The following is a 222,457-nucleotide window of genomic DNA, read 5'->3' on the forward strand; positions in this document are numbered from 1 at the left end:
AAGGCCATGACGAGCCTCCTCGTCGCCAGGGCCGGCCTCCCCACCCCCGACACCTTCGTGTTCTCCAGCCGCGAGGCCGCCGCCGCCTGCGTCGCCCGCGAGGCGGGACCGGGCCGGCCGCTGGTGCTCAAGCCGCTCTTCGGCTCACAGGGCGAGGGTTTGCAGCTCATCGAACGGCCGGAAGACCTGCCCGGTGAGGAGGCCGTGTCGCGGGTCTATTATCTCCAGCGCTACATCGCGCGGAACGACGGCCTCTGGCGCGATTACCGGGTCTTCGTCTGCGAGGGCAGGGCCATCGCCGCCATGATCCGCGAGGGCGACGGCTGGATCACCAACGTCCATCGCGGAGGCCGGCCCTTGCCCTGGGCGATGCCGGAGAAGGCCGCCGAACTCGCCGAACGCGCGGCGGCCGCCATCGGTGTCGATTACACCGGCATCGACCTCGTGGAGGACGGGGAGGGCGGCTACCTCGTCCTCGAAGTCAATTCCATGCCGGCCTGGTCGGGCCTGCAACAGGTCACCGAGGTCGACGTCGCGGCCGCCGTGGCCCGGGGCTTCCTCAACGCCGTGCGGGCGGCAAGGCCCCCCCGGCTCCTGGCGGCATCGGGATGAGCGGGCTTTCGCCCGACGTGATCGCCGCGGCCTACCGGGCGTGCTGCTTGGCCGAGCTCGATGCCCTGAAGCCCGGCAACGTCCATGTCTTCGGCAACGGCCATCGCATGGCGGTGGCGGATTTCGTCACGAGCGCAGAGGTCTCCGCGCCCCATCTGGCGGAACCCGGCGCGCGAATCGGCCGGCGCGTGCGCACCGCCATGGAGGCGACCCTCGGCGCGGTGGGCCAGAACACCAATCTCGGCATTCTCCTCCTGTGCGCGCCCCTGGCGCTCGCCGCCGAGCGCGGCGGCCCTCTGCGCAGGGCGCTGAGCCACGTTCTCGATACCCTCGACGCGGCGGATGCGGCCGACGTCTTCGCCGCGATTCGCGCCGCCAATCCCGGCGGCCTCGGCCGGGCCGAACGCCACGACGTGACCGGACCGGAAGCCCCGGCAAGCCTCGTCGCGGCCATGGCGGAGGCGGCCCCGCGCGACCGGATCGCCCGCGCCTACGTCACCGGCTTCGCCGACATCTTCGGCATCGGCCTGCCCGCCTTGGCGGAGGCGCGCGGCAAGGGCCTCACGCCCCCCTGGAGCACGACGGCGGTGTTCCTCGGCTACCTCGCGGCCGTTCCCGACAGCCACGTGGCGCGCAAGCACGGCGCGGCCCGCGCCGAGGCCCTGTGCGCCGAGGCGGCGGAGCTTCTCTCCCTCGATCTCGCCACCCACCCCGTCACCGAGCTCCTGGTGCGGGACCGTTCGTGGAAAGGCCGGAACCTCAATCCGGGCACCAGCGCGGACATGACGGTGGCCACCCTCTTCGCCGACCGATTGCTGGCGGCTGGAACCTAAACCCAATAAATCCAGCCCTCCGGCGGCGACGGGGGGCGCCATAATCGATGCCGTGGCGCGTTCAAGCCCCCGTTCGGCAAAGATTTTGCTCGAATCCGCCCCCCTTGCAGGGTTGTTCCGGCAGAGACCCCAGAGTAGGGTCCGCGCCGCGATCCGGGCAAACCGGTCCGGTCCCATTGGGGCTGGACGCCGTGAACAAGGATGGCTTTCGGCCGCGCCAAACTACGGGGCGGTCATGCTTTTTCAAGACTCCTGGGAGAAACCCCACATGGCGAAGATCAACAAAGTTCTGGTCGGCGAGGCTCTCGTCGGCGATGGCAACGAGGTCGCCCACATCGATCTCATCATCGGACCGCGCGGTTCGCCGGCCGAGACGGCTTTCTGCAACGGCCTCGTGAACAACAAGCACGGCTTCACCAGCCTGCTCGCGGTCATCGCGCCGAACCTGCCCTGCAAGCCGAACACCCTGATGTTCAACAAGGTCACCATCAACGACGCCCGTCAGGCCGTCCAGATGTTCGGCCCCGCCCAGTACGGCGTTGCCAAGGCCGTGCAGGACGCCGTTGCCGAAGGCATCATCCCCGCTGACGAAGCCGACGACCTGTTCATCCTGGTCGGCGTGTTCATTCACTGGGAAGCTGCCGACGACGCCAAGATCCAGAAGTACAACTACGACGCCGTGAAGCTGTCGATCCAGCGCGCCGTCAAGGGCGAGCCCACCGCTGCCTACGCCACCGAGCAGCGCAACTCCGCTTCGCACCCCTTCGCGTCGAACGCTTAGATCGGGGACAGTCCTGGGCAGAGCGCGCCTCCGCCCGCACCGCGGGGCCTGCTCCAGCGACTGGCTTCCATCTTCCTCGGACGATGAAACATGAAACGAGGCGGCTCCGGCCGCCTCGTTTTTTTGTGTCTCCGGCCCGCTACCTCCGTAATGTCCCGTCGTGGATCGCGGTCGCCACCAGGGCACCCGTGACGCCGATCTCCTCCAGCGCGGCGACATCCGCAGGCCCGCGCACCCCGCCCGCCGCGTAGAGTCGCGTCGCGGGGCTCATCTCGCGGATCTCCGACAGGCGGTCGAGGTCCGGCCCGGTCCCGGCACCGACACGGCTCAGGGTCATCACGATGACCTCGGAGGGCCAGTACGCCGGCTCGTCATGGAGCTCCGCCGGCCCCATCCGCTCCGCGCCCCGACTGTCGAGGGAGAAGACCGCGCGGTCTCCGAGCGCCCGCACCAGGGCGGCATCGTGCTGGCTCTCGCTGCCGATCACCGGACGCCCCAACCCCTCCGCCAGGAACGCATCGACGCCGGGGCCGCCGGAGAATCCCGCATCGACCCAGAGCTGGACACCCGGACAGGCGCGAGCGACCTGCGCGAGGCTCCCGAGATCGGGAGGCCTGCCGTCGATGATCGCATCGAGATCCGCGACGTAGAGGATGCGGGCGGCGATCGCGGCGACCAGCCCCTGCGCGACATCCCCGGGCGACGATCCCTTTGCCAAGGGGGTCACGATCGGGGCATAGGAGGCGCGATCCCCGGCCCTGGCCCGCACCACCTCTCCGTGGCGCAGGTCGATCACCGGAACGATCCGAAACCCGTCCTTCATCCCGTTCCTCCCTGTACGGACCTGCCCGTGACGCCTGCCGCATCCACGCACAACCCGGTGATCGGCTGGGATCTCGGAGGGGTCCATGTCAAGGCGGCCCTGGTTCGCGACGGCCGGGTCGAGGCGGTGGTGCAGGCACCCTGCCGTCTCTGGCGCGGCCTGCCCGCCCTCGACGAGACGTTTTCGCAGCTGCCCGATTGGGCGCGCGGAGAGGCCGACCATGTGGTGACCATGACGGGCGAACTCACCGATTGCTTCTCCGACCGCACCGATGGCGTGGCGCAGCTCTCCGCCTGGGCGAGGGCGAATCTCGCCGGTTCGGTGCGGATTTATGGCGGCCGGGCCGGGCTCCTCCCGCCCGGCGAGGCGACGGGCGCCGCCCTCGACGTGGCCTCGGCCAATTGGCACGCCACGGCGGCCCTGGTCGGCCGCCACGCGGCGAACGCGCTCCTCGTCGATATCGGCTCCACCACCGCCGACCTGATCCCCATCGTGGACGGCCGTCCTGCCGCCACCGGCTACAGCGACGCCGAGCGCCTGGAGACGGGCGAGCTGGTCTATTCCGGCGTGGTGCGGACGCCCGTCCTCGCCTTCACGGCCTCCGCGCCGTTCAAGGGCCGGCGCACCAGCCTGATGGCCGAGACCTTCGCCACCACGGCCGACGTCTACCGGCTCACCGGCGACCTGCCCGAGGGGGCCGACCAGCAGCACAGCGCCGACATGAAGGGCAAATCGATCCCCGAGACCGAGATCCGCCTCGCCCGGATGATCGGCCGCGACCATGCTGAGGGAAGCTCGGCCGATTGGCGTGCCCTCGCGGCGCATTTCGCCGAGTGCCAGTTGCGTCCCCTCCACGACGCGGCGGCGATCCTGCTGTCGCGCCCCGACATCGCGGCCGATGCGCCCCTCGTGGTCTGCGGGGCAGGGCGGTTCCTGGCCGAGCGGCTGGCCCGGCGCCTGGGACGCCCCGCCGTGGCGCTCACCGACCTCATCGCGCCGTCGCTCGCGGAGGAGGGCGCCGACTGGGCCTCCACCTGTGGCCCGGCCGTGGCGGTGGCCCTGCTGGCCGCCGAACCTATCCAACACTGAGCCGAACGGGAGACCCGCATGAGCGCCACGCACAAACTCGCCCGCATCCTGGCCACGCGCTCCGGCGCGGGAATCGAGCTCGCCCTCGCCACCGAGAGCGGCCAGACCCTCAAGGTGCTGGCGAGCCAGGACCAGATCGACATGCTGGTGGACGAGTTGGAGGACATCCTCAATTCGCCGGTCGAGCCCGGCGACGACGAGCCGCCGGCCGCGGCGTGACGCGCCGCTCCCCTCAGTACGCGTCGCGCTCCTCGCGCTCCTCGTCCCCCAGCAGACCCCGGATCTGGTCGAGGCATCCCTGGAGGATGTAGGCCGCCGCCAGCATGTCCACGACCTCGCCACGCTTGGCCCGCGAGGCGTCCGCCGCGATCAGCGCCCGCGTCACCGCCGCCGTGGACAGGCGCTCGTCGCAGAACAGCACCGGCAGGTCGAGCAGGGGCTTCATGTTGCGCACGAAGGAGCGCGTGGCCTGGACGCGCGGCCCTTCGCTGCCATCCATGTTGAGGGGCAGGCCCATGACGAGGCCGCCGACTTGGTGAGCCTCGCACAGGAGGCGCAGGCGGGCGACGTCGGGCGTGAATTTCACCCGGCGGATGGTCTCGAGGGGCGAGGCGATCTGCCGGCCCACATCCGACAGGGCGAGCCCGATCGTCTTGGTGCCGAGATCGATCCCGATGAGGCGCTGGCCGCCCGCGGACGCCGCGACGAACGCCCGGACCTCGTCTTCCGTCACGAGACCTGACCCAGGAAGCTGGAGGGCAGGGGCTCTGCGCCCATGCCGAGAATGCCGCGCACGGCAGGACCCTGAAGCCGGCGCATGAGATCGGGGAGGTCGGCGCCCCCGAACCGCACCGATTCGAGATCGGCGCCCATCACCCAGATCTCGTATTCCCGGCGCTCGGTCTGGTCCGCACCGACGACCACGTCCCAGAACAGGAACTCGCCTGCTTCGGTCTCACCGAAGAAACAGGCGCGTTCGACCACGCTCGGATCGTCGCCCTCCACCTCGAAGCGATGCCCCTCCCGCGTCTCCAGCACGGAGGCGATGCTGTGCGCGATCAGTTCCGAACGGGTGCCGAGGTCCGCGCTCTCGGTGGGGCTCGGGATCGCGATGCGGAGGGAGCCGCAAGCGAGGCCGATTCCGCAATCGAGGCAAAAGCTGCGGTAGCTCTCCGGCAGCGGGAACCCCAGCTCCGTCTCCGCGCGGTCGAGATCGGCCGGATCGGCCTTCGGCCCGGCGGTGAAATCCGCGAACACCGTCTGCCACATGATGTCTATCCCCAACGCGACCCGATCCTACGTCCGAAGGGGAATAGCCGCACCGGGAGCGAATGCGCCATAAGCTCGTTAAGGATTTGATAACGATACGGAGACAGCATGAATCGGCGCGGCCGCCTCTCCCAGGTTCTCGGCATGTTACGGTCGCCCGGCAAAGGCGGCAGCGCCTGGAACGTCGACGCCACGCGCGAAATGCCGTTCCGGCACAAGCTCATGCTCGCCCTGGCCCTCGAGATCCTCGTCCTCGGCTTCCGGCAGTCGGAAACGCTCCGCCAGGACAAGGGGATCGTGGTCGAGGCTCCCTCTCATCCCGGCAACGCCATCGTCTGAGACGACGCTTCCGCCCGCCCCGGCGTTGCGGGGCCGCGAAGCCCGGTGCTATAGCCCGGCCTCTGAACGCGCGTTCCGGCGCAGGTCCCGAGGTCCGAAGGCAGCATGTCGGTCGACGCAACCACAGTGAGGCGCATCGCGCATCTGGCGCGTATCGCGGTGAGCGACGAGGAGGTCGCGCCGCTCCAGGGCGAACTCAACGCCATCCTCGCCTTCGTCGAGCAACTCTCCGAAGTCGATGTCGAGGGCGTCGAGCCGATGACCTCGGTCACGCCGATGGCGATGAAGAAGCGCACCGACGTGGTGACCGACGGCGGTCACGCTCGCGACATCGTCTTCAACGCCCCCGAGACCGAGGACCATTACTTCCTCGTCCCGAAGGTGGTCGAGTAGCACGCTCGATTTCGTGATGCGTGCCCGGCCAGGACCGCGCGGCGCCTGAGAATGGCGACGGGGTCCGGCGGGCTTTGAGGACAGCAGGCGGCATGACCCATCTCAACGAACTCACCCTGGCCGAGGCTCGCGACGGGCTGAAGGCCAAGGATTTCTCGGCGACCGACCTCGCCAAGGCCCATCTCTCGGCGATCGAGGCGGCGCGCGGCCTCAACGCCTATCTGCTGGAGACGCCCGAGCGCGCCCTGCAGATGGCGGAGGTCTCCGACGCCAAGATCGCCTCCGGCGAGGCCCGGCCCCTCGAAGGCCTGCCGCTCGGCGTCAAGGACCTGTTCTGCACCCACGGGGTCGCCACCACCGCCGGCTCGAAGATCCTCGAAGGCTTCCAGCCGCATTACGAATCGGCCGTGACCCACAATCTGTGGCGCGACGGCGCGGTGATGCTGGGCAAGCTCAACCTCGACGAGTTCGCCATGGGCTCCTCCAACGAGACCTCCGCCTATGGCGACGTGGTTTCGCCCTGGCGGCGGCAGGAAAACGGAACGCTCTCCGACACGAAGCTGGTGCCGGGCGGCTCCTCCGGCGGGTCGGCCGCTGCCGTGGCCGCGCATCTGTGCCTTGGCGCCACCGCCACCGATACCGGGGGCTCGATCCGCCAGCCCGCCGCCTTCACCGGCACGGTGGGCATCAAGCCGACCTACGGGCGCTGCTCGCGCTGGGGCACGGTGGCCTACGCCTCCTCCCTCGACCAGGCCGGCCCCATCGCCCGCACGGTGCGCGACTGCGCCATCCTGCTCGGCTCCATGTCCGGGGCGGATGCCCGCGACACCACCTGTGCCGACCTGGCCGTGCCGGATTTCGAGGCGGCGGTGGCGCGGGGGGTGAAGGGCCTCACCATCGGCATCCCGAAGGAATACCGGGTCGAGGGCATGTCCGCCGAGATCCAGGCGCTCTGGGACAAGGGCGCCGCGATGCTCAAGGATGCGGGCGCCACGATCCGCGAGATCTCGCTGCCGCACACCCGCTACGCGCTGCCGGCCTATTACATCGTCGCCCCGGCCGAGGCCTCCTCGAATCTGGCCCGCTACGACGGCGTGCGCTACGGCCTGCGCGTTCCCGGCAAGGACATCGCCGGGATGTACGAGAACACCCGCGCGGCGGGCTTCGGCCGCGAGGTGAAGCGCCGCATCATGATCGGCACCTACGTGCTCTCGGCCGGCTATTACGACGCCTATTACGTCCGCGCCCAGAAGATCCGCACCCTGATCAAGCGCGATTTCGAACAGGCCTATGCCTCCGGCGTCGACGCGATCCTGACCCCCGCCACCCCGTCCGCCGCCTTCGGCATCGGCGAGAAGGGCTCGGGCGATCCCGTGGAGATGTACCTCCAGGACGTCTTCACCATCACGGTGAACATGGCGGGGCTGCCCGGCATCTCGGTGCCGGCCGGGCTCGACGCGCAGGGACTGCCGCTGGGCCTCCAGCTCATCGGGCGCCCGTTCGACGAGGAGACGCTGTTCGCCGCCGCCCAAGTGATCGAGACGGCGGCCGGGCGGACCAAGCTGCCGAAGGCGTGGTGGGCATGAAAGCGCGACCATGACCGTTCCGGTCTATCCCTTCGACGTCTGGATCTGGGCCGCGTTCGATCCCGTCCTGATCGCCATCGCCCTGGTCATGGGCTGGAAGTCGGACCAGTTCGTGAAGGTCATCCTGGTCTCGCTGATGGCTTTCGCCATCTCGGTTATGGTGTCCTGGGCCGTCACGGCCATCGGCATCCCCTGGCCGGCGCCGATCAGCCATGACGGGCCGACCTTCTTCCCCATTCGCTGGATGGCGGGCTTCCTGTGGGGCACCCTCGGCTTCCTCGCCCATCAGCTCTATCGCCTGCGCGCTTGACCGCGCCGGCCGGTCCTTCCACCTTTCCGGTGCGGTTTCGCGCCGCGCAACACTGAATCCGGGCCATCATGACCGCTGCCGTGAACCCTAAGAAACTCATCAAGGGCGGCCTGCACGACTGGGAGGTCGTGATCGGCATGGAGATCCATGCCCAGGTCACGAGCCGCTCGAAGCTGTTCTCCGGCGCCTCGACGGAATTCGGGGGCGAGCCCAACGACCACGTCTCCCTGGTGGACGCGGCGATGCCTGGCATGCTCCCCGTCATCAACGAGGAATGCGTGGCCCAAGCCGTGCGCACCGGCCTCGGACTGAAGGCGCTGATCAACCACCGCTCGGTGTTCGACCGGAAGAACTATTTCTACCCGGACCTGCCGCAGGGCTACCAGATCAGCCAGTTCAAGGACCCCATCGTCGGCGAGGGCGAGGTGCTGGTGGACCTGCCCGAGGGTGAGACCATCACGGTGGGCATCGAGCGCCTGCATCTCGAGCAGGATGCCGGCAAGTCCCTGCACGACCAGAACCCGACCCAGAGCTTCGTCGACCTCAACCGCTCGGGCGTCGCCCTGATGGAGATCGTCTCGCGGCCGGATCTGCGTTCCTCCGAGGAAGCGCGCGCCTACGTGACCAAGCTGCGCACCATCCTGCGCTATCTCGGCACCTGTGACGGCGACATGGAGAAGGGATCTCTCCGCGCCGACGTGAACGTCTCGGTGCGCAAGCCCGGCGAGCCGCTCGGCACCCGCTGCGAGATCAAGAACGTCAACTCGATCCGCTTCATCGGGCAGGCCATCGAGGTCGAGGCCCGGCGCCAGATCGCGATCATCGAGGATGGCGGTACCATTTCCCAGGAGACCCGCCTGTTCGATCCGGGCAAGGGCGAGACCCGCTCCATGCGCTCGAAGGAAGAGGCGCACGATTACCGCTACTTCCCCGACCCGGACCTGCTGCCGCTGGAATTCGACCAGGCCTATGTGGATGCTTTGGCCGAGGGTTTGCCGGAACTGCCCGACGCCAAGAAGGCGCGCTTCATCGAGTCCTACGGCCTCTCTCCCTACGATGCCGGCGTGCTCATCGCCGAGCGGTCCTCCGCCGATTATTTCGAGGCGGTGGCCAAGGGCCGCGACGGCAAGGCCGCGGCGAACTGGGTGATCAACGAGCTGTTCGGCCGCCTCAACAAGGAGGGCCACAGCATTGAGACGAGCCCGGTCTCGGCCGATCAGCTCGGCGCCATCGTCGATCTCATCGGCGAGGGCGTGATCTCCGGCAAGATCGCCAAGGACCTTTTCGAAGTTGTCTGGTCCGAGGGCGGTGACCCGCGCGAGATCGTCGAATCGCGCGGCATGAAGCAGGTGACCGATACAGGCGCCATCGAGGCGGCGGTGGACGAGATCATCGCCAAGAACCCCGACAAGGTTCAGCAGGCCAAGGAAAAGCCGACCCTGCTCGGCTGGTTCGTCGGCCAGACCATGAAGGCCACGGGCGGCAAGGCCAATCCGGCCGCGGTCAATGCCCTGCTGAAGGCGAAGCTCGGGATCGAGTGACCCGCGCCGCGCCGTTGTCGAGGCTCTCATTTCAACCGGTTGCTCAAACCCGACAAAGACATCCTCGATCGGCCCTGGCGCATCATGGTCAGCGCCATGCGCCGGCGGGCGCGCGGAGGCGGCTAACGAGATGTCTTAGAGGCACACGTGTCGGCCCTCGTGATGGCACCGGTGGCGGGGCGGGCGCCCGTCAGCCACACATCTCCCACTTTTATCGGGGGGCATGGCGCTCGGGCGCGCGAACGGCACAGGAAAATCCCAAATGCCCCTCAGGCTCGACCACTCCTCCGTCGAGGAACTCAACCTGGCCTTGCGCCTGTATCGGCGCCTTCTCGTTCGCCTGCCCCTGATCCTCGTCCTGGGCTTCGCCGGGGTGATCGGCCTGTCCCGTCTCAGCACGGTCCTGTCGCCGCCCTACGGCGTCTATCTCCTCGGGTGGGGCCTGGAGACCTGGGGATTGCTCGGCCTCCTCGCCCTTCTCTTCGCGGAGCTATGGTGGGAGGGCCGCCAGATCGGCAAGGCCCTGAACCATCCGGCCCTGCTGGATGCGCCGATCATGGGGCTTATGGGCGGCCTCGGCGTGATCGGTGAGCGCGCCGCCGAGATCGGGATGGAGCCCGGATTCTTCCACGGCCCGCTGCGGCCGATCCGCCAGCGCTGACGAGACCATGGCGCTCGGCAAGCCGGTCCCTCGCGGGCGAAAAGCTTCCGAGATCGATCGCGAGAGCATCCAACACTTTCATGATCCGGCGGTATGAGGACGGCGGTTTTTTGCCCTGGGGGCTGAACCACGCTCTCTCAAAATCAGCGATCAGTTATGTGGGAAGGTTTGCGGGCCTCGAGGCTCGGACACGTCGGATGAAGACAATGGACCGGCGGCGGAAGCGGTCGAATTGGGGCATTCTGCGCATTCGAAGTCGTGCCGTATCGGCCGCTTCTGCGCCCCGGAGACCGCTTCCGTCCCGTGATTCGCGTTTGTGCTGCTCAACGTCCAGGCCGAATTAGTCCCGGATGATCGTCGCAGCATCCTGCTGGGGTGGAGTCATTCCCGTCTCCTGCCTCTAAGTTGGTCGTGATCGACAACCGATCTACGCCTCCTCGTTGCTTGAGCTGTGCTTTGTTCAAGAGCACATGATCAAGGTGCGACTGGATCGCCCTTACGTCAAGCCCCTATCTCGTCTTTCCGGCAACTGTATTCTTTCCCATTCCGCCACATCTTAAAAAGCGCTGCCCATTCAGGTGGTTGGCCAGGTGGTCGACAAAGTGGTCGGCAAAGGATCGTCCGCGTTCCGGGGCCGGATTCAGGCGACGTTCCGGAGTGCCACGCCGCCGCGCGAAGGTGCGAGATTGGGCATCCGTCCCATCGCCTCCGCGTAATCGGCCGCCAGTTCCGCCGCGCCGCGCAAGCCTCCCGGCTCGTCCCGGTAGCCGCCCCAGCCGGCAATGGCGCCGCCCTGCCATTGCCGCTCGATCGCGGCACGCTCGGGCGTGCCGGTGAAGGCGGCGATGAAGGCATCCGCCGCCATGAGCAGGCGGCAGGCGCTCGGATGGTCGGCGACGGCGGCGGTGTAGTACCAGGGCGCGGGTGCGATGTTGCCGGGCACGATCTCGATGCGGCCGCGCCACGGGCTGTCGGCGCCGGTGCAGGCCCAGTGCATGATCGGCGCGTCCACGGCGAAGGCATCGACCACGCCCTCGGCCAGGGCATCGTGAATACGGCCCTGGTCGGTGATCGGCACGAGGCTGCCGAGGGTCGCCACCCGCCTTCCCTTCGCCTGCAGGTTCTCGGCCCAGCGCAGTCCGGCGGCCTCCAGCGTGGCGTAGGCGCTCGGATCGTTGATGACGCCGAGCGTCCCGCCGTCGAGGTCGGACAGGCTGCGGATGCGCGTGTCGCCGGTGCGGCGGGCCAGCACGTAATGGAGGTGGGTATAGGCCTGCGAATAGGCGATGGCGCCGAATCCCGGGCTCGGCGGCAGGGCCGACCATACGATGTCGGCGGGCGCCTCGGAGGCGGTCCGGCCCGCATCGAGCAGTTCCGTGCACTGGTCCCAGGGGCATTCGACGAAGACCGGCGTGACGCCGAGGGACCGCGCGAAGGCCGTGGCATAGGCGATGTCGAGGCCGAGCAGGGCGCCGCCGGCGGCCTTGCGGAAGGACAATCCCTTAAAATCGGGCTCCACGGCGATCCGAAGGGTACCGCGAGCCCGGATGTCGTCGAGGAGATCGAAGCCTTTCGGACGGCGGGCGAGACCGTGCCGGGCCATGTCCGGCGCGGGCAGGCCCGAGGCGGCCGCCTGCAGCGTGGCATCGGCCAGAGCCAGGGCGCGGACGGCCTTGGCCTCCGTCCGGTCGATGCTGCTCTGCATGGCACCGAGAGCCTCACCGATGGAGGCGTTGCTGGCGCTGATCGCGGACAGTTCGACGCCAACACCGCCGAGCAGGGTTTCGATCCGGTCGGCGGTGGCCCGCACGGAACCGGCGAGTCCGTCCAGGGCATGGTCCGTCGAGACGCGCAGGGCAGAGAGATCGGCGCGGACATCGGAGAAATCGATGATGCCGGCCGCGTTGCGTGCGCTCTCCCGGGTCTGGTCGGCCAGGGCGCGGACCTCGGCGGCGACCACGGCGAAGCCGCGCCCATGCTCACCGGCTCTCGCCGCCTCGATCGTCGCGTTCAACGACAGCATCCGGATCGTCGCGCCGATCCCGTCGATGGCGGCGACGATCCGGCTCGCCTCGGTGGCCTTGGTGTCGATGCGCGCGCCGATGCGGGCGATCTCGGCGTTGATCTCGCGCATGGCCTGACCGACCGCATCCACGAGCTCGCCGCGGAGGCGCTCGGCCGTTCCCGCCGCCGTGTCGCGGCCGACGCTGCCGAGCGTCGCCGCCAAGGAACGGTCGACGCCGGTCGATTGGCGACGGATCTCGCGGGTGAAGCTGGCGGCCTGTCCATTGGCGCGGGCGGCGTGGCGCATGAGTGTCGCCATGCCGGCCACCGCGTCGGTGACGCCCCCGTCTCCGGGCGCCGCGGTCGGGTCGTTCTCAAAGGCGTCGATGGATTTCAGCACGTGACCCGACCCAGCCGAGAAGATGCCGGAAGAATCGCTCATGGTCCTTAAGCGCGGTTGAAACCGCTTCGCGATCCGTGCTCAACTTCGCGCCAATACTGAAGAAGTTTTCACCTCTCCATCGCCTGGGCATGCTGCCCCGAGGCATTCGGCGAAGCGCGACGTCGTCCTGGCCAGGGCTTCAGCGGGCCGCCGCCCCCGAAACACGCTCCTGCCCGGAGGAGGCGGAGGGTCCCGAGAAGCGGTCGCGCAGGGTCTTCCAGAACGTGCCGCCATGGGCACCGGGCTCGCCCACGGAGACGGTGGCGTTCATGCCGGCCACCAGGGTGACGCCGTCGGGAACCCTCTCGATGCGGATGCGCACGGGGACGCGCTGGGCGAGGCGCACCCAGGTATAGACCGGGTCGACATTGGGCAGGCCCTGCGTGCTCGGCGAGGCGTTGGCGTTGCTGATGCCGAGGGTGATGCTCTCCACCCGGCCGTCGATGAGCGCCGAGTAGCCGAGAAGCTCGGCCTTCGCCGCGTCGCCCACATGGATATGGGCCAGCTTCGTCTCCTCGAAATAGCCGTCGATCCAGAACGAATCGGTATCGATCACCGCGACGTTGACGGTGCCGGCGGCGGCGTAGTCGCCCGCGCGCAGGAGGAGGTTGGTGACGCGCCCGTTCACCGGCGAGCGCACTTCCGTGCGTCCTCGGTTGACCCGGGCCTGATGCAGCTGCGCCTTCGCGGAGGCGAGCGCCGCCTCCGCGATCTTGGCGGTGCCCGCATATTGCTGCTTCTCCTCCACCGAGGTGGAGAGGGTGGTCAGGGCCTCGCGCCGGGCCGCCTGGGTCCGTTTGACCTGAAGGTCGGCCTCGCGGTTCTCGAGCTCCGCCTGGGCGGTCGCGATGGCAATGTCGAAATCCACCGGATCGATGACGTAGAGCACATCGCCCTTGGCGACGGTCTGGTTGTCGGACACGCGCAGTTCGATGATCTGGCCGGAGACCTGGGGCGCTACGCTGGCCACCTGCACGCGGACGCGCCCGTCGCGGGTCCATGGCGCGGTGACGTAGAACTGCCAGACCAGGGCGGCGGCCAGGCAGGCGCAGGCCAGGATCACCACGGTCGCCAGGAGCCGCACCACGCGCCAACGCCGGCGCCTGGCGAGGGACGGCACGCGCTCGCGGGACGGGCGAGCGTCGGAGAGATCGTCGTCGGCCATTGTCAGGCAAGATCCATGTCGGCGAGCCACATTGCTCAGAAGAGAACGATGAGAAGCGCGAGGATGCAGACGAAGATCCCCGCCTCGGCCAGCGGCGGGTTGGCGACGTAACGGCTGAAGCGGATGCGGCTGAAACCGAACCGCAGGAGCACCATGATGGCCAGGGCCGCCAGCACATAGGCGACGAAAGGCGAGATCAGGACGCCGCCGAGATCGATGTCATGCCGCATGGGGCGCCTCCATCAGGCCGGTCGCAGGATGCCGAGGCGGCGCAGGAGGCGGTGCTGGCTCTCCATGATGCCGCCCGCCGTCACCAGGTCGCTGACGAGGCGGGCGATGTCGAGCCGCGTCGTGGCGCTCACGGATCGGCCGTGCCGGAGGAACGCACGAACGGACCGGGCGAGCGTGGCCGCGTCCGCCGCCTCCAGTCCCTCCCGCGCCTGCCTCGCGGCATCGTTCAGGGCGGGATCGTCGGGGAGGCGGCACAGCTGGGCATGGGCGCGGGCGGCGGCGGATTCCAGCCGGGCCAGGTCGAAGGCACGCTCCAGGCTCGCCGCGCGGACGGCGCCGCTGCCCGAACTCCATTGCGAGAATTGCAGCAGCCGATCGCTGTTGAGGCTGGTGCGGGTGGTGGCGTCGCCGCCATCGCCGGCCAGCGCGTCCAGCACCGAATCCCGGGCCGAATCGAGGGCGAAGGCGCGGCGCTGGGCGGGCGAGATCGGCAGCACGATCCGCACCGCGACGAACAGGATGCAGGCCGCCATGGTCACGAGGAACGCGTTCGCCAGGAAGGTCTGCGCGTCGTAGGTCTGCGGGTTGGACGGCGACAGGAGGACCATGAAGAACACGAGCAGGATGAAGCCGATTCCGAAGGTCGGCGGGTTCAGGCTGAGAAAGCACGCCACGAAGATCACCGGCGCGATGGCGATGGCGAGCAGCGGGAAGCCCTGCTCGCCCCCCAGCACGCCGAAGAGCACGATTCCGGCGCAGAGCGCCGCCACGGGCATTCCGATGAGTACGCCCCGGGCAAAGGCCTTCGAATCCGGCGCGATGGCCGAAAGCGAACAGGTCGCCGCCACCTGCACCAGGGCGAAGGAGGTTGCGGGCCAGCCGGCGGCGATGAGGAGGAGGGCGGTAGCGCCAAAGGCGATTCCCACCCGCGCCGCGCCGCGAAGGGCCACGGGCAGGTCGCGATGCGTCGGCAGGGCGACATCGCGCTTCGGTCGGCAGCCGGTGGAGAGGGCGTTCAGACCGTCCGCGGCGAAGGAGGCAGCGCGCGCGAAATCGAGGCCGCGCTGCAGCGCCAGGATCTCCAGGGGCTCGCTCATCCCGCCCTGGATCGCCTCATCCACCAGGGCACCGAGGCGATGCGCGGCCGCCTCGGCATCGGGCGTCCCGTCATCGGTGAGACCCAGGCAGATCCGGCGGGCCTCGGCGACGGCCGCGCTGTCGCGACCCAGCATCGCAGCGGCGGCGGTGAAGGCGCGGCTCGCCGCCGCCATGGCGTAGAGCGCGGCGATGGCGCTGCGCGCCCCGGCGGCCCGGCGGGCGCCGTCGTCGAGCTCGCCGCCGATGGCGCTGGCATCGGCGCGCATCACCGCGATCTGCCGGATCAGGGCCGCCGCCCGCTCCGAGCCGGGATCCGCCTGGGACAGGGTCTCGCGGGCGAAGGCCCGGGTGGCCGACAGGGCCTCGGAGAGTGGCTTGCGCAGGGTGCGCCACGTGCTCGGCGAGGCCAGGGCGTCGTTGATGAAGGTGATGGCGACGATGCCGATGGTGATCGCCGCGACGCGGTCGATGGCGGCCTCGAAGACCGCCTGCGGCGTGTCGATATGGGCGACGGCGACGATGGCCACAGTGTAGCCCGCCAGCATGGCGCCATAGGCCCGCGTGTCCTGCAGGAAGTGGGCGACGAAGACGCAGAGGCCGAGCCAGGTCGCCACGGAGACCAGGAGGAGAACCCTGTCCTGTCCGAACGCACCGATCAGCAGGATCGATATCGCGCCCCCCGCCAGGGTGCCGAGAAAGCGGTACAGTGCCTTGGACAGGGCCTGTCCGCGTTTGGGCTGGGCCAGGATCGCCACGCAGACGGCGGCCGACGAGGCGCCGGAGAGCTGAAGCCAGAACGCGGCGTAGAGGGCCAGCACCATGGCGAGCCAGATCCGCAGGGCGAAAGCCCAGGCGGAGGGCGCGGGGACGATGCGCTCCATGAGCGAAAGGGCGCGGTCGACCGGGGAGGGGCGTGTTCCGGCAGAAATCACGCTCACGGAGAAGGCCCGGCCGCCGCCGCATCCGCGGCCTTGGCCGCGACCCGCATTTGCCAGAGGCAGAGGAGGGGCGTCACCACCAGTTCCATCGCCAGGGCACCCAGCATCACCGCCGAGGGCAGGCCGGTGAGGTAGAGGCCCAGCAACCGCGCCAGCCCGCCGAGCACGACGACGAGGGTCAGGAAGCGGAACAGGCGCGACTTCGCCTCGATGGCCGGTACGCAGCTCCAGAACAGGATGCCGATGCCCGTCAGCAGGCCCGACAGGTAGCGGAAATGGCTGTCGGCGGAGATCTGGGACAGGCTGTCGCCGCCGACTCCTCCGAGCCCGAACAGGATTCCGAAGAGCCCCGACGCCACCGGTATGATCGCGGCCACCGCCACCACGCGCTGCAGCGCCTCGCGTTCCCGCATCCCCTCGTTTCTCCGCTCCGGCCCGGAGCAATCGTAGCTCGAGCCGGTCCCGAATCGAACTAGATCAGGCCTTGATCTCCTTCAAGCGCTTGACGCACTTGCTGAAATATTGGGGCCATTTCGGCCCCTGCGCGGCCTTGTCGGCAACCGAGAGGGCGCGCCACTCGGCACCGCATTTCTTCTGCCGCTCGCGGGCGGCGCTCTGCCCGACCGTCAGTTCCTTCGCGGCGGGCTCCGGAGCGGCGGCAACGGGGTCCTTGGCGGACGCCGTCGTCGCGAAACCCAGCACCATCGACGCCGCGACCACCGCGGCCGGAAGAAAACGAAACCGCATGATTGCAACCCCAGGCTGTTTTCCTGCGCTCACGGTGAGGCGCCGGAACCGCCATCATCACAGCCAGAAGTCGGGGAAAGGGCAAGGTCCTTCGCGGTGCCGCGGCACACCGTCCACCGTTCGATGGCGGCGCGGATCCTGCAACCATCCGCCCCTCGCCCGGTTTGATCCGGCGACATGATGCGACCCTGACAGGAGCGGAACGTTTCCCATGGCCGCCGCCACCCAGAAGCCCATCGACCTCCATACCTGGGGCACGCCCAATGGTTGGAAGATCCCCATCATGCTGGAGGAGTGCGGTCTGCCCTACCGGGTGGTGCCGGTGAATATCGGCAAGGGCGACCAGTTGGCGCCGGACTTTCTGGCGATCTCGCCCAACAACAAGATCCCGGCCATCGTCGACCCGGACGGTCCGGGGGCCAAGCCGATCACGGTCTTCGAATCGGGGGCGATCCTGCAATATCTCGGGCGAAAGACCGGCTGCCTCTACCCCGCGGACGAACGCGCCAGGGTGGCCGTGGACGAATGGCTGTTCTGGCAGGTTGGGGGCTTCGGGCCGATGCTCGGTCAGATGCACCATTTCCGCATCCATGCGGAGGAGAAGATCCCCTACGCCATCGAACGGTTCTCTGCAGAAGCCCATCGTCTCTACGGCGTGCTCGACCGGCGCTTGGCGGATCGCGACTACATCGCCGATACGTATTCCATCGCCGACATCGCGATCCTGACCTGGGCCAAGCATCACGAGAAGCAGGGAATCGATCTGGCGACCCTGCCGAATGTCCGTCGCTGGCTCGACACAGTCCTGGCGAGGCCCGCCGTGAAACGGGGCCTCGCCGCGATCTGAGCCGCTACTTCTTGGCTTCGACCTGAGGCGCGGCCGGCTTGGCCGCGGGCTTCGGCGCCGGCTTGGGAGCGGCTTCGGAAGCCGGAGTCACGGCGGCCTGCTGGTTCACGTCCGGCACGCGGGTCCAGGTTTCCGACCCGCACAGGACCTTGAGAAGGCATCCGGACACGCTCAGCTCGGAGCCGGATTCACGCTCCAGGCTGACCTGATAGATCTTGCCCTCGTCGATATTGTAGATGTCGCCGGAGAACTTCTCTTCGTCGGGGGCGAGACCTTCGATGAGCTGCAGGCCGATGACCGGGCGCAGGCGCTTCTTCGGGTCGGGGTTCTTGGCGTCGGTGCGCGGCGCACCCGTCTCGGTGGTCGGCGTCTTCAGCCACACGACCTTGCCGCAGATGTTCGCGCTGTTCGGGCCGCAATGATCGATGCGGATCTTGGCGCGGCCGTCCTTCGTGAGCCAGGTGCCGGACGGGTCCTTCGACGGGGCCGCAGCGGCGGCGACGAGTCCGGAAAGCAGGAAGGCGGAGGTCAGGGCAACGCGCATGGCTTTTGGTCTCCTGGTGCCTGTGAAGGGCCGCGGCGCATCGGCGGGAGCGTCGCGAAGGGTCGTGAGCCTGGGGTCGAAAGCTTGGTCGTGGCCGCGCCGGACGCCGAGAGCGGTCCGGGCCGGCGTCTTCTGCTGTGAGAAGACACCAGCAATCGGGCGAATTTCCGGCACTGTTGCGCCGAAGCCATGGCCAAGGGAATTCCGCTGTGGATGCGCCGTCTTCGTCCTTCGGGTTGAGAGGACGGGGCGTGCCCGCTATAAGCCGGCCGCCGAAGCCGTTTTCGGCTGAGCGAACATAACCGGACTGAACATGGCCACCGAGCGCACTTTCTCCATCCTGAAGCCCGACGCGACCAAGCGGAACCTCACCGGCGCCGTGAATGCCGTGATCGAGAAGGCGGGCCTGCGCATCGTCGGCCAGCGTCGCATCCAGATGACCCAGGCCCAGGCCGAAAAGTTCTACGAGATCCACAAGGAGCGCCCGTTCTTTGGTGAACTCGTCTCCTTCATGACCTCGGGCCCCGTGGTCGTGCAGGTGCTCGAGGGCGAGAACGCCGTCGCCGCCTACCGCACCGTGATGGGCGCCACCAACCCGGCCAACGCCGACGAGGGCACCATCCGCAAGACCTTCTCCGAGTCGGTCGGCGAGAACACCGTGCACGGTTCGGACAGCGCTGAGAACGCGAAGATCGAGATCGCGCAGTTCTTCCAGGATTCCGACATCGTCGGCTGAGCCCGACCGGCTTTCGCGCCGCCAACGGGTTCGTGATCGCATCGTCGTCCGGTGAACCGGGAGCGTGGCGCGGAACGATGCCGGGTGTGGCGCGAACGCCCTTGCGCGCGAGTCGTGTGAACGTGAAAGGAATTCCCTCACCGAATCCCTTTCACGGACCCCACATTCCATGCGCTCCATCGCTCCGCGCACCGGCCGGATCCTGCTCGCCGCCGGCCTCATCTCCCTGCTCGCCGCGTGTAACGCGAACAAGGGGACGCCCACGGCTTCCCTCGAAGGCTACACGCCCGATCCGGCCCTGAAGACGGCTTCCGCCGGCAACCTCACCGGTCGTGTGCGCCACGCCTGCACGGTGACGCAGTCCCGCCTGCAGAGCGTCCCCGAGGCGTCGCTCGCTCGCCCGTGCGGCTGCTACGCCAAGCAGACCCTGGCGAGCCTCAACCCGGCCGAGCTCGAATCCTACCGCACCACCGGCTATTTCAACGATTCCGCCCGCGCCAAGGCGCTGTCGGCCCTCGACAGCTGCCAGCTGCCGCGCCCGGCGTAAGCCGTCATCATCGCCGATCTCGATATCTCGGGATCGGCGGCTCGGGCCTCAGCCTTGCGCGGACAGGCTGAGCAAGGCCCCCTGGGCCGGCCTGATGTCTCCGGCGAACACCACGCGGCCACTCTCCAGCCTTGCCCGTCCGCCGGCGATCAGCGCCAGGGCACGCGGGTAGAGGAGGTGTTCCTCCACGAGAATGCGCGCGGCGAGACTGTCGGCATCGTCGCCCGGCAGGACCGGGACGGCGGCCTGGGCCACGATCGGCCCGGCATCGAGTTCCGGCACCACGTAATGCACCGTGCAGCCGTGCAGGCGCACGCCCGCCGCCAGGGCCTGCTCGTGGGTATGGACGCCGCGAAACAGCGGCAGCAGCGAAGGATGGATGTTGATCATCCGCCCGGCCCACGCCTCGACGAAGCCCGCGGAGAGAATCCGCATGAAGCCGGCCAGCGCGACGAGCTCGATCCCGGCCGCTTCGAGTTCCGCGTTCAGGGCGGCATCGAAGCTCGCCCGGTCGGGATAGGCGCGGTGATCGAGCGCCGTCGTGGCGATCCCGGCGCTCGCCGCATGGGCGAGCCCGCCCGCCTCCGGCCGGTTGGAGGCGACGAGGACGATCTCGGCCGGATAATCCGGGGCCTTCGCGGCCTCGATCAGCGAGACCATGTTCGAGCCGCGTCCCGAGATCAGGATCGCGACCCGCATCTTGGGTCGGGGAGCCATCACAGGGCGAGCTTGCCCTGGAAGGTCACCGGATCGGGTCCGCGCTCGGTGATGAGCCCGAGGCGGATCGGCGAGGCGCCTGCGGTGTCGAGCGCCCGGGTCACCGCCGACACGCTCTCCGGCGAGACCACCGCCACCATGCCGATACCGCAATTGAAGGTGCGCAGCATTTCGGATTCCGCGACCCCACCGACCTTCGAGATCCATCCGAAGACGGGCGGCGGAATGATCGCGTCGAGGTCTATGCTGATGCCGACACCGTCGGGCAGGACGCGGGGCAGGTTGTCGGGAAAGCCGCCGCCGGTGATGTGGGCGAGCGCCTTGATCCCGTCCGTTGCCTTCAGGGCGGCCAGCAGCGGCTTCACATAGATCCGGGTCGGCTCGAGGAGAGCGTCGCCCAGCGAGCGCGACGGCTCGAACGGGGCCGGGTCGTCGTAGGAGAGGCCGCTTGCCTCGACGATCCGGCGGACAAGCGAGAAGCCGTTGGAATGCACCCCGGATGAGGGCAGCCCGAGGACGACGTCTCCGGGCGCGATGCCGGGGCGTGGCAGGAGCTTGCCACGCTCGGCGGCGCCGACGCTGAAGCCCGCGAGGTCATAATCCGACCCGTCGTAGAGGCCCGGCATTTCGGCGGTCTCGCCACCGATGAGCGCGCAGCCCGCGATCCGGCAGCCCGCCGCGATCCCGCGCACGATGTCGGTGCCGACACCCGGCACCAGTTTTCCGGTGGCGTAATAATCGAGGAAGAACAGCGGCTCGGCGCCCTGGACGATGATGTCGTTCACGCACATCGCCACGAGATCGACGCCGATCGTATCGTGGCGGCCGGTCTCGATGGCGATCTTCACCTTGGTGCCGACGCCGTCATTGGCCGCCACCAGGATCGGGTCGGAGAAGCCGGCGGCCTTCAGGTCGAACAACCCGCCGAACCCGCCGATCTCGGCATCCGCGCCGGGCCGGCGGGTGGAGCGCACCAGCGGCTTGATCGTCTCGACCATGGCGTTGCCCGCATCGATATCGACGCCCGCATCCGCGTAGGTCATTCCGTTCCGGCTCTCGCCGTTCTTGCTCTCGGCCGTCATCGGCACCTCGTCTCAACGTCCTGTCCCGGCTGCTCTAACGGGTCGCGGCGGTCTCGGCGAGTCGTCGCGGACGAGTTCGGCGCCCGGTGCCGGGCGCGGAAGCAGATTTCGATCGCCTCAACCGTTCGACGAGGGCCGCACCGGGCTCGCCGATCCCCGCGCCCGCTTCGATGAACCGGACAGGCGACGCCTTGCGCGGATCGGAGCATCGTCCTCAGGCGGCGCGAAGCTGCGCCAGAAAACGGGTGACTTCGGCATCGAGATGGTCGGCATCGTGCGAGACCGAGGAGGCGACGGAAAGCACCCTCTCGGCCGCTCCGCCGGCCCTCTGCGCCGCGTCGGCGACGCCGCCGATATGAGACGTGACCAGACCGGTGCCATCGGCGGTCTGGTGGATGTTGCGAACGATCTCCCGGGTCGCTGCCCCCTGTTCCTCCACCGCGGCCGCGATCGCGCCCGAGATCCCGCTCAAGTCGTCGATGCGCCCGGCGATGGCGCCGATCGCCGTGACCGCCTCCCGGGTGACCGACTGGATGTCGCCGATCTGGGAGGCGATCTCGTCGGTGGCCCTGGCGGTCTGGGTGGCGAGTTCCTTGACCTCGGCCGCCACCACCGCGAAGCCGCGTCCCGCTTCGCCGGCACGCGCGGCCTCGATGGTGGCGTTGAGGGCGAGCAGGTTGGTCTGGCTGGCGATGCCGTTGATCATCGCCACCACGTCGCCGACGCGGGTCGCCGCCCGGCTCAGATCCTGGACCAGCCCGGCGGTGCGCCCGGCCTCCGTCGCGCTCGCCTGCGTCAGCGCCGCCGAACTGTCGACCTGACGGCCGACCTCCGACACCGAGGCACTGAGTTGCTCCGCCGCCGCCGCTACGGCGGCGACGTTGGCCGAGGCCTCCTCCGCGGCACGGATCACCGCGCCGGAACGGTCGGCGGTGTCGCCGGCCATCTGCGACATCGCCTGCGCGGTGTCCTGCAGTTCGCCCACCGAGGTCGCCACGGCGCGGACGATGCCGCCGAAAGCCGCTTCGAAGGCCTGCGCCAGGGTTTCGGTCTGAGCCCGGCGCGCGATCTCGCGCTGTCGGGTTTCCCCGGCATGACGCTCCGCCACGTCCCGGGCGAGGTTGGCCTTGAACGCTTCGAGGCCCCGGGCGAGGCTGCCGACCTCGTCCCGGCGGTCCAGGCAGGGCACCGCGGCGGCGTAATCGCCCTCAGCGATCCGCCCCATGGCCAGGCCGACCGCGCCGTAGCCGCGGACCAGCGCCTCGTGGGCGAACCAGCCGAGGGCCAGGAACGTGGCGACGGTGGCGACCAGCGTGCCGACGACGACGGCGAAATAGAAGTGTGCCTGGGCTTCGTCCGCCGCGACGGCCGCGTCGGTGCGGGACTGCATCAGCCCGTAGAACGCGTCGAGCGGCTTCATGATCTGCGCCTTGAAACCGTGATAGGCCTCCGAATGGACGAGCCCGATCGCCCGATCGCGGTCTCGGGCGGGGTTCGGTTGTGCCAGGGGCTGGCCATCCTTGTCCTTGCCCTCGACGAGATTCATCGCCTCGACCTCGAGATGAACCAGCCCGTCGGAATTTCGGACCGATTCCGCCAGCATGTCGGTTTCCTGCCGGCTGAAGCCGAGCCGCTTCATCAGGTCGTGCACCGACACGGTCTCGCCGTCGGGGCGCGGCTTCGCCACGCCGGCCGCGACGAAATCCCAGTAGATGCGATGATACTCCTCCGGGCGCGGCTTGCGGCCGGAGCGTATGTCGAGGATGTCCAAATATTGCTGCTTGTACGACGCTTGGCCGGTGACGACGTAGGTGCGGCCGAGCCGGGTGAGATCGTCCGAAGACTGCCGGATCTCGTCGGCGAGGAGGATCGATTGCTGGCGGGTCGCGTAAGCCGCGCTCACTTGGTCGACAGCCCGTCCATAGAGAATGATGGACCCGGCCAGCAGCAAGCTGGATACCAGCATAGCCGTGATCAGACCAATAAACCTGTGCGATAGACTCATTTTATTCCCCCGCCGTTGAGGGACAGTACAGTCTAGCTCGTTAAAAATCCGCTTTCCCGAGGATGAAAGTCGTTCACGCTCGTTCCCCTGCCGCGGGCCGTGCGGGGCCTTCGCGGGCGAGCCTTGACCCCGCCGCACCGCCTTCCCACTCTTGTGCGCGGGCGACGGGCGAGACGGAGGAGGGCCGATGCGCGGCAGGGCGGTGATCGGACTGGTGGGCCTCGGCGTCGTCGCGCTGCTGCTCTACCTGCTCTCGGGCGTGATGTTGCCTTTCGTGGCGGGTCTGGCCCTCGCCTATCTTCTCGACCCCATGGCCGACAGGCTCCAGCGCTGGGGTCTCGGGCGGCTCTCCGCCTCGCTCCTGATCCTCGCGATGTTCGTCGTCGGGCTCGTGGTGATCCTGCTGATCGTGGTGCCCCTGGCGGCCAATCAGATCTCGGCGCTCGTGACGACCCTGCCCGGCATGGTTTCACGGCTTCAGGGCATCATCGTCGAGCGGGTCGGGCCGATCCTCACACGGGTCGGCGGGGCGGACGTTCTCAACGACCTGCAATCCTCCGTCGGAGCCCTGGTGGGGCAGGGCGGCACGTGGTTCCTGGCCTTCCTCAAATCGCTGTGGTCGGGCAGCCAGGCGCTTGTCTCCATCGCCTCGCTCCTCGTCGTGACCCCCGTCGTGGCCTTCTACCTCCTCGTCGACTGGGACCGGATGGTCGCCACCGTCGACGGCTGGACCCCTCCGCGCCACCGCACCACCGTGCGGCGTCTGGCCGGCGAGATCGACCGGGCGATCATCGGCTTCGTGCGGGGGCAGACCCTGGTCTGCCTGATCCTGGGGACGTTCTATGCCGTCGGCCTGTTCTTCGTGGGCGTGAATTTCGGCGTGCTGATCGGGATGATCGCCGGTTTCCTCACCTTCATCCCCTATGTCGGCACCCTCGTCGGGTTCCTGCTCTCGGTGGGCGTCGCCCTGGTCCAGTTCTGGCCGACCTCCGACTGGCTCCATATCGGACTGACCGTCGCCGTGTTCGTGGTCGGCCAGTTTTTCGAGGGCAACGTCATCTCGCCCAAGCTCGTCGGTGACTCGGTCGGCCTGCACCCGGTCTGGCTGATGTTCGCGCTCCTGGCCTTCGGCTCGCTGTTCGGGTTCCTCGGCCTGCTGCTGGCCGTCCCCGTCGCGGCCTCCATCGGCGTCATCGTGCGCTTCGCGATCTCGCGTTATCTCCAGAGTCCGCTCTACTATGCCGAAGAACCGATCCTGATTCAGAAGCGCGAGGGATGAGATCGCCGATGCGCGAGGCCGCGCCCCCGAAGCAGCTCGCCTTCGACCTGCCCCTCGACCCGCGCTACGGCCGCGAGGACTTCCTGGTGGGGCCGGCCAACGAGGCGGCCTACGGGCTGATCGAGGCCTGGCCGCGCTGGCCCGATACGGTCTGCCTCATCACCGGGCCGTCGGGCAGCGGCAAGAGCCACCTCGCCTCGATCTGGGCGACGCGCTCCCATGCCTGGACCGTCCCGGCCTCCGAGGTCACCGCCGATTCGGTCACGCATCTCGTCTCCAACGGCGCCCTGGTCATCGAAGATATCGACCGCCCCGAGGGCCGCGAGGAAGCGGCCCTGTTCCACCTCCTCAACCTCGCCCGCGAGAACGGCAGCCCCATCCTCATCACGGCGGCCGCACCGGTGGAGGCGCTCGGCCTCGTCACCGCCGATCTGCGCTCGCGCCTGAGGCTGGCACCGGGCGCCACCATCCTTCCCCCCGACGACGCGCTGATGCGGGCGGTGCTGGTCAAGCTCTTCGTCGACCGCCAGCTCGTGGTCGATCTCAGCGTTGTCGAGGCCATCGCCCTGCGGATCGACCGCTCCCTCGCCAGGGCCAGGGCCGTGGTGGCCGAACTCGACCGCGACGCCCTGAGGCGCGGCCGCCGCATCACGAGGCCGCTGGCCATGTCTGTCCTGGCGGAGCTCGGTGTGTCGGACGACGAGGCCGGCGACGACGACGACGCGCCGGCTTGATCGCCCGCCCATCCCGATTGTCATGGAATTGTCAGACGCGACGGCCCGGCCGCATGCTACGAGGCCGTTCGTTCGAGCAGAGTGAGGAGAAGACCCGTTGCCGGAAGTGGATTCGGACGCGATCGCCAAGGAGTCGGACATCAAGGGATCGGATATGGAGGGAACGGCTGTCGAGGAGCGGAAGATCGCTCCAGCGGCCGACGCCTCGCCAGACGAACCCCGCTCCGGTGACGACGGCCGCGGCCCCGCGGCACCCGAATCCCTGGCGCCCAAACGCCCCGCCGCCCGGCGCCGGCCGGCGGAGGCCGGTCCGGTTCGCCCCGCGACCGTTCGGACACGGACGACGAAGCCCGGCCCCGGAGCGCCTCTCCCGGCAGAATCGGCCTCGTTCGACGAGGCCCCCGAGGCACAGACGGAATCGGGCTCGATTCTGGCGGAGACGATCATGGCCGACACGGCGACAGAACGAGCGACAGTCGAACCCGTGGCGCGGGAGACCGTGCTCGCCGCCGGCCGCGCCCTGCGCCATTCGCCCGAGCGCTTCGTGAACCGGGAACTGTCCTGGCTGCAGTTCAACCGCCGGGTGCTGGAAGAGGCCTCCAACGCCAGCCATCCGCTGCTGGAGCAGCTGCGCTTCCTCTCGATCTCGGCCAACAACCTCGACGAGTTCTTCATGGTCCGCGTGGCGGGCCTGCACGACCAGGTCCGCGCCGGCCTGATCCAGCCGTCGCAGGACGGGCTCAGCCCGTCCGAGCAGCTCACCCGCATCGGTTCCGAAGTCTCGCGCCTCGCCCTCGACCAGCAGCGGCGCTGGCGCGAATTGCGTGACGACCTCCACGGTGTCGGCGTCGACCTCGTGGAGCCCGGCAACCTCACCCCCGATCACAAGGCCTGGCTCGAGGAGTACTTCCTCAGCCACGTCTTCCCGGTGCTGACGCCGCTCGCCATCGACCCGGCCCATCCGTTTCCGTTCCTGTCGAACCTCGGCTCCAGCATCGCCCTGATGATGGTGCGCCCCCGCGACGGGCGGACCCTGCGCGCCCTGATCCGGCTGCCCGCCGTCCTGGACCGCTTCGTGCGCCTGCCGGAGGTCGCGGGGGAATCCACCGCCCGCTTCATCGCCATCGAGCAGGTCATTGTCCTGTTCACCGGCCGCCTGTTCCCGGGCTACTTCGTGAAAGGGCAGGGGGCGTTCCGGGTGATCCGCGATTCCGACCTCGAGATCGAGGAGGAGGCCGAAGACCTCGTCCTGCATTTCGAGAGCGCCCTGAAGCAGCGCCGCCGCGGCGTCGTGATCAGGCTCGAAGTCGAGGCCGGCATGCCGGAGGATCTGCGCGCCTTCGTCGCCGACGAGCTCGAGATCGGCTACGACGCGATCTTCGTGGTCGAGGGCATGCTCGCCCTCAACGAATTGTCACAGATCGTCGGGATCGACCGGCCGGACCTGAAGTTCAAGTCGTACAACCCGCGCTTCCCCGAGCGCATCCGCGAGAGCGGCGGCGACGTCTTCGCCGCCATCCGGCAGAAGGACTTCATCGTCCACCACCCCTACGAATCCTTCGACGCGGTGGTGCAGTTCCTGGCCCAGGCCGCCCGCGACCCCAACGTGGTGGCGATCAAGCAGACGCTCTACCGCACCTCCTCGAACTCGCCGATCGTGGCGGCGCTGGCGGAGGCTGCCGAACTCGGCAAGTCCGTGACGGCGCTGGTGGAGTTGAAGGCGCGCTTCGACGAGGAGGCCAATATCCGCTGGGCCCGCGACCTGGAGAAGGCCGGCGCGCAGGTGGTGTTCGGCTTCATCGAGCTGAAGACCCACGCCAAGCTGTCGATGGTGGTGCGGCGCGAGGGCGACAAGCTCGTGAGCTACTGCCATGTGGGCACCGGCAACTATCACCCGATCACGGCGCGGGTGTACACCGACCTGTCGTTCTTCACCGCCGACCCGGCGGTGGCCCGCGACGTCAGCCGCATGTTCAACTACATCACCGGCTATGCCGAACCGGCCGAACTCGAGCGCATGGCGGTCTCGCCGCTGACCCTCAAGCCCCGGCTCTTGGAAAACATCGCGGCGGAAGTGGCCCATGCCAAAGCCGGGCGGCCGGCGGCGATCTGGATCAAGTGCAACTCCCTGGTGGACGGGCAGATCATCGACGCGCTCTACGACGCGTCCCAGGCCGGGGTGCAGATCGACTGCATCGTGCGCGGCATCTGCTGCCTCAGGCCGGGCATTCCCGGCCTGTCGGATACGATCCGGGTGAAATCCATCGTCGGGCGCTTCCTCGAACACGAGCGGATCTACGCCTTCGGCAACGGGTTCGGCTTGCCGCACCCGAAGGCGACGGTGTCGATCTCGTCGGCCGACCTGATGACCCGCAACCTCGAACGGCGCGTGGAGGCGCTGTTGCCGATCACTAACCAAACCGTGCATCAGCAGGTGCTGGACCAGATCATGCTCGCCAATCTCCTCGACAACCAGCAGAGCTGGCGTGTACTGGCGTCTGGCGCGAGTGAACGTGTCCAGCCCTCCGAGGGCGAGGAGCCGTTCAACGCGCACAAGTACTTCATGACGAACCCGAGCCTGTCCGGCCGGGGCAAGTCCTCGAAGAAGTCGAGTCCGCGCGCGCTGAGCCGTAGAGCCCAGCGTCCTTGAGCGGACGATACCGGCAGGAGCTGGTCGTGGGACTTCCTCGTGACGGCATGACAGGTACGGGCTTCACGACTCAGGGGGATCCCGGCGTGCAGGATCGCGTGGAACCGGTAGCGATCATCGACATCGGCTCGAATTCCGTGCGTCTCGTGGCCTATGACGGCCTGAACCGCGCGCCGACGCCGCTCTACAACGAGAAGGTCCTGTGTGGCCTCGGCCGTAACGTGTTCAGCACGGGCCGGCTCAACGAGGAGGCGGTTCGGCGCGCCCTCAGCGCGCTGGCGCGCTTCCGCATCCTCTGCGAGACCATGCGCGTCGGCCGCGTCTTCGTGCTGGCCACGGCCGCCGCGCGCGACGCGCAGAACGGCCCGGAATTCCTCGCCGCGGCGGAGGCCGCCTGCGGCCACCGGATCGAGCTCCTGTCGGGGCGGCGGGAAGCGGAGCTCTCCGCCCTCGGTGTGATCTCCGGTTTCCATACGCCGGATGGGGGCGTCGGTGATCTCGGCGGCGGCTCCCTCGAACTGGTGGACGTGCGCGGCGCCACGGTGGGGCAGGGGGTGACGATGCCGCTCGGCGGTCTCGCCCTCCAGGATCTCTCCGGCGGGTCGGTGAAGAAGGCCCTCAAGATCGCCCGCGAGAACCTCGCGAAGGCGGCCCCCCAGCTGGAGACCCTGCGCGGGCGCAGCTTCTACGCGGTGGGCGGCACCTGGCGGGCGCTCGCCCGCCTGCATCAGGCCGCGCGGGGCTACCCGCTCCACGTCATGCACGGCTACAGCATCGAGCCTTCCGACGAACTCAGCTTCCTCGAAGTGGTGGAGCGCACCGACGCCGCCCTGCTGCAGGACGTGGAGGCCGTCTCGGAGGCGCGCCGGCCCCTCCTCGCCTATGGCGCCGTGGTGCTGGAGGAGATCATCCGCGTCGGCCGCCCCCGCGAGCTCGCCATCTCGGCCTCCGGGGTGCGCGAGGGGCTGCTCTACGAGCAGCTCGACCGCGACACCCGCCTCACCGACCCGCTCCTCGCGGCGGCGGCGGAACTGAACCGGCTCCGCGCCCGCTCACCGGGCCACGGCAGCGACCTCATCGCCTGGACCGACCGGTTCGTCGCCACCCTCGACGGGCCGGAGACGGCCGACGAGCGCCGCCTGCGGCACGCCGCCTGTCTCCTCTCGGATATCGGCTGGCGCGCGCATCCCGATTACCGGGGTGAACAGAGCATCAACGTCATCACGCATGCCGCCTTCGTCGGGATCGACCACCCCGGACGGGCCTATCTCGCCCTGGCGGTCTATTTCCGCCACGAGGGCGTCGCGGCGGACAAGGCCAGTCCGATGCTGCGCAGTCTCGCCGGGCCGCGCCTGTTCGAACGGGCCCGCCTCCTCGGCGCCCTCCTGCGTGTCGCCTTCCCGATCTCGGCGGGAATGGAGGGGGCGCTGGCCCGCATGCCCCTCCTCGTCGCGGATCGACGGGTGACCCTGACCCTGCCTTCGAATTTGGCCGCGCTGCCGGGCGATCGCCTCCTCAACCGCGTCCGCGGCCTCGGCCGGGTGCTGGGTCTGGAAGGGCGGATCGATACCGCCTGATAGCGTCGCGGGGTCATAGCCTCGGCCGTTCGGAGGATTGTCGATGCCGACCGTCTACGTCTTCGCCGTCCTGACTCTCGTCATTCTTTCATGCCTGTCGGCCCTTGCGGGCTCTTGGGTGGGTGATCTCGACCGGCTTCCGATGCAATGGGGCCTGAACGGGCAGCCGACATGGTACGCGCCCACATGGATCGCGCTCGGATTCATCCCGGCGATCGGCCTGATCGTCATGGCGACGGTGGCCGTCAGCCATGGCCCCGGCGACGACGGGTCCGCTGTCGCCCGAAACATGGCGACGGTCGGAGCCATCCTGATCGCCGCCGAGGTCTTCTATCTCTTCATGCTGCGACGGCACCTCATCGGCTGATCGACGACGCGGCGCGTCACGCCGGCCTGTCCGCGAAGATCGCTTTCTTGACGATGGCGTGGACGCCCCAATTGCCGTCCACCACCTGGGTAATGCCGAAATCGACGGCGATGGACATCAGCGAGATCGCCTCGTCCTCCGTCAGCCCCTTCGCCTGCATCAGGAAGGACCGCATCTTGCGGAAAGCATCGCGCATGGCGAGGTCGATGGAGGATTTGGAGAAGATCTCGTTCTGCGCGTCGGGGCCGAGATCGGCGAGGTAGTTCGGGTAGCTGAAGCCCGAGAGCACCCAATCCTCGGACGTCTCGATCATCGGGAAATCGAGGGTCTCAAGGGCCGTGCCGGCGAGATCCGCCTTCTTGTGCAGGACGAACTGGAAGGTGCCGGTGAGCGAGCACTCGATGGCGGTGCCGCAGAGTTCGGAATCGCCCTGGCTGGCATGCGGATCGCCCACCGAGAACAGGGCGCCCGGCACCGCGACCGGATAGTACATCGTCGCGCCCTTGCCGATGCGCCAGTTGTCGATGTTGCCGCCGGTGTAACTCGGGGGAATCGAGTTCACCATGTCGGCCTCCTTCGGCGCGAGGCCCATGGTGCCGAAATGCGGGCGGATCGGCACCCGCACCCCCTTGAGCACGTCGAAATTGCGCTGCGTCTTGGTGTGGTCGACGGGAATGCCCGGATAATCGATGGTGGGATGCGCCACGCCGAACGGATCGGTGACCCCCGGCCAGCGGAAATTGTACACCGCCTTCGCCCAGTCGCGGGCGCCGCTCGCATCGACTTCATAGATGGTGATGACCTCGCGCGCCCGGTCGCCGGTGATCATGTCCTTGTAGTGGTAGCCCCACCAGGCGGCGGCGTTGCTGCCGAAGCTGCGGCCCTTGAAGGCGGGGTTGGCGCAGGGGCGGGGCGCCACATCGAGGATGCGCACCTCCAGCACGTCGCCGGGCTCCGCGCCGCGGATCGCCACCGGGCCGGTACAGATGTGGACGCCGAGCCCCCCGCCCGGTCCGAGGGGGCCGGTCTCCGGCCCGGCGCCGCGGCGGGCCACACCCTTCTTGTCCTTGGTCCAGAGGAACACGCTCTCGGCGCCGGGATCGCCCGTCACCATGCGCTCGGCATCGTCGTTGGCGTGGTGGGTCAGGGTCTCGATGGTGACGTAGTCGCCGGACGCGATCTCGACCTGGGGCTTCAGCAGTTTCGAGAAATAGCCCCAATGGACGGTCTCGGCGGTGGCCGGCAGATGATAATGCGCCGTCTGCCGGATGCCCTTGGCGCTCGTCTGCGCCAGCGCGGGGCCGACGAGGGACAGGCCGCCGGCCGCCATCGCCGCCGCGCCCCCGGTGGCGACGAAGCCGCTCTTGAGGAAGGCCCGCCGCTCGGGCGCGAGGTCGCCGAGGAAACGGCGGCGATGCTCGGCGAAATGGGTGCAGTTCGGATCGTCACCACGGCACATTGGAATCTCCCGACCGGCCCTTGATCCGAATCCTGTATGCAATCCAGTGGCCAGTTTTCACGCGCCGGATCTCAAGGGAAATCCCGACACGATCCGCTCGCCGGTAGGCGAGGACCGACGGGATGATGGGCGGATGGATTTCCGTCAGGCGGAGCGAACATTCCCCGACGACGCACGTGGACCGGCGCTGATTTCCAGCCTCCCCGAGCGTGTCGGGGAAGCTGGAACGCGTCCCTGGATATCGAAGACACGAACGACTTCACGCTCCCCGCAAAATTCTGCCGGGGCGACGGTGTCCTTGCGCGTGATCCTCATCCTTCACATCTGTTTTCAGGATCTCCTTCCCTGGCTCAATCCCCCACTCTGAAGCCTGTCGTCGCAACGCCACCGGACCTCGACGCCCGCCCGGCCCTGTACAATCAGGTCTCCTGGGGCGCGATCTTCGCCGGCGCCGTGGCGGCCCTCGTAGCGCAGATGATCCTCAACATGATCGGCCTCGGCATCGGCTTGTCGACCCTGGATCCCGCCGGCAACGACACCCCGACCGCCGCCAGTCTGTCCACCGGCGCCGGCCTGTGGTGGGTCGTCTCCGGCATCGTCGCCTCGCTCGCCGGCGGGTTCCTCGCCGGGCGCCTCTCAGGCAAGCCGCTGGCCAGCACCAGCGGTTGTCATGGCCTCGTCTCCTGGGCCGTCACCACCCTGGTCATCGTCTACCTGCTCACCTCGGCGGCCGATTCGGCGCCGTGACTCAGGCCGCCTACGGCGACCGCCTTGTCCGATCCCACCGCTTCCGGGCACACGAACGAAAAAGGCCCCCGAGGAATCGGGGGCCTTTTTCATGGTATCGGCCGCGGAGGACGAGCGACGTCCCGCCTGTTCTTCCTATTCGGAGAGGGGCGTCAGACCCGGCTCGACCGACGCGATCGTCGGCTCGACGGCGCCCGCCTGCGCCTCCACCACCGCCGCGGCGGTGACGTTGACGATGCCGCGCGCCGTCACCGACGGCGACAGGATGTGGGCGGGCCGGGCCGGGCCGATCAGCAGCGGCCCCACGGGCAGGGCGTCGGCCAGGACCTTGGAGAACTGGAAGGCGATGTTGGCCGCGTCGAGATTGGGGAAGATCAGGACGTTGGCAGAGCCCTTGAGGGGCGAGCCCGGCAGCACCCGGTCGCGGATCAGGCCGGACAGGGCGGTGTCGGCCTGCATCTCGCCATCCACCTGGAGGTCCGGCCGGCGACCCTGGATCAGCCCCAGCGCCGCGCGCATCTTCTGGGCCGAGCGGGAATCGGACTGGCCGAAATCCGAGTGGCTGAGGAGGGCGATCTTGGGAGTGAGGCCGAAGCGCGCCACGTGGCCGGCGCAGGCCACCGCCACGTCGGCGATCTCCTCGGCGCTGGGATCGGGCCGGACATGGGTGTCGGCGAGGAAGTAGGCGCCTTCCTTGGTGACGATGAGGCTCATGGCGGCGAAATCGAGCACGCCCGGCGCGAGGCCGATCACGTCGCGGATTACCCGCAGGCGCGTCTCGAACCGGCCCTCCAGGCCGCAGATCAGTGCGTCCGCCTCGCCCCGGCGCACGGCGATGGCGCCGATCACCGTGTTGTTGGTGCGCACCAGGGTGCGCGCGGCATCCGGCGTGATCCCGCGACGCCCGGCAACTTCGAGATAGGTCGCGACATAGTCGCGGTAGCGCGGATCGTCCTCGGGATCGATCAGGTCGAAATCCGTGCCCTGCCGGATCGACAGGCCGAAGCGCTTGATCCGGGTCTCGATCACCCGCGGGCGCCCCACCAGGATGGGTCGGGCCACATGATCCTCGACGATGGCCTGGGCGGCGCGCAGCACGCGCTCGTCCTCACCCTCCGCGTAGAGGACGCGCTTGGGATTCTCCTTCGCCTTGGTGAAGATCGGCTTCATGATGAAACCGGAGCGATGGACGAAGCGGTCGAGACTGTCGGCGTAGGCCTGGATGTTCTCCAGCGGCCGGCCGGCGACGCCCGAATCCATCGCGGCCTGCGCCACGGCGGGGGCGATCCGCAGGATCAGGCGCGGATCGAAAGGGCTCGGAATCAGCGAATGCGGGCCGAAGGGCCGGGCCTCGCCGCCATAAGCGCGGGCGACCACGTCGGACGGAGTCTCGCGGGCCAGCGCGGCGATCGCCTTCACGGCGGCCTTCTTCATCTCCTCGTTGATAGACGTGGCGCCGACATCGAGGGCACCGCGGAAGATGTAGGGGAAGCACAGGACGTTGTTGACCTGGTTCGGGAAATCCGAGCGCCCGGTACAGATCATCGCGTCGGGGCGCTTCGCCTGCGCCAGATCCGGCATGATCTCCGGATAGGGGTTGGCGAGCGCCATGATCAGCGGCTTCTCGGCCATCTTCTCCAGGTATTCCGGCTTCAGGACGCCGCCGGCCGAGAGGCCGATGAACACGTCGGCGCCCGGAATGACCTCGGCCAGCGTCCGGGCCTCGGTCTCCTTGGCGTAGACGTCCTTCCAGCGGTCCATCAGTTCGGCGCGGCCCTTGTAGACCACGCCCTTGATGTCGGTGACGGTGATGTTCTCGACCCTGGCGCCGAGCGACACCAGCAGGTTGAGGCAGGCGAGCGCCGCGGCGCCCGCGCCCGAGGTGACGATGCGGACGTCGGAGAGCTGCTTGCCGGCGAATTCCAGGGCGTTGAGGACGGCCGCCGCCACGATGATCGCGGTGCCGTGCTGGTCGTCGTGGAAGACCGGGATGTTCATCCGAGCCCGGCACTGCTCCTCGACCTCGAAGCACTCGGGTGCCTTGATGTCCTCGAGATTGATGCCGCCGAAGGTCGGCTCCAGGGAGCAGACCACGTCCACCAGCTTGCCGACGTCGTTCTGGTCCACCTCGATGTCGAACACGTCGATCCCGGCGAACTTCTTGAACAGGACCGCCTTGCCCTCCATCACCGGCTTCGAGGCGAGGGGGCCGATATTGCCGAGACCGAGCACGGCGGTGCCGTTGGTAAGCACCGCCACGAGGTTCTGGCGGATGGTGAGTGTGGCGGCCTCCTGCGGGTCGTCGTAGATCGCCATGCAGGCCGCGGCGACGCCGGGGGAATAGGCCAGCGCCAGGTCGCGCTGGTTCCCCAACGGCTTCGTCGCCTGGATCTCGAGCTTTCCGGGCCGGGGTAGGCGGTGGTAGACGAGGGCTCCGGATTTGAGATCGTCGGACATGTTGTCGCCCATGAGCCTCACTCCCTTCATCGCGGGCTCTGACGGCGCCGCGGAGCTTTCCCGCCGGTCTTCGGGATGCATTGATTGAAAACTCTGTTGCACCGCTTGCGGAGTGGGCGCAACCCGCACAACGAAACCCGCCTGCACCTCGCCAAAATGGTGAAAACCCATGGTTTCTCCATCGGCTCGTACTCCTATGGCCGTCCGAAAGTGCGGTTCCCGGAAGCTGGGCGGCACCTTACGATCGGCCGGTATTGTTCCATCGCCGACAGGGTCGAGATCCTCCTCGGCGGCGGCCACCGCCTCGACTGGGTGACCACCTATCCCTTCGCGGCCATGGGGGGACTCTGGCCGGGGGTGGAGGCGCCGGCCGATTATCATGCCTCGCGCGGCGACGTGACCATCGGCAGCGACGTCTGGCTCGGCTCAGGCTGCATGATCCTGTCCGGCGTCACCATCGGGCACGGCGCCGTGGTGGGGGCCCATGCCGTCGTCAGCCGGGACGTGCCGCCCTACGCGATCGTCGCCGGCAACCCCGCGCGGGTGATCCGCCACCGCTTCGATCCGGAGCATGTGGCGGCCCTGCTGGAGACGGCGTGGTGGGACCTGCCCCCCGAGGCGGTGCACGCTCTGGTGCCCCTGCTTCAGAGCGACCGTATCGACGATCTCATCGCGGCGGCACGGGCGGCCAGGGCCGGCGGCGTTGCGGGCGGGGCGTGAATCGCTTACCCGGACCCTTCGTCCCGACGCGTCAACGATCGCTCGACTCCGATCATCGATTCCCAAGGCAACGCCGATGTCCGACACGCCTCCCGACCGCCTCGCGGTGAACCCGACCAGCCCGTTCTACAACGAGGCCATCCTGGAACGCGGCATCGGCATCCGCTTCAAGGGCGTCGAAAAGACCAATGTCGAGGAATACTGCGTCAGCGAAGGCTGGGTCCGCCTGTCGGCCGGCAAGACCCTCGACCGCGCCGGCAACCCGATGACGGTGAAGCTGAAGGGCCCGGTGGAGCCGTACTTTCGCGATGCGGCCGAGGGCGATTCTGCCTCCGCCTGATCCTCGGCCCGCCCGGTCACGGAACGGCCGGCCCGTCGCTCTCCCCGCCCCGGTCTCCCTCGCGCTTGCGCCGCTCCCCGGCGAAATTGCGCAGGGCGGTCTCGACCAGGGCGTCGACCTGAGCCGGGCCGGTGGAGGCCCGGATTACCAGGCTGGTGATCGCGTCGGGATGGTTCTTGCGCTGCTTGGGCGTCCGGGCGTGGTTCGAGATCCGAAGCGCGTAGGTGCAGCCCTCCGGCTTCAGGTAGACGCTGTCGCCGCGCGTGTTGCGTGCGACGACGACGAAGCCCTGCGCCGCGACGCCGGCGACGGCGCGGGCCAGGGCGGCCGTCGGATTGAGCAGGCTCATGCGAGCCCTTCCCGAGCGAGGGCGGTGCGCCCACGGATGGCAGCGAGGGCGCCGGCCGCCGAACCGGCATAGCGCTCGATCAGTGGCCGGCGGAAGCTCAGGGATGCCAAGGCCGCCTTCGGAGCGTTGACCGCGAGCATGGCCGGGCTCGGGTCCGGCAGGCCGTACTTGCGCGAGACATAGGCCCGCGACCAGGCCTGATGCCAGCGGGTGCGGAAGACCCGGCCGGGCTCCGGCGCCGACGAGCGCCCGCGCCCATGCAGGGCGACCGCGCCGTGGACATGGACCAGGGAGCGGCCGGAATCGGCGACCCGGCGGCACAAATCGTCATCCTCGTAGAACAGGAAGATGTTCGGATCGAACCCGCCGAGGGCGAGGAACAGGTCCCGCCGGATCATCAGGCAGGCGCCGGAGAGGAACGGCGCGCAGGCATCGCCGTCGGGCAAGGCTCGGTTGCCGGGTGGGTTGGTGAGGTAGGGCGCGAGCAGCGAGCGTGGCTGGTAGAAGAACCGCCCGTCCGGCTCCATCAGGCGCGGCGCGAGCAGGCCCGCATCCGGATAGGCGGCAGCCGCGCGCAGGAGCGCATCGACCGCGCCGGCCCGCAGCACGATGTCCGGGTTGAGGATGAGCACGCGCTCCGCACGGTCGGCGGCGCGGATACCGATGGTGTTGGCCCGGCCGTAGCCCTCGTTGCGAAGATTGCGGACCACCCTGGCCCCGGCCGCCTCGGCGACGCCCGCCGACCCGTCGCGGCTCGCATTGTCCACGACGATGGCCGGCACGTGCTCGGCTGCGAGCGCCGTGAGACAGGTCGGCAGCGCATGCGCACTGTCATGGCTGACGACGATGGCGACGAGGGAGGGCATGTCGGCCCTGTCAATGTTGGAGGGATCGGGCGCTGCAAACCCTCCCCCTCTGCGGGGGAGGGTGGCCCTCGCGTCAGCGAGGGTCGGGAGAGGGGAGCGCGCAGTCCGGAGAGGTCGCCCCCCCTCTCCAGCCTGCTCCGTAGGTACCCTCCCCCACAGAGGGGGGAGGGTGGTGTGTCGCGGCTCAGCCCTGCTTCTCGGGCAGATTCAACCGGATGTGGAGCTCGCGCAGCTGCTTCGGCGTCGCCTCGGCGGGGGCGCCCATCATCAGGTCCTCGGCGCGCTGGTTCATGGGGAACAGCACCACCTCGCGCAGGTTCTGCTCGCCGCAGAGCAGCATGACGATGCGGTCGATTCCCGGCGCGATGCCGCCGTGCGGCGGGGCGCCGAGCTTCAGCGCGTTGAGCATGCCGCCGAATTTTTCTTCGAGCACCTCTTGGCCGTAGCCGGCGAGACCGAAGGCCTTTTCCATCACCTCGGGGCGGTGGTTACGGATCGCGCCGGAGGACAGCTCCGTGCCGTTGCAGACGATGTCGTACTGGAACGCCTTGATGCCGAGGATCTTCTCGGCCTCGCTCGGATCGAGGGCGAGGAATTCCTCGCGGTCGAAATTCGGCATCGAGAACGGGTTGTGGGAGAAGTCGATCCGCTTCTCGTCCTCGTTCCACTCGTACATCGGGAAGTCGGTGATCCAGCAGAACGCGTACTGGTCCTTGTCGGAGAGGTTCAGTTCGTCGCCGATGCGGATGCGGGCCTTGCCGGCCAGAGCCGCGGCCTTGCCCTCGGTGCCGGCGGAGAAGAACACCGCGTCGCCGGCCTTCGTGCCGGTCTTCTCGCGGATGAGGGCCTGGATCTCCGAAGGGATGAACTTGGCGATCGGCCCCTTGCCGGTGACCGTACCGTTGTCGTCCTCGAAGATGATGTAGCCGAGGCCCGGCGCGCCCTCGGCGCGGGCGAAGTCGTTGAGCTTGTCGAAGAACGAGCGCGGTTGCGTCGCCGCCCCCGTGGCCGGGATGGCGCGGACCACACCGCCGGACTTGATCACCCCCTTGAAGGCCTTGAACTCGACCTCGTCGCGGGCGAACTCGTCCGTCACGTCGGCGATGATCAGCGGGTTGCGCAGATCCGGCTTGTCGACGCCGTATTTCAGCATCGCCTCGGCATAGGGGATGCGCGGGAAGGTCTCGGTGACGCGCTTTCCCTCGGCGAATTCCTTGAAGACGTCGCGCAGGACCGGCTCCACCGAATGGAACACGTCCTCCTGGGTGACGAAGCTCATCTCGATGTCGAGCTGGTAGAACTCGCCCGGCGAGCGGTCGGCGCGGGCATCCTCGTCGCGAAAACACGGCGCGATCTGGAAGTAGCGGTCGAAGCCGGCGATCATCGTCAGCTGCTTGAACTGCTGCGGCGCCTGCGGCAGCGCGTAGAACTTGCCGGGGTGCACGCGGGACGGCACCAGGTAGTCACGGGCGCCTTCCGGGCTGGAAGCGGTGAGGATCGGCGTCTGGAACTCGAAGAAGCCGCCTTCGCGCATGCGGCGGCGGAGCGAATCGATGATCGCGCCGCGCTTCATGATGTTGGCGTGCAGCTTGTCGCGACGCAGATCGAGGAAGCGGTACTTGAGGCGCGTCTCCTCCGGGTAGTCCTGGTCGCCGAAGACCGGCACCGGCAACTCGCCGGCGGGGCCGAGAACCTCGATGTCGTCGATATAGACCTCCACCGTTCCGGTGGGCAGGTCGGCATTCTCGGTGCCGGCAGGGCGCGTGCGCACGCGTCCGTCGATGCGGATCACCCATTCCGAGCGGGCGAGGTTGGCGGTCTTGAACGCCTTCGAATCGGAATCGACCACGCATTGGGTGCGGCCGTAATGATCGCGCAGATCGATGAAGAGCACGCCGCCATGGTCGCGGATGCGGTGGCACCAGCCGGAAAGGCGAACGGTCTCGCCGACGTCGGACGGGCGGAGGGCCCCGCAGGTATGGGTACGATAACGGTGCATGACGGGCTCTTCAGATTGAGCGGCGCACCATTCACGCGAGGGCGGGCAAGTCAAGGTGAAGGCGATCCCAGGAGATCGCGACGGCAGGGCGCGTAAGCGGGAGCCGGGATGAACCCGGAGCGGGCGCCGCCGAGGGGCCGGAGGGGGAGGGACCTTACGAGAACGAGGGTGCATTCCCATATCAAGCCCATGAATGCGAACGCGTTTTTCGACATTTTGCACGAGGCCGCAGTGGCTCCCTCGGCACGCGGGAAGCCCGCGGAACGGGGCGAGCATAAGCCCGGCGTATGGCAGGTCCTGCCGCTCGAAGGCCGGTTCGAGATCGTCTACGAGGATTCCCGCGGTCTCTGGAGCACGCGTGCCCTCGACGCGCGCGAGTTGAGGCTCGGCCCCGGCCGGACGCTGCTCGGCGGCATCGACCGCGCACGCGGCGGTTATCGCGGCTTCCGGGTGGACCGGATGCGGCGCCTGACCGAGGAGGGCGGGCCTCGGAGGAATGCCGGCATCCTCGACTGGCTTCTCGCCCGTGCCGAGGCCCAGCGGCGCGAGCGTGCCGAACTGATGCGCAGCCTCGCGCGCCGCCTGACGAGGGAAGTACAGCACGGGATGTGGGGATAGGCGCGCGCGGTGCGAGATACGATCTCGCCTCGCGCGTCAACCTCCGATATAGCCGGCTCTCATGGATCTCATCGCCACCACGCCGGCTCTCGCCGAGGCCTGCAGCCGTTTCGCCGGACAGCCGTTCGTCACCGTCGACACGGAGTTCATGCGGGAGACGACCTACTACCCCAAGCTCTGCCTCATCCAGATGGCGGGGCCGGACGGGTCGGGTGTGCTCGTCGACCCGTTGTCCCCCGACATCGACCTCGCGCCGTTCTTCGCGCTGATGGCCGACGAGGGCGTGGTCAAGGTGTTCCACTCGGCGCGCCAGGATCTCGAGATCATCTGGCTGCTTGGCGGGCTTCTGCCGCAGCCGTTCTTCGACACGCAGGTCGCCGCCATGGTATGCGGCTACGGCGATTCGGTCTCCTACGAGCAGCTCGTCAACGACGTGGCCAAGGCCAAGATCGACAAATCCTCCCGCTTCACCGACTGGTCGCGCCGTCCGCTCTCCGACGCCCAGTCGAGCTACGCCCTCTCCGACGTGACCCACTTGGTGAAGGTCTACGAGGTGCTGGCTGGGCAGCTCCTCTCCACCGATCGCGGCGAATGGCTCGACGAGGAAATGAGCGTCCTCACCTCGCCGGAGACCTACAAGGCCGACCCGGCCCAGGCCTGGCGCCGGTTGTCCGGCCGCATGCGCAAGCCGCGCGAGATCGCGGTGCTGGCCGAGGTCGCCGCCTGGCGCGAGCGCGAGGCGCAGACCCGCAACGTCCCGCGCGGGCGCATCCTCAAGGACGAGGCGGTGATCGACATCGCCACCTCCGCTCCGCGCAGCGTCGAGGCCCTTGGGCGCCTGCGCTCGATCCCGGCGGGCTTCGAGCGTTCGCGGACCGGAACGGACATCCTCGCCGCCGTGGAGCGCGGCTTCCAGCGCGACCTGTCCGACATCGTCCTGCCCGAGCGCAGCCGGGGTCGGGGCGGCAACGGCGCCGTGGTGGAATTGCTGAAAGTGCTGCTCAAGGCGGTCTGCGAGGCCGAGGACGTGGCGCCCAAGATCGTCGCCACGATGGATGACCTCGAAGCCATCGCCGAAGACGACGAGGCCGACATCGCCGTCCTGCACGGCTGGCGCCGGACGCTGTTCGGCGAGAAGGCGCTCGCCCTCAAGGCCGGCCGCCTCGCCCTGTCGGCCGAAAATGGCCGCATCGTGGTGCGCGAACTGAATTGAACCCGGCCCCAAACGCTCTGCCCCCTCCTGTAGGGAGCGAGCGACGCGGGCGTCGTCCCGGGTCGCTTAATTCGCCTTCGCGCTCACATCCAGCCTGTCGAGGACGGCGCCCGGTGTCGGGGCCGCGCTGAATTCGAGCATGCCGATGCCGCCGGCGTTCTTCGCCTTGGCGCTGAGCAAGAACGTGCCCGGCTTTGTCACGAACTGGCCCAGGGCCGCGCCGATGGCCTTGGCGCCGGCCGAATTGCCGAGGATGGCCGGCACGCCGAACGTGGTGGCGGTGACGTATTCCTGGGTCAGTTCCTCAGGCTTGAGGCTCAGGCTCTTCGACTGCGAGGCGATGAAGCGCTCGAACAGGCCGGTATTCTCGATCCGCAGGTCGAGGGCCTTGGCGGTGGCGCCCAGCATGGCGAAGGTCGAGACGCTCGGATCGGGGTCGAACACCGCAGGTCCGATACCACCGAGGGTGCCGTTGATCGTCACGCTGCCCATGTCCTTGCCCGACACCGATACCTCGCTGAAGGAGAGCTCCTTGGCGGCTTCGTTCCAGGCCGTGTCGGCGACGACGTTCAGGTCGAGGTCGCGGTAGCCATAGGCGCCGAGGGAGCCGAGCCCCGGGATTCCGGCCACCGCCGAGGCGGGAAGGGTGAGACCCGAGAGATTGGCCCGGCCGGTGGTTGGCACCCCGTCGCGCAGCGGGCCGAAGGCGAGGGCGCCGTCGCGCAGGCCGATATGCGTGGGCGCCGTCGCGGCCGGAGGGAGCACGGGCGAGGCGGCGCCGGGGGGCTTCGCGGGGGGCTTGGGCGAAGCGGGCACCTCGTCCGGCGGCAGGTCGAGACTCAGATCCTTGAATGCCAGGGTGCCGAGCGCCGGCGTCATCTGCCGCAAATCCGCTTCGGTGGGCTCCCCGGCCTGGGTCGAAAGCTTGCGCATGGCCACCACGGTCGGGGCAAAGGAGAAGCCCGCGACGCTCAAGCGCGCGAGCTTTCCGGCGGCATCGCCCGCGGTGAAGCCGAGATCTTCCATGCTGAGGCCACCGGAGGACAGGACCATGCGCCCCATGCCGATCGATACGGGCTCGCCGTCCTTCGTCTGGCTGATGGTGAGCCCGGTGGCCTGGACCGAGCCGACGGAGAAGCCGTCGAGAACGTCCGCCATCACCCCGAAGATTCTCGCCCTGTCGGCGGGATTGCCCTGAGCTTGGTCCGCGCGCGCCATCGCGTCCAGCGCGCCCGTCCAGGTCGCCGGAATCTGGCGCCCGCTGAGGTCGGTGCCCTCGATGCGCGCCACCTTCACCACCGTGCCGTCGGCCTCCATCAGCGTATCGGAGACCGAGAACGCGCCATAGAGGCGCATCATCGGGCTCTTGGCATCGCCAGCCTCACCGTAGAGACGCGCCATCGCCGTGAGATCGACGTCCCGCATCTCCATGCGGCCGTAGCTGGCGCTGCGCTTCTCGCCGCCTCCCGCCTCGGCAGCCGTCGCCCCCGCCGCTGCCGCCTGGGCGATGCGGCCGCCGCGCACATCCTTGGCGGTCACGTCGCGGTAGATCACGGTCTGGGTCCTGGGGCCGACCCGTATCTCGGAGCGAAGCTCGGGAATCACGATGCTCGCGGCATCGAACTTCGCGAGACGCGCTGGCAGAGGCTCGGGGCCGGATCTGAGCAGGGCGAGAAGGTCGTCCTTCGTCAGGCGCGTCCCGCTGACGATGACCTGCGGCGCGGTGAGGACCGTGCCGCCGAAGGTCATCGTCACGTTCTGGAGCGTGACGTCCTGCACGGCGGAGGCGGCTTCCTGGGCCGAGACCGGCAAGGGGCCGATCGGGCCGCCGCCGCCGAAGACGAGGAGGGCGCAGACCGAAAGGCCAGCCGTCCGCATGAGAAAGGGACGACCTTGTGGGACGATCATGAGCGGATCCGGGGCGCTGCGAAAAAAGGCGCTTCGTGCAACGGTGCCGCGCCGAACCGCATCCGTGCCGCTTTTTCCACGGCGAGGCAATCGCGCTGCCTCACGCCGTGCTGTGACGGAATGACGAAGCCTCAGAGCGAGAACGAGGTGCCGCAGCCGCAGGAAGAGGTGACCTGCGGATTCTCGATCTTGAAGGCCTGGCCAATCAGGTCGTTGGCGAAATCGATGGTCGATCCGCTCATGTATTCGAGGGAAACCGGATCGACGAGGACGGTGGCGCCGTCCCGCTCGATCACCACGTCGTCCTCGGCCCGCGCCCGCTCGATGTCGAAGGCGTAGGAGAAGCCCGAGCATCCGCCGCCGTTCACGCTGATCCGCAGGGACGCGCCGGGAGGCTCGGCTCCCATGATCTCGTTGATGCGCTTGGCCGCGCGGGGGGTCAGGGTGATGTCGGCCATCGTGATGCTCTTGGGTTCTCGTCGATTGCCAGAAGCGCTAGCCCACACAAGATATGCGCCGTAGAGACGCGCTGCAACGCGGGATGATCGTTGCGCGCGATAGCGCATTCAGGAGGTGACGTGCGGCACAGGGGCGAACGCTGGCGGGCGCGCTACGCCACCGATCCGGCGGCCACGCGCGGGCGGCTGATCCCGGAGGCGATCTCGCCCACGCGCAGCGACTTCCAGCGCGACCGCGACCGGATCATCCATTCGGCCGCCTTCCGCCGCCTCAAGCACAAGACCCAGGTCTTCGTCCACCACGAGGGCGACCATTACCGAACCCGTCTGACCCACACCCTCGAAGTCAGCCAGATCGCCCGTGCGCTGGCCCGCGCGCTCGGCCTCGACGAGGATCTCGCGGAGGCGCTGGCGCTCTCCCACGACCTCGGCCACACCTGTTTCGGCCATACCGGCGAGGACGCGCTCGATGCCCTCATGGCCGCTCACGGCGGGTTCGACCACAATGCCCAGGCCCTGCGGATCGTCACCCGGCTCGAGCGGCGCTATGCCGGGTTCGACGGGCTCAACCTCGCCTGGGAGACCCTGGAGGGCCTCGTCAAGCACAACGGCCCGCTCCTCACGAAGGAGGGCGACCCGACCCCGCGCTGGGCGGCACGGGGCATTCCCGCCGCCATCCTCGAATACAACGCACAGAACGACCTCGACCTCGCCCGTTTCGCCGGGCCGGAGGCCCAGGCGGCGGCTTTGGCCGACGACATCGCCTATGACAGCCACGACCTCGACGACGGTCTGCGGGCAGGCCTGTTCGAACTGTCGGATCTCGACGGCGTCCCCTTCCTCCGGGACATCCTCGACGAAATCGACGCGCTGCACCCGAATCTCGAGGAATCGCGAAAGATCCACGAACTGGCGCGGCGCGTGATCACCCGGTTCGTGGAGGACGTGATCGCCGAGAGCACCCGGCGGATCGAGGCCCTGGCACCGGCTTCCGTCGCCGATATCCGCGCGGCCGACGAGGCGGTCGTCTCCTTCTCGCCGGCCCTGGAGGAGGCGGATGCCGCGATCAAGCGCTTCCTCTACGCGCGGATGTACCGCCACCCGAGCGTGCTGGCGGTGCGGGCGCAGGCGGACATCATCGTCGCGGACCTGTTCGATGCCTTCAGCACGAACCCTGCCCGCATGCCCGAGGAATGGCGGGCCGGGCTCGAGGCGGCGGGGGAGGGGCGCATCGCCCGCCGGGTGGCCGACTATATCGCCGGCATGACCGACACCTACGCGGTGCTCGCCCACAAGCGCCTGTTTCCCACGACGCCGGACCTGCACTGGAGTCCCGAGAGCCGGGGCCTGCCGCTGGCGGAGGGGTAGGGCCGGGATGTCGGGACGATCCATGCGCATCTGCTTCATCGGCGACAGTTTCGTGAACGGGGTCGGTGACGACACCTGTCTCGGATGGACGGGCCGTCTCTGTGCCGAGGCCCGTCGCGCGGGCTGGGACGTCACGCATTACAATCTGGGCATTCGCCGCGACACCAGCCTCGACATTCAGGGCCGCTGGCGCGGCGAGGCCGAAGCCCGCCTGCCCAAGGGGCTGGACGGCCGGCTCGTTTTCGCGTTCGGCGCAAACGATTGCACCCTCATGGATGGCCGAACCCGCGTCGCCCATGACAGCTCCCTCGATGCAACACGGGCAATTCTCGCAGACGCCGCCGGTTGGCGAAAAACCCTGATGATCGGCCCGCTTCCCGTCTGCGACGATCCCTCGACGGATGCACGAATCCTGGCTCTGTCGCGCGACATCGCTCCCCTCTGCGCCCGACTGGGTGTTCCGTTCCTGCCGGTCTTCGGCGTGGCCACGGGATCCGATGCATGGACCAGCGAGGCCGCGGCGGGGGACGGAACCCACCCCAATGCCGGCGGCTACGCGGCCCTGGCCGGCGCCGTGGCCGAGTGGGAGGCTTGGCGCGCCTGGTTCTGAAGCGCCGGGCTGATGGGGGCAGCAAAGGGCGATGGGCGGCCTCCCGTGACACCTGCCCCCCGCATTGGTATGCCGCCGCATTGAGGCGCAGGCCGTCGTGACGATGCGGCTTGGCGCGAGCGGAATAGATATCCCATGAACATCTTCGCCACCTTCGAGACGCGCGTGCGCGAGGCGCTCGAGCGCTTGATCCGGTCCGGGACGCTGCCCGAGGGGCTCGATCTCTCCCGCGTGGTGGTCGAGCCGCCGCGCGATGCCACTCATGGCGACCTCGCCACCAATGCCGCCCTGGTCCTCGCCAAGGAGGCCCGGACCAATCCGAAGGCGCTGGGCGAAGCGCTGGCGGCGGAGCTCCGGCAAGATCCCCGCGTGATCGAGGCGAGCGTGGCCGGACCGGGCTTCATCAACCTGCGCCTGACGCCCGAGACCTATCACGAGGTCGTGCGTGCCGCGCTCGGCGAGGGCACCGAGTACGGCCGAGCCCACCTGCCCGGCGGCAAGGTCAACATCGAATACGTCTCGGCCAACCCCACCGGGCCGATGCATGTGGGCCATGGCCGCGGGGCGGTGTTCGGCGACGCGCTGGCCAACCTGCTCGTGGCGGCCGGCCGCCACGTGACGCGCGAGTACTACATCAACGATGCCGGTGCGCAGGTGGACGTGCTCGCCCGCTCCGCGTTCCTGCGTTACCGCGAGGCGCTGGGCGAAGAGGTCGGCCCTGTGCCCGAAGGCCTCTATCCCGGTGACTACCTCGTGCCGGTGGGCAAGGCCCTCGCCGAGACGCACGGACGCGCACTCCTCGACACGCCGGAATCCGACTGGCTGCCGCAGGTGCGGGCGGATGCCATCGCCGCGATGATGGACCTGATCCGGGGCGATCTCGCCCGGCTCGGCATCCACCATGACGTGTTCTTCTCGGAAGCCACCCTGAAGGAGGCGGTGCCCGCTCTTCTGGCGGAGCTTCGTGAAAAGGGCCTCGTCTACGAAGGCCGGCTGCCGCCGCCGAAGGGCCAGCTGCCCGAGGATTGGGAGGACCGCGAGCAGACCCTGTTCCGCACCGTGGAGTTCGGCGACGACGTCGACCGGCCGCTGCTGAAGTCGGACGGCTCGTTCACCTACTTCGCCTCGGACATCGCCTATCATCGCGACAAGATCAGGCGCGGCGCCACCGACCTCATCGACGTCCTCGGCGCGGATCACGGCGGCTACGTCAAGCGCATGCAGGCGGCGGTGAAGGCGGTGAGCGACGGGAACGCCACCCTCGACGTGAAGCTTTGCCAATTGGTGCGGCTCCTTCGGGCCGGCGAGCCGGTGAAGATGTCCAAGCGCGCCGGCGAGTTCATCACCCTCGCCGAGGTGGTCGACGAAGTCGGCCGCGACGCGATCCGCTTCATGATGCTCTACCGCAAGAACGACGCGACCCTGGACTTCGACCTCGCCAAGGTGGTGGAGCAATCCAAGGACAACCCGGTCTTCTACGTCCAGTACGCCCATGCCCGCTGCGCCTCGGTGTTCCGGCAGGCGCGCGAAGCGATGCCCGGCGAGGACTTTTCCGTCGCCGGCCTCGCGGATGCGGATCTGACGCTGCTGGCCGATTCCGCGGAAATCGAGATCATGCGGCTCATCGCCCAATACCCGCGGGTGATCGAAGCGGCGGCGGCGGCACACGAGCCACACCGTGTGGCATTCTACCTCTACGAGCTGGCAAGTTCCCTGCATGGTTTCTGGAACAAAGGCAAAGACCTGCCGCAATTACGGTTTATTAATCCAAACGACCGAAACTCGACACGGGCAAGACTGGCCCTCGTGGAGGCTTTGAGAGGCGTCGTCGCCTCCGGCCTCGCGGTCTTGGGTGTCACCGCGCCGGATGAAATGCGGTGAGGTGATCTCGGCGTGAAGAGGAATGCTGCCATGACGACGAACGCTTCGCGAGCGCCTGTCGATTTCGACGCCTTCGCGCGTGACTTGCAGCCCACGACGCCGCCCCAGCCGCAGGCCCAGCCTGCGGCCAAGCCCGATCCGCTGGCGGAACTCGCCCGCATCGTTGGCCAGGACGACCCCTTCCGCGCCCTCCTCGAAGCCCGCGATTCCCGTACCGCGCCCCAGCCGCAGGGCCAGGGCGGGCGGAGGGAGCCGATCTTCCACGACGAGGCACCGGCAGCCGCCCCGTCGGCCCATTCCGGGTCACCTGCGGCCTATGCACCTGCGCCTGCGGCCTACGCCCAGCATCCTCAGTACCAGTCCGAATCGGAGGCCTCGCTCTCGGCTCATCCGGCCGATGCCTTCGACCAGTATCTCGCCTCCGTCGATCACAGCGCCTATGCCGACGGGGTCCACGATCCCCGCGGATCGGAGGCCTATGCGCCGGAGCAGGAAGACCGCCTCAACCGCGCGGCCGAACGGCCCCGCCAGCGCAGCCGCCTCGTCTCCGTGGGTGCCGGCCTCGGCGTGCTGGTGGTCTGCGTCACCGGCGCGCTCACCTGGCGCGGCCTGCATTCGAGCCAGGGCGACGGCACCGTGCCGACGATCCTGGCTGACAAGGCTCCGCTGAAGATCGCCCCGCAGAAGGCGGACGGCGTCGAGATTCCCGACCAGAACAAGCAGATCTACGATCGCAACGCCAAGGACGGCCAGATCCGCATCGTCAACCGCGAAGAGCAGCCGGTCGACGTCGCGCAGGCCGCCCGTTCCGCCCAGCGCGCCGGGGAGGGCGGAGCCACGCCCTCGACCGGGCAGGGCGGCAATACGGCCCCCCTCACCGAAACCCTCGGCGAGCCACGCCGGGTGCGGACCGTCTCCGTCAAGCCGGATACGCCTCCGCCGCCGCCCCAGCGCGAGGCTTCCGCCGCCCAATCCGTGATCCCCACGATGACGCTTCCGGGCGATAACGGCGGCTCCACCAGCGGGTCGATGCATCCGCGTGTCGGAAAGCTGCCGACGGCGACGCCCGGAGCGACCGACGAAGCTGCGGTACCCGAGCAGGCCGCCCCCGCTCCCCGCGTGAAGGCCCCGCAGCGCGTTAGCGCCGTCGCTCCCGATGCGACGTCCGCCCTGCCGACGCCCGCCCCCGTTCCGGCGGCTTCGACCGCGCCGGTCAGCGGGTATTCGGTCCAGCTCGGGGTGCGCACCAGCGAGGCCGAGGCTCAGGCCGCCTTCAAGCAGATGCAGGGCAAGTTCAGCCAGCTCTCCGGCAAGCCCGCCCTGATCCGTCAGGCCGAGGTCAGCGGCAAGACGATCTACCGCGTCCGCGTCGGCCCCCTGGCCAAGGCCGAAGCCACCACCCTCTGCACAGAGTTGCAGGGCGCTGGCGGCCAGTGCTTCGTGGCCAAGAACTGAGCCAAGGGAATTGAGTTTCGGGATCCGGGCCTGAGGATTCCAGGCCGAGGGAGCCGAAGCGAAGACCTCGAAGGCGATCGTCGACGCCTCGCATCCCGGTGGCGCTTCGTGCGAGCCCCGCCCGGGCGAGGACCGCCGCGACCGGAACGAGCAGGGGCGGACGTCCCTCGGATCGTCTGTCCATTCAAGCCGAGCAGCATACCCCATGACCACTCGCGCCCTGATCCTCGGCTGTGCCGGCCGGACCCTCTCGGACGAGGAGGCCGCGTTCTTCCGCGATGCGCAGCCCTGGGGCTTCATCCTGTTCAAGCGCAACATCGGCTCGCCGGACGAAGTGAGGGCGTTGACCGATGCGCTGCGGGCCACGACGGGCCGGGCCGACACGCCGATCCTGATCGACCAGGAGGGCGGACGGGTGCAGCGGATGGGGCCGCCGCACTGGCCGTCCTATCCGGCGGGCGCCCGTTTCGGCCGGCTCGACGGGTCGGGCATCGCCATGGCGCGCCTCGGCGCGCGGCTGATGGCGCACGATCTCGCCTCGGTGGGGATCAACGTCGATTGCGCGCCCGTTCTCGACGTGCCGGTGGCCGGTGCCCACGACATCATCGGCGACCGCGCCTACGGCACCGATCCGCACGCCGTCATCGCCCTGGGGCGCGCGGTGGCCGAGGGGCTGATGGAGGGGGGCGTCCTCCCCGTCATCAAGCACATCCCCGGTCACGGCCGCGCCGCCTGCGACAGCCACATGGACCTGCCCGTGGTGGAGGCAGAGGGCGTGAGCCTGGCCGCCCACGATTTCGTTCCCTTCCGCGCCCTGGCGGACCTGCCGATGGCGATGAGCGCCCACGTGGTCTACGCCGCCCTCGACCCGCACCATCCCGCCACGCAGTCCAGCGTGGTGATCGGACAGGTGATCCGCGGCCTGATCGGTTTCGACGGACTGCTCATGACCGACGACCTTTCGATGAAGGCACTGGACGGCACCTTTCGCGAGAAGGCCGAGAAGGCATTCGCCGCCGGAATCGACGTCGCTCTCCATTGCAACGGCGATCGGCAAGAGATGCAGGCCGTTCTCGAAGGCACGCCGATCCTGTCCGGCGAAGCCCTGCGCCGCGCCGAGGCCGCCCTGGCCCGGCTCGCACCGCAGGAGGAGTTCGACGTCGCCGAGGCGCGCTCGCGCTTCGAGGCGGGCCTTTCCGCCCAGGCATGAGCGCGATGCTCCCGACGCGTTTATGACGCACTGCACAATTGCCTCAGATGCCGCGAATGCCGTGGCCAGAGACCCCGTGGTTCTTGTGTTCGCTTCCTCCCATCCCTAGTTTCCCGACAATCCGTCGTGAGAGGGCGTCGCTGGGCAGGCGACCGCATGGGCGCAGGAGTTTGCCATGGGCAGCATGAGTATCTGGCACTGGATCATCGTCGCGGGCATCGTGATGCTGCTGTTCGGGCGCGGCAAGATCTCCGACCTGATGGGCGACGTCGCCAAGGGCATCAAGGCCTTCAAGAAGGGCATGGCCGAGGATGAGACGCCTGCCGGGCAGGCGCCGGCCGTGCCGCCGCCGAGCAACGGCGAGCCCGTTCGCACCCTGCCTCACCAGGGCGAGCCGGCCACCGCCAGCCACGTTTCGGCCGACCGCAAGGTCGTCTGAGACCGTCAAGGCGACATCGGCGGTCCTGGACGGGATCGCCCGAAGTTCGTGTGAGCGAAATCGCCCGACGGAGATTGGTCTTGCGTGAACCATGCTAGGCCGTCGGTCGTGACGAGGCATAGGCCATCGGCCGCGGGACGAGCGACACCATGTTCGACATGAGTTGGGGCGAGGTGATGCTGATCGGCGGCGTCGCCCTCATCGTCATCGGGCCCAAGGATCTTCCCAAAGCCCTGCGCACCGTGGGCCAGGTGACGGGCAAGATGCGTCGCATGGCCGGCGAGTTCCATGCCCAGTTCAACGAGGCGATCCGCGAGGCCGAGTTCGACGAGGTCCGCCGCGAAGTCGACGGTATCAAGCGTTCCGCGAGTACGATGGGGCCGAGCTTCAATCCGGTCCAGACCATCCGCGACGAGATCCGCGGCGCCGTGGACGGACGCTCGCAATCGAGCACGCAGCCCCTGGCCAACGTGGCCGCCAAGCTCGCCGAGAACGACCCGCCCGCGCCGTCCGAGCCGTCGATCCAGGCTCCCGCATCGGCTGAGCCGGCGCACGTCGAGCCACCGCCCCCGCCGGATTACGCGCTGCCCGATCTCCCGCCCCGGACTGCCATGGCCCCGACCGAACCCTCCACCAAGCCTACCGAGCCCGGCGCTGCCTCATGATCGATCCGGTCGACGAATCCGAGGTGGAGGCATCGCGCGCGCCGCTCCTCGACCACTTGATCGAATTGCGCTCGCGGCTGATCAAGTCCCTGGCGGCCTTCGTCGTGATGTTCTTCGCGTGCTTCTTCGTCTCGCGGCACATCTACAACATCCTGCTCCACCCCTACGTCTCCATCGTCGGCCCGGAGAAGGCACAGCTCATCGCGACGCATTTCCTCGAACAGGTGTTCACCAACATCAAGCTCAGCGTGTTCGGCGCGGGTTTCCTCGCCTTCCCGGTCATCGCGACGCAGATCTACGCCTTCGTGGCGCCCGGCCTCTACCGCAACGAGCGTCAGGCCTTCCTGCCCTATCTCGTGGCGACGCCGATCTTCTTCGTTCTCGGCGCACTGGTGGTGTTCTTCCTGGCGATGCCGCTGCTCATCCAGTTCTCGGTGAGCCTGCAGCAAGTCGGCCAGCCGGGTGAAGCGACGATCTCGCTTCTGCCGAAGGTGGACGAGTATCTCTCGCTCATCATGACCCTGATCTTCGCCTTCGGGCTGGCGTTCCAGCTGCCGGTGATCCTCACCCTGCTCGGCCAGATCGGCGTGATCGACACCGTCTTCCTGCGCGAGAAGCGCCGCTACGCCATCGTCCTCGTCTTCGTGGCGGCCGCGATCCTGACGCCGCCCGACGTGATCTCGCAGCTGTCGCTGGCCCTGCCGATGCTCCTCCTCTACGAGGCCTCGATCTTCTCGGTGGCCCGCGTCGAGCGCCGCCGCAAAGCCAAGCGGGTCGCGGAAGGGCTGGAGCCGTAGGAGGGCTTCTCCTCCTCGTCCGTTGCCGGTATCGTCCTTCGCAAATGACGCTCTCGATGCGGGCCGTTCGATGCGATGAACAAGACGCTGGTCTTCACGTCAGGCGCCGGGCGTGCCTTCTGGAAGCTTCCGTCGGAGGTACAGGAGACGTTGAACCAAAAGCTCTTTCTCTACGGGCTGACCGGCGAAGGTGATGTGAAACGGTTGGTTGGTGTCAATGCCTTGCGACTGCGCGACGGCGAGTACTGGATCGTGTTCGAGGAATCGGCGACGGCTTTGACGATCGTCGCCGTCGGCCATCGGCGTTCGATCTATCGTTGAGAGGAGGCGATGCGTGAAACCGCAAATCCTGACAACTGCGGCGGGCGAGGAACTCGTCGTTCTGGCACGACACGACTACGACGTGCTGCTCGCCCGCCTCGGTGACGAGGAGGCGGAGGATCGCCTTTCGGCCGAGATTGCGATGACGGTGAAAGCGGCGATCGCCGAAGGGACAGAGATTCTGCTGCCCACTTGGCTCACGGATCGGATGGCAGCCGATGGCAGTCCGGTCAGGATCGTGCGCGAGCATTTTGGGCTCTCATCGAGCCGGATGGCGTCCAAGGCCGGCATGACCACAGACCACCTCGCGGATATCGAAGACGGTGGACAAACTCCGTCGCCTGCTATGCTCGATGCGATCTCGCTGGCCGTCGCGCTCGACCCACGCGTACTGCGGGGCCTGTACCACCCTCCGGGTGAAGCAGCCTGAGGCGAAGCTTTCGCGCGGCCGAAAAGACTGGAATTGTAGCAGTACCACTACTCTCGCCCCCGACTTGATTTTGAGGCGCCGCGAGGCGGCCTCGGAAGAGACCTCCAGTTCGCGCCGTGGTGTCTGAAGTCCTTCGCTGGCGCTTCGACGCCTCGCGGTGAGGTCGTGGGATAGGCGGGGGCTACACCAGCCCGGCCTTGTCGGGGTCGCCCCGATGCTGCAAAGCGTCGGCGACTCACAGCGAACCGAGCCGCCCATGCACGACATCCGCGCCATCCGCGAGAATCCGCAAGCGTTCGACGAAGCCCTGCGCCGTCGCGGCCTCGACGCGCTCTCGGCCGAGCTGATCGCCCTCGACGACGCGCGCAAAACCGCCACCTCGGCGGCGCAGGCCAACCAGGAGCGGCGCAACGCGCTGGCCAAGGAGATCGGCGGCGCGAAGAAGGCGAAGGACGAGGCGCGTGCCGCCGAGTTGATGGAAGAGGTGGCGCGGCTGAAGGAGGAGGGGCCCGCCCTGGAGGCGGCCCAGACGGAGGCCGGCAAAGTCCTCGACGACCGCCTCGCGGCGATCCCCAACCGCCCGAACCCGGAGGTGCCGGAAGGCGCCGACGAGCACGGCAATGTCGAGCACCGCGCCTTCTCCGGCAGCCGGACCAAGCTCGCCACCGGCCGCCAGCATTTCGAGCTCGGCGAGGCCTTCGGCCTGATGGATTTCGAGGCGGCCTCGCGCATGTCCGGCGCGCGGTTCGTGGTGCTCAAGGGCCAGCTCGCGCGGCTGGAGCGGGCGCTCGGGCAGTTCATGCTCGATCTTCACACCGGCGAGCACGGCTACACCGAAGTGGCGCCGCCGATCCTGGTGCGCGACGAGGCGATGTTCGGCACTGCGCAGTTGCCGAAGTTCCGGGACGACCAGTTCCGGGCCGGAGAGGAGCACTGGCTCATCCCCACGGCCGAAGTCCCCCTCACCAACCTCGTGCGTGAATCGATCCTCTCCGAGGACGAGCTACCCTTACGCTTCACCGCGCTGACCCCGTGCTTCCGCGCCGAGGCCGGGTCGGCCGGGCGCGACACGCGCGGCATGCTGCGCCAGCACCAGTTCAACAAGGTCGAGCTCGTCTCGATCACCACGCCCGATCAATCCGCCAACGAGCACGAGCGGATGCTCGGCTCGGCCGAGGCGATCCTGAAGAAGCTCGACCTGACCTACCGGGTGATGACGCTCTGCACCGGCGACATGGGCTTTGCCAGCCAGAAGACCTACGACATCGAGGTCTGGATGCCAGGGCAGGAGACGTTTCGCGAGATCTCGTCCTGCTCGGTCTGCGGCGACTTCCAGGCGCGGCGGATGAACGCGCGCTACCGCCCGAAGGAGGGCAAGGGCGCACAATTCGTGCATACCCTCAACGGATCGGGCGTCGCGGTCGGCCGCGCCCTCATCGCCGTGATGGAAAATTACCAGAACCCGGACGGCAGCGTCACCATCCCGTCGGTTCTCAAGCCCTACATGGGCGGCATCGAGAAGATCGAAGGGCTCAAGAGCTGATGCGCATCCTGGTCACCAACGACGACGGCATCCACGCGCCGGGCCTCGAAACCCTGGAGGGCATCGCCCGGACCCTGTCCGACGACGTCTGGGTCGTGGCGCCCGAGAGCGATCAGTCCGGCGTCTCGCACTCCCTGTCGCTCAACGATCCCCTGCGCCTGCGCCAGGTCTCCGAGAAGCGCTTCGCCGTGAAGGGCACGCCCTCCGATTGCGTGATCATGGGCGTGCGCCACATCCTCAAGGACCACGGGCCGGACCTCGTCCTGTCCGGGGTCAATCGCGGCCAGAACGTCGCCGAGGACGTGACCTATTCGGGTACCATCGCAGCGGCGATGGAGGGCACCATCCTCAACGTGCGCTCCATCGCCTTGAGCCAGGCCTATGGCGCGGGCGGGCGCGGGGCGATCAAATGGGCCTGCGCCGCCCATCACGGGCCGGGCGTGGTGAAGAAGATCCTGGAGATCGGGATCGAGCCCGGCATCGTCGTCAACGTCAACTTCCCCGATTGCGAGCCAGAGGAGGTCGCGGGCACCTCCGTGGCCGCGCAGGGGATGCGCAATCAGGCGCTGCTCGCCATCGATGCGCGCCATGACGGACGCGGCAACCCGTATTTCTGGCTCGCCTTCGCCAAGGCGCGGTTCGAGCCCGGCCACGGCACCGACCTGAAGGCCATCGCGGAGAATCGCATCTCGGTGACGCCGCTGCGCCTCGATCTCACCGACGAGCCGACGCTGACGCGCTTCGCCCAGGCCTTCGCCGAGTGAGACGCCCCGGCCTTCGCGCGGCGCAAGCGCGACCGCGTGTCGGCGCCCCCATGCCGGATCGCGGACGTTCCGGGAATCGGACCATCCGCACACAGCCGTGAGACGACGTCCATGACGATGGAAGGCTCGGTCGAGGATGCCGCCTTCGTCATGGCCCTGCGCGGCCTCGGCGTGCGCGACACCGATACCCTGCGGGCGATGGAGCGGGTGCCCCGCGCCCGTTTCGCGCCCCGCGAGCACCGGGATCTCGCCCGGCGGGACGTGGCCCTGCCGCTCGCCTGCGGACAGACCATGTCGGCGCCCACCGTGGTCGCCGCGATGCTCACCGCCCTGAAGGTGAAGCCCGGCGCCCGCATCCTCGAGATCGGCACCGGCTCGGGCTACGTCACCGCCCTGCTCATCCGCCTCGGCGCCGCCTCCATCCTGAGCGTCGAGCGTTACGCCACCCTGGCGGAGGATGCCGTCTCGGCCCTCGACCCGGAGGACCGGGTGATCGCCCGTGTGGAGGTCGGCGACGGCCTCGATCCCGACGTCGCAGGGGAGGGGGCGTTCGACCGCATCCTGGTCAACGGCACCCTGCCGGCCATGCCCGCCCATCTCGACTCCCTCCTGGCGCCCGGCGGCAGGCTGGTGGGCGCTCTCGCGCAGTCGGGCGGGGCGCGCCTCGTCCTCGCCGATCGGGGCGGGGAGGGCGCCGTCGTTAAAAATCTCGGTGTCCAATTAAGGCTGGCGCCCCTCACACCCGGCAGAGCCTTCGTTCTCTAGGTAACAGGAGAAGGCCCGGCTCCAGGGACCCAAATCCTTGATCCATCACGATCTTATCGCCGGGCACAGCCGCGGTCGATTTGGATCGAGCCGGGACGTGCCTGCCAGGAAAGTTCCTTCGACGCCGAAAACGTGGTGAACGGGAACGGTTGTTTAACCTGAATCCCGTTTGAATGACGTCATCAAGTTGCGTCAGGCAAACAGGTGCGTCGATGCGGGTTCGCGGGACTGGTCTAGGGTTGAGGACGCTGTCGCGTTTCGCGCTCATCGGTGTGATCGGCGGCAGTGCCGCCGGATGCTCAACCGATGCGTCGCGGTTGGGCGACCCCTTCGGGAACCCCTTCGCCTCGAATGTTTCGAGTGAGCCGAGCGCCACGGGCAGCCTGCCCGATGACGGCGAGATGGCTCCGGCTCCGGCGGTACGGACCCCCAGGATCCAGTCGCAGGCCCTCGGTGCGCCGATGTCGCCGCGTCCGCTGGCCGCGACGCCTCCCATGGCCACGGGCCGCGTCGCCTCCACCGCGCCGTCCTCCGGGATGGTCTCCGGCATGAACCCCTCGGGAATGAATCCTGCGGGCATGAATCCGGATGCCGGCCGCGGCATGGTCGCGACGCCGCGCACCGTTCCTGCGGCGCCCCCGCCGCGCATCCCGTTCAATGCCGGGGCCAAGGCCGCGGAGGCCAGGGCCGCCGAGGCGAAGGCCGCGGAAGCGAAGGCTCGTGCCGAGGCTGCCCGCGCCGAGGCCGCGCGCCAGGACAGCGTCCGCCAGGAAGCCGCCCGCAGGGAATCCGAAGCCCGGACGCTGGCTGCGGCCAAGACTGCCGCCGAGGCCAAAAAGATCGCCGAGGCGAACAAGGCGTCGGAGTCCAAGCGCGCCGTGGAAACCAAGAAGCTGGCGGAGGCCAAGCTCGCGGCCGATGCCAAGCATGCGGCCGAAGCCAGGAAACTCGCGGAGGCCAAGAAGGTCGCTGAGGTGAAGAAGGCCGCCGAGGCGAAGAAGCCCGTCGAGGTCGCCAAGGCCGAGGCTCCGAAGGTCGATCCCGCCAAGGCGAAGGCCGAGGCCGCCCGCAAGGCCGCGGACGCCGAGGCCAAGCTCGCCAAGGCCGAAGCCGCCAAGGATGCGGCCAAGAAGGTCGCCGAGGCCAAGGCCGCCGACTTGGCAGCCGCCAAGGCCAAGACCGCGCCGGTCAAGGTCGCCTCACTGACGCCCGTGCCCGAGAAGGCCGAGCCCGCCAGCACAGGCTCCGTCGCGGCTCCCGCCGCCGAGCCCGACCAGTCGTTCCGTTGGCCCGCCAAGGGCCGGGTGATCTCCGGCTACGGCACCAGCGGCAACGAGGGCATCAACATCTCGGTGCCCGAGGGTACGGCGGTGAAGGCCGCCGAGGACGGCACGGTCGCCTATGCCGGCTCGGACGTGAAGGGCTACGGCAAGCTGGTGCTGGTTCGCCACACCAACGGCTACGTCTCGGCCTACGCCCATAACGGCGAACTCGACGTCCGCCCCGGCGAGAAGGTCAAGCGCGGCCAGACCATCGCCAAGTCCGGCGCCTCGGGCAACGTGACTTCGCCCCAGCTGCACTTCGAGATCCGCAAGGGTGCGACCCCGGTCGACCCGATGCCGCACCTCGCCAGCAACTGAGCGGATTACCATTCACACAACGAACGGCGGCTCCCAGGAGCCGCCGTTTTCATTTGTGCTCTGCTGCTTTGCGAACGCTCGAAGACGGCGGGGCCGTTAGCGCAGATCAGCGATGGCGTGCCTCGCAGAACCGGTCATCGCGTTCGAATGCCTCGGCAAGCCGATCCGCCACCATCCTGACGGCCGGCGCCTTGCGGATGTCCTGATGCTGCGCGAGCCAGATTTCGCGTGTCGGAAGAGGGCCATCGAAGGGGAGGCGCTGGAGCTGACCCTCGAAGGGTCCGATCATGAACTCGGGAAGCAGCGCAATCCCCATTCCAGACAGTGCGGCTGCCCGCTGTCCGGTGATGTCGTCGATCCGAGCCGCGAACCCGTCGCTGCCGGCCTGCTCGATCAGCCAACGCTGTTGTGGCAGCGTATCGAAGCGGTGCGAGTAGCCGATGAACCGGCGACGGGCATTGCCGGGGTCGTAAGTCTTCGCGGCGACCAGAGCGAAGCGCATGATTCCAAGGCGCCGCCGAGCATGCGAACCCTCCTCAGGTCGCGTCAGCCGGATCGCGAGATCGGCTTCGAGCCGGTCGAGGGAGACCAGCGGGACGCCGCTCGCGATGGTCAGGACGATCCCGGGATGTTCCGTGCCAAGGGACGCCAGCGCCGGCACGACGACCTCATTGGCGAGGCCCGGTGTCACCGCCACCACAACTTCGCCCGACAGGAGTTGCCGTGCTCCTTTCGCATGCCTGATCAATGAAACGGCATCGTCGGCCATGCGTGCCGACAAGACGCCGAGCTCCCGGCCCGCCGTAGTGAGGATGGCTCCCGTCGCCATGCGGTCCACCAAGCGCAGGCCGAGCACTTCCTCCAACCGGGCCAGACGGCGACTGACCGTGGCATGACTGACACCGAGCCTGCGGGCCGATGCCGAGAGCGAGCCCTCCATCGCCACGGCGTGGAGAATACGCAAGTCATCCCAATCGATATCCCGTTCGGACATGCTGCTCATTTCCGTACAAGACTTGGGTGAAACTGCTCATTTTTGTGCAGCAGCCCAGGTGGTACCCCGTTCGGCGGAGGATGATTCCATGTCGAACATGTTGCTTGGCGCCGTATTGCTGGCTCTGTCTACGCCTGCCGTCGCCCCACGCACCCTCTTGGAAATAGCGGGAGCCCGCCCCCCGGCCTTGGACAAGACTCGTGCCGCGCTCGTCATCATCGATGCGCAGAAGGAGTATCGATCCGGCGTGCTACCTCTGCCGGGGTTCGATCCAGCCGTTACTCGGATCGTGGAACTACGGGATTGGGCGCATGCGAACGGCGTTCCGGTGATCCATGTCCGGCATGTGGCCAAAGCCAATTCGGCCGCCTTCGCCGAGGGGTCGGCTGGAGCCGAGTTCATACCCGAATTGACCCCGATACAGGACGAGATGGTCGTGACGAAGCGCCTTCCCAACAGCTTTGCAGGAACCGATCTCGACGACATTCTTCATCGCGAGCGGCGCGGCCTGTTAATCCTCGCCGGCTTCATGACTCACATGTGTGTGGAGGCAACCGCCCGCTCGGCACTGGATCGGAATTATGAGAGCTTCGTCGTGGCCGATGCGACAGCAACCCGCTCTCTGCCGGCAGGGAGCGGTTCCATCGCCGCGGAAGAGGTTAAGCGCAACGCCCTTGCGGCTATCGCTGACCGCTTTGCCTGGATCGTCCCCACCTCCTGGGTGACCGGCCGGTAGCCGCGCTCGCACACTATCCGCCTCCCGATCACGGACCGCCTCGAGACCGTATTGGGCATGCCCCTGCCATCCGAGGCTCATCCGCGCGCAAGCCCCAGATCTCTCTCCGCTCGCGCTCGATGTATCCGGAAAATCGACCTCCCGGCATACCGACGCGACGGCGGTCGGCCACGTTCAATCGAGCCGCTGTCCCAGCCGCCCCGCGAGGTCCTGGATGAACTGAAAGGCGGTGCGGCCGGAGCGCGAACCGCGGGTGGTGGCCCATTCCAGGGCCTCGGCCCGTACCGTATCCGGGTCGGCCTTCAGCCCGTGGCGCTCCACATAGGCGCGGATCATGGCGAGGTACTCGTCCTGGCTGCATTTGTGGAAGCCGAGCCAGAGGCCGAAGCGGTCGGAGAGCGAAACTTTCTCCTCCACAGCCTCGCCGGGATTGATCGCGGTGGAGCGCTCGTTCTCCACCATCTCACGGGCGAGGAGATGCCGCCGGTTGGAGGTGGCGTAGAACAGCACGTTGTCGGGTCGGCCCTCGATGCCGCCGTCGAGAGCCGTCTTGAGCGACTTGTACGATGTGTCGTCGCCATCGAAGGACAGGTCGTCGCAGAACACGATCCAGCGGTGCGCATCGCCGCGCAGGGTCGCCATGAGGTCGGGCAGGGCCTCGATGTCCTCGCGGTGGATCTCCACCAGCTTCATCGGTAGCTCACCCTCCGCCCGCTCCGCGTTGATCCGGGCATGGGCCGCCTTCACCAGGGACGACTTGCCCATGCCGCGCGCGCCCCAGAGCAGGGCGTTGTTGGCGGGCAGGCCTTTGGCGAAGCGCGTCGTGTTGTCCACGAGGATGTCGCGGGCCCGGTCGATGCCGGTCAGCAGATCGATCTCCACCCGGTTGACCTTCGGCACCGGGATCAGACGGCGGTCCGATCCCCAGAGGAAGGCATCCGCCGAATTCAGGTCCAGGGCCGGCTTCGCGGCCGGGGCGGAACGCTCCAGGGCGGCGGCGATCCGCTCGAGGACGGGCAGGATCGCGTCGAGCATCGCCCGGTCGGCAGGTGGGGTCGAGGTCATGGCGTCTCGAAACTCCTTGGATGTGCTGTCGAGCGCGTCCATACGGACAATGCGGCGGAAAATCACGGGTGCGGCATCGGGTGCGGGCCATCCGATCCGCGCATCCTGCGGACGCGCCGTTGCTTTCACCAAGTGCATGGCTATAGTCCGCGCGCTTTTCGACCTGTCCTGACGCGCCCATACCCGCCTGCGCGCGACTCCCCAGGACCGGCTCAGCCCAAGGAGTCACCCGCTTGATTACCCCCGCCTTCGCGCAAGGGGCCACCGCGGCCGCTGGCGGAGCGGACATCGCCTTGCAGGTGGTGCCGTTCGTCCTCATCTTCGTCATCATGTACTTCCTGATCCTCCGCCCGCAGCAGCGCCGCGTGAAGGAGCATCAGGCCCTCGTGAAGAACGTGCGCCGGGACGACACCATCGTCACCACCGGCGGGCTGATCGGCCGCGTCACCAAGGTCGCCGACGAGGCCTCCGAGATCGAGGTCGAGATCGCCCCGAACGTCAGGGTGAAGATCGTCCGCACCATGATTTCGGAAGTCCGCGTCAAGGGCGGTCCCGTCAAGGCGGCCTGAGATCCCGGGGCCGTCACGCGTGGCGGCCTTGTGCACCGCTTGAAGATGCCGGTGAAAACACCGGCATCGTAAGAAGAAACGGAACGGGCGGATGCTGCGCTTTTCGAGAACCAAGATCGTCGCGACGCTGGCCGTCATCCTCATCGGCCTGAGCCTCGCCGTGCCGAGCTTCTTCTCGGCCGAGCAGCGCAAGGGCTTCATGGCGTCCCTGCCGGGCTGGTTCCCGAGCTGGATCGTGCCCCAGCGGGCCATCGTGCTGGGGCTCGATCTCCAGGGCGGCTCGCAGATCCTCCTCGAAATCGACCGGAACGACCTGATCCGCTCGCAGACCACGGGTCTGCGCGACGACGTGCGCCGCACCCTGCGCGAGGCCGGCATCACCCCCGAGGGCGGCATCCAGCTGATTCCGCGTGGCGTCCAGATCCGCATCTCCGATCCGGCCAACCGCGCCAAGGCCCTGCCGAAGCTGCGCGAACTGTCCCAGCCGATCTCCAACGCCATGGTGGCCCAGGCCGGCGGCCAGACCCTCGACGTCACAGACCGGCCCGACGGCACGATCCAGTTGCTGCTCACCGATGCTGGCCTCACCGACCGCACCCGCCGGGCCGTGACGCAGGCCATCGAAGTCATCCGCCGCCGCATCGATTTCGGCGGCACCAAGGAGCCCTCGATCCAGCAGCAGGGTGCCGACCGCGTCCTCGTCCAGGTCCCCGGCCTGCAGGACCCACAACAGCTCGAGGATCAGCTCGGCAAGACCGCCAAGCTCGAATTCCGCATGCTGGCCGATTCGCCCTCCGGCGATGTCGACATGCTCACCAACAAGGACGAAGGCGGCGGCAAGGTGCCGGTGGAGCGCCGGGTCATGGCCGATGGCGGCGATCTCACCGACGCGCAGCCGGCCTTCGACCAGCAGAGCCACGAGCCCATGGTGAGCTTCAAGTTCAACCTGAAGGGCGCCCAGCGCTTCGGCCAGGCGACCTCGGAGAACGTGGGCCGCCGCATGGCCATCGTGCTCGACAACGAGGTCGTCTCGGCGCCGCGCATCAACACCCCGATCACCGGCGGCTCGGGCCAGATCACCGGCAACTTCACCGTCAAGCAGGCCAACGACCTCTCGATCCTGCTGCGCGCCGGTGCGCTGCCCGCCAAGCTCACCGTGGTCGAGCGCCGCGTCGTCGGCCCCGGCCTCGGCAACGATTCCATCGAGGCCGGCAAGAAGGCGACCATGGTCGCCGGCATCCTCGTCATCGTCTTCATGTTCGCCACCTACGGGGTGTTCGGCTTCTTCGCCAACATCGCCCTCCTCGTCCATGTGGGCCTCATCCTCGGCCTGATGTCGGTGCTGGAGGCGACCATGACCCTGCCGGGCATCGCCGGCATCGTGCTCACCATCGGCACGGCGGTGGATTCCAACGTTCTGATCTACGAGCGCGTGCGGGAAGAGGTGCGGGCGGGACGCTCCATCGTCTCGGCGCTGCAGGCCGGCTTCGACAAGGCCTTCGCCACCATCATCGATTCGAACTCGACCATGGCCATCGCCGCCCTGATCCTGTTCTTCCTCGGCTCCGGCCCGGTGAAGGGCTTCGCCGTGGTGTTCATCCTCGGCATCCTCACCACCGTCATCACGGCAGTGACGCTCACCCGCATGATGATCGCCCTGTGGTACAACTACGCCCGACCCAAGGCCTTGCCGTTCTGAAACAAAGCTCTGCCGTTCTGAAATCAGTCCGAGCATTCACAGTTTGCGAGAGGAGCCCGATCCGGTTTTCGAGTGATCCGTCCATCTGCAAAACAATCCCGTCACCCCGGGGCCGCTAAGCGGAGCCCGGGATTCAGACACCCGGGATTGCCAGGAGAACCTCCACCTGAGTGCCTGGATTCCGGGCTCGCCCTGCGGGCGCCCCGGAATGACGGACGTACGGTGGAACCGAACGCACTCTTTTCGACGACCCGATCGACCTCATTGCCGAAAGACCGAGACCGAACATGCGTCTGCTCCGCCTCTGGCCCGATGAGTCGCACGTCGACTTCATGCGCTTCCGGCGCTTCACCTTCCCGCTCTCGGCCTTGCTGTCGGTGGGGACGGTGATCCTGTTCCTGACGGTCGGCCTGAATTTCGGCATCGACTTCAAGGGCGGCACCCTCGTGGAGCTGCAGGCGAAATCGAAGACGGCCGACGTGGCCGCCGTGCGACACACCGCCAACAGCTTCGGCTTCGGCGAGACCGAGGTGCAGGAACTCGGCGGCGACGGGCAGATCCTCGTCCGCTTCCCGCTCCAGCCCGGCGAGCAGGGCCAGACGGCGGTGATGCAGAAGGCGCACGGCGCTTTCGACGCGGAATACGAGTTCCGCCGCACCGAGACGGTGGGGCCGCGCGTGTCGGGCGAGCTCGTTCAGTCGGGCACGCTCGGCGTGGTGCTGTCGGTGCTCGCGGTGCTCCTCTACCTCTGGTTCCGCTTCGAGCGGGAACTGGCGCTCGGCGCCATCGTCGGCACCCTGCACGACATCGTGCTCACCATCGGCATCTTCGTCATCAGCCGGATCGAGTTCAACATGACCTCGATCGCGGCGATCCTCACCATCGTCGGCTACTCGCTGAACGAGACAGTGGTGGTGTTCGACCGGACCCGCGAGCTGATGCGGCGTTACAAGACCATTCCCACGGTGGAGTTGCTCAACCTATCGATCAACTCCACCATGTCGCGCACGGTGATGACGGCGACCTCCGCCTTCCTGTCGCTGCTCGCCCTGGTCCTGTTCGGCGGAGAGGCGATCCAGGGCTTCGCCGTGGTGATGCTCGCAGGCGTGGTGATCTGCACCTATTCGGCGATCTTCGTGTCGACCCCGGTCCTGATCTATCTCGGCCTGATGCTGTCGGGCGTGAAGTCGCAGAGCCGTCCCACCGGCGGCCGCGTGCCCCAGGCGGCGGAGTAGAAATGGCGGAGGGCAGCCTGCATGACGGGTTCGTTCCCGGGCGCCACCTCATCGACGCCTATGGCAATGGCGGCTTTCGCTTTGCCGACATGTCGCATCGCGGCTCGATCCTGGTGACGCCGGGGGGCATCAGGGCCTGGGATGTCGTGGAGGCCAAGGCCATCGACCGCAACGCCCTGCGCCCGGTCGTGGCCGAGGCGGGGGCGGTCGAGCTCCTCCTCATCGGCACCGGCCTCGACATAGCGCCGTTTCCGGACAATCTGCGGCGCTGGCTCAAGGACAACGGAATCGGCCTGGACGTGATGCAGACGGGGGCCGCCGCGCGGACCTACAACATCCTGATGGCGGAGAACCGCAAGGTCGCCGCCGCGATGATCGCGGTCGCGTGACGAAGACCGAGACCAGCCCCGGAACGGCCGAACCCCTCGCCTTCGCCTTCTCGCATTGTGAGGCCCTTGTCCGCGAGGGCGACCCAGACCGCTACTTCGCCACCCTCTTCGCGCCGGCGGCCTTCCGGCCGCATCTCTTCGCGCTTGCCGCCTTCAGCCTCACCACCGCCCGCGTGCGCGACGCCGTCACCAACCCGATAGCGGGCGAGATCCGTCTGCAATGGTGGCGCGACGCGCTGCAGGGGGAGGCGAGGGGCGACGTGAAGGCCAACCCGGTGGCCGCCGCGCTGGACGACGCCATCGTCAAGCGCAAGCTCGGGCGCCAGCCCTTCGTCGATCTGATCGATGCCCGCGTCTTCGACCTCTACGACGATCCGATGCCGCGGGTGAACGATCTCGAAGGTTATTGCGGGGAGACCGCCTCCTCGCTCATCCGCCTCGGCGGCCTCGTCCTCTGCGACGGCGCGGAGCCGGGGGGCGCCGCAGCCGCCGGCCATGCCGGTGTCGCCTTCGGTGTCGTCGGATTGCTACGGGCGCTGCCGTGGCACGCCCGCAACGGGCAGGTCTACCTGCCGGCCGATATCCTCAAGGATCATGGCGTCACCCGCGAAGACATCGTCACGGGACGCGGCGGCCCCGGTCTCCTCGGGGCGACGGCCGATCTGCGGGCCCTGGCCCGGCGCCACCTGAAGGCCTTCGAGGACGCGCGAGCCAATATCGCGCCTGCCGCTCTGCCCGCCTTCCTGCCGACGGCCCTGGTGGAACCGAGCCTCGCGATGATGGAGCGGCCGGGCTACGACCCGCTCAACACAATCATCGCCCTGCCGCGCTGGCGGCGGCTGTGGCGGCTCTGGAGGGGGTCAAGAAGGGGATGAGATTTCACCCAACCTGTCACCTCATCCTGAGACGCCGCGCAGCGGCCTCGAAGGAGACCTCCAGTACCCGCGGCGCGAACTGGAGGCCTCCTTCGAGGCCTGCGCTTCACTCCGGCGCCTCAGGATGAGGTGGTAGGTGGGAGGGCGTGCGCCCCGGACTGCATTCCTGCCCGTCGCACGAAACGAAAGAAAAGCCCCCCGACAGTAATCCGTCGGGAGGCCAAGGCTTCAGCGTGCCTTCTTCGTCAGCTTCTCCGCGATCTCGAACATCTCCTGCGGGGCGTAGTCCGGGGTGAAGGCCGAAGGGACGCCGGTGAGCTGGTGGATCTTGCCGCCGTCGGGCATGCCCTCGACCACCGACAATTCGCCCGGCGGATCACCCGGCAGAGCCATCTCGCCATTGCCCCAGATGCCGGCCATCTCCGTGTAGTCACCGGGGCTGAAGGTGTAGAGCCGGCGGTGCGAGCCCTCCTGCAGGTACTTCTGGCATTCGGGGATCTTGTCGAGGTTGATGTTCGGCGTCGGCAGGAACTTCTCGATCTCGACGCCTGTGATCTTCTTCAGTGCCAGGGCGTAGGCATGGGCGTGGACCGAACCGCGCACGAGAAGGTAGCCACAGACCTCGCGCCCGGTCGGGTCGGTCAGGGTCTCGTAGACGCGCAGCTTGTGCAGGCGGGCGCCGCATTCGAGATGGAAGTTGTGGAGCAGGTCGACGACCACGTTGCCGGTGGTGGTGATGAAATCGTTGTTCCAGGACGCGCCGTTGCTGTTCACCGGGGTGACGCCACCGCCATTCGACAGGAACGCGGCCGCAAGGCGAATGTCCTTCATGTCCTCGAAGGGCGCACCCGAAATGTCGCCGCCATCTTTCTCGTCGCCATCATTGTCGGGGCCGTTGTTGAGCATGGCGACGCCATTGCTCACCAGCTCCACATGGCCCAGCTCCTCGGCTGTGATCGCGGCAACGAGGCTATAGAACGGGCGTAGCTTAGACTTGCTGCGGAAATTGAAGCTCTGGAACATGTAATTCCCAAGAGTCGACATCTCCCCATATTTACCACCCAGCAGTTCCTGCAGGGCAGCGGCAGCGTTCGGATCTTTCCTTTTGGGTGCGGGCAGTTCGGCTTGCAGCTTATCGACGCGCATGAACATAGGTTGATCTCCGTATCGCTGGCATGGAGGATACCAAGGGGAACGGTCTCCCGACTCTCATGTTCCGAGGCTGCGACAGGTCGCACAGCCGCCTCGCTTCCGTTTCGGAACGGCTCCGCTTGTGTTTCGAAGGAGATGCCTTGCCGTTTCCGGGCGTCTGCAGTCTCGGCGGACAGAAAGCGAAGCACGCGCGCAACATGATCTGAATACAAGATTCTTCGCGTTGAGCCCGCTCCACTGCTCTGCTAGCTACGATGTCAAGGGCCCGGCGAGAGATCGGGCTCACCGAGGAGCGCGACGCCCGTGAATACGTGGAACCAGGTCTACGATCCCTTTGGGAGCCCATGGCTCTCGACGCTTGCGGCATCCCTGCCGGTCATCGCCCTGCTCGGCATGATCGCCAGCGGCAAGGTCAAGGCTCACATCGCCGCCGTCCTCTCTCTGGTCCTGGCGTTCTGCGTCGCCGTCTTCCTGTTCGGCATGCCGGCGGATCTGGCCACCCGCGCCTCCGGCTACGGCATCGCCCTCGGGCTTTTCCCCATCGGCTGGATCATCCTCAACGTCATCTTCCTCTACCGGCTCACGGTGGAGAAGGGTTGGTTCGCCACCCTGCAGCAGTCGGTGGCCGGCATCACCACCGACAGGCGGCTCCAGCTGCTGCTGGTCGCCTTCGCCTTCGGCGCGTTCTTCGAAGGCGCGGGCGGTTTCGGCACCCCCGTGGCGGTCACCGGCGCCATCCTGATCGGCCTCGGCTTCTCGCCGCTGGCCGCCTCGGGCCTGTCGCTCATCGCCAACACCGCCCCGGTGGCCTATGGCGCGCTCGGAGCGCCCATCGCCGGCCTCGCCTCGGTGACCGGCTATGACCCCTACGTTCTCGGCGCCATGATCGGCCGGCAGCTGCCGTTCTTCTCGGTGCTGGTGCCGTTCTGGCTGATCTGCGTGTTCGCGGGTTTCCGCGGGATGCTGCAGATCTGGCCCGCCATCCTCGTCTGCGGCGGTTCGTTCGCGCTCGCCCAGTTCGGCATCTCGAACTACGTCAACCCGTGGATCGTCGACATCGGCGCCGCGCTCGTCTCCATGGGCGCCCTGGTGCTGTTCCTGCGCTTCTGGCGCCCGGCAGTGATCTGGACCTCGCCGGCCCTGCGCGGCAACGATCCGTCCATCGGCTACGTCACCACCGTCGACGGCCCCAAGGCCGCCGCCGCCACCCGCACCGCCACCTCTTCCGAGATCCTGCTGGCCTGGGTGCCGTGGATCATCCTTTCGGTGATCGTGGCGATCTGGGGCACCAAGTTCTTCAAGGACATCGTCGACCCGATCTTCATCTGGAACTATCCGGTGCCGGGCCTGCACAACGTCATCATGAAGGTGCCCCCCGTGGTGGCCACCGCCCATCCGGAGCCTGCCGTCTTCAAGTTCGCCTACATGTCCTACACCGGCACCGGCGTGCTGTTCGCGGCCATCATCTCCGGCCTCCTGATGCGGTTCTCGCCCTGGCGCCTCGTGACCGCCTACATCGAGACCATCTGGGTGCTGCGCTACTCGCTCATCACCATCTCGGCGATGCTGGCGCTCGGCGTGCTCACCCGTTACGCGGGCGTCGATGCCACGTTGGGTCTCGCCTTTGCGGGCACAGGCATCCTCTACCCGTTCTTCGGCACCCTCCTGGGCTGGCTCGGCGTCGCGCTCACGGGCTCCGACACCGCGTCGAACGTCCTGTTCGGCGGCTTGCAGAAAATCACCTCGGAGCAGCTCGGCCTGTCGGGCATCCTCATGGCCTCGGCGAACTCGTCGGGCGGCGTCATGGGCAAGATGATCGACGCCCAGTCGATCGTCGTCGCCTCCACCGCCACCGGCTATTTCGGCCAGGAGAGCAAGATCCTGCGCTTCGTGTTCTGGCACTCCATCGTGCTGGCCTGCCTCGTCGGCGTGCTCGTGATGCTGCAGGCCTACGTCTATCCGTTCAACGCGATGGTCATCCATCCGTAAGGGCGAACCGATAGGCCGGATCGATGACCCGTCCCGGCGATGCCGGGGCGGGTTTCATTTTTGTCGCGCCGCGCGAGGAAGGAGCCCTTCGGCGAAGAGGGATCTTGCCCTCGTGGCCGCGCGGCTCCACCACGGAAGCCATGTTCTTCCGCACGCTCGCCTCGCGCTACTCCCTGTCGAACCTGCCCACGCAGGCGACCGCACGCCTGCGTCTCGCGCCGCTGGTCCAGGCGGATGCGGAGGCGGTCCAGGCCCTCACCGACGATCAGGCGATCACGGGGGCGGTGGATTTCCTGCCCGATCCCTTCACCCTCGATCATGCCCGCCGCCTGATCGGCAGGGGGAAGCCGACCAAGGATTGCTTCCTCGGGGCCAAGGCCGACGGCGTTCTCGTGGCGGTGGTCGGTCTCCACCTGCGTGGCGAGCACGCGGTGGAACTCGGCTACTGGGTCGGCGGCGGCGCCCGGGGCCAGGGCTACGGCAGCGAGGCGGTGACGGGGGCCATCGCGATCCTGCGCAAGCGCTTCCCCCACCGCTTCATCGTCGCCGAGTGCCGGCCCGAGAACGAAGCCTCGCGCGGTCTCCTTCTCAAGACCGGGTTTCGCGATACCGGTGACGAGGGCCACCGGCCGGGCCGACGCATCTTTTCGCTGGATCCGGTGTGATTGGACGATGTCGGAATCGCAGCCGCGGAGGGAGGCGTGACCGAAGGCGGCAATAGAAAATTTCTTGCCAAGCGGTTCAATGAGCACGTCAAGCTTCTCGCGACGCTCTTCAACGCCTTGTCGATTGCAACATTCGGCGCCGCCTTCGTCGTGCCGCTCGCGCAAGGCCAATATGGCGTGCTCAGCGGAGGACATTGGATTTTGATTTTCGCTGCCCTCGCACTACATTTAGCGGGGCACGCTGCTCTTCGATTCATGCGCAGTGAGGATTGAAGCTCGATGACGCTCTCCCTGCAGATCGCCGGCCTCGCCGCCATTCTCATTGTTGGTGGATTGTCCGCGCTCAAGCTCGCGGCGATGGATTTCGACCGGCGCCACCCACGCCGCACCGAGCCCGCACCACGCGATTGATCGTGGACGGACCTGAGGTCGGTTGCGGCTTCTGGTGGCACTGCCCCGAAAGCGTTCGCTGGAAAAACCGAAGTCTTGGTTCGCATGTCCCCCGCCCCCTACGCGGGGAGAGGGCATGCGCACGCGCCGTCTATTCCGCCGCGATCGGTACCGCCTCGCCTCCCATCCACGAAGCCAGATCCGCCCGCGCCCGGTCGGTATAGGCGCGCTTCTTCGCCACCGCCTTTTCCGGCCCCTTCAGGCGCTTGCCGCCCTCGCCCTTCGGGGACTGGGCGAGCGGCGGGAACAGGCCGAAATTCACGTTCATCGGCTGGAACGAGCGGGGGCTCCCGACCTCCTCGGCTGCGATGTGGCCGCCGGTGATGTGGCCGATGAGGGCGCCGAGCGCCGTGGTGGCGGGGAGCGGCGCCAGGGTCTCACCACGTGCCTCGGCAACGGCGAAGCGACCGGCCATGAGGCCGATGGCGGCGCTCTCGACATAGCCCTCGCAGCCCGTGATCTGTCCGGCGAAGCGCAGGCTCGGCCGGGCCTTGAGGCGCAGGGTCCCGTCGAGGAGACGGGGTGAATCGAGATAGGTGTTGCGGTGGAGGCCGCCGAGACGCGCGAATTCGGCGTTTTCCAGGCCGGGAATCGTGCGGAACACCCGGACCTGTTCGGAATAGGTCAGCTTCGTCTGGAAGCCGACCATGTTGTAGAGGGTGCCCAGCGCATTGTCCTGGCGCAGCTGGACGATGGCGCAGGCCTTCACCGTGGGATCGTGCGGGTTGGTGAGGCCGACGGGCTTCATCGGGCCGTGACGCAGGGTCTCGGGCCCGCGCTCGGCCATGACCTCGATCGGCAGGCAGCCGTCGAAATAGGGGGTGGTCGCCTCCCATTCCTTGAACCCGATCTTGTCACCCGCGATCAGCGCCTGGATGAAGGCGTCGTACTGTTCGCGGTTCATCGGGCAGTTGATGTAATCGGCCCCCGTCCCGCCCGGCCCGACCTTGTCGTAGCGCGACTGGAACCAGGCCTTGTCCATGTCGATGGAGTCGCGGTGGACGATGGGCGCGATGGCGTCGAAGAAGGCCAGCGCCTCGGCCCCGGTCAGGCCGCGGATCGCTTCCGCCAGGGCGGGCGAAGTGAGGGGGCCGGTGGCGATGATGGTCCGGCCCCATTCCTCCGGCGGCAGGCCCTCGACCTCTTCGCGGGCGATGGTCACGAGGGGATGCGCCTCCAGAGCGGCGGTGACGGCGGCGGCGAACCCGTTCCGGTCCACGGCGAGCGCGCCGCCGGCCGGCACCTGGTTGGCGTCGGCAGCGCGCAGGATCAGCGAGCCGAGCGTCCGCATCTCCTGGTGCAGCAGGCCGACGGCGTTGCCGTTGGCGTCGTCCGAGCGGAACGAGTTCGAGCAGACGAGCTCGGCCAGGTCCTGACCGTGATGCGCCTCGGTGGCACGCACCGGGCGCATCTCGTGGAGCACCACAGCATGGCCGCTCTCGGCGATCTGCCAGGCGGCCTCGGACCCGGCGAGGCCGCCGCCGACGATGTGGATGGGGGAGGTGTCTACGTGGTCCGTCATGGGCACGGGATAGACCCGCGTCCCGTCCCGATCAATGCAGCTGCGGCGAGACCAGGAAACGCTCGCGGTCGCTCGACGTCACGACGAGCTTGATCGGACGCCCGTCACGCTCGATCGTAAGCGGCACCCGCACCCCCGCCTCGCCCAGCGCCCAGACCTGACGGAAGAACCCGGCGAGATCCTCCACCGGCTCGCCCGCCACCGCCGCGAGCACGTCGCCCACGCGCAGATCCGCGCTCTCGGCGGGGCCGTCATCGGCGAGCCCCATCACCACCACCGCGCCGTCGCTGTCGCTGGCATAGAGACCGAGCCAGGGCCGGGTCGGACGGTCCGCGCGCCCGCGAGTGGTCAGATCCTCGAGGATCGGCGGCAGGAGATCGATGGGAACGACGAGGTTGATCGCCTTCGGGCCTTCCGCGCCGCCCTGCTGCAGCTGCAGGGACCCGATGCCGAGGAGGTCGCCGGCCGGGCCGATCAGGGCCGTGCCGCCCCAATGCGGGTGCGAGGGCGCGGTGAACAGGGCCTCGTCGAGGACGTATTCCCAATAGCCCGCGAATTCCTGCCGCGCGATCAGCTCGGCGGCGACGCAGCGGGTGCGTCCGCCGGCTCCGGCCACCACCGCCTTGTCGCCGATCTTCAGGCTGGCCGAGCGTCCGATGGGAAGCGGCGGCAGCGCCAGGTCGCCCAGGGCCTGGACGAGGCCGAACCCGGTGACGGCGTCGAAGCCGACGACATGGCCGGGGACAGAGCGTCCGTCATGCGTCGTCATCCAGACGCTGTCCGCCTCGGTGACGAGGTAACCGATGGTGAGGACGAGGCCGTCTTCGCGGATCACCACGCCGTTGCCGGCCCGCTCCGTGCCCAGGGTCTCGGCGGTGAACGCCTCCGGCGGGATGCGTGTCGAGAGCGACACGATCGCCGACAGGGCCCTGTCGAGATCGTACGCGTAATCGCCCGCCTTGGGCTGCACGGCGGCGGGAATTTTCCAGTCTCCGTGCGACGTCATGAATCCCGTATCCTTGTCCTGCGCCTGGGAGTTCCACGGCCCCACATCCTCGAAGGATCGGCGACCGTCTGCGGGAGATAGGTCGCCGGCTCGCAGTCGAACACCCACGCCCGGCCGCACGCAGATCAGCATTGAGAGAAGACGTGCCGATCCCCATCGATCGCGCGCCATGCAGTAGCCGGCGCGCGTCCGCTCCATTAAGACTCGCTTGCAACGTTCCCGCCAGATCGAACGGTCGTATCATGTCGTGCCGAGAGGATGCCCCGACCCTTGCGTGACGACGCGGCACTGGCGCGACTGATCGCGGCCGTGGCATCCGGCAACGAGCAGGCCCTTCGGGCTCTCTACGATCTCACCGCTCCGAAACTTTTCGGCATCGTGCTCCGTATCCAACGGGATCGCGGTATGGCGGAAGACGTGCTCCAGGACGTCTACCTGCGCATCTGGCAGAATGCCGGTTCGTTCTCTCCGGAAGCGGGCCGCCCGTTGCCGTGGCTCTGCACCATCGCCCGCAACCGGGCGATCGACGGGGTTCGGCGCAAGGGCGAGGTGCAGGGGCCGGTGAGCGAGGACGGAGAGGATTGGGTGGAACGGTTGGCCGATCCGCATGACAGCGAAGGTGCGATCCTCGGGCGCGACGCCCTTCGCACCTGCCTGTCCCGCCTGGAGGCGACGCAGCGCGACTGCATCGTGCTCGCCTATTGCGAGGGCCATTCGCGGGAAGAGCTGGCCGAGCGGTTCGCGCGTCCCGTCAACACCATCAAGACCTGGCTGCATCGCGGGCTCGCGGCCCTGCGCGGCTGCCTGGAGGGGCCGGCATGACCGAGGACCCCGCCGAGCGCGACCTGCGCGCCGCCGAATACGTCATCGGCACGCTCGACGCCACCGAGCGCGCCGCCATGGATCTCGAACTCGCCGTCGATCCCGCCGCACGCGCCGCCGTGCGGGAGTGGGAGCGCCGGCTGGCGCCCCTCGCCGCCGCCATCCCGGAGATCGAGCCGGGCGAGGGCGTGTGGCCGGCGATCCTGCGCGCGCTGCCCCACCGCTCCTCCGCGTCTCCGGCGGCGAACGAAAACCGCGTGACCGCCCTCTCGCGCAAGCTCGGCCTGTGGCGGGCGGCAGCGGCGGGCGCCGGAGCCCTGGCCGCCGGGCTGGCCCTGTTCATCGCCGTCGGCCCCCGTCCCGGCATGGAGGGCGAGACACGCTACGTCGCCGTGGTCAGCAGCGGCGGCGAGGCGCCGGCCCTCATCGTCAGCATCGATACGGCGGCGGGAACCGCGCGGGTACGCCCGGTGGGCGCCGAGGCGCCGGCGGGACGCAGCCTCGAATTGTGGTATGTGGGAGCCGACAAGACGCCGAAATCCCTCGGGCTGATCGGCAAGGACGCCGCACGCCTGGCTCTGCCCGCCGGGTCCGAGGCCGCGCGGCGCGGCGAGGGTGTCTTCGCCGTCTCGGTGGAGCCGCCGAACGGCTCGGCCACCGGCCTGCCCACCGGCCCCGTCGTCTATACGGGCAAGCTGATCCGCGATTGAGGATGGCCCGGATGGGACCCCGCCACCATGGAGCCCTCCCATGCCGCGCTTTGCCGCCAACCTGACGCTGCTCTTCACGGAGCTCGCCTTCCTCGATCGGTTCGAGGCCGCGTCCCGTGCCGGGTTCACGTCGGTGGAGTTCCTGTTCCCCTACGAGCATTCGCCGGATGCGATCGCCGCGCGCCTCGCCGCGCACGGGCTCGACCTCGTCCTGTTCAACATGCCGCCCGGCGATTGGATGGCCGGTGAGCGCGGTCTCGCCGCTCTGCCAGACCGCTTCGATGAGACCACCGCCGGGGTCGAGACGGCGCTCGCCTATGCGCTGGCGACCGGCTGCCCGCGCCTGCACATGATGGCGGGCCTGGCCGACGGGCGCGACAGCCGCGCCGGGCAAGCTTATCGCCGGTCCCTGCGCCACGCCGCCGGGCGCCTTGCCGAGCATGGCATCGACCTCCTGATCGAGCCCATCAACCGCCGCTCCATGCCGGGCTATTTCCTCGACGATGTCGATGCCGCCGCCGATCTCGTGGCGGAGCTGCGCGCGGAGGGTCTCGCCAACCTCAAGCTCCAGTTCGACATCTTCCACTGCCAGATCCTGCACGGAGACGTCACCACGCGGCTGACCCGACTCCTGCCGCTGATCGGCCATGTCCAGGTCGCGAGCGTACCGGCGCGCCACGAGCCCGGCACGGGGGAGGTGAACGACGCCTTCGTCTTCGCCGAACTCGACCGGCTCGGATATTCGGGCTCGGTCGGGTGCGAGTACAATCCGCGTGGCCGAACCGAGGATGGGCTCGGCTGGCTGAGCGCCTGTGCGAGCGGACGAGCACGGATTTAGCGCGGTGAGGCCGGTTCCCTCCCGAACCCGATGAAGCATACCGCTTTCACTTGGCACGGTTCGCCGCGGAGGTGTGGGACCGTCAATTGTTTATGACGCGGCATCGTGGTTAGGGACTGCCCCGGCCGGCTCGAACGGCCAAGCTTCCAGAAGCTTTTCCCCAAGGGACAGATCAATCGATGGCCGACCTCTTCAAACCCGTCGGCGTGACGGGGAACGCCGTCGTGGACAGCCTCATCCTCGGCGGCGCCTGGAACGCCGCGACCCTGACCTACGGGTTCAAGGCGCAGGACATCGATGCGAACGGGATCAACGATTTCTCCGAGGGCGACTGGAAGGCGTTCTACAGGGAGATCTACGACACCGTCAGCAGCGTCGCGAATGTCGATTTCGTCGAAGGCAGCGTGGCGCGGGCCCAGTTGATCCAGCGGCTCGATGTCGGCGGAGGCGGCGAATCCGGCACGCCCGCCCAGGGCACCACCTCGCTGGAAACGGCGGTGGGCATCGACCCGACGAGCGTGAAAGGGGCCGCGGACGTGGTCCGCCTCGGCACCTATTCCGAAACCTGGATCCACGAAATCGGCCACAGCCTGGGGCTCGGCCACCCCCATGACGGGGAGAACGGCAAGCTGCCGGGCGTCGTCGAGCCGGGCGATTTCGGCACCGGCAACCTCAATTCCCAGATCTACACGGTGATGGGCTACACCTTCCCGTTCTGGGGCGAGGACAACCCGTTCACACCCGAGCACGACGAGAACACCGCGCTCAACGCCCAGCCGGGCTCCTTCGGTGCCATCGACATCGCGGCCCTGCAGCATCTCTACGGAGCCCGCGCCCACAACACCGGCAACGACGTCTATCGCTTCAGCGACGATGTCGATGCCAACCGCGGCTACACCACGATCTGGGATACGGGCGGCTCCGATACGATCGTCTATGAGGGATCGAGCGCGGCCAAGATCGACCTGCGCGCCGCCACCCTGAAAGCCGAGATCGGCGGGGGCGGCTGGCTCTCCACGTCGGAACCCCTCACCGGCGGCGTGACCATCGCCAACGGCGTCTCCATCGAGAAGGCGAAGGGCGGGGCGGGCGACGACATCCTCATCGGCAACGACGGCGCCAACCGGCTGGACGGCGGACGGGGGGCCGACCGTATGAGCGGTGGGCTCGGGAACGACACCTATGTCACGGACGGCCGCGACACGATCGAGGAGGCGGCCAGGAGCGGTACGGACCACGTGCTGAGTTCGGCCAGCCACCGCCTCGGCACGAATCTCGAAGCTCTGAGGCTCTTCGGCTCGAACGCAGTCGATGGCATCGGCAACGCCGTCGCCAATACGATCACCGGCAACGGCGCCGCCAACATGCTGACGGGCGGGGCCGGAAACGACGTCCTCACCGGCGGGGAGGGGGCGGATACCTTCCTGTTCCGCACGTGGCCCGGAACCGGCAACACGGATCACATCCGCGACTTCTCCATCGCCGAGGATGTCGTCACGCTCTCGAGCAAGGTCTTCACGGCCCTTCGCGCCGGCGCCCTCGCGGAGGACGCGTTCAAGGACCTCTCGTCGGGGTCGACCGATGCGGATGACCGGGTTCTCTACGACGCCACGACCGGCACGCTCTCCTACGATGCCGATGGGAGCGGCGCGGGCACCGCCCGCACCTTCGCCGTCATCGATACGACAGTGCTTCTGACCTTCGCGGATGTCCTCGTCGTCTAGGTCTCACGCCGCCGACATGGCGGCCGGTCCGGCCTGTATCGAGGCGGGAAGCCGAGCCGCCCCTGAGCGATAGTGTTCAGGGGCGAGGTGGAAGCCTCACTTCTTGGCGGGATCGGTCCGCTTCAGGATCGCCTCCATCTGGGCGATCTCGGCTTCCTGGGCCTTGACGATGGCCTCGGCCAGGGTGCGGACCTCCGGATCCTTCGAATACTGAAGCGCGACCTTGGCCATGGCCAGGGCGCCCTTGTGGTGCGGGATCATGCCGGCAGCGAAATCGCGGTCGACGTCGCCGGAATAGCGGATCTCCATGTCGCCGTGCATGCGCATGGCCGCCTCCTTGAAGGCGCGGATCGCCGGCGTGTCGGCGGCCTTGCCCTTCGCGGCGGGCTTCGGGCCGTGGTCATGGCTGTCGGAATGGACGGTGCCGTCGTCGTGGCGGTGCTCGCCGGCCGCGAGAACCGGTGAGGCGAGGGGCAGAACCAGGATCGCGGCCAGGATCGCGGGGAGGGCTGTCTTCGTCATGGGAGTTCCCTGTCGTCAGAAGGTTGCGGGCGGGGAGGGCATGGTCCCCGCCACCGGGGAGGGGGCTTCATCGCCGGGCGCCTCGCGCAGGCGGGCGAAGGCGGAGCCGCCGAAGCGCAGCATCAGGATCGGCGTCAGCACGGCGTCCAGCAGCGTCGCGCTGATGAGGCCACCGAAGATCGTCACGGCCACGGGATGCAGGATCTCCTTGCCCGGCGCGGTGCCGTCGACCAGCAGCGGCACCAGGGCGATGCCTGCGGCGAGCGCCGTCATCAACACCGGCACGAGGCGCTCGTTGCTCGCCCGCAGCACCAGGGCCGGGCCGAAGGGCAGCCCCTCGTTCAACCCGAGATTCAACACGTGGCTGATCTTCAGGATGCCGTTGCGGGCGACGATGCCGGTGAGCGTCACGAAGCCGATCATCGAGGCCACCGAGAGCGGCAGACCGGCGATGGTGAGGGCGACGACGCTGCCGATGAGGGCGAGCGGCACGTTGCCCATGACGATGAGGGCCAGCACGCCGGAGCGGTAGCGGCTCGCCAACAGCGCGAAGACAAGGGCGAAGGAGACGAGTCCGAGGAGGCCGATCCTGCGGGTCGCCTCCCCTTGCGCCTCGAACGCGCCTTCGAGGCGCGCGCTGATCCCCTCCGGCAGCGTCGTGCGTGCCAGGGCCTGCGCGATGTCGGCGGCGACCTTCGAGCCGTCCGAGCCCGGCACGGTGTTGGCCTGGACCACGATACGGCGGCGGCCGTTCTCGCGCAGGATCTGGTTGGGCCCGTCCCGCTCGGCGATGTCGGCCAGGGCATGGGCGGGCACCCAGCCCGAGGGCGTCTCGATGAGGAGGTCGCGCAGGGCGGCCATGGACCGGCCGCTCTCGGGCAGGCGCAGGATCACGTCGAAGCGGCGAAGGCCGTCCACCAGGGTCGAGACCACGCGGCCGTTGGCGAGGTTCCCCACCGTCTCCACCACCGTCGCGGGGGAGACACCGTAGAGCGCCGCCTTGGCCGGATCGACCCGTATCTCGATCTGGGGCACGCGCACCTGCCGCTCCACCTGGAGGTCGGCGACGCCCGGAATGCCGGACAAGGTCTCGCGCAGGGATTCGGCGGTGCGGCGCAGCGCGTCGAGATCCTCGCCGAACAGCTTCAGGGCGATCTCGGCCCGGACACCGGAGAGCATGTGGTCGAGCCGGTGCGAGATCGGCTGGCCGACATTCACCGTGACCGGAAGGACTGACAGCCGCCCCCTGATGTCGGCGACGATGGCCGGGCGTTCGCGCCCGCCGGGCTTCAGGCGGATCTCCAGATCGGTGGAATGGACGCCCTCGGCATGCTCGTCGAGTTCGGCGCGGCCCGTGCGGCGCCCGACCTTGTCCACCTCGGGGATGTCTAGGAGCAGGCGCTCGGCGATGGCGCCGACGCGGGCGGATTCGGCGAGCGAGATGCCGGGGGTGAAGGTGGTGGTGACCGTGAACGAGCCCTCGTTGAAGGTCGGCAGGAAGGCGCGGGGCAAGCGTCCCGCGCCATAGCCGGCGGCGACCACCGCGACGATCGCGCAGACGATGGCGAGGCGCTGATGGGCGAAGGCCGTCTCCACGAGGTGCCCGTTGGCGCGCTTGAGGCCGCGGATCAGCCGGCTCTCGGGATGGTCGAGGCTCTTGAGGCCGGGAAGCAGCCAGGAGGAGAGGGCGGGCGTCAGGGTCAGCGAGACCACGAGGCTCGACAGGATGGCGATGATGTAGGCCTGGCCGAGCGGCGCGAAGAGCCGGCCCTCGATGCCCGACAGGGCAAAGAGCGGCACGAAGACGAGGCAGATGATGATCGTGGCATAGACGATGCCGGAGCGCACCTCGTTCGAGGCGTCCACGATCACCGCGAAGGACGTGCGGGGCGAACCCTCCGCCCGGTTGTCGCGCAGGCGCCGCAGGATGTTCTCCACATCGACGACGGCGTCGTCCACCAGCTCTCCGATGGCGATGGCGAGGCCGCCGAGCGTCATCGTGTTGATGGAGAGTCCGAGCAGCGAAAACACCGTGGCGGTGGCGAGGATCGAGACGGGAATGGCGGCGAGCGAGATCAGCGTGGTCCGTACGTTCATCAGGAAGGCGAACAGCACCACGGCCACCACGGCCACGGCCTCGATCAACACCGTGATCACGTTGCGAAGCGACGTCTCGATGAAGTCCGCCTGTCGGAACAGGACGTTGCCGGCCTCGATCCCGTGCGGCAGGGAGGGGCCGATCTCCTTGAGCGCCGCCTCGACCTCGCGGGTCAGGCGCACGGTGTCGATGCCGGGCTGCTTCTCGATGGAGACCACCACCGCGGGATTACCCATGAAGCCGCCGTCGCCGCGCTTGGGCCGCGCCCCGAAGGCGATCTCGGCGACCTGCCGCAGGTAGACCGGACCGCCCGGCGTCGTGACGACGAGATTGCGAAGGTCGTCGAGATCGGTGGTGCGGCCGAGCGCGCGGATCAGGACCTCGCGGCCGCCGGCCTCGGAATAGCCGCCGCCGGCATTGCCGCCGTAATTCTGGAGGGCGCGGGCGAGGGATTCGTCCGTGACGCCGAGCGCCCGCATGGCGGCGGGATTGGGGGCGACCCGGAACTGGCGCACCTCGCCGCCGATGGGGATCACCTGTGCCACGCCCGGGATCGAGAGCAGGCGCGGGCGCAAGGTGAAGTCGGCGGTCTCGCGCACCTGCATCGGGGTCGCGGTCTTCGAGGTGACGGCGACGAGAAGGATGCCGCCCATGATCGAGGAGACCGGCCCCATCTGCGGGACCACGTTGGGCGGCAGTTCCGAGCGCGCGAGCGCCAGCCTCTCGTTGACGAACTGCCGGTCCCGGAACAGGTCGGTGTCCCACTCGAACTCCACCGTGACGATGGACAGGCCGATGCCGGAGACCGAGCGCACCCGGCTGACGCCGGGCAGGCCGTTCATGCGGGTCTCGATCGGGTAGGTCACCCGCTGCTCCACCTCCGTGGGGGCGAAGCCCTCGGCTTCGGTCAGGATCGTGACCGTGGGCCGGTTGAGGTCGGGGAGCACGTCGACGGGCAGACGCGCGAGGGAGAGCGCGCCGGTCAGGACCAGGGCGAAAGCGAGCGCGACGACGAGGAGGCGGTTGCGCAGGGATTGCGCGACGATGAGGCCGAACATCTTCGCGGTTCCTCAGCGGATCTGGTCGAGGAGTTCGGCACCCTGGACGACGACGCGCCGTCCCGGCTCCAGACCGTCGGCGATGAGCGTGCGGTCGGCGTCGAGGGGATCGGTGCGGACGCTGCGCGCCACGAAGCGCTCGGCGCCGACATGCTCGTAGACCACGCTGCCGCCCTCCGCCCGCAGGATGCCGGAGCGCGGCACGGCGAGGCCGGTCCGCTCCCCCGTCAAGGGGGCGTGGACGGTGACGAACTGGCCGAGCCGCAGGCCGGTGGACTCGCCCGCCACCGCGAATTGCACCGGCACCGCCTGATTGCGGTCGGCGAGGCCGGCCCCGCGATAGGTCAGGGCAAGGCTGCGCCCGTCCCCGAGGCGGGCCGTCGCCGAGCCTTCCGGCGACAGGGCCTCGAAGCTCAGCGCCTCGACCCAGAGTTTGCCCGGATCGACGATGCGGAAGACGACAGTGCCGGGGGCGGCCATGGCGCCCGCCGTGGCGCTCGCCTCGGCGATGACCCCGTCCACCGGTGCGACCAGGGCCTCGGGCGAGCCGCGGACCGTGTCGAGGGCGGCGCGGCGGTCCTTGAGCCCGTCGCGCTCGGAGCGGGCATCGTCGAGCTGGGTCTGCGCCACGGCGCCGGTCCCCGCCAGACGTTCGAACCGGACCACGCGCCGGTCGAGGATCGCGATCTGCTGGTCGAGTTCGCCCTGGCGCTGGCGCATGTCGGAGACGTCCACCGCCTGGACCGGTGGGGTGACGGTGGCGAGAACCTCGCCGCGCGTCACGCGGGTTCCGAGGCGCGGGAAGCCGTTCGCCGGAGGGGCCAGGCGGCCGCCCACGGAGGATTGCACCACGCCGCTGGCATTGGGGTCGGCGATGACCCGGCCGGGCAGGGCCACGGTGCGGGCCACGCTCTGCGTCGCCGTCACGGCGGTGCGCAGGACGAGGAGCCGCTGCAGGGATTTGGGCACGAAGATCGAACCGTCGCCCAGGCGTTTGGCCCGGTCGGCGCCGCCGGAGGGCGGGCTCGCCATCATCCCCCCCTCGGCCGGCGCGGCATCGTGGCCTTCATGGGCGAGGGCGGCGCTGCCCAGCACGATCGTCGCCGTGACCGCCAGGACGACGACGATGGGAATCGTGCGCCGACGGCGGATCAGGACGACGGCGCCGAGGCCGAGGAGGAAGCCTCCGGCGGCAGTGACGGAGGGCGGCTGGTGCGTCAGGCGCTCGACCAGGGAAGCGGTGGCCGCCGGCTCGGAGGTCGGCGCCGCGGCTTTGGCGGCCGGCAGGTCGAGATCGAGGGAAAGGATGTCGGTGCTGCCCTCCGCCGTCACCGCGACGAGGAGGTCGTGGTGCTCGGTTTCCTCCAGCCAGGGCGCCGGGAGCCGGTAGGTGCCGTCGGCCTGGAGCTCGGCCTTCCGGCGCCCGTCCGGCGTCGAGAGGGCGAGGGTGGCGTCGGTGACCGGCACGTTGGTCTCGAACGTGTCGAGATAGAAGACGAGATCGTGGCCCTGCACGGTGGCGACGAGTTCGTAGCGCTCCGACTTCGCCTCGGCCCGGGGTGCGGCCGCCGCGACGGGCAGGAGCGGCGCCTCGTCTCCGTGGGAATGGCCCTCATGGGACAGGACCGCGCCGGACAGGGCCGCCCAGGCGATGGCGCACGCCGCGACGAGTCGCAGGGCTGCCGGAAAAACGATGGACATGATGGAAGAACCTCGACGCCGATGAAGCAGGGACGGCTTTCCACGCGGCGCCGTCAGGCGGCCGGGCGCGGAACGCCGTCGTTACGTCAGGCGAAGGGTCTCGGTGGTTCGGACGGAGAATCCGGAGCGACGTCCGTACGGGCGGAGATGGCGCCCACCGGAACGGGACCGGTCAAGCCGCCTGCGGACGTCATATCCCCGTCGGCCGGTGCCAGGCCGATGGCGCAGCAGCATGCGGCTCCGCAAGGACCGGTGCAGCAGGGTCCGGCACAGCCGAGATGGGGTTCCGCCCGCAGGACGGAGACGATCTCCTGCATGCCGGGGGTGGCGGTATCCGCCCGGACGGCCAGGGAGTCGAAGGAAGCCGGGGCCTGGACCCATGCGACAGGAGCGCTGCCATCGTGCCCATGGCCCGTATGGGCACTCGCGGGCGACGACATGCCGAAGCCGGCGATCGCGAGGATCACCGTTATCAGCCAGAGCGCGAGGCTCCGGTCCAGATTGCGCCGGATGGGTTTCATGTCGGCGCAGAGCGTAGCATAGGGCATGCGCCCGCGACAGGGCCGATCGCAACTCGGAAGGCTAGACGCGTGAGACAGATCCTCGTGATCGGCATCGGCACCGGCAATCCGGAGCACGTCACGATCCAGGCGATCCGGGCCTTGAACACGGTGGATGTGGTCTTCGTCCTCGACAAGGGAGGGGAGAAGGCCGACCTCGTCGCCCTGCGCCGGGAGATCTGCGAGCGCTACATCGAGGACCGCCCCTACCGCATCGTCGAGGCGCAGGACCCGGAGCGGGACCGGAATCCGGCCGATTACGGCGTCGCCGTGGAGGATTGGCACGGCGCCCGTGCGGCTCTCTACGAGGCGATGATCGCGCGCGAGCTTCCCGAGGACGGCACCGGCGCCTTCCTGGTCTGGGGCGATCCCTCGCTCTACGACAGCACCCTGCGGATCATCGACCGGATCGTGGCGCGGGGGCGCCTCGCCTTCGACCATCGCGTGATTCCCGGCATCACCAGCGTTCAGGCCCTGGCGGCGAGCCACCGCATCGCCCTCAACCGCATCGGTGCGCCGGTGCAGATCACAACCGGGCGCCAGATCGCCGGAGGATTGTCCGCCGAGGCCGACACCACCGTGGTGATGCTCGACGGCGACCCGACCTTCGCCCATCTCGACCCGGACCTGACGATCTATTGGGGCGCCTATCTCGGGAGCGACGACGAGATCACCCTGTCGGGCCGCCTCGGCGACGTCGCCGGCGAGATCCGGCGCCTCCGGACCGAGGAGAGGGCGCGCCACGGCTGGATCATGGACACCTACCTCCTGCGCAGGCCCGCGGATTGAGCCGGATCCTCGCCCTCAATGTTCGCGCGGACGCCGTGCTCCGTCGAGGTGGCCGGCCAGGGTGAAGGCGATCTCCCGCATCAGGCAGTCGAGAACCGCGACCAGTCTCGGCTGGTGGAGGTCGGCCGCGAGGTCGTGCAGGGCGATGGCGTGTTCCGCCATGCGGTTGGCCGCAGCCTCTGCGTGCAGGGCGGGCTGGTGAAGACTTGCCCCGTCTTCGCTGCGATCGATGGCGATGCCGAGGCCTCTCGCCCGCCCGGTGGCCTCGCCCCGGTCGATCCGTCCGCGCAAGCCGAGCCGGCGTTCGCCTCGAACCGTCCGGAACGCGATCTCGAACGGGCCGCCCGCCTCGACGGCGGCATGCAGGGCGTTCTCCACGCGAAGCCGGTCCTCGGCGAGAATCGTCGCCAGGAATGCGTCGAGACTCACGCCCGCCGCTTCCCGAACGAGACCGAGTACGTCCGCGAGGGAGTCCGAGACGACGATCCGGCCGGCCCAGACGTCGTGGGACCAGACGCCCACGACGCCCGACGCGTCGAGTGCCGCCAGGATTCCGTCCGTGTCACCGGAGAGAAGGCTCGTGCGCGCAGGCATGGATCTCCTGGGCCGCCGGGGCGGATCGCTGGGGACGAAACGTGTGACCGCGGATCGACACGAGGCAGGGATCGCCCTCGCATCGAATTTACCTGAAGTTGATAATTCCCGTCGACCCGCGATGTCAGCGGCAACCTAAACGTCGAATCCTCCTATTGGAAGGGCAAGACACGCCCTGCGGGAATTTTTGGCAACCTGAGATTGATCTGAGGCCCTGGGGTCGAACGCAGGCGGCATCGTTCGTCGCGATCTCGATCCCCGGTTCACGGCACGCGCCGATCCCCGGCCCCGCCCTTAACCACTGGTTAACCATGACGGGCCAAAACCGGGATCAGAGCATCCTGGTGTCACGGGACGACGGCTGCGAGCCCGACCGGTGACCATCCGAGGCAGGGGATTCGATCGGCTTTTGGGCCGAGGGATCGTCCCGGCACGGCAGGAGGCGACATCTCAGGACGCGAGAAGGGCTCCCGTATGAAAGCCATCACCTTCGTCACCCAGAAGGGGGGGAGTGGGAAAAGCACGCTGTGCATCTCACTGGCCGTCGCGGCACAGGAGCGCGGCCTGTCGGTCTGCATCCTCGAAATGGATCGTCAGGCGACGATCAGCGACTGGCTCGACCACCGCACGGTGGATGGGCCGGAAGTCGCGCAGATCGATGCGTCACAGATCGAGGCCGTCATGGCCCAGCTGCGCGACTCCTCCTACGATTACGTCTTCATCGATACGCCGGGCGTCGATTCCACCGGCACGCTCTCGGCGATCCGCGCGGCCGATCTTTGCATCATCCCCTGCCGCCCCACCCCGGCGGACCTGCGCGCGTTCAAGCCGACCCTGGCCGCGGTCTACCGTCTGGAGAAGAAGTTCGCCTTCGTGCTGAACCAGACCCCGCCGCGCTCCTACCGGATCCGCGACGCGGCCGACGGCCTGGCCGTGCTGGGCATCCTGCCGGACGTCAACATCGTCGCGCGCACCGATCACCAGGACGCGATCGGCGTCGGTCAGGGCGTCACCGAATTCAACCCCAAGGGCCAGGCCGCCGGCGAAGTGCGCAGGCTCTGGACGTGGATCGAGAAGCGGATGCAGGTCGCCAAGCATGCCAAAGCCGCCTAGGCCGAGCCTCGCCTCCATCGTCGCGGGAAGCGTTCCCCCGGCCAGGAGCGCCGACATCGTCCAGCTCGATACGGGCCACGTTCCCGTCCGCAAGGCCCCGAGCACCTTGAAGGAGCGTGCCCGACAGATGTCGGTCTATCTGGAGCCACCGGTCTACGACCAGCTCCGCGACCTCGCCCATACCGAGCGCACCAAGATGCACGCGCTCATGCTCGAAGCCCTCGACCTCTTGTTCAAACAGCGGGGGACCATGCCGATCGAGCGGCTGAACGAGACCAACCACCGCTGACGGCCCTCTCCTGTCGATATCGACGATCGACAGGAGAAAATCTTTTTTGGTCAGAGCCTTGCACCTGAAATCTCACGTCCCGCATCAGCCCGCGACATCTCTTCCCGATGGGTCGGGAGGACGGATCCGGAGCATAATATCCACATCCTTGAAACCACAATTTCCTTCGATGACACAAGCCGATAGGGCCGGGCCCTCGTTCGACGGATGAGCCATGGGTAGCGAATCGGAGCCCCATCCGCAGCGTTCAGGTTTCCTTTACGTCAAACCGACAATTGTCTGTGCAATCGAAGCCCACTCTTTCCGGGCGGCCTTCGACGGCCGGACCGGATCGCTCTTCCGTTCCTCGGCCCTGTATGGCGTTTCGAGAGCGTAAGAGTGCTGGGCGGTTCGGTATGGCGCGTTCGACGAAGGCCGGATTGGCTCCAACGGCGGGCGTACCGCTGCTGCGCCTCCTCGCCGTGTCCGTGGTGGCACTGACCACCGCGAATTGCGCGCAGAACACCCAGAAACTCGCCGGCCCGGCCGGCTCTTCCGGATCGTCCTACGATCCGAAATACGGCGTGAAGGCCAGCCCGCGCCTCTATAACGAGGGCGACACGATCCCCAAGGGAGGCGGCCGCCGCTTCTCGGGAAAGCCCTACGTGGTGGCCGGCCGCACCTACGTGCCCCGCGACGATGCCAAGGGCTATGTCCGCGAGGGCCTGGCATCCTGGTACGGCAGCGCCTTCCACGGCCGGATGACCGCCAATGGCGAGGTGTTCGACCGCCATTCCATCGCGGCCGCCCACCCGACCCTGCCGCTGCCGAGCTACGTCCGGGTGACCAACCTCGCCAACCGCCACTCGATGATCGTGCGCGTCAACGATCGCGGCCCCTATCACGCCAACCGCCTCATGGACGTGTCGGAGGAGGTGGCCCAGGCCCTGGAATTCCATCGCAGCGGCACCGCCAAGGTGCGGGTGGAGTATGTCGGCAAGGCCTCCACCGCCGGCAGCGACGACCGCAAGCTGATGGCGACCCTGCGCACCGATGGCGCGCCCGCCCGCGTCGGCGGCGGCTCGCCGGTGATGATGGCCGATCTCGGACCCGATGCCGAACCGGAGCGTCTGACGCGCGCGCAGCGTCCCGCCCTGGCCTTCAAGCCTGTGGCCGACGAGGACGACGCCGCTTCCGCGCCGCGTCCCGTCCGACCCGCGCCGGTCCTGGTGGCGGGCGGCTCCAGCGTCGCCGTGCCGGCGGCCCTGCAGCCCACCGCGTCCCGGTCACACGGGTTCCGGCCGACCATGCCGGATCGCACGGCTCCCGCTCTCCAGGTTCCCGCCATGCAGATGGCCCATGCGGGGCCGAAGGCGAAGGGGGCCGTACCGCCGCCCCCGGCACCGGTGCGCCTCGCCTCGAGCGCCGGCCCTGCCCATGCCCCGGCATCGAAGCACGGCGCCGGGACGCCCAAGGACGCGAAGTCGCTTCAGGCCAAAGTGGAGACCTCCGCTCCGAAGACGAAACTCGCCCTGTCGCCGGTCCCGGCGGCACCGCAGCGGATGGCCGCCGCTCCGGCCCCCGCACGCGGCACGGTCGTGAAGACGGCGGGCGCCGCGACCCCGGCACGCTCCGCGACGGGCCATGCCGCGGTGGCGAACCTGCGTCCGGTTTCGCCTCCCTCGGGTCCTCTGGGAACGGCCAAGGCCAGCGTCGCCAAGCTGTCCGTGCCCCCCGCCGGCTCCCAGCCCGCCAGCGCCCAGGCCGGGCGCGGCAAGTCGCCCGCCCCGGCGGTCGCCACCGCCACGGCAAAGCCGGCCCAGGCACGCCGCTCGCGCATCGCCGAGGTGAACTGACCGGAAAACGGTCGGGATTGGCGCAGGCGGCGGCATCGTCTGGTCCACCGTGTCGCGACCTTATCGGCAAAGTTGCGTTCGATTTCGCGGGCGATCCGCTATACCATCTCGCAAGGGCGAGAACGGACCGGGCTTATCAGCCAAGCCTCGGAGCCGACGGGCATGAGGCGAACGATGCGTGCGACGACGAACCGGACGAATCTGGCCGCCGGCTTCCGGGCCGGGCTGGCCGGCTTGAGCCTGTCGGCGATCGGCTGGTTCGCCGCCCTTCCCGCCCTGGCCCAGAGCTTCCAGACATCCGCCCCCCACGCCATCCTGATCGACGCGGATTCGGGCTCCGTGCTGTTCGAAAAGGCGGCGGACGAGCCGTTCTCGCCGGCCAGCATGGCCAAGCTGATGACCACGGAGATCGTGTTCAACGAGATCCGGCAGGGCCGGCTCAGCATGGACAGCGAATTCCAGATCACCGAGGACGCCTGGCGCCGGGGCGGTGCCGGAGGAGGCGGCTCCTCGATGTTCGCCCAGCTCAACAGCCGCATCAAGCTGTCCGACCTGCTGCGCGGCCTGATCGTGCAATCGGGCAACGACGCGGCCATCGCCATCGGCGAGGGCATCGCCGGCTCGGAGGAGAATTTCGGTCGGATGATGACCGCGCGGGCTAAGGAAATCGGCCTGACGCGCTCCACCTTCCGCAACGCCACCGGCTATTCCGCGCCGGACCAGAAAGTCACCGCACGCGACCTCGCCAAGCTGGCGATCCACCTGATCGACACCTACCCCGATCTCTACAAGATCTTCGCCGAGCGCGAGTTCACCTGGAACAAGATCAAGCAGCAGAACCGCAACCCGCTCCTGACCCTCGATATCGGCGCCGACGGGCTCAAGACCGGATTTCTCGAGGAATCGGGCTACGGCCTCACCGGCTCCGCAGTGCAGAACGGCCAGCGCCTGATCATGGTGGTGAGCGGCCTCAAGACGGCGCGCGACCGCGCCGGCGAATCGCGCAAGCTGGTGGAATGGGGTTTTCGCGCCTTCGAGCCGAGGCAGATCTTCGCCAGCGGCGAGACCGTGGCCGACGCCTCCGTCTTCGGCGGGGCGCAGGGCAGCGTCCCGCTGGTGGCCAAGAAGCCGGTGCGGGTGCTCCTGCCCCGGGGCAATGGCGACCGCATCAGCGCCCGCGTCGTCTATCAGGGTCCGCTGATCGCGCCGGTGGAGCAAGGCAGGGAGGTGGGCCGCCTGCGCATCACCCGTGGCGACACCCAGGCCCTCGACTTACCAATCTATGCCGGGGAGGACGTGCCGGCCGGCACGATTCCGCAGCGCGCCCTCGACGGGGCCTGGGAGGTCGGAACCGGGCTGTTCCGGCGCGCCTTCGACAAGGTCGGCGCGGGTGACAAGGCCGGCGCGACCGATAAGGCTGGCGCCAAGTCGTGATCGACCGAAGCCGCAAGCGGCTCGGGCAGGGCGGGGCGTTCATCACCTTCGAAGGCGGGGAGGGGGCCGGGAAATCGACCCAGATCGCCCGTCTCGCGGCGCGCCTGCGTGGTGCGTCTTCCGCCCCGGTGGTGACGACACGCGAGCCCGGCGGCTCGGTCAAGGCCGAGGCGATCCGTGAGGCACTGCTGGCCGGAACGGTGAAGCGGCACGGACCCTTCGCCGAGGCGCTGCTGTTCTCCGCCGCCCGCATCGACCATCTCGACACGCTAATCCGCCCGGCCCTCGCCCGCGGCGAGACCGTGCTGTGCGACCGCTTCTCGGATTCGACCCGTGCCTATCAGGGAGCGGCGGGCGGCCTCGACCCCGCCCTGCTCTCGGCCCTGGAGCGGGTCGTCGTCGGAGATATGACGCCCGACCTCACCCTGATCCTCGACCTCGACCCCGCCATCGGTCTCGCCAGGGCGAAGGCCCGTGCCGGGGCAGGGGAGGCGGCCGACCGGTTCGAGGCGGAGGCGCTGGGCTTCCACACCCGCCTGCGGCAGGCGTTCCTCGCCATCGCGGCAATGGAGCCGGAGCGCTGCGTCGTCATCGATGCCGGCCTCCCCCCCGATGCGGTGGAAGAGGCGATCGCGGCCGCCCTCGCCGCCCGCCTGCCCAGCCTTCTCTCCCGCCCGGAGGCTGCCGACGATGCGGCCTGAACGCGCGCCCGAGGACGTCGAGCCCGGCGATCTCGCCGACATCCCCCGCCCGCGCGAGCAGGCCGGTCTCGTCGGCCATGCGGAGGCGGAGGGCGCCTTCATCAAGGGGATCGGTTCCGGCCGCCTGCACCATGCCTGGCTCATCGGCGGCCCGCGCGGCATCGGCAAGGCGACCCTGGCCTATCGCGTGGCGCGCTGGCTCATCGCCAACCCGCGCCCCGGCCACGTGCCGGACACCCTCGCGGTCGATCCCTCGCATCCGGCGGCGCGGCAGGTGGCGGCGCTGTCGCACCCCAACCTCGTGGCCCTGCGCCGGACCCGGCCGCACAATGCCAAGACGCTCGCGACCAAGATCTCGGTCGATGCCGCGCGCCATGCCCTCGACCTGTTCGGCTCGACGGCAGGCAATGACGGCTATCGCATCTGCATCGTCGACAGCGCCGAGGATCTCAACGCCAACAGTGCCAATGCCCTGCTCAAGATGGTGGAGGAGCCGCCGCCCCGCTGCCTGTTCCTGATCGTCAGCCACGCGCCGGGCCGGCTGCTGCCGACGATCCGCTCGCGCTGCCGGGCGCTCAACCTGCGCCCCCTGGGGGAGGGTGAGGTGGCTCGGGTGCTGGAGAGCTTCCCTCCCCCCTTCGTGCGGCCGGACCCGGAAGCCCTGGCCCGCGCTGCTGCCCTGTCCGAGGGCTCGGTGGCGCAGGGCTTCGCCATGCTCGATCCGGCGACATCCAACCTCGTCGGCGAAATGGAGACCCTGCTGTCGCGCCTCGACCATCCCGATTGGCGCCGCATCCTGGCACTGGCCGAGAAGCTCTCCGGCCGGGACGCGGACGAGCATTTCGCAGCGAGCCTCGACACGGTGTTCCGCTTCGTCTCGTCGGAACTCGACCGCCGCCGCCACGAGCCCCCCGCTCGCCTTGCGGCCCTGGTGGAGGTGTGTGACAAGATCGCCCGCGCCGCCCGGGAGGCCGCGACCTACAATCTCGACCGCCGGCCGCTGATCCTCTCGCTGTTCGGCGACCTCGCGGGGGCCGTGCGCGCCGGGACATGAGCAGGCTCGTCCTGTGATCCGATGAACCGCGTATCCGAGGGTATTTCGACGCGATGGCCAACGAGTCAGGGCCCAGCCCATCCATTGCCGAGACGTCCGGTTTCGACGCTAAGACCTTCGGCATCAGCACGGCGATCTCCTATCCCAACGGCGCGCCGCATATCGGCCACGCCTACGAGGTGATCGCCACCGACGCGATCGCGCGGTTCAAGCGCCTCGACGGCTACGACGTGCTGTTCGCCACCGGCACCGACGAGCACGGGCTCAAGATCCAGCAGACCGCCTCCAGGGCCGGGATCAGCCCGAAGGCCCTGGTCGACGACATGGCCGCGCGCTTCAAGGCCATGGCCGAGGCGCTGAACTGCAGCCACGACCGCTTCATCCGCACCACGGAGCCGGACCATTATGCCGCCGCCCAGGAACTCTGGCGGCGCATGGAGGCCAAGGGCGACATCTACCTGTCGAAATACGCCGGCTGGTACTCGGTGCGCGACGAGGCCTATTACAACGAGGACGAGACCGAGACCGCCCCCGACGGGACGCGCCGCGCGCGGGAGACCGGCACGGCCGTGACCTGGATGGAGGAGGAGAACTTCCTGTTCCGCCTCTCCGCCTACCAGGATCGCCTGCTCGCCCTCTACGAGGCCCAGCCCGATTTCATCGGCCCCGAGACACGGCGCAACGAGGTGGCGAGCTTTGTCCGTTCCGGCCTCAAGGACCTTTCAGTCAGCCGAACCAATTTCGACTGGGGCGTGCCGGTGCCGGGGCACCCGGATCACGTGATGTACGTCTGGGTCGATGCACTCACCAACTATCTCACGGTGACGGGTTTCCCCGACGAGGCCGACTCCCGCAAAAAATTCTGGCCGATGGACCTGCACGTCATCGGCAAGGACATCGTGCGCTTCCACGCGGTCTACTGGCCGGCCTTCCTGATGTCGGCGGGCCTGCCGCTGCCGAAGCGCGTCTTCGGCCACGGCTTCCTGCTCTCCAAGGGCGAGAAGATGTCGAAGTCCCTCGGCAACGTGGTGGATCCGATGGACCTCATCGCGACCTACGGGGTCGATGCGCTGCGCCAGTTCGTCCTGCGCGAGGTGCCCTTCGGCGGCGACGGCAATTACAGCCACGAGGCCATCATCACCCGCTACACGGCGGACCTGTCGAACGGGCTCGGCAACCTCGCCCAGCGCTCTCTTTCGATGATCGCGAAGAATTGCGGCGGCCAGATCCCCGAGCATGGCGCGTTCACGGAGGACGACCGGGCGCTCCTGGCGCTGGCGGACGCCCTGCCGGGCTCCGTGCGCGTGGCGATGGACAAGCTCGCCCTGCACACGGCGCTCGCCGACATCTGGGCCGTGGTGACGGCGTCCGACCGCTATTTCGACGCGCAGAAGCCCTGGGTCCTGCGCAAGACCGACCCGGCCCGCATGGCCGCCTCCCTCTACGTGGTGGCCGAGACCCTGCGCGCCATCGGCATCCTGGTGCAGCCCTTCATGCCGGATTCGGGAGCCAAGCTCCTCGACCTCCTGGCCGTGCCCGCGGGCAGGAGGCAGCTCGCCGATATCGGGGAGGGGGGTCGGCTGGCGCCGGGCACGGCGCTCCCCGCGCCGAGCGGGCTGTTCCCGCGCTTCGTCGAGCCGGAGGCTCCCGCCGTCTGAGGCGGGATCCGCAGCGTCAACAAGAATCCCGAGTTTTGTCCATGCTGGTCGACAGCCACTGCCATCTCGACTTTCCGAACTTCGCCGAGGATCTTCCCGGCGTGATCGCCCGCGCCGAGGCGGCGGGCGTGACGGGGATGCTCACGATCTCGACGCGAGTCGCCAAGGCGCGGGTCTACGAGGCCCTGTCCGAGGCTCATCCGCAGATCTGGCACACCGTAGGCACCCATCCCAACGGGGCAGGGGACGAGCCTGACGTGCCGACGGAAGAGATCGTCGCCCTCACCCACCATCCGCGCTGTGTCGGCATCGGCGAGGCGGGGCTCGACTACCATTACGAGGACGCCGCGCCGGAGTCGGTGCAGGAGCGGGTGTTCCGCCGGCATATCGCGGCCTCCCGCGAGACCGGCCTCCCCCTCGTCATCCATGCCCGCGATGCCGACGAGCACATGGAATCGGTGCTCGTCGACGAGATGAAGCGCGGGGCCTTCAAGGCGGTGCTGCACTGTTTCTCCTCGGGCCGACGCCTGGCGGAAGTCGGGGTCGAACTCGGCCTGTTCGTCTCCTTCTCGGGCATCGTCACCTTCCGGCGCTCGCACGAGCTGCGCGACATCGCCCTCGCGGTGCCCCGCGACCGCATCCTGGTGGAGACCGACGCGCCGTTCCTGGCGCCCGAGCCGCATCGCGGGCGCAGCAACGAGCCGGCCTATACCGCCGACACTGCCCGATCCCTGGCCAAGACCCTGGACATGGAGTTCGAGGCCTTCGCGAGCCTGACGACGGCCAATTTCCACCGTCTGTTCGACAAGGCGACCCCATCCGGCGGCCGGGTGGCATGACAGCGGCCCGCGCGCTCCGATACCAACGGACCGGGAGGTGCGGATGGGTTCTCTGACGCTGACGATCCTCGGCTGCGGCTCGTCCGGCGGCGTTCCCCGCGTGGGCTACGGCTGGGGCGCCTGCGACCCGGCCGATGCCAGGAACCGGCGGCGGCGCTGCTCGATCCTCGTGGAGCGGCGAGGGGAGGCGGGCGCCACCAGCCTCCTCGTGGACACCTCACCCGATCTGCGCGAGCAATTGCTGTCGGCGGGGGTCAGCCGCCTCGACGCGGTGCTGTACACACATGCCCATGCCGACCACACCCACGGCATCGACGACGTGCGACCGCTGGTGATCCACATGCACCGGCGCATCCCGGTCTATGCCGATGCCGAGACGCGCGCCCTGCTGACGATGCGCTTCGGCTATTGCTTCGAGACGCCGCCCGGCAGCGCCTATCCGCCGATCCTCGACATGAACGATCTCGTGGCGGGCGAGCCGGTCTCGATCGGAGGTGAGGGCGGTACGATCGAGGCGGTGGCCTTCGGCATGGAGCACGGCGCCGAATCCGCCCACGGTTTCCGCTTCGGGCCGGCGGCCTATGCGCCCGACGTGAGCCTGATGCCGGAGGCGGCCAAGGCGCGGCTCCACGGCCTCGATCTCCTCATCATCGATGCCCTGCGCGACACCCCTCACCCGACCCATTACTCGGTCTCGGACGCGCTCGCGCTCATCGAAGAGGTGCGCCCGCGCCGCGCGATCCTCACCAACCTCCACACCGATCTCGACTACGCCACCCTCGCGGCCAAGCTGCCGCCGGACGTGGTGCCGGCCTATGACGGGTTGTCGGTGAGCGTGGACCTCTAGGCTCGCCAGAGCGGAGCGCCGGGGAGGGCGCGCGTCAGTTGCGCAGGGGGTCGGCCGGGATCAGGCCGGCATTGACCAGGATCTGCGCCGTGGCGGCCTTGGCGAGGCGGTCGTAGCCCGCATCGGTCATGTGCAGCCCGTCGGGGCCGATCATTTGCGCCGGGCTGAGGAGGCCGCTGGCGGCCCAGGTCCGCATCAGGGCGTGACGGCGGATCACCGGCACGTCGAGCTCGGCCGCGAGGCTGTGCAACGCCTCGCCGTAGCGCTCGGCACCGTTGGTCGTCGTCAGGCGGCGGCACCATTGCTGGTCCATGAGGATGACGTCGGAGCCGGCCGCGCGCATCGCCGTGATGCCCTGACGGGTCAATTCGGTGAAACGCTCCACCGTGACGCCGGTCATCGGGTCGTTGCTGCCGGTCTGCCAGATCACGAGGTCGGGCCGCTCGGCCAGCACGTCCCGGTCGAGGCGGCGGGCCATGGCCTCGGCATCGTCGCCGCCCTTGCCGCGGTTGAGGACCGTGACGATGGGGTGCTTGGCGCCGGCGATATCGAGGCGGCCCTGCAGGTCTTCCTGCAATTGCGCGGGGTAGGCGGCGGCCGGGGAGGAAGCGCCCGACCCTTCCGTGGACGAGGAGCCGAAGGCGACGATGCGGATGTCGGATCCCGCCTTCACCAGGGCGGCCACGTGGGAGAGCTTGGCCAGCGCCCTGGCGGGGATCGCCGGCTTGGCCGCGACCGGCTCCGCCCATGCCGGAGCACCGAGGCCCAGAGCCGCGAGGGCCAGGCCGAGGAACGGGGCGGCGCAGGGTTTGAGCAGGGTCAGCATCGGATCCGCTTCGAGAACGATCGGGGCGGGCGGTCGCGAAGACCGGTCCCACTCCGCCACGGGTTAGACACGCGGTTTGAGATAGGATTGTGACGATTGCCCCTGAAACTGGCGGATCGCTTAAGGAAGCTGGTGAGCAAGGGGTAAAGCCGCCATCTCTCGGCAACAGTTCATGGAATGGTGAATCCCAGCTTCGTGTCAAGCTGACCTGCAAGCCCCCCCTCACCCCGTCCTCCGGAGCTGCAGGTTCCATAATATATCTTATGCGAATGGCAGATACGGCTAGGGAACGGGCCTGGATCTGTCGTTGCCAGGGTACTTTGGCACGACGCCGCGGGTATCCTGACACCGGTCAGGGGCCCGTCGCAGGGGCCGACCGCTTGGGTGGGTGGCGAGGCCCCCCTGCCCTCACATTCTCCGTCAACCATTCGACGGCTACGAATCATGGATCAGTGCCCAGCGGAACTCGCGTGGATCAGGGTCGAAGACCTATCCCGGTGGTGCCCCGAGTTCCATCTGGCCCTACGCCTGGCGATGCCGACGAACTGAACGCCGCCTATCCTAATGCGATCCTTATAAGATCGTCCTCGCATCCGTCTCGAACCCTAATGCGGTTCGCGTCCACATTGGAGCGGGGCGAGACCGGTCATGCGTCGGCCCCCGAACCGAAACGGACCGACCATGCTCGACATCGTCTTCATCGCAACCGGGCTCGCCTTCTTTGGCCTGGCCGCCGGCTACGCCGTCCTCTGCGAACGCCTCTGAGGCCCGCCATGACCCTCGACCTGACGCTTGGCGCCCTCGTGACCCTGGGGCTGCTCGGATACCTCACCTACGCCCTCGTCCGCCCCGAGCGGTTCTGAAGGAAGATCTCCGATGACCATCAACGGCTGGATCCAGATCGCGCTGTTCTGCGCGGTCATCATCGCGCTCGCCCGCCCTCTCGGCGGGTACATGACCCGCGTCTTCACGGGTGAGCGAACCGTCCTCTCGCCCGTCCTCGCTCCCGTCGAGCGCGGGCTCTACCGCGTCGCCGGCATCGATGCCGCCCAGGAGCAGCACTGGCTGGCCTACGCCCTCTCCATGCTCGCCTTCCACGTGCTCGGCTTCCTCACCCTGTACGCGCTGCTGCGCTTCCAGGCGGTGCTGCCGCTCAATCCGGACGGGCAGGCGGCAGTCGCGCCGGACCTCGCGTTCAACACGTCGACGAGCTTCGTCACCAACACGAACTGGCAGTCCTACGGCGGCGAGACGACGATGTCGTATCTCACGCAGATGTTGGGGCTGACCCATCAGAACTTCCTGTCGGCGGCCACCGGCATCGCGCTGGCCGTCGCCCTGGTGCGGGGCTTCTCGCGGGCCTCGGCCGGCACGGTGGGCTCGTTCTGGGTCGATCTGACCCGCAGCACCCTCTACGTGCTGCTACCGCTCTGCATGGCGCTGACGCTCTTCTACGTCTGGCAGGGCATTCCGCAGACGCTCGGCGGTGCCGTCGAGGCGACGACCCTGGAAGGCGCCAAGCAGACCATCGCGGTCGGCCCGGTGGCGAGCCAGGTCGCGATCAAGATGCTCGGCACCAATGGCGGCGGCTTCTTCAACGTCAATGCCGCGCATCCGTTCGAGAACCCGACCGCCCTCTCGAACTTCGTCCAGATCCTCTCGATCTTCGCCATCGGCGCGGCGATGACCAACGTCTTCGGCCGCATGGTCGGCGACGAGCGCCAGGGCTGGGCGATCCTGTCCGCCATGGGCGTGCTGTTCCTCGCGGGTGTCAGTGTCGTCTACTGGGCCGAGAGCGCGGGCAGCCCCGTCCTGAACGGGCTCGGCCTCACCGGCGGCAACATGGAGGGCAAGGAGGTCCGGTTCGGCATCGTCGCGTCCGCCCTGTTCGCGGCGGTGACAACGGCGGCGTCCTGCGGCGCCGTCAACGCCATGCACGACAGCTTCACGGCGCTCGGCGGCATGATCCCGATGATCAACATGCAGCTCGGCGAGATCATCGTCGGCGGCGTCGGCGCCGGGCTCTACGGCATCCTGGTCTTCGTCATCGTGACGATTTTCGTCGCCGGCCTCATGGTCGGGCGCACCCCGGAATACCTCGGCAAGAAGATCGAGGGGCGAGAGGTCAAGATGGCGGTGCTCGCCATCCTGTGCCTGCCCCTGATGATGCTCGGATTCACGGCGCTGGCCACCGTGATCGCCGCCGGCCTCGCGGGTCCGGCCAATGCCGGGCCACACGGCTTCTCGGAGATCCTCTACGCCTTCACCTCGGCGGCGGCCAACAACGGCTCGGCCTTCGGCGGCCTGACGGCCAACACCGCCTTCTACAATACCACGCTCGGCCTCGGCATGCTGTTCGGGCGGTTCTTCGTCATCGTCCCGGCGCTCGCCATCGCAGGCTCGCTAGCCGCCAAGAAGACCGTACCGACCTCGGCCGGGACCTTCCCGACCCATGGCGGCCTGTTCGTCGGGCTGCTGGTCGGCGTGATCCTGATCGTCGGCGGCCTGACCTTCTTCCCGGCCCTGGCGCTGGGGCCCATCGTCGAGCACCTCGCCGGCGGCCTCGGTCAGACCTTCGCGGTGGGGGGCTGAGATGCAGCAGGCCCTGGTGCCCTCCCGAAACCGCGCCGCCATGCGGCGCGCCCTGCCCCGCCATCGACCGCGATCCCAACCCTGGAGCCAAGTCGAGCGCGACCGAAAGGACGTCCGGCTCTCGGACGTCATCCTCGCCATGCTCGGTCTGACCCTGCTCGGTGCCCTCGGCTTGTTGGCCGGGGCCGCCCTCCTCGGCGATGCGCTCGCGCCCTGAACCCCACTCGACGGCGCAGGATCGCGCCGCCTCCCGAGATGTCTTCCATCGGACAACCGCAATGGCCCGCCCAAACTCCACCAGCCTGTTCAGTGCCGCCCTCGTCGGGCCGGCGCTCATCGGCGCCCTGACCAAGCTCGACCCACGCAAGATGATCAAGAACCCGGTCATGTTCGTGGTCGAGGTCGTGGCCGCCCTCACCACCGTCCTGTTCATCCGCGACGTCCTGACGGGCGGCGCCAACCTCGCCTTCTCCGGCCAGATCATCCTCTGGCTGTGGTTCACCGTGCTGTTCGCCAACTTCGCCGAGGCCATCGCGGAAGGGCGCGGCAAGGCCCAGGCCGACAGCCTGCGGCGCACCCGCACCGAGACCATGGCCAAGCGCCTGAAGGGTACGGGCCGGAACTACGACACCGTGCCCGGCAACGACCTCAAGGTCGGCGACGTGGTCCTCGTGGAGGCCGGCGACATCATCCCGTCCGACGGAGAGGTGATCCTCGGCGTCGCCTCGGTCAACGAGGCGGCCATCACGGGTGAGTCCGCCCCCGTGATCCGTGAATCCGGCGGCGACCGGTCGGCGGTCACCGGCGGCACCCAGGTGCTGTCCGACGAGATCCGGGTGCGGATCACGGCGGCGGCCGGATCGACCTTCGTCGACCGGATGATCGCCCTGGTCGAGGGCGCCTCGCGGCAGAAGACCCCGAACGAGATCGCTCTCAACATCCTGCTCGCGGGCCTCACCATCATCTTCGTCTTCGCGGTCGCCTCGATCCCGAGCTTCGCCTCCTATGCCGGAGGTGCCATTCCGTTGATCGTGCTGGTCGCCCTGTTCGTCACCTTGATCCCGACGACCATCGGCGCGCTCCTGTCGGCCATCGGCATCGCCGGCATGGACCGGCTGGTGCGCTTCAACGTGCTCGCCATGTCGGGACGCGCGGTGGAGGCGGCCGGCGACGTCGATACGCTGCTGCTGGACAAGACCGGTACCATCACGCTGGGCAACCGACAGGCCACCGAGTTCCGCCCGGTTCGTGGCGTCTCCGAGCAGGAGCTCGCCGACGCCGCCCAGTTGGCGTCGCTCGCCGACGAGACCCCGGAGGGTCGCTCCATCGTGGTGCTGGCCAAGGACAAGTACGGCATCCGCGCCCGCGACATGGGAAGCCTCAACGCCACCTTCGTGCCGTTCACCGCCCAGACCCGGATGAGCGGCGTCGACCTCGACGGATCCTCCATCCGCAAGGGCGCCGTCGATTCCATCATCGCCTCGGTGAGCTCACAGCCGATGGCGACCCGTGGCTCCGGCGCGGCGCTGGCCTACAGCCCGGGCCTCGCCGACGAGACGGTGCGCGAGATCCAGTCCATCGCCGAGGACGTCGCCAAGGCGGGCGGCACCCCGCTCGCCGTGACGCGGGACGGCCAGCTTCTCGGCATCGTCTACCTCAAGGACATCGTGAAGGGCGGCATTCGCGAGCGCTTCGCGGAACTGCGGCAGATGGGCATCCGCACGGTGATGATCACCGGCGACAACCCGATGACCGCGGCCGCCATCGCCGCCGAGGCCGGCGTCGACGACTTCCTCGCCCAGGCGACCCCTGAGGACAAGCTGGCGCTGATCCGCAAGGAGCAGGCGCAGGGCAAGCTCGTCGCCATGTGCGGCGACGGCACCAACGACGCCCCGGCGCTCGCCCAGGCCGATGTCGGTGTCGCCATGAACACCGGCACGGTGGCGGCCCGCGAGGCCGGCAACATGGTCGACCTCGACAGCGACCCGACCAAGCTCATCGAGATCGTCGGCATCGGCAAGCAGTTGCTGATGACCCGTGGGGCACTGACCACCTTCTCCATCGCCAACGACGTGGCCAAGTATTTCGCCATCATCCCGGCGATGTTCCTGGTGCTCTACCCGCAACTCCAGGCGCTGAACGTCATGGGCCTCGCATCACCGGAGAGTGCGATCCTCTCGGCCATCATCTTCAACGCGCTCATCATCGTCGTCCTGATCCCGCTGGCGCTTCGGGGCGTGTCCTACCGGGCGGTCGGGGCCGGCGCTCTCCTGCGCCGGAACCTCCTGATCTACGGGCTCGGCGGCATCCTGGTGCCCTTCGTCGGCATCAAGGCCATCGACCTGGCCATCACCGCCCTGCACCTCGTCTGAGCCGCCTCGAACCGCCACATAGGAGCACGCCATGTTGAACCACCTTCGCCCTGCCCTCGTCCTGCTGATCGCCCTGACGGCGATCACCGGGCTCGCCTATCCCCTCGCCATGACCGGCATCGCGGGGGTCGTCTTCCCGGCCAAGGCCGCCGGCAGCCTGATCGAGCGCGACGGCAAGGTCGTCGGTTCCAGCCTCATCGGGCAGTCCTTCACCAGCGACCGCTACTTCCAGGGCCGCCCCTCCGCCACGAGCGCCGCCGACCCGGCCGATGCCACGAAGACCGTCCCGTCGCCCTACAATGCGGCGAACTCCTCGGGCTCGAACCTCGGCCCGACCAGCGCCGCCCTTGCCGAGCGGGTGAAGGCGGATGTCGCGACGCGCCAGACCGAGAACCCCGGCCAGCCTGTCCCGGTCGACCTCGTCACCGCCAGCGGCTCGGGCCTCGACCCGGACGTCTCTCCCGATGCCGCTTTGTTCCAGGTGCCCCGCGTGGCCAAGGCGCGTAACCTCTCCGTGGATCAGGTTCGTTCCCTCGTGGACTCCCAGGTCCAGGGTCGCCTGCTGGGCATCCTCGGCGAACCTCGGGTGAACGTGCTCGCCCTCAACCTCGCCCTGGACGGCCTGGGTTCGAGGTGACCTCGCCGGATGACAGGCCACCCGATGTCGACGCCCCACCGCGACCCGGACCGTCCCTCGCCCGACGCGCTGCTGGAGGCCGCCCGTAGGGAAGAGCGCCATCGCGGCCGCCTCAAGATCTTCCTCGGTGCGGCCCCGGGGGTCGGCAAGACCTACGAGATGCTCACCGTCGGCCGCGCCCGACTCAAGGCCGGCACGGACGTGATCGTCGGCGTGGTCGAGACCCATGGGCGAGCCGAGACCGAGGCCCTGGTGGAGGGCTTCGAAGTCGTGGCCCGCCGTCCGGTTGCGTATCACGGCGCGGCGCTCGACGAGATGGACCTCGATGCGATCCTGGCGCGCCAGCCGGCGCTCGCCCTCGTGGACGAACTCGCCCACACCAACGCGCCGGGCTCGCGCCATCCGAAGCGCTACCAGGACGTGGAGGAACTGCTCGACGCCGGCATCGACGTCTACACCACCCTCAACATTCAGCACGTCGAGAGCCTCAACGACGTCGTCGCGCAGATCACCCGCATCCGGGTGCGCGAGACCGTGCCCGACGGTATCCTCGACCGGGCCGACGACATCGAGGTGGTCGACCTCAACCCCGACGACCTGATCCAGCGCCTCCGGGACGGCAAGGTCTACGTGAAGGGCAACGCCGAGCGCGCACTCAAGCACTACTTTTCGCGCGGCAACCTCACGGCGCTCCGGGAACTCGCCTTGCGAAGGACCGCCGACCGGGTCGACGACGAACTCCTCAACCACATGCGGGCCAACGCCATCGCGGGCCCATGGAGTGCGGGCGAGCGGGTCCTCGTCTGCATCAGCGAGGATCCGCGCTCCGCCGGCCTCGTGCGCCATGCCAAGCGCCTCGCCGACCGGCTGCACGCGCCCTGGACCGCCATCACGGTCGAAGGGCCCCGCAGCCTTTCCCTCGACGAAGCCGCGCGCGACCGCATCGCCGACACCCTGCGCCTCGCCGACCGCCTCGGCGGCGATGCCGTGACCCTGCCGGGCGGCCGACGCGTGGCCGACGACATCCTCGCCTATGCCCGCTCCACCAACGTCAACCACATCATCCTCGGCAAGGCCGACCGGTCCCCGGTGTTCGAGCTCCTCAACGGCTCTGTGGTGCACGACATCGTCCGCCGCTCGGGCAACATCAGCATCCACGTCATCACCGGCGAGGCCACGAAGGCTGAACCCGTCCCGCCGAAGACGGTCGCCACGGCACCGGCCAAGCCGCCGTTCGAGATCCTGGCTTACATCGTCGGCGTCCTAGCCACGGGAACGGCTCTCGGGCTCGCCCTCCTCGTCGAGCCTTACCTCGGCGTGGAGAACGCCGACCTCATCCTCCTGACCGCCATCGTGGCCGTCGCGGTGCGATCAGGCCTCGGGCCGTCCCTCGTCGCAGTCCTGGCGGCGTCGCTCTCCTACAATTTCTTCTTCCTGCCCCCGGTCTACACCCTCACCATCGCGGATCCGACCAACATCGCGGCCTTCCTCCTGTTCACGGTGGTGGCGGTGGTGGTCTCCAACCTCGCTTCGCGCTCGCGCCGGGAGGCCATGGTCTCGCATGGCCGCGCCAGGGCCACGGAGCGGCTCTACGGCTTCAGTCGCAAGCTCGCCGGTTGCGGCACCCTCGACGACGTCCTGTGGGCGACCTCGGCCCAGGTCGCCGCTATGCTGAAGGTCCGGGTGGTCGTCCTGCTGCCGGAGCAGGGGACGGTCTCGGTCCGCGCCGGCTTCCCCCCGGAGGACACGCTCGACGCGGCCGATCTCGGGGCCGCGACTTGGGCCTTCGACAACGAGCGCCCGGCCGGGCGGGGGGCCGACACCCTGCCGGGGGCCAAGCGCCTGTTCCTGCCGATGCGCACGGGCCGTGGCATCGTCGGGGTGATCGGCCTCGACACCGACGGTAGCGGGCCGATCCTCTCGCCCGAAAGCCGGCGCCTGTTCGACGCCCTGGCCGACATGGCGGCACTCGCCATCGAGCGCGTGCGTCTGGTGGAGGATCTCGACCGGGCCGAGCGCGCCGCCGAGACCGACCGCTTGCGCCAGGCCCTGCTCACGTCGATCTCGCACGACCTTCGCACGCCGCTGTCCTCGGTTCTCGGGGCGGCCACGACGCTGCGCGACCTCGACGAGGCGCTGCCGCACGACGCAAAGGTCGACCTCCTTGCCACCATCATCGAGGAGTCCGAGAGGCTGAACCGCTTCATCGTCAACCTTCTCGACATGACCCGCCTGGAGGCCGGGGCGGTGGCTGCGAGCCTCACCCCGCAGGACGTCGGCGAGAGCGTCGATACCGCCCTTCGCCGCTTGGGCTCCATCCTCGCCGGCCACCAGGTACGCCTCGACCTACCGACCACGCTGCCGGCCCTGCGCCTCGACCCGGTCCTGTTCGAGCAGGTGCTGGTCAACCTCCTCGACAACGCCGCCAAATACGCCCCCGAAGGCTCCATCGTCACCGTCAGGGGCATCTCGGACCGTGATCAGGTCCGTCTGCAGATTCTCGACGAGGGCGATGGGCTGCCCGAGGCCGATGTGGAGCGGGTGTTCGACAAGTTCTACCGGGTCCGCAAGTCCGACAGCGTCCGGGCCGGGACGGGGCTCGGCCTCGCCATCGCCCGCGGGTTCGTCGAGGCCATGGGTGGTACGCTGACGGCGGCCAACCGCCGCGACCGCCCGGGCGCGGTCTTCACCATCCTCCTGCCCGTCCCCCCGGCGGGACACGTTCACTCGGATCTGGCGGCATGAGCATGAACATCCTCGTCATCGACGACGAGCCGCCGATCCGCAAGCTCCTGCGCATGGGCCTGGCCACCCAGGGCTACCAGACCTTCGAGGCGCCCAACGGACGGACAGCCCTCGATGTCCTGTCCCGCGAGACGGTCAATTTGATCATCCTCGACCTCGGCCTGCCGGACATGCGCGGGCACGACCTGCTCCGCGTCATCCGCAAGGATTTTCGCGATCTCCCGGTCGTCGTCCTGTCGAGCCGCGACGACGAGGCCGGCAAGGTCGAGGCCCTCGACCTCGGTGCCGACGACTACGTCACCAAGCCCTTCGGCATGGGCGAGCTCCTGGCGCGCATCCGCGCGGCCTTGCGCCACCAGCTCGCGGTCCAGGGCGAGCGCGCCCTGTTCGAGGTCGACGGCCTCAGCGTCGACCTGGTGCGCCGCCTCGTCCGGGTGCGCGGCGCGGACGTCAAGCTGACCCCGCGCGAGTACGACTTCCTGCGCGTCCTGATCCAGCATGCCGGCAAGGCCCTGACCCACGCCCAGCTCATGAGCGCGGTCTCGACCTCGTCGGACCCGCAATACCTGAGGGTCTACATGCGCCAGCTTCGCCTCAAGCTGGAGGCGGACCCCGAGCGTCCGAGCATCCTGCTCACCGAGACCGGCGTGGGCTACCGGTTACGGGCTCCGGACGACGACGCTCACGCTTGAACTCCCCGCCATCGCATCATGCCCGGAAGGCGAAGCACCCGGCGATTTCGGCGACCGCGACCGCGACAACGGCATAGGCGAGGAAGGTCGTCATCCCCTCCCCGTCCCCGAGCGGATTTACCGGGTCAAGCCTGCGACCGTGGCGTGCCGCGATGCATGGTCCTCCGCCGCGCCGATGCTCTGGCCCTGGAATCGGCATGACTACGGGTCGGCCCGGTCGCTTCCGGGCCAATCTTGCCCGTGACAGTGTCAGAATTCGGGGGGCCAGGCTTTTCAGAACCGTTGTGAAGGCAGTCAGTGCAGGGCCGAATAAGCCTCGGCGCGACAGGATCGCCATCCTGGGCGGCCCCCTTCGACGACCGGCTCCGAGCCTTCTAGGATGCCCGCGCCGTATCCGGCGCCCTGCCCTCGCCGGTGGTGAAACGGCCGTAGCGCAGGGCCAGGGTCGGCAGGATCATGAGGTTCAGGACCGTCGAGGTCACGAGGCCGCCGAGGATGACGATGGCCATCGGCCCCTCGATCTCGCGGCCGGGCTCGCCGGCGCCCAGCGCCAGGGGCAGCAGGCCGAGGCCGGTGACGAGGGAGGTCATCAGGATCGGCACGAGGCGGTCGGCGGCCCCTTCCACCGCCGTGTCGCGGTCCCACGGCCGGCCGTCGATGGCGACGAGATGCTCGTAATGCGAGATCATCATGATGGTGTTGCGGAGCGAGATGCCGAACAGCGTCACGAAGCCGACGATGGAGCCGAGCGACAGCACGGCCCCGGTGGCGAAGACCGCCAGTACCCCGCCGACGAAGGCGAAGGGCAGGTTGACCAGGACCAGCATGAGGTTGCGTGCGCTGCCGGTGACCATGGCCAGCAGCAGCACGATGCCGAGGCCCGCGAGCCCGGAGAACAGCAGCAGGTCGCGCTTGGCCCGTGCCTGGGCCTCGGCCGATCCGGCAAAGCTCACATAGACGCCCGTCGGCAACGCCACCTCCTTGGCGATCTTGCGCCGGGCGGCTTCGACGAAGGAGGCGACGTCGCGCCCCGTGACGTTGGCGGTGATGGCCTGGACGCGCTGGGCGCCCTGGTGCTGGACCTGGTAGCGCCCCGAGGTCTCGTAGATGTCCGCCACCTGGGCGAGGCGGATGAAGCGGCCGTTCGAGGAGCGCAAGGGGAGGTCGCCTACAGCCGTGAGGCGCCCCCTCGCCCCGGAATCGAGGATGACGAGGACGTTGAAGACCGCGTTGCCCTCGTAGGTCTGGCCGACCACGTCGCCCTGATAGGCGGTGCGCACCACCTCCATCACCTCGACCGCCGAGAGCCCCCAATGGCGCAGGTCGTTGGGCCGGAGCCCGACGTTGATCTGCGGCAGCCCCGCCGGGGAGGCCTGCTGGATGTCCGTGGCGCCGCGCACCTCGGCGAGCTCGCGGGCGATGTCGCGGGCGGCCGCCTCGATCCGGGCGAGGTCGTTGCCGAAGACGTTGATGACGACCGGCGCGGTGTAGCCTGAGACCGTCTCCTCGATGCGCTCGGTGAGGAAGGTCTTGAGCGAGAAGGCGGCACCGGGAAACCCCGCCATCAGGGTGCGGATATCGGCCTCGGCCCTGCCCTGCCCCGCGCCGTCCAGCCCCTGGTCGAGGTCGATATGGATCTCGCTGTAATGGGTGCCGGCGGTGTCCTGCCCGGCCTCGGCGCGGCCGATCTGCGAGGCCACGGCGCGGATGCCGGGGATCTTGCGCAGTTCGGTGGTGATGCGGCCGCCGAGGCGCATGGATTCCCCGAGCGACGTGCCGGGCGCCGCCGCCATGTGCAGGATCAGGTGGCCCTCCTTCAGGTCGGGCAGGAAGGTGCTGCCGAAGAACGGCGTCGCGGCGGCGCCCGCCAGGGTCACGAGGATGCCGGAGGCGATGACGATGCGCGGGGCGCGGTTGATCCGCTGGAGGAGGCGGGTGTAGCCGCCGCGCGACCAGCGCATCACCGGCGGGTCGCGCATGTCCGTCTCGCGTCGCCCGGTGAGGAGCATCATCGACAGGGCGGGGGTGACGGTGAGCGCCACGGCGAGGGAGGCCACCACGGCGAGGATGTAGGCGAGGGCGAGGGGGGCGAACAGCTTGCCGGCGATGCCGGACAGGACCAGCACCGGCAGGAACACCAGCAGCACGGCGAAGGTGGCGTAGGCGACCGCGGTGCGGACTTCGAGAATGGCGTCGATGACCACCCTCCCCTCCGGGACGGGCGAAGCGAGGCGCCGGTTCTCGCGCAGGCGGCGCACCACGTTCTCGACGCCGATCACCGCATCGTCCACCACCTCGCCGATGGCGATGGCGAGGCCGCCCAGCGTCATGGTGTTGAGGCTCTCGCCCATGGCCTGGAGCGCCACCACGGCGGCGATGAGCGAGAGCGGGATCGCCACCGACGAGATCACGCAGGTGCGCCAATCGTACAGGAAGGCGAACAGCACGACGACGACGAGGATGCCGCCGAGCCCGAGCGCCTGGAGCACGTTGGCATTGGCGATGGTGATGAAGTTCGCCGGCCGGAACAGATCCGGCCGCAAAGCCACGCCTTCCCGGTCGAGGGCCGGGCGCAGGTCCTCCAGGGCCGCTTCCACCCGGGCGGTGACCTCGCGGGTATTGGCGCCGTATTGCGCGCCGACCATGAGGAGCACGCCGCGCCTGCCGTCCACCAGGGCGGCGCTGATCGGCGGCTCGCCGGCGGCGACCACGGTGGCGACGTCGCCGAGGGTCACGCTCGCCCCGCCCTCGTTGATGAGGACCGTGCGGGCCAGTTCCTCCGGGGTGAGCGACTGCCCCTCGGTCTGGAGGGTGACGCGCTGGTTGATCGTGTCGACGAAGCCCGCCCCGCGCACGCCGGTGGCCTTGCGGGCGGCGGCGAGCACGTCGTTCATGCCGATATTGTAGCGGATGAGGTCGGCCGGGCGGATCTGGACCTGGAGCGAGCGCACGGCGCCGCCATAGACCGAGACCTGGGCGACGCCCGGCACCGCCAGGAGCCGGAGGCGCACGGTCCAGTCGGCGACGGTGCGCAGGTCGAGGTCGGAGCGCCGATCCGAGATCAGGCCGACGAGGAGCACGGTACTGGTGGCCGAGGTCAGCGCCGTCATCGCCGGCGGCAGCACGCCCTGGGGCAGGCGGCCGGCGAGCGCCGTCAGGCGCTCGGTGACGAGTTGGCGGACGCGGTAGACGTCGCTGCCGGTGCCGAAGGTGACGGTGATGACCGACAGGCCCTGGATCGAGCTCGACCGCAGGGATTCGATCCCCGGCAAGCCGTTCACCGCCACCTCGATCGGCTGGGTGACCAGCACCTCCACCTGTTCGGGGTTGAGGCCCGGCGCTTCGGTCTGGACCACCACGGAAGGCGGCGCGAATTCGGGGAACACGTCGTATTTCGCGTCCCCGAGCACGTAGACGCCGTAGCCGGCGAGCGCGAGGCTGAGCGCCAGGACGATGCCGCGAAAGCGCACCGCGAAGGCGACGAGCGCCGCCTGGGGGCCGCTCGGGGAAGCGTTCGGAACGTCGCTCACGTCAATCGTCGTCCACGCCGCCGGAGACGGAGAGCAGGCTCTTCATCTCCTCGGACAGAAGCGCCTGCGCGCCCGTGAGCACGATCTCGGTGTCACCGGGCAGGTCCTCCACCACATAGGCATCGGCCGACATGGGCGGGTCGGCCTTGAGGGCGTGGCGCGCGAAGGCGTCGGGCGCCACCGCGCGATAGATCCAGGTTCCGCCTTGCCAATGCACCACCGCGTCCTCGGGCACGCTGAGGCCGGTGACGGTCCGGTCCGAGGCGAGGAAGGCGAGCATGCTCATGCCGGGCAGGAAGCCGCTGTCACCGGGCACGGTGTAGAAGTAGCTGAGGCCCTGGATGCGCTGGTCGGTCCGGGTGGCCGGCGAGACGTAGCGCAGCGCGATCCGCGCGCTCTGCGGCGGCACCTCGGCGAAGGCGGCGGCGGGTTGGCCCTTGATGCTCTCGCCCGGCGGCAGGGTCACCTGGACCAGGAAGTCGACGCGCTCGATCAGCCGGGTGATGGCCGGCGAGCGCTCGACGATGGCCCGTCCGATCACCGGCCCCCATTCCTGCTGCGCCGTGGCGGCGAGGGTGCGGACCTGCGATTCCGCCGCCGCCAGAGCGGCCTGATCGGTCTGGAACGTGCCCTCGGTGGTCTCGACCTGAACGGTGGTGGCGTAGGGGCCGAGATTCTTGGCGCGCTGGAAGGCGTTGCGCGAGACCTCGACCCGGGCCTGGGCGGTCTGGAGCTGCGCCCTGGCGCTGGCGTAGGAATTGGTCAGGTCGGTGACCCTGGCGACGTCGAGGACGCTGCCATAGGCCTGGAGTTCCTCGCGGTGGGGGGCGGAGGGCCGCACCTGCGTGGCGATGCCGAGGCGCTCGCGCTCCGCCGGCTTGAGCCGCACCACGGTGCGCCCGTCCTCGATGGCGGTGCGCTGGGCCGGAAGATGGCGCGGGGCAGGGGGACCGGGGGCGACCCGCTCGCGCAGTTCGGCGATGAGGGCCGTGCCGGCTTCGCTCACCGCGAAGGCGGCGATTCCACCCACGATTCCCGCGAAGAGGAGACCACGCAGCCACGACACCAGAACCGCCCTCCCCGGCCTCGCGATCGATACGCCGCGTCGTTCCTCGTGAACGGATACAGCGTCGCCCCGCAACCCGATACGGGCGATGCCGGATTTTCCCGCCTTGCCTCCCGTCTTGCCTCTCGCCCTGCCCCGCACCGTTGCGCCGGCCTGCGCGCGGTTTCGCGATTCCCGCGGTCGTGAGATGGTGGAGGCGGCCGGAGAGCGTCGTGACCCACATCATCCCGCTGCCCTACAGGCCGCCCTACGACTGGCCCGCGATCCTGGCCTATCTCGGCGGCCGGGCCATTCCGGGTGTCGAGGTGGTGACGGCGGATGCCTATGCCCGGACCGTCTACCTCGGCGGTCGCCCCGGCACGATCTCCGTCATGCGGGGCGGGGACGATGCCCTCGTCGCGACGGTGGATCATCCCGATCCGGCGATTCTGCCGGACGTCCTGGCGCGGCTGAGGCCGATGTTCGATTGCGATGCCGACCCGGCCCTCATCGCGGCGGCGCTCTCGCGCCACCCCGACCTCGCACCCCTCGTGGCCGAACGGCCGGGCCTGCGGGTTCCGGGCGCCTGGGACGGGTTCGAGATCGCGGTACGCGCCATTCTCGGACAGCAGGTCTCGGTCAATGCGGCGACCCGTCTCGCCGGCCGTCTGGTTTCCGCCTTCGGTGAAGCGATGGCGCCGGACGACGCCGGAACGGGGCTGACCCACCTGTTCCCGACGCCGGATCGCCTGCTCGATGCGGACGTGGCCGCGACGCTGGGCATGCCCGGCGCACGCGGCAGGGCGATCGGCGCCCTCGCGGCGGAGGCCCATGCGAAGCCCGACCTGTTCGCACGGGGACGCGGCCTCGATCCGGCGGTGGCCGCCCTGAGGGGGTTGAGCGGGATCGGCGAGTGGACGGCGCAGTACATTGCCCTCAGGGCGTTGCGCGAACCGGATGCGCTGCCGGCGAGCGACCTTGCCCTGCTCCGGTCCCTCGATACCGGGGCGGGGCGTCCGACACCGGCGCAATTGCTCGCCCGGGCCGAAGCCTGGCGGCCCTGGCGGGCCTATGCCGCCGTGCATCTCTGGACGAGTGACGCCGCGCGGATCGCCGCCGCACTGCCTGTCCCCAAACCCGCCGCCAAGCGCCGCCCTGCCGGGCCCGCCTCCGGGTAGGATCCGCGATGTCAGCCCTGCTTCCGGCGGGCTTGCTCAGCCCGTCATGGGCGGGACAGAAGGGGACGGCGGTACCGCCAGCGAAGAACCATCTCCGAGCAAAGCCGCCGAAGGGATCATGACCTCTCCGTCCGCCTCCCCCGGCCCGGCCGTCGAGACCCGCGCGGTCGCCGCCGCCTACCCGCTCCTCCTGTTCACGACCCTGCTGTGGGGCGGCAACGTGGTCGCGGGCAAGTGGGCCGTGGGCGAGGTCTCGCCCCAGGTGCTCACCTGCCTGCGCTGGGCCTTCGCCTGCCTCGCGCTGGCCTGGCCGGCCTGGCGCGGGATCGTGTCCGAGCGCCACCTGATCGCGCGCCACTGGCGCTACGTCCTGCTGATGGGGGCCTGCGGCTACACCGCCTATGCGAGCCTGTTCTACGCCGCCGGCATCTACACCACCGGCGTGAACGTCGCCCTGTTCCAGGGGGCGATCCCGGTCCTCGTCATCCTGCTGAACTACGTCGTGCATCGCGTCGCCGTCACCGGGGCGCAGATCCTCGGCGTCGTCATCACCCTCGGCGGCGCGGGCGTGGCGGCGACCCACGGCGACTGGCACATCCTGTCGACGCTGTCCTTCAACATCGGCGACATGCTGATGCTCGGCGCCTGCCTGCTCTATGCCGGCTACACCGTCGCCCTCGCCGACCGGCCCAAGATGTCCGGCCTGACCTTCTTCTCTGCCATGGCGCTGGCAGCTCTCGTGACCTCCCTGCCCGCCCTCGTCCTCGAACAGGCCGCCGGAACCCTGATCTGGCCGACACCGAAGGGGTGGGCCATCGTCGCTTTCGTGGCCCTCGGCCCGTCCCTCATCGCCCAGCTCTCGTTCATGCGGGGCGTCGAACTGATCGGCCCGAACCGGGCGGGGGTGTTCGTGAACCTCGTGCCGATCTTCGGCTCGGGCCTCGCCATCCTCGTCGTCGGCGAGCCCTTCCAATGGTACCAAGCCGCGGCCTTGGCCCTCGTGCTCGGCGGCATCGTCATCGCCGAGCGCTTCGGACGCCGCGAACGCCCGGGCGGCAAGTGAGGCGGCGAGCGAGGCGAGACGTCCGGTTCAGCCGGCGGCCGCGCGCTCGAGCGCGGCGATGTCGAGCTTGATCATGCCCTGCATGGCGGAGAAGACGCGGCGCGCCACGGCCGGATCGGGATCGGCCAGCAGCCGGGGGAGGATCGTCGGCACGATCTGCCAGGGCACACCCCACCTGTCCCGAAGCCAGCCGCACATGATCTCGGCCCCGCCATCCGCCGTGAGCGCCGTCCATAACCGGTCGACCTCGTCCTGGTCGGCGCAGGCCACGGAGATCGAAGCCGCCGTGCCGTAATTGGCCGTGGTGCCTCCGTTCAGGGCCTGAAAGCTCTGTCCGCCGAGGGTGAAGGCCACCAGCAGCGCATCGCCCGCCTCCCCGCCCGGCCAGGGTCCGGGCGAGCGCTGGACATGGTCGATCCGCGAATCGGGGACGAGGGAGACGTAGAGGCCGACCGCCGCCTCGATGTCCTTACCGAACCACAGGCAGGTGCTGACCTTGGGCATCGTCGACTCCTCTTGCGAGGTTGAGCTCGCGCGAGACTATCGAATGTCCGGCCTCGAGCCCATCAGATGATGAGCCCCCGCCGCAGGGCGATGGCGACGGCCTGGGTCCGGTTGGCGGTGCCGAGCTTGGCGCGGGCGGAGCGCAGATGGAAATCGACGCCATGGGCGGAGATCCCCATGACCTCGCCGATCTCCCAGTCGGTCTTGCCTTCGGCCGCCCATTGCAGGGCCTCGCGCTCGCGCGGGGCGAGGCGCGCGGAGGCCGCCGGATTCTGGCCGTTCAACAGCAGCAGGTGGCCGAACGCGTAGGTGGCGGCGAGCTGGAGCATGCCGCGATCCGCCGGATCGATGGCGAGACGCTCGCCCGAAACACTGAATCCGGCGGTCTCGCCGTCGAGGGTCATCAACGGAATGGTCAGGCCGTCGCGCAGGCCGAAATCCCTCGCCTCGTCCATCACCCTGCGCGCCAGGGGATCGTCGGCATGCTCATCGGTGGCGTCGCTCCAGGCGAAGGGCGCGGTGGAGTGGCCGAGGCGCTGAACCGTGGGGTCGTGGAAGGCATAGCCGCGCGTCAGGTAGCGCCGGCCCCATTCCATCGGGAAAGTGTTGAGAAGGACGTGGCCGCGCTGCTGTCGGACGGGCGCGCCACGGGCCGGCACGGTGGCCGCCATGATGTGGGCGACGCCGAGATCCGCCAGTTCCGCCATCAGAAGCCGGGCGACGTCCTCGCCGCTCGCGGTACGATCGAGGGAGCGGAGGAAGCCGAGGGTCTGATCGAGGGATTTGCGCGTCACACGCGTACTGCCAGGCGAGTCCGATCACGTTTACATGATCGAAGGGCATGTGAGCGCGCTAACTCTAGATTGTCAACGCCTTCCCTCGGGTAGGATCGATTTTGCACAAACGAGTGTCCGAGGGAGCATCAGCCGAACAGGTCGACGGTCCTGAAACCGGCCGCCTCCAGTCGCTCGGCCAGGACGCGGCGATGGCACCGTTCCGGATCGCGCTCGAAACAGAGGAGACAGGTGGGCGCCCGTGCGGCGAGCTCGCACAGGGCATTGAGGGCGAGGCCGCCATCGGCGGTATCGAGGACCTCCTCGCAGTAGATCCGGCGCATCAGCGCCGCGTCATGAGCCCGGGCGGCTTCCCGCCCGGCCTTGGGCGTGCCGAGTTCGCGCGCATGCGCGTAGGCGAGACCCGCCTCCTCCAGGCTCGTCTTCAGGGCGTTCTTCGAAAAACCTCGCTTGCGCGAATTCGCCACCGCGCGAACGTCGGCCAGGGTCGCGACGCCGGCATCCTTCAGGGTCGCCACGAAACGCTCGGAATCGAGCCCTTCGTAGCCGATGGTGAACAAAACCTTCTGCAGTCTCCCCTCCCCTCGAAACACCAGACCGGCTCGTGACTTAGCCTCGGGCGCCGGCCTGCGGCCTAAGCGCCGGAATGCACCCTATGTGGCTCACAGGCAACGACTTCCGGAATTCCGCCGCATTGCCGTCAAAGCTCTGTTAACCGCGCAGGGGCCATCCCTTAGCGATGAGTGTAGCGCGTGAGAACGGTGGGCCGGGCATCGATGTCGCTTAAGAACGGGATCGCCCCGACAATCATGGCCGGGATGCCACGCGGCGTCGCCATGCGCTGGGCCAAACGCTCTCTGACCGCCGCCCTGCTCGCGACTCTCGCGGCCTGCGCCGGAAACCACAGCGACTTCTACCCCACCAAGGGCGACGTGAAGCCCCATCCGGGGGTGGCGCGCGCCAAGCAGCACCCGATCCAGGGCATCGACATCTCGAAATGGCAGGGGCCGATCGATTGGGCCTCGGTGCGCGGTGCCGGCACGCAGTTCGCCTTCATCAAGGCGACGGAGGGCGGCGACCACGTGGACGAGCGGTTCCGCGCCAATTGGGACGGCGCCGCCAAGGCGGGCGTGCCCCGTGGGGCATACCATTTCGTGTTCTGGTGCCGCTCGGCCCAGGACCAGATGGAGTGGTTCAAGAAGAACGTCCCCAACGATCCGACCGCCCTGCCCCCCGTCCTCGACGTGGAGTGGAACGGCCATTCGCAGCTCTGCCCCAAGAAGCTGCCGAAAGCCCAGGCGCTGGCGATGATGCGCTACATGCTCGACGAGATGGAGCGCTACACCGGCAAGCGTCCGATCATCTATACCGACATCACCTTCCATAAGGACGTGCTCGAGGACGAGCTACCCGACTACCCGCACTGGGTCCGCTCCACGGCGGCCGAGCCCGAGCAGCGCTACGCCAAGCGCAAGTGGATGCTGTGGCAGTTCACCTCTACGGGCCGGGTTCCGGGCGTGCGCGGCGACGTCGACCGCAACGCGTTCTACGGCTCCACCGCGGAATGGGCCTCGTTCCTGTCGACGGATTGCGACCCCCGCGACCATAGCCGACTCGCCGGACAGGGGCTCTGCAGCGGGAAGTAGGGGAAGAACCGAAACGTCGGGGGACGTGTCACCGAGCGCCGCTAGAGCTGCGCCCGACCACGTTGGGTCGGGGCACATCTCTAGGCCTTTGTTGTGCCGCGCTCTTTTTCGCCGAACCGGCATCCACTTCGGCGGAGAGCGCTCTAGGGAGCGGCGCTCATCACACTGGTGAGGACGGTGCCGTAATGGCAGGCCGTGGCGGCGAGGACGAAGGCGTGCCAGATCGCGTTCTGGTACGGCAGGCTGCGCCAGACGTGGAAGATGACCCCGGCCGAGTAGAGCACGCCGCCGATCGCCAGAAGCCAGAGGGCCTCGGGGTTCAGTGCGCCGATCACCGATTCGTAGGTGGCGACGCCGCTCCATCCGAGGAGCAGGTAAAGGCCGATGGCGGCCCGGTCGAAACGGCCGGGCAGGAGCAGCTTCAGGGCGATGCCGATCGCCGCCAGCACCCAGATGAAGGCCAGAAGCATCCAGGCCGTCGAGCCGCGCCCGACCAGGGCGACCAGAGGCGTGTAGGTGCCGGCGATCATGAGATAGATGAGGGCGTGGTCGGCCCGGCGCAGGATCCACTTGCGGCGCCCCACGGGCCACATGTTGTAGGTGGCCGAGACACCGAGCATCGACACCAGGGCGGCGGCATAGACCGCGACGGCCGCCCGCTCGGTCCAATCCAGCGGGGCCATCGCCGCCAGGATGACGATGGCGATGGAGCCCGCCACACCGAACGCGATGCCGGCGATATGCACGGCGGCATCCGCCATCAGCTCCCGGCGGGTATAGTTCCAGGTCAGTCCGATGGGTCTACCGTCCTCAGCCAGGAACATCGCTGACTCCGAACTTTCCTAACCCAAGCTTAAGCGCCGAAGGCCCGGACTCGTTCCCTGATCGAACTGCGTAGGCGGCGAGCATCGTGAACCGCCGCCTACCTGATTGCCGCATATTTTCCCGGTGAGAAGATTCCTAGAAGGAGAAGGTCGTGAAGCGGCTTGCGAGGACGACGGCCCAGGCGGCGCCGAGAAGTCCCGTGAGACCGACGACGACCTTCCGGGTCCGCGCATGGCGCGTCCCGTCCGTGTCGGCGCCTTCGCGTGCCGTCTGGTCGCGCTCAACGAGTACCTGCTCTTCCGACACGAGGCGTTGGTCGTGCATGCTGGACGGCCTTTCGGTTTTGGCGTGACACTGCCGGACGCCGCTTTCGCGGCGCCATCGACACATCGGCTAACGGTACAAACCCAAGCTTGGTTTCGCTGCGATGCAACAAAATATGGCCGGGTGACGCTCGCCGATGTGGACCGACACGGTGCAAGCATCCGGCCAATCCGGACCTACCATCCGGCATAGCGGTGTTGCGGTCTGTGCGATGCAGCAGCCGGCGCGCCGACGAGATCCGGAAAGCGGGCCGGGACAGACCCCCTCGCGTCCGGGCAAGAGGCCGTCTCCCCGAGCCCCCCTCGGCCTCCGCTACGATGTGTCCCCGGAGAGGGGCTAAGTGTCTCTCACAAAACTCCCGCCGCGCTGTCCTGCTTGGAGCAAGAACCGACCGTGATCGGGAGTTTTGTGAGGCACTCTAAGCGCCTCGGCCCGTCATGCCCTCGAAACCGAAGGCGGCGGAAGTAGCGACGGGAGACGGCAGGGTCCGCGGGGTCGCTCCCCGGCTGAGCCGGGCATGCACCGTCGCCATCATCAGGACCGCCATGGCGAAGACCTGATGGGCGAGGCCCGCCCAGAGGGGCACCGCCAGCAGAAGGGTCACGATGCCCAATCCCGCCTGCGCCAGGGTCAGGCCGGCGATGCCCATTGCGCGGCGGGCCGTGCCGCTGCCGGGAAGCCGCCTGCCCGCGTCGACGGCGTGGAACAGCGCCACGGCCAGAAGGAGATAGGCCATGAGGCGGTGGTTGAACTGCACCAGGGTGACGTTATCGACGAAGTTCTCGATCCACGGGCTGACCGCGAACAGGTCCGACGCCCCCGGCACGAGGACGCCGTCCATGTCTGGCCAGGTATTGTGCACGAGCCCGGCCTTCGATCCGGCGACGAGGCCGCCGAGACCGATCTGGAGCAGGACGAGGACCGGCAGCAGGGCCGCCATGATCCGCAGGCGACCGGGTGCCGGCTCGGATGGGCCGGACCTCAACCCGGCGGCCAGCCAGACGAGGCCGGCCAGGATCAGGCTCGCCGTGGTCAGGTGGAGGGCGAGCTTGAGGGGCGCCACCGCCGTCATGCCCGGCTGGAGGCCGGAAGCGACCATGATCCAGCCGATGGTGCCCTGAAGACCGCCGAGGACGCCCAGGGCGAGGAGCCCGTATCCCAGGCGCCGGTCGACGAGACCGCGCCACCAGAACACCAGGAGCGGCACGAAAAAAGCGAGCCCGAGGATGCGCCCGAGCAGGCGGTGGCCCCATTCCCAGGCATAGATGACCTTGAAGTCCGACAACCCCATGCCCTGGTTGAGGATGCGGTATTGCGGCGTGTCCTTGTACTTGTCGAACTCTGCGGCCCAGGCCTGCTCGGAGACCGGGGGGACCACGCCCGTCACCGGCCGCCATTCGGTGATCGACAATCCCGATCCGGTCAGGCGGGTGGCGCCGCCGACGGCGACCATGGCCACGACGAGGATCGCCAGCGTGTAGAGCCAGATGCGCACCGGGTTCGTGGAACGGACCGGCGCGGTCGGGGTGGTTTCGCGTGAAGGCATCGCGGTGGGGAGCTCGCGTGGTGTCGGGATCGGCGCGGGTTTCCCGTGCCTCGCGCCCTGCGTTACGCATGCGGGGCCCCCGGGGCAACGTCGCCCAGGGCCGCAGAGGGCCTGGATGCGGCGCGAGCGGCAATTGCCTTGCCGGGGCGGTCGGCCTAACCCCGGCGGACCTGCCGCCGGGGGAGAAGGCCCGTGCCAAAGGCCCCTATACAGGAGAGCGCCCATGCGCCGCCGCACCCGCACGCTGCTCGGCACGATCGGCATGCTCGCCTTCGTGGCGCTCTACGCGCCCCTCGCCATGGCCTTGGCCGACAGCCGCATCTCCCAGACGCCCCCGGCCGTGCAGGCGATCCTCTACGCCTTCCTCGGCATCGCCTGGATCTTCCCGTTGATGCCGCTGATCCGCTGGATGGAGCGAAAGGACGTCGACGGCGGCAGCTGAGAACCGGGGTTTCCCCCGACGCCGGGATTTCGCCGCACTCGGCCGTCACAGGCTTGGGCACGCTTTGATGTTCCCTCAGACCCAGGCCGAGATCCGCCGCTCCATGATCCGATCCTCATGAACCGATTCCTCGCGTCCTTCCTGCTCGCAGGCTTCGGCTGCGCCGCTCTTCCGGCTCTCGGCACGCCGGCCTCGGCGCAGAATGCGCCCCGCTCGATGGCGGAATGCGAGCGTCTCAAGAACGACCTCGCCTACAACCAGTGCCTCGCGATGTTCGGACCGGCCGCCAAGAATGTCGGCGGCGGGGGCGGGGGCAGCGATGGTGGATCGGCCTCCTCCGTGGCGACGGCGCTCGCCGCCGTGCCGCCGGGCAGCACAGAATCCCTGCCCATGGCCGACGAGCCCGCGCAGGAGGCAAGCAGGGGCCAGCGCGGCAGGCGCGGGCGCTACACCCGCCACGGCCGCCAGAGCGCCAGCTTCACCGTGGGTGGAAGCGAGGGCCGCTCGTCCTACCGCCGCCGCCGGCGACATTGACAGGCCCCGTGCAGGACTGACCCGACCGGGCTCACGCGACATCGAGCCGTCGCCCGCGATTCCAGGCGAGGAACGGAACCCCCGACAGCAGTGCGCAGAGCGCCGCCTTCGATTGATGCAGCCCATTCACCGAGACCCGCGGCAGGGCATGGAGATGGACGGCATGGCCGGGGAAGAGATGGCCGGGTCGGGTCGTCACGGCCGTGTCGAACCCGGCCTCGCGGGCGATTCCGAATTCGCGCCCCCCGGCCGAGGTCGGATCGCCCACCGGATAGGACAGGTGCCGCACCGGCCGGCCAATCTCACGCTCGATCCGCGCCCTGCCCTCCCCGATCTCATGGCGGACCCGCGCCTCCCCGTGTTTCGCCAGCATGGGATGGCCGATCGTATGGGCTCCGATCGACAAGGCGGGATCGGCCGCCAGACCGCGCAACTCCCCCCAGGACAGGCAGAGTTCCTCCGCCACCCGCCCGATTCCGATGCCGGCCTCGCCGCAGAGGTCGGCGATGGTGGCGAGCAGGCGCTCCTCCGATCCGGCGCGCAGGTGCCGGTAGATCAGGGCGAAGGCCGCCATCTTCTCCCCAGCCGTGGCGGCGGGCAGGTCGAGGGGCGGGGCCTCGTCCCGAACCACCCTCACCCGGTCGAGGCGACCGATCGCGCGTTCGAGTTCGATCCACCACAGGCGGCCCCGCCCCTCGGCGAAGTCGCTCGCGACGAACAGCGTCCAGGGAACGCGATGCCGCGCCAGAACGGGAGCGGCGTGGCGGGCGTTGTCCCGGTAGCCGTCGTCGAAGGTCAGGACGGCGAAGGGCCTGTCCCCGCCGGGCCGGGCGAGTCGCTCGGGCACGGAATCGAGGCCGATCACGTCGAACCCCTTCTCGGCCAGCGTGACCAAGACTTCGTCGAGGAAGTCCGGCGTGATCGAGAGAATGCCGTTGGGGGCGTAGGCGCTCACGGGGGCCGGATCGACATGGTGGAAGGTCAGGATCAGGCCGCGCCCCTGCGCGACCCGCCTCAGCCAGCGGTCGGCTCCCGAGGCGGCGATGGCGCGAAAGCCCGTATCGAACAGGCGGTGACGGAACTCGGGCGAGGGCATGGGCGTCACCGGAGAAGAGCGGAACGGGCGGAGATTCGACCACCAACCCGCAAGGTTTCGTTACCCACATCGCGAGATGATGCCTTGCCGTTTTCCATCGTCACCGGCGCTTAAGGAGCCGGAGGTCTAGGTACTGGACGATGCATGCTCGTGCGCCGCGCTCGCGGAGCCGTGCCAGGGAGCGGTGATGGCGGTTCTTGTTCACGATCTCACCGGAGCGGGCATGATTCAGGAGCGCGTCCGCGGGCAACTGGTTCCGGAGGTGTTTCGCGACCTGGCCAGCGTCGAGGCCTTGTGGCGGAGCGTCGAGAGCGATCCGGCCGCACTGTCGACCCCCTATCAGCGCTTCGACTGGGTCTCGGCCTTCGTCTCGGCCAAGCTCGGCTGCACGCCGGCGGAGCAGGACGCCTCCCTGCGGGTCATCGTCCTGCGCGATCCCGGCGGACGGCCCCGCGTGATCCTGCCGCTGCAGGTGGCACGCGAGCGCGGCGTCCGCGTGGCGCGGGTGATCGGCTGCAAGCACGCGAACTACCACATGCCGATGTTCGCCTCCCGCGAGGCGGCGGCCATGCGCGCGGAGGATCTCGTCGGCCTGCTGCGCCAGATCGGGCACGAGGCCGGCATCGACGTCTATCTGCTCGGGCATCAGCCGCGCTTCTGGGACGGCGCCGCCAATCCGTTGAGCCTCCACGCCGCGCCGGCCGTGAGCGACGCCTACGGCCTGATCCTCGGCCCCGACCCCGAGACCACCGCCAAGCGCGTCTTCAGTGCCGATGCGCGCAAGAAGATGCGCTCGAAGGAGAGGAAGCTGATCGAGGCCTTCGGCCCCGTGGAGTATCGGGTGGCCGCGAATGCCGAGGAGGTGAGAGCCTACCTCGCCGCCTTCTTCACGCAGAAGGCCTCGCGCTTCGCCGCCATGGGCATCGCCAATCCCTATGCCGACGAGGGGATCCGCCGCTTCATCGCCACGGGCGCCTGCCGGCAGGACGATCCGGACGAGGTCCGGGGCGCCGCGATCGAGGTCTCCGCCCTGGTGGCGTGCAACGATGGGCGGGTCTTCGCGACCTTCGCCGGTGCGGTCAGCGATGCGCGCTACAGCGGCATGATGACCTCCTTCGATCAGGATCCCGTCATCGGGCGGTCGAGCCCCGGCGACATCCTGCTGCAGCACCTCATCCGCGATCAGACCGAGCGCGGCCGCCGCAGCTTCGATCTCGGCGTCGGGGAGGCCCGCTACAAGGCCAACATCTGCGACGAGACGATTCAGCTGGGCGAGGTCACCATCGCCGTCACCCTGCGCGGCCATCTCTTCGCGGTTCCGGCCATGGCCGCTACCCGCCTCAAGCGCCGGATCAAGCGGAGCGAGCGACTGGCGCGCTGGGCGAAGGCGGTTCAGAAGGCGATCCGACGCTCGGCCCGCCATGGCCGGAGCGCCGGCGAGGCGCAAACCTGACGCGACGGCTCGCGCCGGCCGCCGAAAGTCCTCAGGCCGCCGAAAGTCTTGCGCCGGCCCCCGGCTTTCCAGCAGCGGCGTGCTCGTTCGCGGGGTGCTCTCCGGCGACGAGGACGGAGCCGGATCCCTCCCGGTCGGCCAGGCCGTAGAGCGCGACGAGCTCGGGATCCTCGGGCGACGTGTCGGAGGCGATGACGATGGCGTTCATCCGGCCCGCCATGGCCGTCAGCAGGTCGCGAGCCCCCTCGGACTGGGCCTCGCCCAGGCGATAGACGACCCAATCGTAGCTCTGGGCCAGGGCATCGAGGGCGATGGCGAGGGCCTCCGGCTCGTCCGTGAGGATGTCGCAATCGACGAAGCCGCGCGGGATGGCATGGAGCCTGCGCACCGAGGGCACCGACCGGATCACGTCGAGGAAGGCCGCCTCGCCCGCTACGAGGTCGGTGAGGCCGGCATCGTCCGAGGGAGAGGCCGGGCCATTGACGTCCACGAGGAGGACGCGCCCGCTCGCGGCCAGTGCCTCCGCCAGGATCCCGGCGAGCTGCCGGTCGGCGTCCGTATCGGTCTCCGCCACGAGGAGGCTTCCGCCGTTGCGGCCCATGCGCTCGCGCAGGCGACGGGTGAGGGCCTGGAGATCGTAGCTGGGAACGGCCGTCCGGCCCGCTTCCCCGGCGGCTTCTTCCGTATCCTCCCGCACCGGAAGCGGCGTGGCTTCCGGGACGGAGGCGGGAGCGGCGGCGGCGAGGGGGACGACGACGCGGGCGATCAACGGCGCCTCGTAGAGGGCGGCGGCGGTGCCGGTGCGCGACAGGGCCGTGGACGCTTCCGGAAAGGCGAAGGGGGCGGGCTCGGGAGCCCGATCGTCCGGCCCGGTCCGGCGGCGGGTCTCGTCGGGATCGCGGAGGAGATGGCGCGCCGCCACCCCGCCGCTGGACAGCAGCATCGCCATCACGAGGGCGAGGGCCACGATGGGCAGCTTCTTCGGGAAGGACGGGATCTGGGGCACCACGGCGCGGGAGACCACGCGGGCATCGGCGGGGGCCGCGCTCTCGGCATCGCGGGCCGAGGCCTCGCGATAGCGCGAGAGGTAGGATTCGAGCTGGTCGCGCTGGGCCTTGGCCTCGCGTTCGAGGGCGCGGAGCTGGACCTCGCTGGAATTGCCCTTCGAGACGACCTCGCGCTGCGCGTCGACGGCGGCGTTCAGGCTCTCGACCCGGGCCTCGGCGATACGGGCGTCGTTCTCCATCGTCCGCACCACCCGGTCGGCGGTGGACTTGATCTGCGCGTCGAGGTCGCCGATCTGCGCGGTCAGTTCCTTGATGCGGGGATGGGCCGGCATCAGCGTCCGCGATTCGAGGGCGAGCTGCCCGCGCAGGGTGATGCGCTGCTCCACCGTGCGGCGGATGACCTCGTTGTTGGCCACATCCGGGATCTCGAAGGCGCGGCCGTCCTTGATCATCTCGCGGATGAGCTTGGCCCGGCTCGTGAGATCGGCCTTGACCGTGCGGGCCTGGGACAGCTGGGTCGACAATTCGCTGAGCTGCTGGGTGCCCAGAGGTTGGCTTGTGGCGCCGCCGCCCCCGCTGATCAGGCCGTTGCGCGCGCGGAAGGCCTCGACCTTCGCCTCGGCCTCGGACACGCGGGTGCGCAGGGTGTCGATGTTGCCGCCGAGCCAGGTCGAGGCGTAGCGGGCGGTGTCCACCTTCGCCGATTCCAGGGAGGCGATGTAGAGTTCCGCGATGGTGTTGGCGGCCTTGGCCGCGAGGTCCGGATCGCGCGAGCGGAACTCGACCGTCAGGATGCGGGACTTGCCGGCCGGGTAGACCAGGAGGCGGTCGAAATAGGTCTCCAGCACCCGGTCCTCGGGCGCCCGCTCCATCGGGTTCCTGCCGAGCCCGATCATCATCAGGACGCGCTGGACCGGACCGATGCCGTCGACCTCGGGATCGAATTCGGCATTGCCCACGAGCTTCAGGCGGCGGATCGCCTCCCGGGCGATGTCCCGGGACATCACCACCTGGACCTGGCTCGCCACCGCCTGTTCGTCGATGGCCAGGGGCTGTTCGCCGCGTTCCTGGGCGGTCCGCGCGAAGCTCGCGTCGCGGCTCTCCAGCAGGATCTTGGCCTCGCCGGTATAGCGGGGCGGAACCACCTGCACGAAGACGATGGCCCCGATCCCCGCCGCCAGGGTGGGAAGGACGATCCAGCGCCAGGACCGCGCCAGCACCCCGAACAGCTGGGACAGGCCGAGCCCCTCGTCCCGCTGTGGGATCGGTTCGATCGAGGAAACGGTCTGCTGCGAGCGGGGCATGAGACGATCTTTACGCAAGGCAGGACGGCGTATCGGACGCCTCAAGGAAGAGTAGAACTCGTTAAGATTGATCGTCGGTTAAGATCGACTGCAACGCAGCGCATTCCGGGCGGCGCATCAGCTTTTGTTAACCATATGAACCTACCAATAGAGGCAGAAACTTGCTCTTAGCGGCTTGGATGATGAACCGGCGCTCCCTTCTCCTCGCTCTCTCCTCCACTCTGGCACTGGGCGGATGCCTGCGTCCCGACTTCCGGACCGCGCAGCTCGACGCCACCGCCACCGGATCGATCGGCGGACGCTATACGCTCGCCACCGGCGACCGGCTGCGCGTCATCGTTTTCGGCCAGGACAATCTCTCCAACATCTACGCCATCGACGGGACGGGCGGCATCGCCATGCCGCTCATCGGGCTCGTGAAGGTGGGAGGGCAATCGACGGCCCAGGCCGCCCGGACCATCGAGGCCAAGCTGGCGGCGGGCTTCGTGCGCGAGCCGCATGTGACGGTGGAGGTGGATGCCTATCGGCCGTTCTACATCCTCGGCGAGGTCACCACCTCGGGGCAGTACCCTTACGTGAACGGCATGGCCGTGGAGACGGCGGTGGCGATCGCGGCGGGCTTCGGGCCGCGGGCGGCCCGCGACTATGCCGTCCTCACCCGCGAGGGACCGAACGGCCTCGTCTCGGGCATCGTCCCGATGACCTACCTGGTGAGGCCCGGCGACACGATCGTCATCAAGGAACGCTTCTTCTGAGGACGTCTCGTCTTCGATGCGTCGTCGATCGACGAAGGCCCGGATCCATAGGATCCGGGCCTTCGTCGTGTCTCGCCCGGTCGGACGATGTCGAGATAACTTATGCTCGCGGCACTGGCGGCATTGCTGATGACGACCACCGTGTCGAACATCCGGCCCCGCCCAGCAGGGCGTCCGTTCCCTTGCCGCTGGCGGGGGCCAGTCATTCGGGGAGCGGCCTGCCACCGGCGGATTTCCCCGCAAGGCGGAAAGCCAGGATTCACACTTGCGGGGAAATCCGCACTTTCGAGATTCCGTCAGGGGCCGCATGACCGAACGAGAGGTTTTCGATCTCACGACCGCCTGAACCGATCCTGCGGCGTACGGTCCTCGACGGTGGTAGCATCTCTGGAAACCAGTCTTCGCTAAGGTCATACCGTCGCCCGGTTCGAATGGTCGTCGCGTGGAGCTTGTCCGTCGTGAGTGCGTCCGCCTCCATCCCGTCCATTCGCCCCTCCCCCGGCGAGGGCGGGAGCGTCTACCGCATCCTTCACGTCTTCCGCGCGCCGGTGGGAGGGCTGTTCCGCCACGTCTGCGACCTCGTCAGGATCCAGGCCGCCGCCGGCCACGAGATCGGCCTCGTCTGCGATGCCTCCACGGGCGGGGAGAACGCGGCGCGGGCGCTCGACGAACTCCTGCCCCATCTCGCACTCGGCATCGTCCGGCTCCCCATGCGGCGCAACCCGCACGGATCGGACCTCGCCGCGGTACGCGCGGTCGCCGCACGGGCGCGGGAGGTCCGCGCCACGATCCTGCACGGCCACGGCGCCAAGGGGGGGGCCTATGCCCGCATCGCCCGCCTGCCCCCGGGTTCGCCCTCGCCGATCCGGGCCTACACGCCGCATGGCGGCAGCTACAATTACAAACCCGGTTCCCTGCGCCACCGACTCTACATGGGTGTCGAGCGCCTGCTCGCGGCGCGCACCGACGTGTTCCTGTTCGAGAGCGAATACGTGGCCGGGCGGCACCGGCGCTTCGTGGGGGGCACGCCCCGCACCCTACGGATCGTCCATAACGGCATCGACGAGGCGGAGTTCGCGCCGGTGCCGCACCGGGCGGACGCCTACGACCTGGTCTATGTGGGCGAGTTGCGCGAGGCGAAGGGGATCGCGGTCCTGCTCGACGCCCTGGCCGCGCTACGGGCCGAGGGGCGCCCCTGCCGCCTCCTCATGGTGGGATCGGGCCCGGACGCCGACCTCTTGGCCGAGCGGGCGCGGCGGCTCGGCCTGTCCGCTTCCGTGGCCTTCGAGCCGCCCCAGCCGATCCGTACCGCATTGGCGAAGGGACGGATCATGGTGGTTCCGTCGCTCGCCGAGTCCCTGCCCTACGTGGTGCTGGAAGCCGCAGCGGCATGCCAGCCCCTCGTCTCGACCAATGTGGGCGGCATCCCGGAGATCTTCGGGGCGGCGGCGGACGATCTCGTGGCACCCAAGGACCCCGTCGCCCTCAAGGATGCCATCCTCCGCCTGCTCGACGAAGACCCCGCCCGGGGTCTCGCGCGAGCCCAGGCACTCAGCGAATCCGTGCGGACACGGTTCTCGATGAAACGGATGGGGGCGGATGTGCTATCCGGCTACGCCGCCGCCCTGCGGCTTCGAGGAACGTTTACCCTAGCAACGGCGCTGCCGCCGATGAAGGAACTGCCGAAGTCGCGCTAACTTGCTCTTTGCCATGCTTCCGGCGGCCGGGCCTTCGTTAAATGTTCCGTGATGCCGGCTTGGCATCGTCCCCCCATCTCACCGACGAAAAGTTCGAACGAAAGCAGACGATGAGCGCCTTCGACGTTCGCGACCTTCTGAAGGCGGCGGGGAATCCCAGCCAGCCGAATGCGGTCGATACGGCTCATGACGGCTCCGCCGAATCCGCGATTCCTCCCGCCGAAATCGGGGCGCCCCGCGACCATGGCGGGGTCCTGTCTCCCGTCGTGCTGTCGGGCAGCGTGCGGCTGGCGGACATGGCGCTCATCGCCATCCTCGGCTTCGCCACCCACTTCGTGCAACTCCGCGGCGTCGTCGCACTGGGATGGAGCTATCCTGCGGCGATCCTGTCCGTGGCCGGGCTCGCGGTGGCGTTGTTCCAGATCTTCGGCAGTTACCGGATCGCCGCCTTTCGGACCTTCTTCAAACCCGCCCTGCGCCTCACCGCCGCCTGGTCGCTGACGTTCCTCGTCGTTGCCACGGTCATGGTCTTCGCCAAGGTCGCCGACCATTATTCCCGCATCTGGCTCGCGCTGTTCTACGCCCTGGGGCTGGCCCTGCTCCTCGCCGAACGCCTCGTCCTGCTCCGTTTCGTCACCGCCCGCATGCTGCGCGGACAGTTCGACCGCCGCACGGCCATCGTCGGGGGCGGGCCATTGGCGGAAGAGCTCATCCGCGCACTGGAAGCGGAATCCGATGCGGGCATCCGCATCGTCGGCGTGTTCGACGATCGCGGGGACAACCGGTCCTCCTCGGTGATCGCCGGCTACCCGAAGCTCGGCACGGTGAGCGATCTCGTCGATTACGCGCGCTCCACGCGCCTCGACCTCGTGGTCTTCACGCTGCCGATCGCGGCCGAGGATCGCCTGCTCCAAATGTTGGCCAAGCTCTGGGTGCTGCCCATCGACATCCGCCTCTCCGCCAAGGCGACGAAGCTCAAGCTGCGCCCGAGGGCCTATTCCTATCTCGGCTCAGTCCCCGTCCTCGACGTGTTCGACAAGCCGATGGCCGATTGGGACATCGTCACCAAGGCCATCTTCGATCGCGTCGTCGGCATGGCCATGCTGATCGTGCTGGCGCCGGTCATGCTCGGCCTGGCCATCGCGGTTCGCCTCACCTCGCCCGGTCCGATCCTGTTCCGGCAGAAGCGCCTCGGCTTCAACAACGAGACGATCGAGGTCTACAAGTTCCGGTCGATGTATGCCGACCAGTCCGATTTCACGGCCGCGAAGCAGGTCACCCGCGGCGACCCGCGCGTCACGCCCCTCGGCCGGTTCATCCGCAGGACGTCGCTGGACGAGCTTCCACAGCTGTTCAACGTCCTGAAGGGGGAATTGTCCCTGGTCGGGCCGCGGCCCCACGCGGTCCAGGCCAAGACCAGCACGACCCTCTACGATCAGGTGGTCGACGGATATTTCGCCCGCCACAAGGTCAAGCCCGGCATCACCGGCTGGGCCCAGATCAATGGCTGGCGCGGCGAGACCGATACCGACGAGAAGATCCAGCGCCGCGTCGAACACGACCTCTACTACATCGAGAACTGGTCGATCCTGTTCGACGTGCAGATCATGCTGGCGACTCCGCTCTCACTCGTCACCACCAAGAACGCCTACTGATCCGATATCCTCCCGGGATGCATGCACCCGGCGACGCAAAAAGGCCGCCCCTCGCATCGCGAAGGGCGGCCTTTGCCGTTCTTGCGCCGGAGGCCGGCGCGACAGGTGTACTGCGTTACGGCAGGGAACCGGCAGCCTTCTTGGCCTCGGTCATCGTGTTCTCGCAGCCCTTGGCATCTCCGGCCGCTTCCTGCTTGCGCGCCTGCTCGATCAGGTGACGGGCGTGGTCGACACTCTTGGCATTCGGGGTGGTCGAGGGATCGGTGGGCTTACCGCCGGGAGGGGCGTCGAGGCCCATCGACGGATTGGACGCGACCTTGCCGTCGGCCGAAGCGGTGCCGGTGACCGACACGGCGCCGGAACTGTTGAGGCGCCGCTCGATCGTGGCGATCTGGTCGGAACACGCAGAGGCGAAGGCCGGACCGGCAATGGCGGTGAAGACGAGGGCGGGCACGAGGACGCGGATCAGCGGCGAGGCCGTGGTCGGCGAATGCGCCTTGTCCGAGGACGTCTTGGTCTCGTTGAGGGCCTTGGTCATGCGATGCTTTCCGGTGATGTCGAACATGGCACGCCAACGCTCGACCCACCCGGCATGTTGCTGCGACATCGTTGAACCTGTGGCGGATCATCCCCTGACGGGGCACTCCGCCGCACATGGCGACCGACCATGGCGAGCGACAAAAAAGGCCGCCGCCCCGTCTCCGGAGCGGTGGCCCATCGCAGGGGCTCTACCACGTCTCGCTGACCCATAAGTCAGGGTCAGGGAGGTCCGGCGGACGAATGCCGCCGCGCAGTCAGCGCGGGCAGACCTCGATGAGCCGGGCTCATCGAGGTCTGGTATCGAGGGGCGGCTACCAGAAGATGCGCATTCCGCCATAAGCCGCGATCGGCGCGCCGGGGGCCAGGCTCCGGTTGGAGCTGGCATTGGGCAGGGCCAGGATCGGAACCTCGCCGACCGGCGAGAAGGTGCCGAAGGTCGCGTATTTCGCGTTCAGCGCGTTCTCCACGTAGCCGTAGAGCTCGATGTTCTCGTTCACCCGGTAGCTCGTGTTGAACCCGATGACCGCGTAGTTGCCGGTGGTCTTGTTGAGGTTCGATTCGTCGCCCACGAGGAACTTGCCGGTGGCGACACGGCCGAGGACGCCGACCCGCCATTCCGGCGTGACGTTGTACTGCACGCCGACCTTGACCTGATGCGGCGCGACGCCGGGGAGCTTGTCGCCGCGTCGCACGAAGATCTGGTTAGCTTCCGAGTTGTCCGGCTGGGCCGGGTTCGGCGTGGCGAACGGGTTGCCGCCGGAGGCCAGGGTCAGCGGCGACTGGAAGGTCGCGTCGACGAAGGCGTAGTCGATGAAGGCGTTCCAGACCGGGGTGGTGATGGCGAGGCTCGCCTCGACGCCCTGGCGGCGGGTGGAGCCGACATTCTGGAAATAGGCCCGGCCGATGGTGATGTCGGAGGGCACGAAGGTGATGTCATCCTCGTTGCGGGCCCGGAACACGCCGGCCTTCCAGCTGAGCACCCCGAGCTCGATCGGCGATGGCAGCTTGCCGCGGAAACCCGCTTCCACGGTGCGGGAGATGACCTGCTTCAGCGGCGGATCGCCGACGAAGAAGTTGGTGAGCGAGCACGGGGCGAGCGGATCGGCGCAGGAGAGTTCGGCCGGGGTGGGCGCACGGTTCGCCTCGACATAGCCGCCATAGACGGTGAGGAGATCGGGCACGAGCTTGTAGGTCGCGCCGACGCCCGGGTTGAAACGCTGGAAGTAGTGGTTGCCGTTCAAGGCCGTGCCGAGCTGATCCTCCAGCACGATCTTGGCCATGTTGAACCGGCCCTGCAGCGTCAGGGTCAGGCGATCGGTCAGGTCGGTGTTGTTCTGCAGGTAGATGCCGCCGTAATCGTTGCTCGACTTCACGCTCACCGGCGTGATCGAGTTGTCGTCGCTGCGCACGACGATGCCGGGGCCGAAGAAGCCGCGGTCGAAGGTCAGGCCGCCCACGGCGTTGTCGGCGGTGAAGGCCGTGCGGCCGCCATCGTAGGAGCCGCCGAGGACGAAGCGGTTCGGCAGCCCGAACAGCGTCTCGCGCACGTTGGTCTGGACCGAGACGCCGAAATTCTCGGTGTTGGTCCGGGTCGAGTTGAGGAAGGCGTAGGGGCCGCCCTCGTCGAACCGCTCCGCGAAGGCCGGAAGCCGGGCGAAGTTGGCCGTCCTGACGCTGCTCGCCTGGACGCGACGGTTCAGCCGGTCGCGCAGGAAGAACTGCTCTTCGTTGGCGCCTTCCGAGCAGAGGAACCGCTCGTTCGCCTCGCAGCGCTCCACCTCGGCGGCGTCGCCATTGGCGGTGTTCTGCTCGAACCGGCCGTAATAGGCGTTGCCCTGGATCGTCACGGTGGGGGTGATGTCGTAGGTGCCGGAGAGCCCGATGCGTCCGAACGCATTCAGCGTCTTGTCGGGATAGGTGAAGACCTCGTTGCGCTTGAAGTCCAGCAGATCGACGGGCAGGGTTCCGTTGCCGGTCAGGCTGTTGATCGCGCCCATGAAGTTGAGGTGGAACTCACCCTTCTCCGCCTGCACGCCGAGATCGCCGTAGAACTGGCGCAGGCGCGAGGGCGAGTGCTGGCGCCATCCGTTCTCGGAGAGGGCCGTGCCGGCGACGTAGAGGCCGACATTGTCCGAGCGCTGCCCGTGCTGGAACGAACCGCCGAAGCGCCCGAACGAACCGCCCGAGAGGTTCAGCTCGGTGCCCTGATAGGTGAAGCCGTTCTTGAGCTGAACGCTAAGCGCGCCGCCGAGGGCGTTGAGGCCGTAGGCCGGGTTCGAGCCTTCGAGCTCGATGCGGTCGACGGCGATGTCGGGGATGAGATCCCACTGCACCGTGTCGCCGAAGGAGGTGTTGAAGCGGTTGCCGTTGACGTAGACGGCAACACCCTGGGGGCTTCCGCCCAGCGGCGAGGCTTCGAAGCCGCGATAGGTGATGGTCGGCTGGAAGGGGTTGCCCTGCGCGTTGTTGATGCTGATCGAGCCGATCCGCTCGTCGAGGGCGCGCAGCACGCTCGGGGTGCCGACCCGGTTCACGTCCGCCGAGGTCAGGACGCTGGTGTTCTGGGGAAGCTTGTCACGGTCCTGGCCGAGCAGGACGCCCTGGGCGTTGCGCAGGGTGGGCGTCGGCGTGGTGGCGACCACGTCCAGTTCCTGCAGCGTCACGGCCTGCTGGCCGCCGACGACCGTCGTCTGCGCATAGGCGACGCCCGGCAGCAGCGCTACCGAAACGAGGAGGCTGCTCCGCAGCGTCCGCTTCTTCATGTCCCGAGACCCTTCGATTCAAAATGGCGTGGCCGGTTTGTCCCGGCTCGTTACCGAATGTTGCGGGGCGTATCGGGCTTCGACAATGCGGTCGCGGGGGGATTCGACGATTCTAATAAGGACACACAGAGATGGCGTCCGCGCGTGATCTGCGGGCAACACGATTTGCCAGAGAATACAAAGACTTCAGGATCAATAGGAACGACAAGCGGGACGATTAGGCAACAAGTGCTGCCGGAATGTTTTCCGTGTCTTGGGGATGGGATGAGCCTCTTCGTACGTGGCGGACCGTCACGAAGGTCGAGCGAATCGACGGCGTCCAATCCTTCCGCGGCCGAGGCGAGTATCCACGGCGAGCAATACCAGACCTCGATGAGCCCGACTCATCGAGGTATGCCCGCGCGACTGCGCGGCGGCATTCGTCCGCCGGACCTCAGTGACCCTGACCTATGGGTCAGGGGCACTGATACAGGATACAAAAGGCCCGCCGGAGGGTCCGGCGGGCCTGAGGACACTTGGCTTGGCGAAAGCCCGATGGTGACGTCGGGTCAGAGGCGCGCCTGGATCTTGCGGGCGACCTCGCCGAGACGCTGCTCCAACAGGGTCGGCACTTCGCAGACATAGGTCAGGGACTGGCTGCGTTCCTGGAAGATGCGCCGGTCCCAGGCGAATTTCGTCTCCAGTTCCGAGGCTTCCTTGGGCATCTCGCGGGCGTCGTTGGCGCTGGGGCCGTCCTTCACCGAACTGATCTGGTCGGCCTCCTGGCGGATGCGCTCGGCCATCCGCCGCTGCCCCTGCGCGTAGCGCGTGATCCCCCCGATCACCCGGTTGCGCTCGTTGTTCACCACCTCGAACACGCCGGCGAAGACGCGGGTGAGGCGCTTGGCCTTGTCGTCGCCGGCCTTGGCGACGAACTCGTCGAGGAGTGGATCGACCTCGCCGAGTTCGGTGCGGCGCGAGGCGATCTTCTGGGCGAGCGAGGCCGCCTCGTAATCGTCGCCCCAAGGGCCGGCGGCCTCCAGATCCGGCCCCGTCCAGACGGTGCCGGGGCTCAGGGTCGAGACCTTGCGCTGGACGCAGGGCCAGTCCGGGTCCGCTTTGGGCTGGGCGAGGGCCGGCCCACAGAGGAGACCGCCGGCCGCCAGGGCCAGTACGAATGTCCGCGAAAGAATCATGAATTGTCTCCGGCCGGTCCGCCGCGCCGGGCCATGATGCCGCGACCGGGATCGTAGGCGATGACGGCGAGGGTGAAGAAGGCGATGGTGGTGCCCACGACGACGGCGCAGGCGATCGGTTCGAACTGCCCGTAGAGGGCGAAGCGCACGAGCTGGACGGCATGGCTGAACGGGTTGGCCATGCAGATCAGGTAGAGCGTCTCGCTCGACTCGCGGATGCGCCAGAGCGGGTAGAGGGCCGATGAAGCAAAGAACATCGGGAAGATCACGAAGTTCATCACGCTGGCGAAATTCTCGAGCTGCTTGACCATCGAGGACAGGAGCAGGCCGATGGCGCCGAGCATCAGCCCCGCGGCGATGAAGGCCGGGAGCGCCGCCACGTAGCCGATGGCCGGGATGTCGAGTTCCCAGAACCAGGCGATGGCGAGGAAGGCATAGGCCTGGACCACCGAGACGGTGACGCCGGCGATCAGCTTGGCCAGCAGCAGCAGCCAGCGCGGATAGGGGCTCGTGAGCAGCACCTTCATCGAGCCGACCTCGCGGTCGTAGACCATCGAGAGCGAGGATTGCATGCCGTTGAAGAGCTGGATCATCACGGCCAGCCCCGGCACCACGTAGACCTCGTAGAGGACATAGGTCTGGTAGGGCGGCTCGATCGAGACCCCGAGCGTGTTGCGGAAGCCCGCCGCGAAGATGAACAGCCAGACCAGTGGCCGCACGAGCGCGGAGAAGAACCGCTCCTTCTGGTTGAAGAACCGCAGCAACTCGCGACGGACGATGCCGCCGAGGCAGATCAGGTAGCCGAGCGCGTCGAGGCGGCCGAGATGGGGCACGGGTTTTTCTGTCGGGCCGGCAACCGTCGAGGCGATGGTCTTTGTCATGAGAAGGAACCCATCGATAGCCGGGGTACAGGCCTATCGGCACGTCCCATCCCCACCCTCATCCTGAGGTGCCGGAGCGCAGCGAAGGCCTCGAAGGAGGCTTCCAGTTCGCTCCATGATCCCTGGAACCCTCCTTCGAGGCTGCTGCGCAGCACCTCAGGATGAGGTCGTGAGTGGGATCGGAGGCCTTTGGGCATTGCACTCATGCGGCCTGCCTCGGCGGTTCGGCGACGAGGCGCCGGAAGGCGGCTTCCAGGGTCTCGTCGCCTTGCGCGATGGAGTCCGCAGTTCCACGCGCGACGATGCGGCCCTTGTGAAGGACGACCGCGTCGTCGGCCCCGTCGATCTCCTCGAAGATGTGGGTCGCCCAGAGGACCGACAGCCCATCCTCCCGCACCAGGGCGCGGACGATGGCGACGATGTCGGCCCGCGATTCGAGATCGAGCCCCACGGTGGGCTCGTCGAGGAGCAGGAGTTTCGGCTCATGCACCAGGGAGCGGGCGATTTCGATGCGCCGCGACTGGCCGCCGGAGAGGGTGCGCACCTTGTCGTCGCGCCGGTCGCTCAGGCCAACGCGGGCGAGCAACGCCGCGATGCGGGCCTTCGCGGCCCGGCGCGCGATGCCGTGCAGGCTGGCATGGTAGAGGAGGTTCTGCTCGACGGTGAGGTCGGTGTCGAGGGTGCGGGCCTGGAAGACGACGCCGAGGCGGGCGAGCGCCCGGGACGGCTCGCGGTCGAGGCCGTGACCGAAGATCGAGACCCGCCCGTCCTGGCTGGCGTAGAGCCGGGTGATCACTGAGAACAAGGTGGTCTTGCCGGCGCCGTTGGGGCCGAGCAGGGCCATGAACCGGCCCCGCTCCACCAGGATCGAGACGTCGGACAGGGCCGCGCGCGCGCCGAAGCGATGGCTCACGCCGGCCACGTCGAGGGCCGCACTCTCCCCTGCCCCGTCGCTCACGGCTTCATCGCCCGCTTGGCGTCACCGACCGCGTCGAGGCATTCGTCGAACTCGCCCTCGCCCTGCTCGCGCTCGGCCACGCGCAGGGCCTTCTTGAGCTTCGGCGCGGCGGTCTCGGACGGCCCCTTGGCGAGGGCGTCCTTGATCGTGGCGATGCCCTCGGCACAGGCGGCCTTGTCGTCGGCGAGCGCCGGGCCGGCGACAAGGAGGAAGGCGAATGTGGGGATGAGGAGACGCATGCGGAGGCCCTGCCTTACTTGACGATGAATTTGCCGGTCATGCCCTTGGATTCGAGTCCATGGATCGACCAGGGGTATTCGCCGGGCTTGATCGTGACGAACTCGATGGCGATCTCGCCCGGATCGTCGAATTCGAGGTGGTCCGGCGGGCCGCTGCCGTGGATCTCGAGATGCTGGATCACGATCTGGTTGAACCAGATGTTGCGGAAGAACTCGGTGGCGTAGAACTTATATTCCTGCCGACCCTTGGCGACGATGCGCAGGCGATAGGCCTTGCCGGATTCGAGCTCGATCTCCCGGTTCTCGACCACGAAATCGTTGCCCTCCTCGTTGCCGAGGACCAGATCCGGCAGGTTGGAGCGCTTCTTGGTGAGATCGAGGGCCGAGGCTGGCCCCGTGGCGAGCAGGGCCGCCAGGGCGAGGGTGATCGTCCGCATCGTCCTCGTCATGTGATCGTCCTCCCGTTGGCCGCCTTGAGGCGGTCCGTCCTTCGGCATATCCGCGCGTCCCTCCTTCCCCTTGTGGGGAGGAGTTGGAGGTGGGGGTGGCTGGGTGACCCTCTACGGAGGCAGGCGGAGCCACCCCCACCCTGACCCTCCCCACAAGGGGGAGGGAAAGTGCACCTCAATTCGGCGACACCGCCACGCCCCAGGGCAGCAATCCCACCGGGATGCTCTTGATGACCTTGTTCGCCTCCACATCCACCACCGAGACGTCGTTGGAGGAGCCGTTGGTGGAGAACAGAAACTTCTGGTCCGGCGTGAAGGCGAGCTGCCACACGCGCTGCCCCACGGGCAGGTACTTCTCGACGTTGTAGGTCTTGGCGTCGATCACCGCGATGCGGTTGGCGGGCCCCAGGGCCACGAAGGCCTTGGTGCCGTCCTTGGTGATGCGGATGCCCACGGGCTGGATCGCTTCTTCGTTCACGCCGGCGATCTTGAAGGCGATCTTGTTGATGACCCGCCGCGCGGCGACGTCGATGATGCTGATCGTGCCGCCGACCTCGGCCGAGACCCAGAGGAACTTCCCGTCCGAGGTGAATTCGGCAAAGCGCGGTCGCGCATCCACCAGCACGTTGTCGATCACTTGGAACGTGGTGGTGTCGATGAAATGCGCCATGTTGGTGGTCTCGGAGGTGTTCACCAGGATCTTGCCGTCCGGCGACAGGCCCATCCCCTCCGGCTCCACGCCGACGGGCACCTCGGCCAGGACCTTGTTCTTCTCGATGTCGATGACGGTGACCTGGCTGTCGTCCTCGTTGGCGACGTAGAGCGGGTTGCCGCCCGGCCCCAAGATGAACTGCTCCGGATCGGGTCCGGAGCGGAGCGAGCGCACCACCTTGCCGGTGGCGGTGTCGAGCACGTCGATGCGGTCGTCGTCGCTGGCGCAGACGAACAGCTCCTTGCCGTCCTTGCTCGTCGTCACCCCGCGGGGGCGCCGACCGACCTTCCAGGTTCCGGTCACGGCCATCGTCGCCGTGTCGATGACGCTGACGGTGTTGGCCTTCTCGTTGGTCACGTAGACCGTGTAGGCCTGCGCGGTGGCGCTCAGAGCCATCGTCGCACCGACGAGGGCGGCCACACACACGCCTGCCTTGAAGCCGAGGCTCATTCCGTCTTCTCCCTGGGCATCGCTTCTTTGCGCGATTGACAGTGATTATAGTGCAGTTTGTCCTGACGGGGAGCGCATGCCTGCACGCGGAACGCAAGCGCGTTGCCGCAGGACGGGCGCGAAAATTCGCAGATCCCCGAACATTCGCGGACCGTCAGAACCGACACGCCGTCTCGGGAAGGTCGACACCGAGGGTGTCCAGCGGGGTGCGCTGATGGGTGAAGCCCTGTTCGGGCGCCACGGTCACCATGGCCTTGGGCTGCACCACGATGATCGGCTGACGCAGCTGGTGGTCCCAGGGACGGTAGGTCAGCGAGACGCCCTTGTAGGCGGGCAGGCTGAAGGCCGGGTCTGCGAAGTAGGGTGCGAGCACGGCCGGGTCTGCGGTCTTTTTCTGCGTCGCCGCCTCGCCCACCGAGCGCACGGCCGCCCAGACCTGATAATCGAGGGGCCGCATCAGCCGGCCGGCGAGACGCCGGAAGCGGTTCTGCGCCTGTGCCGCCCCCCAGGTTTCCAGGGTCGGGTGCCAGGTGGCCGCGATGAGCCCCTGCGTTCCCGCGACCGGCCGGGGGTCCACCGTGCGGAAGGGGACGTAGTCGCCCCAATCGTTCGCCTCGTCGGCGACGATGGCGAGGTCGTAATCGACGCCGCGGGTGAAGACCATCGCCTCGGAGCGGGTCGGCGTGTCGCCCCGCGCCTTGGCGAGCGGGCCGAAGGTCCAGGGCTTCTCGGCGGTGATCTTCAGGGAGAACTTCTTGGCCGAGGCCCGGAACGCGTCGGCATAGAGCTTGTCGTTGTCGTTGGGGCCGACGATCAGGAACATCTTGCGCCAGCGCATCAGCGTAAAGAACTGCGCCAGCGCGTCGGTCTGCATCGCCCGGCTCGGGATCACGTGGAAGACGTTTTTGCGGCAATCGGCGCCGCGCAGGCGGTCGTCGGGCGCGGCGGTGTTGAACACGGTCACGCCCTCGCCCTTGACCGCGTCGGCGACCGCCAGAACCTCGTCCGCTGGCAGGGCCAGGACGAGATAGCGGATCCCCTTGCCCACGAGGTCGCGGGCGGCGTCGACGGCGCTCTTGCCCTCCGTGAGGGCGACCTCGTCGAGGGCGTAGGTCTGCTTGGTGAAGCGCCCGGTCGTATTGTTGTCCTTGACCGCCATGCGGGCGCCGGCAACGCCCTCGTCCTCCGGCGCGGCCTCGGCATCGTAGGAGGACGGCGCGATCTCGGGCCGGTAGATCAGGCCGATATGGGTGTCACCCGGAGCGGCCTCCGCCGCCTGCGCGGAGGCCGCCGGTTCCTGCGCCAGGGCGAGGGACGCCGTGCCGCCGAGGCCGAGCGTGAGGACGAGGGCGGCGGATCGGGAGAGGAGCGATGCGTTCATACGGTCGGCACGCTAACAACATTGCGCGGATACGCTCAATCGCGGAAGCATAAGGAAACCCTAAGGCGCGGCGGAGCGTCGCTTGCGCGCCGATGGGCACGAATACACGCGAGATCGCTCCGCGCCGGCGAGCCGATTTGCACGACTTGTCAAATCCGGTCACTGCTCGACTTTGAAGGCTCGGGCGCGGTGTCCGCCGCAGGCCGCATCGATCGTGACACAGGTTCGCCATGTCCCCATTCGTTAGGTCTCGTCGCGCCACGCCCATGATGCCAAAGTCCGTGAAGTCATTGCCGCCAACCGGCCTCGGACGCGCGGTGATGCGGCCCGCCGCCCTCGCCCTGGCCGCGATCCTGGCCGGATCGGTCCTGGCAGGACCGGCCCTCGCCGCCCCCGACAAGGCGGCGATCTTCGGGATCGAGCTCAACGATCCGGGTGTGGTCGGCGGCCGCAAGGCCCGGCCGGACGAAGCCCGACGCCTCGCCCTGGTCACGGAGGAGCTCCGCAAGGCGCTCACCGCCGGCAATGCGGTGGAGGTCGTGGACGTGGCGCCCCAGGCCGCCGAGATCGCCAAGCAGGCTCCCCTCTTCAAATGCGAGGGCTGCGCCGCCACCATCGCCAAGAGCCTCGGGGCCGATCTCGCCGTCAACGGTTTCGTGGAGAAGGGCTCCAACCAGATCTTCAATCTCTACGTCCTCATCTCGGACGCCGCTTCCGGCAAGGTCGTGCGGGCTGGACAGGTGGTGATCCGGGCCGATACCGACGACACATGGGTCCATGCCATGCGATGGGTGGTCAAGAACCGTCTCCTGGCCGAACCTTTGCCCAACCGATCCTGAGTCTCCCGTTGCCCCATCATTCCGTGTCGAAGCCGATGTCATCCGATCTGCGCGCGCGTCCCCGCCTCCTCGTCAGCGTCCGCGACGCGGACGAGGCCGTGATGGCGGCGCGGGCGGGCGCCGACCTCGTCGATGCCAAGGACCCCGTCCGGGGCGCGCTCGGGGCGCTCCCCGTCGAGACGGTCCGGGCGATCGTCGCGTCCATCGCGGACGTGGCCGTCAGCAGCGCGGTGGCCGGCGAGCCGCAGGACGCCGCCTCCCTGCCCGGATCGGTGGCGGCGATGGCCGGGACCGGCATCGGCTACGTCAAGGTCGCCGTGCGGGCCGATTTCGACGACGACGCCCTCGCCGCCGCGGCGCGGGCCGCCCCCGGCCGCCTCATCGCGGTACTCTTCGCCGGAGCACCGATGCCGGACGACCTCGTCGGCCGCCTCGCCGGGGCGGGCTTTGCCGGGGTGATGATCGACACCGCCACCAAGGACGGCCGGCGCCTCGGCGACCTCCTGCCCGCCCCTCGCCTCTCGGCCTTCACCGCCGACGCCCGCCTGCATGGTCTGCTCTCCGGCCTCGCGGGATCGCTGACGATCGCCGACATCGCCGTCCTTGCCGCGCACCGGCCGGACTATCTCGGCTTTCGTGGCGGCCTCTGCTTCGGCAGCGACCGGACGCGCGGCCTCGACGCGGAGCGCGTGGCCCTGGCCGCGCAGACGCTTCGCGGGCTCGACCGGCGGAACGCGGCGTGACGGGCGCGCCTCCCACCATCGTGAAGCTCGGCGGCAGCCTCGTCTCAAACGCGGCGCGGCTCGGACGCCTTCTCGGCGCACTGGCGGATGGCGGCGAGGGCCGCTGCGTCGTCGTGCCGGGCGGCGGCCCGTTCGCCGATGCGGTGCGTCAGGCCCAGGGGCGACTGGGCTTCTCGGACGCCCTCGCCCACCGCCTCGCCCTCGATGCCATGGGCCGGATGGCGGAGGTGCTTTCGGAGGGCGAGCCGCGCCTCGCCATCGTGCGCAGCGTGAGGGAGGCCCGCTCGGCCGAGGCGCCTGTCATCTGGGACCCTGTCGCGCTGAAAGACGGGCATGCTTCCATCCCCGAATCCTGGGACGTCACGTCGGACAGCCTCGCCCTCTGGCTCGCCACCGAACTCGGGGCACCCCGCTGCATCCTGGTGAAATCCATCGATCGCCCGGCGGGTGCGAGCCTGTCCGACCTCGTCCGGATGGGGGTTGTCGATGCGGCCTTTCCCGCCTTCGCCGCGTCCTACGCTGGCGAGATCGTGATCCGGGATCCGGGCGCGGACATCGTAAGGGCCGCCGCGTGAGCACGCCCGAACATCTCGTCTTCATCACCGGCCGGATGGCGAAGGCGCGCCTGGAGAAGGTCGCCGCGACCCTGCCGGCCGAGCGCTTCGCCTGGAGCATCGCCGATGCGGGCGTGAAAGTGGCGGCCCTGATGACCGAGGAGATCATCCGCCGCCGCGTGACGATCCCAGAGGGCGCCACGCGCATCGTCCTGCCGGGCCGCTGCCGCGCCAATCCGGAGGCGTTGTCCGCCCATTTTGGCCTGCCGGTGGAGCGCGGGCCGGACGAGGTGGTGGACCTTCCGGCCTATCTCGGCCTCGCGGGACGCAACGTCGATCTCTCGCGCCACGATCTGCGCATCTTCTCCGAGATCGTCGATGCCTCGAAGATGACGCCTGAGCAGATCCTGGCCAAGGGCCTCGACCTGGCGCGACGCGGCGCGGACGTGATCGATCTCGGCGGCCTGCCCGACACCGAGTTCCCGCATCTCGAAGAGTGCGTGCGCCTGCTGAAGGGGGCGGGGCTGAAGGTCAGCGTCGATTCCTTCTCCCTCGACGAGCTGACGCGCGGGGCGAAGGCCGGGGCCGACTTTCTCCTCAGCCTCAACGAGGAGACCCTGGACCTCGCCTTCGAGACCGATGCGGTGCCGGTCCTGGTGCCGATGCGGCCCGACGACCTGCCCTCCCTCGACCGCGCCATCGAGCGCATGGAGAAGGCCGGCCGGCCCTACATGGCCGATCCGATCCTGGAGCCGATCCATTTCGGCTTCGTCGAATCGATCACGCGCTATCACGAGACGCGCAAGCGCTGGCCCGGCATCGAGATGATGATGGGCACCGGCAACCTCACCGAACTCACCGAGGCCGACAGCCTCGGCGTCACCGCCCTCCTGGTCGGCATGTGCTCGGAACTGTCGATCCGCAACGTCCTGATCGTGCAGGTCTCCAACCACACGCGGCGCACGGTGGAGGAGCACGATGCCGCCCGCCGGGTGATGTTCGCCGCAAAGGCCGATTCCGCCCTGCCCAAGGGCTACGGACGCCAATTGCTGGCCTTGCACGACAAGCGCCCCTTCGTGCAGACCCCGGAGGAGATCGCGGCCCAGGCGGCGGAGGTGCGCGACCCGAACTACCGCATCGCGGTGGCCGAGGACGGCATCCACGCCTTCAACCGCGACGGCCACACGATCGGCACCGATGCCATGGCGTTCTTTCCCGATCTCGATGTCGCCGCCGACGGTGCCCACGCCTTCTATCTCGGTGGCGAGCTGACCAAGGCCGAGACGGCCTGGCGCCTCGGCAAGCGCTACGTCCAGGACGAGCCCCTGCGCTGGGGCGTCGCCGCGGACGAGGAGGTCGAGGACACCACCGCCTTCAAGAAGGCCGGGCATACCAAGCATTCCGGCCCCGGCGGCGCGGAGCGCGCCACCCGCGATGCGACGCCCGTGGAGGCCGATGCCGGCAAGCCCGAATTGTTGGAATCCGGCGAGGCCAAGTCCTCAGACACCGAGGCCACGGGCGACAGGGGCGCGCGCATCGTCTGCGGCAAGCTCGTTCCCGCCGGCGAGTCCTGATCCGATGCCGCTGATCCTCGAGACCATCGTCACCACCACCTCGCCCGCGGGCGACCTGCATCTCGTGCCCTTCGGCCTCATCCGCGGGGGCGAGGAGTGGGTGCTCGCCCCATTCCGGCCCTCGCCCACCATCCTCAACCTCGACGCCAATCCGGTCTTCGCCGCGTCGAGCCCGAGCGACGTGCGGGTGATCGCCGGCGCGGTCACCGGGCGGCGCGACTGGGCGACCCTGCCCTGCGATCGCATCCCGGGCCGGCGCCTCGCCGAGAGCTTCGGCCATGCCGAGTTCGAGGTGATCGCTGTGGAGGACGATGCGACGCGCCCGCGCTACCGTGCCCGCATGGTACACAGCGCCAGCCACATGCCGTTCTTCGGCTACAACCGCGCTCAAGCTGCGGTGCTGGAGGCGGCGATCCTGTCGACGCGCCTGCACATGCTGGAGCCGGACAAGATCCTCACGGAGATGCGCTACCACGCCATCGCGATATCCAAGACAGCCGGGCCCGCCGAGCGCGAGGCCTGGGACTGGATCGAGGACAAGGTCGCCGCCGCCCTCGGGCGCGGCGAGCCGGTTCTCGCACGAGCCCCCCAAGCACCCTAGACGGTGCGTTCCCGAGGAGACAGGGTTGATGAGATTCAAGACGCTGGCCGCCGTGGCGGCGCTCGCCACGGTATCCTTTGCGGCGCAGGCCCATGGCCCGACCCGCCAGAAGGTCTCCCAGACCATCGAGATCAACGCCCCGGCCGACAAGGTCTGGGCCGTGCTCGGAAATTTCCAGGATGCCAGCTGGATTCCGGTCGTCGAGAAGACCGAGGGCAAGGGCGGCAACGAGGTCAAGGCCACTCGCGTCCTGACCCTCAAGGGCGGCGCCACGGTCGAGGAAGAGCTCGCCAAGTACGACGCCGAGAAGAAGACCTACATGTACCGGATCACCAAGGTGGACGTGAAGACGCTGCCGGTGAACGACTATTCCTCGACCATCGAGGTCGAGGGCGACGGCGCCAAGACCAAGGTCACCTGGCGCGGCGCGTTCTACCGCGGCTACATGAACAACGATCCGCCGCCGGACCTGAACGACGACGCCTCCAAGGCGGCCGTCCTCGGCCTCTACAAGGCCGGCCTGGATAACGTGAAGGCCAAGGCCGAGAAGGGCTCTTGAGCCTGTTTTGCCCTAGGGCCTCGGATCCGGTGGCTCGCACCGGACCGAGTGGCGACGCGCTCCTCCCTCCCCCTTGTGGGGAGGGACCGAGGGTGGGGGTGCTTCCGCCAGCCTCCGCAACAGGAGGGCTCCCCAACCACCCCCACCTCCAACTCCTCCCCACAAGGGGGAGGAGAGTGGCGCAGGTCGTCGGCCTGCTCCTTACGCTGTTCACCGCCCCCGCCCTCGCCGACGAGGCCCTGGTCACGGCGCAGGGGGCCAACATCCTCGCCGTGGTCGATCTCGACACGCAGGTCGTCACCGCCCAGATCCCGGTGGACGGGGCGCCGGCCGGCATCGCCCTGTCGCCCGATCGCAAGACCGCCTACGTCACCCGCCCCGAGGGCCACGGCCTCGCCATCGTCGATCTCGACGCCCGCGCGGTGACGGGCACGCTCGCCCTGCCCGGCGGCCCGCTCGGCATCGCCGTCAATCCGAAATCCGGGGCGGTCTACGTGGCCGACTGGTACGGCAGTCGCATCTTCGTGGTCTCGGCCGACGGTTCGAAGATCGAGACCGAGATCCAGGTGGGCGCCTCGCCCTCGGGCATCGCGGTGACGCCCGACGGCGCCACGATCCTGGTGGCCAACCGCGAGGGCAATTCCGTCTCCCTGGTCGATGCGGCCACCGCCACCGAGACGGTGAAGATCCCGGTGGGCGAGCACCCGTTCGGCATCACCCTCGATGAGACCGGCACCCGCGCCTACACCGCCAACGTCATGTCGAACGACATCTCCGTCATCGATGTGGCCGGACGGCGGGAATTCGGCCGGGTCACCACCGGCGAGCGGCCCTACGTGGTGGCGCTGACCGCCACGCGGGGCTTCGTCACCGACCAGTATTCGAACACCGTGACGGTGTTCAACCTGAAGACCCTCACCAACGTGGCGGCCATCGAGGTGGGCGACCATCCGGAAGGCATCGCCGCCTCCCGCGACGGCAGCCTTCTCTACGTGACCAACTGGGGCTCCAACACGCTGGGCGTCATCGACGCGACGACGCTCAAGGTGATCAAGGACATCCCGGTGCCGGACGGCCCACGCTCGTTCGGGGATTTTTTGCGGTAGGGGGCGCATCCCCGCCGGCGGCGCATTCACACATGTCGCGGGATGCGCCGCCCTACCCTCCTCCCCCTTGTGGGGAGGAGTTGGAGGTGGGGGTGGTCGGGCGACCCTCGACTTACGGAGGCTGGCGGAGCCACCCCCACTCCTGACCTCTCCCCACAAGGGGAGAGGGACGCAAGAGGGACGGACACCCGTCCTCCCTACGACACCAGCGACACCGCTCCGCTGCCATGCCGCTCGATCCGGCCGTCGAGTTCGAGTTCCAGCAGCGTCGTCTGGACGATGCGCACACTGAGACCCGCCGCGCGGGCGAGGTCGTCGGTGCCGATGGGGGTCGGGCTGAGATAGGCGATGAGGCGGGCGCGGTCGTCGGCGGGTTCCGGCTCCTCGATCTCCTCCTCCGCCTCGGGGGCCGGGCCGCCGATCCCGTCGAGCTCGTCCCAGAAGATCGGCGCGTCGGCGAGGTCGGGCCGGTCGAGGGCGAGCTGGCCGATCCCCTGTTCGAAATCCCCGCGCCCGATCAGCGGCGCGATGGCGGAGGTGACGTGCTCCACCTCCGAGACCAGGGTCGCGCCCTGGCGGATGAGGTCGTTGGTGCCCTCGGCGCGCGGGTCGAGGGGCGAGCCCGGCACGGCGAAGACCTCCCTGCCCTGTTCCAGGGCGAAGCGCGCGGTGATGAGCGAGCCCGAGCGGCGCGCGGCCTCCACCACCACGGTGCCGTAGGCGAGGCCGGAGATGATGCGGTTGCGCCGGGGAAAGTCCCGGCCGCGGGGCTCCCAGCCCATGGGCATCTCGGCGAGCACCGCGCCGCCGGCATCGAGAATGCCCTCCACCAGGGCCTCGTGGTTGGCCGGATAGATCCGGTCCTGGCCGCCGGCGAGCACCGCCACCGTTCCCGAGCCCAGGGACGCCTTGTGCGCGCGGGCATCGATGCCCCGCGCCAGCCCCGAGACCACCACGAGGCCGGCCTCGCCGAGGCCCCGCGCCAGACGCTCGGTGAAGCCCAGGCCGGCGGCCGAGGCGTTGCGGGAGCCGACGATGGCGATGGCGGGCCGGGAAAGGATCGCCGCCTGACCCCGGATCGCGATCAGGGGCGGGGCCGAATCGGCGGCCTGGAGCAGCTTGGGGTAATCGTCCTCGCCCATGGCCACGAGGCGGGCCCCGATCCTGGCCGCGGCCTCCAATTCGGCTTCCGCCTGCGCCCGCGTCACCGGCACGACGCGCTTGGCCCCGCGCTTCGCGAGGTCCGGCAGGGCTTCCAGCGCCGCGCCGGCTCCGCCGAAGCGGTTGATCAGGGTCCGGAAGGTGCGCGGGCCGACGCCCTCGGTGCGGATCAACCGGAGCCAGTCGAGGCGCTGGGCGGGGTTGAGTTGCATGCCCCGGACCTCCTTCGACGGACTATCGGGTCAGCCCTTCTGCCCGATCCGCCCCTCGGAGCCGTCGAGCAGTCGGCGGATGTTGGGAGCGTGCTTCCACCATAGCAGGATCGCGAGCACGAGGAAGAGCAGCGCAACCGCAGGCTGTCCCGCCGCCCACAGGACGATGGGTGTCGCGGCCGAGGCGGCGAGCGCGGCGAGCGACGAGTATTTCAACGTGAAGGCGAGGCCGAGCCAGATCGCCGCGAAGGCGGCGAGGCCGATGGGGCTGAAGGCGAGGAGCACGCCGAGGAAAGTGGCGACTCCTTTGCCCCCCTTGAACCCGAGCCAGACCGGGAAGAGGTGGCCGAGGAAGGCGCCGAGCCCCGCCGCCAGAGCGGCACCCTCGCCGAAGCGGGCGGCCACCAGCACGGCGAGGGTGCCCTTCAGCGCATCGCCGAGCAGGGTCGCGGCGGCGAGCCCCTTGCGGCCGGTGCGCAGCACGTTGGTGGCGCCGATATTCCCCGAGCCGATGGCGCGGACGTCGCCGAGGCCAGCGAACCGCGTGACGATCAACCCGAACGGAATCGAGCCGGCGAGATAGCCGCCGGCCAGACTCGCGAGCAGGAGCGGCCAGCCGGCATCGAGCAGAAGGGTCACGCCGCCGCCTCCGTACCCTGCACCGCCCGGAAGACGATGCGCCCGCCGACCATGGTCAGGATCGCCGCCCCCTGTAGCCGCGCCTCGTCGAAGGGCGAGTTCTTGGAGCGCGACTTGAGGCGCCGCTTGTCGAGCACGTAGGGCAGGTCGGGGTCGATCAGCACCAGATCGGCCGGCGCGCCGACGGCGAGGCGCCCGGCCTCGCGCCGCAGGATCGCCGCCGGGGTGACGGTGAGGGCCTCCAGCAGGCGCGGCAGCGCCACGTCGCCGGTATGGACGAGGCGGAGCGCCGCGCCGAGCAGGGTCTCGATGCCGAGCGCCCCGTCGGCGGCCTCGGCGAAGGGCAGGCGCTTGGTCTCGACATCCTGAGGATTGTGATCGGAGACGATGACGTCGATCACCCCCTCGTTCAGGGCTTCCACCAAAGCGAGGCGGTCGGTCTCGTGCCGCAACGGCGGCGAGAGCCGGCAGAAGGTGCGGTAATGGCCGATATCGCCCTCGTTGAGGACGAGGTTGTTCACCGAGGCGCCGCAGGTCACGGGCAGGCCGTCGTGCTTGGCCCGCCGCACGATCTCCACCGAATCGGCACAGGAGATCATGGCGGCGTGGTAGCGGCCGCCGGTGAGGCGCACGAGGCGGATGTCGCGCTCCAGCATCACCGTCTCGGCCTCCCGCGGGATGCCGACGAGGCCGAGGCGCGAGGCCATCTCGCCCTCGTTCATCACGCCCTCACCGACGAGGTCGGGCTCCTCCACGTGCTGCATCAGCAGGGCGTCGAAATCGCGGGCATAGGTGAGGGCGCGGCGCATCACCTGGGCGTTGCGAACGGCCTTGAGGCCATCGGTGAAGGCGACGGCTCCCGCCTCCTGCAGCAGGCCGAACTCGGTCATCTCCTGGCCGGCCAGCCCTTTGGTGATGGCGGCGGCGGGCAGGACTGTGACGCAGGCCGTGTCGCGGGCGCGGCGCAGGACGAAATCGACGATGGCCGGCCCGTCGATGACCGGGTTGGTGTCCGGCATGCAGACGAGGGTGGTGACCCCGCCCGCCGCCGCCGCCGCGCTGGCGCTGGCCAGGGTCTCTCGGTGCTCGGCGCCCGGCTCGCCGACGAAGGCGCGGAGATCCACGAGGCCGGGGCTCAGGACATGCCCGCCGCAATCGACGATCTCGGCGCCCTCGGGGGCAGCGGGTGACGCGCCCCAGGCGATATCGGCGATGCGGCCGTCGCGCACGAGGACATGCCCCGGCCCCTCACGGCTCGTGGCCGGATCGAGGAGGCTGGCGTTCATCAAGAGGAGAGGTCGAGAGATCATGGTGCAGCGTTATCGTGTGTTGGGCAGTCTTGCACCATGGAGCTTTCCACTGGCCGGTCGCGATTCATCGTGCCGCTCGACGTCTGTTGATGGCCCAACCCATCCAGCAAATAAGCCCGACCTGCAAAGCCAATAGCATCGGGGCGACTATGTCGCCTGACAGATCGAAAGCGATCCCAAGCGCTATCAATGCAAGGGCGCCGATGAAACCGGTGGCCATCCCGCGGAACAAGATGGTTGCCAAGTTGGGCGTATCGGTGAACCACCGCTCCAGCCAAAACCAGACACTCAGCATGTCGTCGGGGTTTCGCAACCCTCTCCATGGGAACGCGGCGTATGCGAATCTCGCCTCAATCGGCCGCCTCGCACCGAAGCTGCGCGGTGCCCGCCTGGTAGCGCCGCAGGTCACCGGCGCGCATGTTCTTGTGGTCGGCGCAGCAGCCATTCGCCTTGTGCGGCTTACAGAGCAGGCAGCCGGCACGGGCGCTCTTGGGGCGTTTCCTTTTGTGGTGCATGGCAGCCTCCTGGGGATGGGGTGAAGCGCATGTGCCGTCACGCTCACGCGTTCGGCAGATGCGTCGCGAGGGCTTCGAGGACCGCCATGCGGACGGCGACCCCCATCTCCACCTGCTCGCGGATCAGGGATTGCGCCCCGTCGGCGATCTCGGACGAGATCTCGACGCCGCGGTTCATGGGTCCCGGATGCATCACCAGGGCGTCGGGCGCGGCCAGCGCCAGCTTCTCGGCATCGAGGCCGAAATAGCGGAAATACTCCTTCACCGAGGGGACGAAGGATCCGTTCATGCGCTCGCGCTGGAGCCGCAGCATCATCACGATGTCGCAGCCCTCGAGCCCCTTGCGCATGTCGGTGAAGACCTCGACGCCGAAGCGCTCGATCCCGGTGGGGAGCAGCGTCGAGGGGCCGATGACCCGCACGCGGGCGCCCATGGCCTGGAGCAGGATGATGTTGGAGCGGGCGACGCGGCTGTGCAGGACGTCGCCGCAGATCGCGACCCTCAAGCCCTCGATCCGCCCCTTGTTGCGGCGGATGGTGAGCGCGTCGAGGAGGGCCTGGGTCGGGTGCTCGTGGGCTCCGTCGCCGGCATTGACCACCGAACAATCGACCTTGCGGGCCAGGAGATGCACGGCGCCGGCGGAGTGGTGGCGCACGACGATGATGTCGGGCCGCATGGCGTTGAGGGTGGCGGCCGTGTCGATGAGGGTCTCGCCCTTCTTCACCGAGGACGAGGCCACCGACATGTTCATGACGTCGGCGCCGAGACGCTTGCCCGCGAGTTCGAACGAACTCTGGGTGCGCGTCGAGGGCTCGAAGAACAGGTTGATCTGGGTGCGGCCGCGCAGGGTGGTGCGCTTCTTCTCCACCTGGCGGGAGAGGGACACGGCATCCTCCGCCCGGTCGAGGAGGGCCTCGATATCGGGGCGCGACAGCCCTTCGATGCCGAGAAGGTGCCGATGGGGGAAGGAGGCGGGTGCGACGGTCATTCTGAGACCATGGCTATAGGGAGGCGAACGGGGAGCGGCAAGGAGCGATGGGCCGGGGACCGGTCGCTTGCTGCCGCGGCGTGACGGGGGCGTGTAACCTTTCCGCCCCGTGGCTCGTAGTCTCCTTTAGAATGCGCCCTCCGGCTGACTCAGATGGGCGCGATTCGTGATCGAGGCCGGAGTCCGCCCCTTGGCAGCCAGCACGACGAGACGGCCCGACGAGCGGATCGAGACGATCCGCCGCCGCTGGGTCTTCCGCCACCCCGCGGTGATCCGGGCCGCCCACTGGATCAACCTCGTCTGCCTCGCCGTGCTGCTGATGAGCGGGCTGCAGATCTTCAACGCCCATCCGGCTTTGTACTGGGGCTCGGCCTCGACCTTCGACGCGCCGCTCCTCGCCGTCACGAACGACGAGACGACGGAGGGCGCGGCGCGGGGGATCGTCAGGATCGGCGATCACACGGTCGACACGACCGGCTGGCTCGGCCTCTCCACCGCGCAGGGCCAAACCACGGGCAGGGCCTTCCCCGCCTGGATCACCCTGCCGGCGCACCAGGACCTCGCCACCGGGCGCCGCTGGCACTTCCTGTTCGCCTGGGCCTTCTTCATCAATGGGCTGATCTATCTCATCTACGGCATCGAGAGCGGCCAGCTGCGCCGCCGGATCGTGCCCCAGAGAGACCAGATCCGGCATCTCGGCGGCTCGATCCGCGAGCACCTCACCCTGACCTTCCCGAAGGGCGAGGAGGCCCGGCGCTACAACACGCTGCAGAAACTGAGCTATTTCGTCGTCATCGTCCTCCTCCTGCCGATGATGCTGCTCACGGGCCTCGCCATGTCGCCGGGTTTCAACGCCGTGCTGCCCCTGCCCGCCCTGTTCGGCGGCCGGCAATCGGCCCGGACCGTCCACTTCATCGTCACGAACCTGCTCGTGCTGTTCACCCTCGTCCATGTGGCGCTCGTGCTGGTCTCGGGGGCCTGGAACAACCTGCGCGGCATGGTCACCGGCTGGTTCGTCATCGAGACCACCAAGACCTCCGATCCGGGCAAGACTTCCTACCCTGGCAAGACCTCCTATCCGGGCAAGACCTCCTATCCGGGGAAGGGCCGATGACGCGCGCTCCCAACCGTCGCGGCATCCTCACCGGCGTGGCCGGCCTGGTGGGTTCCGCCGTCCTCGGCGGCTGCGACCGCATCGCCGTCAGCGATTGGGGCCGGCGCACGCTGAAGCTCGGGGAGGATGCCAACCTGTTCGTGCAGCGCCTGCTTCTGACGCCGACCTCCCTCGCCCACGAGTTCGACGAGGGCGACATCTCGCCCCGGTTCAAGCCGAACGGGACGATCGACCCTCCGGACGACGGCTACAAGGCCCTGGTGCAGGCCGGATTCGCGACCTTCAGACTGAGGATCGACGGCCTCGTCGAACAGCCGCAGGACCTGTCCCTCGCGGACCTGCGTGCCCTGCCCTCGCGGACCCAGATCACCCGGCACGATTGCGTCGAGGGGTGGAGCGCCATCGGCAAATGGACGGGCGTCCCGCTCGGCGAAGTCCTGACCCGGGCGAGGCTGAAGCCGAACGCACGCTACGTCGTGTTCCATTGCGCCGACACGATGGAGATGGCCGGTGGCGGTCTCGAGGGCGGGGACGTGGCGGAGATAGAGGCCGGCGATGGCGGTCCGAACGGCCGTCCGATCCGGTACTACGAGAGCATCGACCTCACCGACGCCTTCCACCCGCAGACGATCCTGGCCTACGACATGAACGGCAAGGCCCTGCCCGTCTCGAACGGCGCCCCCTTGCGCCTGCGGGTCGAGCGCCAGCTCGGCTACAAACACGCCAAATACGTCATGCGGATCGAGGTGGTGGAGCGCCTGTCCGGGATCGGCGACGGCCAGGGCGGCTACTGGGAGGATCGCGGCTACGAATGGTATGCGGGGATCTGACGGGTACCGCATCTTGCAACGGCACCGCCTCCTCCCGATTTGACAACCCCGCGCCCTTGACCCACTTGTCCCCCGCAAAGCGCCGGGCCGACCATGGTGCCAGGCCACGTTCGAAGTCTTGCACACAATCTGTGAGTCCCGGTGGGAGAAACCCCGCCGGCTGCGAGTCCCGGCGGCAGCTCGGGCGCTGACGAGAGGCTGATCCGCACATGAAAGTCGTCGTCGTCGAGTCGCCGGCCAAGGCCAAGACGATCAACAAGTATCTCGGCCGCGACTACGAGGTGCTCGCCTCGTTCGGCCATATCCGCGACCTTCCCGCCAAGGACGGTTCCGTCGACCCGGAGGCGGATTTCCGCATGCTCTGGGAGCTCGACGACCGCGGCTCGAAGCGCGTTTCGGAGATCGTCAGGGCACTCAAGGGCGCCGATGGCCTGATCCTCGCCACCGATCCGGATCGCGAGGGCGAGGCCATCTCCTGGCACGTGGTCGAGGCCCTCAACGCCCGCAAGGCGATCAAGGGCATGCCGATCGAGCGCGTGACCTTCAACGCCATCACCAAGGCGGCGGTGGACACCGCCATGCGCAATCCGCGCCAGATCGACCAGGCCCTGGTGGACGCCTATCTGGCGCGTCGCGCCCTGGATTATCTCGTCGGCTTCAACCTCTCGCCGGTACTCTGGCGCAAGCTGCCCGGAGCCCGTTCGGCCGGCCGCGTCCAGTCCGTGGCGCTGCGCCTCGTCTGCGAGCGCGAGCGCGAGATCGAGACGTTCAAGCCCCGCGAGTACTGGTCGCTGGTGGCGACCCTGGTGACCCAGGACGGCGCGGTGTTCGAGGCGCGTCTCGTGGGTGCCGACGGCAAGCGCATCCAGCGTCTCGATGTCGGCAACGGCGAGGACGCCGCCGCGTTCAAGCGCGACCTCGAACTCGCCACGTTCCAGGTCGGCAGCGTCGAGGCCAAGCCCGCCAAGCGTCATCCGGCCCCGCCCTTCACCACCTCCACACTCCAGCAGGAGGCCTCGCGCAAGCTCGGGATGGCGCCGGCCCAGACCATGCGGGCGGCGCAGAAGCTCTACGAGGGTGTCGAGATCGGCGGTGAGACCGTGGGTCTGATCACCTACATGCGGACCGACGGCGTCGACATGGCCCCCGAGGCCATCGCCGACGCACGCCGCGTCATCGGCAAGGAATACGGCGAGCGCTACCTCCCCGACGTCCCGCGCCGCTACAGTGCCAAGGCCAAGAACGCGCAGGAAGCCCACGAGGCGGTGCGCCCCACGGATATGAGCCGGCTACCCAAATCCGTAGCCCGCTATGTGGATGCGGAGCAAGCCAAGCTCTACGACCTGATCTGGACCCGCACGGTGGCGAGCCAGATGGAATCGGCCGAGCTCGAGCGCACCACCGTCGACATCGTCGCCTCCGTCGGCCCTCGCAAGATCGAGCTGCGTGCCACCGGTCAGGTGGTGAAGTTCGACGGCTTCCTCACCCTCTACCAGGAGGGCAAGGACGACGAGGAGGACGAGGACGGCAAGCGCCTGCCGCCGATGAAGGCGGGCGACGCGCTCAAGCGCGAGCGCATCGTCTCGACCCAGCATTTCACCGAGCCGCCGCCGCGCTTCTCAGAGGCCAGCCTCGTGAAGCGGATGGAGGAACTCGGCATCGGCCGGCCCTCGACCTATGCCGCCGTGCTGCAGACCCTGCGCGACCGCGAATACGTACGGATCGAGAAGAAGCGCCTGGTGGCCGAGGACAAGGGGCGCCTCGTCACCGGCTTCCTGGAGAGCTTCTTCAAGCGCTACGTCGAGTACGATTTCACCGCCGATCTCGAGACCCAGCTCGACCGGGTCTCCAACGCCGAGATCGACTGGCGCGAGGTGTTGCGCGATTTCTGGAAGGACTTCTCGGCCGCGATCTCCGGCACCAAGGAGCTCCGCGTCACCGAGGTACTCGATGCCCTGAACGACCTCCTCGGGGCGCACATCTTCCCCGAGAAGGCGGACGGCTCGAACCCGCGCACCTGCCCGACCTGCGGCAGCGGTCAGCTCTCGCTGAAGCTCGGCAAGTTCGGTGCCTTCGTCGGTTGCTCGAACTATCCCGAGTGCAAGTATACCCGCCAGCTCGCGGCCAACGCCGTTGAGGGCGAGGGCGACGGCACCTCCGGCGGCGGTCAGCCCGGCACGCGGGTGCTCGGCGACGATCCGGTCACCGGCATGTCCGTCACTTTGCGCGATGGGCGCTTCGGTCCCTTCGTCCAGCTCGGCGAAGCCTCCACCGACAAGGAAGCGCCCAAGCCCAAGCGTTCGTCCCTGCCGAAGGGATTGAGCCCCTCCGACGTCGATCTGGAAAAGGCGCTGCGTCTCCTCGCCCTCCCCCGCGAAGTGGCGAGGCACCCTGAGAGCGGCGAGCCGATCCTGGCCAATCTCGGCCGGTTCGGTCCTTACGTGCAGCATGGGAAGATGTACGCCAATCTCGGCCGCGACGACGACGTGCTGGAGATCGGCGCCAACCGCGCCATCGACCTCATCGTCGCCAAGGAGCAGGGCGGCGGACGCCGTGGCCCGGCCTCCGATCCCGGCCGGGCGCTCGGCAACCATCCCGAGACCGGCAAGGCCATCGTGGTGAAGTCGGGCAAGTACGGCCCCTACGTCACCGACGGCACCACCAACGCGACGCTGCCCAAAACGCTCGCCGCCGACGACATCGCCCTGCCCCAGGCGCTGGAGCTGATCGCCGCCCGCGAGGCGGCGGGCGGCGGCAAGAAGAAGGCCCCGGCCCGCAAGACGGCGACCAAGACCGCCGCCAAGGCGGGAACGGCGAAGGCTCCCGCAAAGAAGGCGGCGGGGACCAAGGCGGCAGCCGGGACGGCGGCGAAGAGCACGGCGACCGCTGCCAAGACGAGCACTCCCAAGACCACCACTCCCAAGACCACCACGGCAAAGAAGCCGGCGGCAAAGACGGCCGCACGCAAGAAGGCCTGATCCGTCGACTCGTCGAGGATGGGCGTCGCGGCTCTCTCCCCGCATGCGGGGAGAGAGGATGCGCTTTTGCGAGCGGCCGGGACAAGGACCGTTGAGCGTTATGGCCCTGGACGCCGGGGCGGATTGCGCTATCGCTCGCGCCCGAGGAAACGGCGAGACACGGGCGGCCCTACGCGATGCGCTCTCTGAAGGTCCGGTTCGCGCTGCTGCTCGGCGGCGCCGCGTTGCTGGTGATCCTGGCGGCGCTCGGGGTGCTGGGCTCCATCGGCGCGGCCGAGCGCACCATCGACCGGACGCTCGCGGCGCAGGCGCGGCTCGAACTCCTGGTGGAACTGTCCGGCCGCATGACCCAGTACGGCCTCGCCGCGCTGGAGACGGTGAGCAACCCCGATGCCCAGCCCGAAGGGCTCGCCATCGCCCGCACCAATGTCGACCGGGCGCTCGTCGCCGTCGACGAGGCGCTGGGCAAGAGCATCGCCGTCAGCGACAATCCCCTCGACCGGATGCAGTACGCCGCGCGCACGCGACCGCTGGCCCAGCTCCGCTCGGCCCGCGCCATCCTCGACCGGCAGGTCTCCCAGGTCCTGCGCCAATCCGAGGAGGATCAGCGGCGCAACTCCATCCGCGGTGCCTTGAACGGGTTCGGCGCCATGACCGGCCAGCCGCTCTCCTTCCTCATCGAGGTGGAGCGCCGCTCGATGATCGCGGGTTCGGACGAGGCGCGCCAGCTCTCAGCGACCCTGCGGATCGCGTCGCTCGCCGCCGTCATCCTGGCACTGGCCCTGGTCTTCGTCCTGTACCGTGCGGTGACCCGGCCGACCTTGGCGCGGATCGAGGCGGTGCGACAGGCGGCGGGTGCCGTCGGGCGCGGTGAGCTCGACACGCGCCTCTCCGTGGCGACACGGGACGAGCTCGGCCTGCTGGTGGCGAATTTCAACCGCATGGCCGCACGCCTCGCCCGACGCGAAGGGCGGCTCGCCGCCGACCGCGCCGCCCTCGAGGACACGGTGGAGGCGAGGACCACCGACCTGCGCGCCGCCAACGAGCGCCTGGAGGCAGTGGACCGCTCGCGCCGGCGCTTCTTCGCCGATGTCAGCCACGAGCTGCGCACGCCGCTCACCGTGATCCTCGGCGAATGCGACATCGCCGCCCGCTCGGCAGGCCGGGCGGGGGTCGATTACGCCCCGGTCTTCGCCACCATCCGCAAGCGGGCGCTGCGCCTGCAGCGCCGGGTCGAGGATCTGCTGCGGGTCGCGCGCTCCGAATCCGGCCAGATCGAGCTCGACCGGCGCGCCGCAAGCGCCCTCGCCATCCTCACCGACGCCGTGGACAGCGCCGCCTCCGAGGCGGCGCGCCGGCGGGTGAGCCTCATCCTCGACCCCGCCCCCCGCGACGCGACGCTTCTCGCTGACCGGGAATGGCTGCGGCAGGTGGTGGAGAGCCTGATCGACAACGCCCTGCGGCACGCCACGGGGCTGACACGGGTGGTGGTCGCACTCGCCGTCGACGAGGCACGTTCGGCCACGATCACGGTGACGGATGACGGGGTTGGCTTTCCGGCGGCCGGTGCGGACCTGTTCGAACGCTTCCGGCGGGAAGGCCATTCGGGGGAATCGGGCTTCGGCATCGGCTTGGCACTGGCGCGCTGGGTGACGGAGCGCCATGATGGGGCGATCAACCTCGGGGCCGGCGAGGACGGGACGGGCGCGCGCGTGACGCTCGTCCTGCCCGTCCTCGACCTCGATCCCGAGGACGGACGAGAAACGAAGCGGAAGGACGGCGCCGCATGACGCGAGTGCTCATCGTCGAGGACGACAGCGACATCAGGGCCATGCTGGCGCGGGGCCTGGAGGCCGAAGGGTTCTCCGTGGGGGTGGCCGGCTGCGTCGACGACGCCCTCACCTCCGCCCGTGACGAGGCACCCGGTGCGGTCGTCCTCGACATCACCCTGCCCGACGGGTCGGGCCACGACGTCTGCCGCTCCCTGCGTGAGGGCGGCTATCCCGGCCCGATCCTGTTCCTCTCCGCCCGCGACGAGGTCCGCGACCGGGCCGAAGGCCTGGCGCTCGGGGCCGACGACTACATCGTCAAGCCCTTCGTTTTCGACGAGCTGCTGGCCCGCCTGCAGACGCACCTCCTGCGCCGCAAGGAATCGGACCAGCCGCGCACCATCGTCACCGCCGGAAAGCTCGTCCTCGATCTCAACATCCGGCAGGTCTCCCTCGGGGATGCGACCGCGCGCCTCACGCCCCGCGAATCGGAGTTGTTGGCCCTGTTGATGGACAAGGCCAACCAGCCGGTGTCGCGCGGGGACATCTTCGACAAGCTCTGGGCCGGCCAGGGCGGCCTGTCGCTGAATGTCGTCGACGTCTACGTGGGTTACCTGCGCACCAAGCTCTCGGATTTCGTCCGCTTCGGCGGTCCGGTCATCGTCACGGTGCGGGGGCGCGGCTTCATGCTCGACCTGCGGGGCCAAGATTTCCGCCATTGAGCGTGATGCGTTTTCTCGCCGTATCGCGGGACGATCCGGCAATTTATCGCTTGAAGAGTCCGGTGGAATTGTCGATATAGCTCCCGCGACAGAAATGACTGCGCCGTCAGTGTCTTAGGATCTCCTTAATACGAGATCCGGATGCTGCTGACGTCCAAGAAACATACCGAGGAGAAACACCATGACCTGGGCTGCCCCCGTCGTTTCCGAGATCTGTGTCGGCATGGAAGTCACCAGCTACGAGTCGGCTGAGATCGACACCTTCAACTGAGATATCGCGTCGCGCGTGAGGATCGAGGCAGCGCCGGTTCAGCCATGCATGTCGTGATCCTCGGCTCGGCCGCGGGCGGCGGCCTTCCCCAGTGGAATTGCCGCTGCCCCATCTGCTCGCTCGCCCGGGAGGATTCCTCCAGGGTGCGCCCACGAACCCAGTCGAGCATCGCCGTGTCGCCCGATGGCGAGCGGTGGCTCCTGGTGAACGCCTCCCCGGACATCCGGCAGCAACTCTTCGACAATCCGGCGATGCATCCGCAGGAGGGCCTGCGTCACTCGCCGATCCATGCCGTGCTCCTCACCAACGGCGATGTCGACCACGTGGCGGGGTTGCTGACCCTGCGCGAGGGCCAGCCCTACACACTCTACGCCACCTCCGGCATCCTCGATTCCGTCAACGCCAACCGGGTCTTCGACGTGATGGCGGCCGACGTGGTGACGCGCGAGAAGATCGCGCTCGACCACGCGTTCGAACCGGTCCCCGGCCTCACCGTCACGCTGTTCGCGGTGCCGGGCAAGGTGCCGCTCTGGCTCGAGGACGAGACCATGGAGATCGGCGCCGAGACCGAGACGACGGTGGGCGCGATGATCGAGGGGAATGGGCGCCGCCTCGCCTACATTCCCGGCTGCGCGCGCGTCACGGACGGGCTGAAGCAACGCATCTCGGGCGTCGATGCGCTTCTGTTCGACGGGACGGTGCTCCTCGACGACGACATGATCCGCGCCGGGGTCGGCGTGAAGACCGGATGGCGCATGGGCCACGTGCCGATGACGGGACAGGGCGGATCGATCGCGGCGCTGGCCGAGGTGGAGATCGGCCGCCGGGTCTTCGTCCATATCAACAACACCAATCCGGTGCTGGTGGAGGGCTCCGCCGAACGGAGATCGGTGGAGGCCGAGGGCTGGACAGTGGCCCATGACGGGTTGACCCTGTCACTCTAGCCGAATGCACGGCTGGCATTTTAATGCCGCCGCCTTATATTGTGTCCAATGGGATTGTGCGTTCGTTATCCGTGGTCTTCACGGCTGTCGGCGCCATCTGTAAGAAAAGTTCCGACCGTCGCCCTTCGTCGAAACGCCGAGCCACGCCATGACCGCGCCCTTCCCCACGCCCAAGACCGACGCGTCCCAGCGCCTGCTCAGCCCCGAGGAACTCGAGACGGCGTTGCGCGACATCGGCGCACGGCGCTATCACAACCTGCATCCGTTCCATCGCCTGTTGCACGACGGCAAGCTGAACAAGGATCAGGTCCGGGCCTGGGCGCTCAACCGCTATTATTACCAGGCGATGATCCCGGTGAAGGACGCCGCCGTGCTCGCCCGCATGGAGGATGCGAGCCTGCGCCGCGTGTGGCGCCAGCGCATCGTCGACCATGATGGCGACGCGCCCGGAGACGGCGGTATCGAGCGTTGGCTGAAACTCGCCGAGGGCGTCGGTTTCCGTCGCGACTACGTGGAATCGACGCAAGGGATCCTGTCGGCGACCCGCTTCTCGGTGGATGCCTACGTGCATTTCGTGAAGGAGCGCTCGCTGCTGGAGGCCATCGCCTCCTCGCTCACCGAGATGTTCTCGCCGACGATCATCTCCGAGCGCGTGGCCGGGATGCTGAAGAACTATGATTTCATCACCAAGGACACGCTGGCCTATTTCGACAAGCGCCTGACCCAGGCCCCGCGCGATGCGGAATTCGCCATCGACTACGTCAAGCAGCACGCCACCACGCCCGAACTGCAGCGTCAGGCCATGGCCGCGCTGACCTTCAAGTGTAACGTGCTCTGGACGCAGCTCGACGCGCTCTACTTCTCCTATGTGGCTCCGGGCATGACCCCGCCGGATGCCTGGACGCCCGGCACCGGCCTCGTCGCCGAAGTGGCGCAGGCGGCCGGCACCGGCACGGTCCGGTCGGGCGACGTGCCACGCCTGCCCCGTGGCGTGCGCCTGCGCCACGACGAGGTCCGCGGTCAGCATGTGCTGCTGGCGCCCGAGCGCACCTTCGACCTCGACGCCAATGCCGTGGCGGTCCTGTCGCTGGTCGATGGCCAGCGCAGCGTGCGGGACATTGCAGTGAAGCTCGCCGAGACCTTCACCGCCGACCCGGACGTGATCGAGGCCGACGTCCTGGCCATGCTCAACGACCTCGCCACGAAACGGGTTCTGGAGCGATGAACGCCATCACGCCGAATACCCCTTCCCTGCCGGCTCCGGTCGGGCTCCTCGCGGAGCTGACCCATCGCTGTCCCCTGCGCTGTCCCTATTGCTCGAACCCGCTCGAACTCGACCGGCGCTCGGGCGAGCTGGACACGGCGACGTGGCAGCGGGTGCTGACGGAAGCGGCGGGTCTCGGCGTGCTGCATGTCCACCTCTCCGGCGGCGAGCCCACGGCCCGCAGCGACATCGTCGAGATCACCCAGACCTGCGCCAAGCTGGGCCTGTATTCCAATCTCATCACCTCGGGCGTCGGCGGTGCCCTGGCCAAGCTCGACGCCCTCTACGATGCGGGCCTCGACCACGTGCAGCTCTCGGTGCAAGGCGTCGACGCGGCCAACGCGGAGAAAATCGGCGGCCTGAAAAACGCTCAGCCGCAGAAATTCGCCTTCGCCGAGCGCGTGACGCAGCTCGGCCTGCCGCTGACGCTGAATTCCGTGATCCATCGGGGTAATATCCACGAAGTCGAGGGCTTCATCGACTTGGCCGTCAAGCTCGGCGCCAAACGCCTGGAGGTCGCCCACACCCAGTATTACGGCTGGGCCTATGTGAACCGCGCCGCCCTGATGCCGGACAAGGCCCAGGTCGATCAGTCGATCCGCATCGTCGAGGCGGCGCGCGAGCGGCTGAAGGGCCAGCTCGTCATCGATCTCGTCGTTCCCGACTACTACGCGAAATACCCCAAGGCCTGCGCCGGCGGCTGGGGCCGCAAGCTGATGAACGTGACGCCGGCCGGTAAGGTGCTCCCCTGCCACGCCGCCGAGACCATCAAGCATCTCGAATTCTGGTACGTCTCCGACCATTCGCTCGCCGATATCTGGGCGAACTCCCCGGCTTTCACCGCCTATCGCGGGACGGACTGGATGAAGGAGCCCTGCCGCTCCTGCGATCGGCGCGAGAAGGATTGGGGCGGCTGCCGCTGCCAGGCGCTGGCTCTGGCCGGCGATGCCGCCGCCACCGACCCGGCCTGCTCGCTTTCTCCGCTCCATGCGAAGGTGCGGGAACTCGCCACGGAAGAGGCGGCCGAGACGCCGCCCGACTATGTCTACCGGACGATCGGCAGCAACGTGGACCGCGCTGCGCCGCCGCCCCTGAAAGAGGATGCTCCCCTGTGAAGCCCGTTCTCGTCGCGTTCGCCCTGTCGTTTGCCGGTCTGCCCGCCCTGGCGCAGGGCACGCCCCCGGCAGATGCCCCCGCCGTGACCAAGGCCAACACCGCCACCACGCCCAATGCCTCGGACCTGCTGTTCGAAGAGCCGCAGATGAAGAACGTGGCGCCGGGCTCGACCCTCACCTACGCGTATCTCCGGCGCAGCGGCATCTCCAAGGGTCCGTTCGGCCCGACCATGGACGACCAGATCAAGCTCAACATTGAGCCGGGCGGGGCGCCGGAGAACCGGACGATCCGCGTGCAGATGTTCTCGGGCGCGAACCGATTCCCCGCCGGCCCGTTCAACGACATGCCCGGCAACCCGGTGATGACGCTCTTCCTCGAGCATCACCTCATCGACCTCGCCAAGGTGCTCTCGGCCAACCCGCGCTACATCAAGAACGGCATCCGCAAGGCCCTGCGCGACAACGCGACCGTGACCGCGACGACCGCCACCGTGAAGGGACAGACAGTGGATGCCTGGCGCGTGGAAGTGCAGCCCTTCCTCGACGACAAGATGAAGGACCGTATGCGCGGCCTCGAGAACCTGAAATACACCTTCGTGACGTCGCCCGCCGTGCCCGGCGAACTGCTCTCGATCGAGGCGCAGTCGAAGACGGCGGATGGCGGCGAACTTCTCCAGGAGAACCTGACCTATGATCCGAACGCTGGTTAAAGGCGGCCTTCTCGCCCTCATGCTCGGCCTCGCCGGCGCTCCCGTCCAGGCGGCAGACAGCGAGAACGACTACCCCACCGAGGCGCGGGCGGATTATGTGTTCGGCTGCATGGCGGCCAACGGGCAGTCGCGGGAATCGCTTTCGCGCTGCTCCTGCTCCATCGACGCCCTCGCGTCGATCCTCACCTATGACAAATACGTCCAGGCGAGCACGGTCCTGTCCATGCGCCAGGGCATCGGCGCCCGTTCGAACGAGTTCCGCTCGACGAAGGTATTCGACGACAAGGTCGCGGATCTGCGCCGCGCCCAGGCCGAAGCCGAAATCCGCTGCTATCGCGGCGGGGTGTGACCGGCTCGACCCCTCTCGGATACGGCGATCCCACCTTCTCCCTCATCCCGAGGTGACACGAAGCGGCCTCGAAGGAGCCTTCCCGCGCTCGCGGCGCGATCGGAAGGCCTCCTTCGAGGCCTTCGCTATGCTTCGGCACCTCAGGATGAGGTGGAAGAATGGCATCGTCCTAGTCTACAGCATAGAGATCGATCCCTCGTCGAAGAGCCCCCGTGACGTCTTCTCCTCCGATCCTGAAAGCCCTCCTGCCCGATCTCGGAGAGCGCGTGCTCGTCATGGGCATCCTCAACGTCACCCCGGATTCCTTCTCGGACGGGGGGCGTTTCGAGAATGTGGAAGCGGCGCGCTCCCAGGCCGATGCCCTCGTGGCGGAAGGAGCGGCCCTGGTCGACATCGGCGGGGAATCGACGCGCCCGGGTCATACGCCCGTGTCGGCGGAGGAGGAGCAAGCGCGCATCCTTCCCGTCATCCGGAATCTCGCCCCGCGCCTTGCGGTCCCCATCTCGGTGGACACCTACAAGGCGTCCACCGCCGATGCGGCGCTGGCTGCCGGCGCGCGCATCGTCAACGATGTCTGGGGCCTGCAGCGCGAGCCCGACATCGCCCGCGTGGCCGCAGCCCATGGTGCGCCGGTCATGGTCATGCACAATCGCGAGGCCATCGATCCCGCCATCGACATCGTGGCCGACATGTTGCGCTTCTTCGAGCGCTCCCTCGACATCGCCCGCCGTGCCGGCATCCCGGACGCGGACATCGTGCTCGATCCGGGGATCGGTTTCGGGAAGAGCTGGGCCCAGCATCTCGAAGCCCTGAGGCGCCTGCCGGAACTCAAGGCGCTGGGCTTTCCCGTCCTCGTCGGCGTCTCGCGCAAATCGATGCTCGGGCGCCTGCACGATGCCGAGACGAAGCCGGTGGACCGCCTGATCGGCTCGCTGTCGAGCCATGTCCTCGCCGCCACACTGGGGGCCGACATCGTCCGCGTCCACGACGTGGCTCCCCATGTCGACGCCCTCCGCGTGGTCGACGCCGTGATGCGGACAGCCTCATGACCGACCGCATTCTCGTCGAACGCATCGCCGTCTTCGCCTATCACGGCCTCCTCGAAGAGGAAGCGCGGATCGGCCAACGCTTCTACATCTCCCTCGACTGCCGGATCGACCTGCGGCCGGCGGGCCTGTCGGACGACATGGCGAAGACCGTGAGCTATGCCGATCTCACCGAGATCGTCGTGCGCATCGCCACCACCCGGCGCTTCGCCCTCATCGAAGCTCTGGCCGAGGCCATCGCTGCCGAGATCCTCGAGCGATTCGAGGGCGTGGACAGCATCGTCGTGCGCGTCGACAAGCCGAGCGCGCCGGTCCCGGCGGTGATCGACGGCGTCGCCATCTCGATCTTGCGCAGCCGCGCGGGACTGGCACGATGAGTACCGCCTATCTCGGTCTCGGTAGCAATATCGGCGACAAGGCCGCGACCATCGCCGAGGCGATCCGACGGCTCGAAGCCAGCCCGGGCATCCGGCTCACGGCACGCTCCAGCGACTACCGCACGCCTCCCTGGGGCGATACGGACCAGGACTGGTTCCTCAACGCGGCCATCGCCGTCGAGACCGACCTGACCCCGCACGACCTGCTGGAGACAGGCCTCGCTATCGAGACCGCCATGGGTCGGGTGCGGGAGCGGCGCTGGGGACCGCGCGTCATCGACATCGATGTGCTCTCGTATGAAGGGGCGGCGATCTCGGACGAGCGTCTCGTCCTGCCGCATCGTTTCGTACGGGAACGCGCCTTCGTCCTGGTTCCGCTCGCCGAGATCGCCCCGGATCTCGTCATCGGGCCGGAGACCGTGAGCCAGGCCCTGTCGAAGCTCGACACCGCCGGCATCGTGCGGGACTGAAATCCGGCCGCTCAGGGCCGCAGTTCGACGGGCGTCCCCACATCCACCCGCGCGTAGATGGCGGCCATCTCGTCATTGGCGACGCCGACGCAGCCGCTGGTCCAGTCCTTGAGCCGGTGCAGCCGGCCGAGCCAGGACAAGCCGTTCATGATCCCGTGGATCATGATGTCGCCGCCCGGCTCGTAGCCGCCGTCACGGGCGGCTTTCGTATCGGCCTCGTTCGGATAGGACACTTTCAGGGACAGATGGGCAACGCTGAGGGGGTTGCGATAGGCGATGGAATAGAGCCCCTCCGGCGTGCGCCCGTCACCTTCCCGCTGCTTGTGGCCGATGGGAGAGAAGCCGAGGGAGATGGGATAGGTCGCGAGGACTCGCCCTTCTCGGAACAGGGTCAGGCGCCGGGCCGACTTCTCCACGAGGACGCGGTCGGCGCGCTCGGTCTCGGCGACGAGATCCGGAGCGACGCGGCCAATCTGGGCGCGATCGGCCGCCACGATCCCCACCGCGCCGATGGCGACAAGAGCTGCGACCGTAAGGCCGATCCGCCATCGCTCCATCGCCACCCCTCCCCTCGATCTCGGAGGCTCTTAGCAAACTCCACCGATCGTGACGACCGGCCCCGGCCCGATCTCAGGGCGCGGCCGGCTCGAGGAGCTTGTTGCCTTCGTCCTCCAGCAACGGGACATCGTAGTCGCGCAGGACTTTCTCGATATCGGCCCGGCGTTTGCGCAGGATCGTGTTGAGGCTGCGCTTCCAGTCGTTCTCCTCCATCCGCACGCCCATGGCGATGCGGAAGGTGAGAGCAGGACGATCCGGCTCTTGCAGTAGCGGTACGACCTTCATGGCGACACCGCTCTGCTTGGCGAGCCAACCTGCGGCCGGCCCCCACAGGATCGCCGCGTCGATCTTATTCTCGGCGAGATCGCCGATGACCTCGGCGGAGACAGTCTGGTACTTGCGCGAGGGATCGAGCTGGTAGGGTGCGTAGGCCTTCATCGACGCGATGAGGCCGACCTCGCCCATCCGGTTCACGGGCGGCGTGCCACCGATGACGCCGATGGCCTTACCCTTGAGCTTCGGGTCGTCAAGCTTCGTCACGCCCTCGAGATCACCGTCGCGGGTGACCAGGGCGTAGCTGGAGCGATAATAAGGGTTGGTGTGCTGGACGAGTTCTCCACCGGCGGCCGAACCGATGATCAGGTCGCACAGGCCGGTGCCCAGCGTATTGCGGACGAATCCAGGCCCCTGCGTCAGCCAGTAATAGCGGAGCTTGACCTTGAGTTCGTCGGCGAGGATTGCCGCGATCTTGTTCTCGAACCCGTCCTCCTTGCGCTGGGAGAACGGCATGTTGCCGGGATCTCCGCAGACGCGCAGGACATCGGTGGTGACGAGATCGGGAAGCGACTGCGCAGATGCGGGGCGCACCCCTGCCGAGATCAGCAGGAGCGCGCAAACCGTCGTTGTGAAGGAGCCAAAGCGAGCCATTAGCCGCCCAGGCACTCCTTCTCGGCCTTCTTGGCGGCCTCCGGCTTGTCTTCCTTGTCGGTCGGACGCACGCGCGGCATCGCACCGGAGGCGCGGGCCTTCAGGTAAGTGTAGAGGTCGTCGGCGTAGCACATCACGTTCTTGTTATCGCCGAAGGCGGGCATCACGTTGGTGCCGCTCGAGCTGATGTCCTGCTTGCCACCGGCGATGATGCCGACGAACTCCTCGTAGGACAGGCGCTTGAGCGAATCCTTGAGGGCGGGTGCGTAGGTCGAACCCATGGCGTCGGGACCGTGACACACGTGGCACTCGGCGTGATAGCGGCGGTAGCCGGAATAGGCGTACCAGTCGAACTTCTTGCCGTCGTTGGTGATGTGGTAGGTCGGGGCGCCATCCTTGTCGAAATACTTGCCGTCTTCGACCTTCACCGCCTGATACTTGTCGATCAGCTTGGCGTCCTTCTCAGGAGCATTGGGATCGAGCTGGTTCGCCACGGCGGGATCGGCGGGCTTGGCGTCCTGGGCCTGAACGGCACCGGCGGAGGCGAATGCGAAAACGAGGGCGGCCACGAGCGGACGGATGGCGGCTTTGCTTTGGTACTGCAACGACGTTTCTCCCAGGAGCAACCGTCGACCCGTTCGGTCGACGTTCGAAGTGTTCTTAATAACGATCTAATCATAAAGGTGCCGGCGCGGAAACCCGCGCCGGCACCCTATCGTCTCAGGCTTCGTGCGACCGATTAGTTCGGGAGCGCGAAGACGGTCAGCTGACCACCGAGGTTGGTGTAGTTCGAGAGAGCAGCATAGCCACCCACCGCGCCGAGACCGGCATTCGGGTCGGTCAGACCGGCCGCGAGGCCGATGCCAGCCCAGCCACCGACACCCGACAGGATGCCGACGAACTGCTTGCCCTTGTGCTGGTAGGTCATCACGTTGCCGATGATGCCCGACGGGGTCTTGAACTTGTAGAGTTCCTTGCCGGTCTTGGAGTCAACGGCCTTCAGGTAACCCTCGAGGGTTCCGTAGAACACGATGTCGCCAGCGGTGGCGAGGGCGCCCGACCACACCGAGAACTGCTCCTGGTTCGACCACTTGATCTTACCAGCGACGCCGTCCCAGGCGATGAAGTTACCCATGCCGCCGTGGCTGTTGGGGGCCGGGTACATGGCTAGGGTCGCACCGACGTAGGGCTGACCGGGGGTGTAGGACACCCGGAACGGCTCGTAGTCCATGCAGACGTGGTTGGTGGGCACGTAGAACAGGTTGGTCTTCGGCGAGAACGCAGCAGGCTGCTGGTCCTTGGTGCCGAGGGCCGCGGGGCAGATACCCTTGGAGTTGGTATCTTCACCGTTCTGCTCGGTCGAGTACTTGGCCTGGACGAGCGGACGACCGTAGGTCTTCGAGCCCTTGTCCATGTCGACCTTGGAGGCCCAGTTCACCACCGGATCGAACTTCTCGGCGACCAGGAGCTCGCCGGTGGCGCGATCGAGGGTGTAGCCGAAGCCGTTACGGTCGAAGTGGGTGAGGAGCGGACGATCCTTGCCGTCGACCTTCTGATCCGTGAGGATCATTTCGTTGATACCGTCGTAGTCCCACTCGTCGTGCGGGGTCATCTGGTAGACCCACTTGGCCGCACCCGTGTCGGGGTTACGCGCCCAGATGGTCATGGACCACTTGTTGTCGCCCGGACGCTGCTTGGGGTTCCAGGTCGAGGGGTTGCCCGAACCGTAGTACATCAGGTCGAGCTTGGGGTCGTAGGAGAACCAGCCCCAGGTGCAGCCGCCGCCCGTCTTCCACTGATCGCCTTCCCAGGTCTTCAGCGAGGAATCCTTGCCGACCGGCTTGCCGAGAGACGTCGTCTTCTCCGGGTCCATGATCATGTCGGCATCGGGGCCCTGGGAGTGGCCGCGCCACACCTTCTTGCCCGTCTTGGAATCGTAGGCAGTGACGTGGCAGTTCACGCCGAACTCGCCGCCGGAGATGCCGACGATGATCTTGTCCTTCACGGGAAGAACGGTGGCGGTGTTGGTCTCACCCTTCTTGGGGTCGCCGTTGACGACGGACCAGTTCACCTTGCCGGACTTGGCGTCGAGCGAGACGACGGTGGTGTCGGCCTGGTGCAGGATGATGGCGCCGTCGGCATAGGCCAGGCCACGGNCACGGACCAGTTCACCTTGCCGGACTTGGCGTCGAGCGAGACGACGGTGGTGTCGGCCTGGTGCAGGATGATGGCGCCGTCGGCATAGGCCAGGCCACGGTTGACCGTGTCACAGCACATCACCGGGATGACCGACGGGTCCTGCTTGGGCTCGTACTTCCAGACGATCACGCCGTCCTTGTCGAGGTCCAGGGCGTAGACGATGTTCGGGAAGGGGGTGTGGACGTACATCATGTTGCCGACGACGAGGGGCGAACCCTCGTGGCCGCGCAGGACGCCCGTCGAGAACGTCCAGGCCACCTGCAGCTGCTTCACGTTGCTGGCGTTGATCTGGTCGAGCTTCGAATAGCGCGTGTTGGCGTAATCGACCGTCTGCAGAACCTGCTGGGCCGGATCGGCCGAGCGCTTCAGGACGTCGTCATTGGCGAAGGCGGGGGCCGAAGCCACCAGACCAGCGCCGAGTGCGAGAAGATGGACCGCTCTCATGCATTCCTCCGACAAGTCTTTGACACGCCTGGAGAGCAGCGAAACCTGCCCCCACTTGTGCGACCTGTTATTTGCGACAGGGATAGTTCACTTCGATAGAGTTTCCTAAGCAGTTGTTTCCGCGAGATTTTCGCCCAAACCACCGCTTGCTCTCCCGGTCGCCGCTACCCCTTTGCGGCGCCCCTTCGAACCGAAGCTTGAATGAACTCTAAGAAAAATCGCGGCGGCGTCAACTCGATTGAGCAAGCTTGACCTCAGGCGGCATCAAGACCTGGTGAACGAACGTCTTCGTTGACCGTGATCTGAGCGAGCGCACCCTAAAATGTTGCGCTGCAAAATCGAGAAACCTCAAGACAAAAGCATTTAAAAGACTCGGGCGCTTCTTATGCGTCACGCGCATGCAGGCCACTTGGTATGCCAGTCACCCCCTGAACTGACGAAGATTGTTCGATAAAACGGTCGCTCCGTTCGATACGAGGCCAAACTCAAACTCAACCGGCATGAATTATCATGCAATTCTCGCCAGCAAATCCTGAGCTGGCCGTGCATGTCTCGGGATCGGTTGGGCGCCATTCGATCGAGCGCTGCGTTGTCTCGCCGCATGACTGCGTAGACGCCACCGAGAGCGGCCTAAACGCCGAGCACATGTGCATAATGTCGCGTCGGCGATATCGTGCGCTTCCCCTGCCACCGGGAAAGCGCATTCAGGCGGCGATGACGCCCGGAAAACGATTCGCGAGATCCTCCCGCATCGCTTCCGCCCAAGCCCTATCGCGCTCGCTTCGGGGCCGGTCGAGGGCGACGGCAGCGAGCAGGCTCGCCGGGCGCGCCGAGACGAGCAGGAGCCGGTCCGCGATCTCGATGGCCTCCGCCACGTTGTGCGTGACCATGAGCACGCTCATTCCCTCGCGCGCCACGGTCGCCACCACGATCTCCCGCAGGGACGCCGCGGCCCTGTCGTCGAGTGACACGAAGGGCTCGTCGAGAACCAGGATGCGGGGACGGAGGGCCAGGGCACGGGCGAGCGCCACGCGGCGCGCCATCCCCAGGGAGAGTTTTCCCGGATAGCGGCCGCGCCATGGCGTCAGCCCGAGGGACTCGAACAGGGCGTCGAGATCGCGCCCCCGCTCGGAACGGGGCAGGCCGAGGCGGACGTTCTGCTCGACACTGCGCCAGGGGAGGAGGCGCGGCTCCTGGAAGACCATGGCGATTCCGGCCTCGCGTGGGTCCGGGGTCACCGCGCCGTCATAGGCGTCGTCGAGTCCGAGCAGGATGCGCAGGGTCGTGGTCTTGCCGGCGCCCGAGGGGCCGATGAGGCAGGCGATCTCCGACCGGCGAATGACGAAGGAGAGATCGCGCACCGCCTCCACCGGCTCCGGGCCGCCGGCTCCGTAGACCTTGCTGCGGATGGAGACGGAGAGCGCGTCCGCCCTCTCAGCGCCAGCGTCGGACATGGGCTTCGAGGCGCTGGAGGATGAGGATGTCGATGGCGATCATCACGCTCATGAAGACGACGCTGTAACCGATGATGGCCGCCACGTTCAGGCTCTGGACGAAGTAGAAGTTGATGGCGAAACCCACCCCGTTCGGACGCCCGAGCAGCTCGATCACCAGCACGATCTTCCAGGCGAGGGACAGGCCGGAGCGGGCGGCGGCCACCACGAAAGGCTGGAGCTGAGGCACCAGGACGTGGGCGATCCAGGTGCGGCGGTCGAAACGGTAGCTCCGCGCCATCTCCTCGAGCCCCGGATCGAGGCCGCGCGCGCCCTCACGTACGATCACCGCCACGTTGGGCAACTTGTTGAGCACCACCGCCAGCACCGCCGCGCTCTCGTTGAGGCCGACCCAGATGTAGGCCAGCACCGTGATCACCAGGGCTGGCGTGTTGAGGAGGATGAGGAGCGGCGTATCGAGGACGAGGTTGAGCGCCTTCCAGCGGCCGAGCGCGATGCCGAGCAGCACCCCGAGCCCCATGGCGAAGAAGAAGGAGACGCCCACCCGCGTCAACGTGATGCCGACGTTGCGCCAGAGGTCGCCGGTGGCGGATTCCTTCACGATGAAATCGAGGATGGCGAGGGGCGCGGGCAGGAGCCGCGATTCCGCGAATGACGCCGCCACTTGCCAGGCCGCGAGCAGCACCAGCACGGAGACGAGACGAGTCGCCACTCCCCGAGTCGCCTCTCCCATGGCGTTCGCGCCGGGCCGGGCCACGATTCAGCGTACCGCGGGGGAGGGCGTGACGCGGCTCAACCGTTTCCGGCCCCGTCGAAATACAGGCCGGCGGGCAGGGTCTTGCCCGCCCCCACCAGCCGCTCGCCGCCGAGCCTGGCCAGCACGCCGAACAGGCGCTCGCCATCCGCGCGCTCTGTGGCGAGCGGCCGGCGCGGGATGCCGGCGAGAAAATCACGCTTGAGCGCCGCAAAGGTCGGCTCGTCCTCCGCCGACATCAGCGGCCGCACCACGTCCCAGGTGGTGGGATCGTTGGCCAGCATCTCCTTGGCGGTGCGAGCGGCGCGGGCGAAGCCGGCGATGGCCTCGGCCTTGTCCGATACGGTGGCGCCCTCGAACAGGTAGCCGATGAGCGCGATGGATCCGGTGGCACCGAACGCGCGCATGATGTCGTCCGACCCGATGAGGCGGGTAAAGCCCTTCGGCTCGAGACGGGCACAATAGGTCCAGTAGAGCAGGGCCGCGTCGAGCTCGCCCTGTTCGAGCTTGAGCGCCAGGAGCGGCGGCGCGCCGTAGGCGACCTGAGCCTGCGATTCGAGATCGATGCCGGCGGCGTCCTTGGCCTGGGCCTTGAGCAGGAGCCAGTTCTTGTCCAGCGGTCCGCCGGCCACCCCGAGCCGCTTGCCGACGAGATCCTTGAGGCCGGCGATGGCGCTGCCCGCCGGCACCATCAGCGAGCCCTCGGTGGTGGAATAAGGGATGAAGCGCATCGCCCTGCCCTCGTTGCCGAGGCGCCCGGCCCAGAGCAGGTCGCCGACGATGGTGTCGACCTGTCCGCCGAGGAAGGCGATGCGGGCGGCATCGTTGCCGGCGAGCTTGACAACGTCGAGGGTGAAACCGTTGGCGGCATCGAGCCCGCGCGCCTTGATCACCGCCGCCTCCCAGGCCACGGTGCCGAAGGGCAGGCTTCCGACACGGATTGCGGGAGCGGCGGCCGCGGCCGCGGCCGTCACCGACCCGGCCAGAGGCCACAGCGCAGCCGTCGCGAGCACTCCGCGCCGTGACAGCATGAACGTCGTCTCCCTGGAACCGGCCCGTATCCGGCCCCGGCATCCGGGACCGACGAACTATTGTTCTTTCTTCATAGGGTCTCGCCCCCCCGGCGTCCACAGATCCGATCGGCTGCCGGAGGGGGCAGGGCCACCACGTCGCAGGCGACCACGGCATTCGCGGTTCCGGAGATCTTTGCCGCCGGCCTTGCCCGGACACGCGGCGCGTCGCAGAGTTCCTCGACCACCACCACTCATTCAAAGGACGTGCAGCCATGGCCGGATCGCGCGAAGACGCCCTCGACGACGCCACCATCTCGGAGCGTCTGGCCGCCGAATTGCCGGCCTGGACCTACGAGGACGGCTGGATCCGGCGGACCTACAAGACGGCGGGCTGGAAGAGCACCCTCATGGTCATCAACACGGTGGGCCACCTCGCGGAAGCCGCCTGGCACCACCCGGACCTCACCGCCTCCTATGCCTGGGTCGAGGTGCGGCTGATGAACCACGCCGCCAAGGGCATCACCGACAAGGACTTCGCCCTGGCCAAGAAGATCGAGGAGGTGGTGGGCTGGCAACCGGGCACGGAGGGCCAGGGCCTCGAGGGCACGCCCACCGACGCGCGCTTCGCCTACATCAAATACGACAAATAGGGGTCACTGCGCCTCCTTCACCCGGCGGCACTCGGTCTTGAGGTAGGCGGTCTTGCCGATCTCCTCGCCGATGTCGGTGCGGGAGATGATCTCCTGCCAGCCGTTGGTGCAGCCGAGTTCGTTCGAGACGCGGACCTTGCGCACCTCGCTCGCCCTGTCGTCGGAGCAGGATTCGATCGGAATCGCGTTGGCGCAGACGAGCACGACGGCGATGAAGGTGTTCATGGGCGACTCCGATCCTGGCACGGGGCGGCGCCCCTGCCAGCCCCTACGTAGGGCGGGGGGAGGAGGTTTCGCGGGACGCGCGCTCTCGAAAGACGATCCGAGAGCCGAGGCCGGCCGCGCCCGCCCCTCACCCTACCTCCACGAACCGCTCGGCCGAATACGTCCCCCCCTCCACCGGGTTTGCGATCCAGCGGGTGCGGCCGATGCGCAGGTCGTGGCCGGCATGGAAATGGCCGGAGACCCAGAGGTCGGGGCGGCTCGCCTCGGGCAGGTCGTCGAGGGCGGTGGTGGCGTAGAAGGCCGGCACCCACCAGGGCACGCCGGGGATGGCCCGGAACGCGTCGGCCGCCAGCGGGCTCGCCGGATGGTGGGTGACGACCACGGTGGGGCCGGCATGCGGCGCGGCGAGGGCGGCGGCGAGTTCGGCCTTCTGCGCCAGATGCGCCGCCATGGCGTCGGCCGGCGACCAGACGCTACCATCTCCCTTGCGGATCGAGCCACGGAACTCGCGCGAGCCCGTCACCGGGTGGGTCATCCGCGCGGCGGCATAGGCGACGGGATCGGCCGGGCGGTCGGGCACGGTCTCGTCGAGCCAGCGGTCGGCGAGAGCCCAGTCGCTCCACAGGGTGGTGCCGACGAAGCGCACGCCGTCGAGGACGACGCATGCCCCGTGGTTGAGGAGGTGGACCGGAGCGCCCTCCCCCTCGTCGTTGATCCGCGTCACCTCCGCCTCGAGGGCGGCGATCAGCGCGGGCGCGGTGCGTGAATCGCCGGTCGGCGCATAATGCTCGTGGTTGCCCGGCACCAGCACGATGGGTCGTCCCTGCGCGATCCCGCGAAGCGCCGCGAGGCCGGCCTCCGGTCGACCCTCGTAGAGATCGCCCGGGCAGACCAGGACGTCGAACGGCGCGTCCGGCCGGGCGATCGTTTCCGGACGGCGGCGCTCGAGATGCAGGTCGGAGATCGGGAACAGGCGCAAGGGAGACCTCTCAGGCCGCTGGATGGGCCGCGCGCCACTCGGCGCGGGCGGCCTTGAGGATGTCCATCGCCGAATCGGCGTTGAGCACGGCGATGCCGGCCGCCGCCACGAGATCGGGCCAGGGCGAGAGCGTCAACGCCGTGACGAGGCCGGCGCCGATGATGGCGAGATTGGCATAGGCGTCGTTACGGGCGGAGAGATAGGCCGCCCGCGTCAGGCTTCCTCCCCCGTCCCGGTGGCGGGCCAGCATCACGGCGCAGGTGAGGTTGACGGCGAGCGCCCCGAGGCCGGCGAGCGTCAGCGGCAATGGCGCGGGGGGGGCCATGTCCGCCACCTTCTCCCAGGCGGCGTAGGCGGTGGCGAGGGCGGGCAGCAGCAGGATGCCGGCCAGGACCATGCCAAGGCGGGCGCGGTTGCGCAGGCTCCAGCCGATCCCGGCGAAGATCAGCAGGTTGAGGGCCGCGTCCTCCAGGAAGTCGAGGCTGTCGGCGATGAGGGCGAGGGAGCCGATCGCCACGGCCACCGCGATCTCGACGCCGAAATAGGCGAGGTTCAGCCCCGCCACCCGGAGGACGACGGGACGCAGGGAGATGGGAATCGCCGGGGCGGATGCGTCGGTCATCGGTTTTCAGGGTCGGCTCGCGGGCAGGTCTTCGCCTCTTGGACTGGGTACGACACACCTGTCGAGCGCCGATTTTTCGATGTCCTTGCGCTGGATTTGCAGCACCGCTTGTGCGACGCGACACGTCAGACGCGGGATCATGCCCGTGACAACGACGTGAGGCGGGGGAGACCGACCGATGATGCCAGAGCTGCGCGTGCTGTATTTCGAGGATCTCGAAGTCGGCCTGTCCGAAACCTTGAACAAGGAGATCTCCTCCTCCGACGTGGTGGGCTTCGCCGAGATCACCGGCGACCGCAACCCGATCCACCTCTCCGAGCATTTCGCGGCGCGCACGCCCTTCGGCACCCGTATCGCCCACGGCCTCTACACCGCCGGCCTGATCTCGGCGGTGCTCGGCACCCGCCTGCCCGGCCCCGGCGCCATCTACATCAGCCAGACCCTGAACTTTCGCGCTCCGGTCCGCATCGGCGATACGGTTCAGGTCACCGTCGAAGTGGCGGAACTCGTCCCCGAGCGCCGCCGCGCCCGGCTCAAATGCACCTGCTCCGTCGCCGGCGAGGTCGTGCTCGACGGCGAGGCTCTGGTGAAGGTGCCCACCAGGGAAGAGGCGGACCCGCTCGCCATCCGCATGGGCGGACGTCCCGCGAGCGCGTAGCGCCCATCGTCCGCCAGGGCACAGGATGCGGCCACCGGTGACACCCATCCCCATCGACGACCCCGCCGATCCGCGCATCGCCGCCTATGCCGCCATGCGCGAGCGCGACCTCGTCGGGCGCGAGGGCCGGTTCATCGTCGAGGGGGAGGTGACCCTGCGGGTGCTGCTCTCGGGGGCCGCGCGGTTCGCGCCCGAATCGCTGCTGCTGAGCCATGAGCGGGTGGCGCCCCTCTCCGATGCGCTCGCCGCCCTGCCCGGTTCGGTGCCGGTCTATACGGCCTCGAAGGCGGTGATGAGCGCCATCGCCGGCTTCCCGATCCACCGGGGCGTGATGGCGGTGGGGGTGCGCGGAGCGGAGCCTCCCCTCGCCCTTCCCCCGCCTCCGGCCCCTGCCCTCGTGGCCGGCCTCGTCGGGCTGACCAACCACGACAATGTCGGCGGCCTGTTCCGCAACGCCGCGGCCTTCGGGGCCGACGGCGTGCTCCTCGACCCCGCCACCTGCGATCCGCTCTACCGCAAGGCCATCCGGGTCTCGGCCGGCGCGGCGCTGACCGTCCCCTTCGCTCGCCTCGACGCGGAGGCGATGCTGGGCTTCGCGCACGCCAACGCCCTCGTTCCCCTCGCCTTCAGCCCGCGGGGAGACGACGTGCTCGCCGAGTTGCCGCCGCTGCCCCGCACGCTCCTGCTGCTCGGTACCGAGGGGCCGGGCCTGTCGCACGGCCTGATGGCGCGGATCCGCACCGTGCGGATCCCCATGGCCGCCGGCTTCGATTCGCTGAACGTGGCCACCGCCGGGGCATTGGCGCTCCACCATCTGGCCATGCAGCGTCCTTCATGCGGACACGCGACAATCCGTGGCAATTGTCCCGCCCCTGCCGCCGGTCGAGATTAGGCGGCAAGCTAGACCGGTATGGGTGGCATCCCCGAATCCGGGCTTTGAGCTTGGCACGGATGCCGATACGCCTGGCGCATGGGAGGTTTCCCATCGGAGGTCGTCGACGAGGGAGTTGATTGCGTTGCTTCAGTCACGGGATGGCCTGCGGACCCTGTCAGGACGCCGCGTCATCGTCGTCGGCGCCGGTCCTGGGGGATTGGCGACGGCACTTCTTCTCGCCCGCGCCGGCGTTCACGTCACCCTGGTCGAGAAGGACCCGGCCGTGGGAGGCCGGACGAAGACCGTGGAGGCCCCCGGCGGCTACCGGTTCGACATCGGCCCGACCTTCTTCCTTTATCCACAGATTCTCGCTGACATCTTCGAGACCTGCGGCGAACGGCTCGAAGATCACGTCAAGCTCGAACGGCTCGATCCGCAATACCACCTCGTCTTCGAGGCGGGCGGCGAGATCCGCGCCACCAACGACATGGAGCGGCTGGAGGCCGAGGTCGCCCGCATCGCCCCGGACGACGCCAGGAACGTCCGGAAATTCTTCGCCGACAACCGGGTGAAGCTGAAATTCTTCAAGCCGGTGCTGGAACAGGCCTTCCACACCCTGCGCGCCATGGCCTCCCCGGCCATGATCGCCGCCCTGCCCCATCTCCATCCCGGCCGCAGCGTCGACAAGGACCTGCAGCGCTACTTCAAGGACCCGCGGGTCCGCCTCGCCTTCGCGTTCCAGACCAAATATCTCGGGATGTCGCCGTTCCGCTGCCCGAGCCTGTTCACGATCCTGTCGTTCCTCGAATACGAGCACGGGGTCTACCATCCGGTCGGCGGCTGCGGCGCGGTGTCGGAGGCGATGGCCGGGCTCGCCCGCCGCATGGGCGTGGACATCCGCCTCGGCACCTCGGTGGACAGGGTGCTCTTCGAGGGCAAGAAAGCGATCGGCGTGGTCTGCGGGACCGAGACGCTGAAGGCCGACGCCGTGGTCATCAACGGCGATTTCGCCAAGGTGATCAAGGATCTGGTTCCTCAGACGCACCGCCCGCGCTGGCGCGACGCCAAGATCGACAAGGCCCGCCTCTCCTGCTCGACCTTCATGATGTATCTCGGGATCGAGGGGAAAGTGCCGGCGGGGCTCGGCCACCACACCATCTTCCTGTCGGAGGAATACGCCCGCAACATCCGGGAGATCACCGAGGGCACCCTGCCGATGCAGCCCTCGCTCTATGTCCAGCACGCGGGCTACACCGATGGCGGCATGGCGCCGGCCGGGCATACCAGCCTCTACGTCCTCGTGCCGGTGCCGAACCTGAAATCGGGGATCGACTGGCCCGCCACCCGTGAGAGCTACCGCCGCCTCGTCCTCGACCGGCTGAAGCTGCTCGGCCTCGACGATATCGAGGATCGCATCCGCTACGAGCGCATCGTCGACCCGTCGCAATGGCAGGACGATTTCTTCGTGTATGAGGGCGCCACCTTCAACCTCGCCCACGACCTGATGCAGATGTTGTATTTCCGCCCTCACAACCGCTTCGGACCGGGGCTCTACCTCGTGGGCGGCGGCACTCATCCGGGTTCGGGCCTGCCGGTGATCTACGAGGGCGCGCGCATCACCGCCCGCCTCCTCATCGAGGAGCTCTCCGCCGGGCGCGTCGGCGCGGAGGCCGCCGGCATCCCCACCACCCAGCCGCTCGCCACGTCGGGCGACGCTTCGTGAGGGGCGTTTTCGCGATGGCCCTCACCGTCGCCCTGGCCTGCGGCGGCGCGCAAGCGGCCACGGTCGAGGTGCTGGTGGAGGGGATCGAGCCCGGCGCCGGCACGGTCTACGTCGCCCTGTGCCAGGGCGGCCTGTCGGAGGCCGAATGCCGCAACGGGCAGGACGTCCCGGCGGACGGCCGCAGCCGGCGGGTGATCCTCACCGGGATCGAGCCCGGTATCTACGCGGTCGCCGCCTACCAGGATCTCGACGGCAACCGCCGCCTCGACCGCACCGGCCTCGGCCTGCCGCTGGAACCCTATGGCTTCTCCGGCGAGATGGGCCGTGCCCGCCCGGATTTCAGCCGCGCGCGCTTCACCCTGCGCGAGCCCGGGGTCGCGGTGCGGGTACGCCTCGTCCGCGCCCTGCCACCCCGCTGACCCCGCCGCTCATGAATCCGGGACAGGAGCCCCTGGTCGTGGTCCGGGGCGCCACCCTCGCCTATCGCGGGCATCGCGTCCTGCGCGGCGTCGATTGCCGGATCGAGGCCGGAGAGACCCTCGCCCTGCTCGGCCCGAACGGTGCCGGCAAGAGCTCGCTCATGCGCATCGTGGCCGGACGATTGCCGCCGGAGAGCGGCACCGTGCGGATCGCCGGTGCCGACCCGTTCCGTGAGCGCGAGGCGCGGCGCGCCATCGGCTGGGTGCCCCAGGAGATCGCGCTTTATCCGCGCCTCACCGTGGCCGAGAACCTCTCCGTCTTCGCACAGCTCTCGGGGATCGGCCGGCGCGAGCGCAAGGCGGCAGTCCAGGCCGCCCTCGATCTGGCCGATCTCGGCGAGGTGGCGCGGCGTCCGGTGGGCCACCTGTCCGGCGGCTACCAGCGCCGGGCCAACATCGCCGCGAGCCTGATGGCGCGGCCGCGCCTCGTCCTCCTCGACGAACCGACCCAGGGAGTGGATCTGCACGCGCGCGCCGCGATCCATGCGGTGCTCGCCCGCCTGCGGGAGCAGGGCGCCGCGATCCTCATCGCCACCCACGATTTCGCCGAGGCCGAACGCCTCGCCGACCGTGTCGCGATCCTGGCGGACGGGCGGCTCATCCATGAAGGCCGGCTCGCCCTCCTCCTCGAACGCATCCGCGCGGAGGTTCCCGAGCACGAGGTGGCGCTCACCAATCCCGCCGGCCCGGACGCCGTGGCGGCCCTGCGCCGGGCGGGATTCACCCCCATCGATACCGGACTGACCTGGCGGGCGAGCCACCGGGCCGAGCTCGACGGAACCGCGCTCCTCGGCAGCCTGCGGGCGCAAGGCGTGCCGGTGGGGGAAATCCGCATCCGCGCGCCGGGTCTGGACGCGATCTACCGCGAGGCCCTCGACCGCGCCGGACCGGACCGGCCCCTGACCCTCCACACGGGACACGAGGCATGATCACCGCCGCCTTCCGGGTGATGCTGATCAGCCTGCGGCGCGACCGCGCCGCCCTGGTCATGGCCTTCGTCCTGCCGACCGTGATCTTCATGATCTTCGCCGCGATCTTCTCGGGCGCCATCGGCGACCGGATCCGCATCCATCTCGGTCTCGTCGACCTCGCCCGCACGGCGACCACCGAGCGGCTGATGGCGGCCCTGGAGGCCGACACCTCCCTGCGTATCGAGCGGCTGAAGGCCACCGATCTCGCCGGGGCGACGGGCGCGGTCCGGCGCGGGGAGGTGGACGCCGCCCTGGTCCTGCGCGGCGATCTCGACGCGCCCGTGGCCGGAGCCCCGCCCGAGGCCGCCCAGCCGGTGATTCTCATCGAGAACCCCGCCCGCGCACTGGCCACGCCGATCGCGCTCGGCCAGTTGCAGCGCATCCTCAACGAGGCCCTGCCGGACGTGGTCCTCGCCCGGATCGTCGCCGACGTGGAACGGTCGGGCAAGATCGGGCCGGACGAACGCGCCTTCCTCAACTCGGCCTTCGCCGAGCAGCGCGCCCGCAAGGAGCCGTTCTCCTTCGCCTCCCTGGTGGAGCGCCAGAGCACCGCCTCGGGCCGCACCAACGAGCGGGTCAGCTACTATGCCGGCGCCATCACCGCCGTGTTCCTGCTGTTCGCGGCCATGCAGGGGGCGATGTCCCTGGTGGAGGAGCGGCAATCGGGCCTCGCCGACAGGCTCATGGCCGGGCCCGGAGGGCTCGCCGTGGTGGTAGTGGGGAAGTTCCTGTTCCTGGTGATCCAGGGCGTGGTCCAGGCCGGGCTGATCTTCGCCGCCGCCGCCCTGGTCTACGGGGTCGAGATCGGCCCGCACTGGCCGGCCTGGATCGTCACCTCGTTCCTCGTCTCGGCCATGGCAGCGGGGTTGGCGCTCGCCGCCTGCGCGGCCGCCAACACCCGCCAGCAGGCGCATCTCGCCTCCACCTTCGGCGTCCTGCTGCTCTCGGCGGTGGGCGGCAGCATGGTGCCGCGCTTCCTGATGCCGCCCTGGCTGCAGCAGGTCGGCTGGCTCACCCCCAACGCCTGGGCGATCGAGGCCTATCAGACGGCGCTCGGCGAAGGCATGGCCGCGGCGATGCCGGCCTGGGGGGTGATGATCACCGTGGCGGCCTTGGGCCTGGTGGCGGCCGTGGGTCTGGTGGCGCGCCGGGTGGTGTGAGCCAGCGAGCGTCACCTCGAACCCGAAACTGGCCGAGCCGGACCTCCTATCCCCGCTCCCGGCCCTGAAATGGGCGATAACTCCGATGGCGCGACCGGTTAGCGCGTTGACCGCGCGGCGATCCGGTCTAGCTTCATCCGTGAGGCATGGCATCGGCCGGGCCCAGGGAGTGACGATGAACATGCGGGTCGGGTCTTCGGTCGCCGTGGTCGGCGCAGGGTTGGGCGGCCTCGCGGCGGCCTGCGTCAGCGCGGCGCGCGGCCACACAGTCACCCTCTACGACAAGAACGATTGGCTCGGCGGCAAGGCGGCGGTGCTGCACGAGGGCGGTTTCCGCTTCGACATGGGCCCGACCATCCTCACGGTGCCGAAGGTGCTGGAGCGCATCTTCCAGGAAGCCGACCGCAACATCCACGACTACCTCGACCTGCGCCGCCTCGATCCGCAATGGCGCTGCTTCTTCGACGACGACACCCATCTCGACCTCATGGCCGACGTGCCCACCATGGCCGCCGACATGGAGCGTTTCGCGCCCAATACCGGCGCCGGCGAGGGCTACAAGAAGTTCCTCGAGATCTCCGAGCACCTGCACGACGTCTCGAACAAGTTCTTCTTCTGGAAGCCGGTGGAGGATCTGTTCGACACGATCAACATCCGCGCCAACATGAATCCCGGTACCCTGCGGGACGTGCTCTCCCTGCGCATGGGCTCGTCGGTGGCCGGCACCATCCGCTCGAAGGTCAAGGATGCGCGCCTCGCGCAGATGCTCGACCACTTCGTGCAATATGTCGGCTCGTCCCCCTACGGCGCGCCGGCGGTGCTGTGCGCCATCGCCCACATGCAGACCGCCGAGGGGGTCTGGTACCCGATGGGCGGCACCCGCGCGGTGGCCGAGGCGCTGACGAAGCTCGCCTCCGAACTCGGCGCCACCCTGCGGCCGGGCGACGAGGTCACCGGGCTCGCCATCGAGAAGGGCACGGTGAAGGGCGTGAAGACCGCCGCCGGCATCACCCCGTTCGACGCGGTGATCTCCAACATGGACTCGGTGCGGACCTACCGCGAGCTCGTCGGCGGCGATGTCGGCAAGGCCTACGAGAAGAAGAGCTTCGAGCCGGCCTGTTCGGGCGTGGTGCTCTATCTCGGCCTGAACAAGCGCTACGAGCACCTGAACCACCACGATTTCGTCTTCTCCCGCGATCCGGAGGAGGAGTTCGACTACATCTACCGCAAGGGCGAGCCGGCTCCGGACCCGACCGCCTATCTCGCCGCCCCCTCCTCCACCGATCCGAGCGTGGCACCGGAGGGCGGCGAGGCCCTCTACGTCCTCGTCCACACGCCCTATCTTCGGCCACATCACGACTGGAAGACAATGTTCCCGGCCTACCGGCGGGTGATCCTCGACAAGCTCAAGCGCACCGGCCACATGCCGGATCTCGAAGAGCGCATCGTCGTCGAGCGCCATCTGACGCCGCAGGACATCCACGAGCGCTACAAGGTGCTCAACGGGGCGATCTACGGCCTCGCCTCGCACGGCAAGTTCATGGGCGCGTTCAAGCCAGGCAACCGCTCGCGGCAGGTGCGCGGCCTGTATCTCGCCGGCGGCGCGGCCCATCCCGGCCCCGGCATGCCCATGGTGATGATGTCGGGTTGGATCGCCGCCGACGCGCTCGATTCCGACGCGCAGGGCGGAGACACCCGCGGCGAGGTGCGGCAGAGCGCGTGAGCCCGCCGGCTCCCCCCACGCCGCGCCATTCGCCACCGATCTGGCGGTTCATGGTCTGGTACTTCGACCGGTTCCTGCGCCGCCACATGAACGCGCTCCGGCTCGCCCGCTGGGGCGCGCCGGATTGTACCGGCCATCCCGGCCCCGTCGTCGTCGTCCTCAATCACCCGTCGTGGTGGGACGCGGCCGTGGTGATCCTCCTGGCCGGCCGCCTGTTTCCCGAGCGGACGAGCCACGCCCCGTTCGATGCGGCGGCGCTGGAGAAATACGCGGTCTTCGGGCGAATCGGCGCGTTTCCGGTGGATCTCGAGTCGCTGCGCGGGGCGGCGCAGTTCCTTGCCCATTCCCGCGCGATCCTCGGCGCGCCCGGACAGATGCTCTGGATCACGGCGCAGGGACGCTTCGTCGATGTCCGCGCCCGCCCGCTCGACCTGCGCGCGGGAGTGGCGAGACTCCCCGAGATCGCCCCGGACGCGCTGTTCGTGCCCCTCGCCCTGGACTACGCCTTCTGGGAAGAACGAGGCGCCGAAGCCTTCGCGGCCTTCGGCACGCCGGTGCGGGGTGCCGATCTCCTCGCGCTGTCCCGCCCGGAGCGGCTGGCCCGGATGGAGGCCGACCTGACCGCCACCCTCGACCGGCTCTCCGCGGACGTCGTCGCCCGCGAGCCCGAGCGCTTCACGACCCTGACCTCCGGCGGCAAGGGTATCGGCGGAATTTATGACGGCTGGCGCCGGATGCGGGCCGTCCTCACCGGCCGCCGCTTCGACCCGGCCCACAGCTCCGAGAAAGACAGAGCCCCGTGACCTTCGTCCTGGCGCTCGTCGCCCTCGCCTTCGCCCTCCTCCCCGCCATCCTGGCCTGCGCGAACCTCATCGCCCTGCGCACACCGGAGCCGGAATCGGCGCAGGACGGGCTGGTCTCGATCCTGATCCCCGCCCGCGACGAGGAGGGCACCATCGTCGGCACGGTGCGGGCCGCCCTGGCGAGCACCGGCATCGCCGTGGAGGTGCTGGTTGGGGACGACCATTCCACCGATGCCACGGCCGGCCTCGTCCGCGCCCTGGCGGAGACCGATCCCCGGCTCCGGCTCGTCCCGGTTCCCGCCCTGCCCGAGGGCTGGACGGGGAAGAACCACGCCTGCGCCGCCCTCGCGGCCGAGGCGAGGGGCGGGCACCTCCTCTTCATCGACGCCGACGTCACCCTGACGCCCGGCGCCGCGGCGGGGCTCGTCGCCCATGCCCGCGCCACGGGGGCCGCCCTGGTGAGCGCCGTGCCACGCCAGATCATGCGCAGCCTCGGCGAGCGGCTCACCGTGCCGATGATCAACTTCCTCCTCGTCGGCTACCTCCCCGTGCCGATGATGCGCGCCTCGCTCCGTCCGGCTCTCGGCGCCGCCTGCGGCCAGCTCGTCCTCATCGACCGCTCCGTCTACGGTGAGACCGGCGGCCACGGCGCCATCCGCGGACGCCTGCATGACGGCGTGTTCCTGCCCCGGATCCTGCGCCATGCCGGTCATCGCACCGACCTCGTGGCGGGTCACGCGCTCGCCAACTGCCGGATGTACCGCAGCTTCGCCGAATCCTGGGCCGGGTTCTCGAAGAACGCCCATGAGGGCATGGCCACGCCCCGCGCCCTCCCGGTCTGGACGCTGCTCCTGCTCGCGGGCCATGTCCTGCCGCTCGTCCTCGTCCTCGCCGCCGCCTTCGGCCTCGCGACACCCACGGCCGGTCTGGTGGCGCTCGCCGCCCTCGTCGTGTCGCTCGCCACCCGCGCGGCGATCACCCTCATCACCCACGAGCCGGCCGCGACCGTCCTCCTCCACCCGTTCGGGGTGGTGGTGGCCCTGGCGATCCAGTGGAACGTCCTGCTGGACCCTAAGCGCGCCGGAGCGGCGGTGTGGAAGGGGCGGAGCTATCCGGTGCGGGGGGCGTAACTCGCCCTCTTCCCGGCCGTAGGCGAGGCTAGGTTTCCGAGCGGCGGCGTCTCCCGTCCGCTTCCCCGGGTGACGGCCGCGCGCACGGTTCCCCTCCCCGTGACGCAAGGACAGTCCCGGCGTCACGACGATGAAGCGTCGACGGAACCGAGGTCCGTCGGACCGTGGAACGAAGTATACCAAGTGTTTGTTTTTTTTGACGTAAATGTCAAAAACTCTTAGTTTTATAATTTATGCAGATCGAATACTCGGGTCTACGCGGCGCGACATTGTCTACCCCGATAGGGATCCGATCATAGCCTGCCCGTGCCAGTCAAACAGCTCGGAATGCGATGGCTTCGATGGTCCCGCTTCTCGTCACCCCCGGGACCGCCCCGTCCCGATTAATTTCCCCGGCTGTGGTGGATGAAACATCCTGCTCATTCGTGGGGCGTTATAGGGCAAGATTTCGCGAAATCCCAGCAAATCTCCGCCCTTACATGCATTATGGTGCTTGCCAGCACATCTGATATGCCAAATACTGAATACCAGCCGACGACTTCTGATCCCGACGATCACTTGCCGCGGCCGAGGGAGCCGATCCGCTGGGGTGCCTCGATCTCCAAGCCCTCAAGTATCCATGTCCATGATCAGGGAGAAAGCTCATGGCGACGTCCGTGACCGCGCCCATAACGGCGCAACCTTCAAAGCGATGGCTCCAACTCGTCCTCGGCGTGGCCTGTATGGTCGCGGCGGCGAACATTCAGTACGCCTGGACGCTGTTCGTCCCGGAAATTCAGAAGACCTTCGGCTGGGACCGCGCCGCGATCCAGGTCGCCTTCACGATCTTCGTCGTGGTGCAGACATGGCTGACCCCGATTGAAGGCTACTTCATCGACAAGTACGGCCCGAGCCGGGTCGTGATGTTCGGCGGTCTGATGACCGGCCTCGCCTGGGTCATCAACTCCTACGCCACCTCGCTCACGGGCTTCTATCTCGGCTCCGTGGCCGGCGGCATCGGCGTCGGTTGCGTCTACGCCACCTGCATCAACAACGCCCTGAAATGGTTCCCGGACAAGCGCGGCCTCGCGGTCGGCCTGACGGCGGGCGGCTATGGCGCCGGATCGGCCCTCACGATCCTGCCGATCGCCAGCATGATCTCGCACGGCAGCTACGCCCAGGCCTTCTTCATCTTCGGCCTGATCCAGGGCGCGGTCATCATGCTGGCCGCCATCGGCCTGCGCTCCCCGGCCAAGGACCAGGTCATCTTCTCGACCAAGGTCCTGCAGAGCCGGCGCGACTACACCCTCGGGGAAGCCCTGCGCACGCCGGTCTTCTACGTCATGCTGCTCATGTTCACCTGCACGGTCACCGGCGGCCTGATGGCCGTGGCCCAGCTCGGCGTCATCGCGCAGGATCTCGGCGTGAAGGAGTTCCAGGTCAACCTGTACTTCTTCGCCATGGCGGCCCTGCCCTTCGCGCTGATGCTCGACCGGATCATGAACGGCATCTCGCGGCCGCTCTTCGGCTACATCTCGGACCGGATCGGCCGTGAGAAGACGATGTTCATCGCCTTCACCATGGAGGGCATCGGCATCGTCGCTCTCGGTTACTTCGGCTCGAACCCCTGGGCCTTCGTGATCCTGTCCGGCATCGTGTTCCTGGCCTGGGGCGAGGTCTACTCGCTGTTCAGCGCCACGGCCGCCGATACGTTCGGCTCCAAGCACATCGGCAAGATCTACGGCGTGCTCTACTGCGCCAAGGGTTTCGCCGCCCTGTTCGTCCCGCTCGGCAACATCCTGATGCAGGCCACGGGCACCTGGGCGACGGTGCTGTATACGGTGGCGATCATGGATCTCTTCGCCGCGTTCCTGGCCGTGGCCGTCCTCCGGCCGATGCTCAAGCGCCACCACGTCGCCAACGGCTCGGTCACTCCGGCCGGCGCCCTGGCCCACGCCTGACCGACCCCTCGCCCCGCCCGACCGGCGGGGCGAGCCCGGCACGACCGAAGGAGCCGATGGCGTCCCGTCCGAGGGGCGCCTCCTGTCCGCCCTCCCGTGTCGCCCCATGCGCCGTCATGTCCAACTCTGCTCGGCCATCGCCGGAGTGCCCGAGATGAACATCGCCGCCATCCTCGCCCTCCAAAGTATTCCGTTCGCCGCCCTGGTGCTCGCCACGGCCGGTGCCAACCGGGATCTCTTCGCGGTTCTGTATGTCGCGGCCCTGGGCCTGACCCTATCCATCATCATCTTCGGCGACGGGCATCACACGCTGCCGCTGATGCCCGGCATGTCCGGCGGCAACCATCGCTGAGACGCCCTCGACCGAAGAGGAAAAGGCGGCGCGGAACAGCGACACGCTACACTCGCGCGGCATCGCCTCCGCCGAGACGACGGCGCAGCTCAGCGCCGGAAACATGGGCGTCATACGGAATGTGATATACCAAGGATCATGGTGCGGTGCGATATAAGCTTCATTGCAGTTGCAAGAGAGGCTCCTTTCATGATCGCTCTGTTCATCCTCGGTCTCGCCGCCGTCGCCGTCGGCCCCGCCCTGGCCCTGCTCACGGATCGTCCCGAATCGGCCCCGCCGGTCGCCGGCACCACCTCCGCCGGCATGTTCGTCGCCATCAACGACAACGCCCGGGCGTCCTACCGTCTGGCTGCCTGAGCCGAGACCGGTCGATCGGGCCCCTCCCCCACGGATTCTCCCCGCCAGGCCCCGCCGCGGCGGGGTTTTTCATGGCCCGGCGGGATGGCGATCGGACGCGCCTCAACCGCCGGTCTCAGCGAGAATCCACGAGGCGGTGTCGGCATCGGCCCCGCTCGTGGCGAGATGCAGGATGATCGGCGTCTCGTAGGGATGGCGCTGCCTCAGCGCGGCGGCGAGGGAATCGGCGAGGCCCTCCCGGGTCTTGAGGATGGCGACGACCTCCTCGCCCCGCTCCACCGCCCCCTTCCAGGAATAGACCGACCGCATTCCCGGCAGGACGTTGACGCAGGCGGCGAGCCGCCCGCGCACCAGTTCCTCACCGATGGCCAGCGCCGTCTCGGCATCGGGAAAGGTGGTGTAGACGAGAAGCGGACGCTCCATGCTATGGGTCTCCGGGTCAGCGGCCTGTTCCGAGGGGAATGAGGCGCGCGGCGAAGCCCGGCGTCAACACGAGCGGACGATCATCCATGGCGCGGCGCTTCCAGAGGATCGCCTTCATCGCGAGCCCCACCGCCGATGCGAGGAGCGCAGCGGACACGCTGATGCGGCGCTACGACAGCGTCGCCCCCGAGGAGGCCGACGTGATCGTGGCTTTGGGCGGTGACGGGCTGATGCTTCAGGCGCTCCACCGCTTCATGCTGGCCGGCACGCCGATCTACGGCATGAATCGCGGCACCGTCGGCTTCCTGATGAACGAGTGGCGCGAGGACAACCTCCTCGAACGGCTGGAGAGCACCAAGCGCAGCACCATCCACCCGCTCATGATGGAGGCGGTGGACGTGGAGGGGCGCCGGCACACGGCGCGTGCCATCAACGAAGTCTACATGCTGCGCCAGACGCACCAGACCGCCAAGCTGAAGATCTCGGTGGACGGACATGTGCGCCTGCCCGAGCTCATCGCCGACGGCGTGCTCTGCGCGACGCCCGCCGGCTCCACCGCCTACAACCTCTCGGTGGGCGGCCCGATCCTGCCCCTGAATTCGCGGCTCCTGGCGCTGACCCCGATCTCGGCCTTCCGCCCCCGGCGCTGGCACGGCGCCCTGCTGCCGGATCACGCCCGCATCCAGGTGGAGGTGCTCGACGCGGCGCATCGCCCGGTGGCCGCGGTGGCCGACCACACCGAGTTCCGCCGGGTCTGCACGGTGGAGACCTGGCTCGACCTCAAGACCGACCTCACCCTCCTCCACGATCCCGGCCACAGCCTCGACGAGCGGATTCTTCGCGAACAGTTCGGCTGACGTGACGCTGCGCGGCGTCTCGCGCCGGCCGCCGGATCGGGTCCCGCCGGCGCTCCAGCCGTCCGGGGAAGGGGCGCGGCTTTTCCCGACCCCGTCAGTGCCGGCACGTTTTGCGGGCGCCCGGAGCGCCGGGGCAAGACGTGCCGCGTCAGCGACGCAGATCCTCATCGATTGCAAGAACGGACGCCTGCAATAGACTGTAGGGACTATATTTTCCTCGCTCACCCAGCTTGACGCAGATTCTCTCGTTTCGCCCGATACGCACCGACCGTACTACCCACCGAGGCCGCCATGATGCAGGCGATGGCGGCACCCTGCAGGGGCGTGAGGCGCTCCCCGAGGATGAGGAAGCCGGCGAGCGCGCCGCAGACCGGCTCGAGACTGAGCAGGATGCCGAAGGTCTGGCGCGGCAGGCCCCGTAGCGCCACCATCTCCAGGGAATACGGGATCGCGCTCGACAGGATCGCCACGGCGAGGCCGGCCACGACGAGGGAGGGCGAGAGCAGCGCCATGCCCGCCTGAGCGATCCCGAAGGGCAGGATCACCAGGGCCGCGACACTCATGCCGAGGGCCACCGCCTGCCCGCCGGGCAGGTGCCCCGCCCTCTGGCCGACGAGAATGTAGAGCGCCCAGCACAGGGCCGCGCCCAGCGCGCAGGCGACGCCGACGGGATCGAGGCCGGAGCTCGCCCGATCCAGGGGCAGCAGCAGGCACAGCCCCAGCATGGCGAGCGCCACCCAGACGAGATCGACGGCGCGCCGCGACGAGGCCACCGCCACGAGGAGCGGCCCGACGAACTCGATGGCGATGGCGAGCCCCAGGGGGATCGTCCGCAGGGAGAGGTAGAACAGCAGGTTCATGCCGCCGAGCACGAGCCCGTAGAGCACCACCACACCGGCATCCCGCCGGCCGAGGGTCCGGCGCCAGGGCCGCCACACGGCCAGCAGAAGCACCGCCGCCAGGGTGACGCGGTAGGCGGAGGTGCCCTCCGCGCCGATGACCGGGAACAGCTGTTTGGCGAAGGAGGTGCCGATCACGAGGCAGACGATCGAGCCCACCAGGGCGGCCACGGGGGCGAGGCCGGCGAGAACGGCTCGGGTGTCGGTGCCTGTCATGCCGCCCTCATAGCCGGATGAGGGCGAAGGGGCGACGATCATGGCGCCGGATGGCCGCTCCGGGTCAGGCGGCGAGGCGCATCCTGTCGCGGTCGGCGCGGTAGCTGGCGATGAGGGCGTCGGGAATCGCGTCCAGGACCGCATCGACGTCGCGGGTCGGCGACATGCCGACATCGATCCGAACGGGGTCGGGTACGACATCGAATTCCGGCTGGGACACGACGATGGATGGCACGTCGATCGTCACGAGGTCGTGGCCGGTCAGGTCGATGGGCGCGGCGGCGAGCGGGCGAACCTGCGCCCTCGCCTCGCGAACACTCGCCATCAGACCGTCGGACAAAGAATCGAGCACGGCTTCAACCGTCCTCCCCCGCTCGACGACGGTGTCGATGCGGATGGGCTGAAGCGCCAGCGGCGTGGGTTGGGCCGGCCGCTGGGAGACGAGCTGCTGCGCCAGGCGCCATTCCACGTCGAGGATCTGCATGCGCGTCCGGGTCTCCCGGCTCGCCTTCGCCTCCATGGCCTTGGCGGCGACGCGGGATTCCTCGCGGGCGGCCTCGGCCTCGTAGCGGGCCAGAAGCGCCATGACGCTCTGCGCCTCGGCGAGCGGCATGGTCTCGCAGGCGGTGAGCGCGCGCTCGATCATCCGGCGCGACAGGGTGGCACTCCCGGGCTTGGCTTGGCCGGGCTCGGCCTGGAGATCGGCCTCGCGCCAGGCCGAGAGTGCGGCCACGAAGGCAGGCAGCAGAACGGCCGGCAATCCGGCGCGGCGGTGGAGGGCGGCGAAGCCCGAGGCGGAGGGGTCGTGCATCAGCCCGGCCACGCGGTCGGCCTTCAGGCCGGTGAGATCGGACAAGGCCGCCTCCGCGAAGGCCATGCGGCCCGACAGGATCGCCCGCAGGATCAGGCCGGCATTGAGCTGGCCCCGGATGCGCAGATGGCTCACGAGGCGGGCGAGGTCCGCCCCGTCGGCCCCGGCGCTCACCTCCAGGGTGCTGCGCTCCAGGGCTTCGCGGCTCGCCCGCTCCCCGCGCGCCGGGGTGAGCCAGCCCGAGGCGACGGCGAAGGCCGAGAGGGATGCCGCCACGCGGGCGGTGACGGCTTGCCGCACTTCGAGGGGTAGATCGGCCCGTATCGTCAGGGCGTTCCTGAGGCCGGCATCGTCGCCGTGCCGCTCCACCATGCGCAGCAGGCTTCCGGTGGTGATGCCGGCGCTCCGGTTGCGCACCAGGGCGGTGAGGGAGGGGACGCCGCCGATCTCGGCCATGGCCCCGGACACCGCGTGGGAGAGGCCGAGCCGGCCGGCGATAGCGGTGCGGGTGGTCTCGCAGCCGACGGCGATGCCGTCGACGAGATCCGCATCGGTGAGGACGGACGAGCGCCGCAGGACCAGGGCGGCGATGTCGGGCTGGTCGCCGGCCAGGGCCACGACCAGCGGCCGAGGCGCGGTGGCGCAACCGGCGCAGGCCTGCGCCAGGGCGCGGCGCACGGCGGGGGCCGGGTCGTCGAGGAGCGCCAGGATCGCCGAGCGCGCGTCGCGCGCCGCCCCGGCATCGAGCCCGCCATAGAGATAGGCCCGGGTCAGCGCCGCCGCCGCCTCCGCGCGACGGTCGATGGAGGCGTCACGGGTCCAGGACAGGAATTGGCGGATGATCATTGACCGCTCCGGGTCGCGAAGAGTGAGAGATCGAGAGGTTTGGAGGCGACGGTGCCGGCCTGCCGGGAGGCGGCGGCGGTGAATTCGGCGGGCCGGCGCGGGGGCAGCGGAGCGCCGACGAGAGCGGTGGCCGGGGCGGGGGCAAGCGACGCCGTCGCCGCGACCTTCGCCGGCTCTACGGGGATTGCAGCCGTTGTCGAGGCCGTCTCTCCCGTCCCGTCCGAGCGCGGGAAATAGGTGGGCGCGCTGCGGGTCGGCTGCGGCGAAGAGGCCGGCGGCGACGCGGCCCTGCCCTGCCACAGGCGGGCGACCCCCTCGGACATCGCCCCCTGGCGCTTGTCGGTCTGGAACAGCGCCCGCAATCCGCCGCCGTCGATGGCCGCATAGGCAGAGACGGGATCGGCGGTGGAGGCCGGCTCGATGGCGGCGCCCGCCAGGGCCGTGGGGGCGGGCCGCGAGGCGGATTGGCTGGCGGACAGGAGGGCGTAGAGTTCGGCGGCGCCCCGAGGCCGGCCGGTCTTGTCGTAGAACAGGCTCCGGTTGGCGGCGGCCGCCTCCGGCATGTCGAGGGCGGCGGCGCGGGCCGGACTCGCCTGAGCGGTGCCGATCAGGGTCGCCGCCCCGCGCGCACCAAGGACATGGGCGGCGTAGAGATCGCCGCTGGTGGGCTCGCGCCCGAGGGCGGCGGTGAGCGCCTCGCCGTTGCGCTGGGTCAGGGCGCCCGCCATGGTGGCGGCCACCGCCGGGTCACGGCGCAGATCCAGGATGGTCTGGCGGGCCGAGGCGTCCTGCACCGTGTAGGTGCCGTCGGGTCTGGCGGTGATGGCGTCGGCATAGGCCGAGAGGCCGAGCTTGGGTCCCGCATTCTTCATCGTCCCGAGCCAGGTCTGTTCGATGAACTGGAACAGCCCGGTGGCCGAGGAGGTGGCGGCCTTGGCCGAGGGGTCGAGGGAGGATTCGCGCTTGGCCGTGGCGAGAAGGTAGTCGAACTCGGTGCCGGTGCTGCGCGCGCCGCTGCGGATCGCATCGACCACGCCCGCCGAAGCCGATCCGGCGGGCGTCCCCGTGGTCGCCCCGTTCCGCGTGCCCGCGTCCCGGCCGAGGCCGGTCTCGCGAGTGCTGGCGGGGGGCGTGGTGAAGAGGAACATGGCCGTCCGGCTGCAGGCGGACCTGACGATGTCGGCCTGAGTCTCAACCTGTTCCGATCATGGTAAACAAAGATTAAAGGAAGCGCCGTCCGCGCCGTCCCGAACCTGCATAAGTTTCAGGACGCGACAGGTTCCGCCGCCCCGCGCCGCCCCCGGCGCAGGGCCACCAGCATCGCAAGGCCCGCAGCGGCCATGGCGGCACCGGCGAGGGGAACGGCCGGGTAGCCGAGACCCGCATCGATCACGCCTCCGCCGACGGCGGCACCGATGGCATTGCCGAGGTTGAACGCACCGATATTCATGGCCGAGGCGAGGTTGGGCGCCCCTTGCGCCTGCTCCATCACCCGCATCTGGAGCGGGGGCACCAGGGCGAAACTGGCGACGCCCCAGAGGAAGATCAGGATGGCGGCCGGCACCTCCCAGCGCACGCCCCAGGCGAAGAGGGCCAGCACCATCACGAGTCCGCCCAGCGAGGCGAAGAGCGTGCCGTCCACCGAGCGGTCGGCGAAGCGCCCGCCGGCCCAGTTGCCCACGGTGAGGCCGATTCCGTAGAGCACCAGCATCGCCGTCACGAACGGCGTCGCGGCCCCGGTCTCGATCCGCAGGATCGGCACGATGTAGGTGAACACCGTGAACATCGCGCTCGACCCGAGCACGGTCAGGGCGAGGGCGGCGAGCACCGGCCCCCGCATGAGGACGCGGAGTTCGGCCCGCATGTCGCCACCGGCCTCGGCCTCGAGGGGCGGAAGGGCCAGGCGCAGCGACAGCATGGCCACGGCCCCCACCGCGGCGATGCCCCAGAAAGCCGCACGCCAGCCGAGCATCTCCCCGATCCAGGCCGCCAGCGGCACGCCGCCGATGGTGGCGATGGTGAGCCCGGAGAACATCGCGGCGACGGCGGCGGCGCGGCGCTCGGGCGGCACGATACCCGCCGCCACCACCGCCCCGACCCCGAAGAACGCGCCATGGTTCAGGGAGGTGACGAGGCGGGCGACGACCAGCATCGCGTAGCTGTCGGCCATCGCCGAGAGGAGGTTGCCAAGGGTGAAGATGCCCATCAATCCGACGAGCAGGCGGCGGCGCGGCATCCGGGCGAAGGCCAGCGTCATCAGCGGCGCGCCGAGGAGCACGCCCATCGCGTAGGCGCTGACGACGAGGCCCGCCGCCGGGATCGAGACCTGGAGGTCGTTGGCGATCAGGGGCAGCATGCCCATCGGCGTGAACTCGGTGACGCCGATGCCGAAGGCACCGGCCGAGAGCGCCAGCAGGGGAAGGTTGAGTCTCATGATGAGTGCTTTCCGTCTGTTCCAGACCAGCACATGGCGGATACCGCCTCTCCCAGGTAGTATCGGGCTGGGACCAACATCCGTGCGCCGGAGGCATCAATGCTGCGCGACAGGGTCGACCGGGCGGGTGACATGGCCCTCTTCCTCGCCGTGGCCCAGGAAGGCAGCCTGTCGGCGGCGGCGCGCCGGTTCGGCCTGACGCCCTCGGCCGTGAGCCGGGTGGTGGCACGCATCGAATCCCGGCTCGGCGTCCGGCTCCTCGTGCGTACCACGCGCTCCCTGCACCTCACCGCCGAGGGCGAGACCTATGCCCGGGCGGCGCGGCGGATCCTCGCCGATCTCGACGAGACCGAAGCGCAGATCGCCGACCAGGGCTGCCCGCGCGGCCGGGTCCGCGTCAGCGCTTCGATGGCCCATGGCAGGCGTGTGGTAGTTCCCCTCATCGGCGATTTCGTCGCGCGCCATCCGGGGATCGTGGTGGAGATCGATCTCAGCGACGAGGTCGCGGACGTGATCGGCGGGCGGGCCGATCTCGCGATCCGGTTCGGGCCGCTGGCCGACAGCCCGCTCACCGCCCGGCGCCTCGGCGAGACCGGCCGGATGGTCGTGGCCTCGCCCGCCTATCTCGCCCGCGCCGGCACGCCAGGGATCCCGGCGGATCTGGGCAGCCACAACTGCCTCGACTTCAACTTCCGCCGGATCGAGCCGGGCTGGCCGTTCCGCGAGGACGGGCGCGACCACCTCCTGGCGGTGCGCGGCAACATCGCGGCGAATAACGGTGAGACCCTGGTGCAACTCGCCCTGCAGGGCATCGGCATCACCCGCGTCGGCACCTTCCATATTGCGGAGGATCTCGCAGCGGGCCGCCTCATGCCGCTTCTGGAGGCGTACAATCCCCAGGACCGGGAGGCGATCCATGCGGTGTTCGTCGGCGGCCCGGCCATGCCCGCCCGCATCCGGGTGCTGGTGGATTTCCTCGCCGAGCGCATGGGCCGCGGCCAGGGACCGGTTCCATGACGGTGCTCGGCGATCGGGCGTCCCGCACCAACCCCTCGGAGAGGCCGTCATGCGCGCATTCCTGATCGTCCCCGGCGACGCACGAACCGTCGCGGCGGCGATGGCGAGCGACGCGCATGCGCTGATCGTGGACGTGACGGGCCTCGCGTCGCCGGCTTTCTTCCCCGAGCGCCGACAGGGCGCGCCACTGTTCTACCTGCGCTCGCACGACCTGGAACGCGACCTCCCGGCGATGATGGCCGCGGCACCGCACGGAATCGTCCTGCCCCGTTGCGAGGGCGCCCGCGACGTCATGCGCCTCGGCGCGCGCCTCGCCGTCGAGGAGGCGATGCAGGGGCTGACCGATGGGGCGACGCAGATCCTCGCCTTCATCGAAACGGCAAGGGGCGCGCTGGCCCTGCACACCCTCGCGGATGCGGGGGAACGCCTCGTCGGCATCGCCTGGGACGCCGCGGCCATGAAGGCCGAAGTCGGAGCGCCCACCGCCCGCGATCGCGCGGGCGGGCTGAGCTCGCCTCTCGCCCAGGTCCGCGCCCTGGTTCGCCTCACCGCCGCGGCGGCGAGGGTCACGGCGATCGATACGCCATGCCTGCCCGGGGGCGACCTCGCCGGTGAGGTCGAGTCGGCACGGGATGACGGGTTCGAGGCGAAGCTCGTCCTCGAACCGGATCAGGCAGGATTCGTCAGGGAATTCAGCGGACGATGCCAGGGATGAAGCGCTTCAGCGTGAATGCGCTTCGGAGACGACCTATTCGGCGTCCTCGCCATCCTCGACCGCCGACACGGCCCGAGTATCCGGCCCGCGCTGGGCCTCGGGCGAGACGGCGTCGTGGCTGACGGGGGTCGCCGTCGTGGTGGGGGTGGAACGCGGTGCCGTATCCGCCAGCATCATCGAGGCGGTCACCGAGATCAGGCCGGCGAGCGAGCGGAGATCGTCGGACTGGCGCACGTCGCGTGAGACCAGCGCGGCCTCGCGCTGGAGACGCAGGTTACAGGCCTTGGTCGGCAGCCCGCCATCCGGCGTGCAGGCGTCGTGCCGGGCGCAGGCCGCGTCGAGGGCATCGATGGGCGGGAGTGGAGCATTGTTGCCGGGCCCGCAGTAATTGCCATGGATCAGCATGGTCGGCGGGCGGTTCGTCGCTTGTGCCAGGGCGGGAGTCGCAAGACCGGCGGCGATGAGGAGCGGTACAGTGAACTTGACGATCATACGATGCAGACCTCTGCGAGCGCCCCCTCAGGCGGTTCGCGGAAATGAGCTGCCCCACGGCGGCTCGGCCCATTAAGCATTCGGCCCCGGCCTTGGTTCCCTTTTTGACACGAAGCACTCCCCGGCCGCCCTTGTCCATGGCTGAGCTTGCACCTCTTGCGGGATAGAGGCTGAGACGAGGCTACTGACCCGCTCCGAGAGGGCGCTTCAACTCGAAACGTGCCTCGTCGGTGACGCTGAAATAGTCGAAATAGCCACCGCGCAGGAGCGGGTGCATCGCGCCGGTATCGACCCGGCCATCCTTGACGAAGGCATCGTCGACATAGATCGACACGACCTGGCCGATCACCAGGAAGTGACTGGCCTCGCTGCCGTCGAGAGGTGTCAGGGGCACGGTCTGGAGCCACCGGCATTCCAGGGCGGCGGGGGATTCGGCGACCCGTGGCGGACGCACCTTGCGCGAGGGCACCGGCGTCAGACCGGCCGCGACGAACTCGCTGTCGCCCCGGGCGAGGGGGGCCGAGGTGGCGTTCATGGCGTCGCGCAGCCCGTAGGTGGCGAAGTTGCAGACGAACTCCCCGCCCTCCTCCGCGAAGGTCATCGCGTCCTTTCGGCCGAAGGACGAGAACATCACCATGTCGGGGCCGGTGGCGACGGCGTTGAAGTAGGAATAGGGGGAGAGGTTGACGTGGCCCTGCTCGTTCATCGCGCTGATCCAGCCGATGGGCCGGGGCGCCACCAGGGCCTTCAGCGGGTTGTGCGGCAGGGTGCGGTTCTCGGAATCGTAATGCATGGCGCCGCTCAGACTCGTGTGACGATGTCGGACAGGACGGGTCTCGGGCGGTCGCTCGGGACCTCGCGGGCGCGGCCGACATGGATGAAGCCGGCCAGTTTCTCGCGCGGGTCGAGGCCCAGCGCGTCGAGGATGCGGCGGTCGTAGGCGAACCACTCGGTCAGCCAGGCGGTGGAAAAGCCCGCCGCATTGGCCGCGACGACGAGGTTCATGCAGACGGCGCCCGCCGACAGCACCTGCTCCCATTCCGGGATCTTGACGTGGGGGGCGGCGCTGGAGACGACGGCGACCACCAGGGGGGCGTGAGCGAGGCGGTGGCGCTCCAGGTCGAGGCGCTTGGCATCGGCCTCGGGATGATCCGCCGCGTAGGCCTCCGCGATGGTGTCGCCCACGCGCAGGCGGGCCTCACCCTCGATCACCAGGAAGCGCCAGGGGCTGAGCTTGCCATGGTCGGGCACGCGCGCGGCGACGGTGAGGATCGCATCGAGCTCTCCGGCGCTCGGACCCGGCCCGTCGAGATTGACCGGCGGAACGGAGCGGCGGACGCGCAGGAGGTCGATTGTGTCGTTCCGCGGCATGTCGGATATGGTGTCCATGGAACCTGTTCGGCGCGAATGAGGGACGTGGGGGGCACCGCCGGGCGGCCGGTGCGAGGCGAGGCGGGCCGCTTCGGCGATCGATAAGAGGCGTCGGCCTTGGAGCCGCCACGGTCCGGATCCAAAGCGGGATGTCGCATTCGGCAAAGGAACGGCCGACAAGCGAAAACATGCCGTGCGGCCCGCAGCTTGGCAATCGCCGCCATGCATGGCGGACCCGTGCGGGGTGGACCCGTGCGGGGCGGACCCGTAAAGGAGACAGCGGATGGGACCGGTAATGCGCGCGCTCGCGGTGACGGGAGCCATGTCGATGGCGGCGTTGCCGGTGCTGGCGCAGGAACGCGGCCCGTTCGGCGGTCGCAACGGCCCGGCCCTGCCCTCCCCCTCGATCACGGGGCCGCAATTGCCGCTTCCCCCCGTGGAGGGCGAGGCGCCCCTCACCCTCACCGCCCTGTTCGCGGGCAGCAACCAGCCGGTGCGCTCCGGCCTCGCCTGGCGCATCTACGAGGATCGGTCCGATGGGGTGCGGCCGAACATCGTCGCGCGCTCCGAGGCGGCGGATCCGAGCTTCACCCTGGCGCCCGGCGGCTATGTCGCCACCGTCACCTACGGCTTCGCCACAGCCTCGAAGCGCATCACCATGGCGGGCGCGGCACTCAGCGACCGCCTGACGATCACCGCGGGGGCGCTCAAGCTCTCGGGTGCCATCGGCGACATGAAGATCACCCCCGCCGACCTCGCCTTCTCGGTCTTCGTGCCCATCGGCACCAATTCGGAAGGGCGCCTGGTGCGCAGCGGCGTGAAGGCGGGCGAGCTGATCCGCCTGCCGGAGGGGACCTACCACGTGGTCTCGAATTACGGGGAATCGAACGCGATCCAGCGCGCCGACCTCAAGGTGGAGAACGGCAAGGTCACCGACGCCACCCTCAACCACCGGGCCGCCACCGTCACCCTCAAGCTCGTGGCTGCGCCCGGCGCCGAGGCCTTCGCCGGCACCGCCTTCAGCGTGCTGACGCCGGGCGGCGACACGATCCGCGAGGCCATCGGCGCCTTCCCGCAGGTCACCCTGGCGGAGGGCGACTACGTCCTCATCGCGCGCCACGACGGCCAGGTCTTCACACGGGAGTTCAAGGTGGAAAGCGGGATGGACCGGGATATCGAAGTGGTGGCGAAGGCCTCCTGATGCGCGCCGTCGTCCTCGCCGTCGCCCTTCTCGCCGCCGCGCCCGCCACGGCACAGACCGTCATCGACGGGTCCGACGCCACGATCGGGGCCGAGATGTCGGCGTCCGCGATGGCGCTGGTCGGCAGGGGGCTCAAGAGCCCGGCCGAGGCGCGCTATGGCCGGCTGCGCCGGGGCAAGGCGGGCGCCATCTGCGGCGAGGTCGACGTCACCAACCGGATGGGCGCCCATGTCGGCCCGCGCCCGTTCGTCGCCGATCCGGGGTCGGGCTTTTCCGGCATCATGCCCGACGCCGCCGAGATCCGGCACCCGTCCAGCATGGCGCAGTACCAGGGTTTCCAACGCACACTCGCGCTGCTCTCGGCGAATTGCGACGGGTGATCGCTTCCCGATTCGCTCCGGCGACGTCGAATCGATGAAGCTCGGGCGTCAGCCCCCCACCACCGCCAGGCTCGCCCCCGCGACGGCCGTGAACACGACCACGATCCAGGGCGGGGCCGCCCCGATCGTCAGGAGCAGGAACGCACCGGCCGCCACGGCGAAATCGCGAGGGCCGAGGACAGCGCCGGTCCAGAGCGGATCGTAGAGCGCGGCGGCGAGAATCCCCACCACCGCCGCGTTGGCGCCGCGCATGGCCGCCTGCGCCAGGGGTCTTTCGCGGACGGCATCCCAGAAGGGCAATGCTCCGTAGACCAGGAGCAATCCCGGCAGGAACACCGCGACGAGGGCGATGGCGGCCCCGGGCAGACCGTTCGGCTGCGGTCCGAGGGCCGCGCCGAGATAGGCCGCGAAGGTGAAGAGCGGCCCCGGCACCGCCTGCGCCGCGCCGTAGCCGGCGAGGAACGCATCCGGGCCGATCCAGCCGGTTTCCACCAGGGCCGTTCGCAGGAGCGGTAGCATCACGTGGCCACCGCCGAAGACGAGGGCGCCGGAGCGGTAGAACGCATCGAACAGGGCGAGCCCCTGCGAGGACAGGGATCTGGCCAGGAACGGCGGGACCGCGAGGAACAGGCCGAACAGGAGGAGGGCCACCGCGCCGGCCCGGCGCGAGACCGGGATGCCGAGATGCCCGCCCGCCGCTCCGGATGCCCGGCGGCAGACCGCGAGCCCGGCAACGGCTCCGAGACCGATGCCGGCGACCTGACCGGTCGATCCGGCCAGCACCGTGGTCAGGGCGAGGGCGGCAAAGGCGATGGCCGCGCGGGTGGCATCGGGCGCGAGGGTGCGGCCCATGCCCCAGACCGCCTGCGCCACCACCGCCACGGCGACGAGCTTCAGCCCGTGGACGATGCCCGATCCGACCGGGCCGCCGAGGGCGTCCGCCCCATAGGCGAAGGCCACGAGAAGGAGCGCCGAGGGCAGGGTGAAGGCGGCCCAGGCCGCGAGCCCGCCGGCGAGCCCCCCGCCCCGCATCACCCCGAGGGAGAACCCGACCTGGCTCGAGGCCGGCCCCGGCAGGAACTGGCACAGGGCCACGAGGTCGGCATAGGCCGCCTCGTCGAGCCAGCGGCGGCGATGCACGAACTCAGCGCTGAAGTAGCCGAGATGGGCGATCGGGCCACCGAAGGCGGTGAGGCCGAGCTTGAGGAAGGCGAGAAAGACTTCCCGCACGGAACCCTCGCGGGCGAAAAGGGGTGTCGTCACGTGGGAGGACCTCGAGGCGGCGGGCTCGCTCCCGCGACGTCTTCCTACCCGAATTCCTCATCCTGAGGTGCCGCGAAGCGGCCTCGAAGGAGGGCTCCAGCCTGGCTGGCGATCGCTGGAGGCCTCCTTCGAGGGCTCCGCTGCGCTGCGCCGCCTCAGGATGAGGTGGGTTGATCGGATGATTTCCGCGGAGGCAACCTATCCCAGCCCGCCGGCCTCGACGATGAAGCGGGCCACCGTGTCGGCGCCATGTCCCTCGCGCAGGGAGGAGAACACGTAGGGCCGCGTGCCCCGCATGCGCCGGGTATCCGCCTCCATCACCCCGAGATCGGCGCCGACCATGGGGGCGAGGTCGGTCTTGTTGACGATGAGGAGATCGGACCGGGTGATGCCAGGGCCGCCTTTACGCGGGATCTTCTCGCCGCCGGCGACGTCGATGACGTAGAGGGTGAGGTCGGCGAGCTCCGGCGAGAAGGTCGCGGCGAGGTTGTCGCCGCCGGATTCGATCAGGATCAGGTCGAGCTTCGGGAAGCGGCGGCGCATCTCGGCCACCGCCGCGAGGTTGATCGAGGCGTCCTCGCGGATCGCCGTATGCGGGCAGCCGCCGGTCTCGACGCCCATGATCCGCTCCTCGGGCAAGGCGCCGGCCACGGTGAGGATGCGGGCATCCTCCTTGGTGTAGATGTCGTTGGTGATGGCGCAGATCTCGAAGCGATCGCGGAAGCGCTTGCAGAGCTGCTCCATCAGGGCGGTCTTGCCGGAGCCGACGGGGCCGCCGATGCCGACGCGCAGGGGGCCGTTCGGTGAGGGGCCGTTCAGTGAGGTCATGACGGGGTCTTTCACGAGCGGAAAATCCGGGAGTACTGAGTCTCGTGCCGGGCCGAGCCGAGATCGAGGCGCAGGGTCGCGGTGCCGATCTCCGCAAGGCTCAGGGGCGGGATGGCCGCGGCCAAAGCCGCCACCCGGGGGGTGAGGGACGCGATGACCCGCGTGCCGGCGCTCTGGCCGATGGGCGCGCAGCGCAGCGCCGCCGAGACGAGGTTCTGCAGGAAGGCGAGGCCGAACCCGGCGAGCACCGGGGCGAGCGCCATGCGGTGGGTGCCGGCCGAGAGCCCCACCGCCACCGGGTAGGCCACCTCGCCGGGCAATGCCTCGCTCAACCGGTCGAGATCCGCGCTTCCCCAGGCGGCGCGGGTAGCGTCGAGGAAGCTGCGCCCCTGCTGGGTCGTCTCGAGATGGAGTTCGCGCGTGGGCGCCAGGGCGACGGCGAGGTCGTTGACCTCCGCCAGCGCCGGAATGTCCCCCGCCTCGGCGGCGGCATGGGCATGGGCCAGAAGAATCAGGTCGGTGCGCACCGCGCCCCGTTCGAGCACGTCGCCGAGCCATGCCAGCAGCGAAGCCTCGCCTCCGACATCGCCGCATTCCACCGCCCATTCGAGCCCATGCGAGTAGGCATAGGCCCCGACGGGATAGCCCGGCGAGAGCCAGGCCATGAGCCGGACGGTGTCGATCATCGGGGATTCGCCCCTCATCATACCGGGCGCCCTTCCCTGGAAGCCCGAACCGGCAGAGGATGGGGGCATAGGACGAAGCTCAACCGGACACCGCGCCGTGGCTGTGCGGATGAGGGTGGTCGTGCCCATGATCGTGGGCATGGCCATGCCCGTGGTGGTGCCCGGCGGCCTCGCCGGCATACGCACCACCCTCGGGCCGGAACGGACGCTCCACCGGCTCGGCCGTCCCCCCTAAGCCCCGCACCATCTCGGCCAGCACATGGTCGTAGGCGATATGGACCGCGTCCGTGCCGATCTCGGCCGGGATGTGCCGGTTGCCGATATGCCAGATCAGGCGCTTGAGGGCGAGGTCGTCGGCGGCCCGGATCTCGAGCAGGCGCTCGGGCGCGGCCTCGACCCAGACGAGACGGCCATCCTGCAGCACCAGGGCGTCGCCGTCGTCGAGGACCGTCGGCTCGGGCAGGTCGAGCAGGAAGGACAGGCCGCCGACCCCGCGCATGGCCATGCGGCGGCGATGCCGGTCGCCATGGTCGAGGACGATGCGGTCGACGATCTCGCCGGAGAGCGCGTCTCGGCGGATCACTTTCGTGGCGCGGATCCGGGAAGAGCTCAAAACAGGAAATACCGCTGCGCCATCGGCAGCACCTCGGCCGGCTCGCAGACCAGCAACTCGCCATCGGCGCGCACGTCGTAGGTCTCCGCGTCGATCTCGATGGTCGGCGTGGCGTCGTTGAGGATCATGCTCTTCTTCGAGATGCCGCCGCGCACGTTCTCCACGGCGACGAGCCGCTTCTGCACCCCGAGCCTCTCGCCGAGCCCGTCCTCGATGGCGGCCTTCGAGACGAAGGTGAGCGCTGTGGCGAAGGGCGAGCGGCCGATGGCCCCGAACATCGGGCGGTAATGCACCGGCTGGGGCGTGGGGATCGAGGCGTTCGGGTCGCCCATGGGCGCGGTGGCGATCATGCCGCCCTTGATCACGAGGTCCGGCTTCACCCCGAAGAAGGCCGGCGTCCACAGCACGAGATCGGCAAGCTTGCCGGCCTCCACCGAACCGACATGGGCCGAGACGCCGTGCGCGATGGCCGGATTGATCGTGTATTTCGCGATGTAGCGGCGGGCGCGCAGGTTGTCGTTGCCGGAGGTGTCGCCCGGCAGGCTCCCGCGCTGGCGCTTCATCTTGTCCGCCGTCTGCCAGGTCCGGATGACGACCTCGCCGACCCGGCCCATGGCCTGGCTGTCCGACGACATCATCGAGAGCGCGCCGATATCGTGCAGGATGTCCTCGGCCGCGATGGTCTCCTTGCGGATGCGGCTTTCGGCGAAAGCGAGATCCTCGGGAATCGCCGGATCGAGGTGGTGGCAGACCATGAGCATGTCGAGATGCTCGTCGATGGTGTTTTTCGTATACGGGCGCGTCGGGTTGGTGGAGGACGGGAGCACGTTCATCAGCCCCGCCACCTTCATGATGTCCGGCGCGTGTCCGCCCCCCGCTCCTTCGGTGTGGAAGGCATGGATGGTCCGCCCCGCGAAGGCGCGGATCGTGTCCTCGACGAAGCCGGATTCGTTGAGCGTGTCGGAATGGATCATCACCTGCACGTCATGCAGGTCGGCCACCGTGAGGCAGGTGTCGATGGCCTGGGGCGTCGTGCCCCAATCCTCGTGGAGCTTCAGGGCGCAGGCCCCGGCGCGGACCATCTCGACCAGGCTCTCGGGCCGCGAGGCGTTGCCCTTGCCGGCGAAGGCGAGGTTCATCGGAAAACTGTCCGCCGCCTCGATCATCCGGGCGAGATGCCAGGGGCCGGGGGTGCAGGTGGTGGCGAAAGTGCCGTGCGCCGGGCCGGTGCCGCCGCCGATCATGGTGGTGACGCCCGAGCACAAAGCTTCCTCGATCTGCTGCGGGCAGATGTAGTGGATGTGGCTGTCGAACCCGCCGGCCGTGAGGATCTTGCCTTCGCCGGCGATCACTTCGGTGCCGGGGCCGACGATAATGTCGACGCCCGGCTGGATGTCCGGGTTGCCGGCCTTGCCGAGCTTGAAGATCCGCCCCTTCACGATGCCGACATCGCATTTCACCACGCCCCAATGGTCGAGGACCACGGCGTTGGTGATGACGGTGTCCACCGCGCCATCGGCATTCGTCACCTGCGACTGCCCCATCCCGTCGCGGATGACCTTGCCGCCGCCGAACTTCACCTCCTCGCCATAGGTGGTGTGGTCGCGCTCCACCTCGATGACGAGGGAGGTGTCGGCGAGGCGGATTTTATCGCCGGTGGTGGGGCCGAACATGTCGGCATAGGCCGAGCGGGCGAGGGAGGCGGGGCGGGGTGTGTTGGACATCAGGCGGCCTCTCGTGCCTCTGCGACGGCGCGGTCGAAAAGCGCATCCAGCGCCGCGTTGACGCCGCGACAGCCGGCGACGACCTCTTTCGCCCAATCGATGTAGTTCGCCACGCGCTCCGCGCTCCAATCGTCCGGAGGGCTCGCCACGAGGGAATGCAGGTTGCTGATCTTGTCCGCGATCTTGAGGGCGCGGGCGCCGGGCGACTTGTGCGGCGCCTGCTCGACCTGGAGACGCTTGCGCTCGGCCTTGGGCAACGACTTGTCGTCGGTCACTTCGGCCACGAGTTCGGCGACGCGCCGACCGAACAATTGCTCGATCTCCTCGCCGCTCGTCCCGGTATCCTCCACCGTGTCGTGGAGCCAGCCCGCCGCCACGAGATGCGCGTCGGGCTCCTCGGCGGTCGCGGCCAGGAGCGAGGCCACCTCGGCGAGGTGGTTCACGTAAGGCTCGCGCGCCGCACCCTTCCGGGTCTGCCCCACGTGACGCCGCGCGGCGAACTCGGCGGCACGGGTGACGAGGAGGATGCCGTCGCGCAGACGGGACGTCTCGTCGCTCATAGCGTACCCATCACGTCGCCGCGGAACCCGTAGACCGTCCGCGCGCCGAGCAGCGGCACCAAGGAGACCTCCCGCGTGGCGCCCGGCTCGAACCGCACCGCCGTGCCCGGCGCGATGTCGAGGCGCTGGCCCCTCGCCTTCTCGCGCTCGAAGGTCAGGCCCGGATTCACCTCGTAGAAATGGTAGTGCGAGCCGACCTGGATCGGCCGGTCGCCGACATTGGACACGGTGAGCAGGGTGCGCGGGGCGCCGTCGTTGAAGACGATCTCACCCGGAAGCGTCGTCACCGTGCCGGGCACGTCCGATGAGGGCGCGCCGCGGATCGGGTGGTGGACGGTGACGAGCTTGGTGCCGTCCGGGAACGTCGCCTCCACCTGGATGTCGTGGATCATCTCGGCGATGCCCTCCATCACCTGGTCGGTGGTGAGGACATGGGCGCCCGCCTGCATCAGTTCGGAGACCGAGCGGCCGTCCCGCGCGCCCTCCACCACCGCATCGGTGATGAGCGCGATCGCTTCGGGATAGTTCAGCTTGACGCCGCGGGCGAGCCGGTTGCGGGCGACCTGGGCGGCCATGGCGACGAGGAGCTTGTCCTTTTCGCGCGGGGTCAGGAGCACGGGAAACCTCGGGTGTTGGTCGCGGGGTGCGGTGACGCGCAGGCAAGGACCATGCGCAGGCCGTTCCTAGGGAGCCGGGACCACCGTCGTCGTCAAGCGCAGGTTGAGGGCTTTCAGGACGCGCATGGTCGTATCGAGGCTCGGATTGCCCTCGTCGGACAGGGCTCGGTACAGGCTCTCGCGGGAGAGACCCGTCTCTCTGGCGATCTGGGTCATGCCATGAGCGCGCGCGGCGACGCCGAGCGCATGTCGCAGGAGAGCGGCGTCTCCCTCCTCGAACGCAGCGGCCAGATACTCGGCCACCGCTTCATCGGTGTCGAGATAATCGGCGGAATCATAGGGCTGGGTCGTGGTCATCGCTCATTCCTTGCGGAGTTCTCGCTTTAGGAGTCTCACCTCACACGGTCCGCGCGATCGCCTTGGCCCGAGCGATGTCGCGATCCTGGCTTCCTTTGTCACCGCCGCACAGGAGAATGACGAGAGCCTCGCCCCGACGAACGAAATAGATCCGGTAGCCGGGCCCATAATCAATTCTCAGTTCGCTCACGCCCTCTCCGACGGGCTTTACATCGCCAGGATTGCCATGGGCGAGACGGTCGAGGCGCAGCGCGATCCGTGCCGTTGCGCGGGTGTCGCGAAGGCCCCTGAGCCAGCCGTCGAACACGTCGGTGCGGCGCATGTCCATGATTCAGGAATGTAGCTTATGGACTACGTTTTTACAATCGATGGAGCAGGCGCGATCTGGATCGAGGGGACAGGTCGTGGCAGGACTGTGCGTCGAACGTCCATATGTCCATCCGAACGGCAGGCCCCGTGACCTATCCCCGCGACCTCGTCGGCTACGGCCGCAACCCGCCCCATCCGCGCTGGCCGAGCGGCGCGCGGATCGCGGTGCAGATCGTGCTCAACTACGAGGAGGGCGGCGAGAACTGCATCCTGCATGGCGATGCTGCCTCGGAGGCGTTCCTGTCGGAGATCGTCGGCGCCCAGGCGTGGCCGGGCCAGCGGCACATGAACATGGAATCGATGTTCGAATACGGCTCGCGTGCGGGCTTCTGGCGGATCTGGCGGCTGCTCCAGGCGCGGAACATTCCCGTCACCGTGTTCAGCGTCGCCACGGCGCTGGCCCGTCACCCCGACATCGCCGCGGCCATGAAGGAGGCCGATTGGGAGATCGCCTGCCACGGCCTGAAATGGATCGACTACCGCGACTTCACCCGCGAGGAGGAGAAGGCGCATATGGACGAGGCGATCCGCATCCACACGGAGATCACCGGCGAGCGGCCGCTGGGCTGGTACACGGGCCGCTCCTCGGTCCACACCGTCGATCTCGGGGTGGAGGCCGGCTTCACCTGGCTCGCCGATTCCTACGCCGACGACCTGCCCTACTGGATCGAGGAACCGAGCGGGCGGGGCCTCGTGGTGCCCTACACGCTCGACGCCAACGACATGCGCTGCGTCGCGCTGCAGGGGTTCAACACCGGCGACCACTTCTTCACCTACCTGCGCGACACGTTCGATGCGCTCTACGCGGAGGGCGAGACCGCGCCCAAGATGATGTCGGTGGGGCTGCATTGCCGTCTCGTCGGACGGCCGGGCCGGATCGGGGCGCTGGCCCGCTTCCTCGACCATATCGCCGCCCATGAGGACGTCTGGGTGGCACGACGGATCGACATCGCCCGGCACTGGATCGACCATCACCCGGCGGGGGCATGACCATGTGCGACTGGAAGAGATTCTTTCTTTTCGCCCATGCATTGGCACTGATCACAGTGCTCGCTCAACCTGCAGCCGCGAAGAAGACGAAAGCAGCCTTGGACTTGGGAGGCTGCTGGACGAAAGATATGAAGCCTCGGAATCTGGATGGCGGTGAAAGTCCAGGCAGCAAAACACTGTGCTTCGGGAAAAACGGTCGACTTGGGACAAGCATCTTTTCTCATGCCCACAAGGAATCATTTCAGAGTGAAGGCCAGTATCGCGGCTCGCAGACCGAAATCGAGCTTCTGGGTTTTCCCGGTGACGGGTGGGTCGGCAGCAAACCACTCGAAAGGTGTACCTATTCCTTCGGCACAGGCGCCGAGACGATGACCCTGAGCGACTGCAGCCTCGTGGGCGAGTGGACACGGACGTGTCGGGCGGTTTCAGCCGACCTGTCCTGCACTCCTTGAGTGTGACGATACCGGACGAACAAGCGCTTTCGAGATCGACATGCATCGTGACGGTATCGCCTCGGTCGGGGCACCAGGAGACGACCAGGTGCCGGTGATCGCAGACAAGCCCCCCGCCCGCCGTCGCCGCAAGGACGGCGAGGCGCGGCGCGAGGCGATCCTCGATGCGGGGCTCGAGATCTTTTCGGGGCTCGGCCTGCACGGAGCGAGCCTGGACCGGCTCGCCGAGCGGGCCGGGCTGTCGAAGGCGAACCTGCTCTATTACTTCCCCTCGAAGGAGGACCTGTATCTGGCGGTGCTCCGACGCGGCCTCGACGTCTGGCTCGACCCGCTGCAGGAACTCGACGCCGACAGCGATCCGGCCGAGGCGATCCGGGCCTATATCCGCGCCAAGCTCACCCTGTCGCGGGACGCGCCGCAGGCCTCGCGGCTGTTCTGCCTGGAGATCGTCCAGGGCGCGCCGCTCCTGCGGGCCGAACTCGAAGGCCCCTTGCGCGGGCTGGTGGAGAGCAAGGCGGCGATCCTGCGTGGCTGGATCGACCAGGGCCGCATCGGTGCCCACGACCCCCACCACCTGATCTTCTCGATCTGGGCGATCACCCAGCACTACGCCGATTTCGCGGTCCAGGTGGATGCGGTCACGGGCCGGAGCCTCGACGAATCCGACTTCTTCGAGAGCACCGTGGCGAGTACGCAGGCCCTGATCCTCACCGGGCTCGGCCTGCGATAGGCACTGGGAAACGAGCCCCGCCGGCGGAATCCCGCTCCATCGGCGAGGCTCGCGAAATGGCCTACTTCTTCGAGGCGAGATACGCGATCACGTCGTCGATCTTCTTGTCGTCGGGATAGCCGGCGAACACCATCTTCGTCCCCGGCACCTTGGCCTTCGGGTTCTTCAGCCATTCGTGCAGGTTCGCCTCGTCCCAGGTGATGCCCGACGCCTTGAGCGGGGCCGAGTAGGAATACCCGTCGAGGGAGGCCGCCTTGCGCCCGACGACCCCGGTCAGATCCGGGCCGACACCGTTCTTGCCGAAGGCATGGCAGGCCTTGCAGGGCGCGAACGCCTTCTCGCCGGCGGCCGCATCGCCTTCGGCATGGGCCGCCATCGGAAGCAGCATCGCGACGAGAGCACCGAGCATCGGGTACCGCATGGGGTTTCCTCTCCGTGGTTGTTTTGAATACCTCCAGAAAACTGACCGCGCCCTCCGCGAAGGCAATGTCCGCGAGTGAGACCTCACGAGAACGTGTCACGGCGGGGGGATGAACCGGGCCGCCGACGCGAACCTGCTCGAGCCCGCCCGCCGTTTCAGCAGAAACCGCCTTCCCGCAGAGCAGATCGAAGAGAGTTTGAGCAAACGGCCGAAAAGGTCGATTTCGAGTTTGACCATATGGTCCAAACAGCTACCGTTCATCATCGAACGGGACGAACAGGGCACTCTTCCGTTCGCAACCTTGACCGGGATTGGATCCCATCGTCCAATCTCCGCCAGAATAGCGAGGCGGCCATGAATGTCGGCGTCTTCATCCCCATCGGCAACAATGGCTGGCTCCTTTCGGAGAACGCGCCGCAATACAGACCGAGCTTCGAGCTCAACAAGCAGGTGGTGCTGAAGGCCGAGGGCTACGGGTTCGATTTCGCCCTGTCGATGATCAAGCTGCGGGGCTTCGGCGGCAAGACCGAGTTCTGGGACCACAACCTCGAATCCTTCACGCTGATGGCGGGCCTCGCCGCCGTGACGAGCCGGATCAAGCTCTTCGCCACCGCGGCCACCCTGTGCATGCCCCCCGCCATCACCGCGCGGATGGCCTCCACCATCGATTCCATTTCCGGCGGCCGCTTCGGCCTCAACCTCGTCACCGGATGGCAGCGGCCGGAATACTCGCAGATGGGCCTGTGGCCCGGCGACGAGTACTTTTCGCGGCGCTACGAATACCTCTCCGAATACGCCCAGGTGCTGCGCGATTTGTGGGAGACGGGGTCCTGCGACCTCAAGGGCGAATTCTTCCAGATGGACGATTGCCGGCTCTCGCCCCGGCCTCAGGCGGAGATGAAGATCATCTGCGCCGGCCAATCGGCCGCCGGCATGGCGTTCACGGCGAAATATGCCGACTACAATTTCTGCTTCGGCAAGGGCGTGAACACGCCCAAAGCCTTCGCCCCCACGGTGGAGCGGCTGGAACTCGCCAAGGCCGAGACGGGCCGGGACGTGTCGTCCTACGTGCTGTTCATGATCATCGCCGCCGAGACCGACGAGGAGGCCCGCGCCACATGGGAGCATTACAAGGCGGGAGCGGATCAGGAAGCCATCGCCTGGCTCGGGGTCCAGGGGGCGGCCGACACCAAATCCGGCTCGGACACCAACGTGCGCCAGATGGCCGACCCGACCTCGGCGGTGAACATCAACATGGGCACCCTCGTCGGCTCCTACGCGGAGGTGGCGCGGATGCTCGACGAGGTCGCCACCGTGCCCGGCACCGAGGGCGTTCTGCTGGTGTTCGACGATTTCCTCAAAGGCCTCGACGCCTACGGCACCCGCATCCAGCCGCTGATGCGCTCGCGGGCGCATGTCACCGCCGATGCGGTGCCGATGGCGAAGGTGGCGTGATGGTCGCCGGCTATCACGATCCGTCCGGGCGCCATGGCGGCATCACCCTCCCCGCGCGGCCGGAACCCATCGCCTTCGATGCCGAGGCCACGGCTCTCATCGTCGTCGACATGCAGAACGCCTACGCGACGAAGGGCGGCTACCTCGATCTCGCCGGGTTCGACGTCTCGGCGACCGGGCCGGTCATCGAGAAGATCGCGACGGCCGTCGCCGCCGCGCGAAAACGCGGAATCAGGATCGTCTGGTTCCAGAACGGCTGGGACCCGGATTATGTGGAAGCCGGAGGGCCGGGCTCACCGAACTGGCACAAGTCGAACGCCCTCAAGACCATGCGCAGCCGCCCCGACATGAACGAGCGGCTGCTGGCCAAGGGCACCTGGGACTACGCCCTGGTGGATGCGCTGGCGCCTGAACCCGGCGACATCGTGCTGCCGAAACCGCGCTACAGCGGCTTCTACAACACCCAGCTCGACAGCCTGCTGCGCTCGGCCGGCATCCGCACCCTGGTCTTCACCGGCATCGCCACCAACGTCTGCGTGGAATCGACCCTGCGCGACGGGTTCTTCCTCGAATATTTCGGCGTCGTCCTCGCCGACGCGACGCATCAGGCGGGGCCGGACAGCCTCCAGGCGGGCGCGCTCGCCAATATCGAGACCTTCTTCGGCTGGGTCTCGGACGTGGCGAGTTTCAAAGCGGCGCTGTCTGAGCGGGACGCCGTGGTGGCGGAGTGACATCCTCCCTCCCGCCAGTGACCTCATCCTGAGGTGCCCGCGTCAGCGGGCCTCGAAGGAGGCCTCCAGGCCCCTGGGAGCGAGCTGAAAGCCTCCTTCGAGGCCTCCGCTACGCTGCGGCACCTCAGGATGAGGTCACGGGCGGGCAAGACGACACAGGCAACACAGGCGACGAAGTCGGCCATTTCGACGATCGAACGGGAGTACTGCGAACCATGCCCAAGACCGTGATCATTCCCCCCGGCACCGGCAAGCCGCTCGCCCCCTACGTGCCGGGCACCCTCGCCGACGGCGTGCTCTACGTCTCCGGCACCCTGCCGCTGGATGCCGACGCCAACGTCGTCCATGTGGGCGATGCCGGCGCCCAGACCCGCCACGTGCTGGAGACGATCAAGGGCGTCGTCACGGCGGCCGGCGGCACCATGGACGACGTCACCTTCAACCACATCTTCCTGAAGGACTGGGCCGATTACGCCGCGATCAACGCGGTCTATGCCAGCTACTTCCCCGGCGAGAAGCCGGCGCGCTACTGCATCCAGTGCGGCCTGGTGAAGCCCGACGCCCTGGTGGAGATCGCCACCATCGCGCATGTGGGCAAGCCGTGAGCGCAGCCATCCACCACGAGATCCACGGGGCCGGAGCGCGCACCATCCTGCTCTCGCCGGGTCTCGGCGGCTCCTGCGGCTATTTCGCGCCGCAGATTCCGGCTCTGGCCGAGCGCTTCCGGGTGGTCGGCTACGACCATCGCGGCACCGGGCGCTCGCCCGATACCCTGGAGGAGGGCCACGACATCGCGGCGATGGCCCGCGACGCGCTCCGGGTGCTGGACGATCTCGGCATCGCCAGCGCCGACATCGTCGGCCATGCGCTGGGCGGCCTGATCGGCCTCGAACTCGCGCGCACCCATCCCGACCGGGTCGGGCGCCTCGTGGTCGTCAACGGCTGGGACCGGGCCGATCCGGCGACGAAGCGCTGCTTTGCCGCCCGCAAGGCGCTGCTGACCCATGCCGGACCGGACGCCTATGTGGCCGCGCAGGCCATCTTCCTCTACCCGGCGCCCTGGCTGTCCCTCAACGCCGGGCGGGTGGCGGCGGACGAGGCCCATGCCCTGGCGCATTTCCCCGGGCCTGAGAACACGTTTCGGCGGATCGCGGCACTCGAGGCCTTCGATCTCAGCGATCGTCTCGCCGACATCCCGCACGAAACCCTGGTGATGGCGGCGGAAGACGACGTGCTGGTGCCCTATCTGTGCTCGGAACGGCTCGCGGCGGCCCTGCCCGACGCCAGGCTGGATCTGGCCAAGGGCGGCGGCCACGCCCATAGCGTGACGCAGGCGGAGGCGTTCAACCGCGCCCTCCTCGCCTTTCTCGACCGACCCTGAGCAGGTTCGCATTGGCAAGCCAACGCGTCACCTCGCTCAAGCCTTTGAAGTGTCGCAGGTTTTGAGGCGCAAAACCGGTGACCACTTTCGCTGAACCCGCTGAGAGGAAAGCCCCCGGCCATGAGCGAGACGACGATGCCCACGGTCGAAGCCGGCGCCTTCCGCGAGGCGATGTCGCATCTGGCCAGCTCGGTCCATCTCGTCACCAGCGATGGACCCGGAGGACGGGCGGGCTTCACCGCCTCCTCCGTCTGCAGCGTCAGCGACGCGCCGCCGACCCTCCTGGTCTGCATCAACCGCACCTCCTCGGCCTACGCGGCGGTGAGCGCCAACGAGTTCCTGTGCGTGAACACCCTGTCGGGCGAGCAGGCCGGCATCGCGGGTGCGTTCGGCGGTCGCACCCCCATGGACGAGCGCTTCGCCGCGGCGGCGTGGGGCGAACTCGCCACCGGGGCGCCGGTGCTGGAGGGGGCGCTCGCCGCCTTCGATTGCCGCATCGTCGCGCGCCACGCCGTCGGCAGCCACGACGTGCTGTTCTGCGAGGTGGTGGATCTCTCGGAGCCCGGCGGCGGACAGGGCCTCGTCTATGCCGGCCGACGCTACCACACCTTGCCCGTGTCATCGCCGGCGTCACCCGCGCCCGCCCGCAAGACGGACGGCCTGCTGGGGGCGCTCTGACGCCGCGCATCCGAACCATGCGGCCCATCAGGCCGTCGAAGCGCGCAAGCTCGATGGGCGGGAGGATGTTGATTTATCCACCGGGGCTGCTTACCGCATAGCCATTGAACGACGTCGGACTTGTCATGCGCCACGGCATCGGGCCGGAGAACCGGGTTCGACCGGGCGTGCCAAGCTCTCTATTTGCATCGGGCATTCGAAATACACAGTTCGCCCTACGCTGCGGGGCGAGACCATAGACTCGGTTGTGTCGTTCCAACGATCTTCACCAATGGTGCCGTAGGGTCGAGCGTGCGATTTCGTGGGGGACCTGCTTGGCTCGGCACCATACCTTCCTCGAACGCCTGTTCGATCTGAAACCCTATGCGTCGGCCTTCAGCACTGCCCTGCTGGGCTGGCATCCCGCCCTGCGGCGGAGCACAGGTTACTTCCCGGATTTCGCCTGGCCGGCCGACCGCGCGCGGGTGATCAGCGACGAGACCCGGACACATCGCCTCTGCGCGCCCAGCTACGACGCGGCGCGGGCCATCGTCATCCGCCACAACGCCGATGTGATGAACGGGCTGGAGACGGCCTGCACGGGGGACACCACCCGCACGATGATCGCCGGGATCGGCGGCGTCCTGATTCCCGGCCACACCGTGATCCCCGCCGATTACGACACGGGCCGCCAGATCTCCCTCGGCCAGCGGGGCCAGGCGCGCTGGGCCTTCTGCCACCCCGCACCGATCGGCCTGCGCAAGATCGTCCTGACGGAGCGCTGCCTCGCGATCCCGCCCGTCTTCCATTTCGGCCATCTCCTCACCGACGTGCTGATGCCGATCTGCGAGGCCGTGCGCGTCGGTGCCATCGACAAGCGGGAGGAGACGGTGTTCGTCACGGCCTCGCACCCGCCCCTCGTGACCGCCTTTCTCCATGGGCTGAAGGCGCTCGGCTACCCGATCCGGCAACTCGTGCTCAAGGCGACGGACCATGTGGTCACGGAGCGCTATGTCTATGCCCGGAGCCATTGCCCCAATATCGAACGGATCTTCGGCGTACCCCAGGCACTGGATACGGCACGGGCCATCTTCCGTGCGGCCTATCGGGGGCATCCGGTCACGCCGCCGGCTTCGAAGCTCTATCTCCGGCGCCGCAACCAGCGCCTGCGCGTCGTGGAGGGCGAGGACGCGCTGGTCGAGCGGCTGGAACGCGCGGGCTTCCGCATCTTCGAGCCGGGATGGGGCAACCATGCCGAGCAGATGGCGGCGATAGCGGGTGCCGACGTCGTGGCCGCCGTGCACGGCGCCGCCCTGGCCAACACGATCTTCTGCAAGCCCGGCGCCACCGTCGTCGAGCTGATGGCCTCGACCTCCCGCAAGAGCACCGTGCTTCACTGGGCGAGTGAGGGCGGGGCCGACTACGTGCCGATCCTGGGCGGCCCGGAGGGCGCCCGGCAATCCTTCGCGATCGATCCCGCGGCCACGGCGGAGGCCATCCTCCGTGCTGTGGAACCCGCATCGAGACTCCATGCCGGGGCCTGACGCATGACGACGATCCCGGATACCTCGGCACGCGGCCTCATGGTGCGGAACGTCCTGTGCGTGGCCGGCTACCTCCTGCTGCTGGTCTCCGCCTATTTCATCGCCAAGAACCTCTCGGCCAAGCTGATGATCGCGGGGCTCGTCACCATCGCCGTGAGCGATCCGACCCTCCTGCGCGAACGCCTGCCGCGCCCCCTGGAATGGGGGCTCGCCGCGCTCGCGGGCTTCGCCGCCTGGACGGTGCTCGGCCTGCTCGTCAATGGCATTCCCCTGGGGCCGGCGAGCGATGCGGTGGCGAATTTCGCGCTCCTGGCCGTCGCCCTCCTGGCGGGACGGCGCCTGCTCGCCTGTTGCGGCCTCCGCTTCATCCTGGGCGCGCTCTTTGCCGTGGCCAGCCTCAGCGCCCTCCTGACGCTCGTTCTGCATTTCGGCGCGGGTCTCTCCTTGGCGGACAGGCTGGTGCCGCTGGGCCGGCCGTCCAACTCCATCCCGGGAGCCGGCGGCCTCTGCATCGCCCTGATCGGCATCGTCGCCCTCCTCGGCGACCGGTCACGCCCGGCCGCGCCCGCGACGATCGCCCTCGTCGCCCTGGCCGCGCTGCCGGTTCTCGTGGCCGTGGCCATGACCCAGAGCCGCGGTCCCATCCTCGCGACGGTCGTCGCCCTGGCGGCGACGCGGCTGCCGTGGCGTCCGGGTGGTTGGCGTCTCACCGGCTGGCGGCTCTTCGCGGTGGCCCTCCTGGCCTGGAGCCTCACCACGGCGCTGATCGTGATCGAGCCCTGGCTGAGAGCGATGCTCTGCGTCGACCAGTCGAATTTCTGCCGTCCCTCCAGCCGCCAGCAGATCTGGACCTGGGTGTTCGAGCATATCTCGCAGAGGCCCCTGCTCGGTTTCACGCCCGTCTTCCGCTTTGCCGATTCGCTCTTCAACCACGCCCATAACGGCCTCTTCGGCACGGCGATGTATTTCGGCGTCCCGGCCTTGGTGGCCGCCCTGGCGATGACCTTCGTCTATTGCCGTCGCCTCGCGACCGTCGACGGAGGGCTCTCGACGTTCTGCGCCGCCGCGCTGATCTTCAGCTTCGGCTACATGGGATCGGACCTTCCCAACCCGTTCTCGTTCGTGAACATGCATTTCTTCTTCCTCTGGCTGCCCATCGCCTTCGCCTTGGCGGGGCGGTCGGAGGAGGCCGCGACCGGGTCGGATTAGGACATCGTCCCGAAGCGTCGCACCGCCGCTCCATGGGGTGCGGCTGCCACGCTCCTTGCATCACGCGATCCGCATCACACGCCCACACCGGTCCGGAGACGACGCGATCATGGCAGCCGAACCCTATTTCCCCGTCTGGCGCGCCAGGGATGCGACGTCGGAGGCCACGGACGTCATGCCCGACGAGCGGCTGCCCGCGGGCCAGACCCTGCTCCTCGGCTTCCAGCACGTGGTGGCGATGTTCGGCGCCACCGCGCTGATGCCGATCCTGATGGGGTTCGACCCCAACCTGGCGATCTTCTTCTCCGGCATCGGTACGCTGATCTTCTTCCTCGCCACGGGCGGCCGGGTGCCGAGCTATCTCGGCTCGTCGGCGGCCTTCGTCGGGGTGGTGATCGCGGCCACGGGCTATGCCGGGGCGGGGCCGAACCCCAACATCGCCGTGGCGCTCGGCGGCATCGTCGCGGCGGGCCTGCTCTACGGCCTCGTGGGCGCCGTCATCGGGCTCGTCGGCTATGCCTGGGTGGAGCGGGTGATGCCCCCGGTGGTGACCGGCGCGGTGGTGGCCGCCATCGGCCTCAACCTCGCGCCGATCGCGACGCGGATCATCTCGGCCTCCGCCTTCGACACCTGGTTCGGCCTTCTGACGGTGGTCATCGTCAGCGTCATCACCATCTACGCGCCCGGCCTCGCCCGGCGCCTGCCGATCCTGATCGGGGCGGCCCTCGCCTACCTGCTCTATCTCCTCCTCGCCAACGGGTTCGGTCTCGCCAAGCCCATCGACTTCTCCGCCGTCATGGCCGCCCCCTGGATCGGCGTTCCGGGCTTCGTGGCACCGGTCTTCGACCCCAAGGCGATCGCCCTCATCGCCCCGGTCTTCGTGGTGCTGATCGCCGAGAATCTCGGCCATATCAAAGCCATCGGCGCGATGACGAGCCGCAACCTCGACCCCTACATCGCCCGCGCCTTCCTCGGCGACGGCCTCGCCACCATGCTGTCGGGCGGGCTCGGCGGCACGGGGGTGACGACCTATGCGGAGAATATGGGCGTCATGGCCATGACCCGGATCTACTCGACCCTGGTCTTCGTGGTGGCCGGCTTCACCGCGATCCTGTTCGGCCTCTGCCCGAAATTCGGGGCGCTGATCCTGACCCTGCCGGTGCCGGTGATCGGCGGTCTCTCGGTGGTGGTGTTCGGGCTGATCGCCGCCACCGCCGGGCGGATCTGGGTGGAGAACCGGGTGGACTTCGCCAATGCCCGCAACCTCCTCACCGTGGGCGTCGCCGTGGTGCTGGGCGCGGGCGACCTCACCCTGAAATTCGGGTCCTTCGCCTTCGGCGGCATCGGCACCGCCACATTCGGCGCCATCCTGATCTATCACCTCCTCGGCATGACGAGGATCGGACGCGCGCGGGTGTGACGACGGCGCGGCCTATTCGGCAGCGAACAGCCCCGGCATCTCCGGCACGGCGCTTCCCGGCAGTGTCGCCTTGGGGTCGCCCGGCCCGGTCTCGCAGCCGAGGACGGGCAGGGCGATGACGCGCAGCCCACGAAAATCGGTGCGGCAGACGATGGTGCCCCGCGTCTCCACATAGGCGAGGAGCCGCCGGGCGCGCCCCGGCGAGCGGCTGCCGATGGCCCGCGCCAAGGCCTCGTCGCCGGGGCAGGGCTCTCCGGCCAGGGCCGCGCGGGCGAGGAGCAGGAACAGGCCCTGGACCTCGTCGGGCAGGTTGGCGGCGGCGGCCTGCGCCTCGTCCCAGCGCCCGTCCCCGTCGGCCGGGGAGGCCTCACCGTCGAACCCGGCCCGCGCCACGCCGAGGCGGCGGCGGAAGGCAGCGAGGGTGAGGGATTCGCCGTCGAGCCCGCGCATGCGGCAGCGCACGAGGAAGTCCTGGTAGATCACGGCCACGGGCTGGCGCCCGGCATCGGGGTCGGCGGCGATGCCGCGCAGCACCTCGTCGAGGCCGGCGCGCAGCTCCTCTTCGCTCAAGGGCTCGGGCGCATCGACGGGCTCGGGCCGGTAGGCGCTGAGTTCGCGCAGGAGGTCGGCGGGGCTCGCACGGGGCGTCGGCGGAGTGCGCGGTGCCGGAGCCCAGGAGGCCGGGCCATCCTCGGCCGAGCGGGTGAGAATGAGGGCGCGCAGATCCGCGTCGGCGGGAGCGGGAAGCGGCACGAGCTTGGGCGAGCCCGAGCGCGCCGAGGTGGAGACCGGACCGATGCGCAGGGCCAGCGGCCGGCGGCTCAACGCGGGGCCGAGGGCCACGAACTCGCCGCGAGACAGATCGCGGAACCGCTCGGCGCCGCGGCGGTCGAGGCCTAGCAGGTCGGCGGCGCGGGCCATGTCGATGTCGAGGAAGGTGCGGCCCATCAGGAAGTTGGTGGCCTCGGCCGCCACGTTCTTGGCGAGCTTGGCGAGGCGCTGCGTGGCGATGATGCCGGCGAGCCCGCGCTTGCGGCCACGGCACATCAGGTTGGTCATGGCCCCGAGAGAGGCCTTGCGCGCCTCGTCGGAGACGTCGCCGGCGGCAGCGGGCGCGAAGATCTGCGCCTCGTCGACGACGACGAGGACGGGGTGCCAATGGCTGCGCTCGGCCTCGAACAGGCCGCCGAGGAAGGCGGCGGCGGCGCGCATCTGCGCCTCCATGTCGAGGCTCTCCAGGGTGAGGACCACGGAGACCCGATGGGCGCGCACCCGCGCCGCGATGGCCTGGAGATCGCCCTCCCCATGGGCGCCGTCCACGACCACGTGGCCGTAGGCCTCGGCCAGGGTGACGAAATCGCCCTCGGGATCGATGATCACCTGCTGGACCGAGCCCGCGCTCTGCTCGAGCAGGCGGCGCAGGAGATGCGACTTGCCGGAGCCGGAATTGCCCTGGACCAGGAGTCGGGTGGCCAAGAGTTCCTCGAGATCGAGCCGGGCGGGCTCTTCGCCCGGACCCATGCTCAGACCCATCTCGATCCCCACCGTCATTCCCGCTCCGCTGTCCCGTATCGCGCCCGCGACGAGACCGATCCTAGCACGGATGAGCCCAGCGTGCGGAGCACGAGGGCGGCGCATCCACAGGCACGAGCCTCGCCGATTAGACATAATGACCTAGGCTATTTGACCTAGGTTTTTAAGCAAAGGGCGAACATCCTAGACGCTCCATGCTCAAGGCTTTGCGGACGCGCACACGGCCGCTCCATCGACCATGGGCGCTGCATTTTCCTGCAGGCCGCCCTTGCCGCCCTGCCCCGCGCGTCTAGATTTCGGTCTCATGAACCCAGTTCTCATCGTTGCCCTGGTCTGCGCCTCGACGGTCCAGGCCCCCGACTGCTCCCGCGAGACCGCCCTCGACGTGATCACGGGGCCTGCTCACACGCTTCAGGAATGCATGATGCAGGGGCCGGTCCTGGCGGCCAATGCCGGCCACGGCAACAATCCGGACACCTACGTGAAGACCCGCTGCGAACCGCGGCGCTGAGCAGGCCGGGCGCGAATCCCCCAGGAACGAAGCCCCATGAGTAACGACGTCAGCCCGGACCGGGCAGTGATGATCCGCCTGCGCGCCCGCCTCGCGGTGGTGGAGCGGGCGGCTTGGTTCGGCTTCGCCGAGGCCATGCGCCGGCAGCCGGAGGAAACGGAAGCCTATATCGCGGCCGAGCGCGCCAAATGCGCCGCCGGGTTCGCCGGCCCGGCCTGGGCCCGCGACCTCAGCGATGCGGAGCGGGCCCTACTCGGCGCCGAGGTGGATGCGGGGCTGGCGCAGCTGGTGGAGGATGCCAAGGGCGAGTGATCCTCTCGGGTCCCTTCCCCAAGGCGGGTGAAGCGAGTGAGCCGCCGACGTGGCGCGTATTCGCGTGAGGTTCCGGATCACCCTACGCTTCGCTGCAGGCGTGGAAAAGGTGCGTCATGCGATGCCGGACTCGACGAGAGTCTGACCGATATCTTTCCCCTAACCGCCCCACAGATCGCGCCAGGCGGGGGGCATCGCCAGACCCGGCAGGCTGGTCGCCGCGTGGATTCCGATGGCGACCGCGCGGGCGAGCGTATCGGCCGCCGCCGCGCCGATACGGGCGAGATCGGTGATGGGGTCGGAGAGGGGAACCCGCCCGGTGGAGACCGCGAAGACCACGTCGCCGTCGAGCGGCGTGTGGACGGGGTGGATCGCCCGCGACAGGCCGTCCTGTGCCATCACCGCGAGGCGGCGGCACTGAGCCTTGGTGAGGATCGCGTCGGTGGCGACGAGGGCCAGGGTGGTGCTGGCGCCGGGCGGGACATAGCGGTGCCAGGTGAAGGCGTCCGCCGGCATCGGATCGGGGAAGCCGAGGCCGCCGAACTCCCCCTCACGCTCGAACGGCGCCGCCCAGAAATGCCGCCCCTCCCCCACCGTGACCCGGCCGAAGGCGTTCACCGCCACCAGCGCGCCGACCCGCGCGGGCGTGCCGCTCACCGGGGAGGAAGCCGAGCCGAGGCCGCCCTTGAGATTGGCCGTGCGCGCGCCGTAGCCCGCCCCCACGGTGCCGAGGGGGAAATCCCGTGCCGCCGCGTCGGCGGCCGCGTAGCCGAGGTCGCGATAGGGCGGGAAGCGGCCCCAGTTCTTGTCGCCGCCGTTGAGGAGATCGAACAGGATCGCGCCGGGGACGATGGGGACACGGATATCGGCGACGGGAAACCCCCTCCCCGCCTCGGCGAGCCAGGCCACGACGCCGGCCCCCGCGTCGAGACCGAAGGTGGAGCCACCGGACAGGACCAGGGCGTCGATGCGCTCCACCGTGCGCTCGGGGTCGAGGAGGTCGGTCTCCCGGGTACCCGGCCCCCCGCCGCGCACGTCGACACCCGCCACCACGGCCGGGTCGAACAGGATCGCGGTGGTGCCGCTCGCCACGCGCGCATCCTGGGCGTGGCCCACGGTGATGCCGGCGATGTCGGTGATGCGGTTGCGCATCCAGAGCCTCCGAATCTCGCTCAGAACGATCGCATGCCCGGGCGGTCGGGGCCAGCGGCGGCGGGCTCGGGCGGTTCCTTGGTCCGCCGCGCCGCACGGAAGGAATCGGCGGCATAGAGCGCCAGCGCCAGCCAGATCAGGACGAACAGGACCAGTCGATGCGGCTCCAGGCGTTCGCCGTAAACGAGGACGCTGAGGCCCAGCAGGCAGGAAGGGGCGAGGTATTGCATCAGCCCGAGGGTGGAGAGGGTGAGGCGCTGGGCGGCGGCGGCGAACCAGATCAGCGGCAGGGCGGTGGTGGCGCCGGTGAGGAGCAGGAGGCCGAGGCGGACGGGATCGCCGTTCACCACGGCGGGGGCGGCGAGGACGAGATAGAGGCCGGCGGCGGGCAGGAGCAGGAAAGTCTCTGCGGCAAAGCCCACCATGGCGTCGACGCCCACCACCTTGCGCACCAGCCCGTAGAGCGAAAAACTCGCGGCGAGCGTCAGGGACAGCCAGGGCAGGTGCCCGGCCAGGACCACCGCCAGGATCACGCCGGCGGCGGCGAGCCCCACCGCCACGGCCTGGACCGGCCGCAGCCGCTCGCCGAGAACGAGGGCGCCGAGCGCCACGCTCATCAGCGGATTGATGAAATAGCCCAGACTCGCATCGAGCATGTGCCCGGACTGGACCGCCACGAGGTAGAGTAGCCAGTTGACCGCGATGAGCCCGGCCGAGACGATGAGGAGAAGGTGGCGGCGCCTCAGGGGAAACGGGTTGCGCACCCGCCGGCGCAGGATCGCCAGCAGGCCGACCACGAGCACGCTCGACCAGACGATGCGATGGGCGAGGATGCTGCCGGCCGGCACGGAATCGAGCAGCCGGAAATGCACCGGTACGACGATGCCCCAGCTCAGGTAGGCTCCGAGCGCGTAGATCAGCCCCACGACGTTCCTCCCGTCCCGCTTCGGGGATGGGACGGGGTTTACACCAAGATCCGAAGCGGGGCTCGGGCGCGGGATGGGGGGAAGCGATGCGTCGAGGGGCTGCTTCGCCCTCCCCGTCCAGGGAAGGGGGGAGGCCGATTAGCGGCGCGGCGGGGTGATCGGGTCGCCGCGCAGGAGGGCGTTCAGACGCTCGGTGTCGAACCCGTCCGTGGCCTTCGGCTTGGCCGGCGCGGGCTTGAGCGAGGCCGTCTTCGTCACCGCGGGTTTGGCGGCGGAGGATGGGGAAGGCTTCGATCCGGTGGGCCTGGCTCCCGTCGGGCGGGGTGCGGCGGGACCGGTAGTGGAGACGCTGGCCGTGCCGCCGAGGGGCAAGGACGGCGACGGGATCGAGCCGGTATCCTGCGGTTCGCTGGGAACGGACGCCCGAACCATCTGTGGCGGCGGCGGGGCGGGGAGATGGGCCAGCCGGTCGGCACTGACGAAGCCGATCGCCAGGACGCTCAGGCCGAAGACGCTGCCGACGACGAGGAAGCGCAAAATACGCACGCGATACGCTTTCTACAAATACTCAACACCTTGAATACCGCTTTTAAACCAAGGCCGTTAACGAACCCGAGCATCGCCGTCCGGCCCGACCGTGCCATTTTCTGACCCTTCCTCCCGTCGCGGGCGGGAGGCGGTCACAGGATCTGGCTGAGGAAGGCCTGGGTGCGGACGTGGCGCGGCCTCTCGAAGAACTCGGCCGGCGGCGCCACCTCGATGACCTGGCCCTCGTCCATGAACACCACGCGGTCGGCGACCTCGCGGGCGAAACCCATCTCGTGGGTGACGCAGAGCATGGTCATGCCGCCGCGTGCCAGCTCGGCCATGGTGTCGAGGACCTCCTTGACCATTTCCGGGTCCAGTGCCGAGGTCGGCTCGTCGAACAGCATCACCTTCGGGCTCATGCACAAAGCGCGGGCGATCGCCACCCGCTGCTGCTGCCCGCCCGAGAGCTGGCCGGGAAACATCCCCGCCAGCTGCGGGATGCGGACGCGCTCGAGATAGCCCATCGCCAGTTTCTCGGCCGCCGCCCGGCCCATCCGCTTCACGTGGACGGGGGCGAGGGTGCAATTCTCCAGCACGGTGAGATGGGCGAACAGGTTGAAGTGCTGGAACACCATGCCGACCTCGCGGCGCACGGCGTCCACGCTCGCCTGCGCGCCGGTGAGTTCGATGCCGTCCACATGGATCGTGCCCTGCTGATGCGCCTCGAGGCCGTTGACGCAGCGGATCAGGGTCGATTTGCCCGAGCCCGAGGGGCCGCAGATCACGATCTTCTCGGCCTTCGCCACCGTGAGGTCGACGTCGCGCAGGACGTGATGGGCGCCGAACCACTTGTTGACGCCGGAGAGCGCGACGGCGGGGGAAGTCTGCGGTGCCTTCAAGGATTCACTCGTCATCGTCTCTCTCCCGCCGCGAGGCGGCGCTCGATGAACCCGGCATAGCGCGCCATGCCGAAGCAGACGGCGAAATAGACGAGGGCGGCGAAGATGTAGGCGGTGGCCGGGATGGTGGCGGCCGACCAGCGCGGATCGGCGCGGGAGGCTTCCAGCACGCGAATGAAATCGCTGATGCCGACGATGGAGACCAGGGTCGTGTCCTTGAACAGGCCGATCATCGTGTTGACGATGCCGGGCAGCGCCACCTTCAGCGCCTGGGGCAGGATGACGAGGCGCAGCGCCTGGCTTCGGCCGAGACCGAGCGCCGCCGCCGCTTCGGCCTGCCCCTTCGGCACGGTCTGCAGCCCGCCGCGCACCACCTCGGCCATGTAGGCGGAGGCGAAGAGCGCGATGCCGACCAGCGGCCGCAGCAGGCGGTCCACGGTGATGTCGCCCGGCAGGAACAGCGGCAGCATCACGTTGGCCATGAACAGCACCGTGATCAGCGGCACCCCGCGCCAGAACTCGATGAAGGCGGTGGAGAGCACGCGCACCACCGGCAGGGTCGAGCGCCGCCCCAGCGCCAGCAGGATGCCGAGCGGCAGGGAGACGACGATGCCCACCGTGGCCACCACCACGGTGACGAGGAAGCCGCCCCACAGACCCGTCGCCACCGACGGGAGGCCGAGCGATGGCGCGCCGGACAGGAGCAGGTAGGCCAAGACCGGGAACACCAGGAAGGCGAAGAGCGCGCCGAGATCGCGCCGGGGCGCCCCGAGCCAGAGCATCCATCCGGCGGAGAGGGCCAGCAGCGCGACGGCGAGGTTCGGGCGCCAGCGCTCCGGCGCGGGGTAGGAGCCATAGGCGAGGTAGTTGATCTTGTCGGCGATGAAGGCCCAGCAGGCCCCCACCGGCCGCCCCGCCACCTCCGGCCGGCAGGCATCCCCCGACGCCCCGGTCCAGACCGCATCGATGACGAGGAAGCGGATCGCGATGGGGAGCAGCCAGGCGAGCAATCCCAGGATCAGCAGGGTGGTGAGCCCGTTGGCCGGGCTCGAGAAGAGGTTCCGGCGCAGCCAGCCGAGCGGTCCGCCGACCGTGGCGGGCGGCGGGCGCGAGGCGACGAGATCGGCGCGGACGAATCCCTGCATCCTCAGCGCTCCACCATGGTCACGCGGCGATTGTAGAGGTTCATCAGGAAGGCCGTGGCGAGGCTGAGCGTGAGGTAGACCGCCATGGTGATCGCCACCACCTCCACCGCCTGGTTGGTCTGGTTGAGCACGGTGCCCATGAAGACGTGGACGAGGTCGGGATAGCCGATGAGCACGGCCAGCGACGAGTTCTTGGTGACGTTGAGATACTGGCTGGTGAGCGGCGGCACTATCGCCCGCATCGCCTGCGGAACCACCACGAGACGCAAGCTCTGGCCCCGGCTCAACCCCAGGGCGGAGGCCGCCTCCCCCTGCCCCCGCGCCACGCTGGAAAGGCCCGCCCGCACGATCTCGGCGATGAAGGCGGCGGTATAGGTGGAGAGCCCGAGAACCAGGGCGGCGAATTCCGGCAGGATCGGCAACCCGCCCTCGACGTCGTAGGGACCGCGCGCCGGCCAATCGACCGCGACCGGATGGCCGGCCAGCGCCAATCCGATCCAGGCGAGACCCGGCAGGAGGATCGTGAGGGCGAGGCCCGGCAGCCAGACCCGCACCGGGGGCCGCCCGGTCTCCGCCGCGCGGCGCGCCCGCCGTCGCAGGAGCGACAGGGCGGCGAGGCCGGCGAGGAAGGCCACCGGCACCAGCCAGGCGGCGCCTGAAAAATCCGGGCGCGGCAGGACGAGGCCGCGCTGCGAGACGAAGGCGCGCCCCAGGCTCGCGGGAGCCTCGGCCGAGGGCAGGGCCACTCGCACGGCCACGTACCAGACGAGGAGCTGCAGCAGCAGCGGCACGTTGCGGACCGCCTCCACATAGGCGGAGGCCAGCCCCCGCGCGAGGAGGTTCGGCGACAACCGGGCGATGCCCACCACGAAGCCGATCAGCGTGGCGAGCACGATGCCCAGCGCCGCGGCCAGCAGCGTGTTGCAGAGCCCGACGAAGAACGCATCGAGATAGGTCGAGGTCGCCGCCGCGTAGGGGATCAGCCGCTGGCTGATGTCGAATCCGGCATTGCGCGACAGGAAGCCGAACCCGGCGACGATGCCCTGTTTGGCGAGCTTCTGCGCGGCGTTGCCGGCGGCGAAATAGACGAGGCCGGCGACGGCGAGCGCCAGGAGGATCTGGAGCGCCACGGCGCGCAGGGAGGTCTTTCGGGATTCAGCCATGGAGCCGCTTCCCGTTGAACGAGAAATCCGCGCGCCATCCCCTCTCCCCGCTGGGCGGGGAGAGGGCCGCGGGGACCTCGTCGTCCCTGCGGCAAGCGAAGGCGTCAGCCGCAGCGAGGGTGAGGGGGTGCCCCCGGAAGAGGCTCGTCCGAAGCCCCCCCCTCACCCTCGGCTGCCGCCTCGTTTCGGCCCCGGCGAGGGGGCCGAAACCCTCTCCCCGCTTGCGGGGAGAGGGGGACTGCTTCACCCCCCTCACCGGATCGGAGGCCCGTATTGCAGGCCGCCCTGGTTCCAGAGGGCATTCAGGCCGCGCGGGATCTTCAGCGGTGTCTGCGCACCGACATTGCGCTCGAACGCGTCGCCGTAATTGCCCACATGGCGGACGATCCGGTAGGCCCAGTCGGTGGTGAGGCCGAGGCCCTCGCCGTATTTGCCCTCGAGGCCGAGGATGCGCTTTGCGTCGGGGCTCAGCGCCGATCGGCGCATCTCCTCGACATTGGCCTGCGTGATGCCCGCCTCCTCGGCGTCGATCATGGCGTAATGGGTCCAGGCGACGAGATCGCGCCACTGGTCGTCGCCCTGGCGCACGCCGGGGGCGAACGGCTCCTTCGAGATCGCCTCGTCGAGGATGACGTGCTCGTCCGGATGCGCCGTCTTCAGGCGCTCGCCGTAGAGGGAGGACTTGTCGGTGGAATAGGCATCGCAGCGGCCGGATTCGTAGGCACCCAGCGTCTGCTCGCTATTGGCGAAGGTGACGACCTTGTAGGTCATCCCCCGCGTGCGGAACCAATCGGCGAGGTTGAGCTCGGTGGTGGTGCCCTGCTGCAGGCAGATCGTCGCCCGGTCGAGCTGTTTCACCGACGCGATGTTCAGGGACTTGCGCACCAGGAACCCCTGCCCGTCATAGAAGGTGATGACCGGGAAGTTCATGGCGGCGGTGTCGCGCGACAGGGTCCAGGTGGTGTTGCGCGACAGGACGTCGATCTCGCCCGATTGCAGGGCGGTGAAGCGCGCGGCCGAGGATTGCGGGATGAACCGCACCTTGGCCGGATCGTCGAAGATCGCCGCGGCAAGCGCCCGGCAGAAATCCACGTCGAGCCCGCGCCACTGGCCCTGGCTGTCCGGAATGCTGAACCCCGCGACCCCGCCGCTGACACCGCAGACGAGATGCCCCCGCGCCTTCACCTGGGCGAGGGTGCCTTGGGCGGAACCGTTCTGGGCGAGGGCGGGAGTGAGGCAGAACAGCATGATCCCTCCTACCCAAAACCTCATCCTGAGGTGCTGCGAAGCGGCCTCGAAGGAGGCTTCCAGCCAGCATCGCGCGATCTGGAGGCCTCCTTCGAGGCCGCCGCTGCGCGGCGTCACCTCAGGATGAGGTGAACGGGTCGGATGAGGCGTCGACGATGCCGGGAGACCGTTGATCATGCCCGCGCATTGCAAAGGATCGGCAGGCCCGGTCAAGGGCTTCCGCTTGACGCGATCGCACAGGCCGGGCTCAGGTTGCGGCGCGACCGCCCTCCCCCCATACCGGTTTCCATGTCGAACACCCCTCCCCGCGATCCCGCCCGTTTCGGCCCGGCCACACGCCTCGTCCATGCGGGGCGCGACCCCTCCGCGCAGCATGGCTTCGTCAACACGCCGATCTATCGCGGCTCGACGGTGCTGTTCCCGACCTATGACGACCTGCAGCACCGGCGCGGGCGCTACGATTACGGCACCAGCGGCTCGCCGACGATGGATTCGCTCACCCAGGCCTGGAGCGAGCTCGCCGGGGCGGCGGGCACGGTGCTCACCCCCTCCGGCCTGGCCGCCCTCACGGTCGCCCTGATGAGCGTGGTGAGCGCGGGCGACCATCTCCTCGTCACCGACAGCGCCTACCGCCCCACCCGCATCTTCTGCGACGGCGTGCTGAAGCGCTTCGGCGTGGAGGTGACCTATTACGATCCCCTCGTCGGCGCCGGCATCGGCGAGCTGATGCGCGCGAATACGAAAGCGGTGCTGGTGGAGGCGCCGGGCTCGCAGAGCTTCGAGATGCAGGACGTGCCGGCCATCGCGGAGGTCGCCCATGCGCACGGCGCCGCCGTCATCATGGACAATACCTGGGCGACGCCGCTGTTCTTCCCGCCGCATGAGCGGGGCGTCGACATCGCCGTGGAGGCGGGGACCAAATATCTCAGCGGCGGCTCGGACCTGCTCCTCGGCCTCACCTCGGCCAACGAGCGATACTGGCCCGCGCTCCACCGCACCTTCGAGCATTTCGCCATGTGCGCCGGGCCGGAGGATGCGTTCCTGGCCCTGCGCGGCCTGCGCACCATGAACCTGCGCCTGCGCGAGCACGAGCGCCAGGGCCTCGCCATGGCGCGCTGGCTGCAGGCGCGGCCGGAAGTGCTGCGGGTGCTGCATCCGGCCCTGCCGGAGGATCCCGGCCACGCCATCTGGAAGCGGGACTTCTCCGGGTCGTCCGGCCTGTTCGGAGTGGTCCTCAAACCGGCTCCGGCGAACGCCGTGGCGGCGATGCTCGACGGGCTGGAATTGTTCGGGATGGGCTTTTCCTGGGGCGGCTTCGAGAGCCTCGTCATCCCGTTCGATTGCCGAACCTACCGCACCGCCACGCGCTGGGAGCCGGGCGGACCGGGCTTGCGCTTCCATATCGGCCTCGAGGAGATTTCGGATTTGCAGGCCGATCTCGATGCGGGGTTCGCACGGCTGCGCGCCGCGATGGGATGAGCCCCTCCCTCCTCCTTGTGGGGAGGAGGGTTTTTCACGGCGCCAGCCAGGTCCCCGCCCAGCCGTCGCCGTCCCGCTTCCAGGCGGCGCGCCGGTGTCCCCGCCGGTCGAGGAACAGGAATTCGAGCCGGGTGGCACTCACCTGAACCGCGCAGAAATTCGGCCGGCCGGCGGCGATGGCCGCGTCGGTCTCCGGCAGGGAATAGCCCTCGCCCGAGGCGAGTTCGGTTCCGGGTCCCGGCGCCACGCCGTAGCAGACCCGGCTCATCGTCATCGATCCGTCCCAGGCGGCATCCGCCAGGGCATCGTTGGTATGGAGCGTGGCCGGGCCCGAGACCCGGATCTGGACCTTGCTCGCCGAATCGTAGCCGTGCAGCGCGGCCCGGCCGGAGGCGGCGATCTCGTCGGCCTTGCGGGACCGGCGGTCGCAATGGAAGCGCAGGATCCCGGTCCGCCGCTCGGCCTCGCGCAGGACGATGGTGCGGACCTGCGGGCAGCCGTCGGCATCCACCGTGGCGAGGGCCGGCATGTGGAACGCGTTGCGGCGCAGCCTCGGCCCGTCCTCCAGAAGCCGCCAGAGATGGGCCAGGCTGGCGTCGAGATCGTCGAAGAAATCCGGCAGCGGAATCGTCGGGAGAGTCATACCGAGGACGTCACGGAACGGCATCCGCCCCGGGCTTCCGACGCTTTTCCTTCAGGATCAGCGCGACGTTGCGCAGATAGATGCCCGTCGAGAGAGCCTGCCCGAAGATGATGACCGGCTCGCGCCGCACCAGCCCGTAGACCAGGGTCATCAGCCCGCCCGCGATGGAGAGGAACCAGAACGA

The 222,457-nt window shown here is 68.7% G+C and carries 223 protein-coding genes and 3 pseudogenes (2 of these 226 cut by a window edge); 131 read left to right on the forward strand and 95 right to left on the reverse strand.

Going from position 1 to position 222,457, the window contains the following annotated elements; translation table 11 throughout:
* The 3 genes from ASF08_RS21405 to fae all read left to right on the forward strand — a co-directional run.
* Positions 1-612, forward strand: partial view of an ATP-grasp domain-containing protein gene (locus ASF08_RS21405; RefSeq protein ID WP_056149341.1) — the 3' portion only. It extends 303 nt beyond the left edge of the window; only the last 612 of its 915 coding nucleotides appear in the window; its start codon lies beyond the left edge, outside the window; its stop codon occupies positions 610-612.
* Positions 609-1,445 (forward strand): triphosphoribosyl-dephospho-CoA synthase, encoded by an 837-nt coding sequence (locus tag ASF08_RS21410; protein WP_056149342.1) that lies wholly within the window; start codon positions 609-611, stop codon positions 1,443-1,445. The genes ASF08_RS21405 and ASF08_RS21410 overlap by 4 nt, the downstream gene beginning before the upstream one ends.
* A gap of 268 nt (positions 1,446-1,713) precedes the next feature.
* Positions 1,714-2,226, forward strand: a complete 513-nt coding sequence (gene fae, locus ASF08_RS21415) for a formaldehyde-activating enzyme (RefSeq protein ID WP_018043473.1) — start codon at positions 1,714-1,716, stop codon at positions 2,224-2,226.
* Between the two features lie 139 nt (positions 2,227-2,365).
* On the opposite strand, the gene ASF08_RS21420 is transcribed toward fae, so the two are convergent.
* Entirely contained in the window at positions 2,366-3,049 is a 684-nt protein-coding gene (locus tag ASF08_RS21420; RefSeq protein ID WP_056149345.1) for a HisA/HisF-related TIM barrel protein, read from the reverse strand.
* Positions 3,050-3,076: 27 nt separating this feature from the next.
* On the opposite strand from ASF08_RS21420, the gene ASF08_RS21425 reads away from it, so the two are divergent.
* A complete protein-coding gene (locus tag ASF08_RS21425; RefSeq protein ID WP_056149346.1) occupies positions 3,077-4,138 on the forward strand; it encodes a hydantoinase/oxoprolinase family protein in 1,062 nt (353 codons plus the stop codon).
* 18 nt (positions 4,139-4,156) lie between these two features.
* Positions 4,157-4,357 (forward strand): hypothetical protein, encoded by a 201-nt coding sequence (locus ASF08_RS21430; protein WP_018043476.1) that lies wholly within the window; start codon positions 4,157-4,159, stop codon positions 4,355-4,357.
* A 13-nt stretch (positions 4,358-4,370) separates the two neighbouring features.
* Here ASF08_RS21430 and ruvX read toward each other — a convergent pair whose 3' ends face one another.
* Both ruvX and ASF08_RS21440 read right to left on the reverse strand, forming a co-directional pair.
* The gene (gene ruvX, locus ASF08_RS21435) at positions 4,371-4,871 is read right to left on the reverse strand and encodes a Holliday junction resolvase RuvX (protein ID WP_056149348.1); all 501 of its coding nucleotides are present in this window, start codon (positions 4,869-4,871) and stop codon (positions 4,371-4,373) included.
* On the reverse strand, positions 4,868-5,407 hold the full coding sequence (locus ASF08_RS21440; protein WP_056149350.1) for an SMI1/KNR4 family protein: 540 nt from the start codon (positions 5,405-5,407) through the stop codon (positions 4,868-4,870). Before ASF08_RS21440 ends, ruvX begins: the two co-directional genes overlap by 4 nt.
* A 108-nt stretch (positions 5,408-5,515) precedes the next feature.
* Between ASF08_RS21440 and ASF08_RS21445 the strand changes: the two genes are divergently transcribed.
* The 6 genes from ASF08_RS21445 (at position 5,516) to ASF08_RS21470 (ending at position 10,237) form a co-directional block, all read left to right on the forward strand.
* Positions 5,516-5,746: a hypothetical protein gene (locus ASF08_RS21445; protein WP_018043479.1), complete on the forward strand. Its 231-nt coding sequence runs from the start codon at positions 5,516-5,518 to the stop codon at positions 5,744-5,746.
* 105 nt (positions 5,747-5,851) lie between these two features.
* Entirely contained in the window at positions 5,852-6,139 is a 288-nt protein-coding gene (gatC, locus tag ASF08_RS21450; protein ID WP_018043480.1) for an Asp-tRNA(Asn)/Glu-tRNA(Gln) amidotransferase subunit GatC, read from the forward strand.
* A gap of 92 nt (positions 6,140-6,231) precedes the next feature.
* Positions 6,232-7,725, forward strand: a complete 1,494-nt coding sequence (gene gatA / locus ASF08_RS21455; RefSeq protein WP_018043481.1) for an Asp-tRNA(Asn)/Glu-tRNA(Gln) amidotransferase subunit GatA — start codon at positions 6,232-6,234, stop codon at positions 7,723-7,725.
* Positions 7,726-7,735: 10 nt separating this feature from the next.
* Complete coding sequence (locus ASF08_RS21460) at positions 7,736-8,035, forward strand: hypothetical protein (protein ID WP_056149352.1); 300 nt, start codon at positions 7,736-7,738, stop codon at positions 8,033-8,035.
* 68 nt (positions 8,036-8,103) lie between these two features.
* Positions 8,104-9,576 carry an Asp-tRNA(Asn)/Glu-tRNA(Gln) amidotransferase subunit GatB gene (gatB, locus tag ASF08_RS21465; protein ID WP_056149354.1) on the forward strand — a complete coding sequence of 491 codons (1,473 nt, stop codon included), beginning with the start codon at positions 8,104-8,106 and terminating at the stop codon, positions 9,574-9,576.
* Positions 9,577-9,838: 262 nt separating this feature from the next.
* Positions 9,839-10,237: a hypothetical protein gene (locus ASF08_RS21470; protein WP_056149356.1), complete on the forward strand. Its 399-nt coding sequence runs from the start codon at positions 9,839-9,841 to the stop codon at positions 10,235-10,237.
* Between the two features lie 640 nt (positions 10,238-10,877).
* On the opposite strand, the gene ASF08_RS21475 is transcribed toward ASF08_RS21470, so the two are convergent.
* The 6 genes from ASF08_RS21475 to ASF08_RS21500 all read right to left on the reverse strand — a co-directional run bounded on the left by ASF08_RS21475 (position 10,878) and on the right by ASF08_RS21500 (position 16,862).
* Positions 10,878-12,683 carry a methyl-accepting chemotaxis protein gene (locus tag ASF08_RS21475; protein ID WP_056149358.1) on the reverse strand — a complete coding sequence of 602 codons (1,806 nt, stop codon included), beginning with the start codon at positions 12,681-12,683 and terminating at the stop codon, positions 10,878-10,880.
* A 139-nt stretch (positions 12,684-12,822) separates the two neighbouring features.
* On the reverse strand, positions 12,823-13,848 hold the full coding sequence (locus ASF08_RS21480; RefSeq protein WP_056149361.1) for a biotin/lipoyl-binding protein: 1,026 nt from the start codon (positions 13,846-13,848) through the stop codon (positions 12,823-12,825).
* 35 nt (positions 13,849-13,883) lie between these two features.
* Positions 13,884-14,078, reverse strand: a complete 195-nt coding sequence (locus ASF08_RS21485) for a DUF1656 domain-containing protein (RefSeq protein ID WP_018043487.1) — start codon at positions 14,076-14,078, stop codon at positions 13,884-13,886.
* A 12-nt stretch (positions 14,079-14,090) separates the two neighbouring features.
* Complete coding sequence (locus tag ASF08_RS21490; RefSeq protein WP_056149363.1) at positions 14,091-16,058, reverse strand: FUSC family protein; 1,968 nt, start codon at positions 16,056-16,058, stop codon at positions 14,091-14,093.
* A gap of 53 nt (positions 16,059-16,111) precedes the next feature.
* Positions 16,112-16,528 (reverse strand): DUF4345 domain-containing protein, encoded by a 417-nt coding sequence (locus ASF08_RS21495; protein ID WP_056149365.1) that lies wholly within the window; start codon positions 16,526-16,528, stop codon positions 16,112-16,114.
* Between the two features lie 64 nt (positions 16,529-16,592).
* Complete coding sequence (locus tag ASF08_RS21500) at positions 16,593-16,862, reverse strand: hypothetical protein (RefSeq protein ID WP_018043490.1); 270 nt, start codon at positions 16,860-16,862, stop codon at positions 16,593-16,595.
* A gap of 211 nt (positions 16,863-17,073) precedes the next feature.
* Between ASF08_RS21500 and ASF08_RS21505 the strand changes: the two genes are divergently transcribed.
* Positions 17,074-17,709, forward strand: a complete 636-nt coding sequence (locus ASF08_RS21505; protein WP_056149367.1) for a glutathione S-transferase N-terminal domain-containing protein — start codon at positions 17,074-17,076, stop codon at positions 17,707-17,709.
* A 4-nt stretch (positions 17,710-17,713) separates the two neighbouring features.
* Here the strand turns inward: ASF08_RS21505 and ASF08_RS21510 are convergent, their stop codons facing one another.
* Positions 17,714-18,253: a DUF2147 domain-containing protein gene (locus tag ASF08_RS21510; RefSeq protein WP_056149369.1), complete on the reverse strand. Its 540-nt coding sequence runs from the start codon at positions 18,251-18,253 to the stop codon at positions 17,714-17,716.
* Between the two features lie 313 nt (positions 18,254-18,566).
* On the opposite strand from ASF08_RS21510, the gene ndk reads away from it, so the two are divergent.
* Together ndk and ASF08_RS21520 are read left to right on the forward strand one after the other, a co-directional pair.
* Entirely contained in the window at positions 18,567-18,989 is a 423-nt protein-coding gene (ndk, locus tag ASF08_RS21515; RefSeq protein WP_018043493.1) for a nucleoside-diphosphate kinase, read from the forward strand.
* Positions 18,990-19,158: 169 nt separating this feature from the next.
* Entirely contained in the window at positions 19,159-19,536 is a 378-nt protein-coding gene (locus ASF08_RS21520) for a hypothetical protein (protein WP_018043494.1), read from the forward strand.
* Between the two features lie 48 nt (positions 19,537-19,584).
* Here the strand turns inward: ASF08_RS21520 and purN are convergent, their stop codons facing one another.
* The 3 genes from purN to ASF08_RS26065 form a co-directional block, all read right to left on the reverse strand.
* Positions 19,585-20,253, reverse strand: a complete 669-nt coding sequence (purN, locus tag ASF08_RS21525) for a phosphoribosylglycinamide formyltransferase (protein ID WP_056149371.1) — start codon at positions 20,251-20,253, stop codon at positions 19,585-19,587.
* Entirely contained in the window at positions 20,253-21,335 is a 1,083-nt protein-coding gene (gene purM, locus ASF08_RS21530) for a phosphoribosylformylglycinamidine cyclo-ligase (protein ID WP_056149373.1), read from the reverse strand. The genes purN and purM overlap by 1 nt, the downstream gene beginning before the upstream one ends.
* A gap of 214 nt (positions 21,336-21,549) precedes the next feature.
* Positions 21,550-23,301: a methyl-accepting chemotaxis protein gene (locus ASF08_RS26065; protein ID WP_056149375.1), complete on the reverse strand. Its 1,752-nt coding sequence runs from the start codon at positions 23,299-23,301 to the stop codon at positions 21,550-21,552.
* Positions 23,302-23,527: 226 nt separating this feature from the next.
* Between ASF08_RS26065 and ASF08_RS21540 the strand changes: the two genes are divergently transcribed.
* The 5 genes from ASF08_RS21540 (at position 23,528) to ASF08_RS21560 (ending at position 29,947) form a co-directional block, all read left to right on the forward strand.
* Complete coding sequence (locus ASF08_RS21540) at positions 23,528-24,619, forward strand: AI-2E family transporter (RefSeq protein WP_056149378.1); 1,092 nt, start codon at positions 23,528-23,530, stop codon at positions 24,617-24,619.
* 8 nt (positions 24,620-24,627) lie between these two features.
* Positions 24,628-25,353 carry a DnaA ATPase domain-containing protein gene (locus ASF08_RS21545; RefSeq protein WP_056149380.1) on the forward strand — a complete coding sequence of 242 codons (726 nt, stop codon included), beginning with the start codon at positions 24,628-24,630 and terminating at the stop codon, positions 25,351-25,353.
* Between the two features lie 445 nt (positions 25,354-25,798).
* On the forward strand, positions 25,799-28,003 hold the full coding sequence (locus tag ASF08_RS21550; protein WP_238253948.1) for an RNA degradosome polyphosphate kinase: 2,205 nt from the start codon (positions 25,799-25,801) through the stop codon (positions 28,001-28,003).
* Positions 28,004-28,050: 47 nt separating this feature from the next.
* A complete protein-coding gene (ppx, locus tag ASF08_RS21555) occupies positions 28,051-29,580 on the forward strand; it encodes an exopolyphosphatase (RefSeq protein WP_056149384.1) in 1,530 nt (509 codons plus the stop codon).
* Positions 29,581-29,623: 43 nt separating this feature from the next.
* Entirely contained in the window at positions 29,624-29,947 is a 324-nt protein-coding gene (locus ASF08_RS21560) for a hypothetical protein (protein WP_056149386.1), read from the forward strand.
* 16 nt (positions 29,948-29,963) lie between these two features.
* Here the strand turns inward: ASF08_RS21560 and ASF08_RS21565 are convergent, their stop codons facing one another.
* The gene (locus tag ASF08_RS21565; RefSeq protein WP_018043503.1) at positions 29,964-31,406 is read right to left on the reverse strand and encodes an acetamidase/formamidase family protein; all 1,443 of its coding nucleotides are present in this window, start codon (positions 31,404-31,406) and stop codon (positions 29,964-29,966) included.
* Between the two features lie 363 nt (positions 31,407-31,769).
* On the opposite strand from ASF08_RS21565, the pseudogene ASF08_RS21570 reads away from it, so the two are divergent.
* Positions 31,770-32,135: pseudogene (locus tag ASF08_RS21570) on the forward strand (PhnA-like protein); the annotation flags it as partial.
* 153 nt (positions 32,136-32,288) lie between these two features.
* On the opposite strand, the gene ASF08_RS21575 reads toward ASF08_RS21570, so the two are convergent.
* Positions 32,289-34,622, reverse strand: coding sequence for an NADP-dependent malic enzyme (locus tag ASF08_RS21575; RefSeq protein ID WP_018043505.1), 2,334 nt, complete (start codon positions 34,620-34,622; stop codon positions 32,289-32,291).
* Positions 34,623-34,706: 84 nt separating this feature from the next.
* On the opposite strand from ASF08_RS21575, the gene ASF08_RS21580 reads away from it, so the two are divergent.
* On the forward strand, positions 34,707-35,330 hold the full coding sequence (locus ASF08_RS21580) for a CatB-related O-acetyltransferase (RefSeq protein WP_026175878.1): 624 nt from the start codon (positions 34,707-34,709) through the stop codon (positions 35,328-35,330).
* A 76-nt stretch (positions 35,331-35,406) separates the two neighbouring features.
* Positions 35,407-35,670, forward strand: a complete 264-nt coding sequence (locus ASF08_RS21585) for a DUF3297 family protein (RefSeq protein WP_018043507.1) — start codon at positions 35,407-35,409, stop codon at positions 35,668-35,670.
* A gap of 16 nt (positions 35,671-35,686) precedes the next feature.
* On the opposite strand, the gene ASF08_RS21590 is transcribed toward ASF08_RS21585, so the two are convergent.
* From ASF08_RS21590 to aspS, 3 genes are all read right to left on the reverse strand, one after another.
* A complete protein-coding gene (locus tag ASF08_RS21590; protein ID WP_056149388.1) occupies positions 35,687-36,019 on the reverse strand; it encodes a hypothetical protein in 333 nt (110 codons plus the stop codon).
* A complete protein-coding gene (locus ASF08_RS21595; protein WP_056149391.1) occupies positions 36,016-36,885 on the reverse strand; it encodes a glycosyltransferase family 2 protein in 870 nt (289 codons plus the stop codon). The genes ASF08_RS21590 and ASF08_RS21595 overlap by 4 nt, the downstream gene beginning before the upstream one ends.
* A 184-nt stretch (positions 36,886-37,069) precedes the next feature.
* On the reverse strand, positions 37,070-38,884 hold the full coding sequence (gene aspS, locus ASF08_RS21600; RefSeq protein WP_056149393.1) for an aspartate--tRNA ligase: 1,815 nt from the start codon (positions 38,882-38,884) through the stop codon (positions 37,070-37,072).
* A 189-nt stretch (positions 38,885-39,073) separates the two neighbouring features.
* Here aspS and ASF08_RS21605 point away from each other — a divergent pair, with 189 nt between their 5' ends.
* Complete coding sequence (locus ASF08_RS21605) at positions 39,074-39,502, forward strand: hypothetical protein (protein WP_056149742.1); 429 nt, start codon at positions 39,074-39,076, stop codon at positions 39,500-39,502.
* Positions 39,503-39,563: 61 nt separating this feature from the next.
* A complete protein-coding gene (gene rnd / locus ASF08_RS21610; protein WP_056149395.1) occupies positions 39,564-40,715 on the forward strand; it encodes a ribonuclease D in 1,152 nt (383 codons plus the stop codon).
* A gap of 66 nt (positions 40,716-40,781) precedes the next feature.
* On the opposite strand, the gene ASF08_RS21615 is transcribed toward rnd, so the two are convergent.
* Positions 40,782-42,623 (reverse strand): hypothetical protein, encoded by a 1,842-nt coding sequence (locus tag ASF08_RS21615; RefSeq protein WP_200931889.1) that lies wholly within the window; start codon positions 42,621-42,623, stop codon positions 40,782-40,784.
* A 131-nt stretch (positions 42,624-42,754) separates the two neighbouring features.
* A complete protein-coding gene (locus ASF08_RS21620; protein WP_018043514.1) occupies positions 42,755-43,081 on the reverse strand; it encodes a HesB/IscA family protein in 327 nt (108 codons plus the stop codon).
* Positions 43,082-43,201: 120 nt separating this feature from the next.
* Here ASF08_RS21620 and ASF08_RS21625 point away from each other — a divergent pair, with 120 nt between their 5' ends.
* From ASF08_RS21625 to ASF08_RS21690, 14 genes are all read left to right on the forward strand, one after another.
* The gene (locus tag ASF08_RS21625; RefSeq protein ID WP_056149399.1) at positions 43,202-44,449 is read left to right on the forward strand and encodes a deoxyguanosinetriphosphate triphosphohydrolase; all 1,248 of its coding nucleotides are present in this window, start codon (positions 43,202-43,204) and stop codon (positions 44,447-44,449) included.
* Between the two features lie 22 nt (positions 44,450-44,471).
* Entirely contained in the window at positions 44,472-45,059 is a 588-nt protein-coding gene (locus ASF08_RS21630; protein ID WP_056149402.1) for a GDSL-type esterase/lipase family protein, read from the forward strand.
* Between the two features lie 135 nt (positions 45,060-45,194).
* Positions 45,195-46,940, forward strand: a complete 1,746-nt coding sequence (gene argS / locus ASF08_RS21635; protein WP_056149404.1) for an arginine--tRNA ligase — start codon at positions 45,195-45,197, stop codon at positions 46,938-46,940.
* A 30-nt stretch (positions 46,941-46,970) separates the two neighbouring features.
* Entirely contained in the window at positions 46,971-48,395 is a 1,425-nt protein-coding gene (locus ASF08_RS21640) for an SPOR domain-containing protein (protein WP_056149406.1), read from the forward strand.
* A gap of 205 nt (positions 48,396-48,600) precedes the next feature.
* Complete coding sequence (nagZ, locus tag ASF08_RS21645) at positions 48,601-49,605, forward strand: beta-N-acetylhexosaminidase (RefSeq protein ID WP_056149408.1); 1,005 nt, start codon at positions 48,601-48,603, stop codon at positions 49,603-49,605.
* Positions 49,606-49,780: 175 nt separating this feature from the next.
* Positions 49,781-50,044 (forward strand): twin-arginine translocase TatA/TatE family subunit, encoded by a 264-nt coding sequence (locus ASF08_RS21650; protein ID WP_018043520.1) that lies wholly within the window; start codon positions 49,781-49,783, stop codon positions 50,042-50,044.
* A 149-nt stretch (positions 50,045-50,193) separates the two neighbouring features.
* Positions 50,194-50,709 carry a Sec-independent protein translocase protein TatB gene (gene tatB / locus ASF08_RS21655; protein ID WP_056149410.1) on the forward strand — a complete coding sequence of 172 codons (516 nt, stop codon included), beginning with the start codon at positions 50,194-50,196 and terminating at the stop codon, positions 50,707-50,709.
* Positions 50,706-51,506: a twin-arginine translocase subunit TatC gene (gene tatC / locus ASF08_RS21660; RefSeq protein WP_018043522.1), complete on the forward strand. Its 801-nt coding sequence runs from the start codon at positions 50,706-50,708 to the stop codon at positions 51,504-51,506. The genes tatB and tatC overlap by 4 nt, the downstream gene beginning before the upstream one ends.
* A gap of 75 nt (positions 51,507-51,581) precedes the next feature.
* Positions 51,582-51,827 (forward strand): type II toxin-antitoxin system RelE family toxin, encoded by a 246-nt coding sequence (locus ASF08_RS21665; protein ID WP_056149412.1) that lies wholly within the window; start codon positions 51,582-51,584, stop codon positions 51,825-51,827.
* Positions 51,828-51,840: 13 nt separating this feature from the next.
* The gene (locus ASF08_RS21670; RefSeq protein ID WP_056149414.1) at positions 51,841-52,257 is read left to right on the forward strand and encodes a helix-turn-helix domain-containing protein; all 417 of its coding nucleotides are present in this window, start codon (positions 51,841-51,843) and stop codon (positions 52,255-52,257) included.
* Positions 52,258-52,513: 256 nt separating this feature from the next.
* Positions 52,514-53,800, forward strand: a complete 1,287-nt coding sequence (gene serS / locus ASF08_RS21675) for a serine--tRNA ligase (protein WP_056149417.1) — start codon at positions 52,514-52,516, stop codon at positions 53,798-53,800.
* A complete protein-coding gene (gene surE, locus ASF08_RS21680) occupies positions 53,800-54,564 on the forward strand; it encodes a 5'/3'-nucleotidase SurE (RefSeq protein WP_018043524.1) in 765 nt (254 codons plus the stop codon). Before serS ends, surE begins: the two co-directional genes overlap by 1 nt.
* A gap of 111 nt (positions 54,565-54,675) precedes the next feature.
* The gene (locus ASF08_RS21685; protein ID WP_147830327.1) at positions 54,676-55,329 is read left to right on the forward strand and encodes a protein-L-isoaspartate O-methyltransferase family protein; all 654 of its coding nucleotides are present in this window, start codon (positions 54,676-54,678) and stop codon (positions 55,327-55,329) included.
* Between the two features lie 212 nt (positions 55,330-55,541).
* Positions 55,542-56,969, forward strand: coding sequence for a murein hydrolase activator EnvC family protein (locus ASF08_RS21690; protein ID WP_056149419.1), 1,428 nt, complete (start codon positions 55,542-55,544; stop codon positions 56,967-56,969).
* Positions 56,970-57,075: 106 nt separating this feature from the next.
* On the opposite strand, the gene ASF08_RS21695 is transcribed toward ASF08_RS21690, so the two are convergent.
* A complete protein-coding gene (locus ASF08_RS21695; protein ID WP_056149421.1) occupies positions 57,076-57,963 on the reverse strand; it encodes a LysR family transcriptional regulator in 888 nt (295 codons plus the stop codon).
* Here ASF08_RS21695 and ASF08_RS21700 point away from each other — a divergent pair.
* Entirely contained in the window at positions 57,962-58,699 is a 738-nt protein-coding gene (locus ASF08_RS21700; protein WP_244474606.1) for a cysteine hydrolase family protein, read from the forward strand. The two genes, ASF08_RS21695 and ASF08_RS21700, sit on opposite strands and share 2 nt — an antisense overlap.
* Before the next feature lie 174 nt (positions 58,700-58,873).
* On the opposite strand, the gene ASF08_RS21705 is transcribed toward ASF08_RS21700, so the two are convergent.
* Positions 58,874-59,764, reverse strand: coding sequence for an ATP-binding protein (locus ASF08_RS21705; RefSeq protein ID WP_200931890.1), 891 nt, complete (start codon positions 59,762-59,764; stop codon positions 58,874-58,876).
* Between the two features lie 233 nt (positions 59,765-59,997).
* On the opposite strand from ASF08_RS21705, the gene yajC reads away from it, so the two are divergent.
* The 5 genes from yajC (at position 59,998) to ASF08_RS21730 (ending at position 64,531) form a co-directional block, all read left to right on the forward strand.
* Positions 59,998-60,333 (forward strand): preprotein translocase subunit YajC, encoded by a 336-nt coding sequence (gene yajC, locus ASF08_RS21710; protein ID WP_056149425.1) that lies wholly within the window; start codon positions 59,998-60,000, stop codon positions 60,331-60,333.
* Between the two features lie 91 nt (positions 60,334-60,424).
* A complete protein-coding gene (gene secD / locus ASF08_RS21715; RefSeq protein WP_056149426.1) occupies positions 60,425-62,032 on the forward strand; it encodes a protein translocase subunit SecD in 1,608 nt (535 codons plus the stop codon).
* Between the two features lie 287 nt (positions 62,033-62,319).
* The gene (gene secF, locus ASF08_RS21720) at positions 62,320-63,267 is read left to right on the forward strand and encodes a protein translocase subunit SecF (RefSeq protein WP_018043530.1); all 948 of its coding nucleotides are present in this window, start codon (positions 62,320-62,322) and stop codon (positions 63,265-63,267) included.
* A 2-nt stretch (positions 63,268-63,269) separates the two neighbouring features.
* Positions 63,270-63,656 (forward strand): Mth938-like domain-containing protein, encoded by a 387-nt coding sequence (locus tag ASF08_RS21725; RefSeq protein WP_018043531.1) that lies wholly within the window; start codon positions 63,270-63,272, stop codon positions 63,654-63,656.
* Positions 63,653-64,531: a phytoene/squalene synthase family protein gene (locus ASF08_RS21730; RefSeq protein ID WP_056149427.1), complete on the forward strand. Its 879-nt coding sequence runs from the start codon at positions 63,653-63,655 to the stop codon at positions 64,529-64,531. The genes ASF08_RS21725 and ASF08_RS21730 overlap by 4 nt, the downstream gene beginning before the upstream one ends.
* A gap of 228 nt (positions 64,532-64,759) precedes the next feature.
* On the opposite strand, the gene ASF08_RS21735 is transcribed toward ASF08_RS21730, so the two are convergent.
* Positions 64,760-65,683: a manganese catalase family protein gene (locus ASF08_RS21735; RefSeq protein WP_026175884.1), complete on the reverse strand. Its 924-nt coding sequence runs from the start codon at positions 65,681-65,683 to the stop codon at positions 64,760-64,762.
* Between the two features lie 303 nt (positions 65,684-65,986).
* Here ASF08_RS21735 and ASF08_RS21740 point away from each other — a divergent pair, with 303 nt between their 5' ends.
* The 4 genes from ASF08_RS21740 to ASF08_RS26070 all read left to right on the forward strand — a co-directional run bounded on the left by ASF08_RS21740 (position 65,987) and on the right by ASF08_RS26070 (position 68,748).
* Positions 65,987-67,672, forward strand: a complete 1,686-nt coding sequence (locus ASF08_RS21740) for an L-lactate permease (RefSeq protein WP_018043534.1) — start codon at positions 65,987-65,989, stop codon at positions 67,670-67,672.
* Positions 67,673-67,812: 140 nt separating this feature from the next.
* A complete protein-coding gene (locus ASF08_RS21745; protein WP_056149748.1) occupies positions 67,813-68,337 on the forward strand; it encodes a GNAT family N-acetyltransferase in 525 nt (174 codons plus the stop codon).
* Positions 68,338-68,373: 36 nt separating this feature from the next.
* On the forward strand, positions 68,374-68,610 hold the full coding sequence (locus tag ASF08_RS21750; RefSeq protein WP_238253895.1) for a hypothetical protein: 237 nt from the start codon (positions 68,374-68,376) through the stop codon (positions 68,608-68,610).
* 6 nt (positions 68,611-68,616) lie between these two features.
* Positions 68,617-68,748 carry a hypothetical protein gene (locus ASF08_RS26070; protein WP_274534509.1) on the forward strand — a complete coding sequence of 44 codons (132 nt, stop codon included), beginning with the start codon at positions 68,617-68,619 and terminating at the stop codon, positions 68,746-68,748.
* 130 nt (positions 68,749-68,878) lie between these two features.
* On the opposite strand, the gene trmFO is transcribed toward ASF08_RS26070, so the two are convergent.
* Together trmFO and ASF08_RS21760 are read right to left on the reverse strand one after the other, a co-directional pair.
* Positions 68,879-70,309, reverse strand: coding sequence for a methylenetetrahydrofolate--tRNA-(uracil(54)-C(5))-methyltransferase (FADH(2)-oxidizing) TrmFO (gene trmFO, locus ASF08_RS21755; RefSeq protein ID WP_056149429.1), 1,431 nt, complete (start codon positions 70,307-70,309; stop codon positions 68,879-68,881).
* Positions 70,310-70,340: 31 nt separating this feature from the next.
* On the reverse strand, positions 70,341-71,315 hold the full coding sequence (locus tag ASF08_RS21760) for a S1C family serine protease (protein ID WP_018043539.1): 975 nt from the start codon (positions 71,313-71,315) through the stop codon (positions 70,341-70,343).
* Positions 71,316-71,585: 270 nt separating this feature from the next.
* On the opposite strand from ASF08_RS21760, the gene ASF08_RS21765 reads away from it, so the two are divergent.
* From ASF08_RS21765 to ASF08_RS21780, 4 genes are all read left to right on the forward strand, one after another.
* On the forward strand, positions 71,586-72,137 hold the full coding sequence (locus ASF08_RS21765; protein ID WP_018043540.1) for a sigma-70 family RNA polymerase sigma factor: 552 nt from the start codon (positions 71,586-71,588) through the stop codon (positions 72,135-72,137).
* Positions 72,134-72,847, forward strand: coding sequence for an anti-sigma factor (locus ASF08_RS21770; RefSeq protein ID WP_200931891.1), 714 nt, complete (start codon positions 72,134-72,136; stop codon positions 72,845-72,847). The genes ASF08_RS21765 and ASF08_RS21770 overlap by 4 nt, the downstream gene beginning before the upstream one ends.
* Positions 72,848-72,887: 40 nt before the next feature.
* Positions 72,888-73,685: a 2-oxo-tetronate isomerase gene (otnI, locus tag ASF08_RS21775; protein WP_056149432.1), complete on the forward strand. Its 798-nt coding sequence runs from the start codon at positions 72,888-72,890 to the stop codon at positions 73,683-73,685.
* Between the two features lie 179 nt (positions 73,686-73,864).
* Positions 73,865-75,409 (forward strand): M10 family metallopeptidase C-terminal domain-containing protein, encoded by a 1,545-nt coding sequence (locus ASF08_RS21780; protein WP_056149434.1) that lies wholly within the window; start codon positions 73,865-73,867, stop codon positions 75,407-75,409.
* Between the two features lie 96 nt (positions 75,410-75,505).
* Here ASF08_RS21780 and copM read toward each other — a convergent pair whose 3' ends face one another.
* From copM to ASF08_RS21800, 4 genes are all read right to left on the reverse strand, one after another.
* Positions 75,506-75,931: a CopM family metallochaperone gene (gene copM / locus ASF08_RS21785; RefSeq protein WP_056149436.1), complete on the reverse strand. Its 426-nt coding sequence runs from the start codon at positions 75,929-75,931 to the stop codon at positions 75,506-75,508.
* A 15-nt stretch (positions 75,932-75,946) separates the two neighbouring features.
* Entirely contained in the window at positions 75,947-79,087 is a 3,141-nt protein-coding gene (locus ASF08_RS21790) for an efflux RND transporter permease subunit (protein ID WP_056149438.1), read from the reverse strand.
* A 12-nt stretch (positions 79,088-79,099) separates the two neighbouring features.
* Positions 79,100-80,788, reverse strand: a complete 1,689-nt coding sequence (locus ASF08_RS21795) for an efflux RND transporter periplasmic adaptor subunit (RefSeq protein WP_056149440.1) — start codon at positions 80,786-80,788, stop codon at positions 79,100-79,102.
* 86 nt (positions 80,789-80,874) lie between these two features.
* Entirely contained in the window at positions 80,875-81,336 is a 462-nt protein-coding gene (locus ASF08_RS21800) for a hypothetical protein (protein WP_056149441.1), read from the reverse strand.
* A 42-nt stretch (positions 81,337-81,378) separates the two neighbouring features.
* On the opposite strand from ASF08_RS21800, the gene cobF reads away from it, so the two are divergent.
* Positions 81,379-82,137, forward strand: a complete 759-nt coding sequence (gene cobF, locus ASF08_RS21805; protein WP_056149443.1) for a precorrin-6A synthase (deacetylating) — start codon at positions 81,379-81,381, stop codon at positions 82,135-82,137.
* Between the two features lie 15 nt (positions 82,138-82,152).
* Here cobF and ASF08_RS21810 read toward each other — a convergent pair whose 3' ends face one another.
* Complete coding sequence (locus tag ASF08_RS21810; protein ID WP_056149445.1) at positions 82,153-82,731, reverse strand: hypothetical protein; 579 nt, start codon at positions 82,729-82,731, stop codon at positions 82,153-82,155.
* A gap of 474 nt (positions 82,732-83,205) precedes the next feature.
* Here ASF08_RS21810 and ASF08_RS21815 point away from each other — a divergent pair, with 474 nt between their 5' ends.
* The 9 genes from ASF08_RS21815 to ASF08_RS21855 all read left to right on the forward strand — a co-directional run bounded on the left by ASF08_RS21815 (position 83,206) and on the right by ASF08_RS21855 (position 92,501).
* Positions 83,206-83,844 (forward strand): ParA family protein, encoded by a 639-nt coding sequence (locus ASF08_RS21815; protein ID WP_056149447.1) that lies wholly within the window; start codon positions 83,206-83,208, stop codon positions 83,842-83,844.
* Positions 83,828-84,133: a ribbon-helix-helix domain-containing protein gene (locus ASF08_RS21820; protein WP_056149449.1), complete on the forward strand. Its 306-nt coding sequence runs from the start codon at positions 83,828-83,830 to the stop codon at positions 84,131-84,133. Before ASF08_RS21815 ends, ASF08_RS21820 begins: the two co-directional genes overlap by 17 nt.
* Positions 84,134-84,528: 395 nt before the next feature.
* Positions 84,529-85,968: a septal ring lytic transglycosylase RlpA family protein gene (locus tag ASF08_RS21825; protein WP_056149452.1), complete on the forward strand. Its 1,440-nt coding sequence runs from the start codon at positions 84,529-84,531 to the stop codon at positions 85,966-85,968.
* Positions 85,969-86,142: 174 nt separating this feature from the next.
* On the forward strand, positions 86,143-87,402 hold the full coding sequence (locus ASF08_RS21830; protein WP_056149453.1) for a D-alanyl-D-alanine carboxypeptidase family protein: 1,260 nt from the start codon (positions 86,143-86,145) through the stop codon (positions 87,400-87,402).
* A complete protein-coding gene (gene tmk / locus ASF08_RS21835) occupies positions 87,399-88,103 on the forward strand; it encodes a dTMP kinase (RefSeq protein ID WP_056149455.1) in 705 nt (234 codons plus the stop codon). Before ASF08_RS21830 ends, tmk begins: the two co-directional genes overlap by 4 nt.
* Entirely contained in the window at positions 88,093-89,157 is a 1,065-nt protein-coding gene (locus ASF08_RS21840) for a DNA polymerase III subunit delta' (protein WP_056149457.1), read from the forward strand. Before tmk ends, ASF08_RS21840 begins: the two co-directional genes overlap by 11 nt.
* A gap of 53 nt (positions 89,158-89,210) precedes the next feature.
* Positions 89,211-90,815 (forward strand): methionine--tRNA ligase, encoded by a 1,605-nt coding sequence (gene metG / locus ASF08_RS21845; RefSeq protein ID WP_056149459.1) that lies wholly within the window; start codon positions 89,211-89,213, stop codon positions 90,813-90,815.
* A gap of 41 nt (positions 90,816-90,856) precedes the next feature.
* On the forward strand, positions 90,857-91,654 hold the full coding sequence (locus ASF08_RS21850; RefSeq protein WP_056149461.1) for a TatD family hydrolase: 798 nt from the start codon (positions 90,857-90,859) through the stop codon (positions 91,652-91,654).
* A gap of 43 nt (positions 91,655-91,697) precedes the next feature.
* A complete protein-coding gene (locus tag ASF08_RS21855; RefSeq protein ID WP_056149463.1) occupies positions 91,698-92,501 on the forward strand; it encodes an MBL fold metallo-hydrolase in 804 nt (267 codons plus the stop codon).
* Between the two features lie 34 nt (positions 92,502-92,535).
* Here the strand turns inward: ASF08_RS21855 and ASF08_RS21860 are convergent, their stop codons facing one another.
* Positions 92,536-93,327, reverse strand: coding sequence for an SGNH/GDSL hydrolase family protein (locus ASF08_RS21860; RefSeq protein WP_056149465.1), 792 nt, complete (start codon positions 93,325-93,327; stop codon positions 92,536-92,538).
* Positions 93,328-94,100: 773 nt separating this feature from the next.
* Between ASF08_RS21860 and ASF08_RS21865 the strand changes: the two genes are divergently transcribed.
* The 7 genes from ASF08_RS21865 (at position 94,101) to ASF08_RS21890 (ending at position 102,365) form a co-directional block, all read left to right on the forward strand.
* A complete protein-coding gene (locus ASF08_RS21865; RefSeq protein ID WP_036267122.1) occupies positions 94,101-94,190 on the forward strand; it encodes a K(+)-transporting ATPase subunit F in 90 nt (29 codons plus the stop codon).
* A gap of 13 nt (positions 94,191-94,203) precedes the next feature.
* The gene (gene kdpA / locus ASF08_RS21870; protein ID WP_056149467.1) at positions 94,204-95,919 is read left to right on the forward strand and encodes a potassium-transporting ATPase subunit KdpA; all 1,716 of its coding nucleotides are present in this window, start codon (positions 94,204-94,206) and stop codon (positions 95,917-95,919) included.
* Position 95,920: 1 nt separating this feature from the next.
* Positions 95,921-96,136, forward strand: a complete 216-nt coding sequence (locus ASF08_RS25115) for a hypothetical protein (protein WP_056160181.1) — start codon at positions 95,921-95,923, stop codon at positions 96,134-96,136.
* A 61-nt stretch (positions 96,137-96,197) separates the two neighbouring features.
* Positions 96,198-98,291, forward strand: a complete 2,094-nt coding sequence (gene kdpB, locus ASF08_RS21875) for a potassium-transporting ATPase subunit KdpB (protein WP_056149470.1) — start codon at positions 96,198-96,200, stop codon at positions 98,289-98,291.
* A gap of 31 nt (positions 98,292-98,322) precedes the next feature.
* On the forward strand, positions 98,323-98,928 hold the full coding sequence (locus ASF08_RS21880) for a K(+)-transporting ATPase subunit C (protein ID WP_056149472.1): 606 nt from the start codon (positions 98,323-98,325) through the stop codon (positions 98,926-98,928).
* A gap of 24 nt (positions 98,929-98,952) precedes the next feature.
* Positions 98,953-101,673: a sensor histidine kinase gene (locus ASF08_RS21885; RefSeq protein ID WP_056149474.1), complete on the forward strand. Its 2,721-nt coding sequence runs from the start codon at positions 98,953-98,955 to the stop codon at positions 101,671-101,673.
* Entirely contained in the window at positions 101,670-102,365 is a 696-nt protein-coding gene (locus ASF08_RS21890; RefSeq protein WP_056149476.1) for a response regulator, read from the forward strand. Before ASF08_RS21885 ends, ASF08_RS21890 begins: the two co-directional genes overlap by 4 nt.
* Before the next feature lie 374 nt (positions 102,366-102,739).
* On the opposite strand, the gene ASF08_RS21895 is transcribed toward ASF08_RS21890, so the two are convergent.
* The gene (locus tag ASF08_RS21895) at positions 102,740-105,895 is read right to left on the reverse strand and encodes an efflux RND transporter permease subunit (protein ID WP_056149479.1); all 3,156 of its coding nucleotides are present in this window, start codon (positions 105,893-105,895) and stop codon (positions 102,740-102,742) included.
* A gap of 1 nt (position 105,896) precedes the next feature.
* Positions 105,897-106,961, reverse strand: a complete 1,065-nt coding sequence (locus ASF08_RS21900; RefSeq protein ID WP_147830087.1) for an efflux RND transporter periplasmic adaptor subunit — start codon at positions 106,959-106,961, stop codon at positions 105,897-105,899.
* Positions 106,962-107,173: 212 nt separating this feature from the next.
* On the opposite strand from ASF08_RS21900, the gene ASF08_RS21905 reads away from it, so the two are divergent.
* Both ASF08_RS21905 and ASF08_RS21910 read left to right on the forward strand, forming a co-directional pair.
* A complete protein-coding gene (locus tag ASF08_RS21905; protein WP_056149481.1) occupies positions 107,174-108,118 on the forward strand; it encodes a DNA-3-methyladenine glycosylase family protein in 945 nt (314 codons plus the stop codon).
* 118 nt (positions 108,119-108,236) lie between these two features.
* Positions 108,237-109,181 carry a DMT family transporter gene (locus tag ASF08_RS21910; protein WP_056149483.1) on the forward strand — a complete coding sequence of 315 codons (945 nt, stop codon included), beginning with the start codon at positions 108,237-108,239 and terminating at the stop codon, positions 109,179-109,181.
* 27 nt (positions 109,182-109,208) lie between these two features.
* Here ASF08_RS21910 and ASF08_RS21915 read toward each other — a convergent pair whose 3' ends face one another.
* The 3 genes from ASF08_RS21915 to ASF08_RS21925 all read right to left on the reverse strand — a co-directional run bounded on the left by ASF08_RS21915 (position 109,209) and on the right by ASF08_RS21925 (position 111,051).
* Positions 109,209-109,685: a VOC family protein gene (locus ASF08_RS21915; RefSeq protein ID WP_056149485.1), complete on the reverse strand. Its 477-nt coding sequence runs from the start codon at positions 109,683-109,685 to the stop codon at positions 109,209-109,211.
* Positions 109,686-109,747: 62 nt separating this feature from the next.
* The gene (locus ASF08_RS21920) at positions 109,748-110,479 is read right to left on the reverse strand and encodes a LuxR family transcriptional regulator (RefSeq protein WP_056149487.1); all 732 of its coding nucleotides are present in this window, start codon (positions 110,477-110,479) and stop codon (positions 109,748-109,750) included.
* Positions 110,480-110,607: 128 nt separating this feature from the next.
* Positions 110,608-111,051, reverse strand: coding sequence for a DUF488 domain-containing protein (locus tag ASF08_RS21925; RefSeq protein ID WP_056149753.1), 444 nt, complete (start codon positions 111,049-111,051; stop codon positions 110,608-110,610).
* 246 nt (positions 111,052-111,297) lie between these two features.
* On the opposite strand from ASF08_RS21925, the gene ASF08_RS21930 reads away from it, so the two are divergent.
* The gene (locus tag ASF08_RS21930) at positions 111,298-112,125 is read left to right on the forward strand and encodes a glycoside hydrolase family 25 protein (RefSeq protein WP_373321282.1); all 828 of its coding nucleotides are present in this window, start codon (positions 111,298-111,300) and stop codon (positions 112,123-112,125) included.
* 143 nt (positions 112,126-112,268) lie between these two features.
* Here ASF08_RS21930 and trhA read toward each other — a convergent pair whose 3' ends face one another.
* The 3 genes from trhA to ASF08_RS21945 form a co-directional block, all read right to left on the reverse strand.
* On the reverse strand, positions 112,269-112,949 hold the full coding sequence (gene trhA / locus ASF08_RS21935) for a PAQR family membrane homeostasis protein TrhA (RefSeq protein ID WP_018043568.1): 681 nt from the start codon (positions 112,947-112,949) through the stop codon (positions 112,269-112,271).
* A 136-nt stretch (positions 112,950-113,085) separates the two neighbouring features.
* Complete coding sequence (locus ASF08_RS21940; RefSeq protein WP_018043569.1) at positions 113,086-113,274, reverse strand: hypothetical protein; 189 nt, start codon at positions 113,272-113,274, stop codon at positions 113,086-113,088.
* Positions 113,275-113,692: 418 nt separating this feature from the next.
* Positions 113,693-114,820, reverse strand: a complete 1,128-nt coding sequence (locus tag ASF08_RS21945) for a COX15/CtaA family protein (RefSeq protein WP_056149491.1) — start codon at positions 114,818-114,820, stop codon at positions 113,693-113,695.
* 223 nt (positions 114,821-115,043) lie between these two features.
* On the opposite strand from ASF08_RS21945, the gene ASF08_RS21950 reads away from it, so the two are divergent.
* Together ASF08_RS21950 and ASF08_RS21955 are read left to right on the forward strand one after the other, a co-directional pair.
* Complete coding sequence (locus ASF08_RS21950) at positions 115,044-115,262, forward strand: DUF2842 domain-containing protein (protein WP_018043571.1); 219 nt, start codon at positions 115,044-115,046, stop codon at positions 115,260-115,262.
* 117 nt (positions 115,263-115,379) lie between these two features.
* Positions 115,380-115,796, forward strand: a complete 417-nt coding sequence (locus tag ASF08_RS21955) for a hypothetical protein (RefSeq protein WP_056149494.1) — start codon at positions 115,380-115,382, stop codon at positions 115,794-115,796.
* Positions 115,797-115,827: 31 nt separating this feature from the next.
* Here the strand turns inward: ASF08_RS21955 and ASF08_RS21960 are convergent, their stop codons facing one another.
* A complete protein-coding gene (locus ASF08_RS21960) occupies positions 115,828-116,892 on the reverse strand; it encodes a polysaccharide deacetylase family protein (protein ID WP_056149497.1) in 1,065 nt (354 codons plus the stop codon).
* Positions 116,893-117,079: 187 nt separating this feature from the next.
* On the opposite strand from ASF08_RS21960, the gene ASF08_RS21965 reads away from it, so the two are divergent.
* Positions 117,080-118,345, forward strand: coding sequence for a GNAT family N-acetyltransferase (locus tag ASF08_RS21965; RefSeq protein WP_056149499.1), 1,266 nt, complete (start codon positions 117,080-117,082; stop codon positions 118,343-118,345).
* A gap of 31 nt (positions 118,346-118,376) precedes the next feature.
* On the opposite strand, the gene ASF08_RS21970 is transcribed toward ASF08_RS21965, so the two are convergent.
* Positions 118,377-120,656 (reverse strand): GumC family protein, encoded by a 2,280-nt coding sequence (locus ASF08_RS21970; RefSeq protein ID WP_056149501.1) that lies wholly within the window; start codon positions 120,654-120,656, stop codon positions 118,377-118,379.
* Between the two features lie 182 nt (positions 120,657-120,838).
* Between ASF08_RS21970 and ASF08_RS21975 the strand changes: the two genes are divergently transcribed.
* The 3 genes from ASF08_RS21975 to ASF08_RS21985 all read left to right on the forward strand — a co-directional run bounded on the left by ASF08_RS21975 (position 120,839) and on the right by ASF08_RS21985 (position 124,763).
* Positions 120,839-121,411, forward strand: coding sequence for a polysaccharide biosynthesis/export family protein (locus ASF08_RS21975; protein ID WP_018043576.1), 573 nt, complete (start codon positions 120,839-120,841; stop codon positions 121,409-121,411).
* Between the two features lie 431 nt (positions 121,412-121,842).
* Entirely contained in the window at positions 121,843-123,108 is a 1,266-nt protein-coding gene (locus ASF08_RS21980) for a glycosyltransferase family 4 protein (RefSeq protein ID WP_056149503.1), read from the forward strand.
* 110 nt (positions 123,109-123,218) lie between these two features.
* On the forward strand, positions 123,219-124,763 hold the full coding sequence (locus tag ASF08_RS21985) for an undecaprenyl-phosphate glucose phosphotransferase (protein ID WP_056149755.1): 1,545 nt from the start codon (positions 123,219-123,221) through the stop codon (positions 124,761-124,763).
* Positions 124,764-124,878: 115 nt separating this feature from the next.
* Here the strand turns inward: ASF08_RS21985 and ASF08_RS21990 are convergent, their stop codons facing one another.
* From ASF08_RS21990 to ASF08_RS22030, 9 genes are all read right to left on the reverse strand, one after another.
* Positions 124,879-125,301 carry a hypothetical protein gene (locus ASF08_RS21990; RefSeq protein ID WP_244474607.1) on the reverse strand — a complete coding sequence of 141 codons (423 nt, stop codon included), beginning with the start codon at positions 125,299-125,301 and terminating at the stop codon, positions 124,879-124,881.
* A gap of 313 nt (positions 125,302-125,614) precedes the next feature.
* Positions 125,615-128,065: a TonB-dependent receptor gene (locus tag ASF08_RS21995; protein ID WP_018043580.1), complete on the reverse strand. Its 2,451-nt coding sequence runs from the start codon at positions 128,063-128,065 to the stop codon at positions 125,615-125,617.
* Between the two features lie 548 nt (positions 128,066-128,613).
* A complete protein-coding gene (locus tag ASF08_RS22000) occupies positions 128,614-129,240 on the reverse strand; it encodes a hypothetical protein (protein WP_056149507.1) in 627 nt (208 codons plus the stop codon).
* Complete coding sequence (locus tag ASF08_RS22005) at positions 129,237-130,121, reverse strand: ABC transporter permease (RefSeq protein WP_056149509.1); 885 nt, start codon at positions 130,119-130,121, stop codon at positions 129,237-129,239. Before ASF08_RS22005 ends, ASF08_RS22000 begins: the two co-directional genes overlap by 4 nt.
* A 202-nt stretch (positions 130,122-130,323) precedes the next feature.
* Positions 130,324-131,079: an ABC transporter ATP-binding protein gene (locus tag ASF08_RS22010; protein WP_056149511.1), complete on the reverse strand. Its 756-nt coding sequence runs from the start codon at positions 131,077-131,079 to the stop codon at positions 130,324-130,326.
* The gene (locus ASF08_RS22015) at positions 131,076-131,318 is read right to left on the reverse strand and encodes a hypothetical protein (RefSeq protein WP_018043584.1); all 243 of its coding nucleotides are present in this window, start codon (positions 131,316-131,318) and stop codon (positions 131,076-131,078) included. Before ASF08_RS22015 ends, ASF08_RS22010 begins: the two co-directional genes overlap by 4 nt.
* Before the next feature lie 14 nt (positions 131,319-131,332).
* Positions 131,333-131,767: a hypothetical protein gene (locus ASF08_RS22020; protein WP_026175893.1), complete on the reverse strand. Its 435-nt coding sequence runs from the start codon at positions 131,765-131,767 to the stop codon at positions 131,333-131,335.
* 175 nt (positions 131,768-131,942) lie between these two features.
* Positions 131,943-132,929, reverse strand: coding sequence for a YVTN family beta-propeller repeat protein (locus tag ASF08_RS22025; RefSeq protein ID WP_018043586.1), 987 nt, complete (start codon positions 132,927-132,929; stop codon positions 131,943-131,945).
* Positions 132,930-133,083: 154 nt separating this feature from the next.
* Positions 133,084-134,310 carry an ABC transporter substrate-binding protein gene (locus ASF08_RS22030; RefSeq protein WP_056149514.1) on the reverse strand — a complete coding sequence of 409 codons (1,227 nt, stop codon included), beginning with the start codon at positions 134,308-134,310 and terminating at the stop codon, positions 133,084-133,086.
* A 320-nt stretch (positions 134,311-134,630) separates the two neighbouring features.
* Here ASF08_RS22030 and ASF08_RS22035 point away from each other — a divergent pair, with 320 nt between their 5' ends.
* From ASF08_RS22035 to ASF08_RS22065, 7 genes are all read left to right on the forward strand, one after another.
* Entirely contained in the window at positions 134,631-135,149 is a 519-nt protein-coding gene (locus tag ASF08_RS22035; RefSeq protein ID WP_056149515.1) for a DUF3280 domain-containing protein, read from the forward strand.
* A gap of 35 nt (positions 135,150-135,184) precedes the next feature.
* Positions 135,185-135,892 (forward strand): (5-formylfuran-3-yl)methyl phosphate synthase, encoded by a 708-nt coding sequence (locus ASF08_RS22040; RefSeq protein WP_056149517.1) that lies wholly within the window; start codon positions 135,185-135,187, stop codon positions 135,890-135,892.
* The gene (locus tag ASF08_RS22045; protein ID WP_056149519.1) at positions 135,889-136,467 is read left to right on the forward strand and encodes an amino acid kinase family protein; all 579 of its coding nucleotides are present in this window, start codon (positions 135,889-135,891) and stop codon (positions 136,465-136,467) included. Before ASF08_RS22040 ends, ASF08_RS22045 begins: the two co-directional genes overlap by 4 nt.
* On the forward strand, positions 136,464-138,020 hold the full coding sequence (locus tag ASF08_RS22050; protein WP_056149521.1) for a DUF6513 domain-containing protein: 1,557 nt from the start codon (positions 136,464-136,466) through the stop codon (positions 138,018-138,020). The genes ASF08_RS22045 and ASF08_RS22050 overlap by 4 nt, the downstream gene beginning before the upstream one ends.
* A 4-nt stretch (positions 138,021-138,024) precedes the next feature.
* Positions 138,025-138,621, forward strand: a complete 597-nt coding sequence (locus tag ASF08_RS22055; RefSeq protein WP_056149523.1) for a DUF447 domain-containing protein — start codon at positions 138,025-138,027, stop codon at positions 138,619-138,621.
* A 28-nt stretch (positions 138,622-138,649) separates the two neighbouring features.
* A complete protein-coding gene (locus ASF08_RS22060; protein ID WP_056149525.1) occupies positions 138,650-139,180 on the forward strand; it encodes an SRPBCC family protein in 531 nt (176 codons plus the stop codon).
* Between the two features lie 176 nt (positions 139,181-139,356).
* Complete coding sequence (locus ASF08_RS22065; protein ID WP_056149526.1) at positions 139,357-140,286, forward strand: virginiamycin B lyase family protein; 930 nt, start codon at positions 139,357-139,359, stop codon at positions 140,284-140,286.
* A 197-nt stretch (positions 140,287-140,483) separates the two neighbouring features.
* On the opposite strand, the gene dprA is transcribed toward ASF08_RS22065, so the two are convergent.
* The 6 genes from dprA to ASF08_RS22090 all read right to left on the reverse strand — a co-directional run bounded on the left by dprA (position 140,484) and on the right by ASF08_RS22090 (position 145,111).
* Positions 140,484-141,659, reverse strand: a complete 1,176-nt coding sequence (dprA, locus tag ASF08_RS22070; protein WP_056149528.1) for a DNA-processing protein DprA — start codon at positions 141,657-141,659, stop codon at positions 140,484-140,486.
* A gap of 30 nt (positions 141,660-141,689) precedes the next feature.
* A complete protein-coding gene (gene plsY / locus ASF08_RS22075; RefSeq protein WP_056149530.1) occupies positions 141,690-142,298 on the reverse strand; it encodes a glycerol-3-phosphate 1-O-acyltransferase PlsY in 609 nt (202 codons plus the stop codon).
* Positions 142,295-143,608 (reverse strand): dihydroorotase, encoded by a 1,314-nt coding sequence (locus tag ASF08_RS22080; protein ID WP_056149532.1) that lies wholly within the window; start codon positions 143,606-143,608, stop codon positions 142,295-142,297. The genes plsY and ASF08_RS22080 overlap by 4 nt, the downstream gene beginning before the upstream one ends.
* 64 nt (positions 143,609-143,672) lie before the next feature.
* Positions 143,673-143,903 (reverse strand): hypothetical protein, encoded by a 231-nt coding sequence (locus ASF08_RS22085; protein WP_056149534.1) that lies wholly within the window; start codon positions 143,901-143,903, stop codon positions 143,673-143,675.
* Positions 143,904-143,958: 55 nt separating this feature from the next.
* Complete coding sequence (locus ASF08_RS25120; protein ID WP_156629686.1) at positions 143,959-144,123, reverse strand: hypothetical protein; 165 nt, start codon at positions 144,121-144,123, stop codon at positions 143,959-143,961.
* Positions 144,124-144,166: 43 nt separating this feature from the next.
* Positions 144,167-145,111 carry an aspartate carbamoyltransferase catalytic subunit gene (locus tag ASF08_RS22090; protein ID WP_056149536.1) on the reverse strand — a complete coding sequence of 315 codons (945 nt, stop codon included), beginning with the start codon at positions 145,109-145,111 and terminating at the stop codon, positions 144,167-144,169.
* Between the two features lie 190 nt (positions 145,112-145,301).
* On the opposite strand from ASF08_RS22090, the gene ASF08_RS22095 reads away from it, so the two are divergent.
* From ASF08_RS22095 to folK, 14 genes are all read left to right on the forward strand, one after another.
* Positions 145,302-146,225 carry a cytochrome b/b6 domain-containing protein gene (locus ASF08_RS22095; protein WP_056149539.1) on the forward strand — a complete coding sequence of 308 codons (924 nt, stop codon included), beginning with the start codon at positions 145,302-145,304 and terminating at the stop codon, positions 146,223-146,225.
* Positions 146,222-147,055, forward strand: a complete 834-nt coding sequence (locus tag ASF08_RS22100) for a molybdopterin-binding protein (RefSeq protein WP_056149540.1) — start codon at positions 146,222-146,224, stop codon at positions 147,053-147,055. The genes ASF08_RS22095 and ASF08_RS22100 overlap by 4 nt, the downstream gene beginning before the upstream one ends.
* A gap of 209 nt (positions 147,056-147,264) precedes the next feature.
* Positions 147,265-150,033, forward strand: coding sequence for a type I DNA topoisomerase (gene topA, locus ASF08_RS22105; RefSeq protein ID WP_056149541.1), 2,769 nt, complete (start codon positions 147,265-147,267; stop codon positions 150,031-150,033).
* A gap of 176 nt (positions 150,034-150,209) precedes the next feature.
* Complete coding sequence (locus tag ASF08_RS22110; RefSeq protein WP_056149543.1) at positions 150,210-151,823, forward strand: sensor histidine kinase; 1,614 nt, start codon at positions 150,210-150,212, stop codon at positions 151,821-151,823.
* Entirely contained in the window at positions 151,820-152,524 is a 705-nt protein-coding gene (locus ASF08_RS22115) for a response regulator transcription factor (RefSeq protein WP_018043603.1), read from the forward strand. The genes ASF08_RS22110 and ASF08_RS22115 overlap by 4 nt, the downstream gene beginning before the upstream one ends.
* Positions 152,525-152,705: 181 nt before the next feature.
* The gene (gene pqqA, locus ASF08_RS22120) at positions 152,706-152,795 is read left to right on the forward strand and encodes a pyrroloquinoline quinone precursor peptide PqqA (protein WP_018043604.1); all 90 of its coding nucleotides are present in this window, start codon (positions 152,706-152,708) and stop codon (positions 152,793-152,795) included.
* 44 nt (positions 152,796-152,839) lie between these two features.
* A complete protein-coding gene (pqqB, locus tag ASF08_RS22125; RefSeq protein WP_056149544.1) occupies positions 152,840-153,739 on the forward strand; it encodes a pyrroloquinoline quinone biosynthesis protein PqqB in 900 nt (299 codons plus the stop codon).
* 148 nt (positions 153,740-153,887) lie between these two features.
* The gene (gene pqqC, locus ASF08_RS22130; protein WP_018043606.1) at positions 153,888-154,964 is read left to right on the forward strand and encodes a pyrroloquinoline-quinone synthase PqqC; all 1,077 of its coding nucleotides are present in this window, start codon (positions 153,888-153,890) and stop codon (positions 154,962-154,964) included.
* Positions 154,961-156,118, forward strand: coding sequence for a pyrroloquinoline quinone biosynthesis protein PqqE (gene pqqE, locus ASF08_RS22135; protein ID WP_056149546.1), 1,158 nt, complete (start codon positions 154,961-154,963; stop codon positions 156,116-156,118). Before pqqC ends, pqqE begins: the two co-directional genes overlap by 4 nt.
* On the forward strand, positions 156,115-156,828 hold the full coding sequence (locus tag ASF08_RS22140; protein ID WP_056149548.1) for a hypothetical protein: 714 nt from the start codon (positions 156,115-156,117) through the stop codon (positions 156,826-156,828). The genes pqqE and ASF08_RS22140 overlap by 4 nt, the downstream gene beginning before the upstream one ends.
* Positions 156,809-157,177, forward strand: coding sequence for a hypothetical protein (locus ASF08_RS22145; RefSeq protein WP_056149551.1), 369 nt, complete (start codon positions 156,809-156,811; stop codon positions 157,175-157,177). Before ASF08_RS22140 ends, ASF08_RS22145 begins: the two co-directional genes overlap by 20 nt.
* Positions 157,178-157,389: 212 nt before the next feature.
* On the forward strand, positions 157,390-158,226 hold the full coding sequence (gene folP, locus ASF08_RS22150; RefSeq protein ID WP_056149553.1) for a dihydropteroate synthase: 837 nt from the start codon (positions 157,390-157,392) through the stop codon (positions 158,224-158,226).
* Positions 158,223-158,600, forward strand: a complete 378-nt coding sequence (folB, locus tag ASF08_RS22155) for a dihydroneopterin aldolase (protein WP_056149555.1) — start codon at positions 158,223-158,225, stop codon at positions 158,598-158,600. The genes folP and folB overlap by 4 nt, the downstream gene beginning before the upstream one ends.
* A complete protein-coding gene (folK, locus tag ASF08_RS22160; protein ID WP_056149556.1) occupies positions 158,597-159,070 on the forward strand; it encodes a 2-amino-4-hydroxy-6-hydroxymethyldihydropteridine diphosphokinase in 474 nt (157 codons plus the stop codon). Before folB ends, folK begins: the two co-directional genes overlap by 4 nt.
* An 11-nt stretch (positions 159,071-159,081) precedes the next feature.
* Here the strand turns inward: folK and ASF08_RS22165 are convergent, their stop codons facing one another.
* The 8 genes and pseudogenes from ASF08_RS22165 to ASF08_RS22195 all read right to left on the reverse strand — a co-directional run bounded on the left by ASF08_RS22165 (position 159,082) and on the right by ASF08_RS22195 (position 166,437).
* The gene (locus ASF08_RS22165; RefSeq protein WP_056149558.1) at positions 159,082-159,627 is read right to left on the reverse strand and encodes a L,D-transpeptidase family protein; all 546 of its coding nucleotides are present in this window, start codon (positions 159,625-159,627) and stop codon (positions 159,082-159,084) included.
* A gap of 73 nt (positions 159,628-159,700) precedes the next feature.
* On the reverse strand, positions 159,701-160,555 hold the full coding sequence (xoxJ, locus tag ASF08_RS22170) for a rare earth element methanol dehydrogenase accessory protein XoxJ (RefSeq protein WP_056149559.1): 855 nt from the start codon (positions 160,553-160,555) through the stop codon (positions 159,701-159,703).
* On the reverse strand, positions 160,555-161,160 hold the full coding sequence (locus ASF08_RS22175) for a c-type cytochrome, methanol metabolism-related (RefSeq protein ID WP_018043615.1): 606 nt from the start codon (positions 161,158-161,160) through the stop codon (positions 160,555-160,557). Before ASF08_RS22175 ends, xoxJ begins: the two co-directional genes overlap by 1 nt.
* Positions 161,161-161,294: 134 nt before the next feature.
* Positions 161,295-162,711: PQQ-dependent dehydrogenase, methanol/ethanol family (locus ASF08_RS22180; protein WP_244474608.1), on the reverse strand; the 1,417-nt coding region annotated here is incomplete at its 5' end.
* 1 nt (position 162,712) lies between these two features.
* Positions 162,713-163,198 (reverse strand): annotated as a pseudogene (locus tag ASF08_RS25945) (outer membrane protein assembly factor BamB family protein); the annotation flags it as partial.
* Positions 163,199-163,902: 704 nt separating this feature from the next.
* Positions 163,903-164,652, reverse strand: coding sequence for an ABC transporter ATP-binding protein (locus ASF08_RS22185; RefSeq protein WP_056149560.1), 750 nt, complete (start codon positions 164,650-164,652; stop codon positions 163,903-163,905).
* Positions 164,633-165,385, reverse strand: a complete 753-nt coding sequence (locus tag ASF08_RS22190) for an ABC transporter permease (RefSeq protein WP_056149561.1) — start codon at positions 165,383-165,385, stop codon at positions 164,633-164,635. Before ASF08_RS22190 ends, ASF08_RS22185 begins: the two co-directional genes overlap by 20 nt.
* A 59-nt stretch (positions 165,386-165,444) precedes the next feature.
* A complete protein-coding gene (locus ASF08_RS22195) occupies positions 165,445-166,437 on the reverse strand; it encodes an ABC transporter substrate-binding protein (protein WP_056149562.1) in 993 nt (330 codons plus the stop codon).
* A gap of 254 nt (positions 166,438-166,691) precedes the next feature.
* On the opposite strand from ASF08_RS22195, the gene ASF08_RS22200 reads away from it, so the two are divergent.
* Positions 166,692-167,069: a 4a-hydroxytetrahydrobiopterin dehydratase gene (locus ASF08_RS22200; RefSeq protein ID WP_018043620.1), complete on the forward strand. Its 378-nt coding sequence runs from the start codon at positions 166,692-166,694 to the stop codon at positions 167,067-167,069.
* Between the two features lie 3 nt (positions 167,070-167,072).
* Here ASF08_RS22200 and ASF08_RS22205 read toward each other — a convergent pair whose 3' ends face one another.
* From ASF08_RS22205 to ASF08_RS22215, 3 genes are all read right to left on the reverse strand, one after another.
* Positions 167,073-167,294 (reverse strand): hypothetical protein, encoded by a 222-nt coding sequence (locus ASF08_RS22205; protein ID WP_056149563.1) that lies wholly within the window; start codon positions 167,292-167,294, stop codon positions 167,073-167,075.
* A gap of 127 nt (positions 167,295-167,421) precedes the next feature.
* Positions 167,422-168,273 carry a metallophosphoesterase gene (locus tag ASF08_RS22210; RefSeq protein ID WP_056149564.1) on the reverse strand — a complete coding sequence of 284 codons (852 nt, stop codon included), beginning with the start codon at positions 168,271-168,273 and terminating at the stop codon, positions 167,422-167,424.
* A gap of 10 nt (positions 168,274-168,283) precedes the next feature.
* Positions 168,284-168,895, reverse strand: a complete 612-nt coding sequence (locus ASF08_RS22215) for a cation transporter (protein WP_018043623.1) — start codon at positions 168,893-168,895, stop codon at positions 168,284-168,286.
* Between the two features lie 178 nt (positions 168,896-169,073).
* Between ASF08_RS22215 and croR the strand changes: the two genes are divergently transcribed.
* From croR to ASF08_RS25125, 12 genes are all read left to right on the forward strand, one after another.
* A complete protein-coding gene (croR, locus tag ASF08_RS22220) occupies positions 169,074-169,553 on the forward strand; it encodes a 3-hydroxybutyryl-CoA dehydratase (RefSeq protein WP_018043624.1) in 480 nt (159 codons plus the stop codon).
* Between the two features lie 25 nt (positions 169,554-169,578).
* Entirely contained in the window at positions 169,579-170,445 is an 867-nt protein-coding gene (locus tag ASF08_RS22225; protein ID WP_056149567.1) for a TrmH family RNA methyltransferase, read from the forward strand.
* Positions 170,446-170,569: 124 nt separating this feature from the next.
* Entirely contained in the window at positions 170,570-172,150 is a 1,581-nt protein-coding gene (crtI, locus tag ASF08_RS22230) for a phytoene desaturase family protein (protein ID WP_056149569.1), read from the forward strand.
* A gap of 14 nt (positions 172,151-172,164) precedes the next feature.
* The gene (locus ASF08_RS22235; protein WP_056149572.1) at positions 172,165-172,569 is read left to right on the forward strand and encodes a DUF2141 domain-containing protein; all 405 of its coding nucleotides are present in this window, start codon (positions 172,165-172,167) and stop codon (positions 172,567-172,569) included.
* Positions 172,570-172,580: 11 nt separating this feature from the next.
* On the forward strand, positions 172,581-173,558 hold the full coding sequence (locus tag ASF08_RS22240) for an ABC transporter ATP-binding protein (protein ID WP_056149574.1): 978 nt from the start codon (positions 172,581-172,583) through the stop codon (positions 173,556-173,558).
* A complete protein-coding gene (locus ASF08_RS22245) occupies positions 173,555-174,760 on the forward strand; it encodes an ABC transporter permease (protein ID WP_056149582.1) in 1,206 nt (401 codons plus the stop codon). Before ASF08_RS22240 ends, ASF08_RS22245 begins: the two co-directional genes overlap by 4 nt.
* Before the next feature lie 181 nt (positions 174,761-174,941).
* Positions 174,942-176,483: a phytoene desaturase family protein gene (locus tag ASF08_RS22250; RefSeq protein WP_056149584.1), complete on the forward strand. Its 1,542-nt coding sequence runs from the start codon at positions 174,942-174,944 to the stop codon at positions 176,481-176,483.
* A 50-nt stretch (positions 176,484-176,533) separates the two neighbouring features.
* A complete protein-coding gene (locus ASF08_RS22255; RefSeq protein ID WP_056149586.1) occupies positions 176,534-177,286 on the forward strand; it encodes a lysophospholipid acyltransferase family protein in 753 nt (250 codons plus the stop codon).
* Positions 177,283-178,416, forward strand: coding sequence for a glycosyltransferase (locus ASF08_RS22260; protein ID WP_056149588.1), 1,134 nt, complete (start codon positions 177,283-177,285; stop codon positions 178,414-178,416). Before ASF08_RS22255 ends, ASF08_RS22260 begins: the two co-directional genes overlap by 4 nt.
* Before the next feature lie 644 nt (positions 178,417-179,060).
* On the forward strand, positions 179,061-180,356 hold the full coding sequence (oxlT, locus tag ASF08_RS22265) for an oxalate/formate MFS antiporter (protein ID WP_056149589.1): 1,296 nt from the start codon (positions 179,061-179,063) through the stop codon (positions 180,354-180,356).
* Positions 180,357-180,462: 106 nt separating this feature from the next.
* Positions 180,463-180,708, forward strand: coding sequence for a hypothetical protein (locus tag ASF08_RS22270; RefSeq protein WP_238253892.1), 246 nt, complete (start codon positions 180,463-180,465; stop codon positions 180,706-180,708).
* 189 nt (positions 180,709-180,897) lie between these two features.
* Positions 180,898-181,065 (forward strand): hypothetical protein, encoded by a 168-nt coding sequence (locus ASF08_RS25125; protein WP_156629687.1) that lies wholly within the window; start codon positions 180,898-180,900, stop codon positions 181,063-181,065.
* A 102-nt stretch (positions 181,066-181,167) separates the two neighbouring features.
* Here ASF08_RS25125 and cutA read toward each other — a convergent pair whose 3' ends face one another.
* The gene (gene cutA / locus ASF08_RS22275; protein ID WP_056149591.1) at positions 181,168-181,488 is read right to left on the reverse strand and encodes a divalent-cation tolerance protein CutA; all 321 of its coding nucleotides are present in this window, start codon (positions 181,486-181,488) and stop codon (positions 181,168-181,170) included.
* Between the two features lie 86 nt (positions 181,489-181,574).
* On the opposite strand from cutA, the gene ASF08_RS22280 reads away from it, so the two are divergent.
* The gene (locus tag ASF08_RS22280) at positions 181,575-182,345 is read left to right on the forward strand and encodes an NAD kinase (protein WP_018043637.1); all 771 of its coding nucleotides are present in this window, start codon (positions 181,575-181,577) and stop codon (positions 182,343-182,345) included.
* A 221-nt stretch (positions 182,346-182,566) separates the two neighbouring features.
* Here the strand turns inward: ASF08_RS22280 and ASF08_RS22285 are convergent, their stop codons facing one another.
* The 4 genes from ASF08_RS22285 to ASF08_RS22300 form a co-directional block, all read right to left on the reverse strand.
* Positions 182,567-183,460 carry an EamA family transporter gene (locus ASF08_RS22285; protein ID WP_056149758.1) on the reverse strand — a complete coding sequence of 298 codons (894 nt, stop codon included), beginning with the start codon at positions 183,458-183,460 and terminating at the stop codon, positions 182,567-182,569.
* A 64-nt stretch (positions 183,461-183,524) separates the two neighbouring features.
* A complete protein-coding gene (locus tag ASF08_RS22290) occupies positions 183,525-185,117 on the reverse strand; it encodes a DUF2336 domain-containing protein (RefSeq protein WP_056149594.1) in 1,593 nt (530 codons plus the stop codon).
* Positions 185,114-186,265: a lytic transglycosylase gene (locus tag ASF08_RS22295; protein WP_056149596.1), complete on the reverse strand. Its 1,152-nt coding sequence runs from the start codon at positions 186,263-186,265 to the stop codon at positions 185,114-185,116. The genes ASF08_RS22290 and ASF08_RS22295 overlap by 4 nt, the downstream gene beginning before the upstream one ends.
* 116 nt (positions 186,266-186,381) lie before the next feature.
* Complete coding sequence (locus ASF08_RS22300) at positions 186,382-187,551, reverse strand: MFS transporter (protein ID WP_056149598.1); 1,170 nt, start codon at positions 187,549-187,551, stop codon at positions 186,382-186,384.
* 99 nt (positions 187,552-187,650) lie between these two features.
* Between ASF08_RS22300 and ASF08_RS22305 the strand changes: the two genes are divergently transcribed.
* Positions 187,651-188,568, forward strand: a complete 918-nt coding sequence (locus ASF08_RS22305) for a LysR family transcriptional regulator (protein WP_056149600.1) — start codon at positions 187,651-187,653, stop codon at positions 188,566-188,568.
* Between the two features lie 49 nt (positions 188,569-188,617).
* A complete protein-coding gene (locus ASF08_RS22310; RefSeq protein ID WP_056149602.1) occupies positions 188,618-189,283 on the forward strand; it encodes an aldolase/citrate lyase family protein in 666 nt (221 codons plus the stop codon).
* Positions 189,284-189,316: 33 nt separating this feature from the next.
* Here ASF08_RS22310 and ASF08_RS22315 read toward each other — a convergent pair whose 3' ends face one another.
* The 3 genes from ASF08_RS22315 to ASF08_RS22325 form a co-directional block, all read right to left on the reverse strand.
* Positions 189,317-189,775: a hypothetical protein gene (locus ASF08_RS22315; protein ID WP_056149604.1), complete on the reverse strand. Its 459-nt coding sequence runs from the start codon at positions 189,773-189,775 to the stop codon at positions 189,317-189,319.
* 181 nt (positions 189,776-189,956) lie between these two features.
* Positions 189,957-190,568, reverse strand: coding sequence for a flavin reductase family protein (locus ASF08_RS22320; RefSeq protein WP_056149605.1), 612 nt, complete (start codon positions 190,566-190,568; stop codon positions 189,957-189,959).
* Between the two features lie 8 nt (positions 190,569-190,576).
* Positions 190,577-191,164 (reverse strand): nitroreductase family protein, encoded by a 588-nt coding sequence (locus ASF08_RS22325; protein WP_056149608.1) that lies wholly within the window; start codon positions 191,162-191,164, stop codon positions 190,577-190,579.
* 265 nt (positions 191,165-191,429) lie between these two features.
* Between ASF08_RS22325 and ASF08_RS22330 the strand changes: the two genes are divergently transcribed.
* Entirely contained in the window at positions 191,430-192,347 is a 918-nt protein-coding gene (locus ASF08_RS22330) for a hypothetical protein (protein WP_056149610.1), read from the forward strand.
* Entirely contained in the window at positions 192,347-192,727 is a 381-nt protein-coding gene (locus ASF08_RS22335) for a hypothetical protein (RefSeq protein WP_056149612.1), read from the forward strand. The genes ASF08_RS22330 and ASF08_RS22335 overlap by 1 nt, the downstream gene beginning before the upstream one ends.
* Positions 192,728-192,775: 48 nt before the next feature.
* Here ASF08_RS22335 and chrA read toward each other — a convergent pair whose 3' ends face one another.
* The 9 genes from chrA to ASF08_RS22380 all read right to left on the reverse strand — a co-directional run bounded on the left by chrA (position 192,776) and on the right by ASF08_RS22380 (position 199,703).
* Positions 192,776-193,990 (reverse strand): chromate efflux transporter, encoded by a 1,215-nt coding sequence (gene chrA / locus ASF08_RS22340; RefSeq protein ID WP_056149613.1) that lies wholly within the window; start codon positions 193,988-193,990, stop codon positions 192,776-192,778.
* A 198-nt stretch (positions 193,991-194,188) separates the two neighbouring features.
* Positions 194,189-194,818, reverse strand: a complete 630-nt coding sequence (gene ureG, locus ASF08_RS22345; RefSeq protein WP_056149616.1) for an urease accessory protein UreG — start codon at positions 194,816-194,818, stop codon at positions 194,189-194,191.
* A gap of 11 nt (positions 194,819-194,829) precedes the next feature.
* The gene (locus ASF08_RS22350) at positions 194,830-195,504 is read right to left on the reverse strand and encodes an urease accessory protein UreF (RefSeq protein WP_056149763.1); all 675 of its coding nucleotides are present in this window, start codon (positions 195,502-195,504) and stop codon (positions 194,830-194,832) included.
* Positions 195,505-195,583: 79 nt separating this feature from the next.
* Positions 195,584-196,117, reverse strand: coding sequence for an urease accessory protein UreE (locus tag ASF08_RS22355; RefSeq protein WP_200931892.1), 534 nt, complete (start codon positions 196,115-196,117; stop codon positions 195,584-195,586).
* On the reverse strand, positions 196,114-197,841 hold the full coding sequence (gene ureC / locus ASF08_RS22360) for an urease subunit alpha (RefSeq protein WP_056149618.1): 1,728 nt from the start codon (positions 197,839-197,841) through the stop codon (positions 196,114-196,116). Before ureC ends, ASF08_RS22355 begins: the two co-directional genes overlap by 4 nt.
* The gene (locus tag ASF08_RS22365) at positions 197,841-198,401 is read right to left on the reverse strand and encodes an HD domain-containing protein (RefSeq protein ID WP_056149620.1); all 561 of its coding nucleotides are present in this window, start codon (positions 198,399-198,401) and stop codon (positions 197,841-197,843) included. Before ASF08_RS22365 ends, ureC begins: the two co-directional genes overlap by 1 nt.
* Positions 198,398-199,018, reverse strand: a complete 621-nt coding sequence (locus ASF08_RS22370) for an urease subunit gamma (protein WP_082473327.1) — start codon at positions 199,016-199,018, stop codon at positions 198,398-198,400. The genes ASF08_RS22365 and ASF08_RS22370 overlap by 4 nt, the downstream gene beginning before the upstream one ends.
* Before the next feature lie 66 nt (positions 199,019-199,084).
* Positions 199,085-199,375, reverse strand: coding sequence for an addiction module antidote protein (locus tag ASF08_RS22375; RefSeq protein ID WP_056149621.1), 291 nt, complete (start codon positions 199,373-199,375; stop codon positions 199,085-199,087).
* 40 nt (positions 199,376-199,415) lie between these two features.
* On the reverse strand, positions 199,416-199,703 hold the full coding sequence (locus ASF08_RS22380) for a type II toxin-antitoxin system RelE/ParE family toxin (protein WP_210322883.1): 288 nt from the start codon (positions 199,701-199,703) through the stop codon (positions 199,416-199,418).
* A gap of 104 nt (positions 199,704-199,807) precedes the next feature.
* Here ASF08_RS22380 and puuE point away from each other — a divergent pair.
* The 3 genes and pseudogenes from puuE to rutR form a co-directional block, all read left to right on the forward strand.
* Positions 199,808-200,725, forward strand: a pseudogene (puuE, locus tag ASF08_RS22385) (allantoinase PuuE); the annotation flags it as partial.
* 5 nt (positions 200,726-200,730) lie between these two features.
* Positions 200,731-201,186 carry a hypothetical protein gene (locus ASF08_RS25130; RefSeq protein ID WP_156629688.1) on the forward strand — a complete coding sequence of 152 codons (456 nt, stop codon included), beginning with the start codon at positions 200,731-200,733 and terminating at the stop codon, positions 201,184-201,186.
* An 88-nt stretch (positions 201,187-201,274) separates the two neighbouring features.
* Positions 201,275-201,916, forward strand: a complete 642-nt coding sequence (rutR, locus tag ASF08_RS22390) for an HTH-type transcriptional regulator RutR (RefSeq protein WP_056149770.1) — start codon at positions 201,275-201,277, stop codon at positions 201,914-201,916.
* A 61-nt stretch (positions 201,917-201,977) separates the two neighbouring features.
* Here rutR and ASF08_RS22395 read toward each other — a convergent pair whose 3' ends face one another.
* Positions 201,978-202,337, reverse strand: coding sequence for a c-type cytochrome (locus tag ASF08_RS22395; RefSeq protein WP_056149632.1), 360 nt, complete (start codon positions 202,335-202,337; stop codon positions 201,978-201,980).
* A 354-nt stretch (positions 202,338-202,691) separates the two neighbouring features.
* Between ASF08_RS22395 and rutA the strand changes: the two genes are divergently transcribed.
* The 8 genes from rutA to ASF08_RS22435 all read left to right on the forward strand — a co-directional run bounded on the left by rutA (position 202,692) and on the right by ASF08_RS22435 (position 210,734).
* Entirely contained in the window at positions 202,692-203,792 is a 1,101-nt protein-coding gene (gene rutA, locus ASF08_RS22400) for a pyrimidine utilization protein A (protein WP_056149633.1), read from the forward strand.
* Positions 203,792-204,523 (forward strand): pyrimidine utilization protein B, encoded by a 732-nt coding sequence (gene rutB / locus ASF08_RS22405; protein ID WP_056149635.1) that lies wholly within the window; start codon positions 203,792-203,794, stop codon positions 204,521-204,523. Before rutA ends, rutB begins: the two co-directional genes overlap by 1 nt.
* A 215-nt stretch (positions 204,524-204,738) precedes the next feature.
* Positions 204,739-205,128, forward strand: a complete 390-nt coding sequence (rutC, locus tag ASF08_RS22410) for a pyrimidine utilization protein C (protein WP_018043664.1) — start codon at positions 204,739-204,741, stop codon at positions 205,126-205,128.
* On the forward strand, positions 205,125-205,904 hold the full coding sequence (gene rutD / locus ASF08_RS22415; protein ID WP_056149638.1) for a pyrimidine utilization protein D: 780 nt from the start codon (positions 205,125-205,127) through the stop codon (positions 205,902-205,904). The genes rutC and rutD overlap by 4 nt, the downstream gene beginning before the upstream one ends.
* Before the next feature lie 120 nt (positions 205,905-206,024).
* A complete protein-coding gene (locus ASF08_RS22420; protein WP_056149640.1) occupies positions 206,025-206,582 on the forward strand; it encodes a flavin reductase in 558 nt (185 codons plus the stop codon).
* A gap of 314 nt (positions 206,583-206,896) precedes the next feature.
* Positions 206,897-208,105 carry a glycosyltransferase family 61 protein gene (locus ASF08_RS22425; protein WP_056149643.1) on the forward strand — a complete coding sequence of 403 codons (1,209 nt, stop codon included), beginning with the start codon at positions 206,897-206,899 and terminating at the stop codon, positions 208,103-208,105.
* A gap of 3 nt (positions 208,106-208,108) precedes the next feature.
* Positions 208,109-209,314, forward strand: a complete 1,206-nt coding sequence (locus tag ASF08_RS22430; RefSeq protein WP_056149646.1) for an O-antigen ligase family protein — start codon at positions 208,109-208,111, stop codon at positions 209,312-209,314.
* A 109-nt stretch (positions 209,315-209,423) separates the two neighbouring features.
* Positions 209,424-210,734 carry a solute carrier family 23 protein gene (locus ASF08_RS22435; RefSeq protein ID WP_056149648.1) on the forward strand — a complete coding sequence of 437 codons (1,311 nt, stop codon included), beginning with the start codon at positions 209,424-209,426 and terminating at the stop codon, positions 210,732-210,734.
* A gap of 12 nt (positions 210,735-210,746) precedes the next feature.
* Here the strand turns inward: ASF08_RS22435 and ASF08_RS22440 are convergent, their stop codons facing one another.
* Positions 210,747-212,285 (reverse strand): ATP-binding protein, encoded by a 1,539-nt coding sequence (locus ASF08_RS22440; RefSeq protein ID WP_056149650.1) that lies wholly within the window; start codon positions 212,283-212,285, stop codon positions 210,747-210,749.
* Positions 212,286-212,571: 286 nt separating this feature from the next.
* Here ASF08_RS22440 and ASF08_RS22445 point away from each other — a divergent pair, with 286 nt between their 5' ends.
* Positions 212,572-212,778 (forward strand): hypothetical protein, encoded by a 207-nt coding sequence (locus tag ASF08_RS22445; protein WP_027173473.1) that lies wholly within the window; start codon positions 212,572-212,574, stop codon positions 212,776-212,778.
* A gap of 36 nt (positions 212,779-212,814) precedes the next feature.
* The gene (locus ASF08_RS22450; protein ID WP_056149651.1) at positions 212,815-213,090 is read left to right on the forward strand and encodes a hypothetical protein; all 276 of its coding nucleotides are present in this window, start codon (positions 212,815-212,817) and stop codon (positions 213,088-213,090) included.
* Positions 213,091-213,249: 159 nt separating this feature from the next.
* On the opposite strand, the gene ASF08_RS22455 is transcribed toward ASF08_RS22450, so the two are convergent.
* From ASF08_RS22455 to ASF08_RS22490, 7 genes are all read right to left on the reverse strand, one after another.
* Positions 213,250-214,242: a P1 family peptidase gene (locus tag ASF08_RS22455; RefSeq protein WP_056149653.1), complete on the reverse strand. Its 993-nt coding sequence runs from the start codon at positions 214,240-214,242 to the stop codon at positions 213,250-213,252.
* Between the two features lie 20 nt (positions 214,243-214,262).
* Positions 214,263-215,168, reverse strand: a complete 906-nt coding sequence (gene rarD / locus ASF08_RS22460; protein ID WP_056149655.1) for an EamA family transporter RarD — start codon at positions 215,166-215,168, stop codon at positions 214,263-214,265.
* Between the two features lie 138 nt (positions 215,169-215,306).
* Positions 215,307-215,714, reverse strand: a complete 408-nt coding sequence (locus tag ASF08_RS22465) for a hypothetical protein (RefSeq protein ID WP_156629689.1) — start codon at positions 215,712-215,714, stop codon at positions 215,307-215,309.
* A 134-nt stretch (positions 215,715-215,848) separates the two neighbouring features.
* Positions 215,849-216,610 (reverse strand): amino acid ABC transporter ATP-binding protein, encoded by a 762-nt coding sequence (locus tag ASF08_RS22470; RefSeq protein ID WP_056149659.1) that lies wholly within the window; start codon positions 216,608-216,610, stop codon positions 215,849-215,851.
* The gene (locus ASF08_RS22475; RefSeq protein WP_056149661.1) at positions 216,607-217,740 is read right to left on the reverse strand and encodes an amino acid ABC transporter permease; all 1,134 of its coding nucleotides are present in this window, start codon (positions 217,738-217,740) and stop codon (positions 216,607-216,609) included. The genes ASF08_RS22470 and ASF08_RS22475 overlap by 4 nt, the downstream gene beginning before the upstream one ends.
* A 2-nt stretch (positions 217,741-217,742) precedes the next feature.
* The gene (locus tag ASF08_RS22480; protein ID WP_056149663.1) at positions 217,743-218,903 is read right to left on the reverse strand and encodes an amino acid ABC transporter permease; all 1,161 of its coding nucleotides are present in this window, start codon (positions 218,901-218,903) and stop codon (positions 217,743-217,745) included.
* A gap of 252 nt (positions 218,904-219,155) precedes the next feature.
* Complete coding sequence (locus ASF08_RS22490; RefSeq protein ID WP_200931893.1) at positions 219,156-220,151, reverse strand: amino acid ABC transporter substrate-binding protein; 996 nt, start codon at positions 220,149-220,151, stop codon at positions 219,156-219,158.
* Positions 220,152-220,439: 288 nt separating this feature from the next.
* Between ASF08_RS22490 and metC the strand changes: the two genes are divergently transcribed.
* On the forward strand, positions 220,440-221,630 hold the full coding sequence (metC, locus tag ASF08_RS22495) for a cystathionine beta-lyase (protein ID WP_018043680.1): 1,191 nt from the start codon (positions 220,440-220,442) through the stop codon (positions 221,628-221,630).
* A 34-nt stretch (positions 221,631-221,664) separates the two neighbouring features.
* Here the strand turns inward: metC and ASF08_RS22500 are convergent, their stop codons facing one another.
* Positions 221,665-222,273, reverse strand: a complete 609-nt coding sequence (locus ASF08_RS22500; RefSeq protein WP_056149777.1) for a pyridoxamine 5'-phosphate oxidase family protein — start codon at positions 222,271-222,273, stop codon at positions 221,665-221,667.
* Between the two features lie 10 nt (positions 222,274-222,283).
* Positions 222,284-222,457, reverse strand: partial view of a lipid-A-disaccharide synthase N-terminal domain-containing protein gene (locus ASF08_RS22505; protein ID WP_056149667.1) — the 3' portion only. 168 nt of this gene lie beyond the right edge of the window; the window shows 174 of its 342 coding nt (coding positions 169-342); its start codon lies off the right edge, out of view; the stop codon is at positions 222,284-222,286.

The sequence above is a fragment of the Methylobacterium sp. Leaf85 genome, from assembly GCF_001422125.1.
In the GTDB taxonomy this organism is placed as follows: domain Bacteria; phylum Pseudomonadota; class Alphaproteobacteria; order Rhizobiales; family Beijerinckiaceae; genus Methylobacterium; species Methylobacterium bullatum.

Bases quoted from the DNA above. Each gene is read 5' to 3' on its own strand.
- ASF08_RS21605 (WP_056149742.1), top strand. From the start codon at position 39,074: ATGAATGCGAACGCGTTTTTCGACATTTTGCACGAGGCCGCAGTGGCT.
- ASF08_RS22030 (WP_056149514.1), bottom strand. From the start codon at position 134,310: ATGAACGCATCGCTCCTCTCCCGATCCGCCGCCCTCGTCCTCACGCTC.
- ASF08_RS21490 (WP_056149363.1), bottom strand. From the start codon at position 16,058: ATGGAGCGCATCGTCCCCGCGCCCTCCGCCTGGGCTTTCGCCCTGCGG.
- ASF08_RS21915 (WP_056149485.1), bottom strand. From the start codon at position 109,685: ATGCCCAAGGTCAGCACCTGCCTGTGGTTCGGTAAGGACATCGAGGCG.
- ASF08_RS21960 (WP_056149497.1), bottom strand. From the start codon at position 116,892: ATGCCCTCGCCCGAGTTCCGTCACCGCCTGTTCGATACGGGCTTTCGC.
- ASF08_RS22085 (WP_056149534.1), bottom strand. From the start codon at position 143,903: ATGCTGAGTGTCTGGTTTTGGCTGGAGCGGTGGTTCACCGATACGCCC.
- ASF08_RS21500 (WP_018043490.1), bottom strand. From the start codon at position 16,862: ATGCGGTTTCGTTTTCTTCCGGCCGCGGTGGTCGCGGCGTCGATGGTG.
- ASF08_RS25130 (WP_156629688.1), top strand. From the start codon at position 200,731: ATGACCATGTGCGACTGGAAGAGATTCTTTCTTTTCGCCCATGCATTG.
- ureC (WP_056149618.1), bottom strand. From the start codon at position 197,841: ATGTCCAACACACCCCGCCCCGCCTCCCTCGCCCGCTCGGCCTATGCC.
- metC (WP_018043680.1), top strand. From the start codon at position 220,440: ATGTCGAACACCCCTCCCCGCGATCCCGCCCGTTTCGGCCCGGCCACA.
- ASF08_RS21940 (WP_018043569.1), bottom strand. From the start codon at position 113,274: ATGCACGACCAACGCCTCGTGTCGGAAGAGCAGGTACTCGTTGAGCGC.
- ASF08_RS22205 (WP_056149563.1), bottom strand. From the start codon at position 167,294: ATGAACACCTTCATCGCCGTCGTGCTCGTCTGCGCCAACGCGATTCCG.
- ASF08_RS21700 (WP_244474606.1), top strand. From the start codon at position 57,962: ATGCTGCTCATTTCCGTACAAGACTTGGGTGAAACTGCTCATTTTTGT.
- ASF08_RS25115 (WP_056160181.1), top strand. From the start codon at position 95,921: ATGCAGCAGGCCCTGGTGCCCTCCCGAAACCGCGCCGCCATGCGGCGC.
- rutB (WP_056149635.1), top strand. From the start codon at position 203,792: ATGGTCGCCGGCTATCACGATCCGTCCGGGCGCCATGGCGGCATCACC.
- ASF08_RS21480 (WP_056149361.1), bottom strand. From the start codon at position 13,848: ATGGCCGACGACGATCTCTCCGACGCTCGCCCGTCCCGCGAGCGCGTG.
- ASF08_RS21885 (WP_056149474.1), top strand. From the start codon at position 98,953: ATGTCGACGCCCCACCGCGACCCGGACCGTCCCTCGCCCGACGCGCTG.
- ASF08_RS21685 (WP_147830327.1), top strand. From the start codon at position 54,676: ATGACGATGGAAGGCTCGGTCGAGGATGCCGCCTTCGTCATGGCCCTG.
- ASF08_RS21540 (WP_056149378.1), top strand. From the start codon at position 23,528: ATGCGCGGCAGGGCGGTGATCGGACTGGTGGGCCTCGGCGTCGTCGCG.
- aspS (WP_056149393.1), bottom strand. From the start codon at position 38,884: ATGCACCGTTATCGTACCCATACCTGCGGGGCCCTCCGCCCGTCCGAC.
- ASF08_RS21560 (WP_056149386.1), top strand. From the start codon at position 29,624: ATGCCGACCGTCTACGTCTTCGCCGTCCTGACTCTCGTCATTCTTTCA.
- ASF08_RS21760 (WP_018043539.1), bottom strand. From the start codon at position 71,315: ATGACGTCGCACGGAGACTGGAAAATTCCCGCCGCCGTGCAGCCCAAG.
- ASF08_RS22005 (WP_056149509.1), bottom strand. From the start codon at position 130,121: ATGACAAAGACCATCGCCTCGACGGTTGCCGGCCCGACAGAAAAACCC.
- pqqB (WP_056149544.1), top strand. From the start codon at position 152,840: ATGCATGTCGTGATCCTCGGCTCGGCCGCGGGCGGCGGCCTTCCCCAG.
- ASF08_RS21990 (WP_244474607.1), bottom strand. From the start codon at position 125,301: ATGACCAAGGCCCTCAACGAGACCAAGACGTCCTCGGACAAGGCGCAT.
- ASF08_RS21520 (WP_018043494.1), top strand. From the start codon at position 19,159: ATGCGCTCCATCGCTCCGCGCACCGGCCGGATCCTGCTCGCCGCCGGC.
- ASF08_RS22165 (WP_056149558.1), bottom strand. From the start codon at position 159,627: ATGGAGCGATGGCGGATCGGCCTTACGGTCGCAGCTCTTGTCGCCATC.
- ASF08_RS22020 (WP_026175893.1), bottom strand. From the start codon at position 131,767: ATGACGAGGACGATGCGGACGATCACCCTCGCCCTGGCGGCCCTGCTC.
- ASF08_RS22500 (WP_056149777.1), bottom strand. From the start codon at position 222,273: ATGACTCTCCCGACGATTCCGCTGCCGGATTTCTTCGACGATCTCGAC.
- ASF08_RS21615 (WP_200931889.1), bottom strand. From the start codon at position 42,623: ATGATCGTCCCACAAGGTCGTCCCTTTCTCATGCGGACGGCTGGCCTT.
- ASF08_RS22245 (WP_056149582.1), top strand. From the start codon at position 173,555: ATGATCACCGCCGCCTTCCGGGTGATGCTGATCAGCCTGCGGCGCGAC.
- purN (WP_056149371.1), bottom strand. From the start codon at position 20,253: ATGGCTCCCCGACCCAAGATGCGGGTCGCGATCCTGATCTCGGGACGC.
- ASF08_RS21910 (WP_056149483.1), top strand. From the start codon at position 108,237: ATGACCTCTCCGTCCGCCTCCCCCGGCCCGGCCGTCGAGACCCGCGCG.
- ASF08_RS22080 (WP_056149532.1), bottom strand. From the start codon at position 143,608: ATGATCTCTCGACCTCTCCTCTTGATGAACGCCAGCCTCCTCGATCCG.
- ASF08_RS21575 (WP_018043505.1), bottom strand. From the start codon at position 34,622: ATGGGCGACAACATGTCCGACGATCTCAAATCCGGAGCCCTCGTCTAC.
- ASF08_RS21815 (WP_056149447.1), top strand. From the start codon at position 83,206: ATGAAAGCCATCACCTTCGTCACCCAGAAGGGGGGGAGTGGGAAAAGC.
- dprA (WP_056149528.1), bottom strand. From the start codon at position 141,659: ATGCAACTCAACCCCGCCCAGCGCCTCGACTGGCTCCGGTTGATCCGC.
- folB (WP_056149555.1), top strand. From the start codon at position 158,223: ATGACCGACCGCATTCTCGTCGAACGCATCGCCGTCTTCGCCTATCAC.
- ureG (WP_056149616.1), bottom strand. From the start codon at position 194,818: ATGACCTCACTGAACGGCCCCTCACCGAACGGCCCCCTGCGCGTCGGC.
- ASF08_RS21505 (WP_056149367.1), top strand. From the start codon at position 17,074: ATGGCCGCCGCCACCCAGAAGCCCATCGACCTCCATACCTGGGGCACG.
- ASF08_RS25125 (WP_156629687.1), top strand. From the start codon at position 180,898: ATGATCGCTCTGTTCATCCTCGGTCTCGCCGCCGTCGCCGTCGGCCCC.
- ASF08_RS21650 (WP_018043520.1), top strand. From the start codon at position 49,781: ATGGGCAGCATGAGTATCTGGCACTGGATCATCGTCGCGGGCATCGTG.
- ASF08_RS22295 (WP_056149596.1), bottom strand. From the start codon at position 186,265: ATGTTCCTCTTCACCACGCCCCCCGCCAGCACTCGCGAGACCGGCCTC.
- folK (WP_056149556.1), top strand. From the start codon at position 158,597: ATGAGTACCGCCTATCTCGGTCTCGGTAGCAATATCGGCGACAAGGCC.
- ASF08_RS22490 (WP_200931893.1), bottom strand. From the start codon at position 220,151: ATGCTGTTCTGCCTCACTCCCGCCCTCGCCCAGAACGGTTCCGCCCAA.
- ASF08_RS22225 (WP_056149567.1), top strand. From the start codon at position 169,579: ATGCGGCCACCGGTGACACCCATCCCCATCGACGACCCCGCCGATCCG.
- trhA (WP_018043568.1), bottom strand. From the start codon at position 112,949: ATGTTCCTGGCTGAGGACGGTAGACCCATCGGACTGACCTGGAACTAT.
- trmFO (WP_056149429.1), bottom strand. From the start codon at position 70,309: ATGACGGACCACGTAGACACCTCCCCCATCCACATCGTCGGCGGCGGC.
- ASF08_RS21735 (WP_026175884.1), bottom strand. From the start codon at position 65,683: ATGTTCATGCGCGTCGATAAGCTGCAAGCCGAACTGCCCGCACCCAAA.
- ASF08_RS21725 (WP_018043531.1), top strand. From the start codon at position 63,270: ATGGCGGAGGGCAGCCTGCATGACGGGTTCGTTCCCGGGCGCCACCTC.
- copM (WP_056149436.1), bottom strand. From the start codon at position 75,931: ATGACGAAGACAGCCCTCCCCGCGATCCTGGCCGCGATCCTGGTTCTG.
- metG (WP_056149459.1), top strand. From the start codon at position 89,211: ATGGCCAACGAGTCAGGGCCCAGCCCATCCATTGCCGAGACGTCCGGT.
- ASF08_RS22300 (WP_056149598.1), bottom strand. From the start codon at position 187,551: ATGAGACTCAACCTTCCCCTGCTGGCGCTCTCGGCCGGTGCCTTCGGC.
- ASF08_RS22145 (WP_056149551.1), top strand. From the start codon at position 156,809: ATGATCCGAACGCTGGTTAAAGGCGGCCTTCTCGCCCTCATGCTCGGC.
- ASF08_RS21630 (WP_056149402.1), top strand. From the start codon at position 44,472: ATGCGCATCTGCTTCATCGGCGACAGTTTCGTGAACGGGGTCGGTGAC.
- ASF08_RS22350 (WP_056149763.1), bottom strand. From the start codon at position 195,504: ATGATCGACACCGTCCGGCTCATGGCCTGGCTCTCGCCGGGCTATCCC.
- ASF08_RS22190 (WP_056149561.1), bottom strand. From the start codon at position 165,385: ATGGGAGAGGCGACTCGGGGAGTGGCGACTCGTCTCGTCTCCGTGCTG.
- ASF08_RS21890 (WP_056149476.1), top strand. From the start codon at position 101,670: ATGAGCATGAACATCCTCGTCATCGACGACGAGCCGCCGATCCGCAAG.
- ASF08_RS22450 (WP_056149651.1), top strand. From the start codon at position 212,815: ATGAGTAACGACGTCAGCCCGGACCGGGCAGTGATGATCCGCCTGCGC.
- kdpA (WP_056149467.1), top strand. From the start codon at position 94,204: ATGACCATCAACGGCTGGATCCAGATCGCGCTGTTCTGCGCGGTCATC.
- ASF08_RS21860 (WP_056149465.1), bottom strand. From the start codon at position 93,327: ATGCTGACCCTGCTCAAACCCTGCGCCGCCCCGTTCCTCGGCCTGGCC.
- ASF08_RS22200 (WP_018043620.1), top strand. From the start codon at position 166,692: ATGGCCGGATCGCGCGAAGACGCCCTCGACGACGCCACCATCTCGGAG.
- ASF08_RS21595 (WP_056149391.1), bottom strand. From the start codon at position 36,885: ATGCCCTCCCTCGTCGCCATCGTCGTCAGCCATGACAGTGCGCATGCG.
- ASF08_RS22325 (WP_056149608.1), bottom strand. From the start codon at position 191,164: ATGGACACCATATCCGACATGCCGCGGAACGACACAATCGACCTCCTG.
- ASF08_RS22270 (WP_238253892.1), top strand. From the start codon at position 180,463: ATGCGCCGTCATGTCCAACTCTGCTCGGCCATCGCCGGAGTGCCCGAG.
- ASF08_RS22185 (WP_056149560.1), bottom strand. From the start codon at position 164,652: ATGTCCGACGCTGGCGCTGAGAGGGCGGACGCGCTCTCCGTCTCCATC.
- argS (WP_056149404.1), top strand. From the start codon at position 45,195: ATGAACATCTTCGCCACCTTCGAGACGCGCGTGCGCGAGGCGCTCGAG.
- ASF08_RS26070 (WP_274534509.1), top strand. From the start codon at position 68,617: ATGACGCTCTCCCTGCAGATCGCCGGCCTCGCCGCCATTCTCATTGTT.
- ASF08_RS22255 (WP_056149586.1), top strand. From the start codon at position 176,534: ATGGTCTGGTACTTCGACCGGTTCCTGCGCCGCCACATGAACGCGCTC.
- cutA (WP_056149591.1), bottom strand. From the start codon at position 181,488: ATGGAGCGTCCGCTTCTCGTCTACACCACCTTTCCCGATGCCGAGACG.
- ASF08_RS21950 (WP_018043571.1), top strand. From the start codon at position 115,044: ATGCGCCGCCGCACCCGCACGCTGCTCGGCACGATCGGCATGCTCGCC.
- ASF08_RS22250 (WP_056149584.1), top strand. From the start codon at position 174,942: ATGCGGGTCGGGTCTTCGGTCGCCGTGGTCGGCGCAGGGTTGGGCGGC.
- ASF08_RS21965 (WP_056149499.1), top strand. From the start codon at position 117,080: ATGGCGGTTCTTGTTCACGATCTCACCGGAGCGGGCATGATTCAGGAG.
- ASF08_RS22455 (WP_056149653.1), bottom strand. From the start codon at position 214,242: ATGCGCAACCGCATCACCGACATCGCCGGCATCACCGTGGGCCACGCC.
- ASF08_RS21550 (WP_238253948.1), top strand. From the start codon at position 25,799: ATGGCCGACACGGCGACAGAACGAGCGACAGTCGAACCCGTGGCGCGG.
- ASF08_RS22335 (WP_056149612.1), top strand. From the start codon at position 192,347: ATGCGCGCCGTCGTCCTCGCCGTCGCCCTTCTCGCCGCCGCGCCCGCC.
- otnI (WP_056149432.1), top strand. From the start codon at position 72,888: ATGCCGCGCTTTGCCGCCAACCTGACGCTGCTCTTCACGGAGCTCGCC.
- ASF08_RS21620 (WP_018043514.1), bottom strand. From the start codon at position 43,081: ATGGCCGACATCACCCTGACCCCCCGCGCGGCCAAGCGCATCAACGAG.
- rutA (WP_056149633.1), top strand. From the start codon at position 202,692: ATGAATGTCGGCGTCTTCATCCCCATCGGCAACAATGGCTGGCTCCTT.
- topA (WP_056149541.1), top strand. From the start codon at position 147,265: ATGAAAGTCGTCGTCGTCGAGTCGCCGGCCAAGGCCAAGACGATCAAC.
- ASF08_RS21945 (WP_056149491.1), bottom strand. From the start codon at position 114,820: ATGCCTTCACGCGAAACCACCCCGACCGCGCCGGTCCGTTCCACGAAC.
- pqqC (WP_018043606.1), top strand. From the start codon at position 153,888: ATGACCGCGCCCTTCCCCACGCCCAAGACCGACGCGTCCCAGCGCCTG.
- ASF08_RS21590 (WP_056149388.1), bottom strand. From the start codon at position 36,019: ATGAGCCTGCTCAATCCGACGGCCGCCCTGGCCCGCGCCGTCGCCGGC.
- ASF08_RS21865 (WP_036267122.1), top strand. From the start codon at position 94,101: ATGACCCTCGACCTGACGCTTGGCGCCCTCGTGACCCTGGGGCTGCTC.
- ASF08_RS21545 (WP_056149380.1), top strand. From the start codon at position 24,628: ATGCGCGAGGCCGCGCCCCCGAAGCAGCTCGCCTTCGACCTGCCCCTC.
- ASF08_RS21975 (WP_018043576.1), top strand. From the start codon at position 120,839: ATGAACCGGCGCTCCCTTCTCCTCGCTCTCTCCTCCACTCTGGCACTG.
- ASF08_RS22320 (WP_056149605.1), bottom strand. From the start codon at position 190,568: ATGCATTACGATTCCGAGAACCGCACCCTGCCGCACAACCCGCTGAAG.
- ASF08_RS21840 (WP_056149457.1), top strand. From the start codon at position 88,093: ATGCGGCCTGAACGCGCGCCCGAGGACGTCGAGCCCGGCGATCTCGCC.
- ASF08_RS22000 (WP_056149507.1), bottom strand. From the start codon at position 129,240: ATGATTCTTTCGCGGACATTCGTACTGGCCCTGGCGGCCGGCGGTCTC.
- surE (WP_018043524.1), top strand. From the start codon at position 53,800: ATGCGCATCCTGGTCACCAACGACGACGGCATCCACGCGCCGGGCCTC.
- ASF08_RS22380 (WP_210322883.1), bottom strand. From the start codon at position 199,703: ATGGACATGCGCCGCACCGACGTGTTCGACGGCTGGCTCAGGGGCCTT.
- ASF08_RS22305 (WP_056149600.1), top strand. From the start codon at position 187,651: ATGCTGCGCGACAGGGTCGACCGGGCGGGTGACATGGCCCTCTTCCTC.
- ASF08_RS21790 (WP_056149438.1), bottom strand. From the start codon at position 79,087: ATGTTCGGCCTCATCGTCGCGCAATCCCTGCGCAACCGCCTCCTCGTC.
- rutC (WP_018043664.1), top strand. From the start codon at position 204,739: ATGCCCAAGACCGTGATCATTCCCCCCGGCACCGGCAAGCCGCTCGCC.
- ASF08_RS21510 (WP_056149369.1), bottom strand. From the start codon at position 18,253: ATGCGCGTTGCCCTGACCTCCGCCTTCCTGCTTTCCGGACTCGTCGCC.
- ASF08_RS22435 (WP_056149648.1), top strand. From the start codon at position 209,424: ATGGCAGCCGAACCCTATTTCCCCGTCTGGCGCGCCAGGGATGCGACG.
- ASF08_RS21495 (WP_056149365.1), bottom strand. From the start codon at position 16,528: ATGCGGGAACGCGAGGCGCTGCAGCGCGTGGTGGCGGTGGCCGCGATC.
- ASF08_RS21690 (WP_056149419.1), top strand. From the start codon at position 55,542: ATGCGGGTTCGCGGGACTGGTCTAGGGTTGAGGACGCTGTCGCGTTTC.
- gatC (WP_018043480.1), top strand. From the start codon at position 5,852: ATGTCGGTCGACGCAACCACAGTGAGGCGCATCGCGCATCTGGCGCGT.
- ASF08_RS21820 (WP_056149449.1), top strand. From the start codon at position 83,828: ATGCCAAAGCCGCCTAGGCCGAGCCTCGCCTCCATCGTCGCGGGAAGC.
- ASF08_RS22440 (WP_056149650.1), bottom strand. From the start codon at position 212,285: ATGACGGTGGGGATCGAGATGGGTCTGAGCATGGGTCCGGGCGAAGAG.
- ASF08_RS22235 (WP_056149572.1), top strand. From the start codon at position 172,165: ATGGCCCTCACCGTCGCCCTGGCCTGCGGCGGCGCGCAAGCGGCCACG.
- tatB (WP_056149410.1), top strand. From the start codon at position 50,194: ATGTTCGACATGAGTTGGGGCGAGGTGATGCTGATCGGCGGCGTCGCC.
- secF (WP_018043530.1), top strand. From the start codon at position 62,320: ATGCGTCTGCTCCGCCTCTGGCCCGATGAGTCGCACGTCGACTTCATG.
- ASF08_RS21440 (WP_056149350.1), bottom strand. From the start codon at position 5,407: ATGTGGCAGACGGTGTTCGCGGATTTCACCGCCGGGCCGAAGGCCGAT.
- purM (WP_056149373.1), bottom strand. From the start codon at position 21,335: ATGACGGCCGAGAGCAAGAACGGCGAGAGCCGGAACGGAATGACCTAC.
- ASF08_RS22445 (WP_027173473.1), top strand. From the start codon at position 212,572: ATGAACCCAGTTCTCATCGTTGCCCTGGTCTGCGCCTCGACGGTCCAG.
- ASF08_RS22215 (WP_018043623.1), bottom strand. From the start codon at position 168,895: ATGACCGACGCATCCGCCCCGGCGATTCCCATCTCCCTGCGTCCCGTC.
- ASF08_RS21825 (WP_056149452.1), top strand. From the start codon at position 84,529: ATGGCGCGTTCGACGAAGGCCGGATTGGCTCCAACGGCGGGCGTACCG.
- gatA (WP_018043481.1), top strand. From the start codon at position 6,232: ATGACCCATCTCAACGAACTCACCCTGGCCGAGGCTCGCGACGGGCTG.
- ASF08_RS22055 (WP_056149523.1), top strand. From the start codon at position 138,025: ATGCCGCTGATCCTCGAGACCATCGTCACCACCACCTCGCCCGCGGGC.
- ASF08_RS21460 (WP_056149352.1), top strand. From the start codon at position 7,736: ATGACCGTTCCGGTCTATCCCTTCGACGTCTGGATCTGGGCCGCGTTC.
- ASF08_RS22035 (WP_056149515.1), top strand. From the start codon at position 134,631: ATGCGGCCCGCCGCCCTCGCCCTGGCCGCGATCCTGGCCGGATCGGTC.
- ASF08_RS22240 (WP_056149574.1), top strand. From the start codon at position 172,581: ATGAATCCGGGACAGGAGCCCCTGGTCGTGGTCCGGGGCGCCACCCTC.
- ASF08_RS22475 (WP_056149661.1), bottom strand. From the start codon at position 217,740: ATGCAGGGATTCGTCCGCGCCGATCTCGTCGCCTCGCGCCCGCCGCCC.
- serS (WP_056149417.1), top strand. From the start codon at position 52,514: ATGCACGACATCCGCGCCATCCGCGAGAATCCGCAAGCGTTCGACGAA.
- ASF08_RS21985 (WP_056149755.1), top strand. From the start codon at position 123,219: ATGAGCGCCTTCGACGTTCGCGACCTTCTGAAGGCGGCGGGGAATCCC.
- secD (WP_056149426.1), top strand. From the start codon at position 60,425: ATGCTGCGCTTTTCGAGAACCAAGATCGTCGCGACGCTGGCCGTCATC.
- ASF08_RS21695 (WP_056149421.1), bottom strand. From the start codon at position 57,963: ATGTCCGAACGGGATATCGATTGGGATGACTTGCGTATTCTCCACGCC.
- ASF08_RS21705 (WP_200931890.1), bottom strand. From the start codon at position 59,764: ATGACCTCGACCCCACCTGCCGACCGGGCGATGCTCGACGCGATCCTG.
- ASF08_RS21475 (WP_056149358.1), bottom strand. From the start codon at position 12,683: ATGAGCGATTCTTCCGGCATCTTCTCGGCTGGGTCGGGTCACGTGCTG.
- ASF08_RS22040 (WP_056149517.1), top strand. From the start codon at position 135,185: ATGTCATCCGATCTGCGCGCGCGTCCCCGCCTCCTCGTCAGCGTCCGC.
- ASF08_RS22365 (WP_056149620.1), bottom strand. From the start codon at position 198,401: ATGAGCGACGAGACGTCCCGTCTGCGCGACGGCATCCTCCTCGTCACC.
- ASF08_RS22315 (WP_056149604.1), bottom strand. From the start codon at position 189,775: ATGATCGTCAAGTTCACTGTACCGCTCCTCATCGCCGCCGGTCTTGCG.
- ASF08_RS21795 (WP_056149440.1), bottom strand. From the start codon at position 80,788: ATGTCCATCGTTTTTCCGGCAGCCCTGCGACTCGTCGCGGCGTGCGCC.
- pqqE (WP_056149546.1), top strand. From the start codon at position 154,961: ATGAACGCCATCACGCCGAATACCCCTTCCCTGCCGGCTCCGGTCGGG.
- ASF08_RS21485 (WP_018043487.1), bottom strand. From the start codon at position 14,078: ATGCGGCATGACATCGATCTCGGCGGCGTCCTGATCTCGCCTTTCGTC.
- ASF08_RS22290 (WP_056149594.1), bottom strand. From the start codon at position 185,117: ATGATCATCCGCCAATTCCTGTCCTGGACCCGTGACGCCTCCATCGAC.
- nagZ (WP_056149408.1), top strand. From the start codon at position 48,601: ATGACCACTCGCGCCCTGATCCTCGGCTGTGCCGGCCGGACCCTCTCG.
- ASF08_RS22285 (WP_056149758.1), bottom strand. From the start codon at position 183,460: ATGACAGGCACCGACACCCGAGCCGTTCTCGCCGGCCTCGCCCCCGTG.
- ASF08_RS21880 (WP_056149472.1), top strand. From the start codon at position 98,323: ATGTTGAACCACCTTCGCCCTGCCCTCGTCCTGCTGATCGCCCTGACG.
- ASF08_RS21665 (WP_056149412.1), top strand. From the start codon at position 51,582: ATGAACAAGACGCTGGTCTTCACGTCAGGCGCCGGGCGTGCCTTCTGG.
- ASF08_RS21970 (WP_056149501.1), bottom strand. From the start codon at position 120,656: ATGCCCCGCTCGCAGCAGACCGTTTCCTCGATCGAACCGATCCCACAG.
- ASF08_RS21770 (WP_200931891.1), top strand. From the start codon at position 72,134: ATGACCGAGGACCCCGCCGAGCGCGACCTGCGCGCCGCCGAATACGTC.
- ASF08_RS21995 (WP_018043580.1), bottom strand. From the start codon at position 128,065: ATGAAGAAGCGGACGCTGCGGAGCAGCCTCCTCGTTTCGGTAGCGCTG.
- ASF08_RS21445 (WP_018043479.1), top strand. From the start codon at position 5,516: ATGAATCGGCGCGGCCGCCTCTCCCAGGTTCTCGGCATGTTACGGTCG.
- gatB (WP_056149354.1), top strand. From the start codon at position 8,104: ATGACCGCTGCCGTGAACCCTAAGAAACTCATCAAGGGCGGCCTGCAC.
- ASF08_RS21850 (WP_056149461.1), top strand. From the start codon at position 90,857: ATGCTGGTCGACAGCCACTGCCATCTCGACTTTCCGAACTTCGCCGAG.
- ppx (WP_056149384.1), top strand. From the start codon at position 28,051: ATGACAGGTACGGGCTTCACGACTCAGGGGGATCCCGGCGTGCAGGAT.
- croR (WP_018043624.1), top strand. From the start codon at position 169,074: ATGATGCCAGAGCTGCGCGTGCTGTATTTCGAGGATCTCGAAGTCGGC.
- ASF08_RS22115 (WP_018043603.1), top strand. From the start codon at position 151,820: ATGACGCGAGTGCTCATCGTCGAGGACGACAGCGACATCAGGGCCATG.
- ASF08_RS21640 (WP_056149406.1), top strand. From the start codon at position 46,971: ATGACGACGAACGCTTCGCGAGCGCCTGTCGATTTCGACGCCTTCGCG.
- oxlT (WP_056149589.1), top strand. From the start codon at position 179,061: ATGGCGACGTCCGTGACCGCGCCCATAACGGCGCAACCTTCAAAGCGA.
- ASF08_RS21955 (WP_056149494.1), top strand. From the start codon at position 115,380: ATGAACCGATTCCTCGCGTCCTTCCTGCTCGCAGGCTTCGGCTGCGCC.
- rnd (WP_056149395.1), top strand. From the start codon at position 39,564: ATGGATCTCATCGCCACCACGCCGGCTCTCGCCGAGGCCTGCAGCCGT.
- ASF08_RS22375 (WP_056149621.1), bottom strand. From the start codon at position 199,375: ATGACCACGACCCAGCCCTATGATTCCGCCGATTATCTCGACACCGAT.
- ndk (WP_018043493.1), top strand. From the start codon at position 18,567: ATGGCCACCGAGCGCACTTTCTCCATCCTGAAGCCCGACGCGACCAAG.
- tatC (WP_018043522.1), top strand. From the start codon at position 50,706: ATGATCGATCCGGTCGACGAATCCGAGGTGGAGGCATCGCGCGCGCCG.
- ASF08_RS22310 (WP_056149602.1), top strand. From the start codon at position 188,618: ATGCGCGCATTCCTGATCGTCCCCGGCGACGCACGAACCGTCGCGGCG.
- ASF08_RS25120 (WP_156629686.1), bottom strand. From the start codon at position 144,123: ATGCACCACAAAAGGAAACGCCCCAAGAGCGCCCGTGCCGGCTGCCTG.
- ASF08_RS22420 (WP_056149640.1), top strand. From the start codon at position 206,025: ATGAGCGAGACGACGATGCCCACGGTCGAAGCCGGCGCCTTCCGCGAG.
- ASF08_RS22015 (WP_018043584.1), bottom strand. From the start codon at position 131,318: ATGCGTCTCCTCATCCCCACATTCGCCTTCCTCCTTGTCGCCGGCCCG.
- ASF08_RS22195 (WP_056149562.1), bottom strand. From the start codon at position 166,437: ATGCTGTCACGGCGCGGAGTGCTCGCGACGGCTGCGCTGTGGCCTCTG.
- ASF08_RS21420 (WP_056149345.1), bottom strand. From the start codon at position 3,049: ATGAAGGACGGGTTTCGGATCGTTCCGGTGATCGACCTGCGCCACGGA.
- kdpB (WP_056149470.1), top strand. From the start codon at position 96,198: ATGGCCCGCCCAAACTCCACCAGCCTGTTCAGTGCCGCCCTCGTCGGG.
- ASF08_RS21830 (WP_056149453.1), top strand. From the start codon at position 86,143: ATGCGTGCGACGACGAACCGGACGAATCTGGCCGCCGGCTTCCGGGCC.
- ASF08_RS22110 (WP_056149543.1), top strand. From the start codon at position 150,210: ATGCGCTCTCTGAAGGTCCGGTTCGCGCTGCTGCTCGGCGGCGCCGCG.
- fae (WP_018043473.1), top strand. From the start codon at position 1,714: ATGGCGAAGATCAACAAAGTTCTGGTCGGCGAGGCTCTCGTCGGCGAT.
- ASF08_RS22280 (WP_018043637.1), top strand. From the start codon at position 181,575: ATGGCGCGGCGCTTCCAGAGGATCGCCTTCATCGCGAGCCCCACCGCC.
- ASF08_RS21430 (WP_018043476.1), top strand. From the start codon at position 4,157: ATGAGCGCCACGCACAAACTCGCCCGCATCCTGGCCACGCGCTCCGGC.
- ASF08_RS26065 (WP_056149375.1), bottom strand. From the start codon at position 23,301: ATGCTGGTATCCAGCTTGCTGCTGGCCGGGTCCATCATTCTCTATGGA.
- ASF08_RS22480 (WP_056149663.1), bottom strand. From the start codon at position 218,903: ATGGCTGAATCCCGAAAGACCTCCCTGCGCGCCGTGGCGCTCCAGATC.
- ASF08_RS21585 (WP_018043507.1), top strand. From the start codon at position 35,407: ATGTCCGACACGCCTCCCGACCGCCTCGCGGTGAACCCGACCAGCCCG.
- pqqA (WP_018043604.1), top strand. From the start codon at position 152,706: ATGACCTGGGCTGCCCCCGTCGTTTCCGAGATCTGTGTCGGCATGGAA.
- ASF08_RS21470 (WP_056149356.1), top strand. From the start codon at position 9,839: ATGCCCCTCAGGCTCGACCACTCCTCCGTCGAGGAACTCAACCTGGCC.
- ASF08_RS22100 (WP_056149540.1), top strand. From the start codon at position 146,222: ATGACGCGCGCTCCCAACCGTCGCGGCATCCTCACCGGCGTGGCCGGC.
- ASF08_RS21810 (WP_056149445.1), bottom strand. From the start codon at position 82,731: ATGCCTGCGCGCACGAGCCTTCTCTCCGGTGACACGGACGGAATCCTG.
- ASF08_RS21855 (WP_056149463.1), top strand. From the start codon at position 91,698: ATGGGTTCTCTGACGCTGACGATCCTCGGCTGCGGCTCGTCCGGCGGC.
- ASF08_RS21930 (WP_373321282.1), top strand. From the start codon at position 111,298: ATGCCACGCGGCGTCGCCATGCGCTGGGCCAAACGCTCTCTGACCGCC.
- ASF08_RS22090 (WP_056149536.1), bottom strand. From the start codon at position 145,111: ATGACCGTCGCACCCGCCTCCTTCCCCCATCGGCACCTTCTCGGCATC.
- ASF08_RS22395 (WP_056149632.1), bottom strand. From the start codon at position 202,337: ATGCGGTACCCGATGCTCGGTGCTCTCGTCGCGATGCTGCTTCCGATG.
- xoxJ (WP_056149559.1), bottom strand. From the start codon at position 160,555: ATGGCTCGCTTTGGCTCCTTCACAACGACGGTTTGCGCGCTCCTGCTG.
- ASF08_RS22470 (WP_056149659.1), bottom strand. From the start codon at position 216,610: ATGACGAGTGAATCCTTGAAGGCACCGCAGACTTCCCCCGCCGTCGCG.
- ASF08_RS21800 (WP_056149441.1), bottom strand. From the start codon at position 81,336: ATGCCCTATGCTACGCTCTGCGCCGACATGAAACCCATCCGGCGCAAT.
- ASF08_RS22060 (WP_056149525.1), top strand. From the start codon at position 138,650: ATGAGATTCAAGACGCTGGCCGCCGTGGCGGCGCTCGCCACGGTATCC.
- ASF08_RS22025 (WP_018043586.1), bottom strand. From the start codon at position 132,929: ATGAGCCTCGGCTTCAAGGCAGGCGTGTGTGTGGCCGCCCTCGTCGGT.
- ASF08_RS21745 (WP_056149748.1), top strand. From the start codon at position 67,813: ATGTTCTTCCGCACGCTCGCCTCGCGCTACTCCCTGTCGAACCTGCCC.
- ASF08_RS22330 (WP_056149610.1), top strand. From the start codon at position 191,430: ATGGGACCGGTAATGCGCGCGCTCGCGGTGACGGGAGCCATGTCGATG.
- ASF08_RS22430 (WP_056149646.1), top strand. From the start codon at position 208,109: ATGACGACGATCCCGGATACCTCGGCACGCGGCCTCATGGTGCGGAAC.
- ASF08_RS21980 (WP_056149503.1), top strand. From the start codon at position 121,843: ATGGTCGTCGCGTGGAGCTTGTCCGTCGTGAGTGCGTCCGCCTCCATC.
- ASF08_RS21565 (WP_018043503.1), bottom strand. From the start codon at position 31,406: ATGTGCCGTGGTGACGATCCGAACTGCACCCATTTCGCCGAGCATCGC.
- ASF08_RS21410 (WP_056149342.1), top strand. From the start codon at position 609: ATGAGCGGGCTTTCGCCCGACGTGATCGCCGCGGCCTACCGGGCGTGC.
- ASF08_RS21780 (WP_056149434.1), top strand. From the start codon at position 73,865: ATGGCCGACCTCTTCAAACCCGTCGGCGTGACGGGGAACGCCGTCGTG.